Source organism: Streptomyces rishiriensis (genome assembly GCF_003112535.1).
Lineage (GTDB): Bacteria > Actinomycetota > Actinomycetes > Streptomycetales > Streptomycetaceae > Streptomyces > Streptomyces rishiriensis.
On the sequence record NZ_BEWA01000019.1, the window covers coordinates 1 to 230,686 of the forward strand.

The following is a 230,686-nucleotide window of genomic DNA, read 5'->3' on the forward strand; positions in this document are numbered from 1 at the left end:
TCTAACGTCGTGTTCATGACGACGAAGACTCCCCCGCAGCGGCTGCTCGCGCTCGCGCAGTTGAGCAACTCGGTCGGGGACGGCGCCTACTACACGACGTCTGCCCTGTACTTCACCCAGGTGATCGGCCTAGCTCCCGCGCGCGTGGGGCTCGGGCTGACCCTCGGATGGGCGGTGGGCTCGCTGGCGGGAGTGCCGTTGGGACGGCTGGCCGACCGGCGCGGGGCGCGGGGGACGGCGGTGCTGCTGGCGCTGGCGACCGCGCTCACGGTGGCGTCCTTCACCCTGGTGCGCGACTTCGTGCCGTTCGTGCTCGTCGCGTGCGCGTACGCGGCCGCGCAGTCGGGGCTCGCGGCGGCCCGCCAGGCGCTGCTGGCCGGCCTCGCGCCCGCCGGAGAGCGGACAGGGCTGCTGGCACGGCTCCAGGCGACCCTGAACGCGGGTCTGGCGGTCGGCGCGGGGCTCGGGGGGCTCGCGCTGCACGCCGGGACGCGGGAGGCGTACCTCGCGGTGTTCGTCGTCGACGCGGTGAGCTTCCTGGTGTGCGCGCTGCTGCTCGCCGGACTGCCGCGGGTCGCTCCCGGGACGGTCCGGCCGGGCGGGAGCGCCCTGGGAGTGCTGCGGGACCGGCCGTACGCGCTCGTGGCACTCCTCAACACCGTGCTGCTGCTGAGGATGCCGCTGCTCAGCCTGGTGCTGCCGCTGTGGATCACCGAGCGGACCGGGGCCCCCGCCTGGCTGGTGTCCGCGCTCTTCGTGCTCAACACCGCAGCGGTGACGGTGTTTCAGGTACGGATGGCGCGGGGGGTGAGCGGGCTGGAGAGCGCCACGCGCGCGGTGCGGCGCGCGGGATGGGTGATGTGCGCCGCGTGCGCGGTGTTCGCCCTGTCCGCCGGGGCCTCGCCGTGGGTGGCGGCGGGCGTGCTGGTGCTGGGGTCGGTACTGCAGGCAGCGGCCGAGATGGGGCAGTCGGCGGGCTCGTGGCAGCTCTCCTTCGACCTCGCCCCGGCCGACCGTGTCGGCGAGTACCAGGGGCTGTTCGGCACCGGCGTCACGGTGGCCCGCACCCTCGGCCCCCTGGTCCTGACCTGGCTCCTGGTCGAGTGGGGCACTCCGGGCTGGCTGCTGCTGGGCGCGGCGATGGTGGCGGCGTCGTACGCGATGGGTCCGGCGGCGCGCCGGGCGGCCGCCGGCCGGACGACGCCGGCACCGCGGCGACTGGCCCCGACGAGGGCCTGACGCCCCGGCCACCGCACGGACCGCACCGTCCCGACGACCCGGACCACCACGCCGACCACGCCGACCGCACCGACCACACCGACCGCGCCGTCCTACGACCGTGTCGGCGTCCGCCTCACGCCCCCAGGATGAGTCAGGCCCGCAGGGTGAGGGCGGAGGCCGGCGGTCGGCAGGGAGTCGACGAACAGGGCGCCCGCGAGGAGGCCCGCACTGCCGCGCGGGCTCCACGCACGCGTGTGGAGGTCGGCGTCGAGACCGGTGAGGGCGGCGCGGCCCGCCGGGGTCGCCGTGCCGCCCGCTTCCAGGACGCCACGGGCGCCGGCCTGCACATGGCGCAGACCCGACGGGCCCGCGGTGTGCAGGAGTTCGGTGTCCTGGAGGGTGGACATGACCGTGAGCAGGGCGTCCAGGCGGGCTTCGGGCTCGTCCGCGCCGGCCGTGCGGGCCACGGCGAGGGCGTCCAGGGCCCGCCGTACGTGCGGGAAACCGGCGCGCGCCTCTCCCCGGGCGCCGGCCGCGCCGTACTTGGCCGAGACCGTCGCGCCCCGTGAGGGTCTGCGGGGGGCCGCCCGGTCGGGATGCGCGGCGATCCGCTTGGCGGTCGCGGCGACCTCCGCGCCCCGCGCGTGGGGGGCGAGGGCGGCCGCCGCGACCAGCAGGCCGAGCGTCCACAGAGCGCCCCGGTGCCCACCGCCGGCGAGGCCCACCGAGTGTTCGGCGCACCGCCCGATCGCGCCCAGCTCCGCCCGCAGCCGGGGCGTGGGCTCGCCGGTGCGGCGGGCGGCCGCGGCCATCGCCGCGAGTCCGGGTGCGAGCGCCCTGGCCGACCAGAGGAGTCCGCGATGGTCCCGGCCGGTGACCCGGGCGGCCAGGTCACGCGGGTCGGGCAGGCCCGGCTTGGGGGCCAGGGCGAGCTGGCCGGTCAGCGCGGCCACCGCGGCCTGCGCGAGCTGCTCGTCCGCACAACTGGGCACGGCCCGGCCCTACGAGGAGGGGGACGCGGAGGGGGTGGCGGAGGCGGGGGCCGTCGGGGCGTCGCTCGGCGGGGCGCCCGTCGGAGCGCCGCCGGGGGAGCCGCTGGGCGGTGTGCCGCCGCCACCGCCGCTGCCGGCGCCGGTGTTCTCGGCGGCGGGGTCGACGCCCAGGGTGAGGGAGCCCTTGTAGCCCTTGGAGGGGTCCGCCTTGTGCACGGCCGTCAGCGTCAGCAGGCCGCTGGACGCGCCGCCGCCGTCGTAGACCATGTCGTCGTCGAGGCGGGTGTAGCTGCCGGAGTGCCTGGCGTACGGCTCCAGGGTGAAGATCTCCTCGGCGATGTCGTCGGGGAAGAACAGCTGGCCGGTGTGGTTGACCTTGCCGCCCTCGTAGGTGCCGTCCTCCTTCTGGCCTCCGGTGTGCACCTTGAGGTGGATGTGGCAGGTGCGGGGCGTGTACCAGCCGGGGAAGATCGTCTCGAACTTGACGACCCCGTTGGCGTTCGCGATCTGGTAGCCGCGCAGGTAGGTGTCGTCGTCGGCGCTGGAGCCGTCCTCGCTCTCCGCGGGAGCCGAGCCGCCCGGGTTGGCGGTGGTGTAGCCGGAGTAGTAGCCCCAGGCGTCGCAGTGCCAGATCTCGACGGCGGCGCCCTTGACCGGGGTGCAGCCGTCGGTGGCGTCGACGACGGTGAGACGCAGCGTCAGCGGCACTCCGCTCTTGCCCTCGGTGATGTCCTTGCGCACCAAGGCGCCGTCGAGGTAGTAGGGCCCCTCCGTGACGCTCGTCATGAGCGTCATGCACGCGCCGCCGGTGGAGGCGGCGGACGCCGACGCGGTAGCCGTGGCCCCCGTCTCCGTGTCGGCGAAGGCCGACTGGTAGCCGGCGACGGCGAGTCCGCCGGCCGCGAGCGTGCCCCCGGTCACCGTCAGTGCGCGACGCCGGGTGAGGGTGGTGTCCTTGTGGTTTCCCGTCATGCCCGGGAACTTAGGAGCGCCGCCCATCACCCGGCTGGAAGAAAGCTGAGAGGGGCCTGTGAGTGCCGGGAAATCCGACGTCCGTTGCCGGGCACCAGCCCTGACGGATGGTCATACGGCCATCAACGGGGCGTCCTTGCGCCACTTGAGGATCTTGTCGAAGCTCACCACGGCTCCGGCGCGCCCCGGTTTGTTGCCGATGTGGACGTGGTCGGCGAGCTCCTGGATGAGGAAGAGGCCCCGGCCGTGCTCGGCGTCGGCGCTCATGCGCACCGGTGCGGGCGCGGGACGTTCCGCGGTGAACCCGGGGCCCGAGTCGTCGACCTCGATCCGGCACTTCTCGCCGTCGAGGTAGGCGGTGACGCGGTACGCCTCCGAACAGCCGCCGCGCGCGGTGTCGCCGCCGTGCTCGACGGCGTTGGCGCAGGCCTCGCTCAGGGCCACGGAGAGGTCGTAACAGACATCGGGATCGACGCCTGCCGTCTCCATGGTGCCGAGCAGCAGGCGGCGGGCGAGCGGCACGCTCGCAGCGTCGCGCCGCAGATGGAGTGACCACCAGATGCTCATGCTCCAGCCTCCTGGCTGCGGCTCGACATACCGATACGTATTGCCGCACCGAGCCGTATGTAAGCGCGATTTCCCCGTGATGCCGCCCATATGGGGGATGCACGTAGACCTGGAATCGGTGTATGCGCGACTTGCCTGCATCAGTCGTACCAGGCACACCAGAAAGTGATCTTTCGCATCGTGGAGACCTTATGGACCTGCCGTACGGGCGCGGTAAGGCCAGTGCGATGATGAGCCCGCCATGACTGCCCCCCACAGCGAACGCTCCGGTCGCGATCTACGGCTGCTGCGGGCCGCGGTGTTCGCCGCGGTCTGCGTCGTGCTGGCCGCCGCCGGGCACTCGACGGCCTCCTGCGCCGTCGTCCCGCTGTGGACGCTGGGCGCGGGGTTCCTGGGCGTCCTCGCGGTGGTGACGCCGCTCGCCGGGCGCGAGCGCTCGCTGCCCGGCATCGCGGCCCTGCTCGCGGTCGGACAGGGCGCGCTGCACACCCTCTTCGGCCTCGGCCAGCACACCGTCTCCGCGTCCGCCGCGCTCTCCGCCGACGCCTCGGCCCGGCTGTCCGGGACGGACGCCGCGCTCGTCGCCCGGGCGGCCCGGCTGGTGTGCGGGGCCACGGCGGCCGCGCTCAGCCCGGCCGAGGCCCAGAGGATCCTGGTGAACGCGCGGCTCTACCCCGACGGGGCCGGCAGCGGCGGCACCACGACGGCCATGAGCGGCATGACCGGGATGGGCGCGATGCGCCATCCCGCGGACGTCCTGTCCACGGCCGGCTCGCCGATCTCGCTGCTGCCCTCGCTGCCGATGCTGCTGGGCCACGTCCTGGCGGCCGTGGCCGCAGGCTGGGTGCTGCGACGCGGCGACACGGCCCTGCTGAGGCTGCTCGCCCTGTCGGCCCACGGAGTCGCCGAGGGGGCGCTCGTGCGGTCCCTGCGCGGGGCGCTCGCGCTGGTGCGCGCCCTGCTCGCGGGACTCCCGGCCGCGCCCGGAGCGGGACCGTGCGTCCCGTGCGGCGCGCTGCTCGCTCCGGCCGCTCCCCGCATCACGGCACTCCAGCACTCGGTGATCAGGCGAGGCCCGCCGCACACGTGCGCTCTCGTCCTCGCTGCCTGACGCGACACGACCAGCACTCCACCACGACCGGGGAGAGCGGCCGCCGTCGTGCGGCACGCGCGCGTGCGCACACCCGTGCACACGCCTCCTCAGCCACAGACTCACTCAGAGTGGAGTGCTCCCTGTCATGAAGGCCTCTCGTATCGCCGCCCGTGCCGCCGCCGCCGCTGCCGTCGCCGCAGCCGGCGTCCTCGCCCTGTCCGCGCCCGCCCTCGCCCACGTCAGCGTCGCCGCCGAGGGCGCCGCGGCCAAGGGCGGTTACGCGGTCGTCGACTTCAAGGTCCCCAACGAGCGGGACGACGCCTCGACCGCCAAGCTCGAGGTCGCCTTCCCGGCCGACCACCCGCTGTCCTCCGCGCTGCCGGAGCCGATCCAGGGCTGGAAGATCGACGTCACCAAGGCCAAGCTCGCCAAGCCCGTCGAGGTGCACGGCAAGCAGATCTCCGAGGCGGTCTCCAAGATCACCTGGACCGCCACCGGCGAGGGCGTCAAGCCCGGCTTCTTCCAGAAGTTCCCGGTGTCGGTCGGCGCGCTGCCCGAGGACGCCGACGAACTGGTCTTCAAGGCGATCCAGACGTACTCCGACAAGGAGGTCGTGCGCTGGATCGAGGTCCAGGCGGACGGCGCCGAGGAGCCCGAGAACCCGGCCCCCGTGCTCGCCCTGACCGCCGCGGCCAAGGACGGCCACCACGGCGCCGCCGCCGAGGACGCCTCCGACAGGTCCGACGACGCCAAGGCGACCGCCACCACGGCCGAGGCGGCGTCCGGCTCCGACGGCAGCGACACCACCGCCCGGGTCCTCGGCGTGGTCGGCATCGTCGTCGGCGCCGCCGGCGTCGCGTACGGCGTACTCGCCGGCCGCCGCCGCACCGCCGCCACCGAGGCCTGACCCCCGCCCGCGTCGGACGGCCGCCGCCGCCCGACGTCGGCTCCCGACGGTGCGCACCGGGGCGCACGGCCACCCGTACACCCCTTCCGTACACCCGCTCCGGGCCCCGGGGCGCACCGGATTCCACACATCTGGGACATTTCTCTATGCTTAAGAAGACGTTCGCCGCGGCCGCGCTGCTCGCGGCCGCCACCCTCACCCTCTCCGCCTGCGGCAGCAGCAGCGACAGCGGCAGTTCCGTGGCCTCCGTCTCCCAGGAGGCCGGGCAGCGGCCCGTCACCGTGCTCGACCAGCCCTTCACCAAGCCCGCCCTGGTGCTCACCGACACCCAGGGCAAGCCGTACGACCTCCGCAAGGAGACGGACGGCCGGCCGACGCTGATCTACTTCGGCTACACCAACTGCCCGGACGTCTGCCCGCTGACGATGAACAACATCGCCGTCGCCAAGAAGCAGCTGCCCAAGGCCGAACAGGACGCGTTGCGCGTCGTGTTCGTCACCACCGACCCGGACCGCGACACCCCGGCGGCGCTCGGCACGTGGCTCAAGGGCATCGACCCCCAGGTCGTCGGACTGACCGGGAAGTTCGCCACCATCCAGGCCGCCGCCTACCGCCTCGGCATCTCCGTGGAGGCGCCGCACAAGGACAAGAACGGCAAGATCGTCTCCACCCACGGCACCCAGGTCGTCGCCTTCTCCCCGAAGACGAACGCGGGCTACCTGCTGTACGGCGAGGACGCCACGGTCGACGACTACACCAAGGACCTTCCCAAGATCGTCAAGGGGGAGAACCCGTGAGGCCGACACGGTCCGCGCGGCTTCTCGCCGCGCCCGCGGCCGTGGTCACGGGCGCGCTGCTGCTGGCGGGCTGCGGGTCGGACGCGGACGGCACGGCGGACCTGTCCGTCCAGGCCGCCTACATCCCGCAACCCGTCTCCACCACCATGGCCGCCGGTTTCCTCACCATCGTCAACAAGGGCGACGCCAAGGACGAGCTGACCTCCGTCACCAGCTCGACCGCGGGCCAGGTGACCCTGCACAGGACCGTCGGGTCGTCGATGGAGCAGGTCAGCTCCCTCGACGTGCCCGCACACGGTCAACTCGTGTTCAAGACCGGCGGGAACCACCTGATGTTCGAGATGCTGAAGAGCAAGCCGGTACAGGGCGAGACCGTGACCGTCCAACTGCACTTCGCTGACTCCGACCCCCTCAAGGTCGAGATGCCGGTGAAGTCCGCCACGTACATCCCCAAGACCGGCCACTGAGGGAGGGACCACCTTGACGCAGACCATCGCCCCCCGCGTCCGGATGCTCGTGCTGCTGTTCCTGGCGGTCGCCGGCGCGCTCCTGGCCGGCGCGGGACCCGCATCCGCGCACGCCGCGCTGACCGGCAGCGACCCCGCGCAGGGGGTGGTGGTCGACAAGGCGCCCACACAGGTGTCGCTGACCTTCTCCGAGACCGTCTCCATGAACGACGACTCCGTGCGCGTCCTGGATCCCCAGGGCGCCCGGGTAGACGCCGGCAAACCGTCCGAGGTCGGCGGCGCCACCTACGCCGTCCAGCTGCGCTCGGGGCTGCCCGACGGCACGTACACCGTGACCTACCAGGTCGTCTCCGCCGACAGCCACCCCGTCGCCGGCGCCTACACCTTCTCCATCGGCGCCCCCTCCAAGACCACCGTGTCGGTGTCCGACCAGGTGGCCGGCGGCGGAATCGTCGGCTGGCTGTACGGCTTCGGTCGCTACGCGTCGTACGCCGGGTTCATCGTGATGGTCGGCGGGGCCGTCTTCGTGCTGGCCTGCTGGCCGCGCGGCACCGGGGTGCGCGCCATGCAGCGGCTCGTCCTCTCCGGCTGGCTCGCGATGACCGCCGCCACCCTGTTCCTGCTGCTCCTGCGCGGCTCCTACGCCGGCTCGGGAAAGCTCGGGGACGTCTTCGACCTCGACCTCCTCGGACAGGTCCTGCAGACCAAGACCGGTGCGGCCCTCGTCTCGCGGCTGCTGCTGCTCGCCGCGGCCGCGCTGTTCATCGCCGTGCTCTTCGGGGCCTACGACAAGCGGGAGGACGAGGAGAAGCGTGACCTGACCTTCGGGCTCGCGATCGGCGGAACCGTCGTGTCCGCCGGGCTCGCGGCGAGCTGGGCCATGGCCGAACACGCCTCGACCGGGTTGCAGCCGGGCATCGCGATGCCCGTCGACGTGCTCCACCTGCTGGCCGTCGCCACCTGGCTCGGCGGACTCGCCGCCCTCCTCGTCGCGCTGTACCGGGCGCCAGCCGACCGGCCCGTCGAGGGCGCCGCCGTCGGCCGGTTCTCCCAGGTCGCCTTCGGTAGCGTCCTCGCCCTGGTCGCCACCGGCGTCTACCAGTCCTGGCGCCAGCTCGGCTCCTGGTCCGCCTTCACCGACACCCGCTACGGACAGCTGCTCCTGGTCAAGATCGGTCTCGTCGCGCTGCTCGTGGGCATCGCCTGGATCTCACGACGATGGACCTCGCGACTGGCGGACACGACGACCGGGACCACGACCGGGACGACGACCGCGTCGGCGACGGCGTCGGCGGCCTCGACAGCTGACGCGGCCGCCGCACGGACGTCCGCGGCCGGGAAGCCCGTCGTCACGGCCGGCAAGCGCTCGGGTGACGCGGCCACGGCCGCGGGCGCCGGCGAGAGCGGTACCGGGGACGGCAAGGGCGGCTCCCGGGGCGCCAAGGCTGCCGTGGGAGCCAAGGGTGCCAAGGCCGTCTCGGGACGTGACGAGCGGGCCGTGCAGCTCGCCCGGCAACGGGCCGCCGTCGACTCCACACGCGAGAAGAGGCTGCGGGACTCCGACGCGGACCGCTTCGGTCTGCGGCGCTCGGTGCTCGCGGAGGCCGGAGTCGCCGTCGTGCTGCTCGCCGTCACCACCGTCCTGACGTCGACCGAGCCCGGCCGTACGGAGCAGGACGCCGCCAGGGCCACCGGTTCCTCGTCGTCCGCCTCGTCCTCGTCGGACTCCACCTCCGGCGCGCTGACGCTGGACATGTCCTTCGACACCGGCGGCACCGACGGCAAGGGCGTGGTCAGCGTCGACCTCGACCCCGCGCGCGCCGGCGCCAACGAGATGCACGTCTACGTGACCCGGCCCAACGGCCGCGCCTTCGACGTGCCCGAGGTCAAGGTCGCCTTCACCCTCGAAGCCAAGGACATCGGGCCGCTGCCCGTCTCCCCCGACCACATCACCACCGGCCACTGGGCGGCGAGCGCGGTGCAGATCCCCATGGCCGGCGAGTGGAAGATCGCCGTGACCGTGCGCACCTCCGACATCGACCAGGTGACCGTGTCCAAGAACGCTCAGATCGGCTGACCGCACCATGCCCGACCAGTCCCTCCCCGACGCCCGCACACCTGAGGCCCCCGGCCCCGACGCCCGCACGAGCAGGGCCGGCACGCCCAAGGCCTCCGCCGCCAAGACCCGCAAGGACAAGACCGGCACGACCAAGTCCGGCACGAGCCGAACCGGCACAGGCAGAACCGGCAGGGGCAAGGCAGGCGCGGCCAGTGCCGGCGCCGCCAAGGCTGCCGGCATCGTCGACGAGGGCGCCCACTCGGACTCCCCCTCCGCGTCCTCCTCCCCTTCCGTCTCCGCGTCCCCCTCCCCCTCCGCCTCCGGCGAGGGGCTGACTCGGCGCAAGCTGCTCGGCACCGCCGGAGCGACCGGGCTCGTCCTCGGCGCTGCGGGCGCGGCCGCCGGGTACACCGCGGCCCCCGCGCAGGCGACCCCGCTCTCCTCGATCGGGTCCGGGCAGGCGATGTTCCACGTGAAACATCAACCGGGGATCACCCAGGGCCTCCAGGCCCGTGGTCATCTCGTCGCCTTCGACCTCGCGGCGGGAGCCGGCCGCAAGGAGGCCGCCGCGCTGCTGCGCCGCTGGTCGGATACCGCACGGCGGCTGATGGCGGGTGAGGCCGCCGCACACGGCGACACCGACGTGGCCCGGGACGCCGGTCCCTCCTCCCTGACGATCACTTTCGGCTTCGGCAACAGCTTCTTCGCCCGCACCGGTCTGGAGAAGCAGCGTCCGGTCGCTCTCGATCCGCTCCCGGACTTCTCCTCCGACCACCTCGACAAGGCCCGCAGCAACGGTGATCTGTGGGTGCAGATCGGTGCGGACGACGCCCTGGTCGCCTTCCACGCCCTGCGCGCGATCCAGAAGGACGCGGGCAGCGCCGTGAAGGTGCGCTGGCAGATGAACGGCTTCAATCGGACGCCGGGCGCCACCGCCCACCCCATGACGGCCCGCAACCTGATGGGTCAGATGGACGGCACCCGGAACCCCAGAACGACCGACTCCGACTTCGACGAGCGCATCTTCGTCCCGGCCTCCGGCGCGAGGGACCCGGCGTGGATGGCCAACGGCTCCTACGCCGTCGTACGCCGTATCCGCATGCTCCTCGACGACTGGGAAAAACTGTCGCTCAAGGCGCAGGAGCAGGTCATCGGGCGTCGCAAGGCAGACGGCGCGGCGCTGTCCGGCGGGACCGAGACCACCGAGATGGACCTGGAGAAGACCGACGCGAACGGCGATCTGGTCGTCCCGATCAACGCGCACGCCCGCATCACGCGCCCCGACCAGAACGGCGGCGCGGCCATCCTGCGGCGGCCCTTCTCGTACCACGACGGCATCGACCCGGACGGCACTCCCGACGCGGGCCTGCTGTTCGTCTGCTGGCAGGCGGACCCGCTGCGCGGCTTCGTCACGGTGCAACGCAAGCTGGACCGGGGCGACGCGCTGTCCCCGTACATCCGCCACGAGTCGAGCGGTCTGTTCGCGGTACCCGGCGGGGCCGCGGAGGGGGAGTACGTGGGGCAGCGACTGCTGGAGGCGTGAGGCGGCGGCGGCTGCTGGAGGCGTGAGGCAGCGGCTGCTGGAGGCGTGAGGCGGTGTCTGACGGCGAGCGCGGCTGCGGGTCACGCGAAGTTACGGTCCGCGGCGCGGATTCATTCCTGCGAGGGGCGCTCGTGAGACGCATGGGCCCGGATACGCAAGGGCCATTAGGGTGAGGTCATGCCAGCGAGCTATGCGTATCTCGGCCCCGAGGGCACCTTCACGGAGGTCGCCCTGCGCACGCTTCCGGAGGCGGCCACCCGGCAGCTGATGCCGTACGTGTCGGTGCAGTCCGCGCTCGACGCGGTCCGCTCCGGCGAGGCCGAGGCGGCGTTCGTGCCCATCGAGAACTCGGTCGAGGGCGGGATCACCACGACGCTGGACGAGCTGGTCGCGGGCGCGCCGCTGATGATCTACCGCGAGGTGCTGCTGTCGATCACGTTCGCGCTGCTGGTCCGGCCCGGCACCGAGCTGGCGGACATCAAGACGGTCTCGGCCCACCCGGCCGCGCAGCCCCAGGTGCGCAACTGGCTGAAGGCGAACCTCCCGGACGCCCTCTGGGAGTCGGCCGCCTCCAATGCGGACGCCGCCCGGCTGGTCCAGGAGGGCCGCTACGACGCCGCCTTCGCCGGTGAGTTCGCTGCCGCCCGCTACGGGCTGACCGCCCTGGAGACCGGGATCCACGACGCCGAGAACGCGCAGACCCGATTCGTGCTGGTGGGCCGGCCCGCCCGGCCGGCGGCGCCAACCGGTGCGGACAAGACATCCGTCGTGCTCTGGCAGCGCGACGACCATCCCGGCGGCCTGCGCGACCTGCTGGGCGAGTTCGCCACCAGGGGCGTCAACCTCATGCTGCTGCAGTCCCGTCCGACGGGCGCCGGCATCGGCAACTACTGCTTCTGCATCGACGCAGAGGGGCACATTTCCGACCGCCGGATGGCCGAGGCCCTCATGGGGCTGAAACGGATCTGCCGCGAGGTGCGCTTCCTCGGCTCGTACCCGCGTGCGGAAGTCGACGCGGCGGATGTCGAGGCACCGTTGCCGGGGACGTCGGACGGGGAGTTCATGGCGGCTTCGGACTGGGTGGCGCGCTGCCAGGACGGCCGTTTCTAGCCGGTCCCACCTACTCGACACCGGTCCTACCTGCATATCGTTGTTATCCACAGAAGTTATCCACAGGGCAGCTTCTCGACCTGGGGACAAGTCGACAACGAAGTAGCATTCAGTCGACAAATCGGCCCCTGCCCCCTCGGGGTGACTCGCCCCCCGCACGTCACCCCCCGTCCACCTGCTTCCTTCGATCAATCCTTTGGGGCGACCCTTTTCCATCCGAAAGTGGCCTTGGGTTGGGTTTGCGCAGCGAATTCTCCAGCGCGCGAAGAGGCCTTGGAATGATCCATTCCGATGTCCACAGATCTTTCGCACACCCTGTGGATAACTCGCACGGGGTGTGGATTCCTGTGGACAACCCCCGGCCCCAAATCCCGTGCGGCACAAGGAAGTCGAGTCAACGCGACGCCCGTCACATGCTCCGTCCCAGGGAGTGAGACGCGTTTTATTGACACACTGGGCAATTACCTCATAACGCATCGTAAGGAGCGATTCGGCACACTCGCCGGGGGAGCCGGAACACTCGGCGTGCGGCACGGGAATCTGAGTCGTGAGCCGCAACCCCGCACGGGTAGCCTTGGCCGCGTGATTGACCTTCGCCTGCTCCGTGAGGACCCCGACCGTGCGCGCGCCTCCCAGCGCGCCCGTGGAGAGGACGTCGCGCTCGTCGACGCCCTCCTCTCTGCCGACGAGCGGCGCAGGTCGTCCGGCGTCCGCTTCGACGAGCTGCGCGCCGAACAGCGGTCGCTCGGCAAGCTCATCCCCAAGGCCTCCGCCGATGAGAAGGCCGAACTGCTGAAGAAGGCGAGCCAGCTCGCCGCCGACGTCAAGGCCGCCGACGCCGAGCGCGACGCGGCTGTCACCGAGACGCAGGAGCTGCTCCAGCGGCTCGGGAACCTCGTGCACCCCGACGTGCCCGTGGGCGGCGAGGAGGACTTCGTCACCCTCGAGACGCACGGCACGATCCGCGACTTCGGCGCCGAGGGCTTCGAGCCCAAGGACCACCTGGAGCTCGGCCAGATCCTCGGCGCGATCGACGTCGAGCGCGGCGCGAAGGTCTCCGGCTCCCGCTTCTACTTCCTCACCGGCGTCGGCGCCCTGTTGGAGCTGGCCCTGGTCAACGCGGCGATCGCGCAGGCCACGGCCGCCGGCTTCACCCCCATGCTGACCCCGGCGCTGGTGCGTCCGCAGTCCATGGCGGGCACCGGCTTCCTCGGCCAGGCGGCCCAGGACGTCTACCACCTCGACAAGGACGACCTGTACCTGGTCGGCACCTCAGAGGTCCCCCTCGCCGCGTACCACATGGACGAGATCATCGACGCGGACAAGCTGCCGCTGCGCTACGCGGGCTTCTCGCCCTGCTTCCGCCGCGAGGCCGGCTCGCACGGCAAGGACACCAAGGGCATCTTCCGCGTCCACCAGTTCGACAAGGTCGAGATGTTCTCGTACGTCCTGCCCGAGGACTCGCAGGCCGAGCACCAGCGCCTGCTCGCCTGGGAGAAGCAGTGGCTGTCCGCGCTGGAGCTGCCGTTCCGCGTCATCGACGTCGCCTCCGGTGACCTCGGCTCCTCGGCCGCCCGCAAGTTCGACTGCGAGGCCTGGATCCCGACCCAGGGCAAGTACCGCGAACTGACGTCGACCTCGGACTGCACCGAGTTCCAGTCCCGCCGACTGTCGATCCGCGTCCGCGAGGGCAAGCAGATCCGCCCGCTGGCCACGCTGAACGGCACGCTGTGCGCCGTCCCGCGCACGATCGTCGCCATCCTGGAGAACCACCAGCAGGCCGACGGTTCCGTGTACGTCCCCGAGGTGCTGCGCCCGTACCTCGGCGGCCGGGAGGTCCTGGAGCCGGTCGCCAAGTGAGCGCCGTGTCCGCCGGGGAGTTCCCGTACCGCCTGATCGCGACCGACCTCGACGGAACGCTGCTGCGCTCCGACGAGTCGGTCTCCCGCCGCACCCGTGACGCCCTCGCCGCGGCCGGCGCGGCGGGCGCCGCGCACATCGTCGTGACGGGACGTGGGGTCCCGTGGACCCGGCACATCCTGGACGACCTCGGCTACGACGGCCTCGCGGTCTGCGGGCAGGGCGCCCAGGTGTACGACGCCGGTTCGCACCGCCTGCTGACCTCGGTCACCCTCGACCGCCAGCTCGCCGGCGTGGCACTGGCCAAGATCGAGTCGGAGGTCGGCCCGCTGCACCTGGCGGCCAGCCGTGACGGGCTGGACGGGGACGTGCTGGTGGGGCCCGGCTACGCGGTCACCGGAACGCTCCCGGCGACGCCGTTCACGGACGCCTCCGACCTCTGGTCGGCACCGCTGAACAAGATCTACATACAGCATCCCGAGCTGTCGGACGACGCGCTGGCCGAGGCCGCACGGCAGGCCGCGGGCGGCTTCGTCACGGTCGCGATGGCCGGCGAGGGAATCGTGGAACTGCTCCCCCTGGGCCTGTCCAAGGCCACGGGGCTCTCCCTGGCCGCCCGCCGCCTGGGCCTGAAGGCCGCCGAGACCATCGCCTTCGGCGACATGCCCAACGACATCCCCATGTTCGCCTGGGCCGCCCACGGCGTGGCCATGGCCAACGCCCACCAGGAACTGCGGGCGGTCGCCGACGAGGTGACGTCCTCCAACGAGGACGACGGAATCGCCGAAGTCCTGGAACGTTTCCTGAGCTAGGCACACGGTCCTAGCCGGACGACCCCTGCGGGAACCCACCCCGACAGCCTGTGGGGGCGCTCCCGCAGGCCGGGCCAGGCCGGACGCCCAGGCCGGACGCCCAGGCCGGACGCCCAGGCCGGCCGGCTCTCCCCGTCCGAGCAGCGACCCACCGGCGCGACAGCGCACAGCGCACCCAAAAGGCAGGACGGCCGGGCCGCATCGGGATCCTGCGGGTGCGGCCGGGGTCGCCCGGAGGCGCCGCGAGCCGCACTCCGGCCCGTCCTGTCACAACGTGTCGCTCGGCCAAATCTCCGGGAAGGCGGCCCACGCGAGAGCGACATCGCGTGCTCGAAGCGGCCGCCCCGGGCAGCTCCCCTGTGAGGAGCGGGTTCGACGGAGGCGTAACTACTCCGGAACCCGCCACAGGCCGCCCTGAAGGGAGCTCGACGGACTGCCGTCCATCGGCATCGTCGAACTCCTCACCCAGTCTGTGTCGCCGGATGTCGTCCGGCCGACCCGCGCCGTGCGGGTACGACCACTGTGCCCAGGACAGCGAGCGGGACGCCACCGAATAAAACGCCCGTGCGACGGCCGGGGCCGAACGGGGCGACTACCGGCGGCGCCACCTGCGTCGACGCGCCTTGCTGAAGAACCAGCCCGCCGGCGGCTCGTCGGAGCGCCAGGGCTGCGGCTCGGGCGCCTCCGCACGCCACCGCGCGGCGAGCATCCGGGCGCGGGCGGACGGCTCGGACGCCTCGGCGGCCCGTATGAAGTCCTCGTCCAGGACGAGGCCGTCCCAGAGGTCGCCCTCGGCCCCCTCCCGGCCGCCGTTCATCGTGTCGTCGTCCGCCATCCCCGTCCTCCCCGCCGCCCCGTCCTCCGTCACTGCGCCCTGCGCGCGGTGCGCCGTGCGCAGCGACCAGTCTGCCGAGGCGCGGGTGAAGCCGCCGTCAAGAACGGCCGCCCCGCCCCCCGGCAGCGCCGCTCACTCCTCGCCGGCGAGCGTCAGCGTCCGCAGCTTCTGTCCCGCGTACCAGGTGGCCAGCACGGTCACCACGACCAGCAGTACCGTCGCCGTGGTCAGTCCGACGTCCGAGGTGACGATGTCCCCGCCCGCCACCTTGTGGGCGACCGCCAGCGACCACTGCTGGACGCTGAGCGTGCGCGCGCCCGGCACCAGGGAGCCGAACAGGGCTTCCCACACAAGGGCGTAGACGAGACCGAACACCACCGCGTGGCGCGAGACGGTGCCGAGGAGCAGGAAGACCGCTGCGTAGGCGATGGACGAGACCAGCGCGGCCACGGTGTAGGCGACGGCGATCTGCTGGCCGTTGCCGTTGAGGATGAACCCGGCGATCAGCGTCGGCAGGGCCGAGAAGACCATCGTCACCGCGACCGCCACGATCAGCTTGGTGAAGATGATCGTCGGCCGCTTCAGCGGCTTGGACAGCAGGTACACCACGGAGCCGTCGTCGATCTCCGGGCCGATCGCGCCTGTGCCGGCGATGACGCCGATGATCGGCACCATCGTGGCGAGCGCGAGCCCGCCGAGCAGGTCGGACGCCGTCTGGTCGTCGGCTCCGGCGAGGCCGCGCACGACCACGGAGATCGCGATCAGCAGCAGGGGCAGAGCGCTCAGGATGAGGGCCCGGCGACGGCCGAGCAGGGCCCGGTAGGTGAGCCGGGCGACTGTGGGGTCGTACATCTGGGGCCTCCTACGCCGCGACGAGATACGAGAAGACGGACTCGAGGGACTCGTCGGACGGCGAGACCGTGAGCAGCCGGATGCCGTGGTCGCGGGCGACCCTCGGCAGCAGGGCCGTGAAGCGGCCGAAGTCGACGGCCTGGATGCGCAACGCGCCCTCGGCGAGGTCCACTTCGATGCCGGCCGTGGACGGGTCGGCGATGAGCGCGGCCGCGAGCGCCCGGTCGTCGCTGGAGCGCACCAGGTAGCGGTGCGGACGGTCGGTCATCAGACGGCGGATCTTGCGGAAGTCGCCGCTGGCCGCGTGCCGGCCCGCGACGACGACCTCGATGTGCCAGGCGAGCTGCTCGACCTCTTCGAGGATGTGCGACGAGAACAGCACCGTGCGCCCCTCGTCGCCCATGCGCCGCAGCAGGTCCATGAGCTGCATGCGCTGGCGCGGGTCCATGCCGTTGAAGGGCTCGTCGAGCAGCAGCAGCGACGGGTCGTGGACCAGGGCGCTGGCCATCTTGACGCGCTGCCGCATGCCCTTGGAGTACGTCTGGATCTTGCGGTCCTGCGCGTACTCCATCTCGACGGTGGCCAGCGCCTTCTGGGCGGCCTTCGCGCCCAGGCCGTGCAATTCGGCGTTGGCGACGACGAATTCGCGGCCGGTGAGGAAGTCGTACATCGCCTCGCGCTCGGGGACGATGCCGATGTGCTTGTAGATCGCCTCGTTGCGCCAGACCGGTTGTCCGTCGAGGGTGACCGTGCCGGTGGAGGGGGCCAGGAAGCCGCCCATCATGTTGATGAGGGTGGACTTTCCGGCGCCGTTGGGGCCGAGCAGGCCGGTGACGCCGGGACCGATGGTCATGGTGATGTCGTTGACGGCGACCACGTTGCCGAACCAGCGGGAGACGTGGTCGATGCTGAGCGTGGTCACAGGCCCACCTTCCGGTAGCGGCGGATCAGGAGGCCGTAGCCGGCGGCGATCAGGCCGAGGAGGACGAGGACGTAGACGACGCCCTGTCCGTCGGAGGGACCGGCTCCGCCCGGGAAGGCGGAGGAGGCGCCCAGGAACGCCGACTGCACGCCGTCGATCAGCGTGACGGGGGAGAACAGGCCGATCCAGGGGATCGAGCCGGTGCTGTTCTGCGCCTCGGCGATGGCCTGGAGCGTGGAGACCGCCCCGTAGGAGATCGTCAGCACGGCGATGACGGCGGCGATGCCGAAGCCCCGGCGCGGGGTCACCGAGGCGATGACCAGGCCGATGCCGGCGAAGAGCAGGGAGAGCAGTGCCACGGAGACGAGTCCCTGACCGAATCCCTCGGTCTGGTCGGCGAAGTCGAGTTTGGCCAGCAGGGCGCCCACGTAGAGCACAAGCAGCGGAGCCGCGGTGAGCACGAAGAGCGCGGAGGCCAGCGCGGCGAACTTGGCGCGTACGTAGTCCGCGGTCTCGATGGGGCGCGAGAAGTACAGCGGCACGGTCTTGAAGCGCAGGTCGCGCGAGACGGACTGCGGCGCCTGGGAGGCGACGTACAGGCTGATCACGGCCTGCATGATGATCGCGTAACGCGTGTAGTCGACGGGCAGTTCCTTGGCCTTCGTGGCGACCGCGACGGCGACCATGATGGCCGCGGGCACGCACATCACCACGAAGAGCAGCATCGGCAGCACCTTGGACTTCACCGAACGGCCGAGGCCGTAGGCGCCGCGCAGGGACTGCGAGTAGAGGGAGCGGCGTGCGTAGGCGCGGCCCAGCCGGGGGCCGTCGTAGCTGCGGTAGCCGATGTTGTGGATGCGGGTCTGGTCTCCCGTGGCGGCGGTGACCGGGTGCTCAACTGCCATGGCCGACGGCCTCCTTCCGCTGCTGGTCGTTTTCGGCGTCGCTGTCGGTGAAGACCTCGGAGATGTGGTGTCTGCGCTGTTCCATGCGGACCAGGCCGAGGCCCAGTTCGGCGACCGCGTCGCGGACGACGTCGTAGGTCTCCTCGCCCTGCGCGGTCAGCAGCAGGACGTGACCGGCGCCGGGCAGGGCGCTGTTCGCGTCGAGGACCTCGACGCCGCGCGCGCGGAGCGCCTCGCGCACCGCGAGGGTGCCGTCGGGACGCGCGTCGGTGTCGGTGACCTCGATCGCGAGGGTGGTGGTGGTCTGCGTGAAGTCGGTGGTGGAGCTGGAGCGCAGGAGCTTGCCGCCGTCGACGACCACGACGTGGTCGCAGGTGCGCTCCAGTTCGCCCAGCAGGTGGGAGGTGACCAGGACCGAGATGCCGAAGTCGGTGTGGATGCGACGGATCAGGCCGAGCATCTCGTCGCGGCCGACCGGGTCGAGGCCGTTGGTCGGCTCGTCCAGGAAGACCAGCTGGGGATCGTGGACGAGGGCCTGGGCGAGCTTCACGCGCTGCTTCATGCCGGTCGAGTAGCCGCCGATGGGGCGGTAGCGCTCCTCGTACAGGCCGACGTGACGCAGGGTGTCAGCGGTGCGCTCGCGCGCGGCGGTGGGCGGCAGGCCGGACATCCGGGCCATGTGCACGACGAACTCGGTGGCCGAGACGTCGGGCGGCAGGCAGTCGTGCTCCGGCATGTAGCCGACGCGCTCGCGAATGGCGGCGCCCTTGCTCGCGACGTCGAGGCCGAGCACCTCGGCTCGTCCCTCGGAGGCGGGCGACAGGCCCAGCAGGATCTTGATCAAGGTGGACTTGCCGGCCCCGTTGGCTCCGACGAGCCCGGTCACACCGGGTCCGACGTCCACGGAGAGCCGGTCAAGAGCGGTTACCCGGGGGAACCGCTTGCTCAGGCTTTCGGTCGCGATCACAGTCACGTCCTCAAAAGTAGTGACGCACACCACGAAAATCATCAGACCTCAGAGCCGTCTTCGCCTCAGACCTCAGATGTACGGGCACGTAGGGGATGCCATGCCTGAGAGCTACGGGGTCCGAGAGGGCTGCGGAGGGGTTCTCCACAGGCCCGGACCCGCCTATTGACGCAGCCTCTAACAACTGTCACATTCGGTGATGTCAGGTTACGGGCGCGTAGCGCGGCCGGCGGAACCGCAAGGCGTTCGGGACCGGCGGGACGGGGTGGCATGACGACGACAACGACGGCATCGGCAGCCGCGGCGCCGGAGGCCACGACGGCCGAACTCTCCGGCGAACTGCGGGGATTCCGGCAGGCGCAGCAGCTGGCGTACGCGGGCGCGCAGGCCGTCGCCGCCGAACTGCGGCCGGGCGTGACGGAACGCGAGGCGGCGCGGAGCGGATGCGGAAGTGGTGCGGCGAGCGGGGCGTGCGCGACTGGTTCCACCTGCCGTTCGCCTGGTTCGGGGACCGCACGGCGTTCACCGGCTTCCGGATCCCCCTGCAGTTCTTCCCGACGGACCGCCGGCTGGAGCCGGGGATGCCGTTCATCCTCCTGGCACCGGTGTACGAGGGGTACACGGCGGACGTCGGGTACTCGGGAGCACTCGGCGGGCACCCGGTGCAGGAGAGGCTGCTGGCCGACCTGGAAGCGCACCGCGAGCTGATCCTGCGCGAGGTGCGCGAACGGCGGTCACTGCGCGAGATCTACGCCGACGTCGACAGCCTCATGGCCCGCCAGGGCTACGCGAACCGGCATCGCGCCTACCCGTTCGGCGTGATCGCGCACAAGGTGGACCGCGTGCGGGAGCGCCGGTTCTCGCCCCGGGTGTTCGGGTTCGGCACGCAGTCGCTCAAGGGGCTGGTCGCCGACGCGCTGCACGGACATCGCGAGGGCTGGTCGCCTCTCTGGTCGCCGTACCGCTTCTCCGACCATCCGCCGCGGCCGGGGCTGTGGGCGGTCGAACCGCATCTCGGGTTCCGGGGCACGGGCGCGAAGTTCGAGGAGATCCTCGTGGTCACCGACTCGGACGACCCGCGGGAGAGCGCCTTCTGGCTGGACGACGACCTGCCGCACGTGCGGCGTTGGGCGGAAAGGAAGGCGCAGGGAATGCCGAAGCACGAGGTGGAGGACGAGTGACATTGCCGCAGGGCGCGCGTGAGCGCCGGGTGCGAACCGGTGGGATCGAGCTGTGCGTGGCCGAGCTGGGCGATCCGGGCCGGCCGACGGTCGTCCTCGTGCACGGCTATCCGGACAGCAAGGAGGTGTGGTCCGAGGTCGCGACGCGGCTGGCCGACCGCCATGGGCTGCACGTGGTGCTGTACGACGTCCGCGGCCACGGCCGTTCCGGCGCGCCGAAGCCGCTGCGGGGCGGGTTCACCCTGGAGAAGCTGACGGACGACTTCCTGACGGTGGCGGACGCGGTCAGCCCGGACCGGCCGGTGCACCTGGTGGGGCACGACTGGGGCTCGGTGCAGGCGTGGGAGTTCGTCACGGTGCGGCGCACCGAGGGCCGGATCGCGTCCTTCACGTCCATGTCCGGCCCGTCCCTCGACCACTTCGGCCACTGGATCGACAAGCGGGTCAAGCGGCCGACTCCGCGCCGGGTCGGCCAGCTCCTCGGCCAGGGCGCGAAGTCCTGGTACGTGTACCTGCTGCACACTCCCGCCCTGCCGGAACTCGCCTGGCGCGGACCGCTCGGCAAGCGCTGGCCCGGCATCCTGCGGCGGATGGAGAAGGTCCCCACGGGCGCGTACCCGACGCCGTCACTGCCGTCCGACGCCGCCCACGGGGCGTGGCTGTACCGGGACAACGTGCGGAGCCGGCTGCGCCGCCCGCGGTCGGACGCGCACGCGCACGCGCCCGTGCAGCTCATCACGCCCCTGGAGGACAGGTTCCTCTCGGAGCGGCTGTACGACGAGCTGGAGGAGTGGGTCCCGAATCTGACCCGGCGCACCATCGCGGCCGGGCACTGGATCCCGCGCACCCGCCCCGACCAGGTCGCCTCCTGGATCGACGACTTCGTCACCTCGGTGGAGCAGGAGCGGGCCGGCGAGGCGGCCGGACAGGGCCGGGAGCAGGGCGGCGGGCCGGTGCGCACGGCTGCCGCGGGCCGGTACGCCGAGCGCTTCGGCGGCCGGCTGGTGCTGGTCACCGGCGCGGGCAGCGGCATCGGGCGGGCCACGGCGTTCGCGTTCGCCGAGGCCGGCGCGCGCGTGATCGCCGTCGACCGGGACGCGGAGGCCGCCGCACGGACGGCTGAGCTGTCCCGGCTGATCGGCGCGCCCGGAGCCTGGGCGGAGACGGTGGACGTCTCCGACGAGCAGGCGATGGAGAAGCTCGCGGCCAAGGTCCACACCGAACACGGCGTGCTGGACGTACTGGTGAACAACGCGGGCATCGGTTTGTCGGGCTCCTTCTTCGACACGACGTCCGACGACTGGCGCAAGGTCCTGGACGTCAACCTGTGGGGCGTCATCCACGGGTGCCGACTGTTCGGCCGCCACATGGCCGAGCGCGGGCAGGGCGGCCACATCGTCAACACGGCGTCGGCGGCCGCCTATCAGCCCTCCAAGGCGCTGCCCGCCTACAGCACCTCCAAGGCGGCGGTCCTGATGCTGAGCGAGTGCCTGCGCGCGGAACTGGCCGGCCAGGGCATCGGCGTCTCGGCGATATGCCCCGGACTGGTGAACACGAACATCACCGACACGGCGACGTTCGTGGGGGTGGACGCCGAGGAGGAACGACGCCGTCAGAAGCGCTCCACGCGCGCGTACGGGCTGCGCAACTACCCGCCGGAGAAGGTCGCGGACGCGATCCTGCGGGCCGTCCTGCTCGACGAGGCGGTGGTTCCGGTCACTCCGGAGGCGAGGGTCTCCTACGCCCTGTCGCGGTTCCTGCCAAGGGCGTTGAGGGCGCTGGCGCGGGTGGGACCGCCGCTGTGAGCCGCCACACCGACCGCCCGCGCCCGACCGGCTCGGGCACGGGCACAGGCACGAGCACGAGCATGGATGCAGGCACGAGCATGGATGCAGGCACGAGCATGGATGCAGGCAGGGACGCTGGCGCGAGTGCGAGTGCGGGCACGGAAGGGACGACGAGGGCTTCGGTGACGGCGAGTTGAGCTCCACCGCGTCGCCCCGGCCGCGGTACCGCATCGAGACCCTCGCCCATCTGTCCGGCGCGACCGTCCGCACCATCCGCGCCTACCAGGACCGCGGTCTCCTGCCCCGCCCGGAGCGCAAGGGGCGGGCCAACCACTACTCGGGCGCCCACCTCGCCCGTCTCCACCAGATCGCCGACCTCCTCGACCGCGGCTACACCCTCGCCTCCATCAAGGAGCTCCTCGACGCCCATGACACCGGCCGCGGCCTGGGCGGCGTCCTCGGCCTGGTCGCGGAGGTGGACGGCCCGTGGACGGACGAGGAACCGGCGCGGATCTCGCGGGCCGAGCTGACCGCCCGCTTCGGCGGCGTCCCCGACGACGCGGCGATCGCGGACGCGGTGGCCCTCGGTGTGCTGGATCCGGCGCCCGGCGACGAGGAGGCCTTCCTCGTGCTGAGCCCCCCAAGAGCTGTCGGTGGCAGTGGAGTTGCACGCGGCCGGGGTACCCCTGGGCGCGATCACCGCGCACCTGAGGGAGTTGAGGTCGCAGGTCGAGCACATCGCCTCACGTTTCCTGGAGTTCACCGCCGAGCACGTCTTCGACCGCTACCTCGACGGCTCGCGCCCTCCGACCGACGCCGACGCGGCCCAAGCGGCCTCGCTCGTACGACGGCTCCGTCCGCTCGCCCGGCATACCGTGGACGCCGAACTTGCGCGTGCCATGCGTCTGTTCGCCACCCACCACCTGCGGAGACAGCTCGGCTCCGGAGGTTCCGCGCCCGGCGCCCCCAAGACACGTAGCGTGGCGATTCCCGACGGGACAATGCGGGCCGTGGAAAGGCTGGTCGGCGTGGAGCACGCCGTCACCTTCCTCACGCTGGCGGCCGAACGCGAGCTGCGCGCAAGGATGCTGGATGATCTGTCCTCAAACCACCCGGTCGTGACCGACTTTGACGAACGCCACTGATACACACGTCGGTTGTCCACAGAATCGCCAATTCGCCTGTGGATAACCACAGTTGCTTGTGGATCAAACCTCGAGCGCAAAACAAAATGCGTGATCCGCGTCTCCCGCGCCATGCTGAGGGGATGAACGAGAAGGACGATGCCGAGAGACGCACCGTGAAGGTGTCGAAGTACCTCTCGAAGCACCTGCGACACCAGCCCGAACGTATCGGCCTCACCCTCGACGGGGCCGGCTGGGTCGAGATCGACGAACTGATCGCGGCATGCGCCGCACACGGCTTCCGCTTCACCCGCGACGAACTGGACCACGTCGTCGCCGCCAACGACAAGAAACGCTTCGCCGTCGAGGGCACACGGATCCGCGCCAGCCAGGGCCACAGCATCGAGGTCGACCTCGGACTGCCCCCGGCGCCCCCTCCGCCGTATCTCTACCACGGAACGGTGGGCCGCTACCTGGAAGCGATCCGGGCCGAGGGGCTGCGCCCGATGAACCGGCACGACGTGCACCTTTCCGCCGACCGGGAGACCGCGACCCGCGTCGGCGCACGCCGAGGCCGTCCCGTGGTGCTCTCCGTGGACGCCGGGGCCATGCACCGCGACGGCCATGTCTTCCACATCAGCGCCAACGGGGTGTGGCTGACGAAGGCCGTGCCGCCGCAGTACCTGCGGTTCCCCGAGCGGCACTGAGGCACCGGCCCCGATCGACGGATCGGTCCCCCGTTCGAGATGATCACAGCCATGACCCACCTGCCCTCCACCGAGGCGGCCGTCACCGCCCTTCGCGCCATCGCCGCCGAATACGCGCGCGAGATCGAGGTGACCCACGACATCGGGGCCGACCAGACCTCCCGGCGCACCGCCGCCGGCGTGGGCGTCGCCGCCGACCCGGACGGGTCACTGCCGCACGAGGCCCATGTCGAGCTCGGTGGGTGCCCCGGCGTGAGGGTGCGGCTGTACCCCGACGGCGACGCCCTGATCACCGTCGACGGCGTCGAATGTCCGGACGTCGACCGCGACGACGTGCCTGCTTTCCTGCGCTCCCTCTACGACGGCCACGCCTGGGTGAAGGCGCGCCGCTTTCCGCCCGGCCACTTCCTGATGGTGCCGCTGCCGCGTGACCGCGTGCACAAGGAGTACATCCTGGTCGGGCTCAGCCCGTGGCTGAGCCGCCGCACCCGGTGACCGTTTCACGTGAAACCGGCCGTCCGCATACGCTCGACGACATGAGTCTGCGCCTGAGCACCGTGATCCTCCCTTACCTCCGCTGGCACGAGGGGGGCCGTTCGGCATGGACGCGGGCCGAGCAGCTCGGCTTCCACACCGCCTACACCTACGACCACCTGTCCTGGCGCAGCTTCCGGGACGGCCCCTGGTTCGGTGCGATCCCCACGCTGACCGCCGCCGCGGGCGCCACGGAGCGACTGCGCCTGGGCACGCTGGTGACCTCGCCGAACTTCCGGCACCCGGTGACCCTCGCCAAGGAACTGATCTCCCTCGACGACATCTCGGGCGGCCGGGTCACCCTGGGCATCGGCGCCGGCGGCACCGGCTTCGACGCCACCGCACTCGGCCAGGAACCGTGGACCCCGCGCGAGCGGGCGGACCGGCTCGGCGAGTTCGTGCCGCTGCTCGACCGGCTGCTCACCGAAGACTCGGTGTCCTACGAGGGCGACCACTACTCGGCACACGAGGCACGCAACATTCCCGGCTGCCTCCAGCGTCCCCGGCTGCCCTTCGCCATCGCCGCGACCGGACCGCGCGGGCTGCGGCTCGCGGCCCAGTACGGACAGGCGTGGGTGACCACCGGCGACCCCAAGCTGTACGAGAGCGGCACGCCCGAGCAGTCGGTGCGGGCCCTCCGGGAGCAGGCCGAGAAGCTGGCCGACGCCTGCGCGGCACGCGGCCGGGAGGTGGCGGAGCTGGACAAGATCCTGCTCACCGGTTTCACCCCGGACCGCGGCCGGCCGCTGGAGTCCCTGGACGCCTTCGTCGACTTCGCGGGACGGCACCAGGAGATCGGCTTCACGGAGATCGTGGTCCACTGGCCCATCCCGGATTCCGACTTCGCCGCCGACGAGAAGGTCTTCGAGCGGATCGCCATGGAGGCCTCGGCGCAGCTGCGCTGACCCCGGCGTCCGGACCGGCCGCGCCCCGCCCCGGCCACCCGTGGACGGGCTCTCGCACGGCCGTACGGGCAGATGGGCGAGAATGACCCGGTGACCTCAGCGACTCGACAGCCCGTGACCCCGGCCGCAGCCCTCCCGCCGCGGCTGATCGCCACCGATCTCGACGGCACTCTGCTGCGCGACGACAAGTCGGTGTCCGACCGCACGGTCGCCGCGCTCGCCGCCGCCGAGGAGGCGGGCATCGAGGTCTTCTTCGTCACCGGCCGCCCGGCCCGCTGGATGGACGTCGTCAGCGACCACGTCCACGGGCACGGTCTCGCGATCTGCGGCAACGGCGCCGCCGTGGTCGACCTGCACGGCGGTCCGGGCGCCCACCGGTTCGTCAAGGTGCGCGAGCTGGCGCGGGAGAACGCGCTGGACGCCGTACGGATGCTGCGGGAGGCCGCGCCGGGGACCATGTACGCCATCGAGCAGACCTACGGCTTCTACCAGGAGCCGGAGTACCCGAAGATGCACATGGAGATCCCCGACCACCTCGCGCCGGCCGAGCGACTGCTGGCACCGGACGCCCCCGGAGCCGACGAGCCGGTGCTGAAGATCCTCGCGTTCCACCCCACGCTCGACCCCGACGCCTTCCTCACCCTGGCCCGGCTGGCCATCGGCGACCGCGCCAACGTCACCCGCTCCAGCCCCAGCGCCCTGCTGGAGATCAGCGGACCCGACGTCTCCAAGGCCAGCACGCTCGCCCTGTGCTGTGCGGAGCGCGGCATCTCCCACGAGGAGGTCGTCGCGTTCGGGGACATGCCGAACGACGTCGAGATGCTCACCTGGGCCGGCCGGTCGTACGCGATGGGCAACGCCCACCCGGAGGTGCTCGCCGCCGCCTCCGGCCGGACGGCCGCCAACAACGAGGACGGGGTCGCCGTCGTCATCGAGCGGCTGCTCACCGAGCGGGCGTAGCGCTCACGGCCCGACGGACGCGCCGCGAGGCACCGTGCTCGGGCTCCGCTCGGCTGATCAGCTCCGCTCGGCTGATCAGCTCCGCGCGTCGCTGATCAGCTCCGCGGCCTCCTCCCGCTCGGCCATCCTCCGCAGCGGGCCTTCCACGAGGGCCAGCTCCGCGTACGGCCCTCGCTGCACCACTCGGCCCTCGTCCAGGACGACCACCTCGTCGACCGCGTCGAGTCCGGCCAGCCGGTGGGTGATGAGCAGTGTCGTCCGGCCCTCGGTCGCGGCCATCAGGTCCCGGGTCAGCGCGTCGGCGGTCGGCAGGTCCAGATGTTCGGCCGGCTCGTCGAGCACCAGGACGGGGAAGTCGGCGAGCAACGCCCGGGCGAGGGCGAGCCGCTGGCGCTGCCCGCCGGAGAGCCTGGCACCATGCTCGCCGACAAGCGTGTCGAGGCCGTCGGGCAGACCGTCGGCCCACTCCAGCAGCCGGGCTCGCCCCAGCGCGTCCCGCAGATCCTCCTCGCTCGCCGACTTCCTCGCGAGCAGCAGGTTCTCGCGCACCGAGCTGTCGAAGAGGTGCGCGTCCTGTGCGCACAGTCCCACCAGCGCGCGGACTTCGTCGCCGTCCAGGGAGCGGGCGTCCACCCCGGCCAGCGTGTACGAGCCCGCGTCCGCGTCCAGGAACCGCAGCAGCACCTGCGCGAGCGTGGTCTTGCCGGACCCGGAGGGCCCCACGACAGCGATCCGGCGGCCTCGGGTCAAGGTCAGGCCTGCTCCGGTGAGCGCGTTACGGTTCTGCCCGGTGTACCGGGCGGAGAGGCCCTCGACGACGAGAGGGAAGGGCGACGCGGGCGCCTGACGGGGCCGCTCCGGCTCTCGTACCGGCTCGGGGGAGTCCAGGACCTCGAGGACCCGCTCCGCGCTCCTGCGCACCCGCTGGCGGTACTGCACGGCCAGGGGCAGCCCGAGGACGGCCTCGAAGGCGGCCAGCGGGGTCAGGACGACCACCGCCATGGTCACGCCTCCCAGCCGCCCGCCGGCCACCGCCTGTGCGCCGACGAGGGCCGCCGCCGCGACGGTCAGGCCGCAGACGAGGGCGGTCAGCCCGTCACCGAGCGCGGTGGCGGTCGCCGCACGCGAGGCGATCCGGGTGAGCACGCCGTCGGCCGCGCGCACCTCGGCCGTGCGGGCGGGGAGCGCGCCCGCGACGGTCAGTTCGGCGGTGCCGGTGAGCAGGTCCGCCGTGCGGGTGGCGAGCACTCCCCGGGCGGGGGCGAGCCGGTGCTCCGCCCGGCGCGCCACGGCTCCGGTGACCAGCGGGACGCCCACTCCGGCCGTCAGCAGCCCTGCGGCCAGCACGGCCCCGGCCTCGGGCAGCAGCCATGCCGTGAAGGCGACCGACCCGGCCGAGACGACGACGGCCGCCCCGGCGGGCAGCAGCCAGCGCAGCCAGTAGTCCTGCAGGGCGTCCACGTCGGCGACCAGCCGGGTCAGCAGATCGCCCCGGCGGGTCGTGCGCAGCCCGGCGGGCGCCAGCCGCTCCAGCCGGCGGTAGACGGCGACCCTGGTGTCGGCCAGCATCCGCAGCACGGCGTCGTGGGAGACGAGCCGCTCCGCGTAGCGGAACACCGCCCGCCCGATGCCGAAGGCGCGGGTCGCCGTCACGGCCACCATCAGGTACAGGACCGGCGGCTGCTGCGCGGCCCGCGAGATGAGCCACCCGGAGGTGGCCATGAGGCCCACGGCGCTGCCGAGTGCCAGGCTGCCCAGCAGCAGCGCAAGCCCGAACCGGCCACGTCGGGGGCCGGCCATGGCGCGGACCCGGGCCAGGACGCCGCCGCGCGCTGCGGAGTCCGTCTCGGCGTCCGGTCCGACGCGCACCGACCCCGCCGCCGTCGTCTCTTCCGGCAGGACGGGGGCGTTCTGGAGGGCGGCCGTCGCGGGTCCGTGCGTCTCGGTCCCGGCGAGGCGCACCACACGGTCCGCCACCGCCAGGAGGGCCGGCCGGTGCACGACGAGCAGAACCGTCCGTCCGGCCGCGAGCCGCCGTACGGCTGCCACGACCTCCGCTTCGGTCTCCCCGTCGAGTGCGGCCGTCGGCTCGTCCAGCAGCAGGACGGGACGGTCCGCGAGGAACGCGCGGGCAAGCGCCAGCCGCTGCCGCTGTCCGGCGGACAGCCCGGTCCCGTCCTCACCGAGCACGGTGTCGGCTCCGGCGGGCAGCGCGTCGACGAACTCCAGCGCGCCCGCGTCCGCCAGCGCCCTGCGCAGGGCGGATTCGTCGGCCCTGGGACGCGCCAGCCGTACGTTCTCGGCTATCGTCCCCGCGAAGAGGTGGGGGCGCTGCGGCACCCACGCGATCCGCGACCGCCACTGCTCCAGGTCGGCCGCCGCGAGGTCGACTCCCCCGGCCAGCACCCGGCCCTCGGCCGGCCGCACAAAGCCCAGCAGGGCGTGCAGCAGCGTGGACTTGCCCGCGCCGCTCGGGCCCACCAGCGCCACCGTCTCACCGGGCTCGACGGTGAAGCTCACATCCGAGACGGCGTCACCGGAGCGTCCCGGGTAGCGGACGGTCACCCCCTCGAAAGCCACCCCGCCCTCGGTCACCGCGATCGTTCCCGGCGTCGGAACCGGGGTCTCCAGCACCTCGAAGATCTCCTCGGCAGCCGCCAGCCCCTCGGCGGCCGCGTGGTACTGCGCGCCGACCTGGCGAAGCGGGAGATACGCCTCCGGGGCCAGCACGAGGATCACCAGGCCGATGTACAGATCCATCTCGCCATGGACGAGTCGCATGCCGATCGTCACCGCGACGAGGGCCACCGAGAGCGTCGACAGCAGCTCCAGCGCGAACGACGAGATGAACGCGATGCGCAACGTCCGCATGGTCGCCTGGCGGTACTCCCCGGTGATGCGCCTGATCGACTCTGCCTGCGCCTTGGCCCGCCCGAACACCTTCAGCGTGGGCAGCCCCGCGACGACGTCCAGGAAGTGCCCGGACAGCCGGGAGAGCAGCCTCCACTGGCGGTCCATCCGTGACTGGGTGGCCCAGCCGATCAGCATCATGAAGACCGGGATCAGCGGCAGGGTGCCGACGATGATCGCGGCGGACACCCAGTCCTCGGTCACGATCCGCGCGAGCACCGCCACCGGCACGACCACCGCCAGTCCCAGCTGGGGCAGATAGCGGGAGAAGTAGTCGTCGAGAGCGTCCACGCCCCGGGTGGCGAGGGCCACCAACGAACCGGTGCGCTGTCCGCCGAGCCAGCCAGGACCCAAGGCGGCGGCCCGCTCCAGCAGCCGCCCCCGCAGCTCCGACTTCACGGCTGCGCCCGCGCGGTGTGCGGCCAGTTCGGTGAACCAGGCGACCAGCGCCCGACCGCCCGCGACGGCCGCCAGGAGCAGCAGCGGAGTGCGCAGTTCGGCGACCGACATGCCGTGCTGGAACGCGCCGACCACCACCTCGGCGATGAGCATCGCCTGCGCGATGACCAGAGCCGCCCCGACAGCACCCAGACCGACGACCGCCACCAGGAAGACGCGTGTGGCACCGGCGTACCGCAGCAGACGCGGGTCGATCGGTTTCACGTGAAACACCCTCTTCTCATGGGGTGTGTTTCACGTGAAACACACCCCAACAGGGACTCAGTGAGCAGGCTCGGCGATGTGCTGCGTGCCGATCCGCTTGCGGAACACCCAGTACGTCCACCCCTGGTAGAGCATCACCAACGGCGTGGCGACCCCCGCGCACCAGGTCATGATCTTCAAGGTGTACGGGCTCGACGAGGCGTTGGTCACCGTCAGGCTCCAGTCCGCGTTGAGCGTGGACGGCATGACGTTCGGGAAGAGCGTCAGGAAGAGCATCGCCACGGCGGCCACGATGGTGACTCCGGAGAAGGCGAAGGACCAGCCCTCACGCCCCGCCTGTATCGCCACGAGCGCCGCGACCAGGGCAGCCACCGCCACGACCAGGGCGACCATGCTCTTGGCGTCACCACTGTCGATCTGCGTCCACAGCAGGAAGACCAGGGCGACCAGGGCGGTCACCACGCCCACCTTCAGCGCCAGCTTCCGCGCCCGCTCGCGGATGTCGCCGACGGTCTTGAGCGCCGTGAACACCGCGCCGTGGAAGGTGAACAGGGTCAGCGTCACCAGGCCGCCGAGCAGCGCGTACGGGTTGAGCAGGTCCCAGACGTCGCCCACGTACTCGAAGTTCCGGTCGATCTTCACGCCCCCCACGATGTTGCCGAAGGCGACGCCCCACAGGAACGCGGGCAGCAGCGAGGTCCAGAAGATCGCGGTCTCCCAGTTGCGCTGCCAGTTCTCCTCGGGCCGCTTCGCCCGGTACTCGAAGGCGACGCCGCGCACGATCAAACAGACCAGGATGAACAGCAGGGGCAGGTAGAAACCGGAGAAGAGGGTCGCGTACCACTCGGGGAAGGCGGCGAAGGTCGCACCGCCCGCGGTGAGCAGCCAGACCTCGTTGCCGTCCCACACCGGCCCGATGGTGTTGATGAGCACCCGCCGCTCGGGCCGGTCGCGGGCGAGCAGCTTGGTGAGGATGCCGACCCCGAAGTCGAAGCCCTCCAGGAAGAAGTAGCCGGTCCACAGGACGGCGATGAGGACGAACCAGACGTCGTGAAGTTCCATGACTGTGCAGCTCCCTCGGCCTAGTAGGAGAAGGCCATCGGCTTGTCGGCGTCACGGGAGTCGCCGCCGATCTTCGTGGGCGGAGTGAGGTCGGCTTCGGTGAGCTCGGGCGGGCCGGCCTTCACGTACTTGACCAGCAGCTTGACCTCCACGACGGCGAGAACCGCGTACAGCGCCGTGAAGACGATCATCGAGGTGAGCACCTCGCCCTGGGAGACCCCGGGGGAGACCGCGCGACGGGTCTGCAGGACGCCGTAGACGACCCAGGGCTGGCGGCCCATCTCGGTGAAGATCCAGCCCCAGGAGTTGGCGATCAGCGGGAAGCCCAGGGTCCAGATCGCCGCGAGCCAGTAGAGCCTGGTGAGCTTCGGTCCCAGCGCCTTGTTCCGGAAGAGCACCACGTGCGGCACCTCGTCCTCGCCGACCCTCAGGTGCTTCGGCAGCAGGAACTTCTTCCGGGTGAGCCAGAGTCCGGCCAGGCCGATCGCGAACGACGTCATGCCGAAGCCGATCATCCAGCGGAAGCCCCAGTAGGCGACCGGGATGTTGGGCCGGTAGTCGCCGGGCCCGAACTTCTCCTGTTCGGCCTTGTTCACGTCGTTGATGCCGGGGACGTACGAGCTGAAGTCGTCGTTCGCGAGGAAGGACAGCAGTCCCGGGACCTCGATGGCGACCTTGTTGTGCCCCTCCTCGACGTCGCCGTAGGCGAAGACCGAGAAGGGCGCGGGCGCCTCGCCGTCCCACAGCGCCTCGGCCGCGGCCATCTTCATCGGCTGCTGCTTGAACATGACCTTGCCGAGCACGTCACCGCTGACGGCGGTGAGCAGACCGGCGATGACCACGGTGACCAGGCCCAGCCGCAGCGAGGTCTTCATCACGGGGATGTGCTTCTTGCGGTACAGGTGGAAGGCGGCGATGCCGACCATGAAGGCGCCGCCGGTGAGGAAGGCCGCCGACATGGTGTGGAAGACCTGGCTGAGCGCGGTGTTCTGGGTCAGCACGGCCCAGAAGTCGGTGAGCTCGGCCCGGCCCTTCTCCTTGTTGATCCGGTAGCCCACCGGGTGCTGCATCCACGAGTTGGCCGCGAGGATGAAGTAGGCCGACAGGATCGTGCCGATCGAGACCATCCATATGCAGGCCAGGTGGATCTTCTTCGGCAACTTGTCCCAGCCGAAGATCCACAGACCGATGAAGGTGGACTCGAAGAAGAAGGCGATCAGGGCCTCGAAGGCCAGCGGCGCGCCGAACACGTCGCCGACGAAGCGCGAGTAGTCGGACCAGTTCATGCCGAACTGGAACTCCTGCACGATGCCGGTGACCACGCCCATCGCGATGTTGATCAGGAAGAGCTTGCCCCAGAACTTCGTCGCCCTCAGGTACTTCTCGTTCTCCGTCCGCACCCAGGCGGTCTGCAACCCGGCGGTGAGGGCCGCGAGGGAGATCGTCAGGGGAACGAAGAGGAAGTGGTAGACGGTGGTGATGCCGAACTGCCAGCGCGCCAGTGTCTCCGGCGCCAGAGCCAGGTCCACGTCGTCACTCCTAACCTCACACTCGTGGATCACGCTTGTGAAAGCGTTCACATTCACAAGCTAGTATGCCGCAAGGATTTTCGACATGCCAAAGGGGGCCCCCTTACCCGCGGGAACCCCCTGGGACACACCTTGATAACCGGGTCTGACCAGCACAAACCCCGAGATCAGCGCTTCACAGGTCCTTGCGGAACCCTTCCGCCGCCTTCAGGAAGATGTCGTTGGCCTCGTTCTCCCCGATCGTCACCCGCACGCCCTCACCCGGGAACGGCCGCACCACGACGCCGGCCTGCTCGCACGCCCCCGCGAAGGGAACCGTGTGCTCGCCCAGCCGCAGCCACACGAAGTTGGCCTGGGTGTCGGGCACCGTCCAGCCCTGTGCGCGCAGCCCTTCGACCACGCGCAGCCGCTCGCACACCAGGGAGCCGACCCGGCCGAGCAGCGCGTCCTCGGCGCGCAGCGAGGCGATCGCGGCCTCCTGCGCCAGCTGGCTGACCCCGAACGGCACCGCCGTCTTGCGCAGCGCCTCCGCCACCGGCTCGTGCGCGATGGCGAAGCCGACGCGCAGGCCCGCGAGGCCGTACGCCTTGGAGAAGGTCCGCAGGACGCAGACGTTGGGCCGGTTCCGGTACAGCTCGACGCCGTCGGGCACCTCGAGGTCGCGGATGAACTCCCGGTAGGCCTCGTCGAGCACGACCAGCACATCGCCCGGCACGCGGTCGAGGAACCGTTCCAGCTCGGCCCGCTTCACGACGGTGCCCGTGGGGTTGTTGGGGTTGCAGACGAAGATCAACCGGGTCCGGTCGGTGATCGCGTCGGCCATCGCGTCAAGATCGTGCACGTCGTCCGGGGTCAGCGGCACCTGCACGGCCTTGGCGCCGCTGATCTGCGTGATGATCGGATAGGCCTCGAAGGACCGCCAGGCGTACATGACCTCGTCGCCGGGGCCCGCGGTCGCCTGGACGAGCTGCTGGGCGACGCCGACGGAACCGGTGCCCGTGGCCAGATGGGAGGCGGGCACCCCGAAGCGCTCGGAGAGCTCGCTCACCAGACCCGTACAGGCGAGGTCCGGGTAGCGGTTGAAGGACGCGGCCGCGGCCGTCACGGACTCCATCACGCCCGGCAGCGGCGGATACGGGTTCTCGTTGGAGGACAGCTTGTAGGCCACGGGGCCACCGACCATGGCCGGCCTGCCCGGCTTGTAGGTGGGGACCCCCTCCAGCTCGGCGCGCAGCTTGGGGCTCGTCTCGCTCACCGCAGTCCTCCTCATGACCACCACCGGCTTCAATACTGCTCACCTTATGAGGATTCGGCCCGGGTGCGTACAGGTTGTCGGTCAGAGACCGCGGCCCGGAGCGGAGGGATCTCTACGACTTCTGGGGACGAAGGCACACGAAGGCGTGCCCACCAGGGGGCGCGCTGCACATATATCTACGCGCTGGTGGCTCACTCCGTGGCGCGCATCCCTCGTGCAGGTGAGTTGAGACCTCTTCGAGACATCCGCGCCTTGGCAGGCTCATCCGTGTAGACACGTCACGTCCTGGCATGGAAACGGCCAATTATCTTTGTTTCCAAGGAACTTGACCCTCAAAAGCCTTGCAGAAACGTGCCTGTCAACGCGTGCATATGCGTCCGCCCTACCCCACCTGATGAGCCCTACTATCGGCTCGCCATGACAGCAGCAGGGAAGCACCAGGTGAGCCGCGCGGAAACCTCACGCCGAGGCAACCGGCCGGGCCGGGCGGGCATCAGGGACGTGGCCGCCGCCGCCGGAGTCTCCATCACGACCGTCTCCGACGCCCTCAACGGCAAGGGCAGGCTCCCCGACGCCACCCGACGCCATGTCCGCGAGGTCGCCGACCGACTGGGCTACCGCCCCTCCGCGGCCGCCCGAACCCTTCGTACCGGCAAGTCAGGGCTCATCGGCCTGACCGTGACCACGTACGGGGATGAACCTTTCACCTTCACCGAGTTCGCGTACTTCGCGGAAATGGCGCGCGCCGCGACCTCGGCCGCGCTCGCCCGCGGCTACGCACTCGTCATCCTCCCGGCGACCTCCCGCCACGACGTGTGGTCGAACGTCGCCCTGGACGGCACGGTCGTCATCGACCCCTCCGACCAGGATCCGGTGGTCAGCGAGCTGGTCCGGCAGGGTTTACCGGTCGTCTCCGACGGCCGCCCGGCCGGCACGCTCCCGGTCACCGCCTGGGTGGACAACGACCACGAGACCGCCGTCCTCGACATCCTCGACCACCTGGCCGACGCCGGCGCCCGCCGCATCGGCCTGCTCACCGGCACCACGACCGACACGTACACGCACCTTTCGACCAGCGCGTATCTGCGGTGGTGCGAGCGGGTGGGCCAGGACCCCGTCTACGAGGCCTACCCCGCGCACGACCCGTGCGCCGGCGCCGTAGCCGCCGACCGGCTGCTGGCGCGCCCCGACCGCCCCGACGCCGTCTACGGCCTGTTCGACCCCAACGGCACGGACCTGCTGGCCGCAGCCCGCCGGTACGGGCTGCGGGTGCCCGAGGACCTGCTGGTCGTCTGCTGCAGCGAGTCCACGGTGTACGCCAACACCGAGCCGCCCGTGACGACCCTCTCGCTGAAGCCGCGGCGCATCGGAACCGCGGTCGTCCAGCTCCTCATCGACGCGATCGAGGGCGTGGCGGTGGACGGACCGGTCCAGCAGGTGATACCGACCGAACTGATCGTGCGGACCTCGTCCCAGCGACGCCCCCCTCGCACGACGGTCAGCCCCCCGAGGACCCCCAAGGGGAAGTAGCCCACGCCGCACGACCGAGCCGCCGTCCGTCCCACGCCCGTTCTTCCCGGGGGTGGGACGGACGGCGGCTTTCCGGGTTCGTCGGCGCTCATCAGCACGGTGCCCGACGGCGACGACTTTCGCCGTGGTTCGTCGGCGCGCTCGTCAGCTGTCGCCGTGGTTCGTGGGTGCTCCTCAGCATTCGTCGCCGTTCATCGGCGTTCGTCGCCGTTCATCGGCGTTCGTCGGCGTTCATCGGCGTTCATCAGTGTTCGTCAGCTTTCGTCGGCGTTCGCCAGATGCTTGGCGGTGGCTGTCGTCGCTTGTCAGCGCTTGTCGGCGTTCGTCAACGCAGGTGAGCGGGAGGCACTTATGGGCGTTTTCCGTGCGGGTCGCCCCATCGCCGCCGACCGCGCGGGTCGCTCCCCCGGACGGTGGGGAACGCCCCCGTCGGATCCCGTCGGCGGCGCCCTCGGCATTCCTCCGCGGAGGGAACGGGGAACGTGCTCCACGACCGCCGGCTGCCGGACTCCTGCCCGTGAGAAGCCTCTCCCTTCCCGACGCCGGAGTCACCCTCGTCCTGGGCGGGACAGACGTCCGCCCCGGCCCGCGAGGGCGAGCGCCGGGGTGGGACACGGGTGTGGGCGTGGTGCGCGCCGGGTGAGTCCGGGCTGCCGAAGCCCGGTCCAATCGGGGCGAAAGCCGCGATGAACTGGAGCCTTGCTCCGATTCACCACCCCTGGGTCATCACACGGCACGATCCGCATTCCTATGATGGGCGCACGGCACCGCGGGCCGCTGCGACCAAGCAGCCCGCAGGGTGCAGCTGCGGCGCGATGGTGGAGGGGTCTGATGACTCAGGGGGCCGGTCAGGGACCCGAGGTGGAGCGGACGGCGACGTTGCGCGATTTCCGGGTGCCCGCGTACGTCAACGAGACCGGTCCGTACGACCACGGCACACAGCCCGGCGACGCGGCGCCGCCCCTCGAGGAGCCCCTGGAGCACCCCGAGGGCTACACGCCCACGCAGCGCGACCTGCCCGTCATCAACCGCCGCGGCGACACCCTCCAGGTGGTCGTGGACCCGGGGACCGCTCAAGCTCCGCTCCCCGCGACCGGCCCGGGCCCGCTCTTCGTCGTCGGCGACGTGCACGGCTACCTCGACGAACTGGTGGCCGCACTGCAGGAGAAGGGCCTGATCGACGACGCCGGCAACTGGTGCGCGGGCACCGCCCGGCTGTGGTTCCTCGGCGACTTCACCGACCGCGGACCGGACGGCATCGGCGTCATCGACCTCGTCATGCGGCTGTCCGCCGAAGCCGCAGCGGCCGGCGGGTACTGCAAAGCCCTCATGGGCAACCACGAACTGCTGCTGCTCGGCGCCAAGCGCTTCGGCGACACCCCCGTCAACTCCGGAGCGGGCACCGCCACCTTCCAGGCCGCCTGGCTGCTCAACGGCGGCCAGAAGTACGACATGGACCGTCTCCAGGATCACCACCTGCAGTGGATGGCACGGCTCGACGCCGTCGAGGAGGTCGACGGTCACCTGCTCGTCCACTCCGACACCACCGCCTACCTCGACTACGGCGACTCGATCGAGGCGGTCAACGACACCGTCCGCGAGACGATCACGCGCAACGACGCGGACGAGGTGTGGGATCTGTTCCGCAAGTTCACCAAGCGCTTCTCCTTCCGCGACGAGGGAGGCGCCGACGCCGTCCGCTCCCTGCTCGATACGTACGGCGGCACCCGCATCGTTCACGGCCACAGCCCGATTCCCTACCTGCTGGGCGAAGTCGGCTCCGAGGAGGACGAGGACAACGACGGCCCGCACGTCTCGGGCCCGCACGTCTACGCGGACGGGCTGGCCATCGCGATGGACGGCGGTGTGACGATGGCCGGGAAACTGCTGGTCCAGCAACTCCCCCTGGAGATCTGAGCGTTCCGGGGGGACTACCCGGGACTGTCCAGAGCCTCCCCGGAGTCCCCCGGGGCCTTCCCCGGCCCCAGCGCGGCGCGGCGCGGGACCATCGGCGACACCGCAGGCCGGGGGCCAATTTCGGCAAACCCCCTGTCACCGCATGCCGTCGCCGCTCTACCATCGGCTTATCCGTAGCAGGCTCCCCTCCGTTTCTGCCCGACGGCTCGTTGGCATGCGAGCCCCAAGCCCTACGGAGCATCGGGGGATGCACATGAACAGCGTTCCGCAGCACCTGCACAGCGAGGACCGCCAAGAGTACGAGCGGATCCTCGACGAGGCGCTGCGCTCCGCACCACACCACCCGGACCTCGCCGCTGTGGGACAGCGGCTCAACTCCGAGCAACTGCGCACGATGGCGCTCAACGCCTCCGCGCTCATCACAGTGGCCGCGGCGGCCGAGTACCAGCACTACGTGAAGGTCCGAGAGGAACTGCGCCACCCCGCGCCGTCCACCGCGACGACCGCGCCCGAGTCCGGAGCCGCCGAACCGGGCATCACCGTGGGCCTCGCCGCCACCATGGACGAGGCGGGCCAGGCAGCCGAAGCCGCCGGGGCCGGCGCCGTCGCCGCCGTCCTCACCCCCGTGCTCGCCGGGACCGCCGCGGTCATCTTCCTGCTCGTCGGTTACATCCTCAGAGCAGTCGCACCCGAACAGGCGTTCGCCCGCACCATGGTCGCGGCCGGCTGGGCGTTCGGGGCCGTGGCCGCCGCCGCGATCCTCGTCGCCACCGTCGCCCTGCTGCTCACCGCCCTGCGCAACCGGCCCTCCCTGGAGGCCGAACCGTACGGCGAACAGAGCGAGGAGGTCACCCGGGCCAAGGAAGCCTGGCGCGAAGCCCTGCTGGAACGCGGCATCCTGCCGTTTCTCCGGGAGGCTCTCGCCAACCCCGGCACGGCGACCGCCCTGCACACCGAACCGGCCCCTCCGGCTCCCACCGGCCGGCTCCCGAAGATCGGCTACGGCCGTCCGGGCTTCAGCAGCCCCGACGACGGGCGCTCGACCGGACCTCGGCCGAGCTTCAGCAGCCCGGACTACACCAGCCCCGAATTCGGCGGCCCGGAACACCACCCGGAATAGCCGTCGCTTCGACACCAGGGCAGAGGACACGCGCCGCACAGGGCCCGGGCCGAATCCGTCCGGGCCACATCGGCCTGGGCCCTATCGGTTCGGGCCACATCGTTGCCCCCTGGGCCCGAGTCCCTCGGCCCGCGGCCATCGGTTCCGGTCCATCGGCCCCGACCCCATCGGCCCGGGGGCGATCAATAGGCGCCGGCCCCGGCGACGCCCGGTGGGGGGCGGACACCACTTCCGACGCCCGTCAGAGGATGCCGGCCCGCCTCGCCGCCTTGATCCAGTCGGGGAACTCAGACAGGAGCCTGTCGTAGAGCTCCTGATCCGGGACGGTGCTGATGTCGTCCACCGCGAAGAAGCCCACGTTGTCGACGCGCCGCCCGGGCAGCGTGTCGAACCGCTCCAGCACCCCGTAGTTGGACCGCCCGAGTCCCACGAACTGCCAGAAGATCGGCTCCTCGACCGCCGCCCTCAGCTCGCGTTCGATCGCCGCGTCGCGGTACACCCCTCCGTCGGAGAAGAACAGCGCCAAGGTCGGAGCGGTCGCCGGATTTTCCCGTACGTAGGCTCTGACCTGGGCGATCGCCTTCTGCTCCTCGTTCTGGATGCCGACTGTGCGCATGTCGACCTGCCCCGGTTCCAACCCCTTACGGGGCTTCTTGGACCGACGGAACAGACTCATCTCGCCCACCCGCACATGAAGCCGCAGCCACTCAGGGAGTTCACCCAGGCGCAGGTCGGGGAGACGAGCCGCCTCACTGGCGAACGTCCAGGCCTGCATCTCCCCGTCGTCGTCGAGTTGTGCCGCCACCGCAGCCATCCGCTCCACGACGTCCGCCACCACGCCCTTGGAGTACAGGAACGACATGGAACCGGAGGCATCGAGAACGAGCAGGATGCGCGCGCTGATCCCGGTCGCTCCGCGCTTGCTCAGGCTGACGGCGACCTGCTCCTTCCGCAACGACAGCCGCTTGCGCATGTCGACGGGGAGCCGCTCCTCGCCCTTCGTCAGGCGGGGCCCCGAAGACCGACCGGACGGAGCCGATTCCGGCCGGCCGGCCGGAGGCGCGGCCGGGACGATGGCCGGAGGCGATTCCGGACGGCTGACCGGTGGTGCGTCTGGAGGGGCAGGGCACGACGGTCCAGGCTGAACGGACAGAACAGGCGGAAGCAGAGGACGAGGCGGGGCAGGCGGGACGGTCGCCGCGGTCGCCTCCTCCGGTTCCTCGTCGACCGTGATCCCGAAATCGGTGGCCAGCCCCGCCAGCCCGGAGGCGTACCCCTGACCGACCGCCCGGAACTTCCAGCGCCCCTCGCGCAGGTACAACTCACCCCCGATGAGGGCCGTCTCCACGTCGGCCTGCATCTCGAAGCGAGCCATCTCGGACCGACCGCCCGTGCCGAACAGGCGCAGCGTCAGACCGGCCACCTGCCCGAAGGCGCCACCGTCGACGGACGCGCACAGCACCACCCGGGTGATCGCACCCTCCAGCGAGCGGAGGTCGACGTGGACGGCGTCGGTCACCACTCCGGCGTCGCGACGCTTGCCTACGTGTCTCACGGCACCCGATGCGTGAAGGGGCTGGTTGTAGAAGACGAAGTCCCCGTCGTTCCGGACCCGTCCGCCATCGGTCAGCAGCAGCGCCGAGACGTCGATGTCCGGTCCGCCGGCCCGCTCGGCCCAACTGAGTTCGACCCGGACATCCGGTGAGTCGACCGGCAGATTGGCGCCCTTGCTCATGGATCGCGCTGTCATGGGGGCAAGTCTGCCGAGTCGACGTCCGACTTCAACCGAACGGACAACACGGACAACAACGTCTCCTCCCAGATCAGCACCCGTCCTGACGCCCCCCTGCCGACCCTCCTTTCGGATCCACTGGCCCACTGGCCCACCACCCCTCTGCGCCTCTGGGCCTCTGCGCCTCTGGCGGTCCTCCTGCCGAACTTCACGTCGGCCCGTGCGCCGACCGGCCTTCCGCCGATCCTCACCGGTTGCTTCATCGGTTCCCCCGTCAGTTCCCCATCGGCGCCACCCGGGCATCGAGCCCGTGCCGGAAGCGCCGACGGGGAACGGCTGTTCAGTCGGCCAGCGGCAGGTACACCCGGTTCCCGCTCGCGGCGAACTCCTTCGATTTCTCCAGCATCCCCTCGGCGATCTCGTCCGCCGAGGCACCCTCGGCCGCCCCTCCGCCGAACCGCTCGGTGATGCTCTGGCTGATCTTCATCGAGCAGAACTTCGGCCCGCACATCGAGCAGAAATGGGCTGTCTTCGCCGGCTCTGCCGGCAGCGTCTCGTCGTGGAACTCCCGTGCCGTGTCCGGGTCGAGAGCGAGGTTGAACTGGTCTTCCCAACGGAACTCGAAGCGCGCGTCGGACAGCGCGTCGTCCCATTCCTGCGCACCGGGGTGCCCCTTGGCGAGGTCGGCTGCGTGGGCGGCGATCTTGTAGGTGATCACGCCGGTCTTGACGTCGTCACGGTTGGGCAGCCCCAGGTGTTCCTTGGGCGTGACGTAGCAGAGCATGGCCGTGCCCCACCATGCGATCATCGCGGCGCCGATGCCGGAGGTGATGTGGTCGTACGCCGGCGCGACGTCCGTCGTCAGCGGGCCGAGCGTATAGAACGGAGCTTCATCACAGATCTCCTGCTGAAGGTCGATGTTCTCCTTGATCTTGTGCATCGGGACGTGCCCCGGGCCTTCGATCATCGTCTGTACATGGAAACGCTTGGCGATCGTGTTGAGTTCCCCGAGCGTCCTCAACTCCGCGAACTGCGCCTCGTCGTTGGCGTCCGCGATCGAACCCGGCCGCAGGCCGTCGCCGAGCGAGTAGGTGACGTCATAGGCGGCGAGAATCTCGCAGAGTTCCTCGAAGTTCTCGTACAGGAAAGACTCTTTGTGGTGCGCCAGGCACCAGGCCGCCATGATCGAGCCGCCGCGCGACACGATGCCGGTTTTGCGGTTGGCGGTGAGCGGCACGTACGAAAGACGGACGCCGGCATGGACCGTCATGTAGTCGACGCCCTGCTCGGCCTGCTCGACGACCGTGTCCTTGTAGATCTCCCAGGTCAGCTCCTCGGCCCGGCCGTCGACCTTCTCCAGCGCCTGGTACAGCGGCACGGTGCCGATCGGGACGGGGGAGTTCCGCAGCACCCACTCGCGGGTGGTGTGGATGTTGCGTCCGGTGGACAGGTCCATGACCGTGTCGGCGCCCCACCGGGTCGCCCAGGTCATCTTCTCGACCTCCTCCTCGATGGAGGACGTCACGGCCGAGTTGCCGATGTTGGCGTTGACCTTCACCAGGAACCGCTTGCCGATGATCATCGGCTCGATCTCCGGATGATTGACGTTGGCCGGCAACACGGCACGACCGGCTGCGATCTCCTCGCGGACCACCTCGGGAGAAACGTTCTCTCGGATGGCCACGAACTCCATCTCGGGCGTGATCTCCCCCTGCCGCGCATACGCGAGCTGGGTGACCGCCTTGCCGTCCCTGCTGCGGCGCGGCAACCGGGGCCGACCGGGGAAGACAGCGTCGAGGTTGCGCAGACCGCCACGCGGCGAGGTGTGCCGGAGGCCGTCGTCCTCGGGGCGGACCGGACGGCCCGCGTACTCCTCGGTGTCTCCGCGGGCGATGATCCAGCTCTCACGCAGCGGCGACAGGCCCCTGCGGACGTCGGTCTCGACGAGCGGATCGGTGTACGGGCCGGAGGTGTCGTACAGCGATACCGACTGCCCATTGGTGAGGTGCACCTGACGGACCGGCACCCGAAGGTCGGCGCGAGCGCCCTCGACGTACCCCTTGTGCCAGCCGATGGACTTCCCGGTCTCCGCGTCGTTCCCGTCAACACCGTTCGTGTCGACCGCGTCCCCGCCGACCGCGTTGCCGCTGGTCGCGTTCTGCATGGAGGCAGGCGTGCGTGCGTCCTTGTTGGTCATGAGACCTACTCCCTACGCCGGCATTACCCGGTAACAGGTTCGGCGGTCGACGCAGCGGCTACCGCCAGCCGACGTTTCATGTGAAACGTCACTCGTCGTGAGAGACGTTCCACGTGAAACATCGCGAAGACGGAGGTCAGCGCCCTCTCAGCCCGGTGCTCCGAGCTCCCGCGTGTGCAAAAGTGCCTCCACGCTAGCGTCAAGTCGGGCGCGGTGAACAGAGGGCCCCTGTCGTTCTTGCGATGATCGGTCGGTGACCACGACACCTCATCCCCCGCTCCCGCCCGAGCCGCCTCGTCGGCCAGGTGCCGGAAACGGCCCCGCCAACAACCCCGGCGGCTCCGGGGGCGGTCCGGGAGACACTCGTGACTTCGGCGGCGGTGGTCACGAACACGGGCCTCCCCATGGGCGTCCTCACCGTCCCGGGCAAGTCCAGGGGCCGGGCTCCGGCCAGGAGCCGGGGTACGCGGGAGGGCTGGGCGGCCTGGCCCGCGGTCGCACTACCAGCGGTCAGGGGCCCGGCACCGACCCGAGCCCTGGGATGGGCCATGGCCTCGACCCCGGACAGGGACGCAGGGACGAGTACGGATACGGATACGGATACGGCAGCAGCGAGGGCAGCAGCGGCCTCCAGGAGAGCCCGGACGGGCACAGGCACGAATATGGTCCTGGCCCCGGAACCGGCCCCCGCCCCGGCTCAGGTCCTGTCCCCGGATCTGGCCCCGGCCGCGGCCCTCAGGGCGGGCACAGGAGGGGCTCCGGCGGTCATGGAGCAGGCTCAGGAGACGGGCACGGGACGGGATCCGGTGGTGTGTATGAGCCCAGCCACGTCGGTGGAGGCGGGCACGGCCCGGGCGAGGGGCACGGTCACCGGGACGGACACGGCCCCGGCGAGGGGCACGGTCACCGGGACGGGCACGGGTCCGGCCGGCGTGAGGGGCGTAGTCCCGATCATGGTGAAGGGCACGGCCATTCTCACGGGCACAGCCACAGTCACGGCCCGGCCGCCCCCGTCTCCCGGCACCTGCGCAAGGTCATCGCGGCCATCCTCATCCCGTTCGGCGTCGCGGTCCTGGCCGGACTCGTGGTGCTGTGGCCCGGCGGCGCCCCGGCGCACCAACGCACCGGGGTCGGCTTCGACCGGCAGACCCAGCAGGCCACGGTCGCCAAGGTCGTGAGCGTGAGCTGTGCCTCGGTGAACGCCTCGGGCGAGACTCCGACCGGCGACACCTCCACAGCCGAGGGCTCCTCGGCGCAGCAACAGGCGAAGGGCACCTGCAAGAGGGCCACGATCCGGGTGGACACCGGTAACGACAAGGGCCGCACGTTCACCGAGATCATCCAGCCGGACCAGACCCGGCAGTTGCACCAGGGCGAGAAGGTCGTGGTCGCCTACGAGCCCTCCGCGCCGAAGGATCTGCAGTACTCGGTCACCGACGTGAACCGCCGCATCCCGATGTCCGTGCTGGCCGGCATCTTCGCGGTCGCCGTCGTGGTCGTCGGGCGGCTCCGGGGCGTGATGGCGCTGGTCGCCCTGGCCATCAGCTTCATGGTGCTGAACTTCTTCGTGCTGCCCGCGATCCTGCAGGGCTCGAACCCGTTGGTCGTGGCAGTGGTGGGGTCCAGTGCCATCATGCTGATCGCGCTCTATCTGTGTCACGGTCTGTCGGCCCGCACCTCCGTCGCGGTACTCGGCACCCTCGTCTCGCTGCTGCTCATCGGCATCCTCGGTTCGCTGTTCATCGACTGGGCGGCGTTGACCGGCAACACGGACGACAACACGGGTCTGATCCACGGCCTGTACCCGTCGATCGACATGAGCGGCCTGCTGCTCGCCGGCATCATCATCGGCTCGCTCGGCGTGCTCGACGACGTGACGGTCACCCAGACATCAGCGGTCTGGGAACTGCACGAGGCCAACCCGTCGATGGGTCGGCGAGGGCTCTACCGGGCCGGCATCCGTATCGGCCGTGACCACATCGCCTCAGTGGTCAACACGCTCGTCCTCGCCTACGCCGGCGCCGCCCTGCCGCTGTTGCTGCTCTTCTCGATCGCGCAGAGCAGCGTGGGCTCCGTCGCCAACAGTGAGTTGGTGGCGGAGGAGATCGTGCGCACGCTGGTGGGTTCGATCGGTCTGGTGGCCTCCGTGCCGGTCACGACTCTTCTGGCCGCCCTCGTGGTCTCCGCCGACCGTCCGGGAACCGACACGACGGCCGTGACGATTGCGGCGGCGGCTCCGGCGAGCTTGACGGGTTCGGTGCCGGCTCCGGCGGGAGCGACGGGAGCGACGGCGGATCCCGCTCCGGCCCGGGGTGGCCGGGGCAGGCGCCGCAAACGCTGACCGGCCTGCACGACGCCCGGCCCCCCGTGGGGAGCCGGGCGCGCGACCGGCCGTTTCGGCCCCGTCGAACCGTCCAGCAAACCGATGGACGGATGGGCAGATGAACCGATGAAGAAGCGTTCCTGCGCACCCGCACTCCGTGACGAAGCGTTCCGCCACCGCTCGCTGCCGCCCCGTCAGCCCGCGCTCTGCTCCTCGGCGAGGATGCGGTCGAGGGCCTCGTCCAGATGGGCGTCGAAGTCGGCGAGCGCACCCTCCTGGCCGAGGGGCACCAGCTTGTCGGTGCGATCGAGGAACGCCACCAAAGGGGCCGCCGAGGAGCGGAACACAGCCTGGTCCCCGCAGACCTGAAGCCGGATCAGGACCTCCCCGAGCACATCCGGTTCGACGGGCGAGACACGGACGTCGCCCTCACCGCACGGCCTGCCCACCCCGTCGATGAGCAGCTCTCGGCCGAAGGCCCAGGTCACCGGGGCGTCACCGGGCAAGTGGAAGGTGAGCCGCACCGCGTAGGGATCGCACGACTCGTAGCCCAGCTCCACCGGGATGCGGAACGAGAGCTCCTCGGAGACGAGGAAGCTCATCATGACCTCTGCCTGTACTGCCTGCACGGACTCGCGCATCGCCTAACCCCGTCATTTGCCGTCGATTGGCCGGGAATGAACCTTCTGATACTGCAGGCATCTTGCTGAACGTACACAACAGATCACAAGGAGTGAGTTTTCAGATACTGATAGAGATCGCGAGGGATCCCAGCAGCCGTCCGACTTCGTACTGCAGCTGCCGGGCCGCGGTGTGCAGCCGGTCGGCGTGGTGGGCGGGCAGCGACATCGCCATCGTCGCCGCCGTGGTGCCCACGGTGATCGGAATGGCGGCGCATACGGTGCCCAGTGCGTACTCCTGTCGTTCGACGACCGGTTCCATGCGCGGCATCCGCTCCAGGCGCCGCAGCAGGGTGTGGTTGTCACGCACGGTGTAGGGGGTGATCGACTGCGCCGGGTAGCGGTCCAGGTGATCCCGCCGGGCCTCCTCGTCCAGTTGGGAGAGCAGGCACTGTCCGATGGCGTGCGCGTGTCCCGTCTCGCGGAAGTCGGCCCATTCCTCCACCGCCGGGTTGCCCGGGGTGTCGGAGACGCACATGATCTCGATCTCGCCGTCCCGGTACCGCGCGTAGTACACGGGGACACCGATCGAATCGCGCCACTGGGCGAGAGTGTCGGCGACGGTGCTGCGACGTTTCTGCGCCGCTCCGCTGCTGCCGAGCCGTTCAGCGGCCTCCCCGAGGAAGAACAGCCCCTTGTCCCGGCGCAGATAGCCCTCGTGCACGAGGGTGCGCAACAGGTGATAGGCCGTGGGCAGGGCGAGACCGGTCTCGCGCGCCAGTTGCTTCGCCGGGGCTCCGAACTCGTGCTCAGCGACGGTTTCCAGCAGCCGCATGGCGCGCTGCACGGAGCTGATCAAGGTGGCCGCCGGATGCGACTGCTCGGGCACGACCGGGTTCGGCGGCCGCTGGAGCGGAGGTGCGAGGGAACGTGGCGGAGTGGGGGGTGCGTACGGTTCTGTGGTTGCGGTGTCGACCGTGGGCAAGGGGGCACTCCCGAAGCGCGAGGGGGCGGTCCGTGCGGGGGAACACGGGAGGGGGGCGTACGCCGCTCGCGGGGCGTCGTCCCCGCGTCGAGTTCCGGACTTTAACCGTCTGCCACCGCTTGCAGACGGGCTGCGGGAAAACTTCCCCCGGCCGAGGGAACCGGTGATTCCTGTTACCGATCACCGGTCTCCGGCGCCGCCCACCGACCGCCGCGCGTCACCACTCGCTGCGCGACGAGGAACTCGACGTGAACTTCCGTACGACGTAGATCAGTCCACCGACCAGCGCCACGAAGACCAGCAGCTTGAAGAGCAGGCCGATCACGAAGCCGACGACGCTGGCTATCAGGCCGCCGAACACGACCAGCGCGATGACCGGCACCGCGACCCACTTCACCCACCACGGCAGTCCCGCGAAGATCTCTTGCATCGCCCTCGTCCTCATCCTCTTCGATCGACTGCCGGCGCTCCTGTCGCGCCGGATCATTTCGATGTCCTGCGTCGATGCTAGATCTGAAGAGGTGGCTGACGGGGGCCTCGCGTCCCTTGTCCTCCCCTGATCGAACCCTTAGGGAACCCCGAGGCCGCGGGTCGGCGGCAAGGCGGAGAAGCTCAGCCCTCAGGCGGCGAGAACACCACCAGGACCCTCAGATCCTCGCTGATGTGATGGAACTTGTGGGCGACGCCGGCCGGGACGTACACCACACTCCCGCGAGCCACCTGCGTGGTCTCCAGACCGACGGTGATCGAGGCCCGCCCGCTCACCACGAAGTACACCTCGTCCTGGTGGTGCGGGTTCTGTGGATCATGGGTGCCGGCATCGAGCGCGTACAGGCCGACCGACATGTTCCGCTCGCGCAGAAACTGCAGGTACGCACCATCGTTGGCGGCTCGTTCCGCCTCCAGTTCATCCAACCGGAATGCCTTCATCGACCTTGTCCGCTCTCGTCCGGTGCTCGTTGGCGATCTCTCTGCCACGATCAGACACATGAAGAATTTCGTAGTCAAGACGATCGCCAACGCGGGCGCTCTGGCGGTCGCCGTCTGGCTGCTCGACAAGATCACCCTGACCGGTGACAGCACGGGCAAGACGATAGGCACCCTCCTCGTCGTCGCTCTGCTCTTCGGCCTGGTGAACTTCCTGGTCAAACCCCTCGTCAAGGTGCTGACCTTCCCTCTGTTCATCCTCACGCTCGGGCTGATCACACTGGTGGTCAACGCCCTTATGCTGCTGCTCACTTCTTGGCTGGCCGACAAGCTCGACGTGAGTTTCCACGTGGAGGGCTTCTGGACCGCCGTCCTCGGCGGCCTGATCATCTCCGTCGTCTCCTGGGCGCTGAACGTCGTGCTGCCCGACGAGGACTGAGACCGCGATGACCTACCGCGTCTGTTTCGTCTGCACCGGCAACATCTGCCGCTCGCCGATGGCCGAGTCGGTCTTCCGCGCGCGGGTGGAGGACGCCGGTCTCGACAGACTGGTCGAGGTCGACAGCGCCGGCACGGGCGACTGGCACGAGGGCGAGACGGCCGACCCGCGTGCCCAGTCCGTCCTGGAGGAGCACGGCTACGCGCTCGACCACACGGCCCGGCGCTTCGATTCGTCCTGGTTCGCCCGCCTCGACCGGGTGATCGCCCTGGACTCCGGTCATCTCAAAGCGCTGCGCCGCCTCGCACCCACCGCGGAGGACGCGGCGAAGGTACGTCTGCTGCGTTCCTTCGACCCCGCGGCGGACGACGACCTCGACGTCCCCGACCCTTATTACGGGGGCCGTGACGACTTCGAGGAGTGCCTTGAGATGGTGGAGGAGGCGAGCACCGGTCTGCTCTCCGCCGTGCGTGAGGACGTGGAAGGACAGATGGCATGAGCAGTTCCGCTACGAACGAGGGGATCTCCCCGGGTTCCGGCGACGGCACGCGCGCGGTGCGTGCCGGACTGCCCGAGCCCGTGAAGTACGAGCCCACCCTTCCCGGACCGGTGTTCGCGGCACACTTCCACCTGCCGGGGGAACCCACGGGCCCCTACACCTACGGCCGTGACGAGAACCCGACCTGGACGCACCTGGAGCACGCCATCGGCGAGCTGGAGGCACCGGGGCAGGACGGCGTCGAGACACTCGTCTTCGCCTCCGGAATGGCCGCGATCTCGTCGGTGCTCTTCTCCCAGCTGCGCTCCGGGGACGCGGTCGTGCTGCCCGGCGACGGCTACCAGGCGCTGCCCCTGGCCCGCGCCCAGTTGGAGGCGTACGGCATCGAGGTGCGCACCGCGCCGACCCGTTCGGACGCCCAGATCGAAGTGCTCGACGGCGCGAAGCTGCTGTTGATCGAGTCCCCCTCGAACCCGGGGCTCGACGTGTGCGACATCCGCAGGCTCGCCGAGGCGGCCCACGCGCGTGGCGCGCTGGTGGCCGTTGACAACACCCTCGCCACCCCGCTCGGGCAACGCCCGCTGGCGCTCGGCGCCGACTTCTCGGTGGCCAGCGGCACCAAGCAGCTCACCGGTCACGGCGACATCCTTCTCGGCTATGTCACCGGGCGAGCCGGCGAGCCGATGACCTCCGTACGGCGTTGGCGCAAGATCGTCGGGGCGATCCCGGGGCCCATGGAGGCCTGGCTCGCACACCGCTCGATCGCCACGCTGCAGATGCGCGTCGACCGGCAGAACGCGACCGCCCTGGCCGTCGCCGAGGCGCTGCGGGGGAGGCCCGAGGTGAGCGGGCTGCGCTATCCGGGACTGCCCGACGATCCCTCCCACCAGGTCGCCTCACAGCAGATGCGGCGTTACGGGTGCGTGGTCTCCTTCGCGCTCGCCACACGCGCGCGGGCCGAGCGATTCCTGGATGCGCTGCGGCTCGTGGACGAGGCGACGAGCTTCGGCGGAGTGCGCTCCACCGCGGAACGGCGCGGACGCTGGGGTGGAGACGCGGTACCGGAGGGGTTCGTCCGACTGTCCGTCGGCGCCGAGGATCCCGAGGACCTCGTGGCGGATGTGCTGCGTGCGCTGGAGGAATCGGAGCGATGACCGGCTTACGGACGTTCGGCCCTGATCCCGCCGCACGCAGCGGACGGTCCGAGCCTCCCCCCTCGTGGCTCGGACCGTCCTCGGTTCTGCACGCGAAGAACCGCGCCCACAAGGCTAGTTGACTCTGTGTCAGTGTCCAATCACAGTAGCGACAGGGGCCTATCGACTTATTTATAGTTGGTCCCTGTCTGAAAGCCCGGCGGAAGGCGGGAGGGGGAGGACGTTCCATGGATCTGGCCTTGCTGCGCACCTTTGTGACCGTGCACCGGGCCGGCTCCTTCACCCGCGCCGCCGCGTTGCTGGGCCTGTCCCAGCCGGCCGTCACCTCCCAGATACGCACGCTGGAGCGTCAGCTGGGCCGCCCTCTGTTCCTGCGGCAGGCCCGCGGTGTGACGCCGACGAGCATCGGGAACGAGCTCGCCCACAAGGCTGCTCCCCATCTCGACGCCCTCGTGGAGATCGCCGAGACCGGCCTCGACGACGAGTCCGCCGTGCGCACGCTGCACCTCGCCGGCCCCCCCGAGTTCACCGCCGAGCGGGCCCTTCCCGCGCTCGCCGAGTTGTCCGGCGACGACGGTCAGGGGTTTGCCCTGCGCGCCTCTTTCGGTAACGCCGAGGAGGTCCTGGAGGGCCTGGCCTCGGGCCACCACGACCTGGCCATCAGCACGGCCCGGCCCCGTGGAGCGCTGCTCACGGCCACCCCGCTGTGCGACGAGGAGCATGTGCTGGTCGCCGGTTCTCAGTGGGCCGAGGAGATCGACACCGGGAGGCTGCACCGCAAGGACGCGTCCGCGCTGGAGCATCTTCCCGTCGTCGAGGTGCATGAGTCGCTGCCCCTGGTCTCCCGCTACTGGGCGTCCGTCTTCGACGCCCTCCCCGCCGCCTCGGGCACCGTCATCGTTCCCGATCTCCGGGCGGTCCTCGCCTGCGCGGTCGCGGGAGCGGGGCTGGCTGTTCTGCCGCGTTACTTGTGCGCGACCGCGCTCGCACGCGGCGACGTCGTCGCGGTGTACGAGCCGGCGGTGCCACCGCTGCGGACGTATGTCCTGGCGGTGCGTACCGGAACGCTGGCGATGCCACATGTCGCGCGAGCCCACGACTGGCTGCTGGGTGCGGCCGCCTCGTGGTGCTGACCCCGCAGACGGCGAAGTCACGGGATGAGCTCGACCAGTGACCTTTCGCGATGTTTCACGTGGAACCAGCGGGGCCACATTCCTCCCATGACCGTCCGACCCGTGGTCAAGCGCACCGCACGAGCCGTTCTGCTGGATGGCGACAACCTGATCCTGATCAAGCGCACCAAGCCTGGTGTCGATCCTTACTGGGTGACGCCCGGTGGCGGGGTCGAGCCGGACGACGCGACGGTCGTGGACGCACTGCACCGGGAGGTGTACGAGGAGCTCGGCGCCAAGATCACGGATGTGGTGCCCTGCTTCGTCGACACCGTCGAGCACATCAGCGCGGACGGCGGTGCGACCGGAGTGAAAGTGCAGCACTTCTTCGTCTGCCGTCTGGAGTCCATGGACCCGGCGCTGCGGCACGGACCCGAGGTCGAGGAGCCTGCCGGCGAGTACGAGATCGTCCGTGTGCCGTTCACCCGGGTCGGCATCGCTTCCGTCCACCTCGTGCCGCTGTCGCTGCGGCACTACCTGGACGGCAACATCGAGGGTGTCCGGGCCATGCACGCCCCCGACCTCGGCTGAGGGAGAAGGCCTGCGGGCCACGTCCGGGCCTCTCTCCTGGTCCGCGGTCATCGAACCGCTCGCCGACCCGAGCCGGATGACGTCACCGGGCCGGGCGCGCTGCACGAAGGCGTTGGAGACCCAGCCCGCAGGGGCGGTCTTCGTCTCCGATCCTCTGTTTCACGTGAAACAGAGCCCGCCTGTCGACGCACGACCTCGGAGCCGTGGCATGGCCAAAAGCAGGCCCGTCCAGAGGAATCAGGTGGACGCCGACCGCACGGTTCGGACAGCCTGACCTGCGTGCCGACTCCTTCTCTCACCGCTCTGCCCATTCGCCGTCTGACACACCGCGACCTCACCGCGTGCGCCGACCTGTCCGAGGATCGGGGGTGGCCTCGCGAGGAGCACAAATGGGGCTTCCTCCTTTCCGCCGGGCAGGGCTATGGCATCGACGATCCCGCCGGAGGTCTCGTCGCCGCATGCGTCGTCACCGAGTACGGTCCGCACGGGCGCCCTCGTCTCGGCGCCATCGGCATGGTGCTGGTCGCCGAGCGGTACGCCCGGCAAGGTGTCGGCCGACGGTTGATGCGGCATGTCGTGTCGCTGATGGGTGCCATCCCCCTCACCCTGCACGCCACCCCGAACGGCCTTCCGCTCTACGAAGAGCTGGGGTTCAAGTCCACAGGCCGGGCGGAAATGGTCTGCGGGCACTTCACCGCGCCCGAACGGTCCTCAGAGGTAATCACCCGTGCGGCCACGGCCGAGGACCTCCCTTCGATCCTGCGACTCGACGACGAGGTGTTCGGCGCCGATCGCACGCATGTGATCGCCCGCCTGCCCGCCTTCGCCGATCACTTGCGGGTCGCGGAGGACGAGGGCCGGATCATCGGCTACGCAGCCGCATGGCCCAACATGGCCACCCAGGTCGTGGGCCCGTTGATCGCGCGGGACACCGAGACCGCGAAGGCCCTTCTCGCCTCGCTCGCCGCCTGCACGGACCGGCCGCTGCGCACCGACGTCGACGTACGGCACGAGGAACTGCTGGACTGGGTGAAGGGGCACGGTCTGGAATCGGTGGCCTTCAACTCCGTGATGACCTACGGAATCGCGGAGCTTCCGGGCGACTGGCGTCGCCGCTTCGCTCCGCTGACGGTGGCGGCCGGCTGACGGCACACGGGCACACGCAGAGCGCCGACCCCCTGGCCTGGGAGGCCGGCGCTCTTCATGGGGCCCAGCGTCAGTTGAGTGCCTTCACGGCCGCCGCGGCGAAGCCGTGGTCCTGCTCCGGGGCGCCGCCGCCGACCCCGATCGCCCCGATCAGCCGGCCGTCGCGGTGGACCGGCACACCGCCCGCGATGAACAGCAACGGCCGGTCGAGCGCGGTGGGCAACGTGTGGAAGAGGCCGCCGGGCTGAACGGCGTCCACGAGGTCCGCGGTGGCGGCGTTCAGCTGAAGCGCGGTGTACGCCTTGCGGGTGCTCGTCTCCCCGGAGATCAGTACCGCTCGGTCGTCCCTCCGAAAGGCCAGCAGATGGCCGCCCGCGTCCAGGACGGTGACGCTGACCGTGACCCCGGCGGCCTCGGCGGCGGTGCGCGACGCCGCCACGAGGGCTTCGGCGTCATGGATGGTCAGGGGCGCGGCAGTGGTGGTGTTCATAACGTGGGTGCTCCTCGGGGTGCTGTGATGCTGTCGGAGGCGGGTGGGAGGGCTGGACGGGTGGCGACGCTCGCCGGGCGGCCCTGGCCCGGAGAACCGCACGGGCTCAGTGCTGGACGGCCGTCTGCCGCTCGGCGGCGGTGCTGCCGGCGCCGGCGTGCCCGGATCCGCCACGGGCGCTGTCACGGCGCTCCAGCGCTGCCGAGACGACGGCGAGCACCAGGGCGCCCGCCGCGAGGGCGGCGCCGACCCAGTTCGGGGCGGTGTACCCCAGTCCGGCGGCGATCACGAGGCCGCCGAGCCAGGCGGACAGCGCGTTTCCGAGGTTGAAGGCGCCAATGTTCACCGCTGACGCCAGCGTGGGGGCACCGTGCGCCTGGTCCAGGACGCGCTTCTGCAGCGGCGGGACCGTCGCGAAGCCCAGGGCGCCGATCAGGGCGATCGTGACGGCCGCCAGGACTTTGTCGTGGGCGGTGAGCGTGAAGAGCGCCAGGACGACGGCCAGGGCCCCCAGGGAGACGTACAGCATGGGCATCAGCGCCCGGTCGGCGTACCGGCCGCCGATCAGGTTGCCGCCGACCATGCCCAGACCGAACAGGACCAGCAGCCAGGTGACGGAACCGTCGGCGAAGCCGGCGACGTGGGTCATCATCGGCGCGATGTAGGTGATCGCCGCGAAGACCCCGCCGAAGCCGAGAACGGTCATCGCCATGGCGAGCAGAACCTGGGTGTTCTTGAACGCTGCCAGCTCGTGCCGCAGGCGCACACCCTCCGTCCGTGGCATCTCGGGCACCAGCCTGGCGATGCCGACGAGCCCGACGACACCGAGTGCGGCGACGACGGCGAAGGTGACCCGCCATCCGGCGTTCTGCCCGACGAGAGTGCCCAGGGGGACGCCGACCACGTTCGCGACAGTGAGCCCGGTGAACATCATCGCGATGGCCCCGGCCTTCTTGTCGGCGGCGACCAGGTCGGCCGCGACGACCGAACCGATGCCGAAGAACGCGCCGTGGGCGAGTGAGGCGATCACACGGCCGATCAGCAGAACGGCGAAGACCGGGGAGACCGCGGAGAGGAGGTTGCCCGCGATGAACAGGCCCATCAACAGCATCAGCATCCGTTTGCGGGACACCTTTGTCCCGAGGACCGTCATGAGCGGGGCGCCGAACAGGACCCCGAGCGCGTAGCCGGTCACGAGGAAGCCGGCCGTGGGGATGGAGACGCCGAAGCCGTCTGCGATCTCGGGCAGCAGGCCCATGATCACGAACTCGGTCGTCCCGATTCCGAAGGCCCCGATCGCGAGGGCCAGAAGCGCGAGAGGCATGGGGTGTGACACCTTCCCAAACGATTGCAGGAGCGCTTTACGAGCTCCCACAATAGTTGCACACGCGGGCTACCTGCAAGCGAGGGCAATTGCGAGGGTGCCCTATCCTGGGTGTCAGCCGTTCCGGGACGGAGGAGAAACGCCCATGACTGCGACGGACCCCGCACTCACCGCCCTCTCCCAGGGCTGGTGCGCCCTCTCACTGCTGCACGGGAGGATCGAGGCCCACATCGAACGCGCACTGCAGGCCCGCCACGACCTGAGCGTGCGCGAGTACTCCCTGCTCGATGTCCTCAGCCGACAGCACGAGGGCGACGGCGGGCATCTGCAGATGAAGCAGGTGGCCGACGCGGTCGTCCTCAGCCAGAGCGCCACCACCCGGCTGGTGACCCGGCTCGAGGACCGCGGGCTGCTCGAGCGCTACCTGTGCCCCACCGACCGCCGCGGCATCTACACCAACGTCACCGTTGCCGGTCTGAAACTGCTCGGCGAAGCCCGTCCGACCAACGACGCCGCCCTGCGCGAAGCCCTCGACGAGGCCGCCAGGAACCCGGAACTTGCCCCGCTCGTAAGGGTCGTGGAATCACTCAAGGCACCTGTGACCCTGCCTGCATAGAGTGGCCGCCATGGGAGATCTTGATATACGGGCCGCCGTCGCCGAGGACATCCCCGCGATCGTCGCCATGCTCGCGGACGACGCCCTGGGCGCACAGCGCGAGTCACCGGACGACCTCCGCCCCTACCTGGCCGCGCTGGAACGCCTCACCGCCGACCCGAACCAGCGCCTGGTCGTCGCCGTCCGCGAGGGACGCGTGGTCGGCACCCTCCAGCTCACGATCGTCCCGGGCCTGTCGCGGCGGGGCTCGACCAGGTCCATCATCGAGGGCGTCCGCGTGCACGCCGACGAGCGCGGCAGCGGCCTGGGCACACGGTTCATCGAGTGGGCGATCGAGGAATCCCGGCGGGAGAACTGCCAGTTGGTGCAGCTGACCTCCGACAACACGCGCACGGACGCCCATCGCTTCTACGAACGACTCGGGTTCGTGGCCTCACACGTGGGTTTCAAGCTGCAGCTCTGAAGGCTGCGCTCCCGGATAGGCACGCTACGCACAGCGGGGAGGTCCTGTTTCACGTGAAACAGGACCTCCCCGCTGTGCGCTTCTAGCCGATCCCCCGCCACCCCGCCGGGTCGACGCCGCCGGGCACGGCATCGCCCTCGTACGGCTGACGCGTGAAGACGAACGATCCCAGGTCGAGGTGATCCACGCTCCCGTCATCCCGCCGTACCGCCTGCAAGAGCTCTCCGGCGTAGTAACCCTCCAACCCGGTCCAGGTGCCGTCCCCGTTCGGCCGGAACCGCGAGCGCCGGCCGCCGCCGGACAAAGGCCCCAGGGAGAGCAGCCCGTCGGCCGTCACCCGCAGGGCGACAGGACTCGTTCCCCAGTACCACTGACCTGCCAGCTCCAGGACGGAACCCTCGATCTCCGGCAACGGACGCCACGGCTCAGGGATCCGCGGCTCGGCCTCAGCGACGATCCGCACGAGATCGGCCGCCACCTGCGACGTCAGCAGTCCCGACGTGCAGTTCGCGAGCACCACCGCGGCCACGTCGTCCGCGACGCCGACGGTGAGCGTGGCCAGAAAGCCCGGGACCGAGCCGGAATGACCCACGAGCAGCCGCCCGTCCCTGTGCTGGATCTGCAGTCCCAGTCCGTACGACGCGCCGTCCGCCAGCTCCGCCGGTCCGGCCGGCGCTGCGGGCGTCCCCATCTCGCGCAGGGTCTCAGCGCTCAGCACCCGGTCGTCGCCCCGCGCCAGAAAAGCGGCGAACCGTGCGAGGTCGCCGGTGGTGGACCAGAGCTGCCCCGCCGGCGCCATCCGCCCGAAGTCCTCGGCGGGCTCGGGCAGCATGACGTCGGCCCACGGATGCACCGCCCAGCCGCCCGCTGCCGGAGCCTGGGGGTGCGCGCTCGTGCGGCGAAGCCGCAGAGGTTCGAGGACTTCGCGCCGCAGCACTTCTTCCCAGGGCGCGCCGCGAAGCCGTTCCACGAGGGCTCCCAGAACGGTGTAGCCGGGGTTCGAGTAGTGGAACCGGCGGCCGGCCGGATGCGGGGCGGCTCGGTCGCCGAGGACGTCGCCGAGTTCGGGCCGCAGTGAGCCCGGGGTCCGTTCCCACCACGGGCCGGGCGTCTCGGCCGCCAGCCCGCCGGTGTGGGCGAGCAGTTCGGCGATCGTGACCGCGCCGGCCCCGGTACCGGGCAGGTGCTTCTCCAGCGGGTCGTCGAGGTCGAGCACTCCCTCGTCCCTCAGTCGCAGCACGAGGACGGCGGTGAAGGTCTTGGTGATCGAGCCGATCCGGTACTGCACGTTCTCGTCCGGGCCGTGCCCTTCGACCGAGGTCCGCGCCCCGTGCCACACAGCTCGCCCGTCCCTCACGACGGCGGCGACGAGCGACGGCGCCCGCCCTTCCGCCTGGGCCACGGCGATCCGGTGGAGCAGGGCACGCCGGGTGCCGGGCAGCAGATCTTCCTGAGGTGTCGTCATGGGGTCAGTCCACCGGGCGCCACGAGCGACGTCGAGTCCATTTCGCCCGGCACGCTCAGGGTCTCTCCGCTCGCGCGCCTTGCGTTGCCTCCACGCGTCAGCCCAGAGCTGCCGGTGCCCGGCACGGTCCTTCCGCCGCGCGTCACCTGGAGATGCGGGCCTCGATGCCGTCGAGCAGGAAGTCGAGGCCGATCCGGAAGGTGTGGTCGGCGTCCAGATGGGCGGCATCGCGCACCACCGTGGACAGCGCGGGGAACCGGCCGGTGGCCAAGGTTCGCTCCAGGTAGGGCCCGAGGGCGGCCTGCCAACGCTTCTCGTCCATCCCGGTGGCCCGCTCGGCACGCCGCTCGGCGATCTCCCGGCGGACCGCGCCGATCACGTACGCGTTGACCGCGGCGACCACCGGCATGACGGCGTCCAGGTCGACGTCGCCCAGTGCGGCCATCACGGTTTCCCCGCTGGCCAGCGCGTGCGGCCCGAGCTGGGGCCGGCCACCCAGGAGATCGGCGAGCCATTCGTGCTCGTGAGCGGCGTGCCGGGTGGCTTCCGCAAGAGAGCGGAGCACCTCCCGCCAGCCGGCTCCATCCGGCCGGATCTCGGCGTAGGCGGCGTCGACCATCAGGTCGAGCAACTCCGCCTTGCCGGCGATGTAGCCGTACAACCGCATCGGTCGGACGTCCAGCGCGGTGGCGACCTTGCGCAGCGACACGGCGTCCAGACCGTCCGCGTCGGCCAGCTGGATCGCAGCTCGCACGATCCGTTCCCGGCTCAACGGGGCCGGCACGGGTCGATTCGGTGGCTCCGGCCTCTCCCACACCAACATGCCGCTAACGATACATCGCATCAGGCGATACAGTGTATCGACCAGTACGGCGTATCGAAGGGGACAGTAATGACCATTGCCATCGTCGGAGCCGGCCTCGGCGGCCTGGCCCTCGCCCGTGTGCTGCACGTGAACGGCATGGAAGCCGTCGTGTACGAACGTGAATCGTCACGTGACGCGCGCGGTCAGGGCGGCATGCTCGACATCCACTCCGGCCAGCGGGCGCTGCGCGAGGCCGGTCTGATCGACGAGTTCTCCGCGATCGCCCGTGGCGAAGGCCAGGACATGCGTCTTCTCGAACCGGACGGCACCCTGCTGCTCCAGGAGGACACACCCGACGACGCCCCGCTGGAGCGACCGGAGGTCGACCGCGCCGACCTTCGCAACCTGCTGCTGGATTCCCTCCCCGAAGGCGCGGTGCACTGGGGACGCGCGTTCGAATCCGCCGACAACGGCCTGCTGCGCTTCGCCGACGGCAGCACCGCACCGTATGACCTGCTGGTCGGCGCGGACGGCGCGCAGTCGCGGGTGCGAGCACTGCTCACGGACGCCCGCCCCGCCCACATCGGCCAGAACGTCGTCGAGATCGGCATCCCCGACATCGACCGTACGCACCCCGTCCTCGCGGCGATGATCGGACGCGGCAACTACTGGGTGCTCGGCAACGGAGTGTCCCTGGCTGCTCAGCGCAACGGCGACGGCCGCGTCCGCATAGGCCTCAGCTTCTACAACACCGCCGAGGACTGGTTCGCCACCAGCGGGATCCCGTTCGACGACCCGGCCGCCGCCCGGGCGCGGCTGATCGACCTCCTCCCCGGCTGGGACCCACGGTTCACCGCGCTCATCGCGGCCTGCGACGACACGGTCGTGCCGCGCTCGATCACCACTCTCCCGGTCGGCCTGACCTGGCCGTCGACGCCGGGCGTCACGCTGCTCGGCGATGCCGCGCACCTGATGCCGCCAGTGGGAGAGGGCGCCAACATGGCGCTGCTGGACGGCGCCCTGCTCGGTCTCGCACTGGCCGCGCACCCGCACGACTTTCCCGCCGCCGTCAGAGAGTACGAGCGCGAGATGTTCGAGCGCACCAGTGCCGCCGCCCGGATGTCCGCGAACGTCCAGGAATTGCTGACGTCGCCGGACGCCGCCCAGAAAATGCTCGCCTTCTTCCAACCTGGCTGAGGCCAACCGGGTAGAACCGGGAAATCCTGCAGTCCGGGCAGCGCGTGCATCGGCTTGCCCGTGTCGGCCGAGTGCACCACGCTGAGCCCCGAGCACGAGGAGTACCGGCGAGCCCAGATCGCGCACCGATGAGTTTCCCGCGCCGCGCCGGTCCATACGCCGGACACCCACGGACGGAAGGCTGGGCCATGCGGAAACTGATCTACGGCATGAACCTGACCTTGGACGGCTACATCGCCGCGGCCGGCGACGACATCGGCTGGAGCGGACCGCCGAGCGAAGAGCTGTTCCAGTGGTGGCTCGACCACGAGCAGGCGAGCGGCCTGTCGCTGTACGGGCGCAAGCTGTGGGAGACGATGAGCTCCTACTGGCCGACCGGCGACCAGCAGCCCGACGCCACCCCGGCGGAGATCGAGTTCGCGCGGAACTGGCGGGACACGCCGAAGGTGGTGTTCTCCTCGACGATCGACAAGGGCGACTGGAACACCCGCCTGGTCACCGGCGACGCGATCGCCGAGATCACCCGGCTCAAGGCCGAGGACGGCGGCCCCATGGACATCGGCGGCGCAACGCTCGCCGGGGCGGCCATGCGCGCCGGGCTGATCGACGAGTACGTGATCGCCGCCCATCCGGTCCTGGTGGGCGGCGGCACGCCGTTCTTCACCGCGTTGGACAACTGGGTGAACCTGAACCTGGTGGAGACGCGGACGTTTCCCGGCGGCGTGGTCCTGACCAGGTACGAGACGAGGCGCGGGGCGGCTTGACCCGCCAGTCTCAGATCCGTGTCGGATATGCCATCGCTTGGCCATCGCTCGTGAGATCCGGCCACGAAATCTGAGTCCGTACCGCGGGAGATCAGGTCTGCGCCATGTCCACGAAGCGCGAGTAGTGGCCCTGGAAGGCGACGGTGATCGTGGCCGTGGGGCCGTTACGGTGCTTGCCCACGATGATGTCCGCCTCGCCCGCGCGCGGGGACTCCTTCTCGTAGGCGTCCTCGCGGTGCAGCAGGATGACCATGTCGGCGTCCTGCTCGATCGAGCCGGACTCACGCAGGTCGGACACCATCGGCTTCTTGTCGGTGCGCTGCTCGGGACCACGGTTGAGCTGCGAGAGCGCGATCACGGGCACCTCCAGCTCCTTGGCCAGCAGCTTGAGGTTACGGGACATGTCCGAGACCTCCTGCTGACGGCTCTCCGAGCGCTTGGAGCCGCCGGCCTGCATCAGCTGGAGATAGTCGATGATCACGAGCTTGATGTCGTTGCGCTGCTTCAGTCGGCGGCACTTCGCGCGGATCTCCATCATCGACAGGTTCGGGGAGTCGTCGATGTAGAGCGGTGCGGAGGACACCTCGGGCATCCGGCGGGCCAGCCGGGTCCAGTCCTCGTCCGTCATCGTGCCGGACCGCATGTGGTGCAGGGCGACCCGGGCCTCGGCGGACAGCAGACGCATCGCGATCTCGTTGCGGCCCATTTCCAGGGAGAAGATGACGCTCGGCAGGTTGTGCTTGATCGACGCCGCACGCGCGAAGTCCAGCGCCAGAGTGGACTTGCCCATGGCGGGGCGGGCCGCGATGACGATCATCTGGCCCGGGTGCAGCCCGTTGGTGAGCGAGTCAAGGTCGGTGAAACCGGTGGGCACACCCGTCATCTCGCCGCTGCGCGAGCCGATCGCCTCGATCTCGTCGAGGGCGCCCTCCATGATGTCGCCGAGCGGGAGGTAGTCCTCGCTGGTGCGCTGCTCGGTGACCGCGTAGATCTCCGCCTGGGCTCGGTTGACGATCTCGTCGACGTCGTCGTCGGCCGCGTATCCCATCTGCGTGATGCGGGTGCCTGCCTCCACCAGACGGCGCAGGACCGCCCGCTCGTGGACGATCTCCGCGTAGTACTCGGCGTTGGCGGCGGTCGGCACCGTCTGGACGAGGGTGTGCAGATAGGCCGCGCCGCCGACCTTGTTGATCTCGCCGCGTTTGGTGAGTTCGGCGGCGATCGTGATCGGGTCGGCCGGTTCGCCCTTGGCATAGACGTCGAGGATCGCCTGGTAGATCGTCTCGTGCGCGGGCTTGTAGAAGTCGTGGCCCTTGAGTACCTCGACCACGTCGGCGATGGCGTCCTTGGACAGGAGCATGCCGCCGAGGACGGACTGTTCGGCGTCGAGGTCCTGCGGCGGCACCCGCTCGAAGGCGGTTCCCCCGCCCTCCCACTCTCCGGTGTCGCGCCCGCGATCATGCTGGTCGTCCCGGCCGCGACCGCCGTCGCCGCGTCGGCGGGAAGCGGGGAGACGATCACTGGGGCCGCTGTCGGCCCAGGGATCGTCCAAGGGCTCGGAAATGCTCACCGAGCCACCTCCTCCCGTCCGCCGAGCGGACCTCGCCGTGCCTCTGTTCTACGGCACGGCACTGACAATTGAGATGCCCAACTCCGTTTGTGGCGCGCCGTTTTTGTGCGGGTTTCTTCGGCCGGCGGACGGAGCGGGCGCCGGACCACGGTAGGCCCGCGGGCACCGTCAGCCAATCTGGTTATCCACAGGCCATGTGGACGACGGCCCCGATGCTGTGGACAACCCTGCAAAACCTGTGCACGACCCGGTGGACAGTGCTGTGAACAAGCCCTCTACTTTTCTTTTCGACAGCCTCTGACCTGCACCTTCCTCATCCACCGGCTGTGCAGAAGAAAAAGTTGCCCCATTGGGCCAAGATCTCTTCGAACGAAGCCCGAGCGCGTGCGCCGCACACAGATCAGTAAGGGTCACCGAGCCATTGCATCTCTTACCTGTGGACGATTAGATTGGTGCTCATGACACAGGCTCCCGCGCCCCCCAGGGCCGCCCGGCGACAGCACGATCGAGAGATCGTCGCACTGGCCGTCCCGGCCTTCGGCGCACTCGTCGCCGAGCCATTGTTCGTCATGGCCGACAGCGCGATCGTGGGGCACCTGGGCACCGCCCAACTGGCCGGACTCGGCGTCGCCTCCGCTCTCCTCACGACAGCCGTCAGCGTCTTCGTCTTCCTCGCCTACGCCACCACCGCCGCAGTCGCACGCCGCGTGGGCGCCGGCGACCTTCCGGCGGCCATCCGGCAGGGCATGGACGGCATCTGGCTGGCGCTGCTGCTCGGCGCCGCCGTGATCGCAGCCGTCCTGCCCGCCGCCCCGGCCCTCGTGGAACTCTTCGGAGCCTCGGACACGGCCGCTCCCTTCGCGACCACCTATCTGCGTATCTCGGCACTCGGCATCCCCGCCATGCTCGTGGTGCTGGCCGCGACCGGCGTCCTGCGCGGCCTCCAGGACACGAGAACACCGCTCTACGTCGCCGTCGCGGGCTTCGTCGCCAACGCGGGCCTGAACGTCGGCCTCGTCTACGGCGCCGGCCTGGGCATCGCCGGCTCCGCATGGGGCACCGTCATCGCCCAGTGGGGCATGGCCGTGGTCTACCTCCTGGTGGTGGTACGAGGAGCCCGCCGTCACGGCGCGTCCCTGCGACCCGATGCGGCGGGCATCAAGGCCTCCGCCCAGGCCGGTGCACCCCTGCTGGTCCGTACGCTGTCTCTGCGAGCGATCCTGCTGATAGCCACCGCTGTGGCGGCCCGCCTCGGGGACGACGACATCGCGGCGCACCAGATCGCTCTGGGCCTGTGGAGCCTGCTCGCATTCGCTCTGGACGCCATCGCCATCGCCGGACAGGCCATCATCGGGCGCTATCTCGGGGCGGACGACGCCCAAGGCGCCCGGGCCGTCTGCCGCCGCATGGTCGAGTGGGGGATCGCCGTGGGGATTCTCCTCGGCTTGCTGGTGGTGCTCGCCCGGCCGCTGTTCCTGCCGTTGTTCACCAGCGATCCGGCGGTGAAGGACGCCGCGCTGCCGGCTCTTCTCGTGGTGGCGCTCTCCCAGCCCGTGTGCGGCGTCGTCTTCGTGCTGGACGGTGTCCTGATGGGAGCGGGAGACGGGCCTTATCTGGCCTGGGCGATGGTGCTCACCCTGGCCGTCTTCGCTCCGGCGGCCCTGCTGGTACCGGTCCTCGGCGGCGGCCTCACCGCTCTGTGGGGGGCGATGACACTGATGATGGTCGTGCGGATGCTGACGCTCGGGCTGCGTGCCCGTTCCGGCCGGTGGCTCGTCACCGGCGCGACCCGCTGACCGTTCCACGTGAAACGGACACCCGCCTCAGGTCTGGTGTTTCACGTGAAACAGGGCAAGCGGAAGGGGCCGCACCCAGTGGGTGCGACCCCTTCCCGGCTCTACGAGCCGGACGCAGCGATCAGGCCGCGACAACCTCGATGCTGACCTTGGCGGCAACCTCGGGGTGCAGACGCACGGACGTCTCGTGGGCGCCCAGGGTCTTGATCGGCGAACCGAGCTCGATGCGGCGCTTGTCGACCTCGGGGCCACCGGAAGCCTTGATCGCCGAAGCGACGTCGGCCGGGGTGACAGAACCGAAGAGACGACCGGCGTCGCCGGAGCGAACGGCCAGACGGACCTTGACGCCCTCGAGCTGGGCCTTCACAGCGTTGGCCTGCTCGATGGTCTGGATCTCGTGGATCTTGCGAGCGCGACGGATCTGCTCGACGTCCTTCTCGCCACCCTTGGTCCAACGGATCGCGAAGTTCCGCGGGATCAGGTAGTTGCGAGCGTAGCCGTCCTTGACGTCGACGACGTCGCCTGCGGCACCGAGGCCAGAGACCTCGTGGGTGAGGATGATCTTCATTTGTCGGTCACCCTTCCCTTATCGCGCCTGGGCGGTGTAGGGCAGCAGCGCCATCTCACGGCTGTTCTTGACGGCCGTGGCGACGTCACGCTGGTGCTGCGTGCAGTTGCCGGTCACGCGGCGGGCACGGATCTTGCCGCGGTCGGAAATGAACTTCCGCAGCATGTTCGTGTCCTTGTAGTCCACGTACGTGACCTTGTCCTTGCAGAATGCGCAGACCTTCTTCTTAGGCTTGCGCACAGGCGGCTTCGCCATGGTGTTTCTCCTGTGTGATCAAGAAGTTGGGATACGATCCGCCTTCGACCCGAACAGGCCCGGAAGACCGGGCCCGTGGGTCTAGAAGGGGGGTTCGTCCGAGTAGCCGCCACCGCTGCCAGTGCCGCCGCCGGAGTTTCCACCCCAGCCGCCGCCACCGCTGCCGCCCTGGTTTCCACCGGCGGGAGCGCTGGTCGCCCACGGGTCGTCGGCGGGAGCGCCGCCGCCCTGCTGACCGCCGCCGGAGTTTCCACCCCAGCCGCCGCCGGCCTGGCCGCCGCCACCGCCGCCGTAACCACCCTGGCCGCCCTGACCACCGCGGCCGGAGGCCTTGGTGACCTTGGCCGTGGCGCTGCGAAGGCTGGCGCCGACTTCCTCGACATCCAGCTCGTAGACCGTGCGCTTGACACCCTCACGGTCCTCGTAGGACCGCTGCTTCAACCGGCCCTGCACGATGACGCGCATGCCTCGCTGAAGCGACTCCGCGACGTTCTCCGCCGCCTGACGCCAGACCGAGCAGGTCAGGAACAGGCTCTCGCCGTCCTTCCACTCGTTCGTCTGACGGTCGAAGGTGCGGGGAGTGGACGCGACACGGAACTTCGCGACCGCCGCACCGGAGGGGGTGAAGCGCAGCTCGGGGTCGTCGACAAGATTGCCGACGACCGTGATGACGGTCTCGCCTGCCATGGGGGAACCTCTCGGCGGGTTTGCTGCTGGCTGCTAGTGCTGCTACTCAGAATCCCGAGATCGGCTGAGCTCGTGAGCTCAGTGGGTCTCGGGACGGAGGACCTTGGTCCGGAGGACCGACTCGTTCAGGTTCATCTGGCGGTCGAGCTCCTTGACGACCGCAGGCTCGGCCTGCAGGTCGATGACCGAGTAGATGCCCTCGGGCTTCTTCTTGATCTCGTACGAGAGACGACGACGGCCCCAGGTGTCGACCTTCTCCACCTTTCCGTTGCCCTCACGGACGACGGAGAGGAAGTTCTCGATCAGCGGGGAGACAGCGCGCTCCTCGAGATCGGGGTCGAGGATGACCATCACTTCGTAGTGACGCATGTGGAACCCACCTCCTTTGGACTCAGCGGCCACGGTCGATCCGTGGCAGGAGGGTTGTGATGCGTACGCAACGGTATCGGCCGCCACTGACAATCGGGGGTCGACGAGCGAGTTCCCCGGTCTGAGCTGGGTTGACCCCTGGCTCTGGCTGGGCAGACACCGGTGCAGAGGGTACAGACTACCTGCACACACGCTTCCGGTTGAAATCCGGCGTGGTTGCCCCTCAGTCTGTACACGTCGGGTGTGTATGGCGCTACGATGCGCCGCCTTCCGCAGGAGGTGCCCCATGGCACAGGCATTGCGACCGAACACCGCCGGTTCTCTCTTCGCCACCGACGGCAAACCCCATCCCCTCCAGGACACTCTGCTGGCGGTGACGCTGGTGCTGGGGCTGACGGCCTTCATCACGTCGTTCTTCCACAGCCTCCACCTGCTCAGCTCCTGGACCGGTCTGGTGGCAATCCTGACCGGCGCCTACGGACAGTGGGTCTCCGAGACCACGCGTGAGCGCTTCGGCCTGATCCTCGGTCTCGGTGCAGCGGGCGTCGGTTTCTTCATCGGCATGGCGCACGGCGGTCTCTTCGGCGGAGTCTGGTGACCCCACCGGTGCCGGCCCCGGCACCGGGACCACCGTCCTCACCGAAGGATACGTAGGACACACAGGACACCTACGAACCCACACGGAACGCCCCGGCGGCACGCGGGCCGGGGCGCGGGTGGCGTACGCCCAGTCAGGCCGCTCGCACGGAGCAGTAGGCTTCGGCGCGAGAGCCGGAGCCCCTACCCATGGGGACACCCCAGCCCGAGGAGCGCCCCGAATGAGCCTGACCCTGAGGACGATCAGCCGAGAGCAGCATCTGGCATACATCCAGAGCCTGCCGTCGGCGAGCCACATGCAGGTTCCGGCCTGGGCCGACGTCAAGGCCGAGTGGCGTTCGGAGAACCTCGGCTGGTTCGACGAACGAACCGGTGAACTGGTCGGCGCGGGTCTGGTCCTCTACCGCCAACTGCCCAAGATCAAGCGCTACCTGGCCTATCTGCCCGAGGGCCCGGTCATCAACTGGTACGCGCCGAACCTGACCGAGTGGCTGGAACCGATGCTGGCGCACCTCAAGCAGCAGGGCGCCTTCTCGGTGAAGATGGGTCCGCCGGTGATCATCCGCCGTTGGGAGGCCATCTCGATCAAGGCGGGCATCCAGAACCCGGACGTGAAGCGACTGCGCGACATCGAGGCCGACTTCATCGAACCGCGCGCCTTCGAGGTGGCCGACAAGCTGCGCCGCATGGGCTGGCAGCAGGGTGAGGACGGCGGCGCAGGCTTCGGGGACGTCCAGCCGCGCTACGTCTACCAGGTGCCGCTGGCGAACCGCTCCCTCGAAGAGGTCCACAAGAACTTCAACCAGCTGTGGCGACGCAACATCAAGAAGGCCGAGAAGGCCGGCGTCGAGGTCGTCCAAGGCGGCTACCACGACCTGGAGGAATGGCAGCGGCTGTACGAGATCACGGCGGTCCGCGACCACTTCCGGCCGCGACCCCTGTCCTACTTCCAGCGGATGTGGACGGCCCTCAATACCGAGGACCCCAACCGGATGCGGCTGTACTTCGCCCGCCACAACGGCGTGAACCTGTCGGCGGCCACGATGCTGATCGTCGGCGGCCACGTCTGGTACTCCTACGGGGCCTCCGACAACATCGGCCGCGAGTTCCGTCCCTCGAACGCGATGCAGTGGCGCATGCTGCGTGACGCCTACGCGCTGGGCGCCACCGTCTACGACCTGCGCGGCATCTCCGACTCGCTGGACGAGACCGACCACCTCTTCGGCCTGATCCAGTTCAAGGTCGGCACGGGCGGTCAGGCCGCGGAGTACCTCGGCGAGTGGGACTTCCCGCTGAACAAGCTGCTCCACAAGGCGCTCGACATCTACATGTCGCGCCGCTGACGTCACGTTCAGTGATTCCATACCTCTGACGCACCTCCCCACACGGCAGCCACGAGAAAGGTCCCGGGTCCGGCCATGGCGCTCACGCTCTACGTCGACACCGCGCGCTGGCGGGCGCATCACAAGCACGTGCAGGAGCAGTTCCCGGGACTCGTACCGGTCTGCAAGGGCAACGGCTACGGCTTCGGGCACGACCGGCTGGCGGAGGAGGCCACCCGGCTGGGCTCGGACGTCCTCGCCGTCGGCACGACGTACGAGGCCGCGCGCATCAAGGACTTCTTCGGGGGCGACCTGCTGGTGCTGACGCCCTACCGGCGGGGCGAGGAGCCCGTGCCGCTGCCCGACCGGGTCGTGCGCTCGGTGTCGTCGGTGGACGGCGTGTACGGCCTCGTGGGCGCGCGGGTGGTCATCGAGGTGATGTCGTCCATGAAGCGGCACGGCATCAGCGAGCAGGACCTGCCGCAGCTGCACTCCGCCATCGAGAACGTGCGGCTGGAGGGCTTCGCCATCCATCTGCCGCTGGACCGCACCGACGGCTCCGACGCCGTCGAGGAGGTCATCGGCTGGATGGACCGGCTGCGCGCGGCCCGGCTGCCGCTGCACACGATGTTCGTCAGTCACCTCAAGGCCGACGAACTCGCCCGGCTGCAGCAGCAGTTCCCGCAGACCCGCTTCCGTGCGCGCATCGGCACGCGGCTGTGGCTGGGGGACCACGATGCCACCGAGTACCGCGGCGCGGTCCTGGACGTCACCAAGGTCGCCAAGGGCGATCGGTTCGGTTACCGGCAGCAGAAGGCGGCCTCGGACGGCTTCCTGGTGGTCGTGGCGGGCGGTACGTCGCACGGGGTGGGCCTGGAGGCCCCCAAGGCCCTGCACGGCGTCATGCCGCGCGCCAAGGGCGTCGCCAGGGCCGGCCTCGCCACCGTGAACCGGAACCTGTCGCCGTTCGTGTGGGGCGGAAAGCAGCGCTGGTTCGCCGAGCCGCCGCACATGCAGGTCTCCATCCTGTTCGTGCCCTCGGACGCGCCGGAGCCGCACGTCGGCGACGAGCTGGTGGCCCATCTGCGGCACACCACCACGCAGTTCGACCGGATCGTGGATCGCTGAGCGTCCCCAGGACAGCCTGGCGCGCCCAGGAGACAGTGAGAGGCCGTACGCGGGTTCCGCGTACGGCCTCTTCCGTGTCCGGTGCCGGGCTGGTGCCGGACGGCTTGCCGTTCGCTCACGGCGAACTGTCGACGACCTCCTGCTTGCCCCACTCCACCTGCGGCCCGTCGAAGTGGGAGGCGTGCCGCGGCGGATGCGCCGCGCTGCCGAGGACGAAGACGTCCTCCGCCCCGTCCAGCACACCGCCCGAGGGGTCGTCCTCGCCGGCCCGTCGCACGACGTCCCGTTCCGGCATGAGGATGTCGCGGACGACCACACCGCACAGGTAGAGCGTCCCCGCCAGATGCACACCGATGGCCCAGTGGTAACCGTCGGTCGGCAGTCCCATGTGGGCCTCGCCGCTCATCGTGTACGCGAGGTACATCCAGATGCCGAGGAAGTAGGCGACCTCGCACGCCTGCCAGATCAGGAAGTCACGCCACTTCGGCCGGGCGAGCACCGCCAGCGGCACCAGCCACAAGACGTACTGCGGCGAGTAGACCTTGTTGGTGAGGATGAAGGCCGCCACGATCAGGAAGGCCAGCTGGGCGAAGCGGGGACGGCGGGGGGCGGTCAGCGTCAGTGCCGCGATGCCCACCGCGCACAGCGCGACGAGGAGCGTGGCGAGGGTGTTCACACTGTCGGTGGTGAGCGGGTCGCGGGAGTTCTGGGCCAGGATCAGCCAGAAGGAGCCGAAGTCGACGCCCCGCTCCTGGCTGAAACGGTAGAACTTCGACCAGCCCTCGAAGGCGAAGAGCATGACGGGCAGGTTCACCACGAGCCAGGAGACGGCCGCACCGCCCAGAGCCTTGCCGAAGTCCCGCCACTTGCCCGCGCGCCAGCACAGCACGAACAGGGGGCCGAGGAGGAAGACGGGATAGAGCTTGGCGGCCGTCGCAAGCCCCAGCAGGACCCCGAAAGCCAGGGACCGGCCCCGGGACCACATGAGCATCGCCGCGGCCGTCAGGGCGACCGCCAGGAGGTCCCAGTTGATCGTCGCGGTCAACGCGAAGGCGGGCGCCAGGGCGACCAGGAGACCGTCCCAGGGACGCCGGGCGTGTGTCCGGGTCACGCAGACGGCGATGACGGCCGCGCACGCCATCAGCATCCCGGCGTTGACGATCCAGTACCACTGCTCCTGGTCCTGGATGCTGCCCCCGCCCGGCGTCAGCCAGTTGGCCACCTCCATGAACACGCCGGTGAGCACCGGGTACTCCAGGTAGTCCATGTCGCCGGGGAGCTTGTCGAAGTACGGCACGAGCCCGTCGGCGAAACCACGCCCCTGATAGAGGTGCGGGATGTCCGAATAGCAGGCGTGCGTGTACTGGGTGGTGGCTCCGAAGAACCAGCCCCCGTTGTAGCAGGGCGCCTTCTGGATCAGTCCGAGGGCGAACATCCCGATCGCCACGAGCGCGACGATCCGCACGGGAGTCCACCAGGACGTCCCCAGCAGGGCCCGTCGGCCGAGAGGGCCGCCGATCAGCTCACTGCCGGCCGCGGCCACCGGGTCGTCGCTGGTCGGCCTTACCGGATCCGGCTCATGCACGCGCGCCGGCGAGGATTCTGCACTGGGCATGTGCGCCATCCTGCCGTACAGAGCTAGGAAAACGCCGAGGACCGCCCCACCTGGTCCGGTGGAGCGGCCCTCGTTTCACGTGAAACATCCGCATGTTTCACGTGAAACACGCAAGCCGGGCGATAGCACGGTCACCCGGCCGGGCCTCCGAAGAAGCCACCGCCGGTGTTCCCTCTGTTGTCGCCGGGCGTCTCGGAGGTGGTCGGCGACGGGCTGGTCTCACCCGTGCCGCCGTTTCCGTTGCCGTTGCCGTTGCCGTTGCCGTTGCTCGTCCCGCCGTCGTTCGCGCAACCGAAGAACTTGTTGCAGGTCTCCGTCGCCGACGGCGACGGCTCGACCGCCGTCTTGCTCGGCGTCGGGGACGGCGACGTCTCCTCCTCCGCGCTCTCGGTGGCCGAAGGAGTCGGGGTCGGGGACGGTTCCGCGTTGATGACCTCACCGATGGGCTGCGGCTCCGGGAAGTCCTTCGACGGTGTGCCCTTCAGCGCCTCGAGCATGTAGTCGTGCCAGATCTGCGCCGGGAACGATGCGCCGTGGATCTTCTTCTGGCCACCGGTTCCGAACATCTTCAGGAACGTTCGGTCCTTCTTCGACTCGTCGTCGTCGTACCGGAACATGGTGACCGCGGTCGACAGCTGCGGGGTGTAGCCCACGAACCAGGCCGACTTGTTGCCGTCGGTGGTACCGGTCTTGCCCGCCACCTCACGGCCCGGCAGCTGGGCGTTCGTGCCGGTGCCCTTGTCGACCACGGTCTTCAGGACGTCCGTCACGTTGTCAGCGACCTTGGCCGTGAACGCCTGCTTCGTCTGCGCCTCGTGCGTGAAGATCTGGCCCTTCTCGCTCGTGACCTTCTCCACGGAGTACGGGTCGCGCTGCTTGCCGCTGGCGGCGAAGGTGGCGTACGCGCCGGCCATCCGGATCGCGCTCGGGTCGGAGATGCCGATCGAGAACGACGGGAAGCCGCTGTTGGTCAGGCTGGACTCCTTCAGGCCCGCGCTGACGGCGGAGTCCTTGACCTTGTCCAGGCCCACGTCCATGCCGAGCTGCACGAAGGCGGAGTTCACGGACTCCCGCATCGCCTCACGCAGGTCGATCTTGAAGTCGGGCGCGTCGCCCACGGAGACGTTGCCGTCATTGGTCTGGAGCCACTCCTCGCCCTTCTCGTTCTTCCAGATCGAGTGGTCGTAGTTCCTGATCTTGAGCTTGTTCTGTCCGCTGAACAGACTCTTGGGCGAGACGATGGTGCGCTCGTCCTGCGCCTGCGAGGAGCCCAGGTCCGGGTCGCGCACGCCCCAGGTCATCGCGGCCGCCAGCACGAACGGCTTGAAGGTCGAACCGACCTGGGCGCCGGTCTGGTCCGCGTTGTCGGTGAAGTGCTTGGTGGCGTCCTCACCACCGTAGATGGCCCGGATGGCGCCGGTGTCCGGCTCCACGGACGCGCCGCCGAACTGGACGTGCGTGTCCGTGTCCGGCCGCTGCTCCGGCTTGATGTTGGCGTCCTGGACCTTCTTGACCGACGCCTGCAGCTCGTTGACCTTGTTCTTGTCGAAGGTCGTGTAGATCGAGAAGCCGCCCTGCTGCAGCAGGTCCGGGGTGACCCCGGTCTCCTTGCTGTGGGTCACCAGGTAACCGTTGGCGAGGTCGACGAGGTAACCGATCTGACCCTTCAGATCGGTGTTCGACCGGGGGTTCTGCCACTTGGGGAGCGTGGTGTACTTCGCCCGCACCGAGGCGTCCAGATGGCCGTACTCGACCATCTTGTCGAGGGTGTCCTGCATCTGTCGCAGGGCCCTCCTGCTGTTGGCCGCGGGCGTGGCGCCGACCGAGTCGACGGACGTCGCGCCGGCCGGGTCGTAGTAGGTGGCGCCCTTCAGCATCGCGGCGAGGAACGCGCACTCACCCGGGTCGAGCTTGATCGCGTCCTTGTTGAAGTAGGCGCGCGCAGCGGCCTGGATCCCGTAGGCGTTGCGCCCGTAGTACGCGGAGTTCAGGTAGCCGGCCATGATCTGGTCCTTGTCGACCTCCGCGCCCACCTTGATGGACACGAAGATCTCCTTGAACTTCCGGGAGATCGTCTGCGACTGGTCGTTCAGCATGGCGTTCTTGACGTACTGCTGGGTGATCGTGGATCCGCCCTGCGTCTGTCCGCCCCGGGCCATGTTGAACACGGCGCGGGCGATGCCCTTGGGGTCGATGCCGCTGTCGTCGTAGAAGGTCTTGTTCTCCTGCGAGATCACCGCCCAGCGCATCTCCTCCGGGATCTGCGAGAGGTCGACGTTCTGCCGGTTCGTCTCACCACCGGTGGCAACCATCTGGCTGCCGTCCTTCCAGTAGTAGACGTTGTTCTGTGCCGTGGCCGTCTTGGCGACGTCCGGGATGCCCACCATGGCGTACCCGATGCCCGCCACGGCCACCAGGCTGCCGATGAAGCCGACGAACAGGCCCGCGACGAGCTTCCACGAGGGCATCCAGCGCTGCCAGCCGTACTTGTCGGCGCGCGGGTAGTCGATCAGACGCTTCCGGTCGGGCGCCGAGCGCCCTCTGCCCTGTCCGGGCCCGGTCTGACCGCCGCGGCGACCCGCCGCGGGGTCGGCTGCTCTCCGCCGACCGCCGCCCGGGTTTCTCTGGGACGTGCGCCGGGCGTCGGCGCGGCTGCCGGTCGGCTGCTCCTCGCTTCCGGACCCATGGCCCAACCCGTAGTCGGCAGGAGATCCGGTGGCGCCTCGCGGTGCCGCGCGGCGGCCGGAGGACGCACCGGACTGGCCGCGTCGGGCCGCGGCACGTCCGCCTCCCTGCGGCTGCGGCGGTTTGCGACGGTGCTCGCTCATCGAACGATTACTCCTCGGGCAGGCGCATCCGTGCGCGCCTGGAAAAGGCGGCTGGTTTCCTGTCCCCCCGAAGTACGGATGCGGTCGCTTGCGCATTCACCCGTACTGCACCGAGGACCTCGACGCCCCCCGGCGTCTCATGGGTCCCGGTGGTGTGCATGGCGCACAGACTACGCACCGCCAAAACCCACCTAGCCCCGAAGTTCACCCCAAATCAGGCAAGTCGCCTGCAACGAATCAGTGATGTGATCCCGTTCACCATCCCTCCTCTTGTCGCAACCGGAAGGCCGTTCTATCGTCTAGATGTATCGAGTCGATACATCAGCGCGGCATAAGCCGAGAGGAGGCGACCATGAGCCGGCGTTCCGGGATCCTTGAGTTCGCCGTCCTCGGCCTGCTGCGCGAGTCCCCCATGCACGGCTATGAGCTGCGCAAACGACTCAATACGTCGTTGGGTGTGTTCCGTGCGTTCAGCTACGGCACGCTCTATCCCTGCCTCAAGACGCTGGTCGCCAACGGCTGGTTGATCGAAGAGCCGGGGAGCACCCCTGAGGACGCCCTCGCAGCTCCTCTCGCGGGGCGACGCGCCAAGATCGTCTATCGGTTGACGGCGGAGGGGAAGGAGCATTTCGAGGAGCTCCTGTCCCAGACGGGCCCCGACGCGTACGAGGACGAGACCTTCGCCGCTCGTTTCGCCTTCTTCGGCCAGACGTCGCGCGATGTCCGCATGCGCGTCCTGGAGGGCCGTCGCAGCCGGCTGGAGGAGCGTCTGGAGAAGATGGGCGCCTCCCTGGCGCGCACCCGGGAGCGCCTCGACGACTACACGCTTGAGCTCCAGCGCCACGGAATGGAGTCCGTGGAGCGCGAAGTGCGCTGGCTGAACGAGCTCATCGAGAGCGAGCGGGCCGGACGAGACCTCAAGGGTTCACCGTCCGGGGGGTCCGCTCAGCAGCACACCACATCTGGATCGACGGGCGGCCTGCCCCGCCCCGGGGACACCTCCGGGACGGATTCGCCCGACGAAACCGCCACGTGAGCGCCCATTCAGGGCCTCACTCGTACACACAGGGAGCAACCGGAATGGGTTCGGTTCGCGTAGCCATCGTCGGCGTGGGCAACTGCGCGGCGTCGCTGGTGCAGGGCGTCGAGTACTACAAGGACGCCGACCCGGCGACCAAGGTCCCGGGCCTGATGCACGTGCAGTTCGGGGACTACCACGTCGGTGACGTCGAGTTCGTCGCCGCCTTCGACGTCGACGCGAAGAAGGTCGGCCTCGACCTCTCGGACGCCATCGGTGCCAGCGAGAACAACACCATCAAGATCTGCGACGTCCCCAACAAGGGCGTCACGGTCCAGCGCGGACACACCCTCGACGGTCTCGGCAAGTACTACCGCGAGACCATCGAGGAGTCCGCGGAGACGCCGGTCGACGTGGTCCAGATCCTGAAGGACAAGCAGGTCGACGTTCTCGTCTGCTATCTGCCCGTCGGCTCCGAGAACGCGGCGAAGTTCTACGCCCAGGCCGCCATCGACGCCAAGGTCGCCTTCGTCAACGCCCTCCCGGTCTTCATCGCCGGCACCAAGGAGTGGGCGGACAAGTTCACCGAGGCGGGCGTCCCGATCATCGGCGACGACATCAAGTCCCAGGTCGGCGCCACCATCACGCACCGCGTGATGGCGAAGCTGTTCGAGGACCGCGGTGTCCGTCTCGAGCGCACCATGCAGCTCAACGTCGGCGGCAACATGGACTTCAAGAACATGCTGGAGCGCGACCGCCTCGAGTCCAAGAAGATCTCGAAGACGCAGGCCGTCACCTCGCAGATCCCCGACCGTGACCTGGGCGAGAAGAACGTCCACATCGGCCCCTCGGACTACGTGGCGTGGCTGGACGACCGCAAGTGGGCGTACGTCCGCCTCGAGGGCCGCGCCTTCGGTGACGTCCCGCTGAACCTGGAGTACAAGCTCGAGGTCTGGGACTCCCCGAACTCCGCGGGTGTCATCATCGACGCCCTGCGCGCCGCGAAGATCGCCAAGGACCGCGGCATCGGCGGCCCCATCCTGTCGGCGTCGAGCTACTTCATGAAGTCCCCGCCGGTGCAGTACTTCGACGACGAGGCGTACGACAACGTCGAGAAGTTCATCCGCGGCGAGGTCGAGCGCTAACCCGACCCCGTACGGAAAATTCGCTCCTGCCAGGGCTGAGAAGGGTCCCCGGGTCCACTGACCCGGGGACCTTCCCCGTATGTGAGGCTGTGCCCATGGCCGCCCGTGATCTGCGCGTTCTGCTGCGCTTGAGGAATTTCCGGCGCCTGCTCGCCGTGCGGCTGCTCTCCCAGTGCGCGGACGGCGTCTACCAGGTCGCGCTCGCCACCTATGTCGTGTTCTCGCCGGAGAAGCAGACCTCGGCCGCCGCGATCGCCTCGGCCATGGCGGTCCTGCTGCTGCCCTACTCGTTGGTCGGGCCCTTCGCGGGCGTCCTTCTGGACCGCTGGCGCCGTCGTCAGGTGCTCCTGTACGGCAATCTGCTGCGGGCCCTGCTGGCTTCGGTGACGGCCGTCCTGACCATCAGCCAGGTCCCCGACCAGCTCTTCTACGCCTCGGCGCTCTGTGTCACCGCGGTCAACCGTTTCGTCCTCGCCGGGCTGTCGGCAGCCCTTCCCCGTGTGGTCGACGGCGAGCGGCTGGTGATGGCCAACTCCCTTTCCCCGACGGCCGGGACGCTGGCCGCGGTCGCGGGCGGCGGTCTCGCCTTCGTCGTCCGGCTGGTGGTCGCGGACACCGACGCGGCCGTGGTGCTGCTGGCGTGCGGGCTGTATCTGTGCGCCGCCCTGGTGTCCCTGTCGATGGCCGTGGATCTGCTCGGCCCCGACGACGGTCTTGGACGGCCCCGGCTGGCAGCCGCGCTCAGGGGCACCGCCCACGGCCTTTCGGCCGGTGTACGCCACCTCGCCGAGCCCCGGCGCAGAAAGGCCGCCTGGGCGCTCGGCTCGATCTCACTGATGCGGTTCTGCTACGGCGCCCTGACCGTCATGGTGTTGATGCTGTGCCGGTACGCCTGGGCGTCCGAGCCGGACGACGGACTCGCCCTCCTGGGACTGGCGGTGGGCGTCTCCGGCGCCGGCTTCTTCGTCGCGGCGGTGGTGACCCCCTGGGCGGCGGGCCGGCTCGGCCCGCTCCGCTGGATCGCCGTCTGCGCCGCGGTAGCCGCGGTTCTGGAGCTCGCCCTGATGCTTCCGTTCACCCAGGTCACCACGTTCGTCGCCGCGTTCGTGCTGGGGCTGGTCACCCAGGGCGCGAAGATCTCCACCGACACCGTCATCCAGTCCTGCGTGGAGGACGGCTTCCGCGGCCGGATCTTCTCGCTCTACGACGTCCTGTTCAACGTCGCCTTCGTCGGCGCCGCGGCCGTCGCCGCCCTGATGCTTCCCTCTGACGGTCGCTCAGCGGCACTGGTGGTAACAGTCGCCGTTATCTACGGGGCAGTTGCTGGCACTATGGCCCGCTTTACGCGCCGGTGAGTGTCACATCAATGACACAGACGTCTCCTCGGCTACAAGGTTGTCAGTGGGGCCCGGTAACTTACGTGCGTCTTACCTCGCGAGTGATTTCGCGCCACGTCCAAGTTTTCTAGGGGGACCCCCAAGTGTCGACTCCGCCGCCCCACGGCCAGAACCCGTTCGCGCAGCCGGGCCAGCAGCCCTACGGCCAGCCCGAGGGGCAGGCTCCGTACCCGCCGCAGGGCGGCTACCCCCAGCAGCCCGGCCAGCCCGGCTACCCCACCGCCCCGTACGGCGCGGTCCCGCCGGAGCAGCCCCGCCGCAAGGTCAGCTTCAAGCTGATCAAGAACATCGTCATCGTGCTCGCCGTCGCCGGCGTGGCCATCGGCGCGTACATATCCAGCCAGGACGACGCCAAGACGGCGGCCGTCGGCGACTGCATGCACCGCGGCAACAGCGACGACAACAACCCCGACCTCGAGGTCGTCAAGTGCGACTCCTCGCAGGCGCAGTTCATCGTGCTGGCGAAGGTCAAGGGCACCTACACGCAGCTCACGGCCGACAGCAAGTGCGAAGCAGAGGCCAAGGACTTCCAGTACTCGTACACCGAGAGCGGTGACGGCAGTAACTTCCTGCTCTGCCTGAAGGACTACAAGAAGTAAGCCTGTTGCGGACAGGGGCGGTGTTTCACGTGAAACACCGCCCCTTCGCCTGTCCGTCCTGCGCATCGTCAGGGTCGTGTTTCACGTGAAACATGACCCCGTTTCGCGCGTCAGTCCTGCTCGGCCCACCACTCCTTGAGGGCCGACACCGCGGCGTCGTACTCCATCGGTCCGTTCTCCAGCCGCAGTTCCAGCAGGTGCTTGTACGCTTTGCCGATGGCGGGACCGGGGCCGACGCCCAGGATCTCCATGATCTGGTTGCCGTCCAGGTCAGGACGGATCGCGTCCAGCTCCTCCCGCTCCTTCAGCTGGGAGATGCGCTCCTCCAGCCCGTCGTAGGCCCGGGAGAGTGCGGCCGCCTTGCGCTTGTTCCGTGTCGTGCAGTCCGAACGCGTCAGCTTGTGGAGCCGTTCGAGCAGCGGCCCCGCGTCTCGTACATAGCGACGCACCGCGGAGTCCGTCCACTCGCCCATGCCGTACCCGTGGAAGCGCAGGTGGAGTTCGACCAGACGGGAGACGTCCTTCACCAGCTCGTTGGAGTACTTCAGAGCCGTCATCCGCTTCTTCGTCATCTTCGCGCCCACCACCTCGTGGTGGTGGAAGGAGACGCGGCCGTCCTTCTCGAAGCGACGGGTGCGCGGCTTGCCGATGTCGTGCAGCAGTGCGGCGAGCCGCAGAACGAGGTCGGGCCCGTCCTCCTCCAGCGCGACGGCCTGCTCGAGAACGATCAGCGTGTGCTCGTAGACGTCCTTGTGCCGGTGGTGCTCGTCACTCTCCAGCCGCAGCGCGGGCAGCTCGGGCAGCACCCGCTCGGCGATGCCGGTGTCGACCAGCAGGGAGAGTCCCTTGCGCGGGTGCGTGGAGAGGATCAGCTTGTTCAGCTCGTCCCGCACCCGCTCGGCCGAGACGATGTCGATGCGGTCGGACATCTCCCGCATGGCCGTGACGACGTCGGGGGCGACCTCGAAGTCGAGCTGGGCCGCGAAGCGGGCGGCACGCATCATGCGCAGCGGGTCGTCCGAGAAGGACTCCTCCGGGGTGCCCGGGGTGCGCAGCACCCGTGCCGCGAGGTCGTCGAGGCCGCCGTGCGGGTCGATGAACACCTTCTCCGGAAGCGCCACGGCCATGGCGTTCACCGTGAAGTCCCGCCGCACGAGATCCTGCTCGATGGAGTCGCCGTACGACACCTCGGGCTTGCGCGAGGTGCGGTCGTAGGCCTCCGAGCGATAGGTGGTGACCTCGATCTGGAAGCATCGGTCGACGTCTCCGACGCGGGCGTCCTTCTGGACGCCGACGGTGCCGAAGGCGATCCCTACCTCCCACACGGAGTCCGCCCACGGCCTGACGATCTTCAGGACGTCCTCGGGCCGGGCGTCCGTCGTGAAGTCCAGGTCATTGCCGAGCCGACCGAGCAGCGCGTCCCGGACCGAGCCGCCGACCAGGGCGAGGGAGAACCCGGCCTCCTGGAAGCGGCGTGCGAGGTCGTCGGCGACAGGGGCGACCCGCAGCAGTTCACTCACCGCGCGGTGCTGCACCTGGCTCAGGACACTGAGATTGTCTTCGTTGGCGTTCGGCACAACAGAAGAGGGTACGTGGCCGCGCGAGCCGAGGCCGCCCGGTTTAGCGACGATCGGACAGGTCAGTCGATAGGCAGGCAAGACGGGTCCTTGCCCTCCTTACCGCCGCTTCTCCTTATACACGCACATAGCGGACGAGCCGACCGTCTTCCACGATCTTGTGGAGCAGTCCGCGGCACTTCCCCTCAGCGCGCATCGTTACGATGCGTGGACGCACATTCCGACGACCACTGACGACGACGAGGGACGGGCGAACGCGTGGCCGAGGCGGCAGACTTCCCAGGGATGACTCCCTCACCTGCCCGCCGGTGGCTGCGGCGCACCGGCGCACTGCTCGCCGGGGCGCCCCTGCTGGCCGGTCTTCTCCAGCTGCCCGCCGCCACCGCGCAGGCCGCAGCCCCGGCCGGTGTCAAGGAGGGCTCCGACGGGGGCACGGTGGCCGTCGCCGTCGACTCGCTCAGCCCCAGCGCCCCCTCCGACGGGGACACCCTGACCGTCTCGGGCACAGTCACCAACAACGGCAAGCAGGCGGTCACGGCCGCCCACGTGGACCTGCGGGTCGGTGACGCGCTCGCCACCCGCTCGGCGATCGACAGGGCCGCCAAGCGGGCGGACGCTCTCGCCGACGACGGCGTCCCCGTCGACGGCAAGTACGCCGCCAAGTTCGCCCGGCTCACGCCCGGCGTGGCCCAGCACTTCAGCATCTCCGTCCCGGTCGACAAGCTCGACCTCGGCAAGGACGGCGTCTACCCGCTCGGAGTCTCCCTGTCCGGCCGGACGTCCGCGCAGCAGTGGGACCAGGTCCTGGGCGTGCAGCGGACCTTCCTCCCGTGGCAGGGCGACGAGGCGGACACCCGGACGCCGACGACCGTGCTGTGGCCGCTGATGTCCACCGTCCACATGACGGCGGAGACGCGCTCGAACGCACAGCAGACGCCGGTGTTCCTCAACGAGGACCTGGCCAAGGAGATCGCCCCCGGCGGCCGCCTGGACCAGATGCTGACCCTGGGCAAGGCGCTCGACGTCACCTGGGTGATCGACCCGGACCTGCTGGCGTCCGTCGACGCCATGACCGGCAGCTACCGCATCCGGGGCGACGACGACACCACGACGGCCGGCACTCAGCAGGCGGCCGCCAAGCGGTGGCTCGACGAGCTGCAGGACGCGGTCACGGGCAAGGAGGTCGTCGCACTGCCCTTCGCCGACCCCGACCTGGCCTCGCTCGCGCACAACGGCACCGGTGTCGCCGGCTCCCTCAGCCAGCTCAAGGAGGCCACCGACGTCGCCGCCACCACGGTGGAGACGGTGCTCCACGTGACCCCGAGCACCGACTTCGCCTGGCCGGTGGAGGGCGCCGTGGACCCGTCGATCGTCAAGGTCGCCACCTCCGCCGGCGCCGACAAGGTCATCGCGCGCAGCGACAGCCTCGCCGAGACCGGCGACCTCTCCTACACCCCCTCCGCGGCCCGTCCCATCGGCGGTGGCACCACGGCGGTGGTCGCGGACTCGCGGCTGTCCAGGATGTTCGAGGGCGATCTCACGAGGGCCTCCGCGTCCACGCTCGCCGTGCAGGAGTTCCTCGCGCAGAGCCTGGAGCTGAATCTGCAGACGGACAAGCAGCGCAGCATCGTCGTCGCCCCCCAGCGCATGCCGACCGCCAGCCAGGCACGGGCGCTCGCGGAGGCCGTCACACAGCTCCAGGGCGGCACCTGGTCGCAGCCCCAGCAGCTCGCGGCGGCCGCGAAGGCCAAGCCGGACCCGGCCGCCAGCACGAAGGTGCCGTCCAGGTCCTCGTATCCGGCCTCACTGCGCAAACGGGAGCTGCCCCGGTCCGCCTTCGAGGAGATCGCGGACACCCAGGACAAGCTCGACAACTTCAAGGTGATCCTCGCCAACGAGGCGAGGGTGGTGACCCCCTTCGGGCGGGCCACAAACCGTGAGATGTCCACGTCCTGGCGAGGGCGCAGCGGCGCGGCGAGCGCGTTCCGCCAGAGCGTGCGGACGTACCTCGACACGCTGACCGGGCAGGTCAAGCTGATCGACAAGTCGGAGACCAAGCTCTCCGGACGCAGCGCCACGATCCCGGTGACCGTGCAGAACAACCTGGTGCAGGGAGTCGGCCACCTGGTCCTGCGGCTCACCTCCACCAACCAGACGCGTCTGGAGATCTCCGGCGAGCCCTACGCGGAGCAGCCGATCACGGTCTCCGGCGGCCATACGACGACGGTGAAGTTCAGCACATCTGCCAAGGTCAACGGCCAGACGACGGTGATCGCCCAGCTGTACACCGAGGACGGCCAGGAGTACGGGGCGCCGGTGACCTTCGACGTGAAGGTCACCGAGATCACGGCCACGGTGATGCTGGTCATCGGCGGCGGCGTCCTGCTCCTGGTGCTGGCCGGCTTCCGCATGTACACCCAGCGCAAGCGGGCGGCCGCCCGCGAAGCCGAGGAAGCCGACGAGGACGGCCCCGACGAGGGCGACGGGCCCGCGGGCGACCCGCAGAAACCTGCGGGGCCCCAGGACCGTCACAGTGAAGAGTCCGGCGCATCAGCCGGGGCAGACGACCCGGAGCAGCCGAGTGACGAGAGCCCGGACACCGAAGCGGAAAGCGCAGACCCGTCCGGCACGGGTGAGAGAGTGGACCGTTGAGGATGTCGTGGCCGGTGGGCCCGGGACGATGAGGTGGGGTAAGCCATGAACGCGCCGTACGACGGTGACCGCGGCCGGGCCGCGGGCGGCTCGGGGCACCCCGAGGGCCCGCCGCCCGAGCAGGGCCAGGTGCCGCCGCAGCACCCCGCGGACATGTACCTCCAGGACGCCTACGACCAAGACCCCTACCGGTCCCAGGACCTCACCGCGCAGGACCCCGTCGCCGAGGCGCTCTACGACCGCGCGGCGCACCCTCCGCCGCCCCCGGGCGCCTTTGAGCCGCCGCAGCCCCTCTACGGCCAGCCCCCGCAGTCCCCGTACGCCCCCGACCCCCACGTGTGGGCCCAGACCCCCGCCCCCGAGCCGGAGGGCCCCACGCAGTACCTCCCGTACGGCGACGACCCCCGCACCACCCAGTTCGTGGGCGTGGACGACCTGGTCACGCACTCCGGCGAGCAGCAGCACCAGCCGGACGCCTTCGCCCATCTCTTCCGGGACCAGCAGCAGAGCGGTTACCAGCAGCAGGCCGGCTACCAGCAGCAGAGCGACGCCCGTCCGTCGGCGGAACCCCCGGCCGTGCCGGGTCCCGCCCAGCCGCCGGGCGTCCAGGGAGCATCGCAGCAGTACCAGGCCCCGGCGGCCGCCACGCCCGCGGTCGACCAGACCATGAACCTCACCGCGACGCCCGACACGGCGCCGGCCCCGGCCGCCGCGCCCCCCGCCCCCAAGAAGGGCGGTCGCGCGTCCGGACTGCTGAAGTCCAGCGCCGTCATGGCCGCGGGCACGATGGTCTCCCGCCTCACCGGCTTCGTCCGCTCCGCGCTGATCGTCTCCGCGCTGGGCGTCGGGCTGCTCGGCGACACGTTCCAGGTCGCCTACCAGCTGCCGACGATGATCTACATCCTGACCGTCGGCGGCGGACTCAACTCCGTCTTCGTACCGCAGCTCGTGCGCGCCATGAAGGAGGACGAGGACGGCGGCGAGGCCTACGCCAACCGGCTGCTCACCCTGGTCATGGTGGCGCTCGGCCTGCTCACGGTCGCCGCGATCGCCGCGGCCCCCGTCCTGATCCGCCTGCTGTCCGACTCGGTCGCCAGCGACCCCGCGGCCAACCAGGTCGGCATCACCTTCGTCCGCTACTTCCTGCCCTCGATCTTCTTCATGGGCGTCCACGTGGTGATGGGTCAGATCCTCAACGCACGCGGGAAGTTCGGCGCGATGATGTGGACGCCCGTCCTCAACAACATCGTCATCATCGTGACGCTGGGCATGTTCATCTGGGTCTACGGCACCGCCGCCGACTCCGGAATGAAGGTCACGACCATCCCGCCCCAGGGCGAGCGCCTCCTCGGCATCGGGGTCCTGCTCGGTCTGGTCGTGCAGGCCCTCGCAATGATCCCGTACCTGCGTGAGACCGGGTTCCGGCTCCGGCTGCGCTTCGACTGGAGGGGCCACGGCCTCGGCAAGGCGGCGACGCTCGCCAAGTGGACCGTCCTCTTCGTCCTGGCCAACCAGGCCGGCGCACTCGTCGTGACCCAGCTGTCCACGTCGGCCGGCAAGGACTCGCCGGTCGACGGCACGGGCTTCGCCGCCTACGCCAACGCCCAGCTGATCTGGGGTCTGCCGCAGGCCATCATCACCGTCTCCCTGATGGCCGCCCTGCTGCCCCGCATCTCGCGCTCGGCCGCCGAAGGCGACGGCGGCGCGGTCCGCGACGACATCTCGCAGGGCCTGCGCACCACGGCCGTGGCGATCGTTCCGATCGCCTTCGGCTTCCTCGCCCTCGGCATCCCGATGTGCACGCTGATCTTCGGTTCCTCGGGCACCAGTGAAGCCACGAACATGGGCTTCATGCTGATGGCCTTCGGTCTCGGCCTGATCCCCTACTCCGTGCAGTACGTCGTCCTGCGCGCCTTCTACGCCTACGAAGACACCCGCACCCCCTTCTACAACACCGTCATCGTGGCCGCGGTCAACGCGAGCGCCTCGGCGGTCTGCTACTTCGTCCTGCCCGCCCGCTGGGCCGTGGTCGGCATGGCGGCCTCCTACGGTCTGGCGTACGCGATCGGCGTCGGCGTCGCCTGGAACCGGCTGCGCAAGCGGCTCGACGGCGACCTCGACGGCTCCCACGTCCTGCGGACGTACGCCCGTCTGTGCATCGCCTCCGTGCCCGCCGCGCTGATCAGCGGCGCTGCCTGCTACGGCATCGGCCACAGCCTGGGCCAGGGCGTTCTCGGATCCTTCGCCGCGCTGCTGGCCGGCGGGGCGCTGCTGCTCGGCGTCTTCTTCGTCGCCGCCCGCAGAATGCGCATCGAGGAGCTCAACTCGCTGGTCGGCATGGTCCGCGGCCGCCTGGGGCGCTAGAGACCGCCGGACGGATCAGGTCCGGGGAAAGGAGCGCCGCCTGTTGAACGAAGGTGAACGAGGGGCAGTCGCACAACCATCGTTCGCCGCCGTGTGTCGTGCATAGCGGCGGACTGTGGGCACAATTGGGTTCGGCGTCGGACGGCGCGCACGAGGTCGAACGGCGCGCACTGAATGGGGAGGCAGGAACGACGGTGGCAGAACGGAGCACAGCTGCCGTCGACGTGGCAGACAACAGCGGTGATGAACCGCTGACCGCACAAGCGGACCAGTCCACGGCCGACGGGGTGGTCAAGAACCGGGAGCAGGACACGGACAGCGACGAGGCACAGGGGAGTGGCGGGGCGGAGCGTCCCGGGAAGGCCTCACCGCCGGAACTGCACAGCGGCCACAAGCTCGCCAGACGCTACCGTCTCGAAGAGTGCGTCACCCGTCTGGACGGTTTCAGCAGTTGGCGTGCCGTCGACGAGAAACTCCGTCGTGCCGTGGGCGTCCATGTCCTGCCCGCGGACCACGCCCGGGCCCGTTCGGTGCTGGCCGCGGCGCGCTCCTCGGCGCTGCTCGGCGATCCCCGTTTCGTCCAGGTACTGGACGCCGTCGAGGAGAACGACCTCGTCTACGTCGTCCACGAGTGGCTGCCCGACGCCACCGAGCTGACCGCGTTGCTCGCGGCCGGCCCGCTGGAGCCGCACGACGCCTACCAGATGGCCAGTCAGATCGCCTCCGCGATGGCCGCGGCCCACCGGGAGGGCCTGGCGCATCTGCGGCTCAACCCCAACGCCGTGCTGCGCACCTCCTCAGGACAGTGGCGCATCCGCGGCCTCGCCGTGAACGCCGCCCTGCGCGGCATCGCCACCGATGCCCCTCAGCGCACCGACACCGAGGCCATCGGCGCACTGCTGTACGCGGCGCTCACCCAGCGCTGGCCGTACGAGAACGACGCCTACGGCCTGTCCGGGCTGCCGAAGGACATCGGGCTGATCGCCCCCGACCAGGTGCGCGCCGGCGTCCACCGGGGCCTGTCGGAGCTGTCCATGCGCGCGCTGGTCAACGACGGTGCGACCGCCTCCCGGCACGAGGCCGCCTGCACCACGCCGGAAGAGCTGGTGAAGGCGATCGGTGAGATGCCGCGCATCCGGCCGCCGGAGCCCGCGTTCACCGCACCGCCGGAGTACCAGCGCACGACGTACCAGCAGGGCACCTACGGCCGGCCGGCACCGCATCCCGGTGTCACCCAGCAGGTCACGGCCCCGCCACCCCCGCTGCAGAGCCGTACCGGAAAGGCGCTGAAGTGGGCGGTCTCCGCCCTCCTCATCGCCGCCCTCGGCCTGGGCAGCTGGCAGCTCGCGGACGCCCTGATGGACCAGAGCAACTCCGACGACACGAACCGGACGCAGACGACGGACGAGGGCGACAAGAACAACGCCGTCCCCAAGCCGGTCAAGCCACTGAAGATCCAGGACGCGGCGGAGTACGTGGTGAGCGGCGACGCCCAGCACCCCGGCGACGTGGGTGAGACCTACGACCACGACAGCTCGACCTACTGGCGGACGTCGAGCTTCATCGACGGCCCGAGCCTCGCGCCCTACAAGCCGGGCGTGGGCATCGTCTACGACCTCGGTTCGGCGCAGGAGATCTCGAAGGCGACCATAGGGCTCTACTACGAGGGCGATCACACGACCGTGAACCTCTACGCCGCGGACTCCCTGAATCCGTCGCCGAGCGCCCTGAAGTCGATGAAGAAGATCGGCACCCTCACCACGACCGGAACCACCGCTACCGTGAAGGCGTCCAAGCCGATCAAGACACGGTACGTGCTCGTGTGGCTCACGGCCCTGCCGTACGCTGCCGGCGACCAGTACAGCGACGCCGGCCACAAGCAGGGCATCACCGACGTGAGGTTCACGGGTTGACGTCTCACCGAAGGGGGAGGGGGTCCGATGGCGGAAGGCTCCGGATACGACGGAGTGAGCGACCAGGACCTCCTCAGCCGTCACGTCGAGGGCGACCCCGACGCCTTCGGTGAGCTCGTGCGGCGTCACCGCGACCGACTGTGGGCGGTGGCCCTGCGCACGCTGGGAGACCGCGAGGAAGCCGCTGACGCCGTCCAGGACGCCCTGGTGTCCGCCTACCGGGCCGCCCACACCTTCCGCGGCCAGTCCGCCGTCACGACCTGGCTGCACCGCATCACCGTGAACGCCTGTCTGGACCGTGCGCGCAAAGCCGCCTCCCGCAAGACCTCGCCGGTCGACGACACCGAGCGCCTGGAGCAACTGCTCGACCCCCATGAGTCGGCCTCCGCGCCGGCGGAACGCAACGACGTGCACCGCCAGCTCGTCGAAGCGCTCGGCACGCTCCCGCCCGACCAAAGGGCCGCCCTCGTCCTCGTGGACATGCAGGGCTACCCGGTCGCCGAGGCCGCCCGCGTGCTCGACGTGCCGACCGGGACGGTGAAGAGCCGCTGTGCCCGGGGCAGAGCCAGACTCCTGCCCTTGCTCACCCACCTGCGCCCCGAAGGATCCGGCGCCAGGAGAGAAAGCAGCCCAGGACGGAACCGGGCGCAGGGGACATCCGTCCCACCGGCAGCGGACCTTCGCGACGAGGGGCCGGGCAACGCCGGGACAGGCGATTCAGCTGCTGTGAAGGGCGGAGGTGGGCGAGCGTGACATCGACGACGGACACGACCGGGCACCCGGACGTCACGGAGATCTCCGACCTCACCGAGGGCCTGCTCACTCCCGCTCGAAGCGCCGACGTACGTCGCCATCTGGACGCCTGCGAGCTCTGCGCCGACGTCCACGCCTCGCTGGAGGAGATCCGCGGCCTGCTGGGCGACCTTCCCGGGCCGCCGCGCATGCCGGACGACGTGGCCCATCGCATCGACGCCGCGCTGGCGGCCGAGGCTCTGCTGAACGCCACGGCACCGGATCGCGAGCCTGCTCACGAGACGGCTGCCGCCGTCACCGCTGACACCGACGCGACCGCTGACGCCGAGGCGTTTCCTGTTTCACGTGAAACAGCGGCGACGGTGGACCGCCCCTCGGGGCATCCCCGCGCCACCACCACCGGCCCGGGCCGCAAGGACCGACTGAACCGCAGGCGGGGCAACCGCCGCAAGGTCGCCGTCCTCGGCGCGGTCTTCACGGCCGCGGCGCTGGGGCTCGGCTCCGTCCTGGTGTCGTCCCTCACAGGCGACGGGAACCCGGGCAGCGCGACCCATCAGTCCGCGGCGCCCGACACCTTCTCCGCGAGCAAGCTGGAGACTCAGGTCACCGATCTCCTGGCCAAGGCCGGCGGTTCCCACTCCCCGGCCAGCATGGGCATCCAGGGCGAGCCCGAGAGCCAGACGCCGAAAATCCTGCGGCAGCCCAGCGTTCCCCCCTGTGTGCAGAAGGGCATCGGACGCGACGAAGGAGCCCTCGCCACCGAGGTGGGCACATACAAGGGGACGGACGCCGTCCTCGTCGTCCTGCCCGACACCACGGACAGCACGCGGGTCGACGCCTACATCATGGACACGGCCTGTGTGGATCATCCGTCATCGGGCCCGGCCAGGGTGCTGCTGACGACCTCTTACGTCCGCCGCTGACGAACCGACGCTTCAACCCGTTCCCGCGCGGTACCCCCCTCGGCATCCCGCACGGCGTCCTCCCTTCGTGTGCCCGGACACAGCGGGAATGTACGCCCCTTAGGATCCGTTGGGTGGGGTGAGAGTCCAGAGAGGCTCCCCCGGTCGACCGACGCTGTCCAGAGACGAGGAAACAAGCCGTGAGCGACGTCCGTAACGTGATCATCATCGGCTCCGGGCCCGCCGGCTACACCGCGGCCCTCTACACCGCGCGCGCCTCGCTGAAGCCGCTGGTGTTCGAAGGCGCCGTCACCGCGGGCGGCGCACTGATGAACACCACCGAGGTGGAGAACTTCCCGGGCTTCCAGGACGGCATCATGGGCCCCGAGCTCATGGACAACATGCGCGCCCAGGCCGAACGCTTCGGCGCCGAGCTGATCCCCGACGACGTCGTCTCCGTCGACCTCACGGGTGAGATCAAGACCGTCACGGACACCGCCGGCACGATCCACCGCGCCAAGGCCGTCATCGTCACCACCGGCTCGCAGCACCGCAAGCTCGGCCTGCCGAACGAGGACGCCCTCTCCGGCCGCGGTGTCTCCTGGTGTGCCACGTGTGACGGCTTCTTCTTCAAGGACCAGGACATCGCCGTCATCGGCGGCGGCGACACCGCGATGGAGGAGGCCACCTTCCTCTCCCGGTTCGCCAAGTCCGTGACGATCGTCCACCGCCGGGACACCCTGCGCGCCTCCAAGGCGATGCAGGAGCGCGCCTTCGCCGACCCGAAGATCAAGTTCATCTGGGACAGCGAGGTCGCCGAGATCCAGGGCGACCCGAAGCTGGCCGGGCTGAAGCTGCGCAACCTCAAGACCGGTGAGCTCTCGGACCTGCCGGTGACCGGCCTGTTCATCGCGATCGGCCACGACCCGCGCACCGAGCTCTTCAAGGGTCAGCTCGACCTCGACGAGGAGGGCTACCTGAAGGTCGCCGCGCCCTCCACCCGGACGAACGTGACCGGCGTCTTCGCCGCCGGCGATGTCGTGGACCACACGTACCGCCAGGCGATCACCGCGGCCGGCACCGGCTGCTCCTCCGCTCTCGACGCCGAGCGCTACCTCGCCGCCCTCGCGGACGAGGAGCAGGCCGAGCCCGAGAAGACCTCCGTCTGATCCCCTCCCGCCCCACGCACAAGAATGAAGGAGCCCCCTGTGGCCGGCACCCTGAAGAATGTGACCGACGCCGACTTCGAAGAGGTCGTCCTCAAGAGCGACAAGCCCGTCCTGGTGGACTTCTGGGCCGAGTGGTGCGGCCCGTGCCGTCAGATCGCGCCCTCCCTTGAGGCCATCGCCGCCGAGCACGGCGAGAAGATCGAGATCGTCAAGCTCAACATCGACGAAAACCCGAACACGGCCGCCAAGTACGGCGTCATGTCCATCCCGACCCTGAACGTGTACCAGGGCGGCGAGGTCGCCAAGACCATCGTCGGTGCCAAGCCGAAGGCCGCGCTCGTTCGCGACCTGGAGACCTTCATCTCCGAGTGACCCACCGAGCCGTCGCGCCGACGGTCGATGTTTCACGTGAAACGCGAAGGGCCGGTCCCCACGGACCGGCCCTTCGCTGTGTCGGGGTCTCCTAGAGCGGACGCAACACCGGCTCCTTCTGCACTGCTCCCAGCAACCGGTCGAGCGCCATCTCCACGTCTTCCTTCCACGAGAGTGTGCTCCTCAGCTCCAGTCTCAGCCGAGGGTGGGCGGGGTGAGGACGGACCGTCTTGAAGCCCACCGCTAGCAGGTGATCAGCCGGAAGCAGACAGGCCGATTCCTTCCAGCGAGTGTCGCCGAACGCCTCGATGGCTTTGAAGCCCCGCCTCAGCAGATCCTTGGCGACCGTCTGCACCATCACACGACCCAGCCCCTGCCCCTGGTAGCCCGGCATGATGAACGCTGTCATGAGCTGCACGGCGTCCGGCGACACCGGGCTGGTGGGGAACGCCGTCGAGCGCGGAACGTAGGCGGGAGGCGCGTACAGCACATGGCCCACGGGCACGTCGTCCACATAGACGACACGGCCGCACGACCCCCAGTCCAGCAGGACGGCGGAGATCCATGCCTCCTTCTCCAGAGCGGTCGTCCCCGCCTTCAGCGCGGCTTCGCCGCTGACGGGGTCCAGCTCCCAGAAGACGCACGAGCGACAGCGCTGGGGAAGGTCCTGAAGGTTGTCCAGCGTGAGCGGTACGAGCCGACGCCCCATGAAGGCTGTTCCTCACTTCCTTCGCCCGCTGCACCGCGAGCTGCCGTCAGAGCGCTCCGTTCCCTGAGCAGACTGCCGACGAACCCGCCGACCGCGCCCAGTCCCAGTCCGGCGCTCACCAGTCCGGTCCGGCTCATCGTTCGCATGACCCCCGCCTCCCGCTCCGAGGTACTGTCCGGTGGATGCGTCAAGCCTTATCGCATGGTATCCACGATGCGATTCCCTCGACAGCGCCTGCAAGCAAAGAGCGAGCCGTGTCCGGTACCCACCGGACAACGACCCGCTCTGCACGGCTCACGGACGACATGGTCGCTGCCGAGCCTTGGGCTCAGCCTTCCTCTTCCTCGGTGTCGCCGTCCGCCAGCCCCTTCGGGAGGACAGGGCCCTCGCCGGGAGCAAGGGTGCCGAGGATGCGCTCAAGGTCCTCCATCGAGGCGAACTCGACGGTGATCTTGCCCTTCTTCTGCCCGAGGTCGACCTTCACCCGCGTTTCGAAACGGTCTGAAAGCCGCGTGGCGAGGTCGGTCAACGCCGGGGAGACGCGGCCGCCCGCACGCGGCCCCTTGGCCCGCTGAGCCGCCTGCGGACGCGATCCCATGAGGGTCACGATCTCCTCGACGGCCCGCACCGAGAGTCCCTCGGCCACGATGCGGTGGGCCAGGCGATCCTGCTCCTCCGAGTCGTCGACCGAGAGCAGCGCCCGTGCATGGCCGGCAGAGAGCACACCGGCAGCGACCCGGCGCTGGACCGCCGGCGAGAGCTTCAGCAGACGCAGCGTGTTGGAGACCTGCGGACGGGATCGACCGATGCGGTCCGCCAGCTGGTCGTGCGTGCAGTTGAAGTCCTTCAGCAGCTGGTCATAGGCGGCTGCCTCTTCCAGCGGATTGAGCTGGGCCCGGTGAAGGTTCTCCAGGAGCGCGTCCAGGAGGAGCTTCTCGTCGTCCGTGGCTCGCACGATCGCCGGGATCGCCTCCAGCCCGGCCTTGCGACAGGCGCGCCATCGCCGCTCACCCATGATGAGCTCGTAGCGTGCGGTGTCGACCTGGCGCACCACGACCGGCTGCAGAAGACCGACCTCCTTGATGGAGGTGATCAGCTCGTGCAGGGCGTCGTCGTCGAAGACCTCACGCGGCTGGCGCGGGTTCGGCGTGATCTGGTCGAGGGGGATCTCCGCGAAGTGGGCGCCGATGGGCGGTGCCGGCATCTCCAGGAGGTCGCTCGTCGGCAGTTCCTCTGTTTCACGTGAAACAGGCGACAGCGTGGCGACCTTCGCCGCAGCCACCCCTCTCTCCGCCGTCAGGACCGGGACGGCGGCGGGTGACGTGGAGCCCCCGCCTCCCACCGCGGCCTGAGCCGGCGTCTTCTCCGTCGGGGCAGCAGGGATCAGCGCCCCCAGGCCTCGGCCCAACCCCCTCCGTCGCTCACTCACTGGATCCCCTCCACCATGTTCGGGTTGTTCTGGGCGCCGATATGGGCGTGCGTCGCGTCATAGCTGACGCCGACACCCTTCAGCGCGAGTTCTCGTGCAGCCTCAAGGTAGGAGAGGGCACCGCTCGATCCCGGATCGTAGGTCAGCACCGTCTGCCCATAGCTCGGCGCCTCGGAGATACGGACCGAGCGGGGAATGCTCGTCCGCAGCACCTCTTCGCCGAAGTGGGTGCGCACCTCCTCCGCGACCTGCGACGCGAGCCGCGTCCGGCCGTCGTACATCGTGAGCAGGATGGTCGACACATGCAGGTCGGGGTTGAGGTGCCCCCGCACCAGGTCGACGTTGCGCAGCAACTGCCCCAGCCCTTCCAGCGCGTAGTACTCGCACTGGATCGGGATGAGGACCTCGGCGCCGGCCACCAGAGCGTTGACCGTCAGCAGGCCGAGCGACGGCGGGCAGTCGATGAGGATGTAGTCCAGCGGCTGTTCGTACGCCTGGATCGCTCTCTGCAAGCGGCTCTCTCGTGCCACCAGGGACACCAGCTCGATCTCCGCACCTGCGAGATCGATGGTGGCGGGAGCGCAGAAGAGACCTTCCACATCGGGCACGGGCTGGACGACTTCGGCCAGAGGGCGGCTGTCGACCAACACGTCGTAGATGGATGGCACCTCGGCGTGGTGGTCGATCCCCAGGGCGGTGGACGCGTTGCCCTGAGGATCGAGGTCGACCACCAGGACACGGCCGCCGTGCAGGGCCAGGGACGCGGCGAGGTTGACCGTCGTCGTCGTCTTGCCTACCCCGCCCTTCTGGTTGGCGACCACGATCACACGGGTGCGCTCGGGCCGTGGCAGGCCCTCGCCGGCGCGGCCGAGAGCCTCCACCGCGAGTTGGGCAGCACGACCGATCGGAGTGTCGTCCATCGGGGGCGGTGTTTCACGTGAAACATCCTCCCCAAAAGACGACTCGGTACGGGGACCGGGGACCGGATCGGTCATCGGTCCCGCGATGTTGGCGTCGGACCGCAAGGATTCACTCTCCTCGACTTCAGGCTCGCAATGAACAGAGCCTCCCATGTCTTCGGGGTGGTGAACCAGTGAGGCCTGTCGTTCTGTGGAGAAATCCACCTCTGTGGACAACTCCCGTCCCTCATCGAGTGAACCGAGAGGCTTGCGGTCGCGCGGTTCGGCAGCGGCGCGGCCGCGGCTGATGATGCCGTGGAGCAGGGAGCGACGTTTCACGTGAAACACGATGCACGGCGGCCAGGTCACCGTCTGCGCGACACCCCGGTATGCGTACGTTTGGCTTCTTGGACGGGATATGCCCGACCGCCCGTCCTCTGTGACACCGTCGGCGCTGCCACAGGCCCCGCGGGCGGGGCTGTACCCCACGCCGATCCGTCCGGGAGCCGACCGGCCGCAGCGCAGCGGCCGGGCGCCCAGCTCACGGCGCGTCGCCGGGCCGGACACCCGCCCGGATCAGCGGCGTCGCCGGGTCCGCCCGGTCCGCGCCGCCTTGGCGCGCTTGGCTGCGAAGCGCACACCGCCGGGGCTCTCCCCGACCTCTACGCGCACCACCCGGGAGAGGGGATCGACGACGCCCTCCCCGACGTGGAGGATCGAGGTGCTCACCGCGCCGAGCTTACTCAGTGCCGAGGCGGCGCTCTTCAGCTCCTCCTCGGCGGTGTCGCCCTTGAGGGCGAGCATCTCGCCGTAGGGCCGCAGCAGCGGGATGCCCCACGTCGCCAGGCGGTCCAGGGGCGCCACGGCACGGGCGGTCACCACGTGGACCGGTGGAATCGTGCCCATGACCTCTTCCGCGCGACCCCGCGCGACGGTCACATGGTCCAGGCCGAGGAGCTCGACGACCTCGGTGAGGAAGTTGGTGCGTCGCAGCAACGGCTCCAGCAGGGTGATCTTGAGGTCCTCCCGCACGAGCGCCAGGGGGATGCCGGGCAGACCGGCGCCCGAGCCGACGTCGCAGACGGTCACACCCTCGGGCACGACCTCGGAGAGCACCGCGCAGTTCAGGATGTGCCTCTCCCACAGGCGGGGCACCTCGCGCGGGCCGATGAGACCACGCTGCACGCCTGCCTCGGCCAAAAGCTCGGCGTAGCGGACCGCATCGCCGTAGCGATCGCCGAACACCTCGCGTGCCACTTCGGGCGCGGGGGGGAGCTCCGCTGCCTCCGTCACGGGGACCGTCCTTCCGTACCGCATCAGCGCCGCTTTGAGCGCCGACCACCAGAACTACCAGGCTGACAAAGACCGGCCCCGTCTGCGCAACAGACGGGGCCGGGGACGCGTGTCCGACGAATCAGTTGGGCAGCACGACGACGAAGCGCTGCGGCTCCTCGCCCTCGGACTCGCTGCGCAGGCCGGCCGCCTTGACCGCGTCGTGGACGACCTTGCGCTCGAAGGGCGTCATCGGCTTCAGCCGCACCGGCTCCCCGCTGTTCTTCGCGTCCGCCGCGGCCTTCGCACCCAGCTCGGAGAGCTCGGAGCGCTTGCCGGCGCGGTAGCCCGCGATGTCCAGCATCAGCCGGCTGCGGTCGCCGGTCTCCCGGTGCACGGCGAGGCGCGTGAGCTCCTGCAACGCCTCCAGCACCTCACCGTCCCGGCCAACCAGCTTCTGCAGGTCACGGGTACCCGCGTCGCTGATGATCGACACAGCGGCGCGGTCGGCCTCGACGTCCATGTCGATGTCGCCGTCGAGGTCGGCGATGTCCAGCAGACCCTCGAGGTAGTCCGCCGCGATCTCGCCCTCCTGCTCGAGGCGGGTCAGGGTGTCTGCACCCTCGGCGGCGGCGGAGGTGGTGCCTTCCGTCACGGGATGGGCTCCTTCTACTTCTTGGACGGCTACTTCTTGGACGGGGACTTGGGGCGCTGCGGGCCGCCCTTGCGCTGCCCGGACTGGGCCTTGCTGCGGCCCGCGGAACCGGGCTTGGCGGCAGACTGGGTCCTGGGGGTGTCGCCGACTCCGGAGGGCTTGTCGTCCTCGGGCTCCTCGGACTTGATCAGCGAGGTGGTCTCGCCGGCCGCCTTCGGCGTCGCCGACTGGCGCTGGGACTTCGACTGTCGCTTGGGCTGCTGGCGCTTCGCGGCGGCCGCGCTCGTCGGCGTGCCGTCCTCGGCCTGGGCGACGGCCTGGGCCTCGCCCTTGGCCACGACGCCGTCGGCCTGGGCCACGAAGCCGGCCTTCGTCAGCGCGTTGATGAACTTGCGCTCGGCCTCGTTGCGGTCACGGCCCTTGGCCACGATGGCCTTGACGATGGCCTTCTCGCTGCGCCGACGCGTCCCGCCGTGGTGCGTGACGTGCTTGTGCAGACGCTCCAGGTAGGCGGCCTGAGCCTTGGAACCCGGCGTCGGGTTGTTGCGGATCACGTACATCTGCTGGCCCATGGTCCACACGTTGGTGGTCAGCCAGTAGACGAGGACACCCACCGGGAAGTTGATGCCGAAGACCGCGAACATGACCGGGAAGACGTACATCAGCATCTTCTGCTGCTGCATGAACGGCGTCTTGACGGACGTGTCGACGTTCTTCGTCATCAGCTGGCGCTGCGTGAAGAACTGCGAGGCCGACATCATGACGATCATGATGGCGGTGACCACGCGGACGTCCGTCAGCGAGGCGCCGAGCGCCTCCACCTTCGCCGAGCCGTCGGTGAACTTCGCCGCCAGCGGAGCGCCGAAGATGTGCGCCTTGCGCGCGCTCTCCAGCAGCTGCTCGTTGATGACGCCGATCTTGTCGCCCGTCGCGATGCCGTTGAGCACGTGATACAGGGCGAAGAAGAACGGGGACTGCGCCAGGATGGGAAGGCACGAGGAGAGCGGGTTGGTACCCGTCTCCTTGTACAGCTTCATCATCTCTTCGGACTGACGCTGTTTGTCGTTCTTGTAGCGCTCCTGGATCTTCTTCATCTCGGGCTGCAGCGTCTGCATGGCCCGGGTCGACTTGATCTGCTTCACGAAGAGCGGGATCAGGCAGATACGGATCAGGATCACCAGGGACACGATCGACAGGCCCCAGGCCCACCCGGTGTCGGGGCCGAAGATCGACCCGTACACCTTGTGGAACTGGACGATGACCCAGGAGACAGGTGTCGTGATGAAGCTGAAGAGGCTGGCAATCGTGTCCACTAATCATGCTCCTTGGGCATGGGACGGTGTCTCTGCGGCCGGGCTCGAAGAGAGGTCCTCGTCGGTGGCCGTTTCGGCGGCGGAGGTCCCGCCCTTGCGTGCACGCCAGGCGTCACGCAGCATTTCGTGCCACCGCGGGCGCTTGCGCGGCGGGACGTGGTCCACGCCCCCCAGCGACCACGGATTGCACCGCAGGATGCGCCAGGCGGTGAGTGCCGTTCCCTTGACCGCGCCGTGCCGGTCGATGGCCGTGAAGCCGTAATGGGAGCACGACGGGTAGTACTTGCACACCGGCCCGAGCAGCGGACTGATCGTCCACTGATAGAGCTTGATGAGAGCCAGCAGCGGGTACTTCATCGCGCGCCCCCTCCCAGTAGCCGTTGAAGGGCGGCGTCCAGGTCTTGGGCCAGCTGTGCGTGGTCGGCGTCGCCCGCCCCGGGCAGCGCCCGTACGACTACCAGGCTACCGGGGGGGAACAGGGTGACTCGATCGCGCATCAGATGACGCAGTCTGCGCTTCACCTTGTTGCGCACGACCGCGCCGCCCACAGCCTTGCTGACGACGAAACCCGCACGCGTCGGGGGAGCGCTCTCCCCAGGCGCGTGCGGGTCCGTGGCACCGCTTCGAAGGTGGACGACGAGAGTCGGGCGTCCGGCCCGACGGCCCCGTCGTACCGCGGTCGCGAAGTCCTCGCGCCGCCTCAGCCGATGCTCGGTAGGCAGCACGACGTCATGACCTGATCAGGCTCAGGCGGACAGGTTGGCGCGACCCTTGCTGCGGCGGTTCGCGAGAATCGCGCGGCCGGCGCGGGTACGCATCCGCAGGCGGAAGCCGTGGGTCTTGGCGCGACGACGGTTGTTCGGCTGGAAGGTGCGCTTGCTCACTCGGGGGCTCCAGAAATCAATCGGTGGTGGCGGGGTGCCGTCCTGGCTGTCACCGTGCGCCCACGAGGTAGCTCGCGGTCAACGCCCGAGTGCACCGCTTCCCGATCACCTGACGCGATCTGTGCCCATCGGAGGCAGGCGGCAGCAGCCATCGACAACTCGACCTGGTTACGGTACGCGCGGCTGCGCCATCCGGTCAAACCGGCGGTCACGGGGAGACACTGTCCACAGGCTGGGGACAACAACTTGAACCGTACCCGCCGCCCTGACTACCGTGGCTGAACTCCGATTCGTTCCTTTGTCCCTGCCCCCGCCCGATATGAATCCCGACCGTCCCACCACCACACGAACGTGGGACCCACGAGAGAGCGTGCCCTGTGGCTGACGTGCCTGCCGATCTTGCCGCAGTGTGGCCACGAGTACTGGAACAGCTCCTCGGTGAGGGCCGTGGCCAGGGCGTCGAGGTGAAGGACGAGCACTGGATCCGGCGCTGCCAGCCGCTCGCGCTGGTGGCGGACACCGCCCTGCTCGCCGTCCCCAACGAATTCGCGAAGAACGTCCTCGAAGGGCGCCTCGCGCCGGTCGTCAGCGAGACGCTGAGCCGCGAGTGCGGTCGTCCGATCCGCATCGCGATCACCGTCGACGACTCCGCGGGCGAGCCCTCGCCCCCGGCCCCCACGTCGATGCCGAACCCCGGCCGCCAGCAGCCGCGCTACGAGGAGGCCGAGCTCCCCGCGGGCCCCTACGAGGGGCAGGACGGCCGGTACGACGCCCCGTACGAAAACCAGTACGAGGGCTACGGCCGGCACCGCGCCGACCAGCTGCCCCCGACGCCGGGCGACCAGCTCCCCGGCTCCCGCGCGGACCAGCTGCCCACCGCCCGCCCCGCCTACCCCTCGGAGTACCAGCGCCCCGAGCCCGGCGCCTGGCCGCGCCCCCAGCAGGACGAGTACAGCTGGCAGCAGCAGCGGCTCGGCTTCCCGGAGCGCGACCCCTACGCGTCGCCGTCCTCACAGGACTCCTACGGCGGTCCCGCCGCCCAGGACCCGTACGCCTCGCCGTCGCAGGACTACCGCCCGCAGTCGACGGACCGGCCGCCCTACGACCCGTCGCCGTACGAGCAGAAGCGCCCGGACTACGACAAGCCCCGCTCCGACTACGACCAGCGCGACAACGGCCGCCGCGAGCGGTCCGACGCGTCGTCCGGGCCCGGTCATCCGCACCGCGGCGGTCCGGGCCAGTCCGGGATGGGCGCGCCCGGACCGTCGGCCGCCCAGTCCTCGCCGACGCCCGGCCCGGGTGAGCCGACCGCGCGCCTGAACCCGAAGTACCTGTTCGACACGTTCGTCATCGGCGCCTCCAACCGGTTCGCGCACGCGGCCGCCGTGGCCGTCGCCGAAGCGCCCGCGAAGGCCTACAACCCCCTGTTCATCTACGGGGAGTCGGGCCTCGGCAAGACGCACCTGCTGCACGCCATCGGGCACTACGCGCGAAGCCTCTACCCGGGCACGCGGGTGCGCTACGTGAGCTCGGAGGAGTTCACCAACGAGTTCATCAACTCCATCCGCGACGGCAAGGGCGACAGCTTCCGCAAGCGCTACCGCGAGATGGACATCCTGCTCGTCGACGACATCCAGTTCCTCGCGGACAAGGAGTCGACGCAGGAGGAGTTCTTCCACACGTTCAACACCCTCCACAACGCCAACAAGCAGATCGTGCTCTCCAGCGACCGGCCGCCGAAGCAGCTGGTCACACTCGAGGACCGGTTGCGGAACCGTTTCGAGTGGGGCCTGATCACCGACGTCCAGCCGCCGGAGCTGGAGACGCGTATCGCGATCCTGCGCAAGAAGGCGGTGCAGGAGCAGCTCAACGCCCCGCCGGAGGTGCTGGAGTTCATCGCCTCGCGGATCTCGCGCAACATCCGGGAGCTCGAGGGCGCCCTGATCCGGGTGACGGCGTTCGCGTCGCTCAACCGGCAGCCCGTGGACCTGGGCCTGACGGAGATCGTCCTGAAGGACCTGATCCCCGGCGGCGACGACTCCACGCCGGAGATCACCTCGACGGCCATCATGAGCGCGACCGCCGACTACTTCGGCCTCACCATCGAGGACCTGTGCGGCAGTTCGCGAGGCCGCCAGCTCGTCACGGCCCGGCAGATCGCCATGTACCTGTGCCGGGAGCTGACGGACCTGTCGCTGCCGAAGATCGGCGCGCTGTTCGGCGGCCGTGACCACACGACGGTCATGCACGCGGACCGCAAGATCCGCAATCTGATGGCCGAGCGACGCTCCATCTACAACCAGGTGACCGAGCTGACCAACCGCATCAAGAACGGCTGACGGCGCGCCGCAGACCGCGACGTCGAACCGCGACGTCGAACCGCGCCGTCAGACCGCGCCGCAGCACGTCCCGACGTCGGCGGAGGGCGTCCCCGGAGGGGTTCCGGGGACGCCCTCCGCCGTTTCCGTGACCACCGCTTCCGCGACACCGATGCCCGGCCGCCGTTACGGCCCCCACCCCGGCCCCCATCACGGCCCTCCTCGCGGCATGGCCCACGGGACGCCGCGAGGGGCCGGCGGGAGCCCGGCGGTGGCCGACGGAGGCCGTCGTGAGGGCTGGCGGGGCCCGTCGCGAGGGTTCCTCGAGGCCCGTCCGGGCCCGATGCAGGCCGGATGCAGGCCGGATGCAGGCCGCGCGGCGGTCGTACAGGGGTCGCTCGCCGATCACCCGGTGTTCGATTAACGGCCCGGGTTACGGCCGCCCTCCACAGATTCGGTGACTTTTTCCCGTCCACACCCTGGGGACTGCGAAGTTGTCCAGACTGTGTCCACAGGCATCCGCGGTGCGGGACGATCTCACCAGGTCAACAGGCTGTGGATTGGTGGACAAAGGTTTTCCACAGCCTGTGGACGAAGAAATGATCCACAGGCTGTGCACGGAGTTGTCCACCGGCAACCCACAGGCTGGAGCCCGTTGTCCCCAGCGATCCCGGGCTTCTCCACATGTCTGTCCACTGTTCGGCAACGTGACGCGCCTCCTCACCGCGTCGAGTGAAAGGCGTCACACGAAGTTGCCGAGGTGGCCTGTGGGAAAGACGACGAAACCTGGGGACGACGCTGGGGACAAGTCGCCCCTGCCTGTGCACGGAGTGTGCAGAACTTTCCGTTCTCCACAGAAGGGCCCGGTTTTCCACCGGCTCCGCCCACAGGGTCGGTGGATAAAATATCGCCTCTGAGCTGGGAAAACGGGGTTATCCACGGTATCCACAGGCCCTACTACTACTGACAACTAGAGAGAGCGAGGAATCCGTTTCGAAGTGGGTCCTGTGCACAACTCGCTGTTCGGCGTCCGGCTGCCCCTCGTCACGACTTGACCTCGAGGGGCACCGACTGTCAGTGCGGTGCGTCAGACTGGTCCCCGATGGTCCTTCCCCTCACCGGGGCCGACCACACCGAGACAGACGACGAAGGCCAGGCAGGGCGAGAAGCGCCGGCAACAGCAGGAGGCGGCAAGAGTGAAGATCCGGGTGGAACGCGACGTACTCGCGGAGGCCGTGGCCTGGGCGGCGCGCAGCCTCCCGGCCCGTCCGCCGGCGCCTGTCCTCGCCGGCCTGCTGCTGAAGGCCGAGGACGGCCAGCTGAGCCTGTCGAGCTTCGACTACGAGGTCTCCGCGCGCGTCTCCGTGGAGACCGAGGTCGAGGAGGAGGGCACCGTCCTCGTCTCGGGCCGCCTGCTCGCGGACATCTGCCGCGCCCTGCCCAACCGCCCGGTGGAGATCTCCACAGACGGTGTACGGGCCACGGTGGTCTGCGGCTCCTCGCGCTTCACCCTCCACACCCTGCCCGTGGAGGAGTACCCCTCACTGCCGCAGATGCCGAACGCGACGGGCACGGTCCCCGGGGACGTCTTCGCCTCCGCTGCCGCCCAGGTGGCCATCGCCGCCGGCCGTGACGACACGCTGCCCGTGCTCACCGGTGTGCGCATCGAGATCGAGGGCGACACCGTCACGCTGGCCTCCACCGACCGCTACCGCTTCGCGGTCCGCGAGTTCCTGTGGAAGCCGGAGAACCCGGAGGCCTCCGCGGTAGCCCTGGTGCCCGCCAAGACGCTCCTGGACACCGCCAAGGCGCTCACGAGCGGCGACAGCGTCACCCTGGCGCTCTCCGGCGGCGGCTCGGGCGAGGGCCTGATCGGCTTCGAAGGCGCGGGCCGGCGTACGACGACCCGTCTCCTGGAGGGCGACCTCCCGAAGTACCGCACGCTGTTCCCGACCGAGTTCAACTCCGTCGCCGTGATCGAGACCGCCCCCTTCGTGGAGGCCGTCAAGCGCGTGGCCCTGGTCGCCGAGCGCAACACCCCGGTGCGGCTCAGCTTCGAGCAGGGGGTGCTCATCCTGGAGGCCGGCTCCAGTGACGACGCACAGGCTGTGGAGAGGGTCGACGCGCAGCTGGAGGGCGACGACATCTCGATCGCCTTCAACCCGACCTTCCTGCTGGACGGCCTGAGCGCCATCGACTCCCCGGTCGCCCAGCTGTCCTTCACGACGTCCACCAAGCCCGCGCTGCTCAGCGGCAAGCCGGCTCTGGACGCGGAGGCGGACGACGCCTACAAGTACCTGATCATGCCGGTGCGGCTCAGCGGCTGACCCGGCCCCGGCGCCGGCGTGGTACCCCGGCGTCGGAGGTCGTCCACAGGCTGTGGCCGAACGGTCCCCGGTCTGTGGACGAAGCCGCAGGTGAGCGGCGGGGTGGGCAGTACGTCTGAGCGCGTATGCCCACAGGTGTGCGTGACGGTCCGGGTCTAGGCTCGGACGTGGGCACGAGGTGCCCCACACGCCACACAGCGACCTAAGGAACAACTGATGGAGCTCGGTCTCGTCGGCCTCGGCAAGATGGGCGGCAACATGCGCGAGCGGATCCGCCGCGCCGGCCACACCGTCGTCGGATACGACCGCAACCCGGACCTCGCCGACGTCCACAGCCTCGAAGATCTGGTGGGCAAGCTCAAGGGCCCGCGCGTGGTCTGGGTGATGGTCCCGGCCGGCGCCGCCACCCAGTCGACCGTCGACGCGCTCGCCGACCTGCTGGAGCCGGGCGACGTCGTCGTCGACGGCGGCAACTCCCGCTGGACGGACGACGAGAAGCACGCCGAGGAGCTGGCCGCCAAGGGCATCGGCTTCGTCGACTGCGGTGTCTCCGGCGGCGTCTGGGGCCTGGAGAACGGCTACGCGTTGATGTACGGCGGCGACGCCGAGAACGTCGCCAAGGTGCAGCCGGTCTTCGACGCGCTCAAGCCCGAGGGCGACTTCGGCGCTGTCCACGCCGGCAGGGTCGGCGCCGGTCACTTCGCCAAGATGGTCCACAACGGCATCGAGTACGCCATGATGCAGGCCTACGCCGAGGGCTGGGAGCTGCTGGAGAAGGTCGACTCGGTCACGGACGTGCGCGAGGTCTTCCGCTCCTGGCAGGAGGGCACGGTCATCCGTTCCTGGCTGCTGGACCTGGCCGTCAACGCACTCGACGAGGACGAGCACCTGGACAGGCTGCGCGGCTTCGCCCAGGACTCCGGCGAGGGCCGGTGGACGGTCGAGGCCGCCATCGACAACGCCGTGCCGCTGCCCGCGATCACGGCCTCGCTGTTCGCGCGGTTCGCCTCCCGCCAGGACGACTCGCCGCAGATGAAGATGATCGCGGCGCTGCGCAACCAGTTCGGCGGCCACGCGGTCGAGAAGAAGTAATCCACAGGGTCGCCCCCGCGATCCACAACCCCTGGGGGAGGTCGGCGAACGACCATGCACGTCACGCATCTGTCGCTGGCCGACTTCCGCTCGTACGCCCGGGTCGAAGTCCCGCTCGACCCGGGCGTCACCGCATTCGTGGGCCCCAACGGGCAGGGCAAGACCAACCTCGTCGAGGCCGTGGGCTATCTCGCCACCCTCGGCAGCCACCGGGTCGCCTCGGACGCGCCCCTGGTACGGCTGGGCGCCGACCGCGCGATCGTGCGGGCGCAGGTCCGACAGGGCGAGCGGCAGCAGCTGATCGAGCTGGAGCTGAACCCGGGCCGCGCCAACCGGGCTCGTATCAACCGGTCTTCGCAGGTCAAACCGCGTGACGTGCTGGGCATCGTGCGGACGGTGCTGTTCGCGCCCGAGGACCTCGCGCTGGTCAAGGGAGATCCGGGTGAGCGGCGCCGGTTCCTCGACGAGCTGATCACCGCGCGCTCCCCGCGGATGGCGGGGGTGCGCTCGGACTACGAACGGGTGCTCAAGCAGCGCAACACGCTGCTCAAGTCGGCGGCGCTGGCCCGGCGGCACGGCGGCCGTTCCATGGATCTGTCCACGCTGGACGTGTGGGACCAGCATCTCGCGCGCGTGGGAGCGGAGTTGCTCGCCCAGCGGCTCGACCTGGTGGCCGCGATCCAGCCGCTCGCCGACAAGGCGTACGAGCAGCTCGCGCCCGGAGGCGGTCCCGTGGCCCTGGAGTACAAGCCGTCCGCGCCGGGCGAGGCCCACACGCGTGAGGACCTCTACGGGCAGCTGACGGCGGCGCTCGCGGAGGCGCGCAAGCAGGAGATCGAGCGGGGCGTGACCCTGGTGGGGCCGCATCGGGACGATCTGACGCTCAAGCTGGGTCAGCTGCCCGCCAAGGGGTACGCCTCGCACGGGGAGTCCTGGTCGTACGCGCTGGCGCTGCGGCTGGCCTCCTACGACCTGCTGCGGGCGGAGGGCAACGAGCCGGTCCTCGTCCTGGACGACGTCTTCGCCGAGCTGGACGCCCGCCGGCGCGAGCGGCTGGCGGAGCTGGTGGCGCCCGGCGAGCAGGTACTGGTGACGGCAGCGGTCGAGGACGACGTGCCGGGCGTGCTCGCGGGCGTGCGGTACGCCGTGTCCGAGGGGGCGGTGGAACGCGTATGAGCGGCGACGAACCCGCTGAGAAGCGGGTGCCGGAGCCGTCCGGCGTCGATCTCGCGCGCGTGGCGCTCAGGGCGGCGCGGGAGCAGGCACGCGCGCGTGGGGACGCGGCGCAGCAGAAGAAGCAGGCCCGGCGCGGGGGCGGCCTGCGCTCCGGCGCGGGCGCGGACGGCCGCGACCCCCTGGCGCTGGGCGCCGCGATCAACCGGCTGCTCACCGAGCGGGGCTGGGAGGCGCCGGCCGCGGTCGGCGGTGTGATGGGCCGGTGGCCGCAGATCGTCGGCGAGGACGTGGCCAATCACTGCGTGCCGGAGAGGTACGACGAGGAGGAGCGGGCGCTGATCGTGCGCTGCGACTCCACGGCGTGGGCGACGAACCTGCGGCTGCTCGCCCCGACGCTCGTGGCGCGGCTCAACGAGGACCTGGGCCATGGGACGGTCCGGGTGATCAAGGTCCTCGGCCCCAGTGGTCCCCAGCGTCGCTACGGCCCCCTGAGGGCCCCTGGAAGCACCGGTCCCGGCGATACCTACGGGTGACGTGCATCACGTCCTCGCGCGGCCGGGCCGTCCCGTCGGGACGGCCCGGCCTTCTTTTCGCGCGCCCGCGTGCGAGTGCGAATCGGGACCTGACTCCCAAGTAGCCAAGGGTTGACACCTGGAAGCGCTGAGTGCCTCCGTGAGCCTCTTGGAGCCCCCTTCCACATATCGGGACCCGGAAGAGACCGGTTGAGGGCGGCACATGCGGACTCAGGTACCGGCAAACCCCCATCAGTGTCAGTGCTACCGGTAGACTGGAGCCAATCCCGCCCCGAACGTGGGGACCGCCCGGGAAAAGCTGAGCAACGCTGATCAAGGCTTACCAACGCAACATGCCGCAGCCGCTCCGGCAACCCGCCGACGAGCCTGGCTGGTGCTGTGCCAGAAAGGGCGCTTCGTGGCCGATTCCGGCAACCCCAACGAGAACATCCCGTCCACCGACGCCGGCGCGAAGAGCGAGGCACCTGCCTCGTCGGGCCACGAGGTCACCGCCTCGTACGACGCCAGCGCCATTACCGTCCTCGAGGGCCTGGACGCCGTCCGCAAGCGACCCGGTATGTACATCGGTTCGACCGGTGAGCGCGGTCTGCACCACCTCGTGTACGAGGTCGTCGACAACTCGGTCGACGAGGCGCTGGCCGGGCACGCGGACACCATCGACGTGACGATCCTGGCCGACGGCGGAGTACGGGTCACCGACAACGGCCGCGGCATCCCGGTGGGCATCGTCGCCTCCGAGGGCAAGCCGGCCCTCGAGGTCGTGCTGACCGTGCTGCACGCGGGCGGCAAGTTCGGCGGCGGCGGCTACGCCGTCTCCGGCGGTCTGCACGGCGTCGGCGTCTCCGTCGTCAACGCGCTGTCGAGCAAGGTCGCCGTCGAGGTCAGGACCGAAGGCCACCGCTGGACGCAGGACTACAAGATGGGCGTCCCCACGGCGCCGCTGGCCAAGCACGAGGCCATCGAGGACACCGGCACGTCGGTCACCTTCTGGGCCGACGCCGACATCTTCGAGACGACCGAGTACTCCTTCGAGACGCTGTCGCGGCGCTTCCAGGAGATGGCGTTCCTCAACAAGGGCCTGACGATCAGGCTCACCGACGAGCGCGAGTCGGCGAAGGCCACCGCCGGGGCGGACGAGGCGGGTGCGGACGAGAAGGACGAGGTCAAGACCGTCACGTACCACTACGAGGGCGGCATCGTCGACTTCGTGAAGTACCTCAACTCCCGCAAGGGCGAAGCGGTGCACCCGACGGTCATCGACCTGGAGGCGGAGGACAAGGACAAGAGCCTGTCCCTCGAGGTCGCCATGCAGTGGAACAGCGGTTACAGCGAGGGCGTGTACTCCTTCGCCAACATCATCCACACGCATGAGGGCGGCACGCACGAGGAGGGCTTCCGCGCGGCGCTGACCAACCTGGTCAACAAGTACGCGCGCGACAAGAAGCTGCTGCGCGAGAAGGACGACAACCTCACGGGCGACGACATCCGCGAGGGTCTGACGGCGATCATCTCGGTCAAGCTGAGCGAGCCGCAGTTCGAGGGCCAGACCAAGACCAAGCTGGGCAACACGGAGGCCAAGACCTTCGTCCAGAAGGCCGTCTACGAGCACCTCAACGACTGGCTGGACCGCAACCCGGTCGAGGCCGCGGACATCGTCCGCAAGGGCATCCAGGCGGCCACCGCGCGCGTGGCGGCCCGCAAGGCCCGCGACCTGACGCGCCGCAAGGGGCTGCTGGAGTCGGCGTCGCTGCCGGGCAAGCTCTCCGACTGCCAGTCGAACGACCCCACCAAGTGCGAGATCTTCATCGTCGAGGGCGACTCCGCCGGCGGCTCGGCCAAGTCCGGCCGCAACCCGCAGTACCAGGCGATCCTCCCGATCCGGGGCAAGATCCTCAACGTCGAGAAGGCGCGGATCGACAAGATCCTGCAGAACCAGGAGATCCAGGCGCTGATCTCCGCCTTCGGCACGGGCGTGCACGAGGACTTCGACATCGAGAAGCTGCGCTATCACAAGATCATCCTGATGGCGGATGCCGACGTCGACGGCCAGCACATCAGCACCCTGCTGCTGACCTTCCTCTTCCGCTTCATGCGGCCGCTGGTCGAGGCCGGACACGTGTACCTCTCCCGTCCGCCGCTCTACAAGATCAAGTGGGGCCGGGACGACATCGAGTACGCCTACTCCGACCGCGAGCGCGACGCGCTGATCGAGATGGGCCGCCAGCGCGGCAAGCGGGTGCGCGAGGACTCGATCCAGCGCTTCAAGGGCCTCGGCGAGATGAACGCCGAGGAGCTGCGCATCACCACGATGGACCAGGAGCACCGCGTCCTCGGCCAGGTCACCCTGGACGACGCCGCCCAGGCCGACGACCTGTTCTCCGTCCTCATGGGCGAGGACGTCGAGGCGCGCCGCGCCTTCATCCAGCGCAACGCCAAGGACGTCCGCTTCCTCGACATCTGAGTCGGTCTCAGCTGACCGCACCAGGAAGGATCCTCACCAGCAATGACCGACGAGAACACTCCCGTCACCCCTGAAGAGGGCGGCGACATCGCCATGCGCATCGAGCCCGTCGGGCTCGAGACGGAGATGCAGCGCTCGTACCTCGACTACGCGATGTCCGTCATCGTCTCCCGCGCGCTGCCGGACGTCCGCGACGGCCTCAAGCCCGTCCACCGCCGGGTGCTGTACGCGATGTACGACGGCGGCTACCGGCCCGAGCGCGGCTTCTACAAGTGCGCCCGCGTCGTCGGCGACGTCATGGGCAACTACCACCCGCACGGCGACAGTTCGATCTACGACGCTCTGGTGCGGCTCGCCCAGCCGTGGTCGATGCGCATGCCGCTGGTGGACTCCAACGGCAACTTCGGCTCGCCGGGCAACGACCCGGCGGCGGCCATGCGGTACACCGAGTGCAAGATGGCGCCGCTGTCGATGGAGATGGTTCGCGACATCGACGAGGAGACCGTCGACTTCACGGACAACTACGACGGCCGCTCCAAGGAGCCGACCGTCCTGCCGGCCCGTTTCCCGAACCTGCTGATCAACGGCTCGGCCGGCATCGCGGTCGGCATGGCGACCAACATCCCCTCGCACAACCTGCGCGAGGTCGCGTCCGGCGCCCAGTGGTACCTGGAGAACCCGGAGGCCTCCCACGAGGAGCTCCTGGACGCGCTGATGGAGCGCATCAAGGGCCCCGACTTCCCGACCGGCGCGCTCGTCGTGGGCCGCAAGGGCATCGAGGAGGCGTACCGCACGGGCCGCGGCTCGATCACCATGCGGGCCGTCGTCGCGGTCGAGGAGATCCAGAACCGCCAGTGCCTGGTGGTCACCGAGCTGCCCTACCAGGTCAACCCGGACAACCTCGCCCAGAAGATCGCCGACCTGGTGAAGGATGGCAAGGTCGGCGGCATCGCGGACGTCCGCGACGAGACCTCCTCGCGCACGGGCCAGCGTCTGGTCATCGTCCTCAAGAGGGACGCGGTCGCCAAGGTCGTCCTGAACAACCTGTACAAGCACACGGACCTGCAGACGAACTTCGGCGCCAACATGCTGGCGCTCGTCGACGGCGTTCCGCGCACCCTGTCCCTCGACGCGTTCATCCGCCACTGGGTGACGCACCAGATCGAGGTCATCGTCCGCCGTACGCGCTTCCGGCTGCGCAAGGCCGAGGAGCGGGCGCACATCCTGCGCGGCCTGCTGAAGGCCCTGGACGCCATCGACGAGGTCATCGCGCTGATCCGGCGCAGCGACACCGTCGACATCGCGCGCACGGGCCTGATGCAGCTCCTGGAGATCGACGAGATCCAGGCCAACGCCATCCTCGAGATGCAGCTGCGCCGACTGGCCGCCCTGGAGCGCCAGAAGATCATCCAGGAGCACGACGAGCTCCAGGCGAAGATCACCGAGTACAACGCGATCCTCGCGTCCCCGGTGCGCCAGCGCGGCATCGTGAGCGAGGAACTGGCCGCGATCGTCGAGAAGTACGGCGACGACCGCAAGACGATGCTGGTGCCCTACGACGGTGACATGTCCATCGAGGACCTCATCGCCGAGGAGGACATCGTCGTCACCGTCACGCGCGGGGGCTACGTCAAGCGCACGAAGACGGACGACTACCGCGCCCAGAAGCGCGGCGGCAAGGGCGTGCGCGGCGCGAAGCTGAAGGAAGACGACATCGTCGACCACTTCTTCGTCTCCACCACGCACCACTGGCTGCTCTTCTTCACCAACAAGGGACGCGTCTACCGGGCCAAGGCGTACGAGCTGCCCGACGCCGGGCGGGACGCGCGCGGCCAGCACGTCGCGAACCTGCTGGCCTTCCAGCCGGACGAGGCGATCGCCGAGATCCTGGCGATCCGCACCTACGAGGTGGCGCCGTACCTGGTCCTGGCCACCAAGGGCGGACTGGTCAAGAAGACGCCTCTGAAGGATTACGATTCGCCGCGTTCCGGTGGCGTCATCGCGATCAACCTCCGTGAGACGGAGGACGGTTCCGACGACGAACTGATCGGAGCCGAACTCGTGTCGGCCGACGACGATCTGCTTCTGATCAGCAAGAAGGCACAGTCGATCAGGTTCACGGCCACGGACGAAAGCCTGCGGCCCATGGGCCGCGCGACCTCGGGCGTCAAGGGCATGAGCTTCCGCGAGGGAGACCAGCTGCTCTCGATGAATGTTGTTCGACCCGGTACGTTCGTGTTCACTGCCACAGACGGCGGGTACGCGAAGCGCACCGCCGTCGACGAGTACCGCGTCCAGGGTCGCGGCGGCCTCGGCATCAAGGCCGCCAAGATCGTCGAGGACCGTGGTTCTCTCGTCGGCGCGCTGGTGGTCGAGGAGACCGACGAGATCCTCGCCATCACGCTGGGCGGCGGTGTGATTCGTACGCGAGTCAACGAGATCAGGGAGACGGGCCGTGACACCATGGGCGTCCAACTGATCAACCTGGGCAAGCGCGATGCCGTCGTCGGTATCGCACGTAACGCCGAGGCGGGGCGCGAGGCGGAGGAGGTCGACGGCGACATCGCCGTCGACGAGACCGCCGACGGAGCCACGACCGCCGGCACGGACGAGGGTGAGGCGCCCTCGCCCGAGTAGCACGAGGAGTGAGTCATCGTGAGCGGAGCCACGGGCGCCGGTACGTCTGCCGGTACGGACAAGAGCGGCGGCGGCCGTGGCTCCGCCTCGCCCGAGGGGGACGCGCGTACGACCGACGCGCGGGGCACGGGGGGCGCCGAGGGTCGTGCGGCGGACACCCACACGACCCAGCTGAAGGCCATCAAGGCGCCCGTGGCCGGCTCGCCCTCCTCCCCCTCGCCCTCGACCGACACACAAGGCTCGAAGGGATCCCAGGGGGGAACCGTGACGGACACCCGAGGCTCACAGGCCAAGCAGCCCGAGGCGTCGCCGCTCCCCGGTGAGCGGCAGCCGCAGCAGCCCACCGGGCCCTACCACCCGCCGCAGGCCTACCCGCCGCAGGCGGCCCCGGCCACGGCCGGCGCGGTACGCAGGCCCCGGACCGGCGCCCGCACCGCGCCCCGCGTCCGCAAGGCGCGGCTGCGCGTGGCCAAGGCCGACCCGTGGTCGGTGATGAAGGTCAGCTTCCTGCTCTCCATCGCCCTGGGCATCTGCACGATCGTCGCGGCCGCCGTGCTGTGGATGGTCATGGACGCGATGGGCGTCTTCTCGACGGTCGGCGGCACGATCTCGGAGGCGACCGGCTCCAACGAGTCGAACGGCTTCGACCTCCAGTCGTTCCTGTCGCTCCCCCACGTCCTGATGTTCACGGCGATCATCGCGGTCATCGACGTCGTCCTCGCGACGGCCCTGGCGACCCTCGGCGCGTTCATCTACAACCTCTCCGCGGGCTTCGTCGGAGGCGTCGAGTTGACGCTGGCCGAGGACGAGTGACCTGAGCGTCCCAACGGCTGCGCACCCCCGCCGAGAGCCCCGCGACTATCGATTTTGGGACTGCCCAGGTCGTGCGCTAATCTTCAGGAGTCAGCGCGCGGGACACACACCGCAGAGCGCGGCGGGGCTATAGCTCAGTTGGTTAGAGCGCATCCCTGATAAGGATGAGGCCACAGGTTCAAATCCTGTTAGCCCCACATGCGAGAAGACCCCCGGTCCAGTGGACCGGGGGTCTTTTGTCAGCCATGTCTGTACACCAGCGGCTGACACCAGCGGCTGACACCAACGGCCGCGAACACGGTCGGGTTCCGGCGTGCTTCAGCGGCCGGCGTGTAGCCCCACATGCGAGAAGACCCCTGGACCATCATCGGTCCGGGGGGTTTTGTGTGAGTGGGCAGCGTGGGGGGACGTGGCGAAGGCCCGGGGGCTCCTGGGGGGAGCTGCCGGGCCTGTCCATGCGGGCTGTACGCAAGTTCGCCGTTACGTCTACGTCGGGGTCGGGAAGGCGCAGGGGGCTCAGCGCTGGAGGGGGACGGCCGGCTCGGCGAGTTCGGCCGGCTCACAGGAGGACGCGCTCTGCGCGGCCTGGTCCGTGTCGGGGAGGCCGCGGTGGCGGCAGCTGGGGGACTTCCCGTGGGCCTCGGCCCGGATGCGCTGCTTCATCGTGGGCGGAAGGGAGCGGGCCTGGGACCAGAGCCAGGGCGACGAGGCCGTCGGCCAGTCCGGCGTGTGCGCGGTGGTCGCGCTCTCACCGGTGTGCGCCGGTTCGGTGCGCGCCGGCTCGGTCTGCGCCGTCGCCGAGGCGGCGGTCGTCGTGATCAGTCCGAGCGCCGTGCACAGCGCCAGAACGGCGGTGACGATGGCGGTCCACAGCTTCATGACCCGGTTCTCGGTCATGGCCCCTCACTTTCGGGTTGGGCGATTTGCGTACTTTCCTCATGATGTGTATGGACGCCGCGAAGTGGTGGACCGACGCTCGTGGCGTGGCGTTGTTCCGATGAACACCACCCGTATGGCCGCAAAGGCGTGGAAAACGGGAGGAGAAGTAACTTTCATGGCGGTGTCGGGCGAAAATCACCCTCTGTGGAGGTGTGATCACCCTCCGATCGGAGCGGCGCCGTCCGCCCCTACTGCGCTGCCGAAGGCGGGAGTTGGGGGCGGGACGCAGGTCACCGATCGGTATCGGTCGGTGTGTATAGTCGGGCGCCAGAGGTCCCCAACGTCAAGGAAAGACGAGGTCGCGCGGTGAAGAAGCTTCTCCTGGTCGCACTGGCCGCTATCGGCGGGCTCCTCGTGTACCGCCAGATCCAGGCGGATCGCGCCGAGCAGGATCTGTGGACGGAGGCGACTGACTCCGTGCCTACGGGTTCGTGAGTATCGATACCGAAGACTGAGCAGACCCCGGCCGCCGTAGCGGTCGGGGTTTTGTGTTCTGTGTTGCGCGAGCGCCCGAGCCGAGTTAACGCGGGCTTTTCGGACGGCCGTACGCAATGCACGGGTGCCGCGGGCGCGGGCGGGGCAGGATGGCCCACGTTCGGTCGAAGGCGAGGGGGCGGGGTCGATGGGCCGGCGTGCGGGGCGGCGTGGCGGGCGTGGCGTCGGCGGGTGGCGCGCCGTCGTACGGATCACGGCCGTGGGCGCGGCGCTCTGCGCGTCGTCGGCGACGCTGCCCGGACCGGACGCCGTGGCAGCGCCGGACGTCACGTCCTACGCCTTCTCCGACGACGTCCGCACCGTCCAGCCGGCCACGGGCACCACCCGGGCCGCAGCGCTGACGCCCGGCGCCACCTACCGGAGCTCCCTCTCCCTCCCCTCCCCGACCGGAAGCGAGGGCCAGGCCCCGGACGGGAGCCAGGGGCAGCAACAAGGACAAGGACAAGGGCAAGGGCAAGGGCAAGAGGGAAAGACGGGGGGAGAGGTCGCGAGGGCCTACTTCCGGCTCGAACTCGACGACGTCTCGAACGTCTACGTCGCCGTGACGGCCATCCCACGCGCGGGATCGAAGCTCGCCGTCGGCGACGGGATCACCGTTTCCGTGCAGGACGCCGACAGCACCCCCTGCTCCCGCGACACGGCGATCATCGGGGCGTCCAAGAGCCCGCAGCCGATCACGGCGTGGGGAGCCCGCGAGCTACTCCCGGGCAGAGGGACGTGCCAGGGGGCCGGGACGTACTACGTCATCGTCGAACGCACCAGAACCAGAGCCGGAACGAGCGCCGGAACCGAAGCCGGAACGAGCGCCGGAACCGAAGCCGGAACGAGCGCCGGAACCGGTGCCGGAACTGGTACTGGTGCCGGTACCGGTGTCGGTGAGGAGCCGTGGGAGCTGGAGATCGCGCCCGTCTCCGAGCCGGCGCTCAAGCGGGCGGTGGCCACGAGAGTGCCCGAGGAGTGGGACTCCGCCACCCCCACACCGCCCACCGGCGCACCGGCGGCCGTCCGGGGCGGGGCCGGCTTCGCCAAGGCGACGGCCGTCGAACAGGGTGTCTGGCGCGACGAGATCGCCCCCGGGCAGACCCTCTTCTACAAGGTCCCCCTCGACTGGGGTCGTCAGGTGTCCGCCTCCGTCGGCCTGGGCAGCGCGGACAAGGACTCCGGGTACGTGGTCGACGCCCTGGACATGACGCTCTACAACCCGGTGCGAGCCGAGGTCAAGGACGCGAGCGTCGGTTACGGCGGCCGTCAGAAGTCGGCGGCGCTGACGCCCGTACCGCCGGTCAGGTACGTCAACCGGTACGCCTCCGCGAGCACGACGAAGGCCCTGCGGTTCGCCGGCTCCTACTACCTCGTGGTGCACCTCGCCGCACAGGTCGGCGAACGCTTCGGAGCGGGCCCCTACGGGCTGACCCTGCGCGTTCGGGTCGACGGGAGCACACAGGCCGCCCCGGACTACGCGGGACGATCGGCGCCACGCGGGTTCTTCGACGTCGGCCCGCGCGATCCCGAGCTCTCGGCCGGGCCGGGACTGACGAGCGGTGACGCCGCCGGAGGCGGTGGAGCGTCGGACGGCGACCCCGCGATGAAGGCGGTCGCCGTGGGCGGCCTCGGCGCCGGAAGCGTGCTGCTGGCGGTGCTCGGAGCCTGGACGCTGACCGCTCGGCGCAGGGCCGCGGCTCAGATGCGCGCCAACGCCCAGAACCCCACGGCGTAGCAGGCCAGCGCGAGGAGCAGCATCGGCACCGCGACCTTCGCGGGCGGGCCGGGACGCCCACGGCGCACGGCCCGGTGTCCTCGTCGACGTCCGTGCTGCGAGACCTGGGAGACCTGCGGGGCTTGCGGGGCTTCTTGAGGTACCTGGGAAGGCTGGTAGGGCTGGAGGTTTCCCGGGTCCTGCGCGGTGTACGAGGCGGTGGAGGAATCCGGGTGGTGGCCGCCGCGGGAGGGCGGTGCGAACGTCGGCTCCGGCGCGTAGGAGGGGGCGGGGGAGCCGGGAGGGGCGTGGTGCGGCGGGGCCGGCAGGGGCGCGGACGGCGGCGCGTACGCGGGCGGACGGGGCGCGGGGGACAGCATCGGCGTGGGCGGGGGCGTGTGTGTGGGCGGGTGCGAGGGCGTCGGCGTGGGGGAGGAGGTCCCCGTCGGCTGCGGTGGCGGCAGATGGAAGCTTCCGGTGTCCGACATGGAGGGATGCCCCGCCCGCCGTGGGTCGATCGGCACGGAATCGGTGCCGGGCCACGCCGAACCGGAACCCGTGCTGTCGACACCACCGCTCCCGTTCATGGGAGCGGCCCCGGCCCTGGCACCGAACCCGGCACCGAACCCGGTGCCGGCACCGGTGCCGGACGGAGCGCCGGCACCGGGCCACGCAGTACCGGAGGGAAGGGATCCGCTGCCCGCAGGGGCTGACCCGGGGGCGATCGTTTCCGACCGCGAGGGCAGAGATCCGGCGTCCGGACGGGCCGTGCCAGGAGCGGCGCCGACAGCTGCACCGGGTCGAGTGGGCGGGGAGGCGGCGTCCCGCGAGGAGGCCGAGGGGCCTTCCGGACCGAACCCCGGCGGGAGAGGCCCCAGTTGGTCGAAGATCTCGATCATCTCGTCGTCCGGGCCCGGCTCGGGCAGCAGCTCGACGGCGGCGGCGAGCGCCTTGCGCGCCCCCGTGGCCGAGCGGAAACGTGCCTGCGGGTCCGGTTGCAGCAGCGTGGCCACGACCTGCCAGAGCGGCTCCGGAACGGTCTTGGGAGCGCTCGGCGTCCCGTGTTCCGCGAAGTACTGCACGAGCGCCTTGGCGTCGGGCTTGGCGCCCTCCAGCAGATACAGCGCCACCAGGCCGACGGCGAACAGGTCGGCGGGGAAGTCCGGATCGGCGCCCAGCATCTGCTCCGGCGCGAGGTAACCGGGCGTCCCCACCACGAGATTGGTGTCCGTCAGGCGGGGCTCGCCCAACCGCATCGCGATGCCGAAGTCGGAGAGCCGCAGCCGCGGCCGGCCCGTACCGGTGGCCTCCAGCAGGATGTTGGCCGGTTTGATGTCACGGTGCACGACGCCTTCCGCGTGGACCGCCGTCAGCCCGGCCAGCAACTGATCGAGCAGGGTGCACACGAACACCGGCGGCAGCGGCCCGTAGTCGTTCACGAGGTGGACCAGCGAGCCCCCCGCGACCAGGTCCATCGTGAACAGGACCTTGTCGTCGTCGGCGGCCCAGCTGGCGGGAGCGAGCACATGGGGATGGTCGATCCGCAGCGCCTGCTCGCGCACGAAGCGCAGCAGCGCGTGCGCGTCGCTCTGCTGAAGCACCTTGGCGGCCACGTAGCGGCGCCGGCGGTGGTCCCAGGCGCGCCAGACCGCGCCCACCCCTCCCCGGCCGATCGGGTCGGCCAGTTCGTACCGTGCGGCGAAGACCTCACCCATGGCAGTGCGTCGCTCCTCCCCCTCGGTCCCCCTGATCCCGCTGGTCCCTCTGATCCCGCTGGTCCCTCTGATCCCGCTGGTCCCTCTGATCCCGCTGGTCCCTCTGATCCCGTTTCTCTCTGGTCCCGCGTCTCCCCCGGTCACGTTGGCCCCCGGTCCCTTACGAGGGGCTCCTCTTCTGCCACTTCCCCCGTGCGGAGCGATACGACCCCCCGTGGCGAGCTGCACGACCCCCCGTGCGCGCCGCCGTGCCACGTCGTACCGTCCTTCGACCGCAGTCCCCCGACCGCTCGCCGACCACCCGGCTGCCGAACCCCCTTCGGCGACCGGGCCGAGGGATCAGTTCTGGTGGGACTGGTAGTGCGCGACCGCGTCGGAGGTCCGGCCCGCGCCGTACACCCGGAGGAACTCTGCCAGTTCCGGGTGGCTCGGGGCGAGGGTGTCCGCGGCCTCGATGATGTCGCCCGCGGCGGCCACAGAGCGCAGCAGGGACTGGATCTCGCGGACCACCCGCTTGACTGTGGGCGCCCCCGAACTGTTCGTCGTGTGTGTGGTGTTGCTGAGCACCGAACCCCCCTGGGAGCGCTTGATCTCGTCCATGCGCTCGGTCGCCTCGGCGGCGCTGACGCTGCCGTCCGCGACCTGCGCCGCCAACTCCTGCAGCAGCTGCACCCGCTGCACCACCGCCGGGTTTCCGATCTTCGCCCGCTGACCGCTCATCAGCTGCGACAGCATCGGCGCCGAAAGTCCCAGCACCCCCGCGAGACGAGCCTGGTTGAGACCAAGATCGTCGATGAGCTTACGGAAGAGCGCCCCCAGCGGCTCCCCGTACCAGTTCCGCTGCAGTTCCCGCGCTCTCGCGGTCGCTTCCTGCTGTGCGGCGTCCATTGCGTCTCCCCATCGCTTCCCCAGAAACGCGGTTCGCTGTAGCGAACCGCGTTTCTGCATCTTACGGAGAGTGGTCATCCGCGGGGACCCCCCTTCTTTTTGCGAGATACCCCGGGTGACCCGGTACTCTTGTCTGCGGCGCCCGCCGGTACGAACTCTGCACCGGACGGACGTCTGTCGAGGGGCCTTAGCTCAGTTGGTAGAGCGCTGTCTTTGCATGGCAGATGTCAGGGGTTCGACTCCCCTAGGCTCCACACGAAGAAGACCCCTCCTACCTGCGTAGACGCAGATGGGAGGGGTCTTCGGCGTGACAGGGGCGGTGTGCGGGAGCCGCTGCGCCGTCCGCGCCGCGGTCGTGCCCGGCGGCGGCCGCTCAGGGGCGGTCGTCGCGATGCGCGGCCTCCTCCTCGGCCTGCTTGGCCTGCACCTCGGGGTCCAGGGCGGAGGGGTCCTCGCTGCCGTCCACGGCGGTCAGACCGCCCGAGGCGGGAACCTCCGTGGCCGCGGGCGGCTCGACGAGCCAGTCCGGGTTCGCCTGCTTGTCCCACCACTTCCAGGCCGCGAAGGCGCCGCCGCCGACCACACCGATCACGGCGAGGACCTTGGCGAGCTTGCCCGCCTTGGCGCGACGCCGGTGCTTGCGCACCAGCTTCTCGATCTCCTTGGGCGTCACCTGACCGCGCAGAGCGGCCAGCGCGGCGACGCCACGAGCGGCGGCCTCTTCCTTCACGGGTCCGGCCGCGGCGACCGCCTGCTCGATCCGCGGTCGGGAGTAGTCGGCCGCCTGCCGTGCGGCCAGGCGGGTACGGGCGGCCGCTTCCTGTGCGGCCAGGTCGACCTTCGGCGGGACATGCGTCTTCGCTTGCTCCAGGCGCGGGGCGACGTGGGCGTCATACTGCACGCGGGCCTGTTCGGCGGCCTGCGACACCTTGGGCGCGAGCCGTACGCGGGCCTCATGCGCGTAAAGCGCGGCCCGCTCCTTGGCCGTGTCGGCGTAAGGCGCCACCACTTCCGCGGCGTGCAGCACGCTGTCCTTCGCCGAGCCGGTCGCGGCGCGCACGCTGTCGATGCGGGTCACGTGTTCCTCCTCCTCGGTGGCGTACGGTATTTCGACTTTCCACCCTTTTACGGATCATGCCTGCCGAGGGCCTTCTCGGCATGTGTGGACACGCATCCGGGTGCCGATCCCGGGCGGATCATGGGCAGATAACGGGATACGGCGGATGTATTCGGTTCGGATGCGGGCAATGGCAGCAGAGAGCCGACAGAACGACAAAGCCGACGATGCCACGGATCGGCCCCGACCGCTCCCGTCCTGGGCGACTCGGACGCAATTCCGTACCCGATCCGTCGGTTCCCGTCCCGGAACGAGTCGTCCGGCCTCGCCCGCCCCGCGCCGTGCGAGGATCGGGGCGTCACAGGAACAACGGAAGGCAGATCGTGGCCGAGCAGCTGTACGCCACCCTGAAGACCAACCACGGCGACATCGAGATCCGGCTCTTCCCGGACCACACCCCGAAGACGGTCAAGAACTTCGTCGAACTCGCCACCGGCGAGCGGGCATGGGTCAACCCCGAGACGGGTGCGAAGTCCACGGACAAGCTGTACGACGGCACGGTCTTCCACCGGGTGATCAGCGGATTCATGATCCAGGGCGGTGACCCGCTCGGCAACGGCACCGGCGGTCCCGGCTACCAGTTCGAGGACGAGTTCCACCCGGACCTGCGCTTCGACCGGCCCTACCTGCTGGCCATGGCCAACGCCGGCCCGGCCACCAACGGCTCGCAGTTCTTCATCACCGTCTCGCCCACGGCCTGGCTGACCCGCAAGCACACCATCTTCGGCGAGGTCACCGACGCGGCGAGCCAGAAGGTCGTGGACACGATCGCCGCCACCCAGACCAACCCGCGCACCGACCGCCCCCTGAAGGACGTCGTCATCGAGTCGGTCGTCGTCGAGACCCGCCAGGTCTGAGCCGGGCCCAGGGCCGAGCGCCGTCCTGGGCGGGATCCTGGGCGGGACGTGCCCGCCCGGCCCCCGGGGAACCATGCGCCCTGTTCATCCGTAAGGATGGGCAGGGCGGTTCCTTTCCGACCACGCCGCCTCGCACGACTCATTTGGGGGAGCCCCATGGACCAGGCGCCTGGCAGCCGGCAGGACGACGCCCACAACGGCCTGCCCGTCTGCTACCGGCACCCCGACCGGGAGACCGGCGTCCGCTGCACCCGCTGCGAGCGCCCGATCTGTCCCGAGTGCATGGTCAGCGCCTCCGTAGGCTTCCAGTGCCCGAACTGCGTCCGCGAGGGCTCCGGCACGGGCCACGCGCCCGACGCCGCACAGCCCCGCACCGTCGCGGGGGGCGCCATCGCCGCCGATCCCCATCTGGTCACCAAGATCCTCGTCGGTCTCAACCTCGCGCTGTTCCTGGTCCAGCAGGCCGTCGGCGAGAGCTTCACCGAGCGCTTCGAGCTGATCGGCCGCGCGATCATGCCGGCCCTCGGCTACGGCGCGTTGCAGGGCGTCGCCGAGGGGCAGTGGTACCGGCTGCTGACCTCGATGTTCCTGCACCTGAGCTATATCCACATCCTGTCCAACATGCTCAGCCTGTGGTGGATCGGCGGTCCGCTCGAACGGGCCCTCGGCCGGGCCCGCTACCTCGCTGTGTACCTCGTGTCCGGCCTGGCCGGCGGCGCGCTGACGTATCTGATCGCCGCGCCCAACGAGGCCTCGCTCGGCGCCTCCGGCGCCATCTTCGGCCTGTTCGGGGCGCTCGTCGTGCTCGTGCGCCGGCAGCGCCTCGACATGCGGCCGGTCATCGCGCTGCTGGTGATCAACCTGGTCATCACGTTCGGCTGGTCCGGAATCGCCTGGCAGGCGCACATCGGCGGCCTGGTCGCCGGTCTGGTCGTCGGCGCCGCCATGGTCTACGCCCCGCGCGAGCGCCGTGCCCTGATCCAGTACGGGGCGTGTGCGCTGATGCTGGCGGTCGTCCTCGTCGTGACGCTCCTGAGGACTGCTCAGCTCACCTGAGCGCTTCGTTGTCCACAGTCTGTTCCGAATCTTGTGCACAACGTGCGGGAACAACTGTGCCCCCTGGCATGGACCCGTGTTCGTGCAGGTCAAGCAGGGGGCGAACAGCCATTCGAGTGAGGGTGGCGGCCGGTACTTCCGTCACACCGGCGTCAACCTCCGATGGGTTATCCACAGATCGTCTTTCTTTTCCCCATGTGGAAAACCTCTGTGGATAACTCAGTGGATAGCCCTGGGCAGAGCTGGTCGCACTACTTCCACTGGGTGGAGACGCCGAAGCCGGCGGCGATGAACCCGAAGCCCACGACGATGTTCCAGTTGTCCAGCTGGTCGATGGGCAGCGAGCCGTCGGTGACGTAGAAGACCACGATCCAGGCCAGTCCGATGAGGAACATGGCCAGCATCACGGGCGCGACCCAGGCGCGGCTGTTCAGCTTGATCGCGGTCGCCTGCTTCGCCGGCGGCGGCGTGTAGTCGGCCTTCTTGCGGATACGTGACTTCGGCACGAGGGTCTCTCCTGTCGATGCGCTGCGTGGCCGCGCAGATGCTGGGTCGGGCTCGGGGGCTGCGTACTAGGGGACTGAGGGGCTCCCCCGGGCGTCCGTTAGCGTAGTGCTTCTACGGCGCTGAAGGAGATAAGGGTACGTTGAGCAATTCTGCCGACTCCCCCCGGACGGGATCAACGGGTTCCACCCCGGATCCCGCTCCCGTTACCGCTCCCGTTCCCTCCCCCGCCCCCTCGGCCGGCCGCCGGGGTGGTTTCCGGCCCGTGCGCCTGCTCACCATGGGCGTCTTCGCCCTCGCCGGACTGCTGTTCTTCACCAGCTTCACCACCGCCAAGGGCACCAACATCCGCACGGACGCCTCCCTGCTGAAACTGTCCGACCTCATCCAGGACCGCAGCCAGAAGAACGGTGAGCTGGACGCGACGAACGGCGCCCTGCGCGACGACGTGGAGACGCTCGCCGAAGCCGACGACGGCAGCACGAAGGCCCAGGACGACAAGCTCGCCGGCCTGGAGAAGAGCGCGGGCACCCAGAAGGTCAAGGGCAAGGCGATCACCGTCACGCTCAACGACGCCCCACCGAACGCCACGGCCAAGCTGCCCGGCTATCCGGAGCCGCAGCCCGACTACCTGGTCATCCACCAGCAGGATCTGCAGGCCGTGGTGAACGCGCTGTGGCTGGGCGGCGCCCAGGGCATCAAGGTCATGGACCAGCGGCTGATCTCCACCAGCGCGGTGCGCTGCGTCGGCAACACCCTGATTCTGCAGGGGCGCGTCTACTCGCCGCCGTACAAGATCCAGGCGGTCGGCGATCCGCAGAAGCTGCAGCAGGCGCTCGCGGACGCCCCGTCGATCCAGAACTACATGGTCTACGTGAACGTGTACGGCCTCGGCTGGAAAGTCACCGAGGACGGGACGGTGACTCTGCCGGGCTACTCGGGCACAGTGGATCTGCACTACGCCAAGCCTGTGGAGTAGTCGAGCGGCGGCCGCCGGGGGGCGCCTGTGTCGGTGCGGGTGATCGTCAGGACGTTCAGCGAGCTGTGCATCACCGTCGGGGCCGTCATCGTCCTGTTCGTCGTCTACGTGCTGTTCTGGACCGGCGTGCGGGCCGACCGGGCCATGGACGACCAGATCGCCGCCCTGCACGACCAGTGGGCCCGGCAGACTCCGCGAGCCGCCCCGAGCACGAGCGCCGGCGCCGGGGCGGCGGCTGCTGCGACGCCGTACCGCGACGGCAGGCCCTTCGCGGTGATGTACATCCCGCGTCTTGGTTTCACGTGGAACAAGCCGGTGCTGGAGGACACGGCGACCGGCACCCTGGAGAAGGGGCTGGGGCACTACAAGGGGACCGCCCGGCTCGGGCAGACGGGTAACTTCTCCGTCGCGGGCCACCGGCGGACCTATGGCGATCCTTTCAAGGACTTCCCCGAGCTCAGGCGGGGTGACGCGGTGGTGCTGACGGACGGGACCACGTGGTTCACGTATCGGATCGACGAAGGCCCTTACAAAACCGTGCCCTCGGACGTCGAGGTGATCGACCCTGTGCCACGTAAGTCGGGGTATACGCGTCCGGGCCGGTACCTGACGCTGACCACGTGCGATCCGGAATGGGGGCACAGTCACCGGCTGATCGTCTGGGCGCATCTGGACTCCACACAGCCTGTGGAGGCAGGCGAACCGAGGGCTCTGCGCCGTTAGTCTGGTGGCGTACGGCGTGAGTCAGGTGCCGTGGTGCGACGGAAGGGACGGCATGTACGGCTGGATCTGGCGGCATCTGCCGGGAAACGCGTGGGTGAAGGCGCTGATCTCGATCATGCTGGTCGTGGCCGTGGTGTACACGCTCTTCCAGTACGTCTTCCCGTGGGCCGAACCGCTGCTTCCCTTCAACGATGTGACGGTGGACAACCAGTGAGCGCGCGCATTCTCGTCGTCGACAACTACGACAGCTTCGTCTTCAATCTGGTCCAGTACCTGTACCAGCTGGGCGCCGAGTGCGAGGTCCTGCGCAACGACGAGGTCTCCACCTCCCACGCCCAGGACGGGTTCGACGGTGTTCTGCTCTCGCCCGGCCCGGGCACGCCCGAGGAGGCCGGCGTCTGCGTCGAGATGGTCCGTCACTGTGCGGCCACCGGGGTGCCCGTGTTCGGCGTCTGCCTGGGCATGCAGTCGATGCAGGTGGCGTACGGCGGAGTCGTGGACCGGGCGCCGGAGCTGCTGCACGGCAAGACCTCGCCGGTGGAGCACGAGGGCAAGGGTGTCTTCGCCGGTCTGCCCAGCCCGTTCACCGCGACCCGCTACCACTCGCTGGCCGCCGAGCCGCGGACGGTGCCGGCCGAGCTCGAGGTGACCGCCCGTACGCACGACGGGATCATCATGGGCCTGCGTCACCGTGAACTGCCCGTCGAGGGCGTCCAGTTCCACCCGGAGTCGGTGCTGACCGAGCACGGGCACCGGATGCTGGCCAACTGGCTGGCGGAGTGCGGCGACCAGGGCGCGGTGGCGAGGTCGGCGGGGCTCGCCCCGGTGGTGGGCAGGGCCACGGCGTGACCGCGCTGCGGCCCGAGCGTGAGGACTCGTACGGTGCCGCGCCGTACGAGTCCTTCGGCGGTGACCACTACGCGGGAGCCGGCGCCCGAGCCGCGGGCGGAGTCGGGCCCGGGCCCGGTCCGGGCTTCGGTCCGGGAGCCGACCCCTACGCGGGGGAGCCGTACCGGCCGCCGGCGGACGACGAGACGGTGGCGCTGCGGATACCGCCGGCGTCGGCGTTCGGCAGTGGCCCCATATCCGCCTCTGGCGCCCCGGTGGCCTCTGTGGCCCCTGGAACCCCGGCGGGCGGACGTGCGGCCCGCAGAAAGGCCGCCAAGGGCCGTCATGGGCGTCATGGCGGGCAGAGCGGGCCTGGCGGGCAGGGCGAGGTCGCCGAGGCGTACGACGGGCCCGACGTGCCGTCCCAGGACGAGCGGCCGCTGTCCCGCGTGGAGGCCCGGCGCCGGCAGAAGGCCCGCAAGCCGAGCGCGGCGGTCGTCGCCAGCCGTGCGGTCGGCGAGGTGTTCATCACCACGGGTGTGCTGATGCTGCTGTTCGTCACCTACCAGCTGTGGTGGACGAACGTGCGGGCCCACGCGCAGGCGGACAGGGAGGCCAGCAGCCTCCAGGACGACTGGGCCAGCGGCAAGGGCGCGCCGGGGGTGTTCTCGCCGGGGCAGGGCTTCGCCATCCTGCACATTCCCAAGCTGGACGTGGTGGTGCCGATCGCCGAGGGCGTGAGCAACAAGAAGGTGCTCGACAAGGGGATGGTGGGGCATTACGGCGAGGGCCCGCTGACGACGGCGATGCCCGAGGCGAAGACCGGCAACTTCGGGCTCGCGGGTCATCGCAACACGCACGGCGAGCCGTTCCGTTACATCAACCGGCTGCAGGCGGGCGACGACATCGTCGTCGAGACCCAGGACGAGTACTTCGTCTACAAGATGGCGTCCTCGCTGCCGGTGACCGCGCCGAGCAACACCAGCGTGCTCGATCCGGTACCGCCGGGCTCGGGGTTCACCGGTCCGGGCCGGTACATCACGCTCACCACCTGCACCCCGGAGTTCACCAGCAAGTACCGCCTGATCGTCTGGGGCAAGATGGTCGAGGAACGGCCGCGCAGCAAGGGCAAGCCGGACGCGCTCGTCGAGTAGGCGCGCGGACCGGGTGGCATGCCTCGGGTAGGCATGCAGTCGAGTAGGGGCAGATTGAACGTGGCAGCGACCACCGGCGACACCGATCACGAAGAGCACGCGCGCGTGGACGCGCCCCCGCCCGGGCCGCGGCGCCGAGGGGGTGGCCGGATCGCCTTCGCGGTCAGCGTCTTCGGTGAACTCCTCATCACGGCCGGCCTGGTGCTGGGCCTGTTCGTCGTGTACTCCCTGTGGTGGACGAACGTCGTCGCCGACCGGCATGCGCATCAGCAGGGTGACAAGGTGCGCGACGACTGGGCCCGGCAGGGCAGCGGCCCCGGCGGCCCCGGCGCGCTGGACACCAAGGAGGGCATCGGCTTCCTGCACGTGCCGGCGATGAAGAACGGCGAGGTGCTGGTCGAGGAGGGCACCTCGTCGAAGATCCTCAACGAGGGCGTCGCCGGCTACTACACCGATCCCGTCAAGGCCGTGCTGCCGACGACGGGCAAGGAGGGCAACTTCGCGCTGGCCGCGCACCGCGACGGCCACGGCGCGAAGTTCCACAACATCGACAAGCTGGAGAAGGGCGACCCGATCGTCTTCGAGACGAAGGACGACTGGTACGTCTACAAGGTGTACGCGATCCTGCCCGAGACGTCGAAGTACGACGTCGAGGTCCTCGGCCGGGTGCCGAAGGAGTCCGGCAAGAAGAAGGCCGGCCACTACATCACGCTGACGACCTGCACGCCGGTGTTCACGAGCCGCTACCGGTACGTGGTGTGGGGCGAGCTGGTCCGGGTGGAGAAGGTCGACGCGGACCGCACTCCGCCGAAGGAGCTGGGCTGACCGTGACGGGCCCCTTTCGCAGGGGCGCCTGTCGCCTGGGATGACGAAGGCCCGAAGCCGCGGGTTCGCTCTGCGGCTTCGGGCCTTCTGCTGGGCGTGGTGGTCACTCGAGGACCGGCAGGGCCGCCCCGGCGCTCCACTGCTCCAGCAGTCCGCGGTGGACGGCGGTGATGCCGGTCTCGGCGGCGATGTTGAGGGCATCGCGGGTGAAGCGACGGTCCTGCCGAGGACGTGGTTGATGCGCTGGTCGATGCGGTCGTCCAGGGAGAGGGGGGCCGGGAGGGGGTCGTGCACGGGCTGCGTCCGCGCCCGGTACTCCATGTCGAGAAGGTACGTGCGCACCTGACGGGCGACTTCGCTGTCGCGGAGGAGCATCGCGACGTCGAGGACCGCGCGGCGGGAGTAGAGGGTGAGGCTGGACCGGGGCTGTGGATACCCTCCCGGATAGCGTGAGAGGACGTCACGCTTGAATTCCGCGAGGTCAGGGCCCTGGAGGGTGAGCATTCCGTTGCCGGAGAGCTCTCCGTGGTGGCGTGCTGAGCTGGCGGACGGCCTCGGCGGTGACGCCGAAGTACGCCGCCACCATCGCCGTGGTCACGTGCATGCCGTCCGGGAGCAGCGACAGGGCCTTCACCCTGTCGAGGACGTCGGTGCGTTCGAGCACGCCGTCGCGCAGGCTCCTGGATTACAGCAGCGCCGATTCGTTGATCATGTCTGCCCCTCTGTCGGTGGTCGCGTGTCGGTGGTCGCGCCGGGCGTCCAGGGCAGGGCGGTGAAACGACACCCCACCCCAACGGGGTATCGAGTCGTCAGATATGAAGAAACGATCTTTTTGTGGGTGTAGGGGTGGATAAGGAAGCGGGCCCTGCCGGATGCTTCCGGCAGGGCCCGCGACCTTCGTCACCGCAGGGCGGTCAGCCGCCGCCTCCGCCGAAGAAGCCGCCGCCGCCGTTGTTGCCGCCGTTGCCGCCGTTCTTGATGGCGATCAGGTTGACCGTCTGTCCCCTGTTGACCGTGCTGCCGGGGGCCGGGTCCGAGCTGATGACCTGGGCGTCGTCGTCCTGGGAGCCGGCGATGTTGCCGACGTTCAGGCCGGCGTCCTGCAGGGCCTTCTTGGCGTCCTTCACGGACATGCCCTGGAGGTTGCCCGGGACCTGCACCTGCTGGGGCTGGGTGCTCTTGCCGATCTGGATCTGGACCGTGGAGCCCTTGACGGCCTGGGAGCCGATGGAGGGGACGGTCTGGACGACCTTGCCGACCTGGTTCTGGTCCTGGGTGTCGACCTCGACGCAGTTGCCCTTGAGGTCGTTCTGCTCCATCTGGGCCTTGGCGTCGTCACAGCTCTTGTTCGAGACGTCGGGGACGGTCGCCTTCTGCTCGGCCTTGGCGACGGTGAGGGTGATGGTGGTGCCCTTCTCCACCTCGTCGCCGAGCTTCGGGTTCTGCTTCAGGACGGTGCCTTCCTGTTCGGACGACACCTCCTCCTTCGTCTCGACCTGGAGCTGGTACTTGTCGCCTTCCAGGAGCGTCTTCGCCTCGTCCAGGCTCTTGCCGAGGACGCTCGGCACGACCACCTTCGGCGCCCCCGTCGACACGACGAGGTTGACGGTGTCGCCCTTGTTGACGTCCTTGCCGGCCACCGGGTCCTGCGAGCAGATGTTGCCCTTGGCGGTGTTGTCACAGGGCTTCTGGGTGAACACCGGCTTCAGCTCGGCGTTCTTGGCCATCGAAACGGCCTCGACCTGTGTCTTGTTCACGAAGTTCGGGGCCGGGAAGGGCTTGGCGGCGGCGCCGTCGCCGCTGAACACCCACTTGCCGATCAGGACCGCGCCGACGAGGACCAGGACCGCGGCGAGGACCAGCAGGATCGTCGAGGTGTTGGACTTCTTCTGGCGGCGCCGGTCGGGGCGGTCGTCGTAGCCGTAGCTGCCGTCGTCCGGGTTCATGGGCGGCAGCATCGACGTGGCGCCGGCGTCCGCGCGCATGGCGGTGGTCGCCTGGTCGTCGCCGTAGCCGCCGTAGCCGACCGAGCCCATCGCCGCCGTCGCCGCGACCGGCTGGCCGTCGAGGCAGGCCTCGATGTCCAGGCGCATCTCGTCGGCGGACTGGTAGCGGTAGTTCGGGTCCTTGACCAGTGCCTTGAGGACGATGGCGTCCATCTCGGGGGTGATCTCGGGGTCGAAGACGCTCGGCGGCTGCGGTTCCTCGCGCACGTGCTGGTAGGCCACGGCGACCGGGGAGTCGCCGACGAAGGGCGGCCGGACCGTGAGCAGCTCGTAGAGGAGGCAGCCGGTCGAGTACAGGTCGGAGCGTGCGTCGACCTGTTCGCCCTTGGCCTGCTCGGGTGAGAGGTATTGGGCGGTGCCGATGACCGCGGAGGTCTGCGTCATCGTCATGCCGGAGTCGCCCATGGCGCGGGCGATGCCGAAGTCCATGACCTTGACCTGGCCGTTGCGCGTCAGCATGACGTTCGCGGGCTTGATGTCGCGGTGGACGATGCCGGCTCTGTGCGAGTACTCCAGGGCCTGGAGGATGCCGATGGTCATCTCCAGCGTCCGCTCCGGCAGCAGCTTGCGGCCGGAGTGGAGCAGCTCGCGGAGTGTGGAGCCGTCGACGTACTCCATGACGATGTACGGGATCGAGACCCCGTCGATGTAGTCCTCGCCCGTGTCGTAGACCGCGACGATCGCGGGGTGGTTGAGCGAGGCGGCAGACTGGGCCTCCCGGCGGAACCGGGCCTGGAAGGAAGGGTCGCGCGCGAGGTCCGCGCGCAGCGTCTTCACCGCCACGGTGCGGCCGAGGCGGGTGTCATGCGCGAAGTAGACCTCCGCCATGCCACCACGACCGAGCACGTGGCCCAGCTCGTACCGGCCGCCGAGGCGACGCGGCTCTTCCATAGCTACCTACCAGCCCTCTCCGTCGGTCCCGACCGGCACACGTGTGCGGTCGGAGGCTGCCGTCCGGGCTTACCGTACCCGGACGGCGCTGTGTGACCTGGCCAAGCCCGTCACCCGATACAGGACCGGTATCGCAACGTGCACCGATGTGTAGGCGACGTGATGGGGGTCACTTCTTGCTGTCGATGACTGCCTTCATCACGTTCCTCGCGATCGGACCGGCGAGACCGCCGCCGGTGATGTCGCCACGGTCGGCCGCGCCGTCCTCGACGACGACGGCGACCGCGACGGGCGCGCTGCCGTCGGACAGCTTGGCGTACGAGATGAACCAGGCGTACGGCTTCTCGCTGTTGTTGAGGCCGTGCTGGGCGGTGCCGGTCTTGCCGCCGACCTTGACGCCGTCGATCTTGGCCTTGCCGCCGGTGCCCTGCGGGTCGTTGACGACCGTCTCCATCATTTCCCGGAGGGCCTGCGCGGTCTTGGCGGAGACCGCCTGGGACAGCTGCTGCGGCTCGGTGGTCTCCAGGGTGTCCAGGTTCGGGGCCTTGAGCTGGTCGACCATGTACGGCTTCATCAGCTTGCCGTCGTTGGCGACCGCGGAGGCCACCATGGCCATCTGGAGCGGGGTGGCGCGGTTGGAGCCCTGGCCGATGCCGTCCAGCGAGTTCTGCGGCCGGTTGTCCTTGGGGAAGATGGACTCGGCGGCTCGCACCGGGGTGTCCAGTTCGGCCTCGTTGAAGCCGAACTTCTCCGCCTGGTCGATCATCTTCTCGTTGCCGACGTTGTCGGCCATCTTCGCGAAGACGGTGTTGCACGACACCATGAGCGCGTAGCGCAGGGTGGCGTTCTCGCAGGCGCCGTGCTCGTTGGTGAGCTTGCTGGAGGACTGCGGGAGCGGGAAGGGGTCCGGGGTGGCGGTCTTCTGGTCGACGCCGGAGACCACGCCGTTCTCCAGGGCGGCGGCGGCGGTGACGACCTTGAACGTGGAGCCCGGCGGGTAGGTCTCGCGCAGCGCGCGGTTGAGCATCGGGTCGTCGGGGTCGTTCTTCTTCTGGACCTTGCTCCAGGCCTGGGCGTCCGCGTCGGAGGATCCGGCGAACTTGGTGGGGTCGTAGGACGGGGTGGAGACCAGTGCCAGGATCTTGCCGGTGGACGGCTCGATCGCGGCGACCGCGCCCTTCTTGTCGCCGAGTCCCTCGTAGGCGGCCTTCTGGGCGGCGGCGTTCAGGGTGGTGATGACGCTGCCGCCCTCCTTCTCCTTGCCCGTGATCATGTCAAGGGTGTTGCGGAAGAAGAGCCGGTCGTCGTTGCCGCTGAGGATGCCGTCCTCGAGCCGCTCCAGCTGGTTGGCGCCGAAGGCCTGCGAGGAGTAGCCGGTGACCGGCGCCCACATGGCGCCGTTGGACCAGGTGCGCTTGTACTTGTAGTCGCCGCTGGTCTCGACCGAGCCCGTGATGGCCTTGCCGTCGACGATGATGTTGCCGCGCGGGGTGGAGTAGCGCGTGATGTTGACGCGGCGGTTCTTGGTGTCGCTGGCGAGGCTGTCGGCCTTGACGTACTGCAGGTAGTTGTCGCGCAGCAGGAGGGTCAGGACCAGGAGGCCGCAGAAGATCGCGATCCGGCGCAGGGGCTTGTTCATGACGGGCGGACCACCTGGGTCATCTCGGCGTCGGGGTTGGAGGCGGGCGCGGGCGCCGGGCGGCGCGCGGTGTCGCTGATTCTGATGAGGATGCCGATCAGGGCCCAGTTGGCGATGACGGAGGAACCGCCGTAGGCGAGGAAGGGCATCGTCATGCCGGTCAGCGGGATGAGGCCCATCACACCGCCGGCGACGACGAAGACCTGCAGGGCGAAGGCGCCGGAGAGGCCGATCGCGAGGAGTTTGCCGAAGGGGTCGCGGGCGGCGAGGGCGGTGCGCACGCCGCGCTCGGCGATCAGGCCGTAGAGCAGCAGGAGCGCCATGATGCCGGCGAGGCCGAGCTCCTCGCCGAAGGTGGCGAGGATGAAGTCGGAGTTGGCGGCGAACCGGATCAGCTCGGAGTGGCCCTGGCCCCAGCCGGTGCCGAGCGTGCCGCCGGAGCCGAACGCCCACAGCGCCTGCATGGCCTGCTCGGAGTGGATGCCAGGGGCGCCGGACTGGCTGAGCTTGTACTCGCGCATCGGGTCGAGCCACGCCTGCACGCGCTGCTGGACATGGCTCTCGAAGCTGGCCACGCCGACCGCGCCGGCCGCGGACATCAGCAGGCCGAAGACGATCCAGCTGGTCCGCTCGGTGGCGACGTACAGCATGATGACGAACATTCCGAAGAACAGCAGCGAGGTGCCGAGGTCCGTCTCGAAGACCAGGATCAGGATCGAGATGAGCCAGACCACGATGATCGGGCCGAGGTCGCGGCCGCGCGGCAGGTACAGGCCGAGGACGCGGCGGCTGGCGAGGGCGAGCGCGTCGCGTTTCACCATGAGGTAGCCGGCGAAGAAGATCGCCAGCACGATCTTGGCGAATTCTCCGGGCTGGATGGAGAAACCGGCGACCGAGATCCAGATCTTCGCGCCGTAGATGTTTTGGCCGAGGCCCGGCACGAGCGGGAGCAGCAGCAGAAGGACCGCGCCGACCATGGAGATGTAGGTGTAGCGCTGCAGGACGCGGTGGTCCTTGAGGAAGATCAGCACCACGACGAACAGGGCGATGCCCAGGGCTGTGTACAGCAGCTGGCGCGGCGCGGCGGTGCCGGCCTGGTGGATCTGCTTCAGCAGCTTGGACTGGTCGAGGCGCCAGATGGCGACCAGTCCGAGGCCGTTGAGGAGGGTGGCCACCGGCAGCAGCAGGGGGTCCGCGTAGGGCGCGAACTTGCGGACGGCGAGGTGGGCCACGCCGGCCAGCAGTCCGAGGCCGAGCCCGTAGCTCAGGAGGCCGGAGGGCACCTGCTCGTTGATGGCCAGGCCCACGTTGGCGTAGGCGAAGACCGGGATCACGACGGCGAACACCAGCAGTGCGAGCTCGGTGTTGCGCCGGCTCGGGGTGCCGATCGAGCCGATCGTGGACGTGTGGTGCGTCGGCGAGTTGGTTGTACTGCTCATCGTGTGACGGGGCCTCTCACGGCTTGCCTACTGCTCACCGCACCGCGAGACGACCTTCTGCTCCTCCTCCGACAGGCTCGGGCGGGGGGTGGGAGTGGGGGTCGCGGGTGCGGTCGGGGACGCGGTTGCCGAGGGGCTCGGCGATGCCTTGGACGTGAGGGAGACGGGGGTGGTTCCCGTGGTGGCGCCCGTCTGGCCCTCACCGGTCTTCGAGCCGGTCTTGGAACCGGTGGTGGAACCGGGTGTGGGACCGGTCTTGGAGCCGGTGGCGCCCGCGGCGGCGGTACCGGCCTGCTTCTTGCAGGCGGAGGCCTGGACGGCCAGCTCGTCGATCTTCTTCCGGGCGTTGGGCAGGTCGCCTTCGGCGATCGTGGCCTCCACCAGCTTGCGCTGGTACTCCGGGAGGTACTTGAGTTCGATCTCGGGGTGGTCCTTCTCGACCTTCGACAACGACACCCACGCGAGGTCCTGGCTGATGCCCCGGTACAGGGCGACGTGCTCGCCCTTGGTGCCGACGTAGTACTGCGTCTGGGTCCAGCGGTAGCCGCCGTACAGTCCGCCGGCGATGACCGCGAGCGTGAGGACGCCGTAGAAGGATCTCTTGAGCCACCTGCGGCCCTTGCGCGGCTTGACGAAGTCGTCGTCGGTGTAGTCGCCGAAGCCGTCGGTGGGGATGAAGCCGGTGATGTCCCCGCCGGAGCCGGGCGGGCCGAACTCGCCGCCTCCGCCGTGTCCGTGCTGCCGGCGGCCGAGGCCCGAGGCGCGGCCGGCCGGGGTCTGCATGATGTTGTTGTCGTGCTGCTGGAGCTGGTTCTCGGCGACGGCGCCGACCACGACCGGGGTGTCGGACAGCTGCCCGGCGAGCGTGTCACCGGTGTCCAGGTCGAGGACGTCGGCGACGATCACGGTGATGTTGTCGGGGCCGCCGCCGCGCAGGGCGAGCTGGATCAGCTCCTGCACGGTCTCCTGGGGGCCCTGGTAGCTGGCGAGGGTGTCCTCGAGCGTCTGGTGGGAGACGACGCCGGACAGGCCGTCGGAGCAGATCAGGTAGCGGTCGCCGGCCCGGACCTCGCGGATCGAAAGGTCCGGTTCGACGTGCTCGCCACTGCCCAACGCCCGCATCAGCAGGGACCGTTGGGGGTGGGTGGTGGCTTCTTCCTCGGTGATGCGGCCCTCGTCGACGAGGCGCTGCACCCAGGTGTGGTCCTGGGTGATCTGGGTGAGGACGCCGTCGCGCAGCAGGTAGGCGCGCGAGTCGCCGACGTGTACGAGGCCGAGGCGCTGGCCCGTCCACAGCAGGGCGGTCAGGGTGGTCCCCATGCCTTCGAGCTGGGGGTCCTCCTCGACCAGGGCGCGCAGCTGGTCGTTGGCGCGCTGGACGGCGGTGCCGAGCGAGGTGAGGACGTCGGAGCCGGGGACGTCGTCGTCGAGGGCGACGATCGTGGAGATGGCCTCGGAGGAGGCGACCTCGCCGGCGGCGGCGCCGCCCATGCCGTCGGCGATGGCGAGCAGGCGCGGACCGGCGTAACCGGAGTCCTCGTTGCCCTCCCGGATCATGCCCTTGTGCGATCCGGCGGCGAAGCGCAGTGACAGACTCATGCGCACCTCGCCCGTCGGCCCCGGGTACAGCCGGTCGTGTCGAGCCACACTGCCCACCCTCCGGTCGGGAGCACACCGGGGCCCTGGGTGCCGGCCGCCGCCGCGTGCTCGCTCCGCTCGCGCTCACTCATGATGTAGCACTACTTCCGAAGCTCGATGACGGTCTTGCCGATACGGATCGGCGCACCCAGCGGGATCGGTGTGGGAGTCGTCAGTCGCGATCGGTCGAGATACGTGCCGTTGGTGGAGCCCAGGTCCTCGACGATCCACTGGCCGTCGCGGTCCGGGTAGATCCTGGCATGGCGGCTGGAGGCGTAGTCGTCGTCCAGCACGATGGTGCTGTCGTGCGCCCGGCCCAGCGTGATGGTCTGGCCCTGGAGCGCGACGGTCGTGCCGGTGAGGGTGCCTTCGGACACGACCAGCTTCGTCGGTGCGTTGCGGCGCGTGCGGCCGGCGGCGGCCGGCTGCTGGCGCTGCTGCGGGGGCGCCTGCTGGCGCTGGGCCTGTTGCTGCGCCCGTCCCGCCTCCCGGCGCGAACCGCGCTGGGTGACACGCGTACCGAAGAGGTCGCTGCGGATGACCTGCACGGCCACGATCACGAACAGCCACAGTACGGCCAGGAAACCCAGCCGCATGACCGTGAGGGTCAGCTCTGACATTGCCCCCGCTTCACCCTTCGGCTTGCCGGTAAATGATGGTGGTGCTGCCCACGACGATCCGCGAGCCGTCGCGGAGCGTAGCGCGGGTGGTGTGCTGCCCGTCCACCACGATGCCGTTGGTGGAGCCGAGATCCTGGATCGTCGAGGGCGAACCGGTCCGGATCTCGCAGTGCCGGCGCGAGACGCCGGGGTCGTCGATCCGCACGTCGGCCTCGGTGCTGCGGCCCAGCACGAGCGTGGCGCGGGAGATCTGGTGGCGGGTGCCGTTGATCTCGATCCAGTGGCGGGTGCGGGAACCGGGCTGCGGTGCCCCGGCCGGTCCTGCGCCCGATGCGCCGGGGCGCTGGGCGCCTGCGGCGGGCGGGTAGCCGTAGCTGCCGGGACGGGCGCCGGGGGCGCCGGGCGGCGGGGCGGACGGCATGGGCGGAGCGGCTGCTCCGCCGGCGCCGGGGTAGGCGGCGCCGCCCGGTCCGCCGGGGCGGGGCCGGCCGGCGGCGGGCGCGTCGTCCGCCTGGCTGCTGGAGGAGGCGAGCGTACGGCTGCGCACCCGGTAGAGCCCGGTGTCGAGGTCGTCGGCCTTCTCCAGGTGGACCTTGATCGGTCCCATGAAGGTGTAGCGCTGCTGCTTGGCGTAGTCGCGCACCATGCCGGCGAGCTCGTCGCCGAGCTGGCCGGAGTAGGGGCTGAGCCGCTCGTAGTCGGGCGTGCTCAGCTCCACGATGAAGTCGTTGGGGACGACCGTGCGATCGCGGTTCCAGATGGTGGCGTTGTTGTCGCACTCGCGCTGGAGCGCGCCGGCGATCTCCACGGGCTGGACCTCGGACTTGAAGACCTTGGCGAAGGTGCCGTTGACCAGACCCTCGAGACGCTGCTCGAATTTCTTCAGGACTCCCATGGGGCACCTCCTCCGTAGTGGCTGCCGTCCCGAACCGTGCTGCTTACCTGGTACTGCTCACTGATCGTATCCACGCGCCGGTGAATCGGCTGGTTCCCCCTGTCGGCCCCGTCGACGGGTGTCGACGACCTGTCGCTCACCTGCTTCTCGTACTCGCTTCTGCCCAGGATCGTAGAGGCGGCCGTGGACCAGTGTCCCGCACCTGGCTGTGCTCCTCGTCCGGCTCCTGGGGAGACGGCCGCCATAGGTACGAGGTTGATACGTGAACCAGTCACCGCCGAGACGTACGCGGCAGCCCACGGGTCCCCACCTGGTCCCTGCCCGCCAGAAAGGGATGTGAACGCACCCTGGACCGCGTGCTAATGTTCTGCATGTCGGAAGGCGGCAGGCCGAAAAGCCCACAAGCCCGAGGACACACCCAATGCGCGGGTGGCGGAATAGGCAGACGCGCTGGATTCAGGTTCCAGTGCCCGCAAGGGCGTGGGGGTTCAACTCCCCCCTCGCGCACCAGCCGAAAGCCCCGTAGGTCATCGACCTACGGGGCTTTCGCATGTCCCGGAGCGGGGGTCTGGCGCGGGCCGGTGCAGTGGGTCCGAGCAGGTCATGATTGCTCACCGTGTGTGAGGAACGTCTCAGGGGTGTGGCCGGTGGAGGGGTGGGGCGTTTCACGTGAAACATCCCTCGCGACGGCCGGAGGGGACCGAGCCCTCCAGGGCCTGACGGGTTCCCGCCCGCGGCTGTACGGTCTGCACGAGTTGATGTTCGGCTCGTCGGGTCGACGGCGGGCGTACGTGTGCGGGGGAGGCGGTCATGGCGACCGAGGCCGAGGGTGCAGGGGCGGGAACGGGCGAGGCGCGCAGGCTCCCCCGGGTGCGAGGGTTCGCCGAGTGGCCCGCCGGGCGTCCGGGCGAGGCGGGATCGGACGGGGCCCCCTTGACGCCCAAGGAAGAGGGTCGGCAGTTGCGCCGCAGGGTGCCGCGGTCGGCGCACGCGGAACTCGTCCTGGACGCCTCCAGGCCGGACGCGGTGGCGGCGGTCGAGGAGTCCGGCCTGGGCCGGATCCCGGAGCTCACGCCGATAAGGGTCGGCCGGATGGCGGCGACGCCGTTCGCCTTCCTGCGCGGCTCGGCGGGGCTCATGGCCTACGACCTGGCCCGCACCCCCATGACCGGGGTGCGCGCCCAGATCTGCGGGGACGCCCACGCCGCCAACTTCGGTCTGTACGGCGACGCCCGGGGCGGTCTGGTCATCGACCTCAACGACTTCGACGAGACGGTCGAAGGCCCCTGGGAGTGGGACCTCAAGCGCCTCGCCGCCTCTCTGGTGCTCGCGGGCCGGGAGGCCGGCGCGGACGAGGACACCTGCCGCCGGGCGGCGCACGGCGCGGCCGGCTCCTACCGGCGCACCATGCGGCTGCTGGCCAAGCTGCCGGTGCTGGACGCCTGGAACGCCATCGCCGACGAGGAACTGGTCTCCCACGCCGACGCCCACGACCTGCTGGGCACGCTGGAGCGGGTCTCGGAGAAGGCGCGGGCCAACACCAGCGGGCGGTTCGCGGCCAAGTCGACCCAGGCGACGCAGGACGGCGGTCGCCGCTTCGTCGACGCGGCGCCGGTGCTGCGCCGGGTCCCGGACGCGGAGGCCCATGCGGTGGCCGCGTCCCTGGAGCACTATCTGACCACTCTGTCCGAGGACCGTCACCCGCTGCTGTCCCGTCACGCGGTGCACGACGTCGCCTTCCGCATCGTCGGCACGGGCAGCGTGGGGACGAGGTCGTATGTGGTCCTGCTGCTGGACCACCGCGGCGAGCCGCTGATCCTGCAGGTGAAGGAGGCCCGTGCGTCGGCGCTGGTCCCGCACCTGGTGACCGCCGGTTTCGACGCGCCGCAGGTGGACCACGAGGGCCGGCGGGTGGTGCTCGGCCAGAAGCGCATGCAGGTCGTCAGCGACATCCTGCTCGGCTGGACGACGGTCGACGGACGCCCCTTCCAGGTACGGCAGTTCCGCAACCGCAAGGGCAGCGTCGATCCGGCAGCCCTCGCCGCCGACCAGGTCGACGACTACGGCCGGATGACCGGCGCTCTGCTGGCCCGCGCGCACTCCCACAGCGCCGACCCCCGGCTGATCGCCGGCTACTGCGGCAAGAACGAGGAACTCGACGAGGCGATCGCGACGTTCGCCGTGGCCTACGCCGACCGCACCGAGGCCGATCACACGGACTTGGTCGCGGCGGTACGGGCGGGAAGGATCGCGGCCGAGACGGGGGTCTAGCGCCGCGCCGGGCTCATGGCGGTGCGCGGCGGGGTGTGCAGGCGCACTGCGTCCGCGGGGTCCGCGGGGTCTATGGGGTCCGTGGTGTCCGTGGCGTGCTCGCCGTGGCGTCGGCCGAGGGTCTGTTCGGCCATGATCGGCCGGAGAGGCCCTAGGCTGGTCGGGTGACGACCCCCGAAGCTGAGCAGCCCCGGCCCGAGGCGCGGCTGGAGCAGGCCGTGCGGGCCGCCGAGCAGGCGTTGATCGAGTTCGAGATCGCGGTGGAGACCTTCCGCGTCGAGGTCGAGAACTTCTCGCGGCTCCACCACCAGAAACTCGGTCCCATGTACGCCCGGCTCGACGAGCTCGAAGCGCAGATCGCCGAGGCCAGGGCAGCCCGCACCGGTGACCCCGAGGATCAGCGCAGGGCCGCCGAGGCGCGGGCCCGGGTGCTGCCGATGCCCGGGGTCGAGGAGCTGTTCCACGGCTGGATGGACGGCGAAGGGCTGTTCCCGGAGGCCGCGGCGATGCTCACGGACCAGTCGGTGCGGCCCCCCGAGCGGGTGCGGCCCAGCGAGGAGGCCCGCAAGCTCTACCGCGAGCTGGCCCGCAAGGCGCACCCCGACCTGGCCCAGGAGGACGACGAGCGGGCCCGGCGCGAGGAGTTCATCACCCGCGTCAACGCGGCCTACGCGCGGGGCGACGCGGTCCTGCTGCGCGAGCTGGCCGAGGAGTGGGCGGCCGGCCCGGCTCCCGCCGAGCGCACCCCGAGCCCCAGCGAGGAGCTCTACGCGCGGCTGGAGTGGCTCGCCCAGCGCAAGGAGATGCTCACGCTGGTCGCGCGCGAGCTGGAGGACAGCGCGATCGGCTCGATGCTCCGGATGGCCCCGGACGACCCCGATCGTCTCCTGGACGAGATCGCCGACAAGCTTCTCGCCGACGTCTCCGCCCGCGAGGCGGAGCTGGCCGAACTGGTGGGCTGACGCCGTCGTTCCGTGGCGTCCGTCGGGTAGCGTCGGGTCCATGAGTTTCGGAGCTGGTGTGCCCACGGTCGAGGTCGGGGACCTCAAGGACGACGACTTCCTGCTGGACGTCCGCGAGGACGATGAGTGGCAGGCGGGGCACGCCGAGGGGGCGCTGCACATTCCCCTCAGCGAGTTCGTCGCCCGCTACGGAGAGCTGACCGAGGCGGCTCCGCAGGACGGTCGGATCCATGTGATCTGCCGCTCCGGCGGTCGTTCGGCCCAGGTCACCATGTACCTCGCGCAGCAGGGCATCGACGCCGTCAATGTCGACGGCGGCATGCAGACCTGGGCCGTCACGGGCCGCCCGGTCGTCACGGACGCGGGCGAGCCGGGCTTCGTCCTCTAGGACCGCCGAGTCCCACGGTGCCGTCCCTCGTCCTGTCCCACGCCTGGTGGGGCGGCCCTGGGCGGCCCTGTGGGGTGGCCCTGCCGGGCTGTCGCGTGGGGCGGGCGTTCCTTCGGGGTGGTTCCGTCGGCCGGTGGAGTCCGGACGCGTCGCTCGCGTCCTGGGTGCGGGATCGGCCGCAGCTCCCGGTCAGCCGAGGGGATGGGCGGCGAGCAGGTCGCCCAGCGCCTCCTCGTGCGCCGCGGCCGGGCCCAGCGACAGTTCCAGATGCTTGGCCCAGGCGTGGTACCGGTGCAGGGGGTAGTCGACGTCGGCTCCGAAGCCTCCGTGCAGATGCTGCGCGGTCTGCACGATCCGCCGGACGCCGTCCGAGGCCCAGATCTTGGCCACGGCGACGTCCCCGGACGCCGGCAGCGCGCCCGGCGCTCCTGAGGCGATCCGCCACGCGGCCTGCCACAGGGTGACCTCCATCGCGCGCAGGTCGATGTAGCGGTCGGCGGTCTGCACGGCGACGGCCTGGAAGCTGGCGATGGGGTGACCGAACTGCTCGCGCTTGCTCGTGTAGTCGCCGGTCATCCGCAGTACGCGCTCGCCCAGTCCGAGGGCCAGGGCGCACGTCCCCGTGGCGAGCAGGGAGCGGAGACGCTCCCATGCGCCGTCGGCGGTGATGACGTCCCGAGCGGGGATCCGCGCCGATTCCAGGCGCAGTTCGCCGAGCCGTTCGCCGGTGGTGGATATCTGCTCGGCGAGTACGACTCCCCGGTGCTCGCGCGGGACGAGGGCGAGGACGCTGCGGTCGTCCCCGGTGCGCGCCGGAACGAGGATGAAGTCGGCGTCGTACGCCCACGGCACGGCCGTCTGCACACCTTCCAGCACCCAGGTGCCACCGCCCGTGCCGGTGTCCGACGTGGAGTCTGTGCCTGCGTCCGCGTCGTCGGCGTTCTCCAGCCGGGCGGTGACGGCGAGTTCGGCCGGGTCGTGGCCGGTGCGGCCGTTGGCGGCGACCGTCAGGACGACTTCGCCCCGCCCCGCCCGGGCGAGCAGAGCCGACCTCGGCTCCGGCCCGCCGTAGGCCTGTACGGCGGCCAGGGCGGCGCTGTGCTCCAGCAGCGGCACCCGTGCCAGCACCTTCGCCGACTCGCGCAGCACCAGGCAGAGCGCGACCGCGTCCAGGCCGGAGCCGCCGGACTCCTCGTCCAGCAGCAGACTCAGCAGGTCGGCCGCCGCCAGCCGGTCCCACAGCGCGCGGTCGAAGGAGTCGGCCACGGCGCCCCTGGTGAGCGCGGGGCTCGGCACGCCGTCGGGGGCGACCCCGGCGAACACTCCCCGCGCCGCCTCGGCCGCGGCCTGCTGCTCCTCGGTGAAGGTGAAGTCCACGGCCTGTCCTCCCGACGGGTCAGCTGATCTGACGGGTCGTCAAGATAGAACAGGTTCTAGAAGAAGGGAACGGGCGGGTAGCTCAGCGGTCGAAGTCCACCTCCACCGCCTCCGTCACCGGGTGCGACTGGCAGGCCAGTACGTATCCCGCGTCCGTCTCCTCCGGCTCCAGGGCGAAGTTGCGGTCCATGCGCACCTCGCCGGAGACCAGGAAGGCCCGGCAGGTCCCGCACACCCCGCCCTTGCAGGCGTAGGGCGCGTCGGGACGGTTGCGCAGCACCGTCTCCAGGACCGACTCCCCGTCCCGCACGGGCCAGCTGCCGCCCCGGCCGTCGAGCCGGGCGGTCACGGTGCTGTGGGCGGGTGCCGCCGACTGCGCCGGCGGCAGTGCGGCGTCCACGTGGAAGACCTCCTCGTGGATCCGGGACCGCGGCACCCCTGTCTCGCGCAGCGCCTGCTCAGCGCCCTGTACGAGCCCGAACGGCCCGCACAGGAACCACCCGGCCACCTGCCGCACCGGCAGCAGCGAGGGCAGCAGCCGGGTCAGCCGCTCCCGGTCCAGCCGCCCGGAGGGCAGACCTGCCTGCTGCTCCTCGCGGGAGAGGACGGTGACCAGCTGGAGACGCTCGGGGAAGCGGTCCTTCAGGTCGGCGAGCTCCTCCAGGAACATCGTCGAGGCGGCCGTCCGGTCGCTGCGCAGAAGACAGAAGCGGGCGGAGGGCTCACGGGCCAGCAGCGTGGCGACGATCGACAGCACCGGAGTGATGCCGCTGCCGCCGACGATCCCCGCGTAGAGGCCGGGCGCGGGGTCCAGGGTGAAGCGGCCCGCCGGAGTCATCACGTCGAGCTCGTCGCCGACGCCGATCTCCTTCATCGCGTACGTCGAGAAGGATCCCCCCTCGACCAGCCGCACGCCCACGCGCAGGGTGCGGGGCCCCGGGCCGCCGGGGTCGGGCGCGGGCGAGCAGATCGAGTACGTCCGCCGGACCTCGAACCCGTCAGCCGCGTCGGCCCCGTCAGCTCCGTCGGTGCCGTGGGCCCCGTCGGTCCTCTCGGCGCCGAGGGCTGCGTCGGTTCTCCCGGCCGAGCGGCGCAGGGTGAGGTGCTGTCCCGGAGCGTGCCGGAACTCCTCGCGCAGCTTTTCGGGGACCGTGAGGGTCAGGGCGACGGAGTCGTCCGTGAGGCGGTCCACCGCGGCCACGCGGAGCGGGTGGAAGCGCGCCATCACAACTCCTTGAAGTGGTCGAAGGGTTCGCGGCAGGCCAGGCAGCGCCGCAACGCCTTGCAGGCGGTGGAGGAGAAGCGGCTCAGCAGCTCGGTCTCCGCGGAGCCGCAGAGCGGGCAGCGGATCGGGTCCGCCGCCGCGACCGGGGCCTCTGCCGGCGTTTGCGCCGACGCTTGTGTCGGCTCCACGACCGCGGCCGCGGACCCGGCCGGGACCGCGTGGCCCGCGGCCGCCGCGACCGGGGTGCGACCGGTGGTCCGGCCGGATCGGGTCGGTCCCAGTTCCAGCGGCACCGGTCCCGGGCCGCGCACGGCGCGCGGCGGCGCTATGCCGAACTCCCGCAGCTTGCGGCGCCCTTCGGCCGAGATGTCGTCGGTCGACCAGGCGGGCGTGAGCACGGTGCGCACCGTCACCTCACGCACCCCGTGCGCGTGCAGCGCCCGCTCGATGTCCAGGGACATCGCCTCGATCGCCGGGCAGCCGGTGTAGGTGGGGGTCAGCTCCACCTCGACGGCGTCCGCGTGACCCAGGCGCACCGCGCGCAGCACGCCGAGTTCCTGGAGGGTGAGCACGGGCAGTTCGGGGTCGGGCACCGCGCCGGCGACCTCGAACAGCTCCGCCTCCAGCGCGGTGGGCGTCACCATGTCGCCCCCGGGTGGCTGCGGTGCAGATGCTGCATCTCGGCGAGCATCCGGCCGAACGACTCGGTGTGCAGACCCTCGCGGCCCGCGCCGGCCGTCCACGCTCCGGTGCGCGGCCCCTCGGGCAGCGCCAGACCGGCCCGCCCCAGGATGCCGCCCACCGACTCCAGCCAGTCCGGTTCCAGGCCTGCCGGGTCGAGGTCGAGACCGTCCAGGGGACGGAACATCTCGCCGGTGAACCGCCACAGGGCCGTGCAGGCGCGCCGCATGCGCTCATGGGCGACGTCGGTGCCGTCGCCGAGCCGCAGCGCCCACTGCTCGGCGTGGTCGCGGTGGTAGGCGACCTCCTTGACGGCCTTGGCGGCGAGCCCCGCGAACGGGCTCCGCCCGGCCGCCAGCCGGTCGTACAGCAGGTGCTGGTACGTGGAGAAGTACAGCTGGCGGGCGATGGTGTGGGCGAAGTCGCCGTTGGGCTGTTCGACCAACTGCACGTTGCGGAAGGCCCGTTCCTCCCGCAGGTAGGCCAGGTCGTCCTCGTCGCCGGCCATCGACAGCAGGATCCGGGCCTGGCCGAGCAGGTCGAGCGCGATGTTGGCGAGCGCGACCTCCTCCTCCAGCACGGGCGCGTGGCCCATCCACTCCCCCAGACGGTGGGAGAGCACCAGGGCGTCGTCGCCCAGGGCGAGCGCGGCGGTGGTCGTGTGCGCCGCCGTGGGCGCGGGTGCCTGGCGCGTCACAGGTGCTTCACCCCCTCCGGGATCTCGTAGAACGTCGGGTGGCGGTAGGGCTTGTCGGCGGCCGGCTCGAAGAACGGGTCCTTCTCGTCCGGCGAGGAGGCCGTGATCGCCGAGGACGGCACGACCCAGATGGAGACGCCTTCGCCGCGGCGGGTGTACAGGTCGCGGGCGTTGCGCAGGGCGAACTCGGCGTCCGGCGCGTGCAGGCTGCCGGCGTGGGTGTGGGAGAGGCCGCGCCGGGAGCGCACGAACACCTCCCACAGGGGCCAGTCGGTGTCGGTCATGCCTGCTCCACTTCCGTCCTGGGGCTGTGCTTGGCCGCGTAGGCCGCGGCTGCCTCGCGTACCCACGCGCCCTCGTCGTGTGCGCGTTTGCGCTGCGTGATGCGTTGCTCGTTGCACGGCCCGTTGCCCTTGAGGACTTCCTTGAACTCGGTCCAGTCGATCGGGCCGAAGTCGTAGTGGCCGCGCTCCTCGTTCCACTTGAGGTCCGGGTCGGGGAGCGTCAGGCCGAGGGACTCCGCCTGCGGGACGCAGATGTCGACGAAGCGCCGGCGCAGTTCGTCGTTCGAGTGGCGCTTGATCTTCCAGGCCATCGACTGCGCGGAGTGCGCGGACTCGTCGTCGGGCGGGCCGAACATCATGAGTGACGGCCACCACCAGCGGTCCACCGCGTCCTGGGCCATCGCGTGCTGCTCCGGGGTGCCGCGGCTGAGGGCCAGCAGGAGTTCGTAGCCCTGGCGCTGGTGGAACGACTCCTCCTTGCAGACGCGGACCATGGCGCGCGCGTACGGGCCGTAGGAGCAGCGGCACAGGGGGACCTGGTTGGTGATCGCGGCGCCGTCCACCAGCCAGCCGATCGCGCCGACGTCCGCCCAGGTCAGGGTCGGGTAGTTGAAGATCGACGAGTACTTCTGGCGGCCGGTGTGGAGCTTGTCGAGCAGGTCCTCGCGACTGGCGCCGAGGGTTTCGGCCGCGCTGTACAGGTAGAGCCCGTGGCCCGCCTCGTCCTGGACCTTCGCCATGAGGATGGCCTTGCGGCGCAGGGAGGGCGCGCGGGTGATCCAGTTGGCCTCCGGCTGCATGCCGATGATCTCGGAGTGGGCGTGCTGGGCGATCTGGCGCACCAGCGTCGCGCGGTAGGCGTCGGGCATCCAGTCGCGTGGCTCGATGCGTTCGTCGGCGGCCACCGTGGCGTCGAAGACGCGCTGGTACGTCTCGTCGGCGATGCCGCCCTCCTGGCCGGCGTTCCCGTGTGTGCGGGCCGTCTGGTGCGCGGCTGCTGTCGCCATGCGGTCCCCCTTGACCTAGGGCCTCGGCTGGACGCCGTGGCCTCGGCTCTGCCCGAGCCTTCTCCCGACCGATCGTTCGGTCCGTGCGATTCCATGGTGGGACGGCCGTCGTATGGTGTCAACCGCTGTGGATAACCTGCGGGTGTCCCTGTGGACGACCGCTTCGCCCCCGGCCCGTTCCCGGCGCCGCCGGGGGGAGGGCTGCGCCGAACGGGTGATGCTGAGTACCGTTCGCGATTGCGCGACGCAGCGCGAGGACGACCGGGATCGGGGAACGGGGCGGAATGGACGCGTACGACGGAGGCTCCGGCGCTCCACAGGGGCGCAGCGGACCGGGGGAGGCGCGGGCGCCGCGCGCCGAAGACGCACTTCCCGGCGGCGCCCTGCCCGGCCCGCGATCCGAACTCCCGAGCCCTGATGCCGGACCGTGCGCCGAGCTCGGCGAGGCCCAGGCCGACGCCCGCGAGGCCGACGCCCCCGAGGCGGGCAACCCTGAGGCCGGTGAGCGGGAGGCTGTCGCTCCTGAGGCGGGCAACCCTGAGGCCGGTGAGCGGGAGGCTGTCGCTCCTGAGGCGGGCAACCCTGAGGCCGGTGAGCGGGAGGCCGTCGCCTCTGAGGCCGGCGACCCCGGGGGCAGCGCCACCGGGCCTCGTACCGGTGTGGCGGCGTTGTCCCCGCGCTATCAGGTCTGCGCCGCGCTGGCGCTCGCCGTGGTGGCGGTCGCCGTCTGTCTGCACGTCGGGATGGTGTTCCTGCACGTCGCACCGTCGAACACCGTCACCAAGGCGCACGGCAAGGCGATCGACGAGTGGATCTACCCGGAGTTCGAGCAGAACTGGAAGCTGTTCGCGCCGAACCCGCTGCAGCAGAACATCTCCGTCCAGGTCCGCGCCCAGGTGCGCACCGCGGACGGCGGATCGCGGACCACCAACTGGTACGACCTGTCCGCGCAGGACGGCCGGGCCATAGACGGCAACCTGGTGCCGAGCCACACCCAGCAGAACGAGCTGCGCCGCGCCTGGGACTTCTTCACCGCGACGCACGACAACGACAACCGCTCGGCCGGCGTCCGGGGCGCGCTCGCCGAGACGTATCTGCGCCGCATCGTGGTGCTGCGGCTGGAGCGCGGCGGCCTGACGGCCGACGGCGGTGTCGTGGAGCGGGTCCAGGTCCGCTCCCGGACCACCAATGTGACCCCGCCGAAGTGGAGCACCGAGAAGGTGTCGACGAGCCCGGTGTACCGCGAACTGTCCTGGTGGTCGGTGCCGGACGGCGCGACTGAGGGAGGCACGAGGTGAACCGGTTCTCCTTGTCGGTGTCCGCCGGCATCGCCCGTGTCACGGAGTCGGCCTTCGGGCCGTACCAGAGCGCGGTGGTCCGTATCGGCTTCAGCGTGACCTGGCTGCTGTTCCTGTTGCGCGAGATCCCCCACCGTGAGGAGCTCTACGGTCCCGACGGCCCCTGGAACTGGGAGCTGGCCCGGCAGCTGATCGACTCCAACGGGGCGTTCACCGCCTTGATGTGGTCCGACGGGCGGGGCTGGTTCGAGCTCGTGTACGCGCTCGCGCTGCTCTCCAGCGCGCTGCTGCTGCTGGGCTGGCGCACCCGCACGATGTCGGTGCTGTTCATGGTCGGCGTGCTCTCGCTGCAGAACCGGAGCGTCTTCGTCGGCGACGGCGGCGACAACGTGCTGCACCTGATGTCGATCTACCTGGTCTTCATGCGCTGCGGCCGGGTGTGGTCGCTGGACGCGCGACGGGTCCGGCGCGAGCAGGAGGCACGCGCGCGGGGAGAGCGGGTCACGGACCGGGTCGGCCCCGTGCTGTGGGCCGTGACCGGGTGCGCACTGATCACGGTGACCGTGGCGGACCGTTTCCACAGCGAGTGGTTCATTCCCGCGCTCCTGTGGGCGGCGTGGTGCGCGCAGGGGTTGTGGTGGGCCGTCGGGCGGCTGAGGAAGTCGGCGGAGCCGCGGATCCTGCTCGACGTGATCGGCAACGTCCTGCACAACGGCGCCCTGGTCGTGATCATGGTCGAGGCCTGTCTGATCTACGCGACGGCCGGCTGGTACAAGATCCAGGGCTCGCGCTGGCAGGACGGCACCGCCGTGTACTACCCGCTCCACCTGGACTACTTCTCACCCTGGCCGATGCTCGCCGACCTGCTGTCCGCCAGCGGCACGATGGTCATGATCGTGACTTACGGGACCGTCATCGTGCAGGTGGCCTTCCCGTTCACCCTCTCCAACCGGCGGCTGAAGAACGTCCTGCTGGCGGTGATGATGCTCGAGCACTCGGTGATCGCCGTCGTGCTGGGGCTGCCGTTCTTCTCGCTGGCGATGATCGCGACCGACGCCGTCTTCCTGCCCACCCCGTTCCTGCACCGGCTCGGCGGCTGGGCGGCACGCGCGCGTGGGCGGCTGTTCTCCGACGGCGACGGCGACGGCGGCGGCGACCGTGACGGCGGCGGCAGAGCCGCGCCGGAGCCCACGGACGAGGAAGGCGCCGCGCCCGCGCGCGTAGGGTTCACGGCATGACCGACCCCCTGAGCGCCGGCCGCGATCCGCTCGGCCGGTGGCACAGGCTCGCCGACGACGCCGTGCTGCTCGACGGCTTTCACGCCCTCAAGCACGCCGTGCGGTTCGGGGCCGAGATCCCGGTGGCGGTCGCCGTCGACCGGCGCGCGGCTCTCGCCCTCGCCGAGGAACTCGCCCCCGACGTGCGCGGGACGCTGGACGGGCTGCTGACGGAGGTCGCGGAGGCGACGTACGCCTCCCTGGTGCCGCGCCCGCATCCCACCGCGGTCGCCGCCCTGGCCGTGCGGCCCACCCGTGCGGCCAACCTGGAGCAGCTGGGACGCTCGCCCCGGACCGCTCCCGTCGTGGTCCTCGACCACCCCCGCAACCTGGGCAACGCGGGAGCGGTGATCCGGCTGGCCGCCGGGTTCGGGGCGACCGCGGTGATCACCACCGGCACGCTCGACCCCTGGCATCCGACCGTGCTGCGCGGCGGGGCGGGGCTGCACTTCGCGACCGCCGTGGAGCGGATGGCCGTCGACGAGCTGCCCGACGGCCCGCTGTTCGCCCTCGACCCGGAGGGCGACGACATCCGGGGCGTCGAGCTCCCCGACGACGCCCTCCTCGCGTTCGGCTCGGAGCGCAGCGGGCTCTCCGCCGAACTGCGCGCGCGGGCCGACCATCTCCTGGCCCTGCCGATGCGCCCCCAGGTCTCCAGCTACAACCTCGCGACCAGCGTGGCCATGACGCTGTACCACTGGAGCGCCTACGGAGGCGCGCCGCCCGGCGCGCCTCCCGTCCCTTAGGCCCCTTGGCCCGCCCAGGGCCGCAGGACGGATGTCCTGCGACCCTCAGGCGTCCCACGGACCTCCCGGACCTCAGGCGTCCCTGCGGACCTCCACCACCCGGAACCGGCTGGCGACGAACGCGCCGTCGGTGAGGGCCGCGTTGGCCGCCGGGTTGCCGCCCGATCCGTGGAAGTCGGAGAACGCGGCCGTCTGGTTGACGTAGACCCCTCCGGTGAGGTTCAGGGACAGCTGGGCCGCCTCTTCCAGGCAGACCTCCTGGATCGCCTCCTCCACCTCGCCGTCCGTGGTGTACGCGCCGACCGTCATCGCGCCCTTCTCGCGCACCGTGCGCCGCAGCAGGGCGATCGCGTCGGCCGCCGAGTCGACCGCGACGGCGAAGGAGACCGGGCCGAAGCACTCGCTCATGTAGGCGGCCTCGTCGTCCGGCTTTGCCCCGTCCAGCTTGACGATCACCGGGGTGCGCACGACCGCGTCCGGGAAGTCGGGGTTGCTCACCTCGCGGGAGGCGAGGGCGACTTCGCCGAGGCCCGCCGCCGCCTCCAGGCGGGCCTTGACGTCCGGGTTGACGATCGCGCCGAGGAGGGCGTTGGCGCGGGCGTCGTCGCCGAGGAGGCCGTCGACCGAGCGGGCGAGGTCGGCGACGACCTCGTCGAAGCTCTTCGGGCCCTCGTCGGTGAGGATGCCCGCGCGGGGGATCAGCAGGTTCTGGGGGGTGGTGCACATCTGGCCGCTGTACAGGGACAGCGAGAACGCCAGGTTGGCGAGCATGCCCTTGTAGTCGGCGGTGGAGTGCACGATCACCGTGTTGACGCCGGCCTTCTCGGTGTAGACCTGCGCCTGGCGGGCGTTGGCCTCCAGCCAGTCGCCGAAGGCGGTGGAGCCGGTGTAGTCGACGATCCTGATCTCGGGCCGGGTGGCCAGGGTCTTGGCGATGCCCTCGCCGGGACGTTCGGCGGCGAGCGCCACCAGGTTCGGGTCGAAGCCGGCGGCGGCGAGCACCTCCCGGGCGACGCTAACCGTGAGCGCGAGCGGGAGCACCGCGCGCGGGTGGGGCTTGACCAGGACCGCGTTGCCGGTGGCCAGGGAGGCGAACAGGCCGGGGTAGCCGTTCCAGGTGGGGAAGGTGTTGCAGCCGATGAGCAGGGCAATGCCGCGCGGGACCGGTGTGAAGCTCTTGGTCAGCGTGAGCGGGTCGCGCTTGCCCTGGGGCTTGCTCCACTCCGCCGTGCCGGGGGTGCGGACCTGCTCCGCGTACGCGTAGGCCACCGCTTCCAGACCGCGGTCCTGCGCGTGCGGGCCGCCGGCCTGGAACGCCATCATGAAGGCCTGGCCGGAGGTGTGCATGACCGCGTGGGCGAACTCGTGCGTCCGGTCGCTGATCCGCTTGAGGATCTCCAGACAGACCACCGCGCGGACCTCCGCGCCCGCGTCCCGCCAGGCGCGCTGTCCGGCCGTCATGGCGGGCAGCAGTTCGTCCACGTCCGCGTGCGGGTACGTCACGCCCAGCGCGGCGCCGTACGGCGACACCTCGCCGCCCACCCAGTCGTCGGTGCCGGGCTGGCCGAGGTCGAGGCGGGTGTTCAGGACGGCGTCGAAGGCGGCCTTGCCGGCCGCCGCGTCCAGGCTGCCGTTCTCCCCGTAGGCCTTGGGGTGTTCCGGGTGCGGGGACCAGTACGCGCGGGTGCGGATCGCTTCCAGGGCCTGGTCGAGGGTGGGCCGGTGCTGAGCGATCAGAGCGTGCGCGGTCAGTTCGGCGGCGGCCATGCGGGACCAACTCCTCGTCTTGAGAACTCTCCGTCGAGCTCGTGGCCTGGCGGAAACCTGGGCGGGAACAGCCAGTCACCGCTAGAGTAACCGAACGATCGGTCGGGACAAGGGGGCCTGCCGCATCTGTGGAAATCCCCGTGCGGGAGGATCGCGCACATGACAGCACTCGACCTCAGCAGCCCCGTGGCCGTCGTCGGCGCCGGCACCATGGGCCAGGGCATCGCCCAGGTCGCGCTGGTCGCCGGCCACCGCGTGCGGCTGTACGACGCCGTCCCGGGCCGCGCCCGTGAAGCGGCCGCCGCGATCGGCGCCCGCCTCGACCGGCTCGTCGAGAAGGACCGCCTCGCGGCCGGTGACCGCGACGAGGCATGCGCCCGTCTGCACGCCGCCCAGGACCTCGCCGACCTCGCCGACTGCTCGTTGGTCGTCGAGGCCGTCGTCGAACGCCTGGACGTCAAGCAGGAACTGTTCCGGCAGCTGGAGGACGTGGTCGGCGAGGACTGCCTGCTCGCCACCAACACCTCGTCCCTGTCGGTGACCGCCGTCGGCGGCGCCCTGCGCAACCCCGGCCGATTCGTGGGCCTGCATTTCTTCAACCCGGCACCGCTGCTGCCGCTGGTCGAGGTGGTCTCGGGGTACGCCACCGACGTCACCTCGGCCACGCGCGCGTACGAGACCGCCCGCGCCTGGGGCAAGACGCCGGTCGCCTGCGCCGACACCCCCGGCTTCATCGTGAACCGCATCGCCCGGCCCTTCTACGCCGAGGCGTTCGCCGTCTACGAGGCACAGGGCGCCGACCCCGCCACCATCGACGCCGTCCTGCGCGAGTCGGGCGGCTTCCGGATGGGCGCCTTCGAGCTGACCGACCTGATCGGGCAGGACGTCAACGAGTCGGTGACGCACTGCGTGTGGCAGTCCTTCTTCCAGGACGCGCGCTTCACGCCCTCGCTCGCCCAGCGCCGCCTCGTCGAGTCGGGCCGGCTCGGCCGTAAGACCGGCCAGGGCTGGTACGACTACCGGGAGGGGGCCGAGCCCGCCGAGCCGCACACCGCGGAGAAGGCCCAGCCGCCCGCCTACGTCGTCGCCGAGGGCGACCTGGGCCCCGCCTCGGAGCTGCTCGCGCTGATCCGGGAGGCGGGCATCCAGGTCCGCGAGGAGGAAGAGGACCACGGCACCCGCCTGGTGCTGCCCAGCGGTGGCCAGCTGGCCCTCGCCGACGGCCAGACCTCCGTGGAGTTCCGGGACGTCGTCTACTTCGACCTCGCCCTGGACTACCGCAAGGCCACCCGCATCGCCCTGTCCGCCTCGCAGGACACCGCCCCGCAGACCATGTCCGAGGCGATCGGCCTCTTCCAGGCGCTCGGCAAGAACGTCAGCGTCATCGGCGACGTCCCCGGCATGATCGTCGCCCGCACGGTCGCCCGCATCGTCGACCTCGCGCACGACGCCGTGGCCAAGGGCGTCGCCACCGAGGAGGACGTCGACACCGCGATGCGCCTGGGCGTGAACTACCCCCTCGGCCCCTTCGAGTGGAGCCGCAGGCTGGGCCGCATGTGGGCCTACTCCCTCCTCGACGACCTGCACGACCGCGACCCCGGCGGCCGCTACGCGCCGTCCCTCGCGCTGTACCGGCACTCCTACGCCACCGAGAAGCGGGAGGGCGCCTCGTGACCACCGCCAAGCGCGACACCTACACCCCGGAGACCCTGCTCTCCGTAGCCGTCCAGGTCTTCAACGAGCGTGGCTACGACGGCACCTCCATGGAGCACCTCTCCAGGGCGGCCGGCATCTCCAAGTCGTCGATCTACCACCATGTCGCCGGCAAGGAGGAACTGCTGCGGCGGGCCGTCAGCCGCGCCCTGGACGGCCTCTTCGGGATCCTCGGCGAGGAGCACGCGCGTGTGGGGCACGCCTCGCACCGCCTGGAGTACGTCGTGCGGCGCATGGTCGAGGTGCTGATCGGCGAACTGCCCTACGTGACGCTGCTGCTGCGCGTACGCGGCAACACCGACACCGAGCGGTGGGCACTGGAACGGCGCCGGGACTTCGACCACCGCGTCGCCGACCTGCTGCGGGCGGCCGCCGCCGACGGGGACGTCCGCGGCGACATGGAGGTGCGGCTCGCCACCCGCCTGGTCTTCGGCATGATCAACTCGATCGTCGAGTGGTACCGGCCCGGCGGCCGGGGGATGGTCGAGAGCGAGGTGGCCGACGCGGTGGTGCGGCTGGTCTTCGAGGGCCTGCGGACGGCCCCGGCCGGGCCGGACACCCCGGCCTGACCCGTCCACCCGGCCGGCCCTGTTCACCCGGCCGGCCCTGTTGACCAGGCCGGACCGGCGCTCTCAGGCTCGGTCCGCCGCTCAGCCCTGTGGCTCCAGGTCCTCCTCCTCGAACACCAGCAGCGTGCGGGTGCTGAGCACCTCGGGGATCGCCTGGAGCCGGGTCAGCACCACCTCGCGCAGTGCCCTGTTGTCGGGCGTGTGCACCAGCAGCAGGACGTCGAAGTCGCCCCCGACGAGGGCGATGTGGGAGGCGCCGGGCAGCTGTCTGAGCTGCTCGCGCACCGTCCGCCAGGAGTTCTGCACGATCTTCAGGGTGATGTAGGCGCTCGTGCCCTGTCCGGCGCGCTCGTGGTTCACGCGGGCGCCGAAGCCGCGGATGACCCCGTCGTCGATGAGCCGGTTGATCCGCGCGTAGGCGTTGGCCCGCGAGACGTGGACCCGCTCGGCGACCGACCGTATCGAGGCGCGGCCGTCCGCCTGGAGCATCTGCAGGATGTCCTGGTCGATCGCGTCGAGCGGTCGCGCCGGCGGCAGCGCGGCGCCTGCCGACGGCGGGAGAGCCGTCGACGGCGCGGGACCGCTCGACGGCGGAGGTCCTCCGGACGGCGTAGGGCCGGCCGACGGCGGGGGCCCGCTCTGCGCGGGGCTGCTCGGCGGAAGCGCGGCACCGTTCTCCGGCCCTTCGGCCATTTGTTCAGGTGCCATGTCCCCCCGCCTTCCCAGCATGGACGTACTGCGTCCATCTCAGGTTGTGGAGAACCGTTTGTCCACAGCCTGAGGGGGCCTGTAGCCAAAATGTGCCGACGACCGAACAATCGGTAGGTGAGGCGGGTCACACCCGACACGCCTCCCGTAGCCGCATCCCCGAGGAGGTGCCGTCATGACGGTCATGGAGCAGCGGGGCACGTACCGGCCGACTCCGCCGCCGGCCTGGCAGCCCCGTACCGACCCCGCGCCGCTGCTGCCCGACGCGGTGCCGTACCGCGTCCTCGGCACCGACGCGGCCGCACAGGCCGACCCGGAGCTGATGCGCCGGCTGTACGCCCAGCTGGTGCGCGGCCGCCGCTACAACGTCCAGGCCACCGCACTCACCAAACAGGGCAGACTCGCCGTCTACCCCTCCAGCACCGGCCAGGAGGCCTGCGAGGTCGCCGCCGCGCTCGTCCTGGAGGAGCGCGACTGGCTGTTCCCCAGCTACCGCGACACCCTCGCCGTCGTCGCACGCGGTGTGGACCCGGTCGAGGCCCTCACTCTGCTGCGCGGCGACTGGCACACCGGCTACGACCCCTACGAGCACCGGGTGGCTCCCCTGTGCACCCCGCTCGCCACCCAGCTTCCGCATGCCGTGGGCCTCGCGCACGCCGCCCGCCTCAGGGGCGACGACGTGGTCGCGCTCGCCATGGTCGGTGACGGCGGCACCAGCGAGGGCGACTTCCACGAGGCGCTGAACTTCGCCGCCGTCTGGCAGGCGCCGGTCGTCTTCCTCGTACAGAACAACGGCTTCGCGATCTCCGTCCCCCTCGCCAAGCAGACCGCCGCGCCCTCGCTGGCCCACAAGGCCGTCGGATACGGCATGCCGGGTCGCCTGGTGGACGGCAACGACGCGGCCGCCGTGCACGAGGTGCTGGCCGACGCCGTGCGCCGGGCGCGGGAGGGCGGCGGTCCGACCCTCGTGGAGGCGGTCACCTACCGCATCGACGCCCACACCAACGCCGACGACGCCACCCGCTACCGCGGCGACGCAGAGGTGCAGACCTGGCGTGAGCACGACCCGATCCAGCTGCTGGAGCGCGAGCTGACCGCGCGCGGGCTGCTCGACGAGGACGCCCGGCGGTCCGCGCGGGACGCGGCCGAGGCGATGGCCGCGGACCTGCGTGCCCGGATGAACCAGGACCCGGTCCTCGACCCGATGGACCTGTTCTCCCACGTCTACGCCGAGCCCACTCCGCAGCTGCGCGAGCAGCAGGCGCTGCTGCGGGCCGAGCTCGAGGCCGAGCAGGAAGGCGCGCACTGATGACGACCGTCGCCCTCAAGCCCGCCACCATGGCGCAGGCCCTCACGCGCGGGCTGCGCGACGCCATGGCCGCCGACCCCGCCGTGCACGTCCTGGGCGAGGACGTGGGCGCTCTCGGCGGTGTCTTCCGGGTCACCGACGGGCTGGTGAAGGAGTTCGGCGAGGACCGCTGCACGGACACACCGCTCGCCGAGGCCGGCATCCTCGGCACCGCCGTCGGCATGGCCATGTACGGCCTGCGGCCGGTCGTGGAGATGCAGTTCGACGCGTTCGCCTACCCGGCGTTCGAGCAGCTCATCAGCCATGTCGCCCGGATGCGCAACCGCACGCGTGGCCGGATGCCCCTGCCGATCACCGTCCGCGTGCCCTACGGCGGCGGCATCGGAGGCGTCGAGCACCACAGCGACTCCTCCGAGGCCTACTACATGGCGACCCCGGGCCTGCACGTCGTCACGCCCGCCACGGTCGCCGACGCCTATGGCCTGCTGCGCGCCTCCATCGCCTCCGACGACCCGGTCGTCTTCCTCGAACCCAAGCGCCTGTACTGGTCCAAGGACGCCTGGAACCCGGAGGAGCCGACGGACGTCGAGCCGATCGGACGTGCGGTGGTGCGGCGTCCGGGCCGCAGCGCCACACTGATCACGTACGGGCCGTCGGTTCCGGTCTGCCTCGAAGCCGCCGAGGCGGCGCGCGCCGAGGGCTGGGACCTCGAGGTCGTCGACCTGCGCTCGCTGGTGCCCTTCGACGACGAGACGGTCGCCGCGTCGGTACGCCGTACCGGCCGCGCGGTCGTCGTCCACGAGTCGGGCTCCTATGGCGGCCCGGGCGGGGAGATCGCGGCCCGTGTCACCGAGCGCTGCTTCCACCACCTGGAGGCGCCGGTGCTGCGCGTGGCCGGGTTCGACCTGCCGTATCCGCCGCCGATGCTGGAGCGCCACCACCTGCCCGGCGTCGACCGCATCCTCGACGCCGTGGCGCGGCTGCAGTGGGAGGCCGGGAACTGATGGCACAGGTACTGGAGTTCAAGCTCCCCGACCTCGGTGAGGGGCTCACCGAGGCGGAGATCGTCCGCTGGCTGGTCCAGGTCGGCGACGTCGTGGCCGTCGACCAGCCGGTCGTCGAGGTGGAGACGGCCAAGGCGATGGTCGAGGTGCCCTGCCCGTACGGCGGCGTGGTGACGGCCCGTTTCGGCGAGGAGGGCACGGAACTGCCCGTCGGCGCCCCGCTGATCACGGTCGCGGTCGGCGCGCCGGCCTCCGACGCCGAGGCCGGGGCCGGGGGCTCGGGCAACGTGCTCGTCGGGTACGGCACTTCGGAGGCGCCCGCGCGCAGGCGCCGGGTCCGCTCCACGCGGCCGGAACCCGCCGTCACCGTCGCGGTCGGCGGCACGGCCCCGATGGTGCCGGTGGCCCCCGTGGCCGCCGTGACCCCGGTCGCCCCGGCCTCCTCGGCGGCCCCGGCGGAGGGGCCCGGCGGGCCCGTTCCGGTGATCTCCCCCCTGGTGCGCAGGCTCGCCCGGGAGAACGGGCTGGATCTGCGGGAGCTCACGGGCTCCGGGCCCGAGGGGCTGATCCTGCGGGCGGACGTGGAGAACGCGCTGCGGGTGGCCGTGCCGCGAGAAGAGGCGGCACAGACGGCCCAGCAGCCATCCGCACCCTCCGCCCTCGCCGGTGGCCGCCGCGTCCCGCTCAAGGGCGTCCGGGGCGCCGTCGCCGACAAGCTCTCCCGCAGCCGGCGCGAGATCCCGGACGCGACCTGCTGGGTGGACGCCGACGCGACCGAACTGATGCGGGCGCGGACCGCGATGAACGCGGCCGGCGGGCCGAAGATCTCCCTCCTCGCGTTGCTCGCCCGTATCTGCACCGCGGCGCTGACCCGCTTCCCGGAACTCAACTCCACCGTCGACCAGGCCGCCCGTGAGGTCGTCCAGTTCGACCAGGTCCATCTCGGCTTCGCCGCACAGACCGAACGGGGCCTGGTCGTGCCCGTGGTCCGTGACGCGCAGGCGCGGGACGTCGAGGGGCTCACCGCGGAGTTCGCCCGGCTCACCGAGGCCGGCCGCCAAGGGCGCCTCACCCCCGCGGAGCTGACCGGCGGCACCTTCACGCTGAACAACTACGGCGTGTTCGGCGTCGACGGCTCCACGCCGATCATCAACCACCCCGAGGCGGCCATGCTCGGCGTCGGCCGCATCGTCCCCCGACCGTGGGTGCACGAGGGCGAGCTCGCGGTGCGCCAGGTCGTCCAGCTCTCGCTCACCTTCGACCACCGGGTGTGCGACGGCGGCACGGCGGGCGGCTTCCTGCGTCATGTCGCGGACTGCGTGGAGCAGCCGGCGGTGCTGTTGCGCACCTTGTGACCGTGGGCGCGTCGCCGCGCTTCCCGCGCCCGCCGGGGTCCCGGGGGCCCGAAACCCCGGGACCGGCCCGCATACTCGGGGGGTGACCTCGAACGAGCCCGCCGCCCACGACGCCGTCGTGCTCGCCGGCGGCGGCGCCCGTCGGCTCGGCGGGGCCGACAAACCCGGCGTGCCGGTGGGCGGGCGCGCGCTGCTCGACCGGGTGCTGGGCGCCTGCGCCGACGCCCGTGCCACCGTCGTCGTCGCGGACCCCCGCCCCACCGTCCGGCCCGTGTGCTGGGCCCGCGAGGACCCGCCCGGCGCGGGGCCCGTCGCCGCGCTCGACGCCGGGCTGCGCCGTGTCACGGCGGACGATGTCCTCGTCCTCTCCGCCGATCTGCCCTTCCTCGCCCCGGACACCGTGCGGCGGCTGCTGACCGCCCTGCGCTCCGGCGGCGCCGAGGGCGTGCTGCTCACCGACGCGGACGGCCGCGACCAGCCGCTCGTCGCCGCGTACCGCTCGGCGGCGCTGCGCCGTGAACTGGCGGTGCTCGCCGCCGCCCACGGCGGCCTCGCCGGGCTGCCCCTGCGCCGGCTGACCGCCGGACTCGACCTCGCCCGCGTCCCCGACCCGGTCGGGTCCTTCGACTGCGACACCTGGGACGACATCGCCACTGCCAGGGCACGTATCAGGGAGCATGACCACGTGTTGGATGAATGGATTTCCGCAGTCAAGGCCGAACTGGGCGTCGACCTCGACGTCGACACCGGCGTCCTCCTCGACCTCGCCCGGGACGCCGCCCACGGTGTGGCGCGGCCGGCGGCCCCCCTGACCACCTTCCTGGTCGGCTACGCGGCCGCGCAGGGCGCGGGCGGCCCCGAGGCCGTCGCCGAGGCCGCCCGCAAGGCCGCCGAGCTGGCGGTGCGCTGGGCCCAGGAGGCCGGGCAGGAGGCCGGGCAGGGAGCCGAGCGGGCGGCCGGGCAGGACAAGACCGCCGAGACCGGCGGTCCGGGACCGGACGCCGGATGACCCCGCACGGCGCCCGGCAGGGCCTCGACGCCGAGGACCTCGACGTCGAGGAGGCGCTCGCCCTCGTGAAGGACGGCAACGGTTCCACCCGCCCGACCGGCGGCCCCCGCCCGGCCCAGCGCGAGCCCGGCGTCCCGCCGTCCGCCGGGGGCGCGGACGCGGGGCACCGGACCGCCGCGGAACATCGCCACCGCGCCACCGCCTGGCCGGAGGCCCGGACGATCGCCGCCCGCGCCGCCCGGTCGGGCCCCCGTCCCGCCCCCGTCTCCGTCGGCCTCGGCGACGCCCTCGGTCTGGTTCTGGCCGCCCCGCTGACCGCGCTCACCGACCTGCCCTCGTTCGACACGTCGGCGATGGACGGATGGGCGGTCGCGGGTCCCGGGCCCTGGCTCGTACGGGAGGAGGGCGTGCTCGCCGGGAGTTCCGCGCCCGCTCCCCTCGCCGACGGCGAGGCCGTCCGGATCGCCACCGGGGCCCGGATCCCCCCGGACACCACCGCGGTGCTGCGCAGCGAGCACGGCCGCACCGACGACAGCGGCCGGCTGCATCCGACCCGCGAGATGCAGCACGGTCAGGACATCCGCCCACGCGGCCAGGAGTGCCGCTCCGGTGATCAGCTGCTGCTCGCCGGAGCGGTGGTGACGCCGGCCGTCCTCGGTCTCGCCGCCGCCGCCGGGTACGACACGGTGACCGCCGTGCCCCGGCCCCGGGTCGAGGTCCTGGTGCTCGGCGACGAACTGCTCACCGAGGGCCGCCCGCACGACGGCCTCATCCGGGACGCGCTCGGTCCCATGCTGCCGCCGTGGCTGCGGGCTCTGGGCGCCGAGGTCATCGCCGTACGCAGGCTCCGTGACGACGCGAAGGTCCTGCACAGGGCCATCACCTCGTCCGGGGCTGATCTGATCGTCACCACCGGGGGCACGGCCTCGGGGCCTCACGACCATGTGCACCCCACGCTGCGCCGGCTCGACGCCGAGCTCCTCGTCGACGGAGTCACGGTGCGTCCCGGGCACCCCATGCTGCTGGCGCGCGTCAAGGAAGGCCAGCACCTCGTCGGTCTGCCCGGAAACCCGCTCGCGGCCGTCTCCGGCCTGCTCACGCTCGCCGAGCCGCTGCTGCGCACCCTCGCTGCCCGCGGGGCTCCCGAGTCGTACACGCTGCCCTTGCGGGAGGCGGTGCACGGGCACCCGCACGACACCCGGCTCATCCCCGTGGTCCTGCGGGGCGACCACGCCGTGCCGCTGCACTACAACGGTCCGGCCATGCTGCGCGGCATCGCGGCGGCCGACGCCCTCGCCGTCGTACCGCCGGGCGGGGCGCGGGCGGGTCAGGAGGCGCAGTTGCTGGATCTGCCGTGGGCGACCGCCGGGATCGGCGCATGTTTCACGTGAAACACGCGCTGTCGTTTCACGTGAAACCCCGCCCTCGTTTCACGTGAAACACCGTCATGTCCGCTCGGGAGCCGGAACGGCTCGGGTGACCGTGATCACCCGGTCCCCCTGCTCCAGACGGGCGAGCCTGGGGTCGGTGTAGTCGAGCAACTCCTTGCCGCGGACGACGGCCACGACGAGATCCGTGCAGGCGCGGGGCTCCTTGCCCGCTTCCGCCTTGGTGATCGGGCGCTCGACGAGGTCCAGGCCGCTGCCGATGGTCATCAGGCTCTCCAGTGTCCTGGCGACCGTCGGGCTGATCATCGACACACCGAGCAGGCGTCCGGCGGAGCTGGAGCTGGTGATCACGGTGTCCGCGCCGCTCTGCTTGAGCAGCGGCACGTTCTCGTCCTCGCGGGCGGCGACCACGATCGTGGCGCGCCGGTTCAGCTGACGGGCCGTGAGGGTGACCAGTGCGGCCGTCTCGTCCCGTTGCGGCGAGACGATCACCCGGGACGCGTTGTGCACCTCGGCTTTGACGAGCGTCTCCGAACGCGTGGCGTCCCCGGTGACCGACACCAGTCCGTCGTCCCCGGCGACGAGCGCAGCCTTGCGCTGGGCGTCCACCACGACGATGTGGTCCTTGGGGACGCCCTGCCCGACGAGGGTCTCCACCGCGTGGCGGCCCTTGGTGCCGTACCCGACGACCACGACGTGGCCGCTGGTGCGGGCGCGCCAGCGGTGGACGCGGACCTGCTGGCGGGTGCGCTCGGTGAGCACCTCCAGGGTGGTGCCGACCAGGATGATCAGAAACAGCACGCGCAGCGGTGTGATGACCAGGATGTTGACGAGCCGGGCCGTGTCGCTGACCGGGGTGATGTCGCCGTAGCCGGTGGTGGAAAGGGTGACGGTCGCGTAGTAGGCCGCGTCCAGCAGGCCGACGGAGCCGTCCGAGTTGTCGTTGTAGCCGTCATGGTCGGCGTAGACGATCAGGGTGGTGACGGCCAGTACCAGGAGCCCCAGGGCGAGTCGCCGCAGCACCTGCTGGAGCGGGGGCACGCCGACGCGCACGGGCATCGTGATGGAGCGCCCCGCCTCGGCGTCGTCGCGGGCTTCGGTGCGCGAGCGGTACCAGAGGGACCTGAACAGTGAGAGCCTGGTCGGGCCGGGCTGTCGTTCGTGGTCCTTCATCGTGTGCCCCCTGCTGACGGTGATCGGATCGGTGGGCACCATGGTTCCCGGCGGGTTCGCGCCCGCCATGGATCAACACATGTCCTCGGCCCCCCCAGATGCCCATGATCCCCGGAGGTCCTCTTGCGCGACCACACTGTCGTCGTCGGCTTCGGCACGAAGGGCCGGTCCGCGATCCGGACGGCCTGTGCGGCGGGTCTGCGCAAGGAGCAGGTCGTGGTGATCGACCCGAGCGCCAAGGCGGTCGACGCGGCGCGGGCCGACGGCTACGAGGGCGTGGTCGGTGACGCGACGCGCAGCGATGTGCTGCGGCGGGCCGAGGTGCAGCGGGCGGGGCGGATCGTGATCGCGACCCAGCGCGACGACACGGCCGTCCTGGTCGCGCTCACCGCCCGCCAGCTCAACCCGGGGGCGAAGATCGTGGCGGCGGTCCGCGAGGAGGAGAACGCGCCGCTGCTCAAGCAGTCGGGAGCCGACGAGGTCATCACCAGCGCCGGGGCGGCCGGGCGGTTGCTGGGTCTGTCCGTGCTCAGCCCGGCGGCGGGCCGGGTCATGGAGGACCTGATCCAGCAGGGCGACGGGCTCGACCTGGTCGAACGGCCGGTCACCAAGGCCGAGGCGGGCCGCGGTCCGCGCGAGACGGCCGACCTGGTGGTCAGCGTCGTGCGCGGGCATCGCGTCCTGGACTACGACGACCCGGCGATCGGGGTGCTGCAGCCCACGGACCGGCTGGTGTCGATCGTGCGGGTCGGGCCGGACAGGGCGCACACCAACCTCGGCGGTCCGGGGATGCCCGGGGTACCACCGCTGCCGCCGCTGCCGCCGGCCTGAACTCTGCGGCGACCGCCCGTCGTTACGCCGCGGTCCTTCGGCCGGGGGCGAGGAGTAGCGTCGTCCTCATGTATGCGATCACGATTCCCGAACCTGGTGGTCCCGAGGCGCTGGTGTGGGACGAGGTTCCCGATCCCGTCCCCGGCGAGGGCGAGGTCCTGGTCGAGGTGGTGGCCGGCGCCGTCAACCGCGCCGACATCCTGCAGCGGCAGGGCTTCTACGACCCGCCGCCCGGCGCTTCCCGCTACCCCGGCCTGGAGTGCTCCGGGCGGATCGCCGCGATCGGCCCCGGCGTCTCCGGTTGGACCGTCGGCGAAGAGGTGTGCGCGCTGCTCTCGGGCGGCGGCTACGCCGAGAAGGTCGCCGTGCCGGCCGGCCAGCTGCTCGCGGTGCCCGAAGGCGTCGACCTCCGGCAGTCCGCTGCGCTCCCCGAGGTGACCAGCACCGTCTGGTCGAACGTCTTCATGATCGCCCATCTCCGTCCCGGCGAGACGCTGCTCGTGCACGGCGGTTCCAGCGGCATCGGCACCATGGCGATCCAGCTGGCCAAGGCGGTCGGCGCGCGGGTCGCCGTCACCGCGGGCACCAAGGAGAAGCTGGACCGGTGCGCCGAGCTGGGCGCCGACATCCTGATCAACTACCGCGAGCAGGACTTCGTCGCCGAGGTGAAGCAGGCCACCGCCGGCGCCGGCGCCGACGTCATCCTCGACAACATGGGCGCGAAGTACCTGGACCGCAACGTCCAGGCCCTCGCCGTCAACGGCCGTCTCGCGATCATCGGCATGCAGGGCGGAGCCACGGCCGAGCTGAACATCGGCGCGCTCCTCGGCAAGCGTGCCGCCATCAGCGCGACCTCGCTGCGGGCCCGTCCCCTGGAGGAGAAGGCCGCGATCGTGGCGGCCGTGCGCGAGCACGTCTGGCCGCTGGTCGCCGCCGGCCGGGTACGCCCCGTCGTCGACCGCGAAATCCCGATGAGCGACGCGGCCGCCGCCCACCGGGTCGTCGAGGAGAGCGGCCACGTCGGCAAGGTGTTGCTGGTCGCGCCCTAAGTGTATTGATCACGAGCGGTGCCGTCCGGCTCGGTGCGGTGTCAGCTGCGGCGCAGGCGCAGGGCGGCGATCGCGAGGGCGATTCCGAGGCCGATGAGGACGAGCCCGCTGCCGAGCGGCAGGATCTGCAGGACGGGGCCGTCGGCCCGCTCCCCCTGCGTGCCAGCCTGCCGCACGGAGTCCTGGGGCTCCGCCGAGGTCACGGGAACGGACGCCTCGGGAGGCTGGGACGCGCTGTCGTCGGAGTGGTCGCCGTCGCCGGTCTCCGCCTCGCCGTCCCCGGTGTCGGGGTCGTCACCGGAGGCGTCCCCGCCGCCCGGGTCCTGCGTCGTGGCGTCCTCACCCTCGTCCTCCCGCCCAGGCCGCGCGCGTCCCTCGCCCGCCCGGCTGCCGGCCCGGTCGGGTTCGCGCGGGGAGGGGGAGGGCGTGGCCGGCGCGGGCGCGTCGGCGTACGCCGGGACGCTTCCGGGCGCCGATCCGGCCGCGTACGACGTGGCGCCCCCGTACGACAGCACGAGGGCTCCCGCCAGGGCCGTCATGGCCACCCGCGCGCCGCACCATGCCCACTGCACTGGAGTCACGTCCGTGACCCCCTCCCGATGACCGGTCGCCGACAAAACACTCACCAAGCGTTACATCGGCGAATTTCCCCCGCATTCCGGACTGCGCCGAACGGAAACGGTGGATCACCTGTCACGGGGGGCACCGCGGTGATGAGGTGGGAGCGTGCGAGAGAATGACGGCATGGAGATGCCGAGGAACGAAAGGTCGCCGGAGAACGCCCAGAAGATCCTGGTCGTAGGCCAGGACGGCATGGCGCTCGGCGGCATCGACGCCGACGAGGACTCCCGTGAGATTCCGGTCACGGAGCAGGTCGAGCAGCCGGCGAAGGTCATGCGGATCGGAAGCATGATCAAGCAGCTGCTGGAGGAGGTGCGTGCGGCTCCCCTGGACGAGGCGAGCCGGGTCCGGCTGAAGGAGATCCACTCGAGCTCGGTGAAGGAGCTGGAGGACGGACTGGCCCCGGAGCTGGTCGAGGAACTGGAGCGGCTCTCCCTGCCGTTCAACGAGGAGTCGACGCCGAGCGACGCGGAACTGCGCATCGCGCAGGCCCAGTTGGTCGGCTGGCTGGAGGGCCTCTTCCACGGCATCCAGACCACGCTCTTCGCTCAGCAGATGGCCGCGAGGGCCCAGTTGGAGCAGATGCGCCGAGCCCTGCCGCCCGGCGCGAGCCACGAGGGCATGGACGATCCGCGCGCCGCGGGCGGCCGCTCGGGCGGCCCGTACCTGTAGTCCCAGCGGCCCGTACCTGTAGTCCTGCAGTACACGTCAAGGGCCCGGCGTCGGACGCCGGGCCCTTTCACATGACGTCGGACCAGGCCGGACGGCGTCGCACGCGCCGGCGGGCCGTCACGCCGGATTGCCGGTGGAGACCTTGAGCTCGATCTCGGGCATGTTCTTGGGGTCGACGTCCGTGTCGGCGGAGGGGAACTGGTCCATGACCGCCCCGTCGCCGTACGTGTTCTCGTCGACCTTGGTGATCTTGTACTGCCAGCCGGCGGCCTGGAAGCACGCCTTGACCGAGCCGATGTACTTGAATTTGAAGTTCGGCACCCGGATCTTGGCGGGGTCGTTGTACGACTCCTGCGGCTCGGAGCACTCCGTCGCGTCGATCGTCTTGGAGGTGTCCGGCGCGCGGTAGTTCGCCGCCTTCGTCGCCGCCGGCGAGGAACTCGCGGTCCCGCCGCCGCCCTTGGAGTCGTCGTGGGAGCCGCCGCCCACGGTGAGGCTGGCGATCAGACCGCCGACCGCGACCACGGCGACGACGGCCGAGCCGATGAGGACCGGCCTGCTGTTCCTGCGGCCGCCCGAGGGCACCGCGGTCGACGGCTGCGGGCTGAGGTTGTACGCGTGCGGGGTGTGCTGCGCCTGCTGGTTGTATGCCGGAGCGGGCGTCTGATAGCCGCCCTGCTGGGGATAGCCGTAGGACGCGGCGGGCGTCGGAGTGCCGTACGGGTTCGGCCCGGGCTGGTACGGCGTCTGCACGCTTCCCTGCGGCGGGGTGCTCTGGCCGACCGGCGGGAACACCGCCGAGCCGACGCCCGCGCCGCTGGACGTCTGCGCGCCCGGGACGATGCTGGGCGGGGCCGGCTGGAAGGACGCGGCGACGCGCAGGCACTCGTCGCGCATGGCGACGGCGGTCGGAAAACGCTCGTTCGGGTTCTTCTTCAGCGCGCGGGCGACGAGCGCGTCGACGGCCGGCGGCAGCGCCCGGTTGATCGAGGAGGGAGTCACCGGCTCCTCCTGCACGTGCGCGTACGCGATCGCAAGCGGTGAATCGGCCTCGAACGGCAGCCGCCCGGTGACCAGTTGGAACAGCATGATGCCGACCGAGTACAGGTCGGACCGGGCGTCCACCCCGCGCCCCAGGGCCTGTTCGGGCGAGAGGTACTGGGGGGTTCCGACGACCATGCCCGTCTGCGTCATGGAGGTGACGCCGGACTGCATGGCCCGCGCGATGCCGAAGTCCATCACCTTGACCACGCCGCGCTTGGTCATCATCACGTTGCCGGGCTTGATGTCGCGGTGGACCAGCCCCATCTCGTGGCTGATCTCCAGCGCCGCCAGCACGTCAGCGGTGATCTTCAACGCCTTGTCGGCAGGCATCGCGCCCTGCCGGTGCACGTCCTCGTCGAGCACCGAGCCGAGCGGGCGGCCCTCGATGTACTCCATGACGATGTAGGGGGTGGTGAGCCCGTCCACGTCGTCCTCGCCCGTGTCGAAGACGGAGACGATGTTGGTGTGCGTGAGCTTGGCCACGGCCTGCGCCTCGCGCCGGAAGCGCTCGCGGAAGGCCTGTTCACGGCCCAGTTCGGTGTGCAGGGTCTTCACCGCGACCTGACGGTCGAGCACGGCGTCGTAGGCGAGGTGGACCGAGGCCATGCCGCCCTCGCCGAGCAAGTCGCGCAGCTGATAGCGGCCGGCGGCGAGCGCCCGCCCCGCGTACCGGCCCTGCGCGCCGTCCTGGCTCATCTTCTGCGTCCCCCGTTGGCCTTCTGGCGCCGTTGACTGTCGTTGATCGAAAGTGCTATTCCCGGCCAAGTCTGCCGCAGGGCACCGACACGTCAAGCTCGGTGCCCGTTCCGTGACCCTACGAGAAAGAAGCGTCGCGGAAGCGTTACAGGTGCCGCTCGGCCGGTACACGGAATTTGCACGGCTGCACGGAGTACGGGTTTGATGGCCGGTCCGTCCCGGACCGGCGCCGGGGGTCCGCCCCGGGGATCGTTCCGGGGATCGTCCCGGACCGGCGGCTTGCGTGGAGGCTGTAGCGTGGCCGACGGAGACCGTGACAACACCGCGCGCACCGCGGGCAGAAACGACGGCGAGGACTGATGGCACAGCAGCGCGCTCAGGGCCCGTCCGACCCCGAGGCGACTGGCGGCGGTATGTCAGATGCGCCGGAGAACTGGGGCAACGGAGGGCTGGTCGGAGACGGCCGATACCGGCTGACCCGCCGGCTCGGCCGAGGCGGCATGGCCGAGGTGTTCGCGGCCGAGGACGTACGTCTCGGCCGCACCGTGGCGGTCAAGCTGCTGCGCGCCGACCTCGCCGAGGACCCCGTGTCCAAGGCCCGCTTCACGCGCGAGGCCCAGTCGGTGGCCGGCCTCAACCACCATGCGATCGTCGCCGTGTACGACTCCGGCGAGGACTTCGTGGGCGGCCAGAGCGTGCCGTACATCGTGATGGAGATCGTCGAGGGGCGCACGATCCGCGACCTGCTCCTCAACGCCGAGGCGCCGGGCCCCGAGCAGGCCCTGATCATCACCTCCGGTGTGCTGGAGGCGCTCGCGTACTCGCACCAGCACGGCATCGTGCACCGCGACATCAAGCCGGCGAACGTGATCATCACGCACAACGGCGCCGTCAAGGTGATGGACTTCGGCATCGCGCGCGCCCTGCACGGCGCGTCCACGACGATGACGCAGACCGGCATGGTCATGGGCACCCCGCAGTACCTCTCGCCGGAGCAGGCGCTCGGCAAGGCCGTCGACCACCGCTCCGACCTGTACGCCACCGGCTGTCTGCTGTACGAGCTCCTGGCGCTGCGGCCCCCCTTCACCGGCGAGACACCGCTGTCGGTGGTCTATCAGCATGTGCAGGACATCCCGGTGCCGCCGTCGCAGACCTCGGGCGGGGAGTGCCCGCCGGAGCTGGACGGCCTGGTCATGCGCTCCCTCGCCAAGGACCCCGACGACCGTTTCCAGACGGCCGAGGAGATGCGCGGCCTGGTCCAGTACGGGCTGCAGATGCTGTACGACCAGGGCGGCCACACCGGCACCTGGAACACCGGCCCGGTGAGCGCGCAGGACGGCCGCGGCGCGGCCGCCGCCGGCTTCGCGGGCACCGCCGTGCTGCCGCAGGGCGCCGGCGGCCCCAGCACCTCGCAGATCCCGCAGCCGATCCTGCCCACCGGGTACGGCGGCGGTGACGACGGTGGTTTCGAGGGACACGGCAACCGGGGCAGCGGCCGCGGCAAGCTGTGGATCCTCGCCGTCTTCGCGGTGATCGCCATCGCCGCGGGCGTCGCGCTCGCCCTGAACACCAAGAACGCCGGAACCGGCGGCGGCGGGACCTCTCCGTCGCCCTCCGCCTCGCCGTCCGTGTCGGACACCGCCCCGAGCGAGAAGCCCAGCGACAAGGAGAGCGACACGTCCAGCGGCGACTCCTCGGACGACAACACCGGTTCGAACACCAACCACAACTACTCGCCGTCGTACTCGCCGTCGTATTCGCCGTCCTCCTCGCCGTCCGAGTCCGCCACCGGCGAGCCGACGGACGTGGAGACGGGTGGCAAGCCCTCGGACAAGCCCACCGACACGGAGACGGAGCCGAGCGCCCCGGCCACGGGCAGCGAGACGGGCGGGACCGACCCGGGCAACACCACCCTGGGCGGAGGCCTCGGCGGCGGGTGACCCGGTCGGCAGGTGACCCGGTCGGCCGGGCACCGCTCGGCGCGGCTGTTTTCCTCCTCCACGCGCGCGTGGGCCCTGACCGGGCTCCACGCGCGCGTGCGCGTTCCGGGGGAACCGGGCGGCCCGCAGGGCCCCCGGCGGGTCAGTCCGTGAAAGCCCCGCAGACGGCGTCGTACTCCCGCGTCCACCACACCGCGAGCGCCGAGGACGCCGGGAACTGGGAGTCCGCGCGGGTGTCGCCGCGCTCGTAGTGCCAGCGCAGCATCCAGAAGTCGTTGAGCCGTTCCCACCACACGCGGTGCACGGCTGCCGCGAGTTCGCGGGGCGAGGCTCCCGCCGCCCGCCGGTACGCGCGTGCGTACTGCCGTGTCTTCGGCAGGTCGAGCGTGCCGTCGGGCCGGACGAAGAAGATCGCGGCCGCGCGGACGGCCTCCTCCGCGCGGGGCTGCACTCCGAGCCGGTCCCAGTCGACGATGGCGGCGGGCGCGTCCCCGCGGTAGAGCAGGTTGAAGGGGTGGAAGTCCCCGTGCACCCAGCCGACCGGTCCGCCGTGCGGGGGACGCCGGTCGGCGTGCCGTTCCAGGAGCCCGCGCCGCTCCAGGAGGCGGTGGCGGGCGAGTTCGTCGAAGGAGTCGGCGGGGCGGTGTCGCCGCACGCGCCCGAGGAGGTCGTCGATGAGGACGAAGGTGTCCGCCGGGTCGGAGCTCGGGGCGGGGGCGTCGGACCGGCCGGGGGCGGTGGGCGCGAAGGGGGCAGCGGACTCGAAGGGGGCGGCGGGCCCGCCCGGGGGCGCCGGCTCGGCCCGGGCGGGCGGGTCGGCGGGGCCGGCAGGGGTGGCACGGGTGGCATGGACCGATGGAGCGGCGGGCGGGACGGGACCGGCCGCAGGGCAGATGGCCTCGGACGGAGGCGTGTGCTGCGGGTGGGGGGCGCGTTCGGCGCGCGCGTCGCGCCCGGTCGGGGTGGTGCGCTCCGGTTCGCGCGCCGGAGGCACCCGCTCTCCACGCCCCGGCGGCGGCTGCCCGGCGGGCGTTCGCATCACGTGCTCCAGGCTGGCGTGCACCACTCCGAGCAGCGCTCCGAGGCGGCCGCACTGGCCGGGGGTGAGCTGGGAGCCGTGGCGGTGACGGCCCTCGATCCACGGGTGCAGGGCGTAGGCGTGGCCGCCGACGACGGCGACCGTACGGCCGTCGCGGCCGGGCAGCGGGGGAGCGACCGGGACGCCCAGATCGGCCAGGCGCTCGGTGGCACGGTGCTGGCGGGCGATCGACGCGGGGTCGGCGGTGTCCGGGTCGAAGTGGTGCTTGAGGAAGTAGCGGCCGCGGGTGGTGCGCAGCCGGTATCCGCGGTTGAGAAGCCCTTCCTCGACGGGCTCGCAGGTGAGCGCGGAGCCGGCGGAGTACCGGTGGAGCAGAGCGCCCAGAGGGGGCGCGTGGGGCATTGAGGGGGGTACACAGGAGCGCGGCACGCGCCCGATGCTAGGCCACCTTTCCGGCCCGTGAGCTGGGCGTTGTCACACATGGTCACCAAGTGGCAACACGTGTCACAGGCGGTCGCGTCGGGTCATGCGGAAGCGTGCCGTGAGGGCGCCGGCGAGGGGTCCGCCGGGCAGGGCGTCCCGTGTGCGCACGGGCCCGCCGACCGCCGTCCCGACCGCCCGAACGGCCGCAGGTAGCTCCCCGAGGGCTCTTCCCGTGGCGCGGGTGGCCGGGATAACGTGCCGTTGCTCCGGCCTCCTGCAAGGCTGTGACCAGGCTCCTTCCCGACTTTGCCGATTTACTTGGAAATCCAAGCAAAAATGCAGGTCAGGTGGGGTTTCACAGAAATGTGAAGCACTGGGTAACGTGTCGACCGCAGGGCGCTCGCCGGGGCACCTGTCACGCCTGTTCCGGCCGAGTGACACCCACCCCGTGCACGGGTGTCGGAAACAGGTGAGCCGCTCCCCCAGGCTCTTGGAGAGCCGGGGGGACCCCAGCCACCCGGCGACCCCGGGGGCCGGACCGACGGAGGAGCACACGTGACCGTGGAGAGCACTGCCGCGCACAAGCCGCGACGCAGCGCCGGAAGCAAGGCCGGCGCCAGCGGCACCGAGCGCACCCGCACCACCGCCAGGAAGAGCGCCGAGCCCGAGCTCGTGCAGCTGCTGACGCCTGAGGGCAAGCGGGTGAAGAACGCCAAGAACGCCGAGTACGCCAAGTACGTCTCCGGTGTCACCCCTGAAGACCTCCGCGGCCTCTACCGCGACATGGTGCTCACCCGCCGCTTCGACGCCGAGGCGACCGCCCTGCAGCGCCAGGGCGAACTGGGCCTGTGGGCCTCGCTGCTCGGTCAGGAGGCCGCCCAGATCGGCTCCGGCCGGGCCACCCGCGAGGACGACTACGTCTTCCCGACCTACCGCGAGCACGGCGTCGCCTGGTGCCGCGGGGTCGACCCGACGAACCTGCTCGGCATGTTCCGCGGCGTGAACAACGGCGGCTGGGACCCCAACAGCAACAACTTCCACCTGTACACCATCGTCATCGGCTCCCAGACGCTGCACGCGACCGGGTACGCGATGGGCGTCGCCAAGGACGGCGCGGACAGCGCGGTCATCGCCTACTTCGGCGACGGCGCCTCCAGCCAGGGCGACGTGGCGGAGTCCTTCACCTTCTCCGCGGTCTACAACGCGCCGGTCGTGTTCTTCTGCCAGAACAACCAGTGGGCGATCTCCGAGCCCACCGAGAAGCAGACCCGCGTCCCGCTCTACCAGCGCGCCCAGGGCTACGGCTTCCCGGGCGTCCGGGTTGACGGCAACGACGTGCTGGCCTGCCTCGCGGTCACCCGGTGGGCCCTGGAGCGAGCCCGCAACGGTGAGGGCCCCACCCTCGTCGAGGCGTACACGTACCGCATGGGCGCCCACACCACCTCCGACGACCCGACGAAGTACCGGGCCGACGAGGAGCGCGAGGCCTGGGAGGCGAAGGACCCGATCCTGCGCCTGCGCCGCCACCTGGAGGCCTCAAACCACACGGACGAGGGATTCTTCGCGGAACTCGAAGCGGAGAGCGAGGCGTTGGGCAGACGAGTGCGCGAAGCGGTCCGCGCCATGCCGGACCCGGACCACTTCGCGATCTTCGAGAACGTGTACGCGGACGGACACGCGCTGGTCGACGAGGAGCGGGCGCAGTTCGCCGCGTACCAGGCGTCGTTCGCGACGGAATCCGAGAGCGGCTTCGCCGCGGGCACGGGGGGCAACTGAGATGGCGGACACCGCGACCACCAAGAACCTGGCCCTGGCCAAGGCGATCAACGAGTCGCTGCGCCGCGCCCTGGAGGCGGACCCCAAGGTCCTGATCATGGGTGAGGACGTCGGCAAGCTCGGCGGCGTCTTCCGGGTCACCGACGGCCTGCAGAAGGACTTCGGCGAGAGCCGCGTCATCGACACCCCGCTCGCCGAGTCGGGCATCGTGGGCACCGCGATCGGCCTGGCCCTGCGCGGCTACCGCCCGGTGGTGGAGATCCAGTTCGACGGCTTCGTCTTCCCGGCCTACGACCAGATCGTCACCCAGCTCGCCAAGATGCACGCGCGGTCGCTCGGCAAGGTCAAGCTGCCCGTCGTCGTGCGCATCCCCTACGGCGGCGGCATCGGGGCGGTCGAGCACCACTCGGAGTCGCCGGAAGCGCTCTTCGCGCACGTGTCGGGCCTGAAGATCGTCTCTCCGTCCAACGCGTCCGACGCGTACTGGATGATGCAGCAGGCCATCCAGAGCGACGACCCGGTGATCTTCTTCGAGCCGAAGCGGCGCTACTGGGACCGGGCCGAGGTCAACACGGAGGCCATCCCCGGCCCGCTGCACAAGGCCCAGGTCGTCCGCGAGGGCACGGACCTGACCCTCGTCGCCTACGGCCCGATGGTGAAGCTCTGCCAGGAGGTCGCCGCCGCGGCCGCCGAGGAGGGCAAGAACCTGGAGGTCCTGGACCTGCGCTCGGTGTCCCCGCTGGACTTCGACTCGATCCAGACGTCGGTGGAGAAGACCCGCCGCCTGGTCGTCGTCCACGAGGCGCCGGTGTTCTTCGGGTCGGGCGCGGAGATCGCCGCCCGGATCACCGAGCGCTGCTTCTACCACCTGGAGGCGCCGGTTCTGCGGGTCGGCGGCTATCACGCCCCGTATCCGCCGGCGCGCCTGGAGGAGGAGTACCTGCCGGGCCTGGACCGGGTGCTCGACGCCGTCGACCGTGCCCTGGCGTACTGAGGAGAGGGTCGTGACGACGATGACGGAAGCGTCCGTACGCGAGTTCAAGATGCCCGACGTGGGCGAGGGGCTCACCGAGGCCGAGATCCTCAAGTGGTACGTCCAGCCGGGCGACACGGTCACGGACGGCCAGGTGGTCTGCGAGGTCGAGACCGCCAAGGCCGCCGTGGAACTGCCCATCCCCTATGACGGCGTCGTGCGCTCGCTGCACTTCCCCGAGGGCACCACGGTCGACGTGGGCATGTCGATCATCGCGGTGGACGTGTCGGGCGGCGCGGCCGCCGGCCCGGTCGCCGAGGTACCGGCGCAGGCCCCCGCGCAGCCGCCGGCCGCCGCGGTGGAACCCGCGCCGAAGCCCGAGACGGTGACGCCCGCGACACCCGCGGCGGCGAAGCCGGTGGGATCGGGCCGGCAGCCGGTGCTCGTCGGCTACGGCGTGGCCGTGTCCTCCACCAAGCGTCGGCCGCGCAAGGGGCCGGAGATCACCGTCCCGCAGGTCCCGGACACCCTTCAGGCCGAGCTGAACGGCCACGGCGGCGCGACCGCCGCCAGGGAGCGCCCGCTGGCCAAGCCACCGGTCCGCAAGCTGGCCAAGGACCTCGGCGTCGACCTCGCCACCGTGGTCCCCTCCGGCCCGGACGGCATCATCACCCGCGAGGACGTCCACGCGGCGGCGAACCCGGCCGCCGTGACCGCACCGGCCGTCGAGCCGGTGACCCCGGCCGCGGCCCCCGCGGCCGCCCCGGCGACCCCGGTCCCGGCCCCCGCGGCCGCGCCCGTGGCGTCGTACGACACGGCCCGGGAGACCCGCGTCCCGGTCAAGGGCGTGCGCAAGGCGACGGCGGCGGCGATGGTCGGCTCGGCGTTCACCGCGCCGCACGTCACGGAGTTCGTGACGATCGACATGACCCGCACGCTGAAGCTCGTCGAGGAGCTCAAGCGGGACAAGGACATGCAGGGGCTCAGGGTCAACCCGCTCCTCGTCATCGCCAAGGCCCTGCTGGTCGCCGTCAAGCGTCACCCGGAGATCAACGCGTCCTGGGACGAGGCGGCACAGGAGATCGTGGTCAAGCACTACGTCAACCTGGGCATCGCGGCGGCCACCCCCAGAGGGCTGCTGGTCCCCAACATCAAGGACGCCCACGCCCAGACGCTGCCGCAGCTGGCGCAGTCCCTCGGCGACCTGGTGTCCACGGCGAGGGAGGGCAAGACGTCCCCCGCCGCCATGCAGGGCGGCACGGTGACCATCACCAACGTCGGCGTCTTCGGCGTCGACACCGGCACCCCGATCCTCAACCCCGGAGAGTCCGCGATCCTCGCCATCGGCGCGATCAGGCTCCAGCCGTGGGTCCACAAGGGCAAGGTCAAGCCCCGTCAGGTCACCACCCTGGCGCTGAGCTTCGACCACCGCCTCGTGGACGGGGAACTGGGCTCCAAGGTGCTGGCCGACGTGGCGGCGATCCTGGAGCAGCCGAAGAAGCTGATCACCTGGGGCTGAGCGGCACGGCCCGGCGGAGGGAGCCGCGCCCCGGTCACACGGGTCGCGGCGCCCCCTCGCCGAGCCGCGCGGGGAGGAGCAGCCGGCCTCAGGCCGGCACGTGCACCGTCTCCACCCTGCTGGCCACCAGCCGCTCGCGCTCCCGCCGGGCCGCCCGGCTGCGCAGGCGCAGGATCTGGCTGACCCCGAGGGCCTGCAGGACGAAGACGCAGGAGAAGGCGATCGTGTAGTCGTCGCCGGTCGCGTCCAGCAGCACGCCGATCATGAACAGCGTCGTCATGGACGCCACGAAACCGCCCATGTTCGTGATGCCGGAAGCCGTCCCCTGGCGCTCGGGCGGGTTCGCCGGCCGGGCGAAGTCAAAACCGAGCATGCTGGCGGGGCCGCACGCCCCCAGGACCGCGCAGAGCACCACGAGCAGCCACATCGGCGCGCGGTCGCCGGGGTAGGCCAGCGTCGCCGCCCACATCAGGGCCGTCGCGCCCACCGTGCCCAGGGCCAGTGGCAGCCGCGCCTCATGGTGACGGGCGACGATCTGGCCGTAGACCAGACCCACGACCATGTTGCACAGAACCACCAGCGTGAGGAGTTCACCGGCCGTCGCCCGGGTCAGACCCTCTGCCTCGACCAGGAACGGAAGCCCCCACAGAAGCAGGAACACCATCGCGGGGAACTGGGTGGTGAAGTGCACCCACAGGCCCAGCCGGGTGCCCGGCTCACGCCAGGACGCGGCGATCTGCCGGCGGACGTAGGCCGCGCCGCGGTGCGGGAACGGCTCCGGCTCATGGCCTTCGGGGTGGTCCTTCAGGAAGAGGAGCAGCAGGACCAGCACCACCACACCCGCCAGCGCGCTCCCGGCGAAGGCCGCCGTCCAGCCGACGCCGTGCAGCAGGCGCGCCAGGACGAGGGTGGAGACGAGGTTGCCCGCCATCCCCACCAGGCCGGCGAGCTGGGCGATCATCGGCCCGCGCCGCGCCGGGAACCACCGGGTCCCCAGCCGCAGCACGCTGATGAACGTCATCGCGTCCCCGCAGCCCAGCAGGGCGCGCGAGGCGAGGGCGGTGCCGTAGGACGGGGAGAAGGCGAAGCCGAGCTGACCGGCCGTGAACAGCACGACGCCGATGGCCAGCACCTTCTTCGTGCCCAGCCGGTCGACCAGCAGGCCCACCGGTATCTGCATGCCGGCGTAGACGAGCAGCTGCAGGATCGAGAACGTCGACAGAGCCGAGGCGTTCACCCGGAAGCGCTCGGCGGCGTCGAGGCCGGCCACCCCCAGCGAGGTGCGGAAGATGACCGCGACGAAGTAGACCGAGACGCCGATCCCCCAGACGGCCATCGCGCGCCGTCCGCCGGGAGGGTCACCCGGAAGGGTGGAGTTCACGCCGCGCGCCACGGTGCTCACCGGACCTCCCCGCGGGCGAGGTGGGAGAACCAGCCGATGTGCCGGTGCACGAGCTCGACGGCCCGCTCGGCGTCGCCGGAGCGCAGCGCCTGAAGGATCTCCGCGTGCTCGGTGAGGGTCTTGGCGATCCGGTCGGGATGCGAGTGCAGGACGGCGACGCCCATCCGCAGCTGCCGGTCGCGGAGTTGGTCGTAGAGCCGGGACAGGATCTCGTTGCCGCCGCTGCGGACGATCTCGGCGTGGAAGCAGCGGTCCGTCACGGCGGCAGCGGCCAGGTCGCCCGCGGCGGCCTGCTCCCGCTGCTGGGCGAGCAGTTCCTCCAGGCGGGTGAGGAGCGCGGCCGGCGCGGGCACGGCCTTGCGCGCCGCGTGCTCCTCGACCAGCAGGCGGGTCTCCACCACGTCGGCGATCTCCTGCGCGGAGACCGGCAGGACCAGCGCGCCCTTCTTCGGGTAGAGCCTGATCAGCCCTTCCGCCTCCAGCCGCAGCAGCGCCTCGCGCACCGGTGTGCGGGAGACCCCCACGGCCTCGGCGAGCTCTCCCTCGGTGAGAAGGGCGCCGCCCTCGTAACGGCGGTCCAGAACACCTTGCTTGACGTGGGCGTACACGCGATCGGCGGCGGGCGGCTGCTTGACGGGGACGGGGGTGGGGACAGGGGCGGGCGGAGCGGAGGACTGCATGCCCACAGGATAGATACAACACGTACGCATGGGGGGCCCGGTCCAGGATGCGGACCCGTCGGACGGGCGTCCGACGCGCTCCGCGGGCCTCCGGCGGGGGTCGGCGGGTGGGGTCCCGGTAAGGGGTGGATCAAGTAATCGGAAATTCTGTCCGGCAGACGCACAACTTTGTGTGCTACTTACGTGTCACACATGTGCGGCCCACCTCTTTCCCCCCCTTTGAACTTGGCCGTACCGCAGGGGCATTCGACGTAATCGGGGTATTTCAGTTGATAACCGCCATCAAGGGCATCCGAGTCCGCAGGGCCACCGCCGTTGCCGTCACCGCCGGCGCAGTGCTCGCGACCGGGGCCCTCACCGCGGCACCCGCGCAGGCTGTCGCGACGCCCACGATCGCCGCCAAGACCGGCTTCGTGATGAACAACGCGAACGGTGCGGCGCTTTACAACAAGGGCATGGACACCAAGATGTCCACCGGCTCCACCACCAAGATCATGACGGCGAACGTCGTCCTGTCGCAGACGAACCTGAACCTGGACACCAAGGTCACCATCCAGAAGGCGTACAGCGACTACATCGTCGCGAACACCGCGTCGTCCGCGCGGCTGATCGTCGGCGACAAGGTCACGGTCCGTCAGCTGCTCTACGGGCTGATGCTGCCGTCCGGCTGTGACGCCGCGTACGCCCTGGCCGACACGTACGGCACGGGCACCACGCGGGCCGCGCGCGTGAAGAGCTTCATCGCCAAGATGAACAGCAAGGCGAAGACGCTCGGCATGACGAACACGCACTTCGACTCGTTCGACGGCATCGGCAGCGGGGCCAACTACTCCACCGCCAAGGACCTCACGAAGCTCGCCAGCAACTCGCTGAAGAACGCGAACTTCCGTGCGGTCGTCAAGACCAAGTCGTACACCGCCAAGACCATCACCAAGACCGGCTCGACCCGCACCATGGGCGCGTGGGTCAACACCAACACGCTGCTGAGCAGCTACAGCGGCACCATCGGCGTGAAGACGGGCTCCGGCCCGGAGGCGAAGTACTGCCTCGTCTTCGCCGCCACCCGCAACGGCAAGACCGTCGTGGGCACGGTGCTGGCCTCCACCAGCGTGACGGTGCGCGCCGCCGACGCGACGAAGCTGCTGAACTACGGCTTCGCCAGGCTGGGCTGACCCCCGGTCGCTCTCTGAGCACGCGGAACGGGCCCGTCGTGATCGTCACGACGGGCCCGTCCCGTAAGCTGCCGCGCCGGGCCCCGCCCGCCGCCGGCTACCTGGTCACCGCGAAGTTCCGCAGGATGGCCGCCGTGAGCTCCGGCTCGCCCTCCGCCTTGACCCGGTCGGCCACCGCCTCCGCCGTCACCCGGCCGCAGGCCAGGCGGACGTACGTCTCCCAGTCGAGGGTGAACGCGGCGGCGGGCCCGAGCGCGGGGGCCGTCTCCAGGGTCCCGCGGCCCTGGATGTCGACGCGGATGGTGCGCAGGAACTCGATCGGGCCGTGCACGTCGAAGACGACCGCGGAACTGCGCGGCGCGTCGGCCTTCTCGGCGACGACCGCCGGGAGCTCGGCGAGCAGCGCGTCCCGGGTGATGTGCGCGCCGGGGGAGTCGAGGTTGCCGGGGCGGCCGAGGGCGGCGCGCAGATCCTGCTCGTGCACCCACACGTTGAACGCGTGCAGCCGCATGGACTCCTCGAGCGTGAGCTCGGTGCCGAGCGGCCCGCGCACCATGGCCGTGGGCTGGCGCGACTCGTTGCGCAGCTGCCGGTTGCGGCGGATGACCGTGTACTCCAGCTCGGACGTCATCTCGGGGGCCGTGTGGTGGCGGCGGACGTCGACCTGCATCTCCATGTAGCGCTGCAGGTCGTTGGTGACGTGGAAGAGGTCGCGGGGGAGGGTGTGGATGGGACGCGGGTCGCCGTACATCTCGCAGTCCAGTCCGATGACGTGCGACACGATGTCGCGCACCGACCAGCCCGGGCAGGGCGTCCGGCGGTTCCAGTCCGCCTCCACCAGCGGTTCCACCAGCTCGGATATCGCTTCGATGGAGTGGGTCCAGGCGTCGGCGTAGGGCTGGAGGGTGGGATGCAGACTCACGGAAACGGGACCCCTCGGCGATCGGTACTCGGGTGGGCTGTGGCGGCGTTGCCAGCGGGCGCGGGCGCTGTCGGCGGCGTCTCGAGACTCCCCCCGTTCTCGGCTGCGCTCGAATCGGGGGGACCCCCAAGTTACGCTGCTGTGAGGCACCCCGGCAGTGCTTTCGTGTGACGATCGTAGGCCCTGTGGACTACTCGAATACCAGGACGGTGGTAGTGTGCGCGCCTCTCTGATCCAGATCGCCGTAGATGAGGACGAATCGGTCGAATCGCGGCGGTCGAGGGTCGCGGAGCTGGTCCGGGAGCAGGCCGGCGTCGCCGACCTCGTGGTGCTGCCGGAGCTGTGGACGACGGGAGCGTTCGCCTACGAGGAGTTCGGCAGCCAGGCCGAGTCGCTGGACGGGCCGACGGCCGAGGCGATGGCGAAGGCCGCGAGCGACGCGGGTGTGTGGCTGCACGCGGGCTCGATCCCGGAGCGGGCTCCGTCCGGCGGCGCTGTCGTAGGGGGCGAGAGCGCCCTCTACAACACGTCTCTCGTCTTCTCCCCCGCCGGCGAGCTGGCCGCCTCCTACCGCAAGATCCACCGCTTCGGCTTCGACAAGGGCGAGGCCGTGCTGATGGCCGCGGGCGAGGATCTGGTGACGGTCCGTCTGCCCGGGACGACCGTCGGCGTCGCCACCTGCTACGACCTCCGTTTCCCGGAGCTGTTCCGCGGTCTCGTCGACGCCGGCGCCGAGACCCTCGTCGTCTCCGCGGGCTGGCCGGAGCGCCGCCGGGCGCACTGGACGCTGCTCGCCCAGGCGCGGGCGGTCGAGAACCAGGCGTTCGTGCTCGCGTGCGGAACGGCCGGAACGCACGCCGGAGTTCTGCAGGCGGGTCACTCGATCGTGGTCGATCCGTGGGGCGAGGTCCTCGCGGAGGCGGGATCCGGCGAGGAGATCCTCACCGTCGAATTCGACCCGGCGAAGGCGGCCGAGACCCGCGAGCAGTTCCCGGCCCTCAAGGACCGGGTGCTCGGACTGCGGCCCCCGCGCCGGTGACCGCTCAGTCGTCGCCCCCGGCCTTGTCGGCCCGCTCCTTGTCGGCGAGGTGGATCACGCACACCGCCACGGCGATCAGCAGCGCGATGTCGGCGTCCTCGCGCACGACGTCCACGCCGTAGGTCTCCCGCACGTGCAGCCACCGCCGGGAGACCACGGCCAGGAGTTCGCCGTCGTACTCGATCGCGAACTCCCGGTCGAGGATCTTGCCGCTGACGTCGAGTTCGGTGCGGCCGTCCGCCAGGGCCACCCGGTAGTGGTTGCGCAGCAGGGACAGCCGCTTGCGGCGGATCGTGGCCAGCGGCTCGCCGTCCCGTTCGATCACCATGGTGTCGCGCAGGGCGAACATCTTCTGGTGGATGTCGATCAGGACGCGCCCGCGGGTGTCCTTCAGCTCGAAGGTGTCCCGCAGCCGCATCGCCTTGCCGTCGACGAGGTAGACCTTGTTGCCTCGGTCGTCCTCGATCCAGTAGTCGTCACCGAACCCGAGGAGCCGGTCGCGCACGAGGAATCTCATACGGGTACTGCTTCCCCGGACCGGCGGACGTCTCCCGGCGGTGGGGCGATTTCCCGACACGGTTGACCCGACTGCCGCCGGCTGTGCACAGGGAGAGGGAGGGAGGGAGGGAGGGAGTCGGCGCAGCGGTACGGGCCCGGCAGGTCTTCCCGCCGGGCCTCAAGGGTCCCGTGTCTTTACGATATTCCCACAAAGGCACCGCGCATGCCGGGGGACGACATGCTCAGAACGTCCCTTCTGCCGGTTCGTCAGGCGCCGTAGCCGTCGCTGTATCCGTCGTGGTGACGTCGTTCCGTCTCGACCACCGTGGTCGAGGCGGGCGGCACCATGACCCGGCGGCGCCGGGCGATGCTGCTGAAGGTCGTCACACCGATCAGGCCGACGATCATCAGGATGACGCCGACCAGGTCGAGGTTGACCCCCTGCATGTGCCAGTCGGTCGCAAACGTGAGGATGGCTCCCACGGCGATGAGGATGATGCACCCGCCGAGGCCCATGATGTCGCCTCCCTGTCAGGATCACCGGCCGGTCCGGCTCCGACATCCGGGTACCCCCGTGGGGAACTCCCATGCGGGGGACGACCCTTGGGCCCGCCCCGGACGCGGCCCGGCGGGTGCCCCGGACGCGGCCCGGCGGGCGCCCGGCTACCCCTGCAGGAACGCCGTCAGGGCGTTGGCCAGCAGGTACGGGTCGGCGTCGCCGCACAGCTCCCGCGCGCTGTGCATCGACAGGATGGCCACGCCGATGTCGACCGTGCGGATGCCGTGCCGGGCGGCGGTGATCGGCCCGATGGTCGTGCCGCACGGCATGGAGTTGTTGGAGACGAAGGTCTGGAAGGGGACGCCGGCCTTGTCGCAGGCGGCGGCGAAGAGCGCGCGGCCCGTGCCGTCCGTCGCGTAGCGGTTGTTGACGTTGACCTTGAGGATCGGCCCGCCGTTGACCCGCGGGTGGTGCGTCGGGTCGTGCCGTTCCGCGTAGTTGGGGTGGACGGCGTGCCCGGTGTCGGAGGACAGACAGACGGTGGCCGCGAAGGCTCTCGCCCGGTCCTCGTACGATCCGCCGCGCGCGAAGACCGAACGTTCCAGCACGCTGCCGAGGAGCGGGCCGTCGGCGCCGGTGTCGCTCTGCGAGCCGTTCTCCTCGTGGTCGAAGGCGGCCAGCACCGGGATGCACGGGAGCCCCTCGCCGCCCCCGGCGGCCACAGCGGCCAGCGCCGCCGTCCCGGCGTGCACGGACAGCAGGTTGTCCATGCGCGGGCCGGCCACCAGCTCCTCGTCGCGGCCCAGGTAGGCGGGCGGCTCCACGGAGTGCACCATCAGGTCCCAGCCGGTGACCTGGCCCGCGGCCAGGCCGGCCTCCTGCTCCAGGAACGCGATGAGGTCGCCGTCGCGCAGGTCGCCGCCCAGACCCCAGACAGGCTGGAGGTGGCGCTGCTTGTCGAGCTTGAGGCCGTCGGCGTTGACCGACCGGTCCAGGTGGATGGCGAGTTGGGGGACGCGCAGCAGGGGACGGCCGACGTCCACCAGGCGCGTCGTGCCGTCGCGCAGGGTCAGCCGTCCCGCGAGGCCCAGGTCGCGGTCGAGCCAGGAGTTGAGCAGCGGGCCGCCGTAGATCTCCACGGCCACCTGGCGCCAGCCGTGCGCGCCGGTGTCGGGCTGCGGTTTGACGCGCAGGTTCGGGGAGTCGGTGTGCGCGCCGACGATCCGGAACGGCGTGTGCGGCGTGGCGCCCTCGGGCACGTACCAGGCCACGATCGCGCCCCCGCGCAGCACGTACTTGCCGCCGCTCGTCCCGTCCCAGGCGTCCGTCTCCGAGACCTGCCGGAAACCGGCCTTCTCCAGCCGCTCGGCCGCCGTCGCCACGGCGTGGTACGGCGACGGGCTCGCCGTCAGGAACGTCATGAGGTCGTCGGTGTGGCCGCGGTCGAAGCGGGAGGGTTCGCTCATGGGGTTCACCTTAACGACGTACGAAAGCCCGCTCCCGGCGATGGGAGCGGGCCCTCGTGAGGACAGTGTGGAGTGCTGAGCTGGAGCGCTCGGCCGGGGCGCTCCGAAGAGCGCCCCGACGTTGTCCGGTTGAGTCCGGGTGAGTCCGGTTGAGTCCGGGTGAGTCCTAGAAAGCGGCCTCGTCCAGCTCCATCAGGTCGAGCTCGACGCCCTCGGCGACCTTGCGGGCCAGGGTCACGCCGGGCAGGACGTTGGCCGCGAAGAACTTCGCCGCCGCGATCTTGCCGGTGTAGAACGCCCGGTCCTTCGCGGAGGCCGTCTCCAGCTTCTCGGCGGCGATCGCCGCGCCCTTGAGGAGCAGGTAGCCGACGATCACGTCACCCGAGGCGAGCAGCAGGCGCGTGGTGTTGAGGCCCACCTTGTAGATGTTCTTGACGTCCTGCTCGGTGGCGGCGAGGTCGGTCAGCATGAGGCCGACGATGGCCTCCAGCTCGACGGCCGCCTTGGCGAGGTGCTCGCGGGCGCCCGCCAGGTCCTCGCCGCCGGTGCCGAGCGCCAGGAACTTCTTGATGTCCTCGGCGAGGGAGTTCAGCGCCGCGCCCTGGTTCCGGACGATCTTCCGGAAGAAGAAGTCCTGGCCCTGGATCGCGGTGGTGCCCTCGTAGAGGGTGTCGATCTTGGCGTCGCGGATGTACTGCTCGATCGGGTACTCCTGCAGGAAGCCGGAGCCGCCGAACGTCTGCAGCGACTGGGCGAGCTGCTCGTAGCCCTTCTCGGAGCCGTAGCCCTTGACGATCGGCAGGAGCAGGTCGTTGAGCGCGTGCTCCGTCTTCGCGTCCTCGCCGTTCGCCTCCTTCACGGCGATCGCGTCCTGGATCGAGGCCGTGTAGAGGACGAGCGCGCGCATGCCCTCCGCGTACGCCTTCTGCGTGATCAGCGAGCGGCGCACGTCGGGGTGGTGGGTGATGGTGACCTTGGGCGCGGCCTTGTCCATGAAGTTCGCCAGGTCGGGACCCTGGACGCGCTCCTTGGCGTACTCCAGCGCGTTGAGGTAACCGGTGGAGAGCGTGGAGATCGCCTTCGTGCCGACCATCATGCGGGCGAACTCGATGATGCGGAACATCTGGCGGATGCCGTCGTGCTTGTCGCCGATCAGCCAGCCCTTGGCCGGGTGCCGGTCGCCGAACGTCATCTCGCAGGTGTTGGAGGCCTTCAGGCCCATCTTGTGCTCGACGTTCGTGGCGTAGACGCCGTTGCGCTCGCCCAGTTCGCCGGTCTCGAAGTCGAAGAGCGTCTTCGGGACCATGAAGAGGGACAGGCCCTTGGTGCCGGGACCGGCGCCCTCGGGACGGGCCAGCACGTAGTGGAGGATGTTCTCCGACATGTCGTGCTCGCCGGACGTGATGAAGCGCTTCACGCCCTCGATGTGCCAGGAGCCGTCCTCCTGCTGGACCGCCTTGGTGCGGCCGGCGCCCACGTCCGAGCCGGCGTCCGGCTCGGTGAGGACCATGGTCGAGCCCCACTGCTTCTCGACGGCGATCTGCGCGATCTTCTTCTGGACGTCGTTGCCCTCGTCGAAGAGGATGCCGGCGAAGGCCGGGCCGGAGGAGTACATCCACACGGCCGGGTTCGCGCCGAGGATCAGCTCCGCGAAGCCCCAGATCAGCGACGGCGGGGCGGTGGTGCCGCCGATCTCCTCGGGCAGGCCGAGGCGCCAGTACTCGGAGTCCATGAAGGCCTGGTAGCTCTTCTTGAACGACGCGGGCACCGGAGCGGTGTTGGTCTGCGGGTCGAAGACCGGCGGGTTGCGGTCGGCGTCCACGAAGGACTCCGCCAGCTCGTTCTCCGAGAGGCGGGTCAGCTCCTCCAGGATGCTTTTCGCGGTCTCGGTGTCCATCTCCTCGAACGGGCCGGAGCCGTACAGCTTGTCGCGCCCGAGTACTTCGAAGAGGTTGAACTCGATGTCGCGGAGATTCGACTTGTAGTGCCCCATGGTGACGGCTCCCGGCTCCCTAGAGAGATCGGCGAGGCACTGGATCCTCGCGCTAGTTCACGTACCAACAAGTAGCTACGATGATGCTACCCGTCGGTAATAAGCCGCAACCCCTACTCGGTCAAGTGTGAGAAGGGTCTAGTCGACGGGAGACGGGACGGCGGCCACGGCCGGGCGGTCTCACGACGGCGGCGGGATGTTTCCCCTGCCGCTCGCCGGCCGGTCCGTCTCGGTACGCTTGCGCCCATGTACGGATACGGCCAGCCCATGGACGGGGCCGCACAGCAGCAGTACGCCCCGCCGCAGCAGCAGATGCCCGGCGGCCACGGCGGTTACGGCCAGCAGCCGCCGCTCTATCCGGAGCCCTCCCCGCCGTCCCTCGCGGACGCGGTGCGGGCCTTCACCACCGGCCAGCTGGCCGCCGAGGACTTCCAGCAGGTCTTCGCGACCTCCAAGGTCTACTGCCCGCGCGGCGACAACCCCGGTTTCCTCGCGCTGCACAACACCCAGCAGCCGGTGATCCCGATGTTCACCAGCCTCAAGGAACTGCGCCGGTACGCGGGCAAGGAGTCCAAGTACTTCGTGATCACCGGGGCGGAGGTGATCGACCTGCTGCCCACCGGCTACGGCTTCGTCCTCGACATGGAGGGCGAGCACCGGATGGTCTTCGACGCGAAGGCCGTCGAGCAGATGGTCGAGTTCGCGATGCGCAGGATGTACGGCTGAGCGTTTTCCGTGTCCTGTCCCGCCCCGTCGGCGGGAGCGCCCGGAGGGAATGCCCTCCGGGCTTTCGCTGTTATGGGTGGCAGAAAGTTCAACGCTCAACTAAACTCGGACGTACGTCGCCCAAGGAGGTACGGACATGCCCGCAGTGACCGTCGAGAACCCGCTGACCCTGCCGCGCGTCGCGGCAGCGGCCGACGCGGTCGCACGTCCCGTGCTCACCGTCACGACCGCGCCGAGCGGTTTCGAGGGTGAGGGCTTCCCGGTGCGCCGTGCGTTCGCCGGGATCAACTACCGACACCTCGACCCGTTCATCATGATGGACCAGATGGGCGAGGTGGACTACGCGCCGGGCGAGCCGAAGGGCACGCCCTGGCACCCGCACCGCGGCTTCGAGACCGTCACCTACATCATCGACGGGATCTTCGACCACCAGGACAGCCAGGGCGGCGGCGGCACCATCACCAACGGCGACACCCAGTGGATGACGGCCGGCTCGGGCCTGCTCCACATCGAGGCGCCGCCGGAGTCCCTGGTCATGTCCGGCGGTCTCTTCCACGGCCTCCAGCTGTGGGTGAACCTCCCGGCCAAGGACAAGATGATGGCCCCCCGCTACCAGGACATCCGCGGCGGACACGTACAGCTCCTGACCACCCCCGACGGCGGCGCGCTGCTGCGCGTCATCGCGGGCGAGCTGGACGGCCACGCGGGGCCGGGAATCACCCACACCCCCATCACCATGGTCCACGCGACCCTCGCGCCGGGCGCGGAGCTCACTCTTCCGTGGCGCGAGGACTTCAACGGGCTCGCCTACGTCCTGGCGGGCCGCGGTGCGGTCGGCGCCGAGCGCCGCCCGATCCACCTGGGCCAGACGGCGGTCTTCGGCGCGGGTTCCTCGCTGACCGTCCGCGCGGACGAGAAGCAGGACTCCCACACGCCCGACCTGGAGGTCGTCCTCCTCGGCGGGCAGCCGATCCGCGAGCCGATGGCCCACTACGGCCCGTTCGTCATGAACACCCGCGACGAGCTCCAGCAGGCCTTCGACGACTTCCAGAAGGGGCGCCTGGGCACGATCCCCGCGGTCCACGGAATGACCGAGGGCGGCCCGCAGACCGCCTGAGTTCCGGTACCTTGCGACAGGGCCCGAAGCCGCAACTTAGGTTTGCGACTTCGGGCCCTGTCATGCGTCTGCGTGCCGTGTCACGGCAGCACGTAGACGGGCGTTCCGTCGGGGGCGCATCCCGTCTGACGCACACAGCCCCGCTTGAGCAGCATGCGCAGACAGTCGTGGACGCGTTCGTGCGGGAGTCCCGTGCGGGTGGCGATCTCCTCCACGCGGTAGCGGGCCTCGCCGCGCGTCAACGCCGGGGCGAGCAGGGCGGCGACCGCGTGCACGTCCTCCGTGACGACGAGGTTCCTCGTCTTCCAGGTGGCGAGGAGCTCACGGGGCGTCGGCTTCGACGCGTCTACGGCGGGGGCCCTCAGGGACTCGGAGATGTCCCGCAACAGGTCCGCCATGATCCGCTGGGTGTCGAGGATCTGGCCGAGTACGTCGTTCGTGCGCGTGCCTCGCTCTTCGAGCCGGACGATGGCGTCGACGACCTGCTTCGGCATGACGTACGCGGTGCCGCCGGCGGGGGCGGGCTGCACGGGCGCCGGTTCCAGGGAGTAGGAGCCCTCCTGCTGGATGGTTGCGATGACCTGTGAGACCCAGCGCTTGAAGGGTTGCGCCTCCGGCTTGGTGCAGGCGTTGACCATGAGGATCAAGCCCTGGAGGTTGACGACGTTCATGTCTCGTCGCCACTCTCGACCTGCGGGAATGCCGAGAGTGTGCTTCTGGAGCACACTCTCGACGCTGTCGAAGTTGGCCGCGTCGGCAATGTTGCGCAGAGTGGAACCGACGTGTGCGTAGCCCAGGTTCTTGCACACGTCGACCGCCGGGAACCAGTGCGTGCCGTCCGGCATGGTCAGCCTCCGTACGCGCGCGCCCGTCGCCGCGTACACGAAGTCACTGATGTCGATCGCGTCCTGCCGTGCCGCCGTTCGAGACGGCGGTGTGTTGTTCTGCTCGTACATCGAGCATCACCTCCGCCTCGGACGCTAGGCATATGCCCGACCGGCGGGTGTGCCTCTTACGGAGGTTCATCCTTATAGGGGATGGTGAGGCATCGATTCTTCGGTTTTGCGCGGCTCTTGGGGCTCGTAGAGCTCGAACCAGATGCTCTTGCCCTCGCCCCGGGGCGACACCCCCCAGGTGTGCGCGAGGAGTTCGATGAGGACCAGGCCGCGGCCCGAGGAGGCCAGTTCGCCGGGGCGGCGTTTGTGCGGCAGGTCGTCGCTGGTGTCGGTGACCTCGATGCGCAGCCGGCGTTCGCCGGGCGCACCGGTGACCTCGGCGACGAGCAGCGCGTCGGCGTCGGTGTGGACGAGGACGTTCGTGAGGGTCTCGGAGACGAGGAGAACCGCGGAGTCGACCTGGTCCGCGCAGGTCCAGTCGTGCAGCAGCTCGCGCACCTGCTGCCGGGCGACGGCGATCCGCTCCGGCTCGGCCTGCGCGACCGTCAGCATCGAACGGCGCACGAGCCGTCGCGCCGGAAGGGGGACGGCCTCCGGACCGCAGCCGCCCTCGCCCTGCCGGCACAGGAGCAGGAGGGCGATGTCGTCCTCGCGACGGTCCGCGAGGGGGCCCGTGGTGTGGTGTGAGGAGGGGCCGTGCACCGCCTGGACCAGGGCGTCGGCCAGTTCCTCCAGGTCGCCCTCGTGCGCCTCCAGGGTCTTGCGGACGCGCTGCCAGCCGGTGTCGAGGTCGTGGCCCCCGGTTTCCAGGAGGCCGTCGGTGCACAGCATCAACGTTTCGCCGGGCTCCAGGACGAGGCGGGTGGTGGGGTAGTCGGCGTCCGGGTCGATGCCCAGGGGCAGGCCGCCGGCGGTCGCCCTGACCAGCACCGTGCCGTCGGCCATCCGGATCGCGGGGTCCAGATGGCCGGCCCGGGCGGCCTCCAGGACGCCGGTCGCCGGGTCGACCTCGACGTAGAGACAGGTGGCGAACCGCAGGTCGGCGCCGCCGTCCGCGTCGGCGAGACCGTGCAGGAAGCCGGAGGCGCGCGAGAGGACGGCGTCGGGGCGGTGCCCCTCGGCGGCGTACGCCCGCAGCGCGATGCGCAGTTGGCCCATGAGGCCCGCCGCGCGCACATCGTGACCCTGGACGTCCCCGATGACCAGGGCGAACCGGCCTCCTCCGCGCCTGGTCCGGGAGGCGCCCGCGGGCAGCGGGATCATGTCGTACCAGTCGCCTCCGACCTGGAGGCCGCCGCCGGTCGGTATGTAGCGGGCGGCGAGCGTCAGGCCCGGTATCTCCGGACCCAGGCTGGGCAGCATGGAGCGTTGCAGGCCGTCGGTCAGCTCGCGCTGGGTCTCCGCCGCCCCGGCGCGGGTGAGGGCCTGGGCGAGCATGCGCGCCACGGTCGTCAGCACGGACCGCTCGTCGGGGGTGAACGCCACCGGGTACGCGAAGGCGGCCATCCACGCGCCCATGGTGCGGCCGGCCACCGTCAGCGGCAGGAACGCCCACGAGTGCCGGCCGAAGTGCGCGGCCATCGGCCAGGTGAGGGGGTAGCGCTCCTTGTACCGCTCGGGTGAGGACAGATAGACGGCCCGCCCGGTGCGCACGACCTCGGCGGCCGGATAGTCCGTCTGGAGGGACATCTGAGTGAAGGGAACCTCGTCGCCGGGCTGCTGTCCGTGGTGGCCGATGATCGTCAGCCGGTCGCCCGTGACGCCGAAGACGGCCAGCCCGTCCGGTGAGAAGCCCGGCATCGACAGGGCCGCCGCGACCCGCAGCACCTCCTCCGTGGAGCGTGCCTCGGCCAGCGCCCGGCCCGCGTCCAGCAGGAACGCCTCGCGCGAGCGCCGCCAGTCGCCGGTGACGGCGGTCCGTCCGGCGGCGGTGCCCGGAGTCGGCTCGGTGACCTCCTGGAGGGTGCCGATCAGCTCGTAGGCCTTCTTCACCGGGTCGAAGGACGGCTTCGAGCGACTGCGGACGACCCGCACGACCCGGCCCCGGTCGTCCATGATCCGGATCCGCACCTCGGCGAGGGTGCCCTCGGCGACGGCGAGCTGCACCACGCCGGTGATCTCGTTCCAGTCGACGGGGTGCAGACGGGCCCGGGTCTGGGCCTCCGTGAGGACCGCCTCCTCGGCGGGCAGCCCGAGCAGCCGGGCTGCCTCGGCATCGACCGTGACCAGCCCGGTGGCGGTGTCCCAGTGCCACACGCCGGTCGCGAGGGAGACAAGGACCTCCCCCACGGCGGGCAGCGGCTCGCCAGTACGCATTGCCCCACTTTAAGAAGAGGAGAACGAAGAGTGCCACTGCTCACCGGCGCCGCTGCCACCCGGTAAGGGTGGGAGCCGATCACCACGTGCCCGGTACGCTGGGGGTGTTTCACGTGAAACACCATGAAACCCAGACCCCGATCCGCGAAGACTGGATGAACGACGATGCATCGGTACAGGTCCCACACCTGCGGCGAGCTCCGCGCCTCTGACGTCGGGAGCGACGTCCGGCTGAGCGGCTGGCTGCACAATCGGCGCGACCTGGGCGGCATCCTCTTCATCGATCTGCGCGACCACTACGGCATCACGCAGCTCGTCGCCCGTCCGGGCACGCCCGCGTACGAGGCCCTCGACAAGCTGACCAAGGAGTCGACGGTCCGCGTCGACGGCAAGGTCGTCTCGCGCGGTGCGGAGAACGTCAACGCCGAGCTGCCGACCGGTGAGGTCGAGGTCGAGGTCGGAGAGGTCGAGCTGCTGGGCGCGGCCGCCCCGCTGCCCTTCACGATCAACGCCGAGGACGGGGTCAACGAGGAGCGGCGGCTGGAGTACCGCTTCCTGGACCTGCGCCGTGAGCGCATGCACCGCAACATCATGCTGCGCACGGCGGTCATCTCGGCCATCCGGCACAAGATGACGGCGCTGGGCTTCAACGAGATGGCGACGCCGATCCTGTCGGCGACCTCTCCCGAGGGCGCCCGCGACTTCGTCGTCCCGTCCCGGCTGCACGCGGGCAGGTTCTACGCGCTGCCGCAGGCCCCGCAGCAGTTCAAGCAGCTGCTGATGATCTCGGGCTTCGACCGCTACTTCCAGATCGCCCCCTGCTTCCGTGACGAGGACGCCCGCGCGGACCGTTCGCCGGGCGAGTTCTACCAGCTCGACGTCGAGATGAGCTTCGTCGAGCAGGAGGACGTCTTCCAGCCGATCGAGAAGCTCATGACCGAGCTGTTCGAGGAGTTCGGCGGCGGCCGCCACGTCACCTCCCCCTTCCCGCGGATCCCGTTCCGCGAGTCGATGCTGAAGTACGGCTCCGACAAGCCGGACCTGCGGGCCAAGCTGGAGCTCGTCGACATCACCGACGTCTTCGAGGGGTCGGAGTTCAAGGCGTTCGCGGGCAAGCACGTGCGTGCGCTGCCGGTGCCGGACGTCTCCGCTCAGCCCCGGAAGTTCTTCGACCAGCTCGGCGACTTCGCCGTCTCGCAGGGTGCGAAGGGCCTGGCCTGGGTCCGCGTGGCCGAGGACGGCTCGCTGACCGGCCCGATCGCGAAGTTCCTGACCGAGGCGAACGTCGCCGAGCTGACCAAGCGCCTCTCCCTGGCCGCCGGTCACGCGGTGTTCTTCGGCGCGGGCGAGTTCGACGAGGTCTCGAAGATCATGGGCGCGGTGCGGGTCGAGGCCGCCAAGCGCGCCGGGCACTTCGAGGAGGGCGTCTTCCGGTTCTGCTGGATCGTCGACTTCCCGATGTACGAGAAGGACGAGGAGACCGGCAAGATCGACTTCTCGCACAACCCGTTCTCGATGCCGCAGGGCGGCCTGGAGGCCCTGGAGACCCAGGACCCGCTGGACATCCTCGGCTGGCAGTACGACATCGTCTGCAACGGCGTCGAGCTCTCGTCCGGCGCGATCCGTAACCACGAGCCCGAGATCATGCTCAAGGCGTTCGAGATCGCCGGTTACGACCACGAGACCGTCGAGGAGAAGTTCGCCGGCATGCTGCGCGCGTTCCGCTTCGGCGCCCCGCCGCACGGCGGCATCGCGCCCGGCGTCGACCGCATCGTCATGCTGCTGGCCGACGAGCCGAACATCCGCGAGACCATCGCCTTCCCGCTCAACGGCAACGCCCAGGACCTGATGATGGGCGCGCCGACGGAGCTGGAGGAGGCCCGGCTCAGGGAACTGCACCTCTCGGTGCGCAAGCCGCAGCCCAAGTAGCGGGGCGAGCGGCCCGCGGCGGGGGCGAGCACCCGGCGGGGCGCGGAAACGCGGAACACAAGCTCCTGGTGGCCCGGAACCGACGTCGGTTCCGGGCCACTTTCGTTCTCCCCGGCAACTGACAGCTTCCGCCCATGCTCCTGACAGGTCCGGTCCCTAGCGTCCCCGCCTTGTGACGGAAACTCAGAAACCCCACAGCGAACAGGAATGGACGCGCCGCAAGGTCGTGGCCGTCGGCGCGGGCGGCATCGCGGCGGCCGGACTGGGCGGCACCGCCTACGCGGCGGGCGCCGCCGACCGCACCGGCGCGACCGCCGCCGGCGCGGAGGTCTGCTACCGCCTCACCTCGGAGACCGTCGAGGGCCCCTACTACATCGACGCGGACAAGCTCCGCCGGGACATCACCGAGGACCGGGAGGGCATCCCGCTCCTCCTCGCCCTGAACGTGATCGACTCCGACACCTGCAGGCCGGTCAGGAACGCGGCCGTCGACATCTGGCACTGCGACGCGACGGGCGTCTACTCCGGCTACGAGAAGCAGGGCAGCGGGGGCGGCGGCGGAGGCGGTCCCGCGCCCACCGGCGAACCCCCGACGGGTGAGCCCCCGACCGGGGCCCCCACCGGCGCGCCTCCGGGCGGCGGCCACCAGGAGCCCACCGACGACACCCGCTACCTGCGTGGCACCTGGCGGACGGACCGGCACGGCCAGGTCGCCTTCCGGACGGTGTTCCCCGGCTGGTACCGGGGCCGGTGCGTCCACATCCACGTCAAGGTCCATGTGGACGGCGAGTGGACCGACGCCGGATACGAGGGCGGCCACACCTGCCACACCGGTCAGTTCTTCTTCGACGAGGAGTCCGTCCTGGCCTCCGCTGCGGTGGAGCCGTACGCGAGCAACACCGCCGAGCGCACGACCCTCGCCGAGGACACGATCTACGACCAGAGCGGCGCCCAGGGCGGTCTGCTGCGCCTGCGCTACGACCGCCGCCACATCGACAGGGGCGTCCACGCGACGCTCACGGTCGGGGTCGACCCGGAGGCCACGGAGGACGGCCAGGGCCGTCCGCCGCAGCCCAGCGCCTCGGCGTCGGCGTCCGCGTCGGCGTCCGCGTCGCCCTCGCCCTCGGCCTCGCCTTCGCCGTCGGCCGCGGCGGGCTGACCGAGCAGGCCCCGGCCCCGGCCGCCGCCGTCCACCTCGGCCGGCGGCGGCCGGGTCCCGGGGCGACCTCACCGCGCCCCCACAGGAATCCCGGGGTACGCCCACAGCGGTCTGCCGTCTCATGGAGGAGCGGGGCGGACGACGGCCGACAAGGGCCGGCGGGGCCAGGGAGGAAGCCGGCGATGGGGTCCACGGGACTGATGATCACTCTTGCGGTGCTGCTGATCGCCGGCGCGGCGGCAGCGGCGGTGGCGCGGCGCCGCCCCCGGCGCGAGCGGACTCCGTCCGGTCTGGACGCGGAGGCGGAGGCCAACCACTGGCTGGTACGGCTGACCGGTGGCCTGGTCCCACCGGACGCACGGGCGTGGGCGGGCGCGGACGAGGCGGCGGGCCGGTCCCTGACGAACGCGGCGCAGTGCCATCGTGCGGCCCGGGCCCGGCTGGCCGCGGCGCGTACGGCGGCGGAGTACCAGGAGGCGACCCGGCTGGCCAAGGAGGGGCTGGATCATCTGAGTGCGGCGCGCACGGCCCTGGACCGGGCGAGGACGCCGCGGCCCGCTCATCCGTCCGGTGACGCCCCTTCCTCCAGCAGCCGCTCCGCGATGTCCGTCGACCACGACTGGGCCCACGCCCGCAGGGCGGCGATGTCGGGCTCGGCGAGGCCGTACTGCGTGAACGCCGAGTCCGGGTAGTGGTCAGTGCCCTCCAGCCGCGCCTGCAGGGCGGGCAGGTCGAAGTCGTCGCGGGCGTGCCGGCGGCCCGCCTCCTCCAGGCCGGGGTAGGTGAAGAGGGCGTTCGCCGCCCGCGCGTCGATCAGGTCGACCGCCAGTCCGCGGTCGTACAGCGCCCGGATCTTCGTGCCCACGGCGTCCTGGGGCGAGAGGGCCGGGCCGCAGGGGGTCGGGACGGGCGGGCTCCAGAAGGTCTCCTTGTGCAGCGCCAGGCGCAGGGCGACGCCGGTCTCGCGGTCCCGCACGGACAGGTGCGCGGACAGCGGGTCCAGATCCTGGAGCGTCGCCTCGTGGCGGCCCAGCAAGGTCAGCGCTGAGGCCAGCGTCTCCGCCAGCAGGAGCATCGGCTCCGCGCTCTGGGTCGCCAGGTCCACGTTGTCGTGGGGACGGCGCAGCAGCCCGTGCGCCTGCAGCGCGTAGCCGCCGGCCAGCACCCAGGAGGCCGCGGGGGCGGGCATGCCGAAGATCTCGGCGAGGAGGCGGAGGTGGGGTCGAAGAAGGTCCACCGAGTAGTCGTAGCAGTTCCGGCCGGTACGCGGGGCCGGCACACGCGGCGCGGCCGGGGCGGCGGACGGGGCCGGAGAAAAAAAATTCCTGTCACCCGGCAACTCTTCACACGGCGGCGACCACTGACAGGTCGTAAGCACGCTCCTCCCGTAAGGATCCCCCGTGGCAGCTCCCTCCCACCGCCGGTCCCTCCGCTCGCGCCGCGTCCTCGTGGTCACGGCCGCCGCCGTGGCCGCCGGCGTCGGCGCCGGCGTCGTCGTGATGAACGCGAACGCCGGGACCGTCGACCTGTACCACCAGACGCTCGCCGCGAAGGACGGCTGGGCCTCCTCCGGCACGGGCACGACCGGTGGCGCCAAGGCCGACGCCGCGCACACGTTCACCGTCTCCACGCGCGCCGAACTGGTGAAGGCCCTCGGGTCGGTCACCGACACCGCGCCCCGGATCATCAAGGTCAAGGGCACGATCGACGCCAACACGAACGACGCGGGCAAGAAGCTGAGCTGCGCGGACTACGCGGCGGGCACCGGCTACGCGCTGTCGTCGTACCTCAAGGAGTACGACCCCGCCGTCCACGGCCGGTCGAAGCTGCCCTCCGGCGCCCAGGAGAAGGCCCGCGCCGCCGCCCAGACCAGGCAGGCGAAGAACATCGTCTTCAAGGTCCCGGCCAACACGAGCCTCGTCGGCGTCCCCGGCACGGCCGCCGGGATAACCGGCGGCATGCTGCAGATCCAGAACGTGGACAACGTCATCGTCCGCAACCTGAGCTTCGCCGCCACCGAGGACTGCTTCCCGCAGTGGGACCCGACCGACGGCGACGACGGCAACTGGAACTCCGCCTACGACTCCGTCACCCTGCGCGGCGCGACCCACGTGTGGGCCGACCACAACACGTTCACCGACGCGCCCCACCTCGACTCGGCCAACCCCCGGTACTACGGCCGCGAGTACCAGATCCACGACGGCGCCCTCGACATCACCAAGAGCTCGGACCTGGTGACCGTCTCGCGCAACCGGTTCACCGACCACGACAAGACGATGCTGATCGGCAGCAGCGACAGCGAGCCCGCCGGCAAGCTGCGCGTCTCCCTCCACCACAACGTGTGGAAGGGCATCGTCCAGCGCGCCCCGCTGACCCGCGTCGGCCAGGTGCACATCTACGACAACTACTACGACGTCACGACCCTCGACGGCTACGCGACGCAGTACAGCATCAACTCCCGCGCCAAGGCCCAGGTCGTCGCGGAGGACAACTACTGGAAGGTCCCGGCCGGCGGCAAGGTCGCCAAGCTGCTCAGCGGCGACGGCACCGGCTCGGTCAAGGGCTCCGGCAACCTCGTCAACGGCACGGTGACCGACGTGGTCGCCGCCTACAACGCGGCTTCGTCGAAGAAGCTGAAGACGACCGTCAACTGGACGCCGACCCTGACGGCCGGGCTGGAGACCTCGGCGAAGGACCTGCCGACGACGCTGGCGACGACGACGGGCGCGGGCGTCCTGAAGTAGCGCGCCGCGCGGCCCCACAGGCTCCGGTGGGCGAGCAACCCCCGGAGCCTCAGGTGTCGTACGTGCCGTCCCACGGCTCGGCGAAGGCGAGGCGGTCCGGGTAGAGCTCCGCCCAGGTGTCGGGTTCGCCGTCCTCGTCCTTGTCCTCGCGGATCACCAGTCCGAACAGGACGTTCTCGTAGGTGATCCGGAAGGGGCGGACGGCGATGTCCGTGTAGGAGCGGCGGGGCAGGCTGCGCAGGAGGGTGGCGAGGCGGACGCGGGCGCGGGTGAGGACCGAGTCGTCGCCGTGCGGGTCGCGCTGCTGCTCGGCCCAGGTGCCGGCGCACCAGATGTCCGAGTCGCGGTAGGCGCCGTCCGCGTCGAAGGTGTGCAGCACGGTGTAGAGGCGTTTGTGCTCTTCCCAGCCGTCGTCGAGACGGAAGCCCTCGGGGAAGGCGTACGTGACCGACGCGAGGAACTGCCCGTCCGCGTACCGACCGATGGACTCGGTGCGGTGCCTCGGTTCATAGGCGATCGGAATGACCTCGGGGACTGCCATGGCGGAAACCATACGGCTTGGCGAGAACATGCCGAAGCAGGGGGAACCCCTCCGCCTTTTCCTCTACATCTTCTCCTTCCGCCACAGCTTCTCCTTTTCGGCTTCTCCTCCGGACGGCGGAAGAGGGACGCGGCACGTCCCTCTTCCGGCCGGAGCGTCAGCCCGGAGCAGCCCGGAGCAGCCCGGAGCGTCAGCCCGGAGCGTCAGGCGTCGGTGCCGCCGAAGCGCTCCTTGTACGCCTCCAGGTCCTCGTCCGTGAGCTTGGCGAACAGGACCGGCGGGACGGTGAAGGGCGTGCCGGCCGGGACGGAGGCGAGGACGCGGGCCTCGTCGGCCGTGACCCAGGTCGCCGTGTCGTCGGCGAGGGAGAACGCCTCACGCATGACCTTCGCCGTCGCCGGGATGAAGGGCTCGGAGACCACCGCGTAGAGGTGGATCAGGTTCATCGCCGTGCGCAGGGTGAGGGCCGCGCCGTCCTTGTCGGTCTTGATCTCCAGCCAGGGGGCCTTCTCCTCCAGGTAGGAGTTGCCCGCGGACCACAGGGCGCGCAGGGCGGAGGCCGCCTTACGGAACTGCAGGGCCTCCATCTGCGACTCGTACTCCGCGAGCAGTCCCGCGATCTGCTCGCCCAGCTTCTCCTCCGCCTCGCCGGGCGCGCTGCCCGCCGGGACCTCCTCGCCGAAGCGCTTCTTGGAGAAGGACAGGACGCGGTTGACGAAGTTGCCCAGGGTGTCGGCGAGGTCCTTGTTCACCGTGGCGGTGAAGTGCTCCCAGGTGAAGGAGGAGTCGTCCGACTCGGGGGCGTTGGCGATGAGGAAGTAGCGCCAGTAGTCGGCCGGGAGGACGGCCAGCGCCTGGTCGGTGAAGACGCCGCGCTTCTGCGAGGTGGAGAACTTGCCGCCGTAGTACGTCAGCCAGTTGAAGGCCTTGACGTAGTCGACCTTCTTCCACGGTTCGCGCACGCCGAGCTCGGTGGCGGGGAACATCACCGTGTGGAACGGGACGTTGTCCTTCGCCATGAACTCGGTGTACCGGACGGGGTTCTCGCCCGTGTCGGCCTCGTACCACCACGACTTCCAGTCGCGGTTCTCCGGGTCGAGGTCCGACCACTCCTTCGTCGCGCCGATGTACTCGATCGGAGCGTCGAACCAGACGTAGAAGACCTTGCCCTCGGCGGCCAGCTCCGGCCAGGTGTCGGCCGGGACCGGGACGCCCCAGTCCAGGTCGCGGGTGATGGCGCGGTCGTGCAGTCCCTCGGTGAGCCACTTGCGGGCGATGGAGGAGGCCAGCTGGGGCCAGTCGGCCTCGTGGCGGGAGACCCACTCCTCGACCTCGTGCTGCAGCTTCGACTGCAGCAGGAAGAGGTGCTTGGTCTCGCGGACCTCCAGGTCCGTGGAGCCCGAGATCGCCGAGCGCGGGTTGATCAGGTCCGTCGGGTCCAGGACGCGGGTGCAGTTCTCGCACTGGTCGCCGCGAGCCTTGTCGTAGCCGCAGTGGGGGCAGGTGCCCTCGACATAGCGGTCCGGCAGGAAGCGGCCGTCTGCCGGGCTGTACACCTGGCGGATCGCCCGCTCCTCGATGAAGCCGTTCTCGTTCAGCCGACGGGCGAAGTGCTGGGTGATCTCGACGTTCTGCGGGGAGGAGCTCCGGCCGAAGTAGTCGAAGGCCAGCGCGAAACCGTCGTAGACGGCCTTCTGCGCGTCGTGCGCCTGCGCGCAGAACTCGGCGACCGGGACGCCCTGCTCCTTCGCGGCCAGCTCGGCGGGGGTGCCGTGCTCGTCCGTCGCGCAGATGTAGAGCACCTCGTGGCCGCGCTGGCGGAGGTAGCGGGAGTACACGTCCGCCGGGAGCATGGACCCCACCATGTTGCCCAGGTGCTTGATTCCGTTGATGTACGGAAGGGCGCTGGTGATGAGGTGTCGAGCCATCGGAGGCTGCTCCCAGGTCGGTCGTGCGGCGGTCGTTTTATGAGCCTTGAAATTGAAATCGTAGCCGACAAGGGTGGGCCGCCCGCCTCCCGTTTTACGGGGTGGGAGGCGGGCGGCCCGGGGGTGTCGCGAGGCGTCGGCGGCGGTTACGGCCGCCAGACGGCCAGGACGCCCTCGTAGAGCTCGGCGTCCGTGAGCTCGCGCGGGGCGGGGCCCGCGTGGAAGAAGGACGTGTTGGGGGTCTTGAGCTTGCGGAGGTAGTCGAAGGCCTTGTTGTCGTGCTCGCCGAAGGCGACGAAGGAGAAGAAGACGCCGGGGTGGTTCTCCGCCGCGTCGGTGAGGGCCTGGGTGGCCGGGGTCTTCGCGTCCGGCGCGCCGTCCGTCTGGAACACCACCAGGGCGGGGACGCCGGCGGCTGCCTTCTTCTCGTGATGCCCGACGACGGCCTCGACGGCGGCGTGGTAGCTGGTACGGCCCATGCGGCCGAGGCCGGCGTGCAGCTCGTCGATCTTGTTCTCGTGGTCGGTGAGGGTCAGCTCGCCGGTGCCGTCGAGCTCCGTGGAGAAGAAGACCACGTGGACCTTGGCCTCGGGGTCGAGGTGGGCCGCCAGGGCGAGGGTCTGCTCGGCGAGGGCCTGGGCGGAGCCGTCCTTGTAGTACGGGCGCATGCTCGCGGAGCGGTCCAGCACGAGGTAGACGTCGGCACGGGCCCCGGTGAGGCCGCTGTTCCCGAGGGCGGTGGCGGCTGCCTGGTAGGCGGTGGCGAGACCGGCGAGTGCCTCGGCCGGCAGCCGGGCGGGGCCCTGCGCCTCGGCTTCGCCCTCGGCGGAGCCGTCGTCCCCACGCGCACCGTCGGTGCCGCTCTCGTCCGCGGCCGCGGACTTCGCCGCGTCGTCCCGGGACTCCCCAGCGTCCACCGCGGGCGCGGGCGCGGGCGCGGCCTCGGGCTGGGGCTCGGGCTCAGCGGGGGCTTCTGCCTCGGCCTCCGCCTCCGGAGCGGACTCAGGCTGCTCCGCAGCGATCGCCGGCTCCGGTGCCGGTTCGGGCTCAGGCTCCGGCTCCGGCTCCGGCTCGGAGGCCGGTGTCTCCGCCTCGGCGGTCGGCTCCGGCGCTGCTTCCGGGGTGGGTTCCTCGGCCGTCGTCCCGGCCTCGGCCTGCGGGTCCGTCTCACCCGGGGCCGCGACCGGCTCGGGCTCGACGGAGGCGCTCGCCTTGTCCTTGTCCTTGTCCTCGGCGACCGGCGTTTCCGCCGCCGCCTCGGCCTCGGCTTCGACGCCGACTTCCTCTGCTTCCGCAGCCTCTGCTGCGGCCGAGGTGTCCACCGGTGCCTCGGCGTCGGCGTCGGCCGCGCTCTCGGCCTCGGCGTCCGCGTCCGCGTCGGTCTTCGTCTCGGCGTCGGCGTCGACCTTGGTCTCGGCCTCGGCCTCGGCGTCGGCGTCGACCTTGGTCTCGGCCTCGGCCTCGGCCTCGGCGTCGACCTTGGTCTCGGCGCCGACCTCGGCTACGGCCTCGGTGTCCGCCGCGCTCTCGGCCTTGGTGCCGGTGTCCGTCTGCGCCTCGGCGACGACGTCGGCGTCGGCCGGGGTCTCAGCCTTGGCGTCCGTGTCGGTCTTCGTCTCGGCGTCGGCGTCGACCTTGGTCTCTGCCTCGGCCTCGGCGTCGACCTCGGCTACAGCCTCGGCGTCCGCCCCGGTCTCCGTCTCGGCGTCGGCGTCGGCGTCGGCCTTAGTCTCTGCCTCGGCGTCCGCCCCGGTCTCCGTCTCGGCGTCGGCGTCGGCCTTGGTCTCGGCCGCGTCCCCGGCGTCCGTGGCGGCCTTGGTCTCGGCCTCGGCGCTCGCGGCGGTCTCCGTCTCGGCCTCGGCCGCGTTCGCGGTGGGGCTTGGACGCGTGTCCGCTGCGGGGCTCGTCGAGGTCGGGGTGGTGGATTCCGTCGACCTGGTGGGCTTCGGGACCGATACGTGGTCGAAGGCCGCTGCTACGAGGTCGTGTTCGTCCTGGGTTGCCGGGCGGGGTTCCGGGACCTTGGCGACCGTCGGGTCCGGCGTCGGCTCGGTCGTCGGGGGTGTGGGGGCGGCCGGAACCGGCTGCTCCTGTTCCCGCCCCTCGGCGGAGGTTCGTTCCTGCGAAGGAACCTGTTCCGCACCCTCTGCCTCGGCGGTACGCCCCTTGCGGGACCTGCCGAACGCATTCCGCAGGAGAGTGAGAATGCCCATTTGCGCAACCCTTCGCATGAGTTGATGCCCGTCAATCCCTGGCCAGGACGGACACGTAAGGTTAGCGGCCCCGTGTGGCGATCTTGGGCAGGGGTGAGTGTGCGGAACCGGGGTGTGTCAATACCGCCTCGACGCCCCCTCCGCGCCTCCCCGACGGCCCTGTGGCTGCCGGGGATTCACTCTCCGTTCACGCTGCCGCAGCTCCTGCGCACTTACGCGACCCTAGGGTCACGTTCACGCCAAGGGAATGCAAGGGGAGATTAAAGGTGCGCAAGCTTCTGCCGTTGATCGGAACGCCGTCCCAGTCCCATCCCGGCGGCCGCTCCGCCATGACCTGCCGTTTCCGGTGTGGTGACGCCTGCTTCCACGAGGTGCCCAACACCAGTGACAACGCCTACGTCGGCGACGTCATCGCGGGGGCGATCGGCCGGCGGGCGGTGGTGCGCGCCGCCGCCGTCGTCACCGTCGCGGCCGCCGCCGGGACCGCCGGCCTCGCCGGTGCGCAGCCCGCCGCCGCCGCGCCCGCCGAGGCGGCAGGCCGGCCGGCCGGGAAGCCGGGCGGCAAGGCCGCTCGCGGGCTGCGCTACAGCTCCGTCGCCCCGAACACCGCCGACGCCGTCACCGTGCCGGACGGGTACGGGCAGAACGTCGTCATCCGCTGGGGCGAGCCCATCCTGCGCGGTGCTCCGGCCTTCGACCCGGAGAACCAGACCGCCGCCGCCCAGGCCGGTCAGTTCGGCTACAACAACGACTTCCTGGCGCTGCTGCCCCTCCCCGGCGAGTGCGACCGCCAACTGCTGGTCGCCAACCACGAGTACACCGACGAAGTGCTCATGTTCCGCGGGTACGACCCGGCGAGCCCCACCCGGCGGCAGGTCGAGGTGGCCTGGGCGGCGCACGGGCTGGGCGTCGTCGTCGTGGAGGAGGACCGGCGGACCGGCAAGCTCACCGCCGTGCCCCGGCACCACCTCAACCGGCGGGTCACCGCCACCACCGAGTTCCGGCTCACCGGTCCCGCCGCCGGGTCCGACCTGCTCAAGACGTCCGCCGACCCGACCGGCCGCAAGGTCCTCGGCACACTCAACAACTGCTCCGGCGGGACCACCCCGTGGGGCACCACGCTGCACGGCGAGGAGAACTTCAACCAGTACTTCGCCAACGGCGGCCGGGCCACGGACAAGCGGTACGGGATCGGGACCGGGGCCACCGAGCGCAAGTGGGAGCGGTTCGACAAGCGCTTCGACGTGGCCCAGGAGCCCAACGAGGTGCACCGGTTCGGCTACGTCGTCGAGCTCGACCCGTACGACCCGGCCTCCACGCCCCGCAAGCACACCGCCCTCGGCCGGTTCAAGCACGAGGCCGCGACCGTGCGGCTGACCGAGGACGGGCGGCCGGTCGTCTACTCCGGTGACGACGAGCGCTTCGACTACTTCTACAAGTTCGTCGGAAGCAAGCGCATGCGGAAGGGGTCGGGCCGGGCCGTGCGCGAGCACAACCTGTCGCTGCTCGACGAAGGCACGCTGTACGTCGCCCGTCTCACCGGCGACTCCCCCGCGATCGAGGTGGACGGGACCGGCAAACTGCCGGCCGACGGCGAGTTCGACGGGAGCGGGGTGTGGATCCCGATCGCCACCGCCACCGCCGAGGGGGCCGTCTCGCACGTCGAGGGGATGAGCGCCGAGGAGGTCTTCGTCTTCACGCGGCTCGCCGGTGACAAGGTCGGCGCGACGAAGATGGACCGGCCCGAGGACATCCAGCCCTCGCCCGTCACCGGCAAGGTGTACGTCGCCCTCACCAACAACTCCCACCGCGGTGTCGGCGCGAACGCCAAGGCGGACGAGGCCAACCCGCGCAACGCCAACAAGCACGGGCACATCCTGGAGCTGACCGAGCGCAGCAACCGTCCCGAGAGCACCTCGTTCGCCTGGTCGCTGTTCCTCGTCGCGGGCGACCCCGACGACCCGGCGACCTACTTCGCGGGCTTCCCGAAGGACGACGTCAGCCCGATCTCCTGCCCGGACAACGTGGCCTTCGACCCGCACGGCAACCTGTGGATCTCCACCGACGGCAACCAGCTCGGCTCGCACGACGGCCTGTTCGGCGTCGCCACGCGTGGCTCGCGGCGCGGTGAGCTGAAGCAGTTCCTCACGGTGCCGACGGGCGCGGAGACCTGCGGTCCGCTCGTCCAGGACCGGCGGGTGCTGGTCGCGGTGCAGCACCCGGGCGAGGTCGACGGCGCGACGGTGGACAAGCCGGCGAGCACCTGGCCGGACGGGCCCGGGAAGATCGTCCGCCCGGCCGTGGTGGCCGTGTGGCGCAAGGACGGGCAGGACATCGGCGTCTAGGACCTGCCGGCGGGGTGCGGTGAGGTGATCACCCTGGCCGCCGCCACCTCCTGGCGGAGGGGTTCCAGGACGCTGTCGGGCGGGCCGGTCAGGTAGGTGCGGACCGGGTACAGCACGTCCGTGTCGCGCAGGCCGTCGGCCAGTTCGCGCAGTTGCAGGGTGACCTGTCCGACCTCCGCCGCCGACGGCGGTCCGGCTCCGTGTCTCACCCGGACCCGGGCCGCCGTCGTCGCGTCGACCACCCGTTCCACCGCGACGACCATCGGCCACCAGGCGGCGGCCCGGCGTCCGGTGGGCGGGGGCTCGGTCAGGGCGCGCTGGAACTCCGTGCGGACGACGGACAGGTCGCGGTAGAGACGGCGGCGCATCCGGGCGCGTTCGGCGGGGTGGACGTCGGGGCCGAAGGCGGAGTCGACGTAGCGGGCGGTGTCGGCGACGGCGTCGGCCAGCCGGTCGCCGACCCGGGTGTGCCAGCTCTCCGGCCACAGCAGGTACCCGGCGACGAGCGCGATGCCGCAGCCGATCAGGGAGTCCACCAGGCGGGGCAGCAGGAGGGCCGTGCCCTGGTGGTTCAGGATGTCCGACAGCAGCAGGATCACCGGGGTGATCGCCGCCGTCTGGTAGCCGTATCCGCGCGGGGTCAGGGCCGGGATCAGCGGGGCGAGCAGCAGCATCGCCGCCACGTCCCACCACCCCCGCGGGACCTGGGACAGCACCGCCGCCGCGACCACGAGGCCGGCCACCGTCCCCAGCGCCCGCAGCAGCGCCCGGGAGAACACCGAGCCGAAGTCGGGCTTCATGACGAAGGTGATGGTGAGGGCCACCCAGTAGGAGCGCGGCACCGGGACGATGGAGACCAGCACCTGGGCGAGGCCGATGCACAGGGCCAGCCGCAGACCGTAGCGCCAGGACGCGGCGGAGAGGGCGACCTCGCGGGCGGCGCGGGCGGCGCGGACCCGCAGGCCGGCCGGACGGCCGAGCCGGTCGTCGAGTCCTCGGGGGTCGAGGTCGGGGGCGGCGACCACCTCGGCGGCGTGCCGCAGGGCGTGGTCGACGGCGCGCGCGGTCTCCGTGCCGGGGCCGGGCAGCCGGAGCCCTACCGGCCCGGTGAAGCCGGTCTCCACCGCCCGCGCGAGGTGGAGGACGGCCTCGGGGACCTCCGCCGGGAGCGGCCGGCCGTTCAGATGAGCTGCGGGGGCCGCCTCCACCACCGGGGTGATGGCGTTCAACACGGCCACCAGACGGGTGAGTTCGGAGCTGCGGCCGTGGTGTCCGGTGCGGCGGGCGAGGACGAGGTCGTAGGACTGGTTGAGCGACTGGGTGACGGTGTGCCGGGCGTCCTCGTACGCGCCGGGGACCTGGCTGCCGCAGGCGGCGAGCAGGTCGGCGACCGTGCGATAGGCGGCGGCGACCGCCGTGCGTTCCGGCACCCCGGAGCGCAACGGCCAGGCCAGCAGGGCCAGCAGCAGCACGAGCAGTCCGCCGCCGGTCATGAGGAGCGGGGCCAGCCACCAGGGGCCGGGCAGGGCGAGACCGGCCCCCACCACGGAGTTGAGCAGGAGCAGCAGTCCCGACACGGACGCCACGGCCCCGATCGTCGAGATCATCCCGGAGAGCAGCGCGACGCCGGTGACGGCGGCCACCGCGAGCCATCCGTGCCCGTACACGGCGGATCCGAGGGTGACGCCCACCGCCCCGAACAGCTGGGGGATCGCGATGTTGAGGATCCGCATGCGGTAGGCGTCGGCGGTGTCGCCGATGACGCCGGACAGCGCGCCCATGGAGGCGATCGCACCGTAGGCGGTGTGTCCGGACGCCAGGCCGATCGCCAGCGGCAGCGCCATGGCGAGAGCGGCGCGGGCGACGGCGGGCCGGCTGACGGGGGACCGCTGGGACCGGAGGTTCCGCACCAGCCAGTCCGGAGGGGTGAGGCCGATGGGGAACGCGCGGGGCATGCGCTCATTATGAGCGCCGCTCCGCTGACGGGGACAGGCGGTCGGGGCGTCGGGCCGCCAGGCGGTCGGGTGGCCAGGTGGCCAGGTGGCCAGGTGGCCAGGCCGTCAGGCGATGAGGCCGTCAGGTGGTCAGGTGGTCAGGCGCGGATCCGTGTGGGCTCCGGGGGCGTGGGGGCCGTGGACGCCCGCCGGCCTCGCAGCCGGCGGACCACGGGGGAGCCGGGCTGGGTGAGCCAGGTCGCCGCCGCCACCGTCAGCCCGAGCGCCAGCAGCAGCCAGGACGCCGTGCGCAGGGTGGCGGTGAGCGCGTCGTAGACCGCGCCCGCGGCGGGGCGGCGGGCCTCGTCGGGCAGGTCGGCGAGGGTCAGCCGGCGGCCGACGGCGACGGCGAGTCCCAGGAACGCGCCGCCCAGGGCGGTGCCGAGGGCGGTCGCGGTGATCGCCCGCCGACGGCACGCGGCGACGGCGATGCCGGCGACCCCGAACGCGACGGCGGCCAGGGGCAGCCAGAAACCTGCGACGTCGAGCACGCGGTAACCCTTCCGGAGTGCGGCCAGGTCGTCGGACGGGAGCAGCGCCACCCGGGTGTGCTCGACGGGCAGCCGCTCGGCGAACGGCACGTGATCGGCCGTCAGTTGACGCTTGAGGGGGGCGGTCACGGTCGCCAGGTCCACGGTGACCGGGCTGTCGTCGCCGTCGGCGCGGTCGGCGCGGTCGTCGCGGAGCGCCTTCATCACCGCGGTGTGCGCGGCCGTGTTGCCGGCGTCCCAGGCGGTGCGGTAGGCGCGGGTCGCGGTGAACGAGCGGACCGCGTCCCGCAGGAACACGGGGTTCATCCCGGCCTCGCGCGCCACCCCGTCGCCCACCGTGTCGGCGACGGCGTCCCGCACGGCGGGGTCCGAGGCGAGCGGCGCCATCGCGGCGACGTAGCCGCGCGTGTCGGTGAGGCCGTACGCCGCCCAGGCCGCGAGCGCGCCGAACGGCACGAGCAGGCAGGACAGGGCGACGAGGACGGCCGAGAGGGCGGTCCGCAGGCTGGGGGACACCTCTCCAGGCAACGGGTCCGGGGCGCGGAGCGCGAGCCCGTGACGGCCGTACGGGTGGCGCCCGGCCTACAGGACTCGCCCTTCCGGTGGAGGGTTCACCCGAACGGGTGTTTCCTGGTTTGGGGGGAAGCCCGGGTTCCGGGGGGGAATTCAGGAGGCCGTTCCTGCGCGCGGCGGGACGTCAGGTACCTCGTCGGGCGGCCGGGAGTTGATCGTCCTCGGTCGGCCGGTGAGTGGAGGGATGAGGGAACGCACGGGCCCCGGCGCGAACCGCCGGGGTCCGTGCGGCGGAACCGCCGGAGTCAGCGGATGCGGTGTCCCGCCGCGTCCTCGTGCGTGTAGTAGCGGAAGAACAGGACGACGAAGGTGGCCGCCCCCACGACCAGCCCCATCCCCGTGGAGCGCAGGATGCTCGCGTCGGTCTGGCCGTAGAGGAAGCCCATCGCGCAGCCGGCGAACACCGCCCACAGCAGGGCGTGCAGCTCGCGCCGCATATGGGGGGCGAGCGCGTGGACGCCGGTCCACAGCGCGGCGAACACGAGCGCGCTCACGAAGCCGAGCAGGATGTTCCAGCCCGTGATGGGCCCGCCGGAACGGTTGTTGGCCGCCACCCAGTAGCCGTAGACGAGCCCCAGGGCCGAGGCCGTGGCCCAGCTCGCGATCCGGTGGGTCCGTTCGCTGAACAGGTCGGGCGTCCGGGATCGCGCGGAAGCGGTCCGCAGTCCCGACGCCGGTGCCGCATGAGCCATGAGAGCGCTCCTCTCTCTCCTCGCCCCCGGCTTCCAGGTCACACCCCGGCCGCTGCCGTGGCAAGTCGGATGACGCGAATTCCCGGATGCGGACGCCCGGATGCGGAGGCCGCCCGCCCGTGTTTCGCTGACCTCATGGAGTCCCGCGGTCACGGCCTGCTCGACCGCCGTCCGCGGAGCGGGCCCAGGGACGTCCTGCAGCGCCACCAACTGCTGCGGATCCGGGGCCGCAGCGTCACCTGGCTGGTGCCGCTCGGCGTGCTCGCGGCCATCTCCTACGCCGACTTCAACACCACCGGCGAGTTCCGCATCGTCTCGTGGTGCGTGTTCGTCTCCGCGATCGCCGCCGCGCTGTGCGGGGTGTGGACGACGGCGCTGTTCGCGGTGCTCGCCCTGGTCACCTACGTCCTCAGCGACGCCGCCTGGCCCTCGGAGTACCGGGAGGGCCCGGCGGACTTCGTCCTCGTCCTCGTCGGCGGCGTCCTGTCCGTGCTGGCCGCGTCGGTCCGGGTGCGCGGGGAGCGGCGGATGCTGCACATCATGCGCATCGCCGAGACCACGCGCCGTACGGTCCTGCGTCCGCTGCCGCCGCGCTGGGGCGGCCTCGACCACGCGGCCGTCTACCTCGCCGCCGACGCCGACGCCCGCATGGGCGGCGACTTCTACGACATCCAGCCCGGCCCGCACGGCACGCGCGTCCTCCTCGGCGACGTGCAGGGCAAGGGGCTGGGCGCGGTGGAGGCCGCGGCCGCGCTGCTGGGCACGTTCCGCGAGGCCGCCTACCACGAGAGGGACCTGGTGACCGTGGCCGCCCGTCTGGAGACGCGGATGCGGCGGCATCGTGCGCACACCGTGGCCCTCGGCCGGGCGGACGGCGACCGGTTCGCCACCGCCGTGCTGATCGGTTTCCCCCCGGCCGCGGCCGGGGACGCCGGGCCGGGCACGGTCGAGCTGATCGGGTTCGGGCACGAGCCGCCGCTCGCGGTCGGCGGCGAGCGGGGCGTGCGGACGCTGCCGCACGGCGGCGGGCTCCCGCTGGGGCTCGGCGAGCTGGCCGGGCAGGACGGGCCGCCGCCGGTGCTGCGGGTGCCGGTCGCCGCCGGTGAGACGCTGCTGCTGGTCACCGACGGGGTGACCGAGGCCCGGGACGGCGCCGGGGAGTTCTATCCGCTCACCGAGGAGGTCGCGGCGGCGGTCGCCCGCGATCCGCGCACGGCCGAGCCCGGCCGCCTGGTGGGCTTCGTACGGGACGGCACGCTGCGGCACTGCGGGGGCCGCCTCGCCGACGACACGACCGTGTTCGCCGTGCGCCGCGCCGCGGGCGGCGACGAAGGCCCCGTAGGGGGACGTTTGCGGTCCTGAAGGCCCCCCTTCGCAGCAGCAGCGGTTACGGTGCTGACGTACGTGATCGACAGAGGGAGGGGCCATGCGGGAGGGGATCATGCCGGGAACGGTGCTGCTGCTCGCGGCCTCGCCCATGGGCAAGGGGTGTCTGGTCGACGCGGCCTCCGTGCTCCCCGTGCTGGCGGCCGTGCCGCCCGCCGTGCTGGCCGGCGCCGACACCGCGAACGTCGTCGAGCTCGCCGATCCGCTCGAGCCGCAGGCGGTGCTGACCCGGTTGCGGGCCGCCGCGGCCGCGCCCGGCCCGCTGACCGTGTACGTCGCCGGCCAGCTCCAGCTCGACCGTCGTCAGCGGCTGCCGCATCTCGCGCTGGCGCGCACGACGCCGTCCACCGTGCGCTACACGGCGTTCCCCTGGCACTGGTTCCGGGAGGAGCTGCGGCTGCGGCCGGCCGGGGCGACGACGGTCCTGCTGGACCTGCACGCCGACGCCGAGACATGGGAGTGGCTGCGGGGCAACGTCCTGGACTGCGGACCCGCGGTGACCGTGTACGGGAGGGTCGCGCCGCCGGCCGGACGCGGGCGGCGGGCGGTCGCCGCACCCTCGTACATGAAGGCGATGGCGACGATACTGCGCAGCGGTGGGCGGCCGGCGCTCGAGCAGCTGCACCAGATGGCGACGGCCCGGATCGCCGGCGACGGCGAGACGGGAGACCTCGTCCTGCACGCCCCCGCCGACCTCCGCCACGCCCCCGCCGACCTCGTCTCCCACGCGCCCGCCGGCCGCGTCCCCCACGCCCCCGCCGAACACGTGACGCCGACGCCTGCCGACCCCGTCCGGCCCTTCCCCGAGCAGCCGTTGCCCGCCCCGGCCCACCCCGGCGATCCGCACGCCGACATCTCCGCCGCTGTCCGGTCGGGCCGGCACGCGGACGCCGACGCGCTCGCCGCGCGGTGGGAGCAGGCTGCCGTCGTGGCGCACGGAGCCGGCTCCGAGGAGGCGTTGCACTGGGCCGAGGTGCGGGCGGACCTGGCGATGTTCGCGGGGGACGCCGCGGGCAGCTGCCGTATCTGGATGGCGGTCGCCGCCGCACGGCTGGACGCCGGTCAGCCGGCGGACGCGCCTGCCGTGGAGGCGGCCGTGGACCGGGCGCACCACCAGTGGGGGCGGATCGGCAGCGCGGCCCGCGCCCGTGAGCTGGGGTCGGCGCTCGCCCGGTTGCGCGGCCGGGTGCCCGGCCGCCACGAGGGCGCGCTGGACCACGTCCAGGAACAGCTGCGGCAGTTGCAGACCCAGGGGTGACCGGGCGGCGCGGGCCGGCTGTCCCGGTGCGGCGCCTGCGGAGTCGCCGGCCTCGGCGGCGTCGGTGACGTCAGTGGCGTTCCGCAGTGTCGTGCCGGATGACGGGGGCGGACGGAGCGCTGCCGGAGGCCGTGGCCGGGCCCGCGTTGGCCGCGGTGACCAGCGCCGTCACGGTCAGCACGGCCGCGGCGACGGCCCTGACACAGCGCGTGGAAGGGCGTGCGGAGATGCGTCCGGACACGGCTACCTCGCAACGTCGGCGACTGCGATACTCACGTCAGCCAGCTGTTAAGCGTGCTTAACTCACTGTTTAACCTAGGGGCTGGGCCAGTCCGACGGCAAGAGGCACAGGGCGAGTTGGGGGGGCCGGCGTGGCAGAGCGGGACGAACCAGAGGTCGTCGGGCGTCGGGTGCAGCGCATGCGCGTCGAACGAGGGCTCACCCAGCGGCAGTTGGCCGAGCCGACCTACACCCCCGCCTATGTCTCCACGCTGGAGGCCGGCCGCGTGCGGCCCTCCGACGAGGCCCTCAGGCACATCGCGGGGCGGCTCGGCGTCGACTTCGAGGAACTGGCCACCGGCCGGCCCGCCCGGCTCGTCACCGACCTGCGGCTGCGCCTCACCGAGGCCCAGCGGGCGCTGGCCACCGGGGAGGCCGAGGAGGCGACCCGGCAGTACACCGCGCTCCTCGCGGAGGCCGAGGAGCACGGGCTGGCCGCGGAGGAGGCCACCGCGCTGCTCGGCCTCGGGGAGTGCGGCATCGACGCCGGAGACCTGGACACGGCCCGGCGCTGCTTCGAGCGGGCCGAGCGGCGGCTCGCCGACGCCCCGCTGCCGGCCCGCGTCCCCGCCCTGCGCGGCCGGGCCGTCGCCCACTACCTCGCGGGCGAACTCCGCTACGCCGTCTACCTGCTGGAGTCCACGCTCGACGAGCTCAACCGGGGCGGGCTGCACGACCCCGACGCGCTGCTGCTCCTGTACGCCTCCGTCATCGGTCCGTACATGGACATGGGGGCCGCGGCCCGTGCCGCCCAGGCGGCCGAGTTCGCCCTCGCCCTCGCGCCCCGGGTCGGCGACCCGGCCCTCGTGGCGCGGATGCACCGGTCCGTCGCCCGGACCCTCCTCGCCGAGGGCCGCCTCGCGGAAGCCGACGCCTCGCTGGCCAAGGCCGCCGAGCTCTACCGCCAGCTCCAGTTGCGCACCGAGCTCGCCAACTGCCACTGGATGCGCGGCTACGTCTATGCCCAGAACGGCGAACTGGAACGCGCGGAGCAGGAGTTGAGGCAGGCGCAGGCCATGCACTCCGCGCAGCGCGCCGCCCTCTACAGCAGTCAGGTCACCGTCGAGCTGGCGGACGTGCTGCACCGCAGGGGCAGGTCGCAGGAGGCGGCCGCGCTGCTGCACGGGGTGCTCGGGGACCTGTCCTCCGAGCGGGGGGCCGTGCACTCGGCCGGCGCCCACCGGCTGCTCGGCATCATCGCCGAGGACGCGCGGGACACGGAGGCGGCCGAGGAGCACTACGTGCGGGCGCTCAGTCTGCTGGAGCGGGCGGGGGCGGCGGGCGACCTCGCCGATCTGTGCCGGATGCTGGGCGACCTGCTGCGGCGTACGGGGCGGGTCGAGGCGGCGCTGGACGCGTACCGCACGGGCCTCGGGCACCGTACGGCGCCGGGGTCGACGACCCTGGGTCCGGCCCCGGCCCAGCCCCCGCTGTAGACCTCGCCGCCCCGCTCCTCTCCACGCCCGCCGTTCTCCTCCCGGGCCGTCGGCTTTCGGGCTGCCGGTTTTCGGGCCGTCGGTTTCCGGGCTGCCGGTTTCCGGGCCGTCGGTTTTCGGGCTGCCGGTTCCCGCGCCGGGGGCGGGGTACCCGGCAGCTCGTCGGAGGTGGACGTGCCCCGTCACGGAGGTGAGGGCCATGGGCGGCCAGGAACGGAGCCGGGTCGCCGAGGTCATCGGCCGGGAGACGCGCGGCGCCGGGCCGCGGGAGGTGCCGCAGCGGCTGTGCGACGCGGCGGTGAAGCTGCTGCCGGTGGACGACGCGGGCGTGGCCCTGTGCGGCGAGGGGATGTCCGTGCCGCTGGGGGCGAGCGGGCAGCGGGCCGCCGACGTCATGGAGCTGGAGGTCACCCTGGGGGACGGACCGGGTCTGGAGGCCGCCCTGACCGGTTCGCCGGTCTGCGCCCGGGATCTGTCCTCCCGCCGGGACGCGTGCCGCTGGCCGGTCTTCGCCCTGCAGGCGGCGGCCGCCGGGGTGCGGTCGGTGTACGCGCTGCCGCTGGGCGACCGTGCGGTGTGCGTGGGCACGCTCGACCTCTACCGGGACGTCCCCGGCGAACTGACCGCCGACGGGCTGCGCACGGCGCGGACGGTCGCCGACGCGGTGACGTCGGCGCTGGTGTCGCTGCCGCGGGACGAGCGCGACGACCCGGGCCGGTGGCTCAGCCCGCTGGCCGCCGACCACGGCGAGGTCTACCAGGCGGTCGGCATGGCCATGGTGCAGTTCGGCGTTCCGGCGGACGAGGCGCTCGCACTGCTGCGCGGCCACGCCTTCGCCCAGGGCCGCCCGGTCCTCGAACTGGCCCACGAGGTGATCACCCTCCACACCCGCTTCGACCGTTTCGACGAGCCCCCTCCTTTGTGAACGCGTGAACGCGTGAACGCGTGAAGGCCTGGGCCCTCAGACCTGGACCTTGGGCTGTTTCCTGACGTCCGCCAGTCGGCGCACGCCGAGTTGGACCGCCGCCTGCGTCGCCTCGTTCGGGGCGTCGCCGAGGCCGCCGTCGACGAGGGCGAACGCGTCCTCGCCGGCGCGCACGGCGGCCACGTCCAGGGTGAGGACGGTCGGGCCGCCGCCGGTGGTCGCCCAGACCGTCGCCGTCACGCGCAGACCCTGGCGGACGTCGCCCACCTCCGGCAGGGGCAGCTCCGAGACCCGCACGTCGAGCACCGTGTCACCGGTCGCCTTGGCCGCGAACCGGGAGCACTTCTGGGGCATCGTCTTCAGCCAGGCCAGCCTGCGGTCGACGTCCGCCGGTCGGTGGCCGGTGAGCTGGTAGCGGAGCTGCGCGCCGGTGTCCGGGTCGTCCAGGGCGGTGACCGTGCGGGCGGGGCCGCCGAGCGGCTCGTCGGCGTAGAGGTCGTCGAGGAGCTTCTGGCACTCGGCGGTCGACGTGGTCGCCTTGAGCATCCCGTCCCGCCAGGTGGCCGCGCCCTGGGTCCGGGTCCAGGGCGGGCCCAGGTCGGTCTCGGTGATGAGGGCGGCCTGCGCCTGCGCGTCGGTGAGGCCGGAGGAGGCCGCCGGCGCGCTCGGCCGGGCCGAGGTCCGCTCGACCGTCGGCAGGGCCGGAGCGGCCGTCGGCGGGTGCTCCAGGCCGAGGGTGGCGCACCCGGTGACGGCGGTGAGCGCGAGGACGGCGGCGGCGGAGGCCAGGAGGGTGCGACGGGTCATCGGGGGTGCCTCCAGGAGTGCGCGCGGGCTGCGTCCTCCCACGGCACCATCGGCGCCGCCCGCCGACCAGCGCGGACGGTCCGTACGGGTTACCGGCGTCGGTGCGGGCGGGTGGGCGGCGCGGGAAAACGGGCGGGCTGCCGGTCGGGGAGCTGGTGCGCCGGATCGGGGAGCGGGCGGCGGCGCGCGGCTGTGGGACGAAGGCGCTGCCGCATAGGGTCGGGTACGACCGTGGTGCGGAAGGAGTCCTCAGGTGACCGAGCAGCCCATTCCCGTGATCATCGACTGCGACACGGGCGTCGACGACGCCCTGGCCCTGCTGTTCGCCGTGCGCCACCCAGGCCTGGACGTGCGGGCGGTGACGTGCGTGGCGGGCAACACGGACGTGGACGGGGTGGTCCGCAACACGCTGACCGTCCTGGAGCAGGCGGGCGCCGGGGACGTCCCGGTGGCGCGCGGCGCCGAACGTCCGCTGATCGAGCCGCTGCGGGTGGCGCGGCATGTGCACGGCGCCGACGGCATGGGCGACCTGGGCCTGCCGGCTCCGGCCCGCCGTCCGGTCGACGTGGACGCGGTGGCCCTGCTGCGGCGCGAGATCCTCGCCTCCCCGCGCCCGGTCACGCTGATCCCCACCGCCCCGCTGACGAACATCGCCCTGCTGCTGCGCACCCACCCGGAGGTGACCGGCAACATCGAGCGGATCGTGTTCATGGGGGGCGCGGTGACGACCGGGAACGCCACGCCGGTCGCGGAGTTCAACGTGTGGCACGACCCGGAGGCGGCGGCGGTCCTGCTCACCGCGGGCGTGCCGATCACGATGTACGGGCTGGACGTGTTCACGCGGGTGCTGGTCCCGGCGGCGGACGTGGCGCGGCTGCGGGCGAGTCCGGAGCCGCGGCTGCGGCTGGCCGGCGAACTGCTCGCCCACCGCGATCCGGCGACCTCGGGCGACCCCACCCCGACCGGCGGTCTCGGCGACGCGGGAGCGGTCTGCGCGGTGGCCGACCCGGCGGGCCTGACCACCGAGCTCCTGCCGGTCGAGGTCAGTCTCGCCCCCGGTCCGGCCCGCGGTCAGACGGTCGTCGACCGCCGCCCGCGTCCGGGCGAGTCCGAGATCCACGAGGGTGCGCGCGAACAGGCCCTGGTGGACGTGGCGTTGGACGTGGACGTGGAACGCTACGTGAAGCTGTGGCTGACGACGGTGGAGGGCGGCTGACGCCCGCCCCCCACCACCGGCGACATCACCGCGCCGGCACCGGCGCCGGTGATGTCGCCGACGTCAGGCGCGCGTGCCCTTGCGGCGTCGGGTGGCGACGACGATCGCCGCGCCGCCCGCGAGCAGTGCCGCTGCGCCGCCCGCGATCAGGGGCGTCTTGCTGCTGGCGCCCGTCTCCGCGAGGTCGCCGCCGCCCCCGTCGGGGGTGGGGGCGGGGGCGACGGTCGACTCGGAGGACGACGGGGCCGGGGTCGGGGAGCCGCTGTCGGAGGCGGACGGCGACGGTGTGGCGCTGTCGCTGTCCGACGGGGTGGACGGCGTGCTCGCCGGGGTCGACGGCGTGCCCGAGGGGGTGCCGGAGGCGCTGCCCGACGGCGCCGGCGGGGTGGCGGGCGGCTGCTCGGTGACGGTGCAGTCCTTCGTGCCGCCGTTCCAGGCCGCGATCAGCTTGTCCTTGATGACCGGACGGTCCGGCCCCTTGGGCAGGTCGCCGTGGACGAAGCCGTCCTTCGCGTCGTGCCTGCCGTCGAACTTGACCGCGCCCCGGTAGAGGTCGACCTGCGCGAAGCAGCCCGCGTCGGGCACCGCGATGTCGAGGGCGTCGCTCTGCCCGGCCTTGACCGTCACGCTGTCGAAGTCGACGAAGACCTGCTCGCCGGAGGTGCGGAAGCTGGACCCGTGGGCGAGGTAGGAGGCGAGGGACGCGGTGCACGTCGAGGCGTCGCCGGCGGCGCGGACCTTGATGTGGACCTTGCCGTCCCCGGTGGGGCGCAGATTCTGGTCGTCGACGCGGACCGAGGCCTCGAAGTGCGTGCCGTCGAGCGAGAACTCGCAGCGGTCGGTCCCCGTCTCGGTGCCCGCGCCGGTGCCCGGCTGGTACTGGCCGCCGGACTGCCAGCCGTCGCCGCCGGGCGTCCCGGTGCCGGCGAAGGCGCCCGAGGCGGCGGCTGCGGAGGCGGCGCAGAGGGTGAGCGAGGCGGCGCCCGTCCCCAGCAGTCGGCGTACGGTGACTCGTCTCGCTATGGACATGCGCATCCCATTCTTGGCGAGTGCCAGGGGTGAGGCCGATGGGTCGGATCAGCCGAAGTCTCAGGAGAGGCACCGGGCCCTTGATGTCCCGGGCGTCACAGTGTGAGGCCATCGTCGTGTGGAGGGCAGACCCATGTCAACCTGCGCCAAACCCAAGGGAGTTCAAGTTTCCGTCACACCTTCGGCACGAGCGGAACGATCGGCTCCGAACGGTCGGACGTTCCCTTTCCCGGCAACCTGGACAGAATCCCCTCCGTGACCGACTCCTCCTCCCACCGCTCCGACTGGTGGCGCCAGGCCGTCGTCTACCAGGTGTATCCGCGCAGCTTCGCCGACGCCGACGGCGACGGGCTCGGCGACCTGCGCGGCGTCGCCGACCGGCTGCCCCATCTGGCCGCCCTCGGCGTGGACGCCCTCTGGCTCTCCCCCTTCTATCCCTCCGAGCTCGCCGACGGCGGTTACGACGTCGCCGACCACCGGGACGTGGATCCCCGGCTGGGCGACCTGGCCGACTTCGACGCGATGGTCGCCGAGGCCCACCGCCTCGGCCTGAAGGTGATCGTCGACGTGGTCCCCAACCACACCTCGCACCAGCACGTCTGGTTCCAGGAAGCGCTGTCCGCCGGGCCCGGGTCCCCGGCCCGGGAGCGCTATGTCTTCCGCGAGGGACGCGGTCCGGCCGGCGCGCTCCCGCCCACCGACTGGCAGTCCGTCTTCGGCGGCAGCGCCTGGCAGCGCGTCCCCGACGGACAGTGGTACCTCCACCTCTTCGCCCGCGAGCAGCCGGACCTGAACTGGGATCACGCGGAGGTCCGCGAGGACTTCCGCACCACCTTGCGCTTCTGGTCCGACCGGGGCGTCGACGGCTTCCGGGTCGATGTGGCCCACGCCCTCGCCAAGGACCTCGCCGAGCCCCTGCGCGACCTGGGCGCGCCGGAACTGTTCGGCGAGGAGGCCCTCCACCGGCTGCCCCCGGGCGCCCATCCCTTCTACGACCGCGACGAGGTCCACGAGATCTACCGCGACTGGCGCCGCCTGTTCGACTCCTACTCCCCGCCCCGCACGGCCGTCGCCGAGGCCTGGGTGCCGGGTGCGCGCCGGGCCCTGTACGCCCGCTCGGACGAACTCGACCAGGCCTTCAACTTCGAGTACCTGCAAGCCGGCTGGGACGCGGAGGAGATCCGCGCGGTCATCACGGACTCGCTGGCCGGCGCCCGGGCCGTCGGCGCCTCGGCCACCTGGGTCCTGTCCAACCACGACGTCGTGCGGCACACCTCGCGCCTCATGCTCCCGCCGGGCGCGGACCTCGACGCCTGGCTTCTGTCGGGCGGCCGCGCCCCGCGCGTCGACGAGCAGGCCGGTCTGCGCCGGGCCCGCGCGGCGACGCTGCTCATGCTGGCGCTGCCTGGATCGTCGTACCTCTACCAGGGCGAGGAGCTGGGCCTGCCGGAGGTGGCCGATCTGCCCGTGGAGGTGCTCCAGGACCCGGTGTGGGAGCAGACCGGCCGCGTCCGCAAGGGCCGCGACGGCTGCCGGGTGCCGCTGCCGTGGACGGCGACGGGCCCGTCGTACGGCTTCGGCGCGGCCGGCGCGTGGCTGCCGCAGCCGCCCGGCTTCGCGCGGTACGCCGTGGCGGCGCAGGACGGCGTGGCGGGCTCCACCCTGGAGCTCTACCGCACGGCCCTGCGCCTGCGGCGCAAACTGCTGCAGGGCGAGGAGCTCGTCTGGGCGCGCGAGTCCTCGCCGGGCGTGCTGTCCTTCGCCCGCCACGACGGCTGGCGGTGCGTGACCAACCTGTCCGACGCGTGCGTGCCGTCGCCGCCGGGCGAGGTGCTGCTGAGCAGCGTCCCCCTCGGCGACGACGGTCTGCTGCCCCCGGACACGACGGTCTGGCTGGCGTAGCTCCCGGCCCTGTCCCGCCGCCGCTACTGGGCGCCGTTGCCGCCCACGACCGCGCTGAGGTCGAGGGGGGTGGAGGTGGCGGTCGGCGGCGGGGTGAGGATGATCATGGGCTGGCCGGCGGGCGGGACCGGCGGCGTCAGGTCCGACTTGGGCAGCTTCGGCGGCGTGGTCTGGTTGAACAGCGTGGTGTCGAAGTCGACCAGACCGGTCTTCTCCATCACCGTGATGTGGTCCAGAACGGTGTTGTTGGCCTGGTCGGCGAGCGCACGGACCAGCGTGTTCTTGGTCGTGGACCGGATCTTGGCGATCGTGTTGAAGATCGAGCCGTGCGTCATGCGCAGGATGTTGGCGAAGTCGGTGTCGAACTGCTTGCCGCTCTCCGCCTTCAGCTGGGTGACGAAGCCCTCCTGCTGGGGGCTGGCCACGTTCGGCAGCGTGATGTTCAGCATCGGCGCGATCTTGCGGCAGCTGGTGTCCAGCGCTCCGTGACCGTCGATCAGGTGGTTGCTGGCGGTGCGCACAGCGGGGCTCGTCCCCTTCTGGAGCCCGATCTGCCCCAGCGGGTACTCCCACAGTCCGGCGGCCCGCACCTTCACCACGAAGTCCCGGTCGCCCTCGGTCAGCGGGCCCCACTGGGTATTGGCGATCACCCGGTCCGTCGAGGTCGACACGGTGTCAAGTCCGAGCATCGATGGGTAGGCGAGCGCGCTGAGCGTCAGGGTCAGCGCCCCGCCCACGAACAGGGTTCCCATCATGTTTCGCGAAAGTGGCACCGTGCCTCCTGCCCGGTCGGGGATTCCGCCGATATGTCGATGTGCCGTGCCCGGTGGGGGCGGACACACAGGAGTACGGGCGCGAGCCGGATCCGACTCACCGGTATCCGTGAAAAATTGAGGGAGGGTCGGAGCGCCGCCGGCCAGGAGAGCCGGCGGGCCGACGGGGGAGTCGACGGAGACGAGGGGGCCGCGGTGACGGTCGCGAGACTGAGCGGGATCACGTACTACCCGGTGAAGGGCTGCGCGGGGGCGGAGCTGTCCGAGGCGACGCTGACCCGCGCGGGGCTGCCGTACGACCGCGCGTACGCGATCGCCGACGAGAAGGGCGACCCGCGCTGGCAGGGCGGCGATCCCGCGCTGGCGCTGATCGCACCTGAACTGACCGGGGACGACCTGACCTTGCGGGCCCCGGGCCGTGACCCGGTGCCGGCGGACAGCGCGGACGTGCACGCCTGGATCAGCGACGTCCTGGGCGTCCCGAGCACCCTGGTCCGCTGCCCGGCGGGCAACGGCGGCCGCCTGCACGTCGTCTCACGGGCCGGCCTGGACGACCTGAACCGGCGGATCGCCGCACGCGGAGCCGCGCCCGTGCCGATGAACCGCTTCCGCCCCAACCTCGTGGTGGACGGGTGGGACGCCCCGCACACCGAGGACCGGGCCGCCCGTCTCGTCGTCGGCGGCGCGGAACTGTCCTTCACCGAGGCCACGATCCGCTGCGCCGTCACGATGGTCGACCAGCGCACCGGCCTGCGCTCCGGCCCGGAACCCCTGCGCACCCTCGCGGACTACCGCCGGGCGGACGGCGGCGGCCTCGCCTTCGGCGCCTACTTCGAGGTGCGGCGGGCAGGGCGGGTGTCGCTGGGCGACGAGGTCACGGCCGAGTTCCGGATGCCCTAGATGCCCTAGATGCCCTCGATGCGCTTCACGCCCGCGGTCCGCGTCATCTCCTCGACGGCCTTCGACAGGCGGCGGGCCTTGAGGGCACGGTTGATCGTGTGCACGCGGATCGCGGTGAACACGGCGACGGCTGCGCCCAGGGCCACCCCGATCCACTCGTGATCACGGATGCCCGCGTAGAAGAGGAGGCCGCTGAAGGGGACGCCGACGACGACGAGCAGGGGTTCGCGCACCCAGAACGGGAGGACGCGGAGGACGAGACCGATCATCCGGTCACTTCAGCAGTCCCGGTCCGCACCTGCTGTGATGGACGCCACAATTCCGGGAGTTCTTGTGCGTATGGCGTGAAGGAAATGCGTCACGGCGGTGGGGCCGGCCGCGAGGGCGGCGGCGGGGGAGTCCGATTCGCGCAGATGGAGCGCCGCGGGGGTGGAGCCGAGCTCGACGCAGTCGTTGCCGTCGCCGCCGCCGGAGAACGAGGACTTCTGCCAGTTGTCGGGGGTCATGGTGCGCCTCACAGTTCCTTGGCGAGCCTGCGGATGAGGTCACGCGACCGGTCGGGTTCGAGTGACGCCGCCTCCACATTACGGAAGAGTGCCCGGAACGCTCCGAGTTGGGACTCCGCGTCGATGAAGAGCGTGCCGTGGGGTGCGTCGCGGACCACTGTGTCCAGTTTGGGGACGGCGCCGCCGACGTACGTCATGGAACTACCGGCCCGGGGGAAGCCGTCGAGGTCGAACGGAATGACGCGCAGGGTGATGTGGTCCGCCTCGGAAGCCTCGACGAGTCGCGAGAGCTGAGCCCGCGAGGCCGAGCGGTCACTGACCCTGATGCGCAGCGCCGACTCGTGGACGACCACCTTGTACGGGATGGTGATTTCCTGTCTCGCCAACCGGTGGCGGACGCGCAACTCAAGCTCATTCGGCGTCAGTTCGGGCAGCCGGGACGAGAAGACGGCGCGTGCGTAGTCCTCCGTCTGGAGCAGGCCCGGCACGTACAGGACGGCCACCTGGTCTCGGAATCGGGCGTGGTGATCCAGTTCGGACAGGTCCAGGAACGACGTCGGCAGCAGCGGACCGGGCCGATATGACGCTTCGCATCCTGGAATGGCGTGGCATCTCCGTGCCGGACGCCGTGCGTGAGCGGGTCGTGTCGTGCTCCGACCTCGAGCAGCTCACCACCTGGTCGCAGCGCGCCGTCCACGCCACCACCGCCGAGGACCTCTTCGCCGGTCCGAACGGATGACGCCGCCGCCTCCTCGGTTGGTGAACCGTTGACCGGCTCGACGAAATGTTGACCACTTCGCGAAGGAGTGCGGACGAACGGGAGGGCGAGTCGTGGCGGGCCCTTGGCCTAGTTTCGCTGCATGTCCATGCCACAGCGGCCCCACCAGCCCGCGAGGGCTGCCGCCACGCTCCCGGTCCTGCCCTACCGCAAGCCCACCAAGGGTCGTGACTACTGGGTCCTCGACGACGTCTTCCCCGAGGCGGACGTCACGGCGATCCGGGAACGGTGTCTCGCCAAGGACGACTGGGTCAAGGGTTACCCGTACACCTCGGAGAGCTGGCCCGGACTGCGCACCATGCCCGGGCTGGAGCCCGCCGAACTCGGGCGCGTGGAAGGGCTGGTGAGGAAGGCGACGGGGGCGAGCAGGCTGTGGGTGCAGCAGGCTCCCGGCGGCGGCACCCTCAACCACAACTGTGTGCAGGTCGTGGGCGAGGGGGAGAGCACTCCGCGGCCGCACTCCGACTCGCGGGCGCTGTGCCGGTACGCGGCCGTGCTGTATCTCAACCCGGCGGTCCCCAAGGACTGCGGGACCAGTTTCTACCGGCAGTCCCTGCCCGGCGGCCGGCTCGGCGGCAACGTCGTCCAGGCGCCGCACAACAACCTCGTCGACGCCCTCGGCACCCGGTTCGTCGCGCCGGACGCCTTCGAGGAGGACGTGCGGGTGCCGCACAAGGCGAACCGGCTGCTCCTCTACCACGCCAACCTCGTGCACAGCGCCACCGGTTACTGCGGCACGACGCTGGAGGAGAAGCGGATGACGGCCGTCTTCTTCTGGATGGCCTGACCCGGTCGTACGGTCCCGTCCGCTTCGGTCCCGGGGCGGTCCCGGTCAGTAGCGCACCGCACGGACCGCCTGCGTCCTCACCTCGCCGGACAGCTTGCGGTTGCTTCGGGCGGTGGCCTTGCCGGTCTTGCCCGCCGGGACGTCGGAGACGGTCACGAGGACCGTGTCGAGCCGGTTGCCGCCGGAGTCCTCGAAGTCGACCTGGACGGCGAACGACTTCGTGGAACCGGCGCTGTTGGCGGCCGTGACCTCGACCGTGCTGCGGTCGCCGTCGGTGCCGGGCGCGCCGAGCTTCACGTCGTCCTTGGCGTCGACCCCGCCCTTGATCTCGTCGAACCGGCGGTTCACCTCCGCCGTCGCCGACGCGTACGCCTCCGACGCCTGCGAGGCGAGCGAGGCGAGCGAGGACGCGGCCGCGGTGGCCTGCGCGCCGACCGACTGCGCGGCGGACGCGGCCTTGCTGGTCACCGACGAGGGGGTGTTGTCGCCGGAGCAGCCGGTGAGCCCGGCGGTCCCGAGGAGCGCCGCCGCGCAGGCCGCCGTCACCAGCACGCCCTTCTGCCGACGGGTGCGGTGAGCTGCCATCTCTCCTCCAGTTCGCTGACCGGATCCGGGGACGGACCCGGTCTCCAGTGAAGGACGGGACCGCCGCGCCCGCATGCCGGCTCACCCGAACGGCACACCCCCGTGGTGGCGGCCCCCGGCCCGGCGGATGGTCGAGCAAGGACGACCGAGGAACGACAGGGACGACAGGGACGACAGGGACGACGAGGACGGGGTACGCCATGAGCGACCAGCCGCACGGACAGCCGTCGCACGGGTCCCCGGTCTGGGACCCCTCGCACCAGGGCACCGGCACGCCGCCCGACCGGCCCCCGGGCGGGCCGGGAGGCGGGGCGGTGGCCGCCAGCGGGGTCGTCTTCGCGGGCGTGCTCATGTTCGTGAGCGGTGTCCTCGCCGCCTTCGAGGGCATCGCGGCGATCGCCCGCGACGACGTGTACGCGCGGATCGGCAGCTACGTGTACGAGATGAACCTCACCGGCTGGGGCTGGCTCCTGCTGGCCGTGGGCGTCGTGGCCGCGGCGACCGGCTGGGGCCTGCTCACGGGCGCCGCCTGGGCTCGGGTCAGCGGCATCGCACTCGCCTCCCTGAGCCTGGTGCTGCAGTTCCTGTTCCTGCCGTACGCGCCGTTCTGGGCGGTCGTCCAGATCGCCCTCGACGTCTTCGTGATCTGGGCCCTGGCCACCTACGAGCCCCCCGCGTCACCACGGCAGGGCTAGCGATGCCGCACGGTTCCCACGGGATCCACGGTCAGGACGTCCCCGGTGTGCCGGACACCTGTACCTCCTTGCGGCGCAGCCAGGGCAGGGGCGGTACCGCGGAACCGGCGTAGGGGGTGATCCGCACCTCGAAGTGCAGATGGGGGCCGGTGACGTTGCCGGTCGCTCCCGAGAGGCCGATGCGCTGACCGGTGGTCACTCGCTGCCCCCTGCGGACGTCGATGCGGGACAGATGGGCGTACTGGGTGAAGTAGCCGTCGCCGTGCCGGACCAGGACCTGGTTGCCGAAGCCGTCGCCGCAGGTCGTGATCCGGACGACGCCGGAGCCGACGGCGTACACCGGGGTGCCGGAGTCCACGGCGAAGTCCTGGCCGGTGTGCCGGTGGGCCCAGCGGGAGCCCTTGGCGGCGAACCCGGCGGACAGCCAGTAGCGGCGGGCCGGGGCCGTCCAGGGGCGGGCGCGCAGCTCGGGCGGGCGGCTGCGGTCCCCGAACGGGCAGTGGCCCTGCCGTCCGGACGGATCGACGGCGACCGGGTCGGCGGTCTCCTTCGCCCCGGCCCGCAACCGGTCCCACAGCTCGGAGCGCAGCGCCTCCCGGCGGCGTTCGGCGTCCTCGATCCGCGCGGGGAGGGCGTCGGCCTCCCGGAGCCGGTCGACCCGCTCGCGGGCCTGCTCGTGCGCGCGGACGGCGCGGGCGGCGTCCTTGCGGAACCCGTCGCTCCCGGCGCGCTCCCGTCCTTCGGCGCCCGCGGGCACGGTGGCGAGGGCGAGCAGCAGGAGGGCGAGCAGGGCGGACCCGGCCGCTGCGCGAAGGCGCGCCCGCGTCCGCGGATGACGCGCATGGTGTTCTCGTCCCATCGTGCGATCATCGGACCGGTGGGGTGTGCGGCTCGCGCGCCCTGCCGCACGGCCGGGCGGGTTCAGCCGGACGGACCAGCGATCAGGGCCCGGTAGACGGCCGAGGACCGCGGATTGCCGGCACAGCGCCACACGCCGTGCGGGCAGTAGTCGCTGATGGTCTGGTACAGCGGCCGGTGCTCGGCGAACCAGTCCAGCATCCCGCGCACGTAGTCCGGGTCGTCGCCGTTGCGGTACAGCCCCCACTCCGGGTAGGACGCCGGCTTGCCGTGGGCCCGCGCGAACCGCACGTGTGCGGCGAGCCCGTACGGCTCGGCGACCTGCTCCTCGAAGGACATGCCGTGCGGCTGGTCGTAGGCGTCCATCCCGACGACGTCGACGTACCGGTCGCCGGGATAGCAGGCGGTCCACGGGACGGCGTCCCGCCCGCGGCTGGGAGTGAACTCGAACCGGAACGCCTCCGGGCCGGCCACGGAGCGCATGGCGTCGACGATCCGGACCCAGTACCGCTTCCAGGCCCGCGGGTCCGGCCCGCAGCGATGGGTGTAGGTGACCCCGTTCATCTCCCACCCCACCACCAGCACGGCGTCCGGCACCCCGAGCCCGACGAGCCGGCGGGCCAGCGCCCGGAAGTGCCCGTCGTAGTCGCCGCGCGCCCCCCTGCGCAGCTCCTCGCGCACGACGGCGTCCGGCACGTGCTCCTCGGTCCGCTCCAGCATCGGCACGTTCAGGACGAACATCCGGTCGGCGCGCTCCCGCCGCCACCGCGCCCAGTGCTCCAGATAGCCGGGCGCCCCCTCGATGTTGCTCCACCGGTCACCCGGCAGATAGGCGTGCCCCACCCGGGGTGTGGCCGGTCCCAGCCATGCGTCGAGCCCGGCGATCCGCCGCACGCCGGCGTCGTCGTACCCGACGTACGCCCCGAACGCTCCCGGCGGCGCTCCGGCGCCCTGCCCGAGCGGGACGCAGGCGGGCCCGGCGAGCAGCGCGAGAGCGGCGAGAGCGGCGAACAGCGCGGTCAGCGGGGCCCGTTGGGCGCGAGGGAAGCGGAACACCGGCTCATGATGAGGCCGCCGCCTCCTCCCCCGCCCCGAAACCGCCGCCGAACCACCCGGACCGGGTACGGGCGTCGGCACGGGTTCGGCGGGAGGACCGCGGCCCTCGCCCGGGGACGGCGGCGATCACGTCCGGTCCACGCGGCCCCGGCGGCGCGGGTCCGCTTCTTTCTCGGTCAACAGGCAACCCCGGCAGGCCTTTTGGGCCTCTCACAGGGTGCTCACAGGTCCGGCTCGGCGCGTGGGGGTGCGCCTGCAGGGCGGCCGGGGTGTGGGCTGTCCAGTCCGATGCCACCGACCATGGCACTCGCAGACGAGGAACCGATGACCAGACAGCACCATCGCAAGGGCCTTCAGCGTGCGGCGTTCGCCGCGGGGGCCGCGCTCACCGTCGTCGCCGTCGCCGGGGCCGCTCCCGGCGCCGACGCGGCGACCGCGAGCACGCCGGGCAAGCCGCAGCTCAAACTGATCGCCGCGTCGAAGTCCGTGATCCTCGACCGGTACGAGGGCAGCTCCGGGGTCTACCTCGACCTCGGCACGTACGTCACCGTCGACAACGCTCCGCTGGAGCTCAAGGTGACCCGTAAGTCGTACAAGGACCCCGTCGTCGCCCAGCAGATCCTGCGCAACGGGACGAAGACGACGACGACGACGCTGCCCGCGGGCACCGTCAAGGACTTCAGCGGGCTGCCCGGCTTCCTGGAGGTGTCCATCAAGAACGCGGCCGGGGCGGAGGTGCGCAAGACGCAGGGCACCTTCTGTCCCAACAACGCCTCCGGGCGGCTGCGTCCGGACGCCCCGGCCACCTCGCACTATCCGGAGAGCTGCTCCACCAACCCGTTCACGCTCGGCTCCGTCTGGGGCGTCGAGAAGGGCTGGGCGTCCAACTCCAGCACCGTCGACTACGACAACCCGGTGGACCTCGCCCCGGGCGAGTACACGGCCAAGGTGTCGGTCGCCAAGAAGTACCGGGACCTCTTCGGCATCCCGAACGACCAGCCGACCATCAAGGTGACGGTGCGACAGGAGAGCAGCGGCGGCGGCGAGGGCGGCGGCGTCGGCCTGCGCTCCTCGACGCCGTCCGGCGGCCACGACGCCCACGGCGGCGGGCACGACATGGCCGGCATGGAGGGCATGGAGGGCATGCCGGGCATGGCCGGCGGTCATCACTACGGCCCCCGTGGCGCCGACGCCCCCACCCCCTCCGCGCTCGCCCACGCCCTGGAGGCCCGGGGGCTCGCCCACCCGGGCGACGGCGCCGGTCGCACCGACGGCTCCCGGATCGCGTCGGCGCTGAAGGCCGCCGCCGGACGTCCCACCGGACGGGCGGGCGCTCCCGCCGGCGTGCCCAAGCCCGACCTGCGTTCGCTGCCGGCCTGGGACATCGCCGTCACCGACGGCGAGGACGGCGACGCGCCCGGCAAGGACTACCTCGCCTTCAGCGCCAACGTCTGGAACGCCGGCCCGGCCCCCCTCGTCGTGGACGGCTTCCGCAAGCCCGGCGCCGAACGGATGGACTCCTACCAGTACTTCTACGACGCCAAGGGCAAGCAGGTCGGCTACGCGCCCGCCGGCACCATGGAGTGGGACCCGCGCATCGGCCACGAGCACTGGCACTTCACGGACTTCGCCAGCTACCGGCTGCTCGCCGCCGACCAGCACGAGATCGTCAAGAGCGGCAAGGAGGCGTTCTGCCTCGCCAACACGGACGCGATCGACCAGACGGTGAAGAACGCCAACTGGCACCCCAACAACACCGATCTGTCGACCGCCTGCGGCGAGCAGAACTCCATCTCCGTCCGTGAGGTCCTCGACGTCGGCTCCGGTGACACGTACACCCAGTACCGTCCCGGGCAGTCCTTCGACATCACCGGCCTTCCCAACGGCACCTACTACATCCAGGTCATCGCCAACCCGGCGAACCGCCTGCAGGAGAGCGACACCAAGAACAACGTCTCGCTGCGCAAGGTCGTCCTGGGCGGCACCCAGGGCGCCCGTACGGTGAAGGTCCCGCCGGTCGACCTGGTCGACGCGCCGTAACCGACCCGACCCGCCGGTTCTTGCGGTCCCGGCCCGGCGATGTGACAGGACGTCGGTCACATCGCCGGGCGCGGGGCAACCGATCCCCGGTCCTGAGGGGTCTTGTGAGTCGCCAGTGCTTCTCGGACGTATTTCCCTGCGACTGTAGGGTTCCGACGTTCGGCGACAACGGACGCCGCCGACCCGAGCACGGTGTACGGGGTGAAACGGCCGAAGCGGAGGGGGCGAGCGCCGGTGGGCGGATCGAGAAGGCGTGGGCATACTCCGGCGGAGGCTGCCGGCGGGCGGGGAAGCGGCGGCAGGGCGGGCGGCTCCGGGCCCGGCGGGGCGCGGCTCACCCGGCGCGGAAGGATCGTCGCGTGGGGCGCGGGCGTGACGTGCCTCGTCCTGGTCGGGGCCGGCGGGGCGGGCGCGTGGATCTACTACGACCTCAACAACAACATCAAGTCCGCCGATGTGGACGACAAGCTGGGCGCCGACCGGCCGGTGAACCTCAGTCCCGGCTCGAAGAACATCATGATCGTCGGTTCCGACACCCGCGCGGGCGCGAACGCCAAGTACGGCAAGGACCTGACCACCATGCAGTCGGACACGCTGATGGTGCTGCACATACCGGCCGACCGTAAGTGGGCCTCGGTGGTGTCGTTCCCGCGGGACTCCTGGGTGGAGATACCCGGCTGCGAGAAGGGCGACGGCAGTTCGTCCTCGCCGCACCACTTCAAGATCAACGAGGCGTTCGCGATCGGCGGCAGCAACGGCAAGGTCGCCGAGGCCGCCGCCTGCACCATCAAGACCCTCGAGTCCAACACCGGTCTGCGCATCGACCACTTCATCACGGTCGACTTCTCCGGGTTCAAGGGCATGGTCGACGCGCTGGAGGGCATAGAGGTCTGCCCGAAGGAGGCCATCCACGACAAGAAGGCCCACCTGGACCTGGAGGCGGGCTGTCAGACCGTCAAGGGGGAGAAGGCGCTCGGATACGTCCGCACCCGCTACAGCGTGGGCGACGGCTCCGACCTCGGCCGCATCGGCCGCCAGCAGGAGTTCATGGACGCCCTGGCCAAGAAGGCCAAGTCCAAGCTCGGCAGTCCGGACGCGATGTACGCGTTCCTGAAGTCGATCACCAACTCCCTGACGGCCGACCCCGACATGGCGGGACTCCAGCCGCTGTACGGGCTCGCCGACGAACTCAAGGGGATACCGAGCGACCGCCTCGGCTTCCTCACCGTCCCGAACTACGGGCGGGTGGCCGACCAGCCCACCGACAAGGCCAACGTCGTCTGGCAGTACCCGCAGGCCGCCGACCTGTTCACCGCCCTGGCCAAGGACAAGGAGATCACCAAGGCGCAGCTGGAGGCGTCGAAGAAGAACGTGGTGTACGCCTCGTCCGTGAAGATCCGCGTCCTCAACGGCACCGGCGTCTCCGGACGCGCCGCGGCCGTCGCCGAGAAGCTGAAGAGTGCCGGCTACACCGTCGTCGGCACCGGCAACGCGCCCGGCGGCACGGCCGCCAGGACGACGGTGACCTGTCCCGCGGGCCTCGAGAGCCAGGCCGCCGTTCTCGCCTCCCGGCTGCCCGGCATACGGGCCACGACGGACAGCTCGGCCGCCGCGGGGGCGGTCACCCTGGTCGTCGGACCGGAGTTGAAGGTCGAGGACGTCGCCTGATCGCCGAACGGTCGTTGCCGGTCAACAAGACCCTGAAGATGGGGTAAGCTTGATCTTGAGCCGGTCACCGGAACGAAAAACGGTGAACGACCTCTGCGTTGGTGGTCCAAGGAAAGACGCCCCGCTTCCTGCGGGGAGATGCAGGTGCAAGGCCTGCCCGGCGCTCCAGTGAAGAGAGAGTCCCATCCCGTACGCGGGGTGGGACTCTTTCGTCGTGTCCGCCCACCGGAGCGGACGGGAGAGCGGACAGGGACGGGGACAGGGCTCTGGACGGCGGGAGAGGGTGCGCCCTCTCCCGCCGTCCACGCGTCAGGACGAGCCCGCGCTGGAGCGTCCGAAGAACTCGATCTCGGCTATGGACACCTGCTTGCTCCCGGACACCGAGTACGAGGACTCGATCGTGAAGCGGACCTTCGTCACCTCGCCGACGCGGAAGGCGCGCCGCTGGCCGCCCGCGCTCTGGTCGAGGGTGAGTTCGCGGGTCGTCGTCGTGCCGTCCTTCAGGGTGATCGTCGCCTTGAGGCGGTGCGGGAGCGCCGATTCGCTGAGCTGGTCGGGACGGGTCGAGGTGCCCGAGGTGATGATCACGTCCAGCAGGCGGGTGGGCTCGTCGAAACGCGCCTCGATCCACTCGCCCTCGCCCGACTGCGAGACGCCCGGACCCCACCAGGTGTTGTTGATCTTGTCGAAGGCCAGCTCCGGCTTGTGCCCGGGGTAGGACCGCGACGCCGCGACCGAGTCCGGAGGCACCGGGGCGCGCTGGGAGAAGTGGTCGCGGGTGGCCTGGACCGCGGCGGGCGTGTTCACCCCGGCGACGATCAGCAGGGTGAGGACGACGGCCGCCAGCACCCAGGTCACGATGCGGTCGAACGTACGGCGCAGACGCGGGCGGTCGCCGGCCCAGGGGGTCTCGCCGTTGCGGTTGAACAGGCGGCGCCACCAGGGGAGGCGGACGGAGGAGCGGTCCTCCAGGGTCATCGGCATCGCGCAGCGCACGCAGAAGTGCCGGTCGGGGTTGTTGGGGGTGGCGCACCACGGGCAGGCGACGCCGTGCTGCTCGCCCTGGACCGGACCGGGGGCGCGGACCTGCGGCCGGTCCGCGACGGGCCGGCCCGGCAGGACCGGGGCGACGGACGGAGGCGCGGCGGGGCGCGGTTCCGCGTCCGCGACGGGGACGAGCAGGGAGCGCGCCCGCGCGGCCATCGTGTCGCCCAGGGCGGGCGGGGGCGCGGGTGTGGGATCGGGCTGCGCGGGGCCGGTGGGCGTCGCCGCCGGGACGGGCGCGGTGGGCGCGGTCGCGTCGGGCGCGGGGGCGGATACGGCCGACGGGGCGGGGGAGGCGGAGGGCGTGGCAGCGGGGCCCGGGCCGGGAGCCGGGGCGCCGTCCGCCGCGGCCGTCGCCGCGTCCTCCGGCGGGACGGGCGGGAGAGGGTTCTCCGCGGTGTCCTCGTTGGCGGAGGCGTCGGAGGCGTCGGAGGCGTCGGCAGCATGGGTGGCGTCGGCAGCGTCGGTGGCGTGGCGGGCGTCGCCGGTGCGGCGGTCGTCGGGCTGCTGCCCGCCGTCGGGGCTCTCGCGGACGTCCGTCGTGGCCCGGGACGGGTCGTGCGCGGCTTCCCCGGACCGGCGCCCGGCGCCGCCGGCCGGGCCGGCCGCCGTGCCCGGGTCGGCGCCGGGCGTCGTGCTCGCGGCGGCTCCCGCGCCCGGGGCCGTGCCGCTCCCCGCGCCGGTTCCGGCGCCGGCGTGGGCCGGGGTCCGTTCGGTCCAGCCGAGCACGGCCCCGCACGCGTCGCAGAACGACTGGCCGGGCTCGGCCCGCGTTCCGCACTCCGCGCAGTTCTGGGTGGTCATCTCTCCGGGGTCCTTTCGGCTGCGGTCACCTTGACCGAGTACGGCATGTGGGCGGGGCGGGCGGCGGCCACCAGGGCGTCCAGACGGTGCTCGTCCGCCGGGCCGGGGTCGGGCAGACGGAGCGTGACGTGCAGGTGGGGCCGCCGTTCGCCGGGGAACGGGCCGAGCGGGCGGGCGCTCCAGTCGGACCCGCCGCTCTCCTCGATCTCCGGCGCCACGCCGAACGCCAGGCGGACGGCCTCCGACAGGCCGAGGCGCGTGCCGCGCACCCGGTGCAGGTACGCCGCCGCCGCGACCGCGGCCCGCAGCCTGGCCTCCGGCTCCGTGCCGTCGGTCTCCGCGCCGACCCAGCCGGTCAGCCAGCGGGTGAAGTCGATCGGGGCGAGGGCCGGGTCGAAGTAGGCGGGGAGACAGTCCAGCGCGTTGAGGATGGGGGCCATGACCTCGTCCAGGCCCTCGACGAAGCGCTGCGCGAGATCGTCGTCCGCGAAGACGGCCGGCAGCATCGCGCCGATCGGGGTGGAGGAGCGCAGTCCGTCGACCGAGCCCCTCACGCGCCGTCCCCGATCACGCGGACGCGGTGGTCGTAGGAGAAGACGAGCGCCGGGGCGGCCAGGTCGATGCGGTCGGTCGCCTCGCCGCGCTTGCCCGTCAGGGGGTCCGCGGCGTGCAGGGTGACCTGGTCCACCAGTTCCACGCCCGGGACGCGCTGCAGCACCGCGAAGACCTCGCCGGACTGCACCGGGCGGCCGAACGGCCAGCCCTTGCCGTCCGCTCCGCCGGTCAGCGGATCGAGGTGGCGGTAGAGCGCGTCATGGGCCTGCCGGCGGACGCGGTCGGTGTCGACGCCCCGGAAGGCGTGCACCGTCGCCACCACCGTGACGCCCTGGTAGAAGGGTGGCCCGACCGCCAGCCGCGTGCCGATCAGGCGGCGTTCGTCGAGGTGGCGGGTGATGCGGTCCAACAGGGAGTCGCCGGGGACCAGTTGCTCGAAGCGCAGCCGGCCGCCGGGGTCCGGGACCGCCTGTGGGACGACCAGGACCCGCACCGCGTACGAGCCGTGCTCGTCGGGCTCGCCCTCCAGACAGGTGATGCGGGCGGTCTCGGGGGCGGCGCGGCGCGCCAGCTCCTCGTAGTCGCGCAGGGTCACCGCCCGCTCCTGGGCGCGCAGGGTGATCGGCGCGCGGAGTTTCGCCTCCTCCACCGTCTCGCCGTCGACCCCGCCGCGCGCGGCCTCGCGGTTGACGACCTCCGACACGTACGGGACGGACGTGCGCAGCACCTGGACCGCGCCCCGGGCCACGTTGCCGGCCCGGCCGCCGCCGGTGCGGTAGCGGCGGGCCCGGATGACCGAGCCCTTGGGGGCGACCGCGCCGTACTGGCGCAGGCGGCCGTCGGGTTCGCGCACGGACGGGCCGAAGGCGATCTCGCCGGTGGCCGCGTCGAGGGTGATGTGGCGGTCGTCGGGGCCGGAGGCGGCGAAGTGCGGGACGACCTGCCAGTCCGTCCAGCCCTCGTGCTCGGCGGTCTGCAGCAGCAGGGGCGGGTCGTCGCCGACCACGGGGGCGTGGACCAGGGCGAGGCGCTGGCCGGGCAGCCCGGTGGACTCGCCGAGGGCCTCGTCGTGGACGGTCTCGGCGTGCACGGCCGGGGCGGTGCCGCCGACCGTGAAGACCTCGGCGGAACGCACCGTCGGGGAGGTCGTGTAGAAGGGCTGGCCGGCGAGGGGCTCGGTGACACGGCAGCGCAGCCAGCCGGCCTCCTGGCCGCCCGAGCGGGACAGCACATGGCCACCGGGGACGTGCAGGACGACCTCGCCGGGGCGGTTGAGGCCGCCGGTGCCGTCGCGGTCCACCTCGCACTCCTGCCAGCCGTCCTCGGTCCAGGCCTCCCAGAGCAGCGGGGGCTGGCGGGGGTCGACGCCGACGCCGTCGACGCGGCTGTCCAGTTCCAGGACCACCGCGCAGTGCGGGACGGCCGCGCTCAGCCCGAACAGCATGCAGTCGCCGGGGCGCGGCGCCTCGGCGAAGCACAGCAGGTCCTTGCCCTCGGCGAGGTCGGCGGTCCGGTCGCTGACCGGCTCGCCCTGGTGCTGCACGACGAGGCGGCTCAACTGACACGGCACGACGACGAGTTCGCGTTCCGTGGCGAAGACGACCGCCTCCTCGCTCTCCGTGCGGACCGTCGCGACCTCCGTGCCCACCGGGAGGAGCACCGGCTCCTCCTGGGGCGCCGACAGCCAGAACGTCACCTCAGTGCGGGCGGCCGACGGCGGGAAGAGCCGGATGCCGACCAGGTCGAGGAAGGCGAGGTGGTTCTTCTCGGGGACGCGGTTGAGGCGGTAGACGATCTGGTCGGCCATGTGGGCGACCGTCTCGACGAGCGTCACGCCCGGGTCGGAGACGTTGTGGTCGGTCCACTCCGGCGCGCGCTGCTGGATGTAGCGCTTGGCGTCGTCGACGAACTGCTGGAAGCGGCGGTCGTCCAGGTTGGGTGAGGGCAGGGCCATCAGCGGTCGCTTTCGGAAGCCGTACCGGAGGAGCCGGGAAGGCCCGGCTCGTCGTGGGACGGAATGACGTAGAACGGGAAGACGAGACTGCGCGGGTTGTTGGTGCCGCGGATGGAGTAGCGGACGTCGATGAACAGCACGCCCTGTTCGGCGCCGGCGGTGACCTCGACGTCGTTGACCTCGATGCGCGGCTCCCAGCGGTCCAGGCTGGTGTACACCTCGTGCTGGATGCGTCCGGCCGTCGCCTCGTTGACCGGGGCGAAGACCAGGTCGTGGATGGCGCAGCCGTACTCCGGGCGCATGGGGCGCTCGCCCGGCGCGGTGGCGAGGATCAGCCGGATCGCCTCCTCGATCTCGCGCTCCCCGCTGACCAGGGCGATGCCCCCGGTGGGCCCGATGCGCAGGGGGAACGCCCAGCCGGACCCGACGAACTGTTCGGCCATCAGAGGGCCACCTGCCTTCTCCTTCTCCGGTACCGGTCGGCCGCCGTCACGGCAGCGGATACGGCTTGCTGTTGACCATGACGACGCCCTGCAACAGGAGCGTGGCGGCGCGGATGCCCACGTTGGCGGTCGCGTTGACCTGGATGGTGCCGCCCGCGCTGACGGTCGCGGCGCCGCCCGCCTTCAGACTGAGCGCGCCCATCGCGTCCACGGAGACCACGCTGGTCAGCGACTTGACGTTGACCATGCCGGTGCCGCGGATGTCGAGCAGCCCGCCGCTCTTGAGGGTGAGCTTGCGGCCCGCGCTGAGCGTGAGGTCGGTGCCCGCCTCGATGGACACCGAGCGGCTGCCCCTGATGGTGACCGTGCCCTTGCTGTCCACGGTGATCTCGGTCTGCGCCCGGTCCAGGTTGACGACGAGCTTGTCGTCACCGCTGGTCAGCCGCACGCCCTGCTTGCCGCCGGTCCGCTGGCTGAGCAGGTCCAGCCGGTTGCCGTCCCGGTCGGACAGGGTGTGCCGGGAGGCCCGCTGGCGGGCCCCGTCGTGCAGCGGGACGTCCTTGACCGGGGTGGGCTTGTCCCTGCCGTTGTAGAGGCCGCCGATGACGTAGGGGTGGTCCAGCGCGCCCCGGTCGAAGGCGACCAGCACCTCGTCGCCGACGTCGAGCGGGAAGATCGAGCCGCCGCGCTGGCCGCCCCACTGCACCACGCGCGTCCAGTCGCTGACGTAGGCGTCGTCGAGCCACGGGAACTGGAGCTTGACGCGCCCCTGCCGGAGCGGGTCCCCCACGTCGGTGACCAGGGCGTTGGCGGTGCCGGGCAGGTTCAGGCCGTTCTGCGCGTTCCCGCCGCCGGAGGAGAGCCCGTACAGGGACCGCCACTGCCGTCCGCTGACGGTGACCCAGGCCTCGTAGTGCTTGCCGTCGCCGAAGACGTGCCGGACCGAGGTCGCGGTGTACTTGCCCTCGAACGGGTCGCCGACGTCGGCGAGGGTGACGGGCAGGCCGGGCCGCAGCTTCGGGGTGCCGCGCGCGACGACCTCCAGCTCGGCGAAGGAGCCGGTGACGTCGTCGGCGAGGGCGTCGGCGGCGAACTTCACCTCCGACTGCCGGTCGTAGGGCGTCTGCGCGTCGACCAGCTTGGCCGGCCTGAACTTCGCGGCGGCCTCGCCGGGCGTGGTGCCGATGCTGATGCCCGGGTTGGTCTTCGCGGGCGCGGTGGCGGTGAGCTTCTTCTTCGTCGTCACGTCCCAGCCGCGCGCCTCGACGGTCCCGACCTGCTCGGCGGCGGTGACGGCGGCCCGCAGCCGCAGGATGTCGGTGCCGGCCTCCAGGACGAAGGGGCTCTTGTCACCCGGGGTGGAGGTCGGCGGCGCGCCGGACGCCGGATCGGGCCTGACGAACTGGAACTTGCCCCTGGCGTCCACCGACATGACCATCTCGTTCTCGTCGGCCAGCCGGGCGAGGAAGTCCCAGTCGGTGACGTTGGCCTGGCTGATGAACTCGTAGACCGTCTTGGTGGACTGGATCCTCCCCACCGGGACGCCGTCCTGGGAGGCCAGCTTCCGGGCGATGTCCGAGGCGCTCTGGTTGCGGTAGGCGGCCACCCGGCGCTGGCGCATCAGCCGGTGCCCGAAGTCGTAGCCGCGGATGACGGTGAAGGTGCCGGTGCCGTCGTAGTCGGCCTCCAGGCCGCAGACCTCGCCGGTGAGCAGCGGGTCCGAGGCGCCCTTGCCGTCGGCGATCGGCGTCAGGACGACGGGTGTGCCGAACTTGGCCTTCAGCTTGCCCAGGACCTGCCGGCCCGGGTCGCGGAAGGTCAGCCGGAACGCCGCCGGCACGCCGAGGCCCTGGTCGACCCAGCCGTCGACGAGGAGCGGCGCGATGTCGACCGGCAGGGGGCTGCCGCCGAGGGTCACCTGGATGACGCTGGAGAACGCGGACTGGACCACTAGTGGCGCACCTCCTCGGCCGCGGGCAGCACGAGCTCGACGCCGGTCGGCAGCCGGGACGGGTCGTCGATGCCGTTGGCCTCCGCGATGGACCGCCACGCGGAGGCGTCGCCGTACTCGCGCCAGGCCAGGGACTGCAGCGAGTCGCCGGCGACGACCCGGTGCACACGCTGCGCGGTGAGCGCGCCCGAGGTCGGGTTCTGGCCCTTCGTCTTGCTGGGGATCTCGTGCAGGCGCACCTGGCAGGTCGCGCGGATCGGGACGCCGGTCGTGCCGAACAGCGAGTACGTGACGTCGATGCTGCTGACGTAGGCGGTGAAGCGGGCCGTGGAGAACGAGCCCCACTGGAACACCACCCACGGCGGGGAGGGCTGCTTGGCGGCGATGCTCTTGGCCGTGACCTCGCAGCATTCCAGCAGCGACTCCACCTTCTTCAGCACGGTGTTGCTGCCGGGCTGGTCGGAGGTGTCGAGGAAGATCTCGACGGTCATCTCGCGCGGCTCGGGCCCCATGAACTCGGGCACGGAGCCGTCGCGGACCGCCGCGGTCGGGGTGACCTTCCACTGGGCGCGGCGGCCCAGCTGCAGTTGCGACGGGTTGAAGTCGAACCCGAAGGACTTGATCAGTCCGCCGGGGGTGGTGCTGGTGCCGACCGGCGGTTCGTGGATCGCGAGGGTGGCACGGACCAGGCTCTTGCCGGCGCCGCCTTTGCTTCCCTTGGCCATGACGTCCTCGTCCTCTTGGGTGTTCTGCTAGTCGGTGAAGCCGTGGTGGGTGATCTCCAGGACCTCCGTGGCCACGCCCGGGCTGTCCGGGTTCAGCGACGGCCCCTGCCAGCTGACCGGCAGCACGTCGATCAGGCCCCACCGGGCGACCTCCGAACCGTCCGCGCGCAGCGCCGCGATCTGGGCGGTCGGGCGGGTCACCCCGGTGGTGACCGAGGAGATCCACTTGGCGACCTTGGTGGTGTCCGGGGTGAGGGGGCGGGTCAGCCGGATCGTGGAGAACGTCACCCGCGAGGGCAGCTGCCAGACGAACCCGTTGTTGCCGCCCTCCTGACGGTGCTCGATCTCCACCTGGGACGAGAGCCCCTCGCACCCGTTGAAGAAGCCGAGGCTCTCGCCGTCGATGGTCAGGGTGAAGAAGACGGTGGAGCCCGGGTCGAGATCGGAGGGCATCGGGGCCTGGCCTTTCCGGGAGAAGCGGCGTCGGGGCGGGGGTGGGGGGGTTGGGGCTGGGGGTGTCGGACGGGCGTCGTGGGCGGTGGCGCGGGTCGGTGGCGCGCTGGGCGTCGGGATCAGTGGCGGGGGTCGCGGAGCCTGCCGATCCGTTCGCGGTCGAGCCGCAGTTCGGTGCGCAGCAGACGGGTGATGCGGCCGGTCAGGCGGTGCGTCAGCTCGTCCAGCTGGAAGTCGGTGAGGGCCCGCGGATCGAACCCCGGCTGCGCTTCCGCCCGCGCCTGACCCGAGGGCCCCGGCTCCGTCCGCTCCGTCCCGGAGGGCGGCGCGGCATCCGGCCGCGGCAGCCTCGCGGACGCCGAGGCGCGCTTGGTCACGCCGGGCGACGGACGCGGCGGCACGGGCAGGCGCGAGGGCGGTGTGACGGCGCGCTGGACGACGGGGGCGGGGGCGGACGCCGGGACGGGCGGCGGCGCGGGCATGGGCGCGGGGAAGGGCAGGGCAAGGGGCGCGGGGAGGGGCGGGGGCGTCGGGATCGGCGTCGGCGGGAGCGGTGCGGGAGCCGGAGGGGCCGCCGACGCGGGGGACGCGAGGCGCTGCACGGCGAAGGGCCCGGGGGCGACCGGGGCCGTGGGCGCGGGTGCGGGCAACGCGGCAGAGGGCGCCGGGACGGGCGTGGGCGTGGGATACGGGCGGGCGACGGGGTGGCCCGAGGGGCCGCCGGGCGCGGTGCGGCGCAGCGGGACGGGGCCCGGCGGCACGGCAGGGACCGTGCGGCGCTGCACGGGGGGCGCGGACGCGGAGGCCGACGGTCGGACGGCCGTCGGCGTGGGGCGCACCGCGAGGGGGAGGGGATCGGCGGTGAGGGGATCGGCGGTGAGGGGCGAGGCGGCGACCGAGGGCGGTCGGCCGGGGTGCGGCCGCGGGATGCTCGGGGCACTGGTGCGAGCAGCGTGGTGGGGGGCCGGGGCGGCGGGGAACGGCGTCGCGACCCGTGGGGGCTGTGGAACGTGGGGCGTCGCGGTGGCGCGCTGCACCACGGGAGACACCGGAGACACCGGAGGCACGGGAGGCACGGGGGGCACGGGGGGCACGGAAGGCAGGGGAGGCATGGGTGCGGGGCCGGCCGGGGTTTCGAGCGGCCGGGCGTCGGCGGGGCGGGAGGAAAGCGGCGCGCCCAGGAGAGGGCGGGGCGGCACGGGAGCGGCGGCCGGCAGGGGCGCGGCCGGCAGGGGCGCGGCGGGCTGCGCGGCGGGCGTCCGCGGGGCACTGCGCTGCACGGGGGCGCCGAGAGGGGTGGACGAGCGCTGGATGGCCTCCGTCCCCGCACGGGGGGCGGAGGCGGGAGCGGCGGGGGCGGCGGAGGCCCCGGCGACCGGGAGCGCGGCGGGCGCGGGATTCGTGGCGGCGGGCGTCGTCGGGCGGAGGGGCACAGGGGCGTTCGTCGGCGCGCCGAGGCCCACCCGGCGCCGGGGCGGGGCGGCGCCGGCCGCGCCCGGCGCCGGGGCCCGCTGAACGCTCGGCGCGGGGGCTACGGCTGCTGCTGCGGGCGTGGGGGCGGAACCGACGGAGGGCTGCGGTGGGCCGGCGGCGGGGCGTGCGGAGGAGGGCGGGAGGGCCGAACCGGCGGGCGCCGGAGCCGGGTTGCCGGCCGCCGGGGGCACGGGTCCGGCGGGACCGCCCGACGACGACCCGGGGACCGCACCGGACGACGTCGCCGCGCGCTGTACGCCGAGGGGCGCCACGGGCCCGCTGCCGCCCGAGTGTGAGGCGGAGGCGGAGGCAGTGGGCGTGTGCGTGGCCGGACGGGGAGCGGAGGACGGCGAGGGGGTGTGGGCGTGGGCGGGCGACGGGCCGGGGCCCGTCGCCGCTCCCGAACTCTCGCGCGCGTCACGCGGTCGGGGGGACGCGGGAGCGCCGCTCGGAGGCGACGAGACCGCCCGTCCCGCGACCGCACGCTGTACGTCGTGAGCGCCGACGGACGGAACCGTCGCCGCGCCCGGACCGCCGGAAGCCGCAGAAGGCACTGCCGTTGCTCGTGGGGCGTCCGAGGCCGTCGGAACCGGAAGGGAGGGACGAGCGGAACCGCTTCCCGTGGCGGGCGCGGCACTGCTCACCGCCGACGGAGCGGGGCCCACGCCGGGTGCCTCCGCCGTCGCGTGCCGCGTCACCGCTCGCTGGAGGGCCACCGGCGTCGGCGCGGACGCGGGGCCCTCTCCCGCAGGGCTACGGCCGGACGCCGTCGCTTCGTGTCGGTCGGGGCGAGAGGGCGTAGGCCCATGTCCCGCAGGGGAGTTGTGGGGCGCGGCGGCTTCACGACGGCTCACCGCTCGCTGGATCTCCAGCGGCGGGCGGGCCGACGCGGGCCTTTCGGCGGACGCAGGCCTTTCAGCGGCACGGGCGCTGCCGGGCGCTGCCGCTGACGGGGCCGGTGACGGGGCTCGTGACGGGGCCGGTGCCGTCGTCGGTGCGGCTGCGGGCCGGTCGTCGGCTGCCCGTTGCGCGACGACCGGTCGGCCCGTGGGCGAGGGCGTGGGCGCGGATGTGGGCGCGACCGTGGGCTTGTCCCCCGCGCCGGTGCTGACGGGGGCGGCCGCCTCACGCCGGTCCGCCGTCGCCCGCTGGAGTGCGACCGGGCGCGGGGCGGTCGGGGAACCGCCTGCCGTACGGGAGACCGGGACGGTGAGGTCGACGCCCTCACGCGAGGGTGCGGGCGAGGGCAGGGGTGCGGGCGAAGGCAGCGGTGCGGGCGAGGGCAGGGGTGTGGGCGCGGACGCCGGCGTGGACGTCGCCGCCCGCTGGACGGCCGTCGTCG

198 protein-coding genes, 3 tRNA genes and 4 pseudogenes are annotated in these 230,686 nt (G+C 71.1%); 107 read left to right on the plus strand and 98 right to left on the minus strand.

Annotated elements, in window-relative coordinates:
* The first annotated feature begins 15 nt into the window (after window positions 1-15).
* The gene (locus Sri02f_RS30215) at window positions 16-1,239 is read left to right on the plus strand and encodes an MFS transporter (RefSeq protein WP_109004707.1); all 1,224 of its coding nucleotides are present in this window, start codon (window positions 16-18) and stop codon (window positions 1,237-1,239) included.
* A gap of 92 nt (window positions 1,240-1,331) precedes the next feature.
* On the opposite strand, the gene Sri02f_RS30220 is transcribed toward Sri02f_RS30215, so the two are convergent.
* The 3 genes from Sri02f_RS30220 to Sri02f_RS30230 all read right to left on the minus strand — a co-directional run bounded on the left by Sri02f_RS30220 (window position 1,332) and on the right by Sri02f_RS30230 (window position 3,752).
* The gene (locus tag Sri02f_RS30220) at window positions 1,332-2,213 is read right to left on the minus strand and encodes a triphosphoribosyl-dephospho-CoA synthase (protein WP_109004515.1); all 882 of its coding nucleotides are present in this window, start codon (window positions 2,211-2,213) and stop codon (window positions 1,332-1,334) included.
* A 9-nt stretch (window positions 2,214-2,222) separates the two neighbouring features.
* A complete protein-coding gene (locus Sri02f_RS30225) occupies window positions 2,223-3,185 on the minus strand; it encodes an intradiol ring-cleavage dioxygenase (RefSeq protein ID WP_174855736.1) in 963 nt (320 codons plus the stop codon).
* A gap of 111 nt (window positions 3,186-3,296) precedes the next feature.
* Window positions 3,297-3,752, minus strand: a complete 456-nt coding sequence (locus Sri02f_RS30230) for an ATP-binding protein (protein WP_109004516.1) — start codon at window positions 3,750-3,752, stop codon at window positions 3,297-3,299.
* Window positions 3,753-3,993: 241 nt separating this feature from the next.
* Here Sri02f_RS30230 and Sri02f_RS30235 point away from each other — a divergent pair, with 241 nt between their 5' ends.
* The 9 genes from Sri02f_RS30235 (at window position 3,994) to Sri02f_RS30275 (ending at window position 14,400) form a co-directional block, all read left to right on the plus strand.
* The gene (locus Sri02f_RS30235) at window positions 3,994-4,863 is read left to right on the plus strand and encodes a hypothetical protein (RefSeq protein WP_109004517.1); all 870 of its coding nucleotides are present in this window, start codon (window positions 3,994-3,996) and stop codon (window positions 4,861-4,863) included.
* Between the two features lie 127 nt (window positions 4,864-4,990).
* On the plus strand, window positions 4,991-5,752 hold the full coding sequence (locus Sri02f_RS30240; protein WP_109004518.1) for a YcnI family copper-binding membrane protein: 762 nt from the start codon (window positions 4,991-4,993) through the stop codon (window positions 5,750-5,752).
* A 146-nt stretch (window positions 5,753-5,898) separates the two neighbouring features.
* A complete protein-coding gene (locus Sri02f_RS30245; protein WP_109004519.1) occupies window positions 5,899-6,549 on the plus strand; it encodes an SCO family protein in 651 nt (216 codons plus the stop codon).
* Window positions 6,546-7,016: a copper chaperone PCu(A)C gene (locus tag Sri02f_RS30250; RefSeq protein WP_109004520.1), complete on the plus strand. Its 471-nt coding sequence runs from the start codon at window positions 6,546-6,548 to the stop codon at window positions 7,014-7,016. The genes Sri02f_RS30245 and Sri02f_RS30250 overlap by 4 nt, the downstream gene beginning before the upstream one ends.
* A gap of 13 nt (window positions 7,017-7,029) precedes the next feature.
* Window positions 7,030-9,093 (plus strand): copper resistance CopC/CopD family protein, encoded by a 2,064-nt coding sequence (locus tag Sri02f_RS30255; RefSeq protein ID WP_109004521.1) that lies wholly within the window; start codon window positions 7,030-7,032, stop codon window positions 9,091-9,093.
* Between the two features lie 7 nt (window positions 9,094-9,100).
* Window positions 9,101-10,618 carry an iron uptake transporter deferrochelatase/peroxidase subunit gene (gene efeB, locus Sri02f_RS30260; RefSeq protein WP_245970877.1) on the plus strand — a complete coding sequence of 506 codons (1,518 nt, stop codon included), beginning with the start codon at window positions 9,101-9,103 and terminating at the stop codon, window positions 10,616-10,618.
* A gap of 177 nt (window positions 10,619-10,795) precedes the next feature.
* Window positions 10,796-11,728 carry a prephenate dehydratase gene (pheA, locus tag Sri02f_RS30265; RefSeq protein ID WP_109004522.1) on the plus strand — a complete coding sequence of 311 codons (933 nt, stop codon included), beginning with the start codon at window positions 10,796-10,798 and terminating at the stop codon, window positions 11,726-11,728.
* A gap of 582 nt (window positions 11,729-12,310) precedes the next feature.
* Complete coding sequence (serS, locus tag Sri02f_RS30270; RefSeq protein WP_109004523.1) at window positions 12,311-13,588, plus strand: serine--tRNA ligase; 1,278 nt, start codon at window positions 12,311-12,313, stop codon at window positions 13,586-13,588.
* A complete protein-coding gene (locus tag Sri02f_RS30275; protein WP_109004524.1) occupies window positions 13,585-14,400 on the plus strand; it encodes an HAD family hydrolase in 816 nt (271 codons plus the stop codon). Before serS ends, Sri02f_RS30275 begins: the two co-directional genes overlap by 4 nt.
* Window positions 14,401-14,992: 592 nt before the next feature.
* Here Sri02f_RS30275 and Sri02f_RS30280 read toward each other — a convergent pair.
* From Sri02f_RS30280 to Sri02f_RS30300, 5 genes are all read right to left on the minus strand, one after another.
* Complete coding sequence (locus tag Sri02f_RS30280; RefSeq protein ID WP_109004525.1) at window positions 14,993-15,235, minus strand: SGM_3592 family protein; 243 nt, start codon at window positions 15,233-15,235, stop codon at window positions 14,993-14,995.
* A 132-nt stretch (window positions 15,236-15,367) separates the two neighbouring features.
* Window positions 15,368-16,087: an ABC transporter permease subunit gene (locus Sri02f_RS30285; protein ID WP_109004526.1), complete on the minus strand. Its 720-nt coding sequence runs from the start codon at window positions 16,085-16,087 to the stop codon at window positions 15,368-15,370.
* A gap of 10 nt (window positions 16,088-16,097) precedes the next feature.
* A complete protein-coding gene (locus Sri02f_RS30290) occupies window positions 16,098-17,009 on the minus strand; it encodes an ABC transporter ATP-binding protein (RefSeq protein WP_109004527.1) in 912 nt (303 codons plus the stop codon).
* Window positions 17,006-17,914 carry an ABC transporter permease subunit gene (locus Sri02f_RS30295; protein WP_109004528.1) on the minus strand — a complete coding sequence of 303 codons (909 nt, stop codon included), beginning with the start codon at window positions 17,912-17,914 and terminating at the stop codon, window positions 17,006-17,008. Before Sri02f_RS30295 ends, Sri02f_RS30290 begins: the two co-directional genes overlap by 4 nt.
* Complete coding sequence (locus Sri02f_RS30300; RefSeq protein WP_109004529.1) at window positions 17,904-18,881, minus strand: ABC transporter ATP-binding protein; 978 nt, start codon at window positions 18,879-18,881, stop codon at window positions 17,904-17,906. The genes Sri02f_RS30295 and Sri02f_RS30300 overlap by 11 nt, the downstream gene beginning before the upstream one ends.
* A gap of 270 nt (window positions 18,882-19,151) precedes the next feature.
* Here Sri02f_RS30300 and Sri02f_RS30305 point away from each other — a divergent pair.
* From Sri02f_RS30305 to Sri02f_RS30335, 7 genes and pseudogenes are all read left to right on the plus strand, one after another.
* Window positions 19,152-20,062 (plus strand): annotated as a pseudogene (locus Sri02f_RS30305) (M24 family metallopeptidase).
* Window positions 20,059-21,867, plus strand: coding sequence for an SDR family oxidoreductase (locus tag Sri02f_RS30310; RefSeq protein ID WP_109004530.1), 1,809 nt, complete (start codon window positions 20,059-20,061; stop codon window positions 21,865-21,867). The pseudogene Sri02f_RS30305 and the gene Sri02f_RS30310 overlap by 4 nt, the downstream one beginning before the upstream one ends.
* A 175-nt stretch (window positions 21,868-22,042) precedes the next feature.
* Window positions 22,043-22,994: pseudogene (locus Sri02f_RS30315) on the plus strand (MerR family transcriptional regulator).
* Window positions 22,995-23,116: 122 nt separating this feature from the next.
* A complete protein-coding gene (locus Sri02f_RS30320) occupies window positions 23,117-23,680 on the plus strand; it encodes an RNA 2'-phosphotransferase (RefSeq protein ID WP_109004531.1) in 564 nt (187 codons plus the stop codon).
* Window positions 23,681-23,731: 51 nt separating this feature from the next.
* Complete coding sequence (locus Sri02f_RS30325; protein ID WP_109004532.1) at window positions 23,732-24,175, plus strand: hypothetical protein; 444 nt, start codon at window positions 23,732-23,734, stop codon at window positions 24,173-24,175.
* 41 nt (window positions 24,176-24,216) lie between these two features.
* Window positions 24,217-25,119: an LLM class flavin-dependent oxidoreductase gene (locus Sri02f_RS30330; RefSeq protein ID WP_109004710.1), complete on the plus strand. Its 903-nt coding sequence runs from the start codon at window positions 24,217-24,219 to the stop codon at window positions 25,117-25,119.
* A 90-nt stretch (window positions 25,120-25,209) separates the two neighbouring features.
* Window positions 25,210-26,079 (plus strand): Cof-type HAD-IIB family hydrolase, encoded by an 870-nt coding sequence (locus Sri02f_RS30335; RefSeq protein WP_109004711.1) that lies wholly within the window; start codon window positions 25,210-25,212, stop codon window positions 26,077-26,079.
* Between the two features lie 75 nt (window positions 26,080-26,154).
* Here the strand turns inward: Sri02f_RS30335 and cydD are convergent, their stop codons facing one another.
* The 4 genes from cydD to hisC form a co-directional block, all read right to left on the minus strand.
* Window positions 26,155-29,652 (minus strand): thiol reductant ABC exporter subunit CydD, encoded by a 3,498-nt coding sequence (gene cydD / locus Sri02f_RS30340; protein ID WP_109004712.1) that lies wholly within the window; start codon window positions 29,650-29,652, stop codon window positions 26,155-26,157.
* A gap of 57 nt (window positions 29,653-29,709) precedes the next feature.
* Window positions 29,710-30,714, minus strand: a complete 1,005-nt coding sequence (gene cydB / locus Sri02f_RS30345; protein ID WP_109004533.1) for a cytochrome d ubiquinol oxidase subunit II — start codon at window positions 30,712-30,714, stop codon at window positions 29,710-29,712.
* Between the two features lie 20 nt (window positions 30,715-30,734).
* Window positions 30,735-32,243, minus strand: a complete 1,509-nt coding sequence (locus Sri02f_RS30350) for a cytochrome ubiquinol oxidase subunit I (RefSeq protein WP_109004534.1) — start codon at window positions 32,241-32,243, stop codon at window positions 30,735-30,737.
* 175 nt (window positions 32,244-32,418) lie between these two features.
* Window positions 32,419-33,498, minus strand: coding sequence for a histidinol-phosphate transaminase (gene hisC / locus Sri02f_RS30355; protein WP_109004535.1), 1,080 nt, complete (start codon window positions 33,496-33,498; stop codon window positions 32,419-32,421).
* A gap of 417 nt (window positions 33,499-33,915) precedes the next feature.
* Here hisC and Sri02f_RS30360 point away from each other — a divergent pair, with 417 nt between their 5' ends.
* The 3 genes from Sri02f_RS30360 to Sri02f_RS30370 all read left to right on the plus strand — a co-directional run bounded on the left by Sri02f_RS30360 (window position 33,916) and on the right by Sri02f_RS30370 (window position 38,065).
* The gene (locus Sri02f_RS30360; protein ID WP_109004536.1) at window positions 33,916-35,028 is read left to right on the plus strand and encodes a LacI family DNA-binding transcriptional regulator; all 1,113 of its coding nucleotides are present in this window, start codon (window positions 33,916-33,918) and stop codon (window positions 35,026-35,028) included.
* Between the two features lie 831 nt (window positions 35,029-35,859).
* Complete coding sequence (locus tag Sri02f_RS30365) at window positions 35,860-36,945, plus strand: metallophosphoesterase (protein WP_109004537.1); 1,086 nt, start codon at window positions 35,860-35,862, stop codon at window positions 36,943-36,945.
* A 247-nt stretch (window positions 36,946-37,192) separates the two neighbouring features.
* Entirely contained in the window at window positions 37,193-38,065 is an 873-nt protein-coding gene (locus tag Sri02f_RS30370) for a hypothetical protein (RefSeq protein WP_109004538.1), read from the plus strand.
* Between the two features lie 241 nt (window positions 38,066-38,306).
* Here Sri02f_RS30370 and Sri02f_RS30375 read toward each other — a convergent pair whose 3' ends face one another.
* On the minus strand, window positions 38,307-39,815 hold the full coding sequence (locus tag Sri02f_RS30375; RefSeq protein WP_109004539.1) for a VWA domain-containing protein: 1,509 nt from the start codon (window positions 39,813-39,815) through the stop codon (window positions 38,307-38,309).
* A gap of 322 nt (window positions 39,816-40,137) precedes the next feature.
* Window positions 40,138-41,994: a phosphomethylpyrimidine synthase ThiC gene (thiC, locus tag Sri02f_RS30380; RefSeq protein ID WP_109004540.1), complete on the minus strand. Its 1,857-nt coding sequence runs from the start codon at window positions 41,992-41,994 to the stop codon at window positions 40,138-40,140.
* A gap of 541 nt (window positions 41,995-42,535) precedes the next feature.
* Between thiC and Sri02f_RS30385 the strand changes: the two genes are divergently transcribed.
* Complete coding sequence (locus Sri02f_RS30385) at window positions 42,536-44,335, plus strand: YibE/F family protein (RefSeq protein ID WP_373865141.1); 1,800 nt, start codon at window positions 42,536-42,538, stop codon at window positions 44,333-44,335.
* Between the two features lie 176 nt (window positions 44,336-44,511).
* Here the strand turns inward: Sri02f_RS30385 and Sri02f_RS30390 are convergent, their stop codons facing one another.
* From Sri02f_RS30390 to Sri02f_RS30405, 4 genes are all read right to left on the minus strand, one after another.
* The gene (locus tag Sri02f_RS30390; protein ID WP_109004542.1) at window positions 44,512-44,958 is read right to left on the minus strand and encodes an SsgA family sporulation/cell division regulator; all 447 of its coding nucleotides are present in this window, start codon (window positions 44,956-44,958) and stop codon (window positions 44,512-44,514) included.
* A 100-nt stretch (window positions 44,959-45,058) separates the two neighbouring features.
* The gene (locus tag Sri02f_RS30395) at window positions 45,059-45,922 is read right to left on the minus strand and encodes an IclR family transcriptional regulator (protein WP_167467651.1); all 864 of its coding nucleotides are present in this window, start codon (window positions 45,920-45,922) and stop codon (window positions 45,059-45,061) included.
* A gap of 217 nt (window positions 45,923-46,139) precedes the next feature.
* Window positions 46,140-46,352 carry a DUF5326 family protein gene (locus tag Sri02f_RS30400; RefSeq protein WP_109004543.1) on the minus strand — a complete coding sequence of 71 codons (213 nt, stop codon included), beginning with the start codon at window positions 46,350-46,352 and terminating at the stop codon, window positions 46,140-46,142.
* A gap of 182 nt (window positions 46,353-46,534) precedes the next feature.
* Window positions 46,535-46,852 carry a cupin domain-containing protein gene (locus Sri02f_RS30405; RefSeq protein ID WP_109004544.1) on the minus strand — a complete coding sequence of 106 codons (318 nt, stop codon included), beginning with the start codon at window positions 46,850-46,852 and terminating at the stop codon, window positions 46,535-46,537.
* 58 nt (window positions 46,853-46,910) lie between these two features.
* On the opposite strand from Sri02f_RS30405, the gene Sri02f_RS30410 reads away from it, so the two are divergent.
* From Sri02f_RS30410 to Sri02f_RS30435, 6 genes are all read left to right on the plus strand, one after another.
* A complete protein-coding gene (locus Sri02f_RS30410; RefSeq protein ID WP_109004545.1) occupies window positions 46,911-47,288 on the plus strand; it encodes a phage holin family protein in 378 nt (125 codons plus the stop codon).
* Window positions 47,289-47,295: 7 nt separating this feature from the next.
* On the plus strand, window positions 47,296-47,787 hold the full coding sequence (locus Sri02f_RS30415) for a low molecular weight protein-tyrosine-phosphatase (protein ID WP_109004546.1): 492 nt from the start codon (window positions 47,296-47,298) through the stop codon (window positions 47,785-47,787).
* Window positions 47,784-48,941, plus strand: a complete 1,158-nt coding sequence (locus tag Sri02f_RS30420; protein ID WP_109004547.1) for a cystathionine gamma-lyase — start codon at window positions 47,784-47,786, stop codon at window positions 48,939-48,941. The genes Sri02f_RS30415 and Sri02f_RS30420 overlap by 4 nt, the downstream gene beginning before the upstream one ends.
* A 227-nt stretch (window positions 48,942-49,168) precedes the next feature.
* Entirely contained in the window at window positions 49,169-50,074 is a 906-nt protein-coding gene (locus tag Sri02f_RS30425; RefSeq protein ID WP_109004548.1) for a LysR family transcriptional regulator, read from the plus strand.
* A gap of 87 nt (window positions 50,075-50,161) precedes the next feature.
* On the plus strand, window positions 50,162-50,644 hold the full coding sequence (locus tag Sri02f_RS30430; protein ID WP_109004549.1) for an NUDIX domain-containing protein: 483 nt from the start codon (window positions 50,162-50,164) through the stop codon (window positions 50,642-50,644).
* Window positions 50,645-50,923: 279 nt separating this feature from the next.
* Complete coding sequence (locus tag Sri02f_RS30435) at window positions 50,924-51,790, plus strand: GNAT family N-acetyltransferase (RefSeq protein ID WP_109004550.1); 867 nt, start codon at window positions 50,924-50,926, stop codon at window positions 51,788-51,790.
* 70 nt (window positions 51,791-51,860) lie between these two features.
* On the opposite strand, the gene Sri02f_RS30440 is transcribed toward Sri02f_RS30435, so the two are convergent.
* Window positions 51,861-52,280: a GlcG/HbpS family heme-binding protein gene (locus Sri02f_RS30440; protein ID WP_109004551.1), complete on the minus strand. Its 420-nt coding sequence runs from the start codon at window positions 52,278-52,280 to the stop codon at window positions 51,861-51,863.
* 106 nt (window positions 52,281-52,386) lie between these two features.
* On the minus strand, window positions 52,387-53,604 hold the full coding sequence (locus Sri02f_RS30445; protein ID WP_109004552.1) for an MFS transporter: 1,218 nt from the start codon (window positions 53,602-53,604) through the stop codon (window positions 52,387-52,389).
* Window positions 53,605-53,749: 145 nt separating this feature from the next.
* Here Sri02f_RS30445 and Sri02f_RS30450 point away from each other — a divergent pair, with 145 nt between their 5' ends.
* Together Sri02f_RS30450 and Sri02f_RS30455 are read left to right on the plus strand one after the other, a co-directional pair.
* Entirely contained in the window at window positions 53,750-54,220 is a 471-nt protein-coding gene (locus tag Sri02f_RS30450; RefSeq protein ID WP_109004553.1) for a MarR family winged helix-turn-helix transcriptional regulator, read from the plus strand.
* Between the two features lie 10 nt (window positions 54,221-54,230).
* A complete protein-coding gene (locus Sri02f_RS30455) occupies window positions 54,231-54,683 on the plus strand; it encodes a GNAT family N-acetyltransferase (protein ID WP_109004714.1) in 453 nt (150 codons plus the stop codon).
* 82 nt (window positions 54,684-54,765) lie between these two features.
* Here Sri02f_RS30455 and Sri02f_RS30460 read toward each other — a convergent pair whose 3' ends face one another.
* Complete coding sequence (locus Sri02f_RS30460; RefSeq protein ID WP_109004554.1) at window positions 54,766-56,148, minus strand: serine hydrolase domain-containing protein; 1,383 nt, start codon at window positions 56,146-56,148, stop codon at window positions 54,766-54,768.
* Window positions 56,149-56,290: 142 nt separating this feature from the next.
* Window positions 56,291-56,971, minus strand: coding sequence for a TetR/AcrR family transcriptional regulator (locus Sri02f_RS30465; RefSeq protein ID WP_109004555.1), 681 nt, complete (start codon window positions 56,969-56,971; stop codon window positions 56,291-56,293).
* 69 nt (window positions 56,972-57,040) lie between these two features.
* On the opposite strand from Sri02f_RS30465, the gene Sri02f_RS30470 reads away from it, so the two are divergent.
* A complete protein-coding gene (locus Sri02f_RS30470) occupies window positions 57,041-58,150 on the plus strand; it encodes an FAD-dependent oxidoreductase (protein WP_109004556.1) in 1,110 nt (369 codons plus the stop codon).
* A gap of 188 nt (window positions 58,151-58,338) precedes the next feature.
* A complete protein-coding gene (locus tag Sri02f_RS30475; protein WP_109004557.1) occupies window positions 58,339-58,914 on the plus strand; it encodes a dihydrofolate reductase family protein in 576 nt (191 codons plus the stop codon).
* Window positions 58,915-59,005: 91 nt separating this feature from the next.
* On the opposite strand, the gene dnaB is transcribed toward Sri02f_RS30475, so the two are convergent.
* Window positions 59,006-60,484 carry a replicative DNA helicase gene (gene dnaB, locus Sri02f_RS30480; protein ID WP_109004558.1) on the minus strand — a complete coding sequence of 493 codons (1,479 nt, stop codon included), beginning with the start codon at window positions 60,482-60,484 and terminating at the stop codon, window positions 59,006-59,008.
* A gap of 458 nt (window positions 60,485-60,942) precedes the next feature.
* Between dnaB and Sri02f_RS30485 the strand changes: the two genes are divergently transcribed.
* Entirely contained in the window at window positions 60,943-62,280 is a 1,338-nt protein-coding gene (locus Sri02f_RS30485; RefSeq protein ID WP_167467652.1) for an MATE family efflux transporter, read from the plus strand.
* Between the two features lie 121 nt (window positions 62,281-62,401).
* Here the strand turns inward: Sri02f_RS30485 and rplI are convergent, their stop codons facing one another.
* The 4 genes from rplI to rpsF all read right to left on the minus strand — a co-directional run bounded on the left by rplI (window position 62,402) and on the right by rpsF (window position 64,159).
* Window positions 62,402-62,848: a 50S ribosomal protein L9 gene (gene rplI / locus Sri02f_RS30490; protein WP_057609128.1), complete on the minus strand. Its 447-nt coding sequence runs from the start codon at window positions 62,846-62,848 to the stop codon at window positions 62,402-62,404.
* 18 nt (window positions 62,849-62,866) lie between these two features.
* Complete coding sequence (gene rpsR, locus Sri02f_RS30495) at window positions 62,867-63,103, minus strand: 30S ribosomal protein S18 (RefSeq protein ID WP_020130672.1); 237 nt, start codon at window positions 63,101-63,103, stop codon at window positions 62,867-62,869.
* 81 nt (window positions 63,104-63,184) lie between these two features.
* Window positions 63,185-63,790, minus strand: a complete 606-nt coding sequence (locus tag Sri02f_RS30500; protein WP_109004560.1) for a single-stranded DNA-binding protein — start codon at window positions 63,788-63,790, stop codon at window positions 63,185-63,187.
* A 78-nt stretch (window positions 63,791-63,868) separates the two neighbouring features.
* Window positions 63,869-64,159 (minus strand): 30S ribosomal protein S6, encoded by a 291-nt coding sequence (gene rpsF, locus Sri02f_RS30505; RefSeq protein WP_006604399.1) that lies wholly within the window; start codon window positions 64,157-64,159, stop codon window positions 63,869-63,871.
* A 286-nt stretch (window positions 64,160-64,445) separates the two neighbouring features.
* On the opposite strand from rpsF, the gene Sri02f_RS30510 reads away from it, so the two are divergent.
* The 3 genes from Sri02f_RS30510 (at window position 64,446) to Sri02f_RS30520 (ending at window position 67,206) form a co-directional block, all read left to right on the plus strand.
* The gene (locus Sri02f_RS30510; protein ID WP_109004561.1) at window positions 64,446-64,757 is read left to right on the plus strand and encodes a hypothetical protein; all 312 of its coding nucleotides are present in this window, start codon (window positions 64,446-64,448) and stop codon (window positions 64,755-64,757) included.
* A 220-nt stretch (window positions 64,758-64,977) separates the two neighbouring features.
* Window positions 64,978-66,099, plus strand: a complete 1,122-nt coding sequence (gene femX / locus Sri02f_RS30515) for a peptidoglycan bridge formation glycyltransferase FemX (RefSeq protein ID WP_109004562.1) — start codon at window positions 64,978-64,980, stop codon at window positions 66,097-66,099.
* Between the two features lie 75 nt (window positions 66,100-66,174).
* The gene (locus Sri02f_RS30520; protein ID WP_069769286.1) at window positions 66,175-67,206 is read left to right on the plus strand and encodes an alanine racemase; all 1,032 of its coding nucleotides are present in this window, start codon (window positions 66,175-66,177) and stop codon (window positions 67,204-67,206) included.
* 115 nt (window positions 67,207-67,321) lie between these two features.
* On the opposite strand, the gene Sri02f_RS30525 is transcribed toward Sri02f_RS30520, so the two are convergent.
* Both Sri02f_RS30525 and Sri02f_RS30530 read right to left on the minus strand, forming a co-directional pair.
* Complete coding sequence (locus tag Sri02f_RS30525; RefSeq protein WP_109004563.1) at window positions 67,322-68,821, minus strand: glycosyltransferase family 87 protein; 1,500 nt, start codon at window positions 68,819-68,821, stop codon at window positions 67,322-67,324.
* A 131-nt stretch (window positions 68,822-68,952) separates the two neighbouring features.
* Window positions 68,953-71,649 (minus strand): transglycosylase domain-containing protein, encoded by a 2,697-nt coding sequence (locus Sri02f_RS30530; RefSeq protein WP_174855737.1) that lies wholly within the window; start codon window positions 71,647-71,649, stop codon window positions 68,953-68,955.
* 352 nt (window positions 71,650-72,001) lie between these two features.
* On the opposite strand from Sri02f_RS30530, the gene Sri02f_RS30535 reads away from it, so the two are divergent.
* The 4 genes from Sri02f_RS30535 (at window position 72,002) to Sri02f_RS30550 (ending at window position 75,808) form a co-directional block, all read left to right on the plus strand.
* A complete protein-coding gene (locus Sri02f_RS30535) occupies window positions 72,002-72,685 on the plus strand; it encodes a PadR family transcriptional regulator (RefSeq protein ID WP_109004564.1) in 684 nt (227 codons plus the stop codon).
* A gap of 44 nt (window positions 72,686-72,729) precedes the next feature.
* Window positions 72,730-73,812 (plus strand): inositol-3-phosphate synthase, encoded by a 1,083-nt coding sequence (locus Sri02f_RS30540; RefSeq protein ID WP_109004565.1) that lies wholly within the window; start codon window positions 72,730-72,732, stop codon window positions 73,810-73,812.
* A gap of 95 nt (window positions 73,813-73,907) precedes the next feature.
* Window positions 73,908-75,167 carry an MFS transporter gene (locus Sri02f_RS30545; protein ID WP_109004566.1) on the plus strand — a complete coding sequence of 420 codons (1,260 nt, stop codon included), beginning with the start codon at window positions 73,908-73,910 and terminating at the stop codon, window positions 75,165-75,167.
* 125 nt (window positions 75,168-75,292) lie between these two features.
* Window positions 75,293-75,808, plus strand: coding sequence for an LppU/SCO3897 family protein (locus Sri02f_RS30550; protein WP_109004567.1), 516 nt, complete (start codon window positions 75,293-75,295; stop codon window positions 75,806-75,808).
* Window positions 75,809-75,918: 110 nt separating this feature from the next.
* On the opposite strand, the gene Sri02f_RS30555 is transcribed toward Sri02f_RS30550, so the two are convergent.
* Window positions 75,919-77,385, minus strand: coding sequence for a CCA tRNA nucleotidyltransferase (locus Sri02f_RS30555; protein WP_109004568.1), 1,467 nt, complete (start codon window positions 77,383-77,385; stop codon window positions 75,919-75,921).
* Between the two features lie 258 nt (window positions 77,386-77,643).
* On the opposite strand from Sri02f_RS30555, the gene Sri02f_RS30560 reads away from it, so the two are divergent.
* From Sri02f_RS30560 to trxA, 7 genes are all read left to right on the plus strand, one after another.
* Window positions 77,644-80,037: a DUF6049 family protein gene (locus Sri02f_RS30560; RefSeq protein WP_109004569.1), complete on the plus strand. Its 2,394-nt coding sequence runs from the start codon at window positions 77,644-77,646 to the stop codon at window positions 80,035-80,037.
* Between the two features lie 45 nt (window positions 80,038-80,082).
* Complete coding sequence (gene murJ / locus Sri02f_RS30565; protein WP_109004570.1) at window positions 80,083-82,401, plus strand: murein biosynthesis integral membrane protein MurJ; 2,319 nt, start codon at window positions 80,083-80,085, stop codon at window positions 82,399-82,401.
* 194 nt (window positions 82,402-82,595) lie between these two features.
* Window positions 82,596-84,314: a protein kinase family protein gene (locus Sri02f_RS30570; protein WP_109004571.1), complete on the plus strand. Its 1,719-nt coding sequence runs from the start codon at window positions 82,596-82,598 to the stop codon at window positions 84,312-84,314.
* 27 nt (window positions 84,315-84,341) lie between these two features.
* On the plus strand, window positions 84,342-85,067 hold the full coding sequence (sigM, locus tag Sri02f_RS30575; RefSeq protein WP_109004572.1) for an RNA polymerase sigma factor SigM: 726 nt from the start codon (window positions 84,342-84,344) through the stop codon (window positions 85,065-85,067).
* Window positions 85,064-85,990, plus strand: a complete 927-nt coding sequence (locus Sri02f_RS30580; RefSeq protein ID WP_109004573.1) for an anti-sigma factor family protein — start codon at window positions 85,064-85,066, stop codon at window positions 85,988-85,990. Before sigM ends, Sri02f_RS30580 begins: the two co-directional genes overlap by 4 nt.
* 179 nt (window positions 85,991-86,169) lie before the next feature.
* Window positions 86,170-87,138 carry a thioredoxin-disulfide reductase gene (gene trxB / locus Sri02f_RS30585; protein ID WP_109004574.1) on the plus strand — a complete coding sequence of 323 codons (969 nt, stop codon included), beginning with the start codon at window positions 86,170-86,172 and terminating at the stop codon, window positions 87,136-87,138.
* 39 nt (window positions 87,139-87,177) lie between these two features.
* Window positions 87,178-87,510: a thioredoxin gene (trxA, locus tag Sri02f_RS30590; protein WP_109004575.1), complete on the plus strand. Its 333-nt coding sequence runs from the start codon at window positions 87,178-87,180 to the stop codon at window positions 87,508-87,510.
* Between the two features lie 91 nt (window positions 87,511-87,601).
* Here trxA and Sri02f_RS30595 read toward each other — a convergent pair whose 3' ends face one another.
* The 9 genes from Sri02f_RS30595 to rpmH form a co-directional block, all read right to left on the minus strand.
* Window positions 87,602-88,219 carry a GNAT family N-acetyltransferase gene (locus Sri02f_RS30595; protein ID WP_109004576.1) on the minus strand — a complete coding sequence of 206 codons (618 nt, stop codon included), beginning with the start codon at window positions 88,217-88,219 and terminating at the stop codon, window positions 87,602-87,604.
* A gap of 328 nt (window positions 88,220-88,547) precedes the next feature.
* On the minus strand, window positions 88,548-89,648 hold the full coding sequence (locus tag Sri02f_RS30600) for a ParB/RepB/Spo0J family partition protein (RefSeq protein ID WP_109004577.1): 1,101 nt from the start codon (window positions 89,646-89,648) through the stop codon (window positions 88,548-88,550).
* Window positions 89,645-90,721 carry a ParA family protein gene (locus tag Sri02f_RS30605; protein WP_109004578.1) on the minus strand — a complete coding sequence of 359 codons (1,077 nt, stop codon included), beginning with the start codon at window positions 90,719-90,721 and terminating at the stop codon, window positions 89,645-89,647. Before Sri02f_RS30605 ends, Sri02f_RS30600 begins: the two co-directional genes overlap by 4 nt.
* 402 nt (window positions 90,722-91,123) lie before the next feature.
* The gene (rsmG, locus tag Sri02f_RS30610; protein WP_109004579.1) at window positions 91,124-91,840 is read right to left on the minus strand and encodes a 16S rRNA (guanine(527)-N(7))-methyltransferase RsmG; all 717 of its coding nucleotides are present in this window, start codon (window positions 91,838-91,840) and stop codon (window positions 91,124-91,126) included.
* A gap of 121 nt (window positions 91,841-91,961) precedes the next feature.
* Entirely contained in the window at window positions 91,962-92,474 is a 513-nt protein-coding gene (locus Sri02f_RS30615; RefSeq protein ID WP_109004580.1) for a Jag family protein, read from the minus strand.
* Window positions 92,475-92,503: 29 nt separating this feature from the next.
* A complete protein-coding gene (gene yidC, locus Sri02f_RS30620; RefSeq protein WP_109004581.1) occupies window positions 92,504-93,787 on the minus strand; it encodes a membrane protein insertase YidC in 1,284 nt (427 codons plus the stop codon).
* A gap of 3 nt (window positions 93,788-93,790) precedes the next feature.
* Window positions 93,791-94,144, minus strand: a complete 354-nt coding sequence (yidD, locus tag Sri02f_RS30625) for a membrane protein insertion efficiency factor YidD (protein WP_109004582.1) — start codon at window positions 94,142-94,144, stop codon at window positions 93,791-93,793.
* Window positions 94,141-94,512, minus strand: a complete 372-nt coding sequence (rnpA, locus tag Sri02f_RS30630) for a ribonuclease P protein component (protein ID WP_078615780.1) — start codon at window positions 94,510-94,512, stop codon at window positions 94,141-94,143. The genes yidD and rnpA overlap by 4 nt, the downstream gene beginning before the upstream one ends.
* A 21-nt stretch (window positions 94,513-94,533) precedes the next feature.
* Window positions 94,534-94,671, minus strand: coding sequence for a 50S ribosomal protein L34 (gene rpmH / locus Sri02f_RS30635; RefSeq protein ID WP_018846094.1), 138 nt, complete (start codon window positions 94,669-94,671; stop codon window positions 94,534-94,536).
* 377 nt (window positions 94,672-95,048) lie between these two features.
* On the opposite strand from rpmH, the gene dnaA reads away from it, so the two are divergent.
* The 9 genes from dnaA (at window position 95,049) to Sri02f_RS30685 (ending at window position 108,225) form a co-directional block, all read left to right on the plus strand.
* A complete protein-coding gene (gene dnaA, locus Sri02f_RS30640) occupies window positions 95,049-97,010 on the plus strand; it encodes a chromosomal replication initiator protein DnaA (RefSeq protein WP_109004583.1) in 1,962 nt (653 codons plus the stop codon).
* 1,175 nt (window positions 97,011-98,185) lie between these two features.
* Window positions 98,186-99,316 (plus strand): DNA polymerase III subunit beta, encoded by a 1,131-nt coding sequence (dnaN, locus tag Sri02f_RS30650; protein WP_109004585.1) that lies wholly within the window; start codon window positions 98,186-98,188, stop codon window positions 99,314-99,316.
* Between the two features lie 216 nt (window positions 99,317-99,532).
* Window positions 99,533-100,408, plus strand: a complete 876-nt coding sequence (gene gnd, locus Sri02f_RS30655; RefSeq protein WP_109004586.1) for a phosphogluconate dehydrogenase (NAD(+)-dependent, decarboxylating) — start codon at window positions 99,533-99,535, stop codon at window positions 100,406-100,408.
* Window positions 100,409-100,462: 54 nt separating this feature from the next.
* Window positions 100,463-101,584: a DNA replication/repair protein RecF gene (gene recF / locus Sri02f_RS30660; RefSeq protein ID WP_109004587.1), complete on the plus strand. Its 1,122-nt coding sequence runs from the start codon at window positions 100,463-100,465 to the stop codon at window positions 101,582-101,584.
* Complete coding sequence (locus Sri02f_RS30665) at window positions 101,581-102,117, plus strand: DciA family protein (RefSeq protein WP_109004588.1); 537 nt, start codon at window positions 101,581-101,583, stop codon at window positions 102,115-102,117. The genes recF and Sri02f_RS30665 overlap by 4 nt, the downstream gene beginning before the upstream one ends.
* Before the next feature lie 373 nt (window positions 102,118-102,490).
* Window positions 102,491-104,578, plus strand: coding sequence for a DNA topoisomerase (ATP-hydrolyzing) subunit B (gene gyrB, locus Sri02f_RS30670; protein ID WP_109004589.1), 2,088 nt, complete (start codon window positions 102,491-102,493; stop codon window positions 104,576-104,578).
* 42 nt (window positions 104,579-104,620) lie between these two features.
* Window positions 104,621-107,215, plus strand: coding sequence for a DNA gyrase subunit A (gene gyrA / locus Sri02f_RS30675; RefSeq protein ID WP_109004590.1), 2,595 nt, complete (start codon window positions 104,621-104,623; stop codon window positions 107,213-107,215).
* Window positions 107,216-107,233: 18 nt separating this feature from the next.
* Window positions 107,234-108,028 carry a DUF3566 domain-containing protein gene (locus Sri02f_RS30680; RefSeq protein ID WP_109004591.1) on the plus strand — a complete coding sequence of 265 codons (795 nt, stop codon included), beginning with the start codon at window positions 107,234-107,236 and terminating at the stop codon, window positions 108,026-108,028.
* 123 nt (window positions 108,029-108,151) lie between these two features.
* Window positions 108,152-108,225 (plus strand) — tRNA-Ile (locus tag Sri02f_RS30685).
* A 319-nt stretch (window positions 108,226-108,544) separates the two neighbouring features.
* Here Sri02f_RS30685 and Sri02f_RS30690 read toward each other — a convergent pair.
* Complete coding sequence (locus tag Sri02f_RS30690; RefSeq protein ID WP_109004592.1) at window positions 108,545-108,925, minus strand: DUF6344 domain-containing protein; 381 nt, start codon at window positions 108,923-108,925, stop codon at window positions 108,545-108,547.
* A gap of 348 nt (window positions 108,926-109,273) precedes the next feature.
* Between Sri02f_RS30690 and Sri02f_RS30695 the strand changes: the two genes are divergently transcribed.
* Together Sri02f_RS30695 and Sri02f_RS30700 are read left to right on the plus strand one after the other, a co-directional pair.
* Entirely contained in the window at window positions 109,274-109,402 is a 129-nt protein-coding gene (locus Sri02f_RS30695) for a DLW-39 family protein (RefSeq protein WP_003999697.1), read from the plus strand.
* Between the two features lie 187 nt (window positions 109,403-109,589).
* Window positions 109,590-111,179 carry a hypothetical protein gene (locus Sri02f_RS30700; RefSeq protein ID WP_245970879.1) on the plus strand — a complete coding sequence of 530 codons (1,590 nt, stop codon included), beginning with the start codon at window positions 109,590-109,592 and terminating at the stop codon, window positions 111,177-111,179.
* Here Sri02f_RS30700 and Sri02f_RS30705 read toward each other — a convergent pair.
* Together Sri02f_RS30705 and Sri02f_RS30715 are read right to left on the minus strand one after the other, a co-directional pair.
* On the minus strand, window positions 111,143-112,873 hold the full coding sequence (locus tag Sri02f_RS30705) for a serine/threonine-protein kinase (protein ID WP_109004593.1): 1,731 nt from the start codon (window positions 112,871-112,873) through the stop codon (window positions 111,143-111,145). The genes Sri02f_RS30700 and Sri02f_RS30705 overlap by 37 nt on opposite strands.
* A gap of 339 nt (window positions 112,874-113,212) precedes the next feature.
* Window positions 113,213-113,761: a helix-turn-helix domain-containing protein gene (locus tag Sri02f_RS30715; protein WP_109004595.1), complete on the minus strand. Its 549-nt coding sequence runs from the start codon at window positions 113,759-113,761 to the stop codon at window positions 113,213-113,215.
* A 181-nt stretch (window positions 113,762-113,942) separates the two neighbouring features.
* Here Sri02f_RS30715 and Sri02f_RS30720 point away from each other — a divergent pair.
* A tRNA-Ala gene (locus Sri02f_RS30720) sits at window positions 113,943-114,015 on the plus strand.
* A 119-nt stretch (window positions 114,016-114,134) separates the two neighbouring features.
* On the opposite strand, the gene Sri02f_RS30725 is transcribed toward Sri02f_RS30720, so the two are convergent.
* Window positions 114,135-114,839 carry a DUF5324 family protein gene (locus Sri02f_RS30725; RefSeq protein WP_109004596.1) on the minus strand — a complete coding sequence of 235 codons (705 nt, stop codon included), beginning with the start codon at window positions 114,837-114,839 and terminating at the stop codon, window positions 114,135-114,137.
* Window positions 114,840-115,201: 362 nt separating this feature from the next.
* Here Sri02f_RS30725 and Sri02f_RS30730 point away from each other — a divergent pair, with 362 nt between their 5' ends.
* Window positions 115,202-115,735: a peptidylprolyl isomerase gene (locus Sri02f_RS30730; RefSeq protein WP_109004597.1), complete on the plus strand. Its 534-nt coding sequence runs from the start codon at window positions 115,202-115,204 to the stop codon at window positions 115,733-115,735.
* 156 nt (window positions 115,736-115,891) lie between these two features.
* A complete protein-coding gene (locus Sri02f_RS30735) occupies window positions 115,892-116,791 on the plus strand; it encodes a rhomboid family intramembrane serine protease (RefSeq protein ID WP_109004598.1) in 900 nt (299 codons plus the stop codon).
* Window positions 116,792-117,042: 251 nt separating this feature from the next.
* On the opposite strand, the gene crgA is transcribed toward Sri02f_RS30735, so the two are convergent.
* Window positions 117,043-117,297, minus strand: a complete 255-nt coding sequence (gene crgA, locus Sri02f_RS30740) for a cell division protein CrgA (protein ID WP_069769324.1) — start codon at window positions 117,295-117,297, stop codon at window positions 117,043-117,045.
* A gap of 140 nt (window positions 117,298-117,437) precedes the next feature.
* Between crgA and Sri02f_RS30745 the strand changes: the two genes are divergently transcribed.
* Genes Sri02f_RS30745 through Sri02f_RS30770 form a run of 6 tightly spaced genes read left to right on the plus strand, consistent with a single transcriptional unit; the run spans window position 117,438 to window position 121,804 of the window.
* Window positions 117,438-118,274 carry a DUF881 domain-containing protein gene (locus Sri02f_RS30745; protein ID WP_109004599.1) on the plus strand — a complete coding sequence of 279 codons (837 nt, stop codon included), beginning with the start codon at window positions 117,438-117,440 and terminating at the stop codon, window positions 118,272-118,274.
* Between the two features lie 33 nt (window positions 118,275-118,307).
* Complete coding sequence (locus tag Sri02f_RS30750; protein WP_109004717.1) at window positions 118,308-118,997, plus strand: class E sortase; 690 nt, start codon at window positions 118,308-118,310, stop codon at window positions 118,995-118,997.
* Window positions 118,998-119,013: 16 nt separating this feature from the next.
* Entirely contained in the window at window positions 119,014-119,211 is a 198-nt protein-coding gene (locus Sri02f_RS30755; RefSeq protein ID WP_167467649.1) for a hypothetical protein, read from the plus strand.
* A complete protein-coding gene (locus Sri02f_RS30760) occupies window positions 119,208-119,846 on the plus strand; it encodes an aminodeoxychorismate/anthranilate synthase component II (protein WP_109004601.1) in 639 nt (212 codons plus the stop codon). Before Sri02f_RS30755 ends, Sri02f_RS30760 begins: the two co-directional genes overlap by 4 nt.
* Complete coding sequence (locus Sri02f_RS30765) at window positions 119,843-120,979, plus strand: class E sortase (RefSeq protein WP_109004602.1); 1,137 nt, start codon at window positions 119,843-119,845, stop codon at window positions 120,977-120,979. Before Sri02f_RS30760 ends, Sri02f_RS30765 begins: the two co-directional genes overlap by 4 nt.
* 33 nt (window positions 120,980-121,012) lie before the next feature.
* Window positions 121,013-121,804, plus strand: coding sequence for a class E sortase (locus tag Sri02f_RS30770; RefSeq protein WP_373865142.1), 792 nt, complete (start codon window positions 121,013-121,015; stop codon window positions 121,802-121,804).
* A gap of 481 nt (window positions 121,805-122,285) precedes the next feature.
* Here Sri02f_RS30770 and Sri02f_RS43900 read toward each other — a convergent pair whose 3' ends face one another.
* The 7 genes from Sri02f_RS43900 to Sri02f_RS30810 all read right to left on the minus strand — a co-directional run bounded on the left by Sri02f_RS43900 (window position 122,286) and on the right by Sri02f_RS30810 (window position 130,932).
* Entirely contained in the window at window positions 122,286-122,468 is a 183-nt protein-coding gene (locus Sri02f_RS43900) for a hypothetical protein (protein ID WP_245970880.1), read from the minus strand.
* A 250-nt stretch (window positions 122,469-122,718) separates the two neighbouring features.
* Window positions 122,719-124,701, minus strand: coding sequence for a Stk1 family PASTA domain-containing Ser/Thr kinase (gene pknB / locus Sri02f_RS30780; protein ID WP_109004604.1), 1,983 nt, complete (start codon window positions 124,699-124,701; stop codon window positions 122,719-122,721).
* Between the two features lie 169 nt (window positions 124,702-124,870).
* Window positions 124,871-126,340, minus strand: a complete 1,470-nt coding sequence (locus Sri02f_RS30790) for a peptidoglycan D,D-transpeptidase FtsI family protein (RefSeq protein ID WP_109004605.1) — start codon at window positions 126,338-126,340, stop codon at window positions 124,871-124,873.
* On the minus strand, window positions 126,337-127,779 hold the full coding sequence (locus Sri02f_RS30795; protein ID WP_069769331.1) for an FtsW/RodA/SpoVE family cell cycle protein: 1,443 nt from the start codon (window positions 127,777-127,779) through the stop codon (window positions 126,337-126,339). Before Sri02f_RS30795 ends, Sri02f_RS30790 begins: the two co-directional genes overlap by 4 nt.
* Before the next feature lie 27 nt (window positions 127,780-127,806).
* On the minus strand, window positions 127,807-129,426 hold the full coding sequence (locus Sri02f_RS30800) for a Stp1/IreP family PP2C-type Ser/Thr phosphatase (RefSeq protein WP_109004606.1): 1,620 nt from the start codon (window positions 129,424-129,426) through the stop codon (window positions 127,807-127,809).
* Between the two features lie 92 nt (window positions 129,427-129,518).
* Window positions 129,519-130,037 carry an FHA domain-containing protein FhaB/FipA gene (locus Sri02f_RS30805; protein WP_069769333.1) on the minus strand — a complete coding sequence of 173 codons (519 nt, stop codon included), beginning with the start codon at window positions 130,035-130,037 and terminating at the stop codon, window positions 129,519-129,521.
* A gap of 10 nt (window positions 130,038-130,047) precedes the next feature.
* Window positions 130,048-130,932, minus strand: coding sequence for an FHA domain-containing protein (locus Sri02f_RS30810; protein WP_109004607.1), 885 nt, complete (start codon window positions 130,930-130,932; stop codon window positions 130,048-130,050).
* Window positions 130,933-131,355: 423 nt separating this feature from the next.
* On the opposite strand from Sri02f_RS30810, the gene Sri02f_RS30815 reads away from it, so the two are divergent.
* Window positions 131,356-131,442 (plus strand) — tRNA-Leu (locus Sri02f_RS30815).
* A 300-nt stretch (window positions 131,443-131,742) separates the two neighbouring features.
* Window positions 131,743-133,203 (plus strand): DUF2252 domain-containing protein, encoded by a 1,461-nt coding sequence (locus Sri02f_RS30820; protein WP_109004608.1) that lies wholly within the window; start codon window positions 131,743-131,745, stop codon window positions 133,201-133,203.
* Here the strand turns inward: Sri02f_RS30820 and Sri02f_RS41405 are convergent.
* Window positions 133,200-133,337, minus strand: a complete 138-nt coding sequence (locus Sri02f_RS41405) for a hypothetical protein (RefSeq protein WP_159106801.1) — start codon at window positions 133,335-133,337, stop codon at window positions 133,200-133,202. The two genes, Sri02f_RS30820 and Sri02f_RS41405, sit on opposite strands and share 4 nt — an antisense overlap.
* Window positions 133,338-133,367: 30 nt before the next feature.
* Between Sri02f_RS41405 and Sri02f_RS30825 the strand changes: the two genes are divergently transcribed.
* Window positions 133,368-134,165: a J domain-containing protein gene (locus Sri02f_RS30825; protein WP_109004609.1), complete on the plus strand. Its 798-nt coding sequence runs from the start codon at window positions 133,368-133,370 to the stop codon at window positions 134,163-134,165.
* A 58-nt stretch (window positions 134,166-134,223) separates the two neighbouring features.
* Entirely contained in the window at window positions 134,224-134,553 is a 330-nt protein-coding gene (locus tag Sri02f_RS30830; protein ID WP_109004610.1) for a rhodanese-like domain-containing protein, read from the plus strand.
* 189 nt (window positions 134,554-134,742) lie between these two features.
* On the opposite strand, the gene Sri02f_RS30835 is transcribed toward Sri02f_RS30830, so the two are convergent.
* The 6 genes from Sri02f_RS30835 to paaA all read right to left on the minus strand — a co-directional run bounded on the left by Sri02f_RS30835 (window position 134,743) and on the right by paaA (window position 139,824).
* A complete protein-coding gene (locus Sri02f_RS30835; protein ID WP_109004611.1) occupies window positions 134,743-135,930 on the minus strand; it encodes an acyl-CoA dehydrogenase family protein in 1,188 nt (395 codons plus the stop codon).
* An 82-nt stretch (window positions 135,931-136,012) separates the two neighbouring features.
* On the minus strand, window positions 136,013-137,155 hold the full coding sequence (locus tag Sri02f_RS30840; RefSeq protein WP_109004612.1) for a 2Fe-2S iron-sulfur cluster-binding protein: 1,143 nt from the start codon (window positions 137,153-137,155) through the stop codon (window positions 136,013-136,015).
* Entirely contained in the window at window positions 137,155-137,799 is a 645-nt protein-coding gene (gene paaD / locus Sri02f_RS30845) for a 1,2-phenylacetyl-CoA epoxidase subunit PaaD (RefSeq protein WP_109004613.1), read from the minus strand. The genes Sri02f_RS30840 and paaD overlap by 1 nt, the downstream gene beginning before the upstream one ends.
* Complete coding sequence (gene paaC / locus Sri02f_RS30850; RefSeq protein ID WP_109004614.1) at window positions 137,793-138,533, minus strand: 1,2-phenylacetyl-CoA epoxidase subunit PaaC; 741 nt, start codon at window positions 138,531-138,533, stop codon at window positions 137,793-137,795. Before paaC ends, paaD begins: the two co-directional genes overlap by 7 nt.
* Window positions 138,530-138,817 (minus strand): 1,2-phenylacetyl-CoA epoxidase subunit PaaB, encoded by a 288-nt coding sequence (paaB, locus tag Sri02f_RS30855; RefSeq protein ID WP_109004615.1) that lies wholly within the window; start codon window positions 138,815-138,817, stop codon window positions 138,530-138,532. Before paaB ends, paaC begins: the two co-directional genes overlap by 4 nt.
* Window positions 138,814-139,824 (minus strand): 1,2-phenylacetyl-CoA epoxidase subunit PaaA, encoded by a 1,011-nt coding sequence (paaA, locus tag Sri02f_RS30860; RefSeq protein WP_109004616.1) that lies wholly within the window; start codon window positions 139,822-139,824, stop codon window positions 138,814-138,816. Before paaA ends, paaB begins: the two co-directional genes overlap by 4 nt.
* A gap of 284 nt (window positions 139,825-140,108) precedes the next feature.
* Here paaA and Sri02f_RS30865 point away from each other — a divergent pair, with 284 nt between their 5' ends.
* Genes Sri02f_RS30865 through Sri02f_RS30875 form a run of 3 tightly spaced genes read left to right on the plus strand, consistent with a single transcriptional unit; the run spans window position 140,109 to window position 143,145 of the window.
* Window positions 140,109-141,122 (plus strand): DUF5819 family protein, encoded by a 1,014-nt coding sequence (locus Sri02f_RS30865; protein ID WP_109004617.1) that lies wholly within the window; start codon window positions 140,109-140,111, stop codon window positions 141,120-141,122.
* Window positions 141,119-142,360 (plus strand): HTTM domain-containing protein, encoded by a 1,242-nt coding sequence (locus tag Sri02f_RS30870; RefSeq protein WP_109004618.1) that lies wholly within the window; start codon window positions 141,119-141,121, stop codon window positions 142,358-142,360. The genes Sri02f_RS30865 and Sri02f_RS30870 overlap by 4 nt, the downstream gene beginning before the upstream one ends.
* A complete protein-coding gene (locus tag Sri02f_RS30875) occupies window positions 142,357-143,145 on the plus strand; it encodes a TrmH family RNA methyltransferase (protein ID WP_109004619.1) in 789 nt (262 codons plus the stop codon). The genes Sri02f_RS30870 and Sri02f_RS30875 overlap by 4 nt, the downstream gene beginning before the upstream one ends.
* Window positions 143,146-143,217: 72 nt before the next feature.
* On the opposite strand, the gene paaN is transcribed toward Sri02f_RS30875, so the two are convergent.
* Window positions 143,218-144,912: a phenylacetic acid degradation protein PaaN gene (gene paaN, locus Sri02f_RS30880; RefSeq protein ID WP_109004620.1), complete on the minus strand. Its 1,695-nt coding sequence runs from the start codon at window positions 144,910-144,912 to the stop codon at window positions 143,218-143,220.
* A gap of 159 nt (window positions 144,913-145,071) precedes the next feature.
* On the opposite strand from paaN, the gene Sri02f_RS30885 reads away from it, so the two are divergent.
* Together Sri02f_RS30885 and Sri02f_RS30890 are read left to right on the plus strand one after the other, a co-directional pair.
* The gene (locus Sri02f_RS30885) at window positions 145,072-146,586 is read left to right on the plus strand and encodes a 3-hydroxyacyl-CoA dehydrogenase (RefSeq protein WP_109004621.1); all 1,515 of its coding nucleotides are present in this window, start codon (window positions 145,072-145,074) and stop codon (window positions 146,584-146,586) included.
* A complete protein-coding gene (locus tag Sri02f_RS30890) occupies window positions 146,583-147,194 on the plus strand; it encodes a TetR/AcrR family transcriptional regulator (protein WP_109004622.1) in 612 nt (203 codons plus the stop codon). Before Sri02f_RS30885 ends, Sri02f_RS30890 begins: the two co-directional genes overlap by 4 nt.
* 81 nt (window positions 147,195-147,275) lie before the next feature.
* Here Sri02f_RS30890 and Sri02f_RS30895 read toward each other — a convergent pair whose 3' ends face one another.
* Window positions 147,276-147,731 (minus strand): Lrp/AsnC family transcriptional regulator, encoded by a 456-nt coding sequence (locus Sri02f_RS30895; protein ID WP_069771564.1) that lies wholly within the window; start codon window positions 147,729-147,731, stop codon window positions 147,276-147,278.
* A 346-nt stretch (window positions 147,732-148,077) separates the two neighbouring features.
* Between Sri02f_RS30895 and pdhA (Sri02f_RS30905) the strand changes: the two genes are divergently transcribed.
* The 5 genes from pdhA (Sri02f_RS30905) to Sri02f_RS30925 all read left to right on the plus strand — a co-directional run bounded on the left by pdhA (Sri02f_RS30905) (window position 148,078) and on the right by Sri02f_RS30925 (window position 153,970).
* Window positions 148,078-149,211 carry a pyruvate dehydrogenase (acetyl-transferring) E1 component subunit alpha gene (pdhA, locus tag Sri02f_RS30905; RefSeq protein ID WP_109004623.1) on the plus strand — a complete coding sequence of 378 codons (1,134 nt, stop codon included), beginning with the start codon at window positions 148,078-148,080 and terminating at the stop codon, window positions 149,209-149,211.
* Entirely contained in the window at window positions 149,211-150,215 is a 1,005-nt protein-coding gene (locus tag Sri02f_RS30910) for an alpha-ketoacid dehydrogenase subunit beta (RefSeq protein ID WP_109004624.1), read from the plus strand. The genes pdhA (Sri02f_RS30905) and Sri02f_RS30910 overlap by 1 nt, the downstream gene beginning before the upstream one ends.
* Window positions 150,215-151,570: a dihydrolipoamide acetyltransferase family protein gene (locus Sri02f_RS30915; RefSeq protein ID WP_109004625.1), complete on the plus strand. Its 1,356-nt coding sequence runs from the start codon at window positions 150,215-150,217 to the stop codon at window positions 151,568-151,570. Before Sri02f_RS30910 ends, Sri02f_RS30915 begins: the two co-directional genes overlap by 1 nt.
* A gap of 82 nt (window positions 151,571-151,652) precedes the next feature.
* On the plus strand, window positions 151,653-152,579 hold the full coding sequence (locus Sri02f_RS30920) for an NTP transferase domain-containing protein (protein ID WP_245970882.1): 927 nt from the start codon (window positions 151,653-151,655) through the stop codon (window positions 152,577-152,579).
* Entirely contained in the window at window positions 152,576-153,970 is a 1,395-nt protein-coding gene (locus Sri02f_RS30925; protein WP_109004626.1) for a molybdopterin molybdotransferase MoeA, read from the plus strand. Before Sri02f_RS30920 ends, Sri02f_RS30925 begins: the two co-directional genes overlap by 4 nt.
* A gap of 54 nt (window positions 153,971-154,024) precedes the next feature.
* Here Sri02f_RS30925 and Sri02f_RS30930 read toward each other — a convergent pair whose 3' ends face one another.
* Entirely contained in the window at window positions 154,025-155,140 is a 1,116-nt protein-coding gene (locus tag Sri02f_RS30930; RefSeq protein ID WP_109004718.1) for a potassium channel family protein, read from the minus strand.
* A 123-nt stretch (window positions 155,141-155,263) separates the two neighbouring features.
* Between Sri02f_RS30930 and Sri02f_RS30935 the strand changes: the two are divergent.
* Window positions 155,264-155,971 (plus strand): annotated as a pseudogene (locus tag Sri02f_RS30935) (potassium channel family protein); the annotation flags it as partial.
* Window positions 155,972-156,039: 68 nt separating this feature from the next.
* Complete coding sequence (locus Sri02f_RS30940) at window positions 156,040-157,020, plus strand: NAD(P)H-quinone oxidoreductase (protein ID WP_109004628.1); 981 nt, start codon at window positions 156,040-156,042, stop codon at window positions 157,018-157,020.
* A 41-nt stretch (window positions 157,021-157,061) separates the two neighbouring features.
* Here Sri02f_RS30940 and Sri02f_RS30945 read toward each other — a convergent pair whose 3' ends face one another.
* The gene (locus tag Sri02f_RS30945) at window positions 157,062-157,601 is read right to left on the minus strand and encodes a hypothetical protein (RefSeq protein ID WP_245970883.1); all 540 of its coding nucleotides are present in this window, start codon (window positions 157,599-157,601) and stop codon (window positions 157,062-157,064) included.
* A gap of 163 nt (window positions 157,602-157,764) precedes the next feature.
* Here Sri02f_RS30945 and Sri02f_RS30950 point away from each other — a divergent pair, with 163 nt between their 5' ends.
* Window positions 157,765-158,313 carry a bacterial proteasome activator family protein gene (locus tag Sri02f_RS30950; RefSeq protein WP_109004629.1) on the plus strand — a complete coding sequence of 183 codons (549 nt, stop codon included), beginning with the start codon at window positions 157,765-157,767 and terminating at the stop codon, window positions 158,311-158,313.
* A gap of 117 nt (window positions 158,314-158,430) precedes the next feature.
* Here the strand turns inward: Sri02f_RS30950 and Sri02f_RS30955 are convergent, their stop codons facing one another.
* The gene (locus tag Sri02f_RS30955) at window positions 158,431-160,053 is read right to left on the minus strand and encodes a protein kinase domain-containing protein (RefSeq protein ID WP_109004630.1); all 1,623 of its coding nucleotides are present in this window, start codon (window positions 160,051-160,053) and stop codon (window positions 158,431-158,433) included.
* Between the two features lie 413 nt (window positions 160,054-160,466).
* On the opposite strand from Sri02f_RS30955, the gene Sri02f_RS30960 reads away from it, so the two are divergent.
* Window positions 160,467-161,993: a protein kinase domain-containing protein gene (locus Sri02f_RS30960; protein ID WP_245970884.1), complete on the plus strand. Its 1,527-nt coding sequence runs from the start codon at window positions 160,467-160,469 to the stop codon at window positions 161,991-161,993.
* Between the two features lie 142 nt (window positions 161,994-162,135).
* On the opposite strand, the gene Sri02f_RS30965 is transcribed toward Sri02f_RS30960, so the two are convergent.
* A complete protein-coding gene (locus Sri02f_RS30965) occupies window positions 162,136-163,461 on the minus strand; it encodes a phosphotransferase (RefSeq protein ID WP_445009693.1) in 1,326 nt (441 codons plus the stop codon).
* Window positions 163,462-164,010: 549 nt separating this feature from the next.
* Between Sri02f_RS30965 and pdhA (Sri02f_RS30970) the strand changes: the two genes are divergently transcribed.
* Genes pdhA (Sri02f_RS30970) through Sri02f_RS30980 form a run of 3 tightly spaced genes read left to right on the plus strand, consistent with a single transcriptional unit; the run spans window position 164,011 to window position 167,723 of the window.
* On the plus strand, window positions 164,011-165,231 hold the full coding sequence (pdhA, locus tag Sri02f_RS30970; RefSeq protein WP_069771529.1) for a pyruvate dehydrogenase (acetyl-transferring) E1 component subunit alpha: 1,221 nt from the start codon (window positions 164,011-164,013) through the stop codon (window positions 165,229-165,231).
* Between the two features lies 1 nt (window position 165,232).
* Window positions 165,233-166,225 carry an alpha-ketoacid dehydrogenase subunit beta gene (locus Sri02f_RS30975; protein WP_109004633.1) on the plus strand — a complete coding sequence of 331 codons (993 nt, stop codon included), beginning with the start codon at window positions 165,233-165,235 and terminating at the stop codon, window positions 166,223-166,225.
* Between the two features lie 10 nt (window positions 166,226-166,235).
* Window positions 166,236-167,723 carry a dihydrolipoamide acetyltransferase family protein gene (locus Sri02f_RS30980; RefSeq protein ID WP_109004634.1) on the plus strand — a complete coding sequence of 496 codons (1,488 nt, stop codon included), beginning with the start codon at window positions 166,236-166,238 and terminating at the stop codon, window positions 167,721-167,723.
* An 88-nt stretch (window positions 167,724-167,811) separates the two neighbouring features.
* On the opposite strand, the gene Sri02f_RS30985 is transcribed toward Sri02f_RS30980, so the two are convergent.
* Both Sri02f_RS30985 and Sri02f_RS30990 read right to left on the minus strand, forming a co-directional pair.
* On the minus strand, window positions 167,812-169,059 hold the full coding sequence (locus Sri02f_RS30985; protein WP_245970894.1) for an MFS transporter: 1,248 nt from the start codon (window positions 169,057-169,059) through the stop codon (window positions 167,812-167,814).
* 62 nt (window positions 169,060-169,121) lie between these two features.
* Window positions 169,122-169,805 (minus strand): GntR family transcriptional regulator, encoded by a 684-nt coding sequence (locus tag Sri02f_RS30990; protein WP_109004720.1) that lies wholly within the window; start codon window positions 169,803-169,805, stop codon window positions 169,122-169,124.
* A 269-nt stretch (window positions 169,806-170,074) separates the two neighbouring features.
* On the opposite strand from Sri02f_RS30990, the gene Sri02f_RS30995 reads away from it, so the two are divergent.
* Window positions 170,075-170,977: a D-alanyl-D-alanine carboxypeptidase family protein gene (locus Sri02f_RS30995; RefSeq protein ID WP_109004636.1), complete on the plus strand. Its 903-nt coding sequence runs from the start codon at window positions 170,075-170,077 to the stop codon at window positions 170,975-170,977.
* Between the two features lie 97 nt (window positions 170,978-171,074).
* Here Sri02f_RS30995 and Sri02f_RS31000 read toward each other — a convergent pair whose 3' ends face one another.
* Window positions 171,075-171,899, minus strand: a complete 825-nt coding sequence (locus Sri02f_RS31000; protein WP_109004637.1) for a maleylpyruvate isomerase family mycothiol-dependent enzyme — start codon at window positions 171,897-171,899, stop codon at window positions 171,075-171,077.
* Between the two features lie 217 nt (window positions 171,900-172,116).
* On the opposite strand from Sri02f_RS31000, the gene Sri02f_RS31005 reads away from it, so the two are divergent.
* Complete coding sequence (locus tag Sri02f_RS31005; RefSeq protein WP_109004638.1) at window positions 172,117-172,938, plus strand: carbon-nitrogen family hydrolase; 822 nt, start codon at window positions 172,117-172,119, stop codon at window positions 172,936-172,938.
* Between the two features lie 4 nt (window positions 172,939-172,942).
* On the opposite strand, the gene Sri02f_RS31010 is transcribed toward Sri02f_RS31005, so the two are convergent.
* From Sri02f_RS31010 to Sri02f_RS31025, 4 genes are all read right to left on the minus strand, one after another.
* Window positions 172,943-173,455, minus strand: coding sequence for an LURP-one-related/scramblase family protein (locus Sri02f_RS31010; RefSeq protein WP_109004639.1), 513 nt, complete (start codon window positions 173,453-173,455; stop codon window positions 172,943-172,945).
* 248 nt (window positions 173,456-173,703) lie between these two features.
* Complete coding sequence (locus Sri02f_RS31015) at window positions 173,704-173,952, minus strand: DUF6458 family protein (protein ID WP_109004640.1); 249 nt, start codon at window positions 173,950-173,952, stop codon at window positions 173,704-173,706.
* A gap of 147 nt (window positions 173,953-174,099) precedes the next feature.
* Complete coding sequence (locus Sri02f_RS31020) at window positions 174,100-175,401, minus strand: M18 family aminopeptidase (protein WP_109004641.1); 1,302 nt, start codon at window positions 175,399-175,401, stop codon at window positions 174,100-174,102.
* A 166-nt stretch (window positions 175,402-175,567) separates the two neighbouring features.
* Window positions 175,568-177,394 (minus strand): acyl-CoA dehydrogenase, encoded by a 1,827-nt coding sequence (locus Sri02f_RS31025; protein ID WP_109004642.1) that lies wholly within the window; start codon window positions 177,392-177,394, stop codon window positions 175,568-175,570.
* Between the two features lie 246 nt (window positions 177,395-177,640).
* Between Sri02f_RS31025 and Sri02f_RS31030 the strand changes: the two genes are divergently transcribed.
* A complete protein-coding gene (locus tag Sri02f_RS31030) occupies window positions 177,641-178,120 on the plus strand; it encodes an SseB family protein (protein WP_109004643.1) in 480 nt (159 codons plus the stop codon).
* Between the two features lie 136 nt (window positions 178,121-178,256).
* Window positions 178,257-179,237, plus strand: coding sequence for a pirin family protein (locus tag Sri02f_RS31035; RefSeq protein ID WP_109004644.1), 981 nt, complete (start codon window positions 178,257-178,259; stop codon window positions 179,235-179,237).
* 80 nt (window positions 179,238-179,317) lie between these two features.
* Here Sri02f_RS31035 and Sri02f_RS31040 read toward each other — a convergent pair whose 3' ends face one another.
* Window positions 179,318-180,193: a BRO-N domain-containing protein gene (locus Sri02f_RS31040; protein ID WP_109004645.1), complete on the minus strand. Its 876-nt coding sequence runs from the start codon at window positions 180,191-180,193 to the stop codon at window positions 179,318-179,320.
* Between the two features lie 72 nt (window positions 180,194-180,265).
* Complete coding sequence (locus tag Sri02f_RS31045; RefSeq protein ID WP_109004646.1) at window positions 180,266-182,449, minus strand: ATP-binding SpoIIE family protein phosphatase; 2,184 nt, start codon at window positions 182,447-182,449, stop codon at window positions 180,266-180,268.
* 165 nt (window positions 182,450-182,614) lie between these two features.
* On the opposite strand from Sri02f_RS31045, the gene aspS reads away from it, so the two are divergent.
* Window positions 182,615-184,378 (plus strand): aspartate--tRNA ligase, encoded by a 1,764-nt coding sequence (aspS, locus tag Sri02f_RS31050; protein ID WP_109004647.1) that lies wholly within the window; start codon window positions 182,615-182,617, stop codon window positions 184,376-184,378.
* A 172-nt stretch (window positions 184,379-184,550) separates the two neighbouring features.
* Entirely contained in the window at window positions 184,551-185,537 is a 987-nt protein-coding gene (locus tag Sri02f_RS31055; RefSeq protein ID WP_245970885.1) for an intradiol ring-cleavage dioxygenase, read from the plus strand.
* A 559-nt stretch (window positions 185,538-186,096) separates the two neighbouring features.
* Here Sri02f_RS31055 and Sri02f_RS31065 read toward each other — a convergent pair.
* Window positions 186,097-186,774: a hypothetical protein gene (locus Sri02f_RS31065; protein WP_109004649.1), complete on the minus strand. Its 678-nt coding sequence runs from the start codon at window positions 186,772-186,774 to the stop codon at window positions 186,097-186,099.
* Window positions 186,775-186,937: 163 nt separating this feature from the next.
* On the opposite strand from Sri02f_RS31065, the gene Sri02f_RS31070 reads away from it, so the two are divergent.
* Entirely contained in the window at window positions 186,938-188,281 is a 1,344-nt protein-coding gene (locus Sri02f_RS31070; RefSeq protein WP_109004650.1) for a pectate lyase family protein, read from the plus strand.
* A 49-nt stretch (window positions 188,282-188,330) separates the two neighbouring features.
* On the opposite strand, the gene Sri02f_RS31075 is transcribed toward Sri02f_RS31070, so the two are convergent.
* The 3 genes from Sri02f_RS31075 to Sri02f_RS31085 form a co-directional block, all read right to left on the minus strand.
* On the minus strand, window positions 188,331-188,822 hold the full coding sequence (locus Sri02f_RS31075) for a hypothetical protein (RefSeq protein WP_109004651.1): 492 nt from the start codon (window positions 188,820-188,822) through the stop codon (window positions 188,331-188,333).
* A 203-nt stretch (window positions 188,823-189,025) separates the two neighbouring features.
* Entirely contained in the window at window positions 189,026-190,750 is a 1,725-nt protein-coding gene (gene metG / locus Sri02f_RS31080) for a methionine--tRNA ligase (RefSeq protein WP_109004652.1), read from the minus strand.
* Window positions 190,751-190,896: 146 nt separating this feature from the next.
* Entirely contained in the window at window positions 190,897-192,963 is a 2,067-nt protein-coding gene (locus Sri02f_RS31085) for a VWA domain-containing protein (protein ID WP_109004653.1), read from the minus strand.
* A 266-nt stretch (window positions 192,964-193,229) separates the two neighbouring features.
* Between Sri02f_RS31085 and Sri02f_RS31090 the strand changes: the two genes are divergently transcribed.
* Window positions 193,230-195,308 (plus strand): PhoX family protein, encoded by a 2,079-nt coding sequence (locus Sri02f_RS31090; protein ID WP_109004654.1) that lies wholly within the window; start codon window positions 193,230-193,232, stop codon window positions 195,306-195,308.
* Here the strand turns inward: Sri02f_RS31090 and Sri02f_RS31095 are convergent.
* From Sri02f_RS31095 to Sri02f_RS31105, 3 genes are all read right to left on the minus strand, one after another.
* Window positions 195,305-197,263: an FUSC family protein gene (locus Sri02f_RS31095; protein WP_109004655.1), complete on the minus strand. Its 1,959-nt coding sequence runs from the start codon at window positions 197,261-197,263 to the stop codon at window positions 195,305-195,307. The two genes, Sri02f_RS31090 and Sri02f_RS31095, sit on opposite strands and share 4 nt — an antisense overlap.
* Before the next feature lie 137 nt (window positions 197,264-197,400).
* Window positions 197,401-198,309: a hypothetical protein gene (locus tag Sri02f_RS31100; protein WP_109004656.1), complete on the minus strand. Its 909-nt coding sequence runs from the start codon at window positions 198,307-198,309 to the stop codon at window positions 197,401-197,403.
* Window positions 198,310-198,611: 302 nt separating this feature from the next.
* Entirely contained in the window at window positions 198,612-199,058 is a 447-nt protein-coding gene (locus Sri02f_RS31105; RefSeq protein ID WP_109004657.1) for a hypothetical protein, read from the minus strand.
* 135 nt (window positions 199,059-199,193) lie between these two features.
* Between Sri02f_RS31105 and Sri02f_RS31110 the strand changes: the two genes are divergently transcribed.
* The gene (locus Sri02f_RS31110; protein WP_109004658.1) at window positions 199,194-200,420 is read left to right on the plus strand and encodes a PP2C family protein-serine/threonine phosphatase; all 1,227 of its coding nucleotides are present in this window, start codon (window positions 199,194-199,196) and stop codon (window positions 200,418-200,420) included.
* A gap of 79 nt (window positions 200,421-200,499) precedes the next feature.
* Window positions 200,500-201,702 (plus strand): hypothetical protein, encoded by a 1,203-nt coding sequence (locus tag Sri02f_RS31115; protein WP_109004721.1) that lies wholly within the window; start codon window positions 200,500-200,502, stop codon window positions 201,700-201,702.
* A 70-nt stretch (window positions 201,703-201,772) separates the two neighbouring features.
* Here the strand turns inward: Sri02f_RS31115 and Sri02f_RS41410 are convergent, their stop codons facing one another.
* Window positions 201,773-201,943, minus strand: a complete 171-nt coding sequence (locus tag Sri02f_RS41410) for a hypothetical protein (protein ID WP_159106802.1) — start codon at window positions 201,941-201,943, stop codon at window positions 201,773-201,775.
* A 130-nt stretch (window positions 201,944-202,073) separates the two neighbouring features.
* On the opposite strand from Sri02f_RS41410, the gene Sri02f_RS31120 reads away from it, so the two are divergent.
* The gene (locus Sri02f_RS31120; protein WP_109004659.1) at window positions 202,074-203,417 is read left to right on the plus strand and encodes a helix-turn-helix domain-containing protein; all 1,344 of its coding nucleotides are present in this window, start codon (window positions 202,074-202,076) and stop codon (window positions 203,415-203,417) included.
* 199 nt (window positions 203,418-203,616) lie between these two features.
* On the plus strand, window positions 203,617-204,342 hold the full coding sequence (locus Sri02f_RS31125) for a GAF and ANTAR domain-containing protein (protein ID WP_109004660.1): 726 nt from the start codon (window positions 203,617-203,619) through the stop codon (window positions 204,340-204,342).
* Window positions 204,343-204,378: 36 nt separating this feature from the next.
* On the opposite strand, the gene Sri02f_RS31130 is transcribed toward Sri02f_RS31125, so the two are convergent.
* Entirely contained in the window at window positions 204,379-205,149 is a 771-nt protein-coding gene (locus Sri02f_RS31130; RefSeq protein ID WP_109004661.1) for a hypothetical protein, read from the minus strand.
* A 253-nt stretch (window positions 205,150-205,402) separates the two neighbouring features.
* Between Sri02f_RS31130 and Sri02f_RS31135 the strand changes: the two genes are divergently transcribed.
* Complete coding sequence (locus Sri02f_RS31135) at window positions 205,403-206,365, plus strand: nucleoside hydrolase (protein WP_109004662.1); 963 nt, start codon at window positions 205,403-205,405, stop codon at window positions 206,363-206,365.
* A 63-nt stretch (window positions 206,366-206,428) separates the two neighbouring features.
* Here the strand turns inward: Sri02f_RS31135 and Sri02f_RS31140 are convergent, their stop codons facing one another.
* A complete protein-coding gene (locus Sri02f_RS31140; protein WP_109004722.1) occupies window positions 206,429-207,394 on the minus strand; it encodes an LAETG motif-containing sortase-dependent surface protein in 966 nt (321 codons plus the stop codon).
* 255 nt (window positions 207,395-207,649) lie between these two features.
* Between Sri02f_RS31140 and Sri02f_RS31145 the strand changes: the two genes are divergently transcribed.
* Window positions 207,650-209,296: a glycoside hydrolase family 13 protein gene (locus Sri02f_RS31145; RefSeq protein ID WP_109004663.1), complete on the plus strand. Its 1,647-nt coding sequence runs from the start codon at window positions 207,650-207,652 to the stop codon at window positions 209,294-209,296.
* 23 nt (window positions 209,297-209,319) lie between these two features.
* Here Sri02f_RS31145 and Sri02f_RS31150 read toward each other — a convergent pair whose 3' ends face one another.
* On the minus strand, window positions 209,320-210,048 hold the full coding sequence (locus Sri02f_RS31150; protein WP_174855742.1) for a DUF4142 domain-containing protein: 729 nt from the start codon (window positions 210,046-210,048) through the stop codon (window positions 209,320-209,322).
* Window positions 210,049-210,264: 216 nt separating this feature from the next.
* Here Sri02f_RS31150 and Sri02f_RS31155 point away from each other — a divergent pair, with 216 nt between their 5' ends.
* Window positions 210,265-210,969 (plus strand): MOSC domain-containing protein, encoded by a 705-nt coding sequence (locus Sri02f_RS31155; RefSeq protein ID WP_245970886.1) that lies wholly within the window; start codon window positions 210,265-210,267, stop codon window positions 210,967-210,969.
* Window positions 210,970-210,974: 5 nt separating this feature from the next.
* Here Sri02f_RS31155 and Sri02f_RS31160 read toward each other — a convergent pair whose 3' ends face one another.
* The 3 genes and pseudogenes from Sri02f_RS31160 to Sri02f_RS31170 form a co-directional block, all read right to left on the minus strand.
* Window positions 210,975-211,238, minus strand: a complete 264-nt coding sequence (locus tag Sri02f_RS31160) for a hypothetical protein (protein ID WP_109004664.1) — start codon at window positions 211,236-211,238, stop codon at window positions 210,975-210,977.
* Window positions 211,239-211,247: 9 nt separating this feature from the next.
* Complete coding sequence (locus tag Sri02f_RS31165; RefSeq protein WP_109004665.1) at window positions 211,248-211,475, minus strand: DUF397 domain-containing protein; 228 nt, start codon at window positions 211,473-211,475, stop codon at window positions 211,248-211,250.
* Between the two features lie 8 nt (window positions 211,476-211,483).
* A pseudogene (locus Sri02f_RS31170) lies at window positions 211,484-212,041 on the minus strand (DUF5753 domain-containing protein); the annotation flags it as partial.
* A gap of 14 nt (window positions 212,042-212,055) precedes the next feature.
* Here Sri02f_RS31170 and Sri02f_RS41855 point away from each other — a divergent pair.
* Window positions 212,056-212,214: a hypothetical protein gene (locus tag Sri02f_RS41855; protein WP_167467650.1), complete on the plus strand. Its 159-nt coding sequence runs from the start codon at window positions 212,056-212,058 to the stop codon at window positions 212,212-212,214.
* 121 nt (window positions 212,215-212,335) lie between these two features.
* On the plus strand, window positions 212,336-213,040 hold the full coding sequence (locus Sri02f_RS31175; protein WP_174855738.1) for a DUF6445 family protein: 705 nt from the start codon (window positions 212,336-212,338) through the stop codon (window positions 213,038-213,040).
* 45 nt (window positions 213,041-213,085) lie between these two features.
* Here the strand turns inward: Sri02f_RS31175 and Sri02f_RS31180 are convergent, their stop codons facing one another.
* Window positions 213,086-213,625 (minus strand): hypothetical protein, encoded by a 540-nt coding sequence (locus Sri02f_RS31180; RefSeq protein ID WP_174855739.1) that lies wholly within the window; start codon window positions 213,623-213,625, stop codon window positions 213,086-213,088.
* A gap of 200 nt (window positions 213,626-213,825) precedes the next feature.
* On the opposite strand from Sri02f_RS31180, the gene Sri02f_RS31185 reads away from it, so the two are divergent.
* The gene (locus Sri02f_RS31185; RefSeq protein WP_109004666.1) at window positions 213,826-214,320 is read left to right on the plus strand and encodes a DUF7144 family membrane protein; all 495 of its coding nucleotides are present in this window, start codon (window positions 213,826-213,828) and stop codon (window positions 214,318-214,320) included.
* Between the two features lie 31 nt (window positions 214,321-214,351).
* Here the strand turns inward: Sri02f_RS31185 and Sri02f_RS31190 are convergent, their stop codons facing one another.
* Both Sri02f_RS31190 and Sri02f_RS31195 read right to left on the minus strand, forming a co-directional pair.
* A complete protein-coding gene (locus Sri02f_RS31190) occupies window positions 214,352-215,179 on the minus strand; it encodes a M23 family metallopeptidase (RefSeq protein ID WP_109004667.1) in 828 nt (275 codons plus the stop codon).
* A 62-nt stretch (window positions 215,180-215,241) separates the two neighbouring features.
* Window positions 215,242-216,234, minus strand: coding sequence for a glycoside hydrolase family 26 protein (locus Sri02f_RS31195; RefSeq protein ID WP_245970887.1), 993 nt, complete (start codon window positions 216,232-216,234; stop codon window positions 215,242-215,244).
* Window positions 216,235-216,558: 324 nt separating this feature from the next.
* On the opposite strand from Sri02f_RS31195, the gene Sri02f_RS31200 reads away from it, so the two are divergent.
* Window positions 216,559-218,274: a lysyl oxidase family protein gene (locus Sri02f_RS31200; RefSeq protein ID WP_109004668.1), complete on the plus strand. Its 1,716-nt coding sequence runs from the start codon at window positions 216,559-216,561 to the stop codon at window positions 218,272-218,274.
* A gap of 372 nt (window positions 218,275-218,646) precedes the next feature.
* A complete protein-coding gene (locus Sri02f_RS31205) occupies window positions 218,647-219,942 on the plus strand; it encodes an LCP family protein (RefSeq protein ID WP_245970888.1) in 1,296 nt (431 codons plus the stop codon).
* 309 nt (window positions 219,943-220,251) lie between these two features.
* Here Sri02f_RS31205 and Sri02f_RS31215 read toward each other — a convergent pair whose 3' ends face one another.
* From Sri02f_RS31215 to Sri02f_RS41420, 8 genes are all read right to left on the minus strand, one after another.
* Complete coding sequence (locus Sri02f_RS31215; protein WP_109004669.1) at window positions 220,252-221,790, minus strand: NADase-type glycan-binding domain-containing protein; 1,539 nt, start codon at window positions 221,788-221,790, stop codon at window positions 220,252-220,254.
* Window positions 221,787-222,344: a phage tail protein gene (locus Sri02f_RS31220; protein WP_109004670.1), complete on the minus strand. Its 558-nt coding sequence runs from the start codon at window positions 222,342-222,344 to the stop codon at window positions 221,787-221,789. The genes Sri02f_RS31215 and Sri02f_RS31220 overlap by 4 nt, the downstream gene beginning before the upstream one ends.
* Window positions 222,341-224,299, minus strand: coding sequence for a putative baseplate assembly protein (locus Sri02f_RS31225; RefSeq protein ID WP_109004671.1), 1,959 nt, complete (start codon window positions 224,297-224,299; stop codon window positions 222,341-222,343). The genes Sri02f_RS31220 and Sri02f_RS31225 overlap by 4 nt, the downstream gene beginning before the upstream one ends.
* Complete coding sequence (locus Sri02f_RS31230; RefSeq protein ID WP_109004672.1) at window positions 224,299-224,742, minus strand: GPW/gp25 family protein; 444 nt, start codon at window positions 224,740-224,742, stop codon at window positions 224,299-224,301. Before Sri02f_RS31230 ends, Sri02f_RS31225 begins: the two co-directional genes overlap by 1 nt.
* A gap of 46 nt (window positions 224,743-224,788) precedes the next feature.
* Window positions 224,789-226,693 carry a VgrG-related protein gene (locus Sri02f_RS31235; protein WP_109004673.1) on the minus strand — a complete coding sequence of 635 codons (1,905 nt, stop codon included), beginning with the start codon at window positions 226,691-226,693 and terminating at the stop codon, window positions 224,789-224,791.
* Window positions 226,693-227,418, minus strand: coding sequence for a CIS tube protein (locus Sri02f_RS31240; RefSeq protein WP_109004674.1), 726 nt, complete (start codon window positions 227,416-227,418; stop codon window positions 226,693-226,695). The genes Sri02f_RS31235 and Sri02f_RS31240 overlap by 1 nt, the downstream gene beginning before the upstream one ends.
* A 27-nt stretch (window positions 227,419-227,445) precedes the next feature.
* A complete protein-coding gene (locus tag Sri02f_RS31245; RefSeq protein WP_069774064.1) occupies window positions 227,446-227,871 on the minus strand; it encodes a phage tail protein in 426 nt (141 codons plus the stop codon).
* Window positions 227,872-227,990: 119 nt separating this feature from the next.
* The gene (locus tag Sri02f_RS41420) at window positions 227,991-228,632 is read right to left on the minus strand and encodes an extensin (RefSeq protein WP_159106804.1); all 642 of its coding nucleotides are present in this window, start codon (window positions 228,630-228,632) and stop codon (window positions 227,991-227,993) included.
* Between the last annotated feature and the right edge of the window lie 2,054 nt (window positions 228,633-230,686).

Coding starts and splice junctions, on each gene's coding strand:
- Sri02f_RS30215 (WP_109004707.1), top strand. CDS start 16: ATGACGACGAAGACTCCCCCGCAGCGGCTGCTCGCGCTCGCGCAGTTG.
- Sri02f_RS30225 (WP_174855736.1), bottom strand. CDS start 3,185: ATGACGGGAAACCACAAGGACACCACCCTCACCCGGCGTCGCGCACTG.
- Sri02f_RS30230 (WP_109004516.1), bottom strand. CDS start 3,752: ATGAGCATCTGGTGGTCACTCCATCTGCGGCGCGACGCTGCGAGCGTG.
- Sri02f_RS30235 (WP_109004517.1), top strand. CDS start 3,994: ATGACTGCCCCCCACAGCGAACGCTCCGGTCGCGATCTACGGCTGCTG.
- Sri02f_RS30240 (WP_109004518.1), top strand. CDS start 4,991: ATGAAGGCCTCTCGTATCGCCGCCCGTGCCGCCGCCGCCGCTGCCGTC.
- Sri02f_RS30245 (WP_109004519.1), top strand. CDS start 5,899: ATGCTTAAGAAGACGTTCGCCGCGGCCGCGCTGCTCGCGGCCGCCACC.
- efeB (WP_245970877.1), top strand. CDS start 9,101: ATGCCCGACCAGTCCCTCCCCGACGCCCGCACACCTGAGGCCCCCGGC.
- pheA (WP_109004522.1), top strand. CDS start 10,796: ATGCCAGCGAGCTATGCGTATCTCGGCCCCGAGGGCACCTTCACGGAG.
- Sri02f_RS30280 (WP_109004525.1), bottom strand. CDS start 15,235: ATGGCGGACGACGACACGATGAACGGCGGCCGGGAGGGGGCCGAGGGC.
- Sri02f_RS30285 (WP_109004526.1), bottom strand. CDS start 16,087: ATGTACGACCCCACAGTCGCCCGGCTCACCTACCGGGCCCTGCTCGGC.
- Sri02f_RS30295 (WP_109004528.1), bottom strand. CDS start 17,914: ATGGCAGTTGAGCACCCGGTCACCGCCGCCACGGGAGACCAGACCCGC.
- Sri02f_RS30320 (WP_109004531.1), top strand. CDS start 23,117: ATGAACGAGAAGGACGATGCCGAGAGACGCACCGTGAAGGTGTCGAAG.
- Sri02f_RS30325 (WP_109004532.1), top strand. CDS start 23,732: ATGACCCACCTGCCCTCCACCGAGGCGGCCGTCACCGCCCTTCGCGCC.
- Sri02f_RS30330 (WP_109004710.1), top strand. CDS start 24,217: ATGAGTCTGCGCCTGAGCACCGTGATCCTCCCTTACCTCCGCTGGCAC.
- cydB (WP_109004533.1), bottom strand. CDS start 30,714: ATGGAACTTCACGACGTCTGGTTCGTCCTCATCGCCGTCCTGTGGACC.
- Sri02f_RS30360 (WP_109004536.1), top strand. CDS start 33,916: ATGACAGCAGCAGGGAAGCACCAGGTGAGCCGCGCGGAAACCTCACGC.
- Sri02f_RS30365 (WP_109004537.1), top strand. CDS start 35,860: ATGACTCAGGGGGCCGGTCAGGGACCCGAGGTGGAGCGGACGGCGACG.
- Sri02f_RS30370 (WP_109004538.1), top strand. CDS start 37,193: ATGCACATGAACAGCGTTCCGCAGCACCTGCACAGCGAGGACCGCCAA.
- Sri02f_RS30375 (WP_109004539.1), bottom strand. CDS start 39,815: ATGACAGCGCGATCCATGAGCAAGGGCGCCAATCTGCCGGTCGACTCA.
- thiC (WP_109004540.1), bottom strand. CDS start 41,994: ATGACCAACAAGGACGCACGCACGCCTGCCTCCATGCAGAACGCGACC.
- Sri02f_RS30385 (WP_373865141.1), top strand. CDS start 42,536: ATGGGCCATGGCCTCGACCCCGGACAGGGACGCAGGGACGAGTACGGA.
- Sri02f_RS30390 (WP_109004542.1), bottom strand. CDS start 44,958: ATGCGCGAGTCCGTGCAGGCAGTACAGGCAGAGGTCATGATGAGCTTC.
- Sri02f_RS30400 (WP_109004543.1), bottom strand. CDS start 46,352: ATGCAAGAGATCTTCGCGGGACTGCCGTGGTGGGTGAAGTGGGTCGCG.
- Sri02f_RS30405 (WP_109004544.1), bottom strand. CDS start 46,852: ATGAAGGCATTCCGGTTGGATGAACTGGAGGCGGAACGAGCCGCCAAC.
- Sri02f_RS30410 (WP_109004545.1), top strand. CDS start 46,911: ATGAAGAATTTCGTAGTCAAGACGATCGCCAACGCGGGCGCTCTGGCG.
- Sri02f_RS30415 (WP_109004546.1), top strand. CDS start 47,296: ATGACCTACCGCGTCTGTTTCGTCTGCACCGGCAACATCTGCCGCTCG.
- Sri02f_RS30420 (WP_109004547.1), top strand. CDS start 47,784: ATGAGCAGTTCCGCTACGAACGAGGGGATCTCCCCGGGTTCCGGCGAC.
- Sri02f_RS30425 (WP_109004548.1), top strand. CDS start 49,169: ATGGATCTGGCCTTGCTGCGCACCTTTGTGACCGTGCACCGGGCCGGC.
- Sri02f_RS30430 (WP_109004549.1), top strand. CDS start 50,162: ATGACCGTCCGACCCGTGGTCAAGCGCACCGCACGAGCCGTTCTGCTG.
- Sri02f_RS30440 (WP_109004551.1), bottom strand. CDS start 52,280: ATGAACACCACCACTGCCGCGCCCCTGACCATCCATGACGCCGAAGCC.
- Sri02f_RS30445 (WP_109004552.1), bottom strand. CDS start 53,604: ATGCCTCTCGCGCTTCTGGCCCTCGCGATCGGGGCCTTCGGAATCGGG.
- Sri02f_RS30450 (WP_109004553.1), top strand. CDS start 53,750: ATGACTGCGACGGACCCCGCACTCACCGCCCTCTCCCAGGGCTGGTGC.
- Sri02f_RS30455 (WP_109004714.1), top strand. CDS start 54,231: ATGGGAGATCTTGATATACGGGCCGCCGTCGCCGAGGACATCCCCGCG.
- Sri02f_RS30460 (WP_109004554.1), bottom strand. CDS start 56,148: ATGACGACACCTCAGGAAGATCTGCTGCCCGGCACCCGGCGTGCCCTG.
- Sri02f_RS30465 (WP_109004555.1), bottom strand. CDS start 56,971: ATGTTGGTGTGGGAGAGGCCGGAGCCACCGAATCGACCCGTGCCGGCC.
- Sri02f_RS30470 (WP_109004556.1), top strand. CDS start 57,041: ATGACCATTGCCATCGTCGGAGCCGGCCTCGGCGGCCTGGCCCTCGCC.
- Sri02f_RS30475 (WP_109004557.1), top strand. CDS start 58,339: ATGCGGAAACTGATCTACGGCATGAACCTGACCTTGGACGGCTACATC.
- Sri02f_RS30485 (WP_167467652.1), top strand. CDS start 60,943: ATGACACAGGCTCCCGCGCCCCCCAGGGCCGCCCGGCGACAGCACGAT.
- rplI (WP_057609128.1), bottom strand. CDS start 62,848: ATGAAGATCATCCTCACCCACGAGGTCTCTGGCCTCGGTGCCGCAGGC.
- rpsR (WP_020130672.1), bottom strand. CDS start 63,103: ATGGCGAAGCCGCCTGTGCGCAAGCCTAAGAAGAAGGTCTGCGCATTC.
- Sri02f_RS30500 (WP_109004560.1), bottom strand. CDS start 63,790: ATGGCAGGCGAGACCGTCATCACGGTCGTCGGCAATCTTGTCGACGAC.
- rpsF (WP_006604399.1), bottom strand. CDS start 64,159: ATGCGTCACTACGAAGTGATGGTCATCCTCGACCCCGATCTCGAGGAG.
- Sri02f_RS30510 (WP_109004561.1), top strand. CDS start 64,446: ATGGCACAGGCATTGCGACCGAACACCGCCGGTTCTCTCTTCGCCACC.
- femX (WP_109004562.1), top strand. CDS start 64,978: ATGAGCCTGACCCTGAGGACGATCAGCCGAGAGCAGCATCTGGCATAC.
- Sri02f_RS30520 (WP_069769286.1), top strand. CDS start 66,175: ATGGCGCTCACGCTCTACGTCGACACCGCGCGCTGGCGGGCGCATCAC.
- Sri02f_RS30525 (WP_109004563.1), bottom strand. CDS start 68,821: ATGCCCAGTGCAGAATCCTCGCCGGCGCGCGTGCATGAGCCGGATCCG.
- Sri02f_RS30530 (WP_174855737.1), bottom strand. CDS start 71,649: ATGAGCGAGCACCGTCGCAAACCGCCGCAGCCGCAGGGAGGCGGACGT.
- Sri02f_RS30535 (WP_109004564.1), top strand. CDS start 72,002: ATGAGCCGGCGTTCCGGGATCCTTGAGTTCGCCGTCCTCGGCCTGCTG.
- Sri02f_RS30540 (WP_109004565.1), top strand. CDS start 72,730: ATGGGTTCGGTTCGCGTAGCCATCGTCGGCGTGGGCAACTGCGCGGCG.
- Sri02f_RS30545 (WP_109004566.1), top strand. CDS start 73,908: ATGGCCGCCCGTGATCTGCGCGTTCTGCTGCGCTTGAGGAATTTCCGG.
- murJ (WP_109004570.1), top strand. CDS start 80,083: ATGAACGCGCCGTACGACGGTGACCGCGGCCGGGCCGCGGGCGGCTCG.
- sigM (WP_109004572.1), top strand. CDS start 84,342: ATGGCGGAAGGCTCCGGATACGACGGAGTGAGCGACCAGGACCTCCTC.
- Sri02f_RS30595 (WP_109004576.1), bottom strand. CDS start 88,219: ATGGGGCGTCGGCTCGTACCGCTCACGCTGGACAACCTTCAGGACCTT.
- Sri02f_RS30605 (WP_109004578.1), bottom strand. CDS start 90,721: ATGGGAGGCTCTGTTCATTGCGAGCCTGAAGTCGAGGAGAGTGAATCC.
- yidD (WP_109004582.1), bottom strand. CDS start 94,144: ATGAAGTACCCGCTGCTGGCTCTCATCAAGCTCTATCAGTGGACGATC.
- gnd (WP_109004586.1), top strand. CDS start 99,533: ATGGAGCTCGGTCTCGTCGGCCTCGGCAAGATGGGCGGCAACATGCGC.
- recF (WP_109004587.1), top strand. CDS start 100,463: ATGCACGTCACGCATCTGTCGCTGGCCGACTTCCGCTCGTACGCCCGG.
- Sri02f_RS30665 (WP_109004588.1), top strand. CDS start 101,581: ATGAGCGGCGACGAACCCGCTGAGAAGCGGGTGCCGGAGCCGTCCGGC.
- gyrA (WP_109004590.1), top strand. CDS start 104,621: ATGACCGACGAGAACACTCCCGTCACCCCTGAAGAGGGCGGCGACATC.
- Sri02f_RS30690 (WP_109004592.1), bottom strand. CDS start 108,925: ATGACCGAGAACCGGGTCATGAAGCTGTGGACCGCCATCGTCACCGCC.
- Sri02f_RS30700 (WP_245970879.1), top strand. CDS start 109,590: ATGGGCCGGCGTGCGGGGCGGCGTGGCGGGCGTGGCGTCGGCGGGTGG.
- Sri02f_RS30705 (WP_109004593.1), bottom strand. CDS start 112,873: ATGGGTGAGGTCTTCGCCGCACGGTACGAACTGGCCGACCCGATCGGC.
- Sri02f_RS30715 (WP_109004595.1), bottom strand. CDS start 113,761: ATGGACGCCGCACAGCAGGAAGCGACCGCGAGAGCGCGGGAACTGCAG.
- Sri02f_RS30735 (WP_109004598.1), top strand. CDS start 115,892: ATGGACCAGGCGCCTGGCAGCCGGCAGGACGACGCCCACAACGGCCTG.
- Sri02f_RS30770 (WP_373865142.1), top strand. CDS start 121,013: ATGCAGTCGAGTAGGGGCAGATTGAACGTGGCAGCGACCACCGGCGAC.
- pknB (WP_109004604.1), bottom strand. CDS start 124,701: ATGGAAGAGCCGCGTCGCCTCGGCGGCCGGTACGAGCTGGGCCACGTG.
- Sri02f_RS30790 (WP_109004605.1), bottom strand. CDS start 126,340: ATGAACAAGCCCCTGCGCCGGATCGCGATCTTCTGCGGCCTCCTGGTC.
- Sri02f_RS30795 (WP_069769331.1), bottom strand. CDS start 127,779: ATGAGCAGTACAACCAACTCGCCGACGCACCACACGTCCACGATCGGC.
- Sri02f_RS30805 (WP_069769333.1), bottom strand. CDS start 130,037: ATGTCAGAGCTGACCCTCACGGTCATGCGGCTGGGTTTCCTGGCCGTA.
- Sri02f_RS30810 (WP_109004607.1), bottom strand. CDS start 130,932: ATGGGAGTCCTGAAGAAATTCGAGCAGCGTCTCGAGGGTCTGGTCAAC.
- Sri02f_RS30820 (WP_109004608.1), top strand. CDS start 131,743: ATGGCGACCGAGGCCGAGGGTGCAGGGGCGGGAACGGGCGAGGCGCGC.
- Sri02f_RS41405 (WP_159106801.1), bottom strand. CDS start 133,337: ATGGCCGAACAGACCCTCGGCCGACGCCACGGCGAGCACGCCACGGAC.
- Sri02f_RS30840 (WP_109004612.1), bottom strand. CDS start 137,155: ATGGCGCGCTTCCACCCGCTCCGCGTGGCCGCGGTGGACCGCCTCACG.
- paaD (WP_109004613.1), bottom strand. CDS start 137,799: ATGGTGACGCCCACCGCGCTGGAGGCGGAGCTGTTCGAGGTCGCCGGC.
- paaB (WP_109004615.1), bottom strand. CDS start 138,817: ATGACCGACACCGACTGGCCCCTGTGGGAGGTGTTCGTGCGCTCCCGG.
- paaA (WP_109004616.1), bottom strand. CDS start 139,824: ATGGCGACAGCAGCCGCGCACCAGACGGCCCGCACACACGGGAACGCC.
- Sri02f_RS30865 (WP_109004617.1), top strand. CDS start 140,109: ATGGACGCGTACGACGGAGGCTCCGGCGCTCCACAGGGGCGCAGCGGA.
- Sri02f_RS30875 (WP_109004619.1), top strand. CDS start 142,357: ATGACCGACCCCCTGAGCGCCGGCCGCGATCCGCTCGGCCGGTGGCAC.
- paaN (WP_109004620.1), bottom strand. CDS start 144,912: ATGGCCGCCGCCGAACTGACCGCGCACGCTCTGATCGCTCAGCACCGG.
- Sri02f_RS30885 (WP_109004621.1), top strand. CDS start 145,072: ATGACAGCACTCGACCTCAGCAGCCCCGTGGCCGTCGTCGGCGCCGGC.
- pdhA (WP_109004623.1), top strand. CDS start 148,078: ATGACGGTCATGGAGCAGCGGGGCACGTACCGGCCGACTCCGCCGCCG.
- Sri02f_RS30910 (WP_109004624.1), top strand. CDS start 149,211: ATGACGACCGTCGCCCTCAAGCCCGCCACCATGGCGCAGGCCCTCACG.
- Sri02f_RS30915 (WP_109004625.1), top strand. CDS start 150,215: ATGGCACAGGTACTGGAGTTCAAGCTCCCCGACCTCGGTGAGGGGCTC.
- Sri02f_RS30925 (WP_109004626.1), top strand. CDS start 152,576: ATGACCCCGCACGGCGCCCGGCAGGGCCTCGACGCCGAGGACCTCGAC.
- Sri02f_RS30930 (WP_109004718.1), bottom strand. CDS start 155,140: ATGAAGGACCACGAACGACAGCCCGGCCCGACCAGGCTCTCACTGTTC.
- Sri02f_RS30940 (WP_109004628.1), top strand. CDS start 156,040: ATGTATGCGATCACGATTCCCGAACCTGGTGGTCCCGAGGCGCTGGTG.
- Sri02f_RS30950 (WP_109004629.1), top strand. CDS start 157,765: ATGGAGATGCCGAGGAACGAAAGGTCGCCGGAGAACGCCCAGAAGATC.
- Sri02f_RS30955 (WP_109004630.1), bottom strand. CDS start 160,053: ATGAGCCAGGACGGCGCGCAGGGCCGGTACGCGGGGCGGGCGCTCGCC.
- Sri02f_RS30960 (WP_245970884.1), top strand. CDS start 160,467: ATGTCAGATGCGCCGGAGAACTGGGGCAACGGAGGGCTGGTCGGAGAC.
- Sri02f_RS30975 (WP_109004633.1), top strand. CDS start 165,233: ATGGCGGACACCGCGACCACCAAGAACCTGGCCCTGGCCAAGGCGATC.
- Sri02f_RS30985 (WP_245970894.1), bottom strand. CDS start 169,059: ATGGCCGTCTGGGGGATCGGCGTCTCGGTCTACTTCGTCGCGGTCATC.
- Sri02f_RS30990 (WP_109004720.1), bottom strand. CDS start 169,805: ATGCAGTCCTCCGCTCCGCCCGCCCCTGTCCCCACCCCCGTCCCCGTC.
- Sri02f_RS31010 (WP_109004639.1), bottom strand. CDS start 173,455: ATGAGATTCCTCGTGCGCGACCGGCTCCTCGGGTTCGGTGACGACTAC.
- Sri02f_RS31015 (WP_109004640.1), bottom strand. CDS start 173,952: ATGGGCCTCGGCGGGTGCATCATCCTCATCGCCGTGGGAGCCATCCTC.
- Sri02f_RS31020 (WP_109004641.1), bottom strand. CDS start 175,401: ATGAGCGAACCCTCCCGCTTCGACCGCGGCCACACCGACGACCTCATG.
- Sri02f_RS31025 (WP_109004642.1), bottom strand. CDS start 177,394: ATGGGGCACTACAAGTCGAATCTCCGCGACATCGAGTTCAACCTCTTC.
- Sri02f_RS31030 (WP_109004643.1), top strand. CDS start 177,641: ATGTACGGATACGGCCAGCCCATGGACGGGGCCGCACAGCAGCAGTAC.
- Sri02f_RS31035 (WP_109004644.1), top strand. CDS start 178,257: ATGCCCGCAGTGACCGTCGAGAACCCGCTGACCCTGCCGCGCGTCGCG.
- Sri02f_RS31040 (WP_109004645.1), bottom strand. CDS start 180,193: ATGTACGAGCAGAACAACACACCGCCGTCTCGAACGGCGGCACGGCAG.
- Sri02f_RS31045 (WP_109004646.1), bottom strand. CDS start 182,449: ATGCGTACTGGCGAGCCGCTGCCCGCCGTGGGGGAGGTCCTTGTCTCC.
- aspS (WP_109004647.1), top strand. CDS start 182,615: ATGCATCGGTACAGGTCCCACACCTGCGGCGAGCTCCGCGCCTCTGAC.
- Sri02f_RS31075 (WP_109004651.1), bottom strand. CDS start 188,822: ATGGCAGTCCCCGAGGTCATTCCGATCGCCTATGAACCGAGGCACCGC.
- metG (WP_109004652.1), bottom strand. CDS start 190,750: ATGGCTCGACACCTCATCACCAGCGCCCTTCCGTACATCAACGGAATC.
- Sri02f_RS31085 (WP_109004653.1), bottom strand. CDS start 192,963: ATGGGCATTCTCACTCTCCTGCGGAATGCGTTCGGCAGGTCCCGCAAG.
- Sri02f_RS31095 (WP_109004655.1), bottom strand. CDS start 197,263: ATGCCCCGCGCGTTCCCCATCGGCCTCACCCCTCCGGACTGGCTGGTG.
- Sri02f_RS31105 (WP_109004657.1), bottom strand. CDS start 199,058: ATGGCTCATGCGGCACCGGCGTCGGGACTGCGGACCGCTTCCGCGCGA.
- Sri02f_RS31110 (WP_109004658.1), top strand. CDS start 199,194: ATGGAGTCCCGCGGTCACGGCCTGCTCGACCGCCGTCCGCGGAGCGGG.
- Sri02f_RS31115 (WP_109004721.1), top strand. CDS start 200,500: ATGCCGGGAACGGTGCTGCTGCTCGCGGCCTCGCCCATGGGCAAGGGG.
- Sri02f_RS31125 (WP_109004660.1), top strand. CDS start 203,617: ATGGGCGGCCAGGAACGGAGCCGGGTCGCCGAGGTCATCGGCCGGGAG.
- Sri02f_RS31130 (WP_109004661.1), bottom strand. CDS start 205,149: ATGACCCGTCGCACCCTCCTGGCCTCCGCCGCCGCCGTCCTCGCGCTC.
- Sri02f_RS31140 (WP_109004722.1), bottom strand. CDS start 207,394: ATGTCCATAGCGAGACGAGTCACCGTACGCCGACTGCTGGGGACGGGC.
- Sri02f_RS31150 (WP_174855742.1), bottom strand. CDS start 210,048: ATGGGAACCCTGTTCGTGGGCGGGGCGCTGACCCTGACGCTCAGCGCG.
- Sri02f_RS31160 (WP_109004664.1), bottom strand. CDS start 211,238: ATGATCGGTCTCGTCCTCCGCGTCCTCCCGTTCTGGGTGCGCGAACCC.
- Sri02f_RS31165 (WP_109004665.1), bottom strand. CDS start 211,475: ATGACCCCCGACAACTGGCAGAAGTCCTCGTTCTCCGGCGGCGGCGAC.
- Sri02f_RS41855 (WP_167467650.1), top strand. CDS start 212,056: ATGACGCTTCGCATCCTGGAATGGCGTGGCATCTCCGTGCCGGACGCC.
- Sri02f_RS31175 (WP_174855738.1), top strand. CDS start 212,336: ATGTCCATGCCACAGCGGCCCCACCAGCCCGCGAGGGCTGCCGCCACG.
- Sri02f_RS31180 (WP_174855739.1), bottom strand. CDS start 213,625: ATGGCAGCTCACCGCACCCGTCGGCAGAAGGGCGTGCTGGTGACGGCG.
- Sri02f_RS31185 (WP_109004666.1), top strand. CDS start 213,826: ATGAGCGACCAGCCGCACGGACAGCCGTCGCACGGGTCCCCGGTCTGG.
- Sri02f_RS31190 (WP_109004667.1), bottom strand. CDS start 215,179: ATGGGACGAGAACACCATGCGCGTCATCCGCGGACGCGGGCGCGCCTT.
- Sri02f_RS31200 (WP_109004668.1), top strand. CDS start 216,559: ATGACCAGACAGCACCATCGCAAGGGCCTTCAGCGTGCGGCGTTCGCC.
- Sri02f_RS31215 (WP_109004669.1), bottom strand. CDS start 221,790: ATGACCACCCAGAACTGCGCGGAGTGCGGAACGCGGGCCGAGCCCGGC.
- Sri02f_RS31225 (WP_109004671.1), bottom strand. CDS start 224,299: ATGGCCCTGCCCTCACCCAACCTGGACGACCGCCGCTTCCAGCAGTTC.
- Sri02f_RS31230 (WP_109004672.1), bottom strand. CDS start 224,742: ATGGCCGAACAGTTCGTCGGGTCCGGCTGGGCGTTCCCCCTGCGCATC.
- Sri02f_RS31240 (WP_109004674.1), bottom strand. CDS start 227,418: ATGGCCAAGGGAAGCAAAGGCGGCGCCGGCAAGAGCCTGGTCCGTGCC.
- Sri02f_RS31245 (WP_069774064.1), bottom strand. CDS start 227,871: ATGCCCTCCGATCTCGACCCGGGCTCCACCGTCTTCTTCACCCTGACC.